This window comes from Paenibacillus sabinae T27 (assembly GCF_000612505.1).
In the GTDB taxonomy this organism is placed as follows: Bacteria; Bacillota; Bacilli; order Paenibacillales; family Paenibacillaceae; genus Paenibacillus_AQ; species Paenibacillus_AQ sabinae.
Genome location: NZ_CP004078.1, coordinates 3,222,241 through 3,452,926, shown reverse-complemented (window position 1 = coordinate 3,452,926; position 230,686 = coordinate 3,222,241). Strand labels below are relative to the sequence as shown.

At 52.4% G+C, this 230,686-nt stretch carries 224 protein-coding genes, 1 tRNA gene and 6 pseudogenes (2 of these 231 running past the window's edge); 177 read left to right on the top strand and 54 right to left on the bottom strand.

The window, feature by feature from the left end; translation table 11 throughout:
• The 20 genes and pseudogenes from trpE to PSAB_RS15805 form a co-directional block, all read left to right on the top strand.
• Positions 1–760 carry the final stretch of an anthranilate synthase component I gene (trpE, locus tag PSAB_RS15895; protein WP_025335575.1) on the top strand. 794 nt of this gene lie to the left of the window's left edge, so the window shows 760 of its 1,554 coding nt (coding positions 795–1,554); its start codon lies off the left edge, out of view; it ends in the stop codon at positions 758–760.
• Positions 761–828: 68 nt separating this feature from the next.
• Complete coding sequence (trpD, locus tag PSAB_RS15890) at positions 829–1,875, top strand: anthranilate phosphoribosyltransferase (protein ID WP_025335574.1); 1,047 nt, start codon at positions 829–831, stop codon at positions 1,873–1,875.
• Entirely contained in the window at positions 1,862–2,692 is an 831-nt protein-coding gene (trpC, locus tag PSAB_RS15885; RefSeq protein ID WP_025335573.1) for an indole-3-glycerol phosphate synthase TrpC, read from the top strand. The genes trpD and trpC overlap by 14 nt, the downstream gene beginning before the upstream one ends.
• A complete protein-coding gene (locus tag PSAB_RS15880) occupies positions 2,685–3,365 on the top strand; it encodes a phosphoribosylanthranilate isomerase (RefSeq protein ID WP_025335572.1) in 681 nt (226 codons plus the stop codon). Before trpC ends, PSAB_RS15880 begins: the two co-directional genes overlap by 8 nt.
• Positions 3,362–4,561: a tryptophan synthase subunit beta gene (gene trpB, locus PSAB_RS15875; RefSeq protein WP_025335571.1), complete on the top strand. Its 1,200-nt coding sequence runs from the start codon at positions 3,362–3,364 to the stop codon at positions 4,559–4,561. The genes PSAB_RS15880 and trpB overlap by 4 nt, the downstream gene beginning before the upstream one ends.
• Positions 4,558–5,379, top strand: coding sequence for a tryptophan synthase subunit alpha (gene trpA, locus PSAB_RS15870; RefSeq protein WP_025335570.1), 822 nt, complete (start codon positions 4,558–4,560; stop codon positions 5,377–5,379). The genes trpB and trpA overlap by 4 nt, the downstream gene beginning before the upstream one ends.
• Positions 5,380–5,420: 41 nt before the next feature.
• On the top strand, positions 5,421–6,518 hold the full coding sequence (hisC, locus tag PSAB_RS15865; RefSeq protein ID WP_025335569.1) for a histidinol-phosphate transaminase: 1,098 nt from the start codon (positions 5,421–5,423) through the stop codon (positions 6,516–6,518).
• 45 nt (positions 6,519–6,563) lie between these two features.
• Complete coding sequence (locus PSAB_RS15860) at positions 6,564–7,658, top strand: prephenate dehydrogenase (RefSeq protein ID WP_025335568.1); 1,095 nt, start codon at positions 6,564–6,566, stop codon at positions 7,656–7,658.
• Between the two features lie 553 nt (positions 7,659–8,211).
• Positions 8,212–8,808 carry an RNA polymerase sigma factor gene (locus tag PSAB_RS15855; RefSeq protein WP_025335567.1) on the top strand — a complete coding sequence of 199 codons (597 nt, stop codon included), beginning with the start codon at positions 8,212–8,214 and terminating at the stop codon, positions 8,806–8,808.
• Entirely contained in the window at positions 8,805–9,398 is a 594-nt protein-coding gene (locus PSAB_RS15850) for an anti-sigma factor (protein ID WP_025335566.1), read from the top strand. The genes PSAB_RS15855 and PSAB_RS15850 overlap by 4 nt, the downstream gene beginning before the upstream one ends.
• 125 nt (positions 9,399–9,523) lie before the next feature.
• Positions 9,524–10,111, top strand: a complete 588-nt coding sequence (locus tag PSAB_RS15845) for a histidine phosphatase family protein (protein WP_025335565.1) — start codon at positions 9,524–9,526, stop codon at positions 10,109–10,111.
• 90 nt (positions 10,112–10,201) lie between these two features.
• The gene (locus PSAB_RS15840) at positions 10,202–11,290 is read left to right on the top strand and encodes a hypothetical protein (RefSeq protein WP_025335564.1); all 1,089 of its coding nucleotides are present in this window, start codon (positions 10,202–10,204) and stop codon (positions 11,288–11,290) included.
• Positions 11,291–11,465: 175 nt separating this feature from the next.
• Positions 11,466–11,673: pseudogene (locus PSAB_RS26475) on the top strand (hypothetical protein); the annotation flags it as partial.
• Positions 11,661–11,840 (top strand): IDEAL domain-containing protein, encoded by a 180-nt coding sequence (locus PSAB_RS15835; RefSeq protein WP_025335563.1) that lies wholly within the window; start codon positions 11,661–11,663, stop codon positions 11,838–11,840. The pseudogene PSAB_RS26475 and the gene PSAB_RS15835, both read left to right, overlap by 13 nt.
• A 68-nt stretch (positions 11,841–11,908) precedes the next feature.
• The gene (locus PSAB_RS15830) at positions 11,909–12,337 is read left to right on the top strand and encodes a DUF2487 family protein (protein ID WP_025335562.1); all 429 of its coding nucleotides are present in this window, start codon (positions 11,909–11,911) and stop codon (positions 12,335–12,337) included.
• 193 nt (positions 12,338–12,530) lie between these two features.
• Positions 12,531–13,085, top strand: coding sequence for a QcrA and Rieske domain-containing protein (locus PSAB_RS15825; protein ID WP_025335561.1), 555 nt, complete (start codon positions 12,531–12,533; stop codon positions 13,083–13,085).
• 6 nt (positions 13,086–13,091) lie between these two features.
• Positions 13,092–13,763 carry a menaquinol-cytochrome c reductase cytochrome b subunit gene (gene qcrB / locus PSAB_RS15820; RefSeq protein WP_025335560.1) on the top strand — a complete coding sequence of 224 codons (672 nt, stop codon included), beginning with the start codon at positions 13,092–13,094 and terminating at the stop codon, positions 13,761–13,763.
• Between the two features lie 28 nt (positions 13,764–13,791).
• Positions 13,792–14,667 (top strand): menaquinol-cytochrome c reductase cytochrome b/c subunit, encoded by an 876-nt coding sequence (locus PSAB_RS15815; protein WP_025335559.1) that lies wholly within the window; start codon positions 13,792–13,794, stop codon positions 14,665–14,667.
• A 51-nt stretch (positions 14,668–14,718) separates the two neighbouring features.
• Positions 14,719–15,381: a DUF1405 domain-containing protein gene (locus PSAB_RS15810; protein WP_084266537.1), complete on the top strand. Its 663-nt coding sequence runs from the start codon at positions 14,719–14,721 to the stop codon at positions 15,379–15,381.
• A gap of 55 nt (positions 15,382–15,436) precedes the next feature.
• Positions 15,437–16,339, top strand: coding sequence for a sporulation protein YpjB (locus PSAB_RS15805; protein ID WP_025335557.1), 903 nt, complete (start codon positions 15,437–15,439; stop codon positions 16,337–16,339).
• Between the two features lie 143 nt (positions 16,340–16,482).
• Here PSAB_RS15805 and PSAB_RS15800 read toward each other — a convergent pair whose 3' ends face one another.
• A complete protein-coding gene (locus PSAB_RS15800; protein WP_025335556.1) occupies positions 16,483–17,352 on the bottom strand; it encodes a YitT family protein in 870 nt (289 codons plus the stop codon).
• Positions 17,353–17,525: 173 nt separating this feature from the next.
• Between PSAB_RS15800 and PSAB_RS15795 the strand changes: the two genes are divergently transcribed.
• The 16 genes from PSAB_RS15795 to PSAB_RS15720 all read left to right on the top strand — a co-directional run bounded on the left by PSAB_RS15795 (position 17,526) and on the right by PSAB_RS15720 (position 32,724).
• Positions 17,526–17,855 (top strand): nucleotide pyrophosphohydrolase, encoded by a 330-nt coding sequence (locus tag PSAB_RS15795; protein WP_025335555.1) that lies wholly within the window; start codon positions 17,526–17,528, stop codon positions 17,853–17,855.
• Positions 17,856–17,898: 43 nt separating this feature from the next.
• Positions 17,899–18,420, top strand: coding sequence for a tetratricopeptide repeat protein (locus PSAB_RS15790; RefSeq protein WP_025335554.1), 522 nt, complete (start codon positions 17,899–17,901; stop codon positions 18,418–18,420).
• A gap of 34 nt (positions 18,421–18,454) precedes the next feature.
• Positions 18,455–19,258, top strand: coding sequence for a 4-hydroxy-tetrahydrodipicolinate reductase (dapB, locus tag PSAB_RS15785; protein ID WP_025335553.1), 804 nt, complete (start codon positions 18,455–18,457; stop codon positions 19,256–19,258).
• A gap of 15 nt (positions 19,259–19,273) precedes the next feature.
• Entirely contained in the window at positions 19,274–19,693 is a 420-nt protein-coding gene (mgsA, locus tag PSAB_RS15780; protein ID WP_025335552.1) for a methylglyoxal synthase, read from the top strand.
• Positions 19,690–20,394, top strand: coding sequence for a bacillithiol biosynthesis deacetylase BshB1 (gene bshB1, locus PSAB_RS15775; protein ID WP_025335551.1), 705 nt, complete (start codon positions 19,690–19,692; stop codon positions 20,392–20,394). The genes mgsA and bshB1 overlap by 4 nt, the downstream gene beginning before the upstream one ends.
• A 65-nt stretch (positions 20,395–20,459) precedes the next feature.
• Positions 20,460–21,614 carry an N-acetyl-alpha-D-glucosaminyl L-malate synthase BshA gene (gene bshA / locus PSAB_RS15770; RefSeq protein ID WP_025335550.1) on the top strand — a complete coding sequence of 385 codons (1,155 nt, stop codon included), beginning with the start codon at positions 20,460–20,462 and terminating at the stop codon, positions 21,612–21,614.
• Between the two features lie 17 nt (positions 21,615–21,631).
• Positions 21,632–22,873 carry a CCA tRNA nucleotidyltransferase gene (locus PSAB_RS15765; RefSeq protein ID WP_226991716.1) on the top strand — a complete coding sequence of 414 codons (1,242 nt, stop codon included), beginning with the start codon at positions 21,632–21,634 and terminating at the stop codon, positions 22,871–22,873.
• 27 nt (positions 22,874–22,900) lie between these two features.
• A complete protein-coding gene (locus tag PSAB_RS15760; protein WP_025335548.1) occupies positions 22,901–23,692 on the top strand; it encodes a biotin--[acetyl-CoA-carboxylase] ligase in 792 nt (263 codons plus the stop codon).
• A gap of 332 nt (positions 23,693–24,024) precedes the next feature.
• Positions 24,025–24,894, top strand: coding sequence for a 3-methyl-2-oxobutanoate hydroxymethyltransferase (gene panB / locus PSAB_RS15755; RefSeq protein ID WP_025335547.1), 870 nt, complete (start codon positions 24,025–24,027; stop codon positions 24,892–24,894).
• Entirely contained in the window at positions 24,894–25,784 is an 891-nt protein-coding gene (gene panC, locus PSAB_RS15750; RefSeq protein ID WP_025335546.1) for a pantoate--beta-alanine ligase, read from the top strand. The genes panB and panC overlap by 1 nt, the downstream gene beginning before the upstream one ends.
• Positions 25,777–26,160 carry an aspartate 1-decarboxylase gene (panD, locus tag PSAB_RS15745; RefSeq protein WP_025335545.1) on the top strand — a complete coding sequence of 128 codons (384 nt, stop codon included), beginning with the start codon at positions 25,777–25,779 and terminating at the stop codon, positions 26,158–26,160. The genes panC and panD overlap by 8 nt, the downstream gene beginning before the upstream one ends.
• 118 nt (positions 26,161–26,278) lie before the next feature.
• Positions 26,279–26,920, top strand: a complete 642-nt coding sequence (locus PSAB_RS15740; protein ID WP_025335544.1) for a tetratricopeptide repeat protein — start codon at positions 26,279–26,281, stop codon at positions 26,918–26,920.
• Between the two features lie 116 nt (positions 26,921–27,036).
• The gene (dinG, locus tag PSAB_RS15735) at positions 27,037–29,895 is read left to right on the top strand and encodes an ATP-dependent DNA helicase DinG (protein ID WP_025335543.1); all 2,859 of its coding nucleotides are present in this window, start codon (positions 27,037–27,039) and stop codon (positions 29,893–29,895) included.
• Between the two features lie 375 nt (positions 29,896–30,270).
• A complete protein-coding gene (locus PSAB_RS15730; RefSeq protein ID WP_025335542.1) occupies positions 30,271–30,921 on the top strand; it encodes a redox-sensing transcriptional repressor Rex in 651 nt (216 codons plus the stop codon).
• A complete protein-coding gene (locus PSAB_RS15725) occupies positions 30,911–32,209 on the top strand; it encodes an amidohydrolase (protein WP_025335541.1) in 1,299 nt (432 codons plus the stop codon). The genes PSAB_RS15730 and PSAB_RS15725 overlap by 11 nt, the downstream gene beginning before the upstream one ends.
• Positions 32,206–32,724 carry a cell wall elongation regulator TseB-like domain-containing protein gene (locus tag PSAB_RS15720; RefSeq protein WP_025335540.1) on the top strand — a complete coding sequence of 173 codons (519 nt, stop codon included), beginning with the start codon at positions 32,206–32,208 and terminating at the stop codon, positions 32,722–32,724. The genes PSAB_RS15725 and PSAB_RS15720 overlap by 4 nt, the downstream gene beginning before the upstream one ends.
• 64 nt (positions 32,725–32,788) lie before the next feature.
• Here the strand turns inward: PSAB_RS15720 and PSAB_RS15715 are convergent, their stop codons facing one another.
• Complete coding sequence (locus PSAB_RS15715; RefSeq protein ID WP_025335539.1) at positions 32,789–33,568, bottom strand: alpha/beta fold hydrolase; 780 nt, start codon at positions 33,566–33,568, stop codon at positions 32,789–32,791.
• Positions 33,569–33,777: 209 nt separating this feature from the next.
• Here PSAB_RS15715 and PSAB_RS15710 point away from each other — a divergent pair, with 209 nt between their 5' ends.
• The 6 genes from PSAB_RS15710 (at position 33,778) to PSAB_RS15685 (ending at position 40,271) form a co-directional block, all read left to right on the top strand.
• Positions 33,778–34,311 carry a hypothetical protein gene (locus PSAB_RS15710; protein WP_025335538.1) on the top strand — a complete coding sequence of 178 codons (534 nt, stop codon included), beginning with the start codon at positions 33,778–33,780 and terminating at the stop codon, positions 34,309–34,311.
• Positions 34,304–35,806: an AAA family ATPase gene (locus PSAB_RS15705; RefSeq protein WP_025335537.1), complete on the top strand. Its 1,503-nt coding sequence runs from the start codon at positions 34,304–34,306 to the stop codon at positions 35,804–35,806. The genes PSAB_RS15710 and PSAB_RS15705 overlap by 8 nt, the downstream gene beginning before the upstream one ends.
• Before the next feature lie 135 nt (positions 35,807–35,941).
• On the top strand, positions 35,942–36,814 hold the full coding sequence (locus tag PSAB_RS15700) for a 3-hydroxyacyl-CoA dehydrogenase family protein (RefSeq protein WP_025335536.1): 873 nt from the start codon (positions 35,942–35,944) through the stop codon (positions 36,812–36,814).
• Positions 36,811–38,016 carry an acetate/propionate family kinase gene (locus PSAB_RS15695; protein WP_025335535.1) on the top strand — a complete coding sequence of 402 codons (1,206 nt, stop codon included), beginning with the start codon at positions 36,811–36,813 and terminating at the stop codon, positions 38,014–38,016. The genes PSAB_RS15700 and PSAB_RS15695 overlap by 4 nt, the downstream gene beginning before the upstream one ends.
• 203 nt (positions 38,017–38,219) lie before the next feature.
• Positions 38,220–39,515 (top strand): asparagine--tRNA ligase, encoded by a 1,296-nt coding sequence (asnS, locus tag PSAB_RS15690; protein WP_025335534.1) that lies wholly within the window; start codon positions 38,220–38,222, stop codon positions 39,513–39,515.
• An 18-nt stretch (positions 39,516–39,533) separates the two neighbouring features.
• The gene (locus PSAB_RS15685) at positions 39,534–40,271 is read left to right on the top strand and encodes a DnaD domain protein (RefSeq protein ID WP_025335533.1); all 738 of its coding nucleotides are present in this window, start codon (positions 39,534–39,536) and stop codon (positions 40,269–40,271) included.
• A gap of 143 nt (positions 40,272–40,414) precedes the next feature.
• Here the strand turns inward: PSAB_RS15685 and proC are convergent, their stop codons facing one another.
• The 3 genes from proC to proB are packed head-to-tail and all read right to left on the bottom strand — an operon-like array spanning position 40,415 to position 43,723.
• Positions 40,415–41,302, bottom strand: coding sequence for a pyrroline-5-carboxylate reductase (gene proC, locus PSAB_RS15680; protein WP_025335532.1), 888 nt, complete (start codon positions 41,300–41,302; stop codon positions 40,415–40,417).
• Positions 41,303–41,331: 29 nt separating this feature from the next.
• A complete protein-coding gene (locus PSAB_RS15675) occupies positions 41,332–42,579 on the bottom strand; it encodes a glutamate-5-semialdehyde dehydrogenase (RefSeq protein WP_025335531.1) in 1,248 nt (415 codons plus the stop codon).
• 37 nt (positions 42,580–42,616) lie between these two features.
• Positions 42,617–43,723 (bottom strand): glutamate 5-kinase, encoded by a 1,107-nt coding sequence (gene proB / locus PSAB_RS15670; protein ID WP_025335530.1) that lies wholly within the window; start codon positions 43,721–43,723, stop codon positions 42,617–42,619.
• Between the two features lie 425 nt (positions 43,724–44,148).
• On the opposite strand from proB, the gene PSAB_RS15665 reads away from it, so the two are divergent.
• Entirely contained in the window at positions 44,149–44,346 is a 198-nt protein-coding gene (locus PSAB_RS15665; protein WP_025335529.1) for a hypothetical protein, read from the top strand.
• Positions 44,347–44,435: 89 nt separating this feature from the next.
• Here the strand turns inward: PSAB_RS15665 and PSAB_RS15660 are convergent, their stop codons facing one another.
• A complete protein-coding gene (locus PSAB_RS15660; protein ID WP_025335528.1) occupies positions 44,436–45,347 on the bottom strand; it encodes a LysR family transcriptional regulator in 912 nt (303 codons plus the stop codon).
• A gap of 193 nt (positions 45,348–45,540) precedes the next feature.
• Here PSAB_RS15660 and PSAB_RS15655 point away from each other — a divergent pair, with 193 nt between their 5' ends.
• From PSAB_RS15655 to PSAB_RS15495, 32 genes are all read left to right on the top strand, one after another.
• The gene (locus PSAB_RS15655) at positions 45,541–46,179 is read left to right on the top strand and encodes a hypothetical protein (RefSeq protein WP_025335527.1); all 639 of its coding nucleotides are present in this window, start codon (positions 45,541–45,543) and stop codon (positions 46,177–46,179) included.
• On the top strand, positions 46,172–46,693 hold the full coding sequence (locus tag PSAB_RS15650; protein WP_025335526.1) for an accessory gene regulator B family protein: 522 nt from the start codon (positions 46,172–46,174) through the stop codon (positions 46,691–46,693). Before PSAB_RS15655 ends, PSAB_RS15650 begins: the two co-directional genes overlap by 8 nt.
• Before the next feature lie 8 nt (positions 46,694–46,701).
• A complete protein-coding gene (locus tag PSAB_RS25135; protein WP_084266536.1) occupies positions 46,702–46,845 on the top strand; it encodes a cyclic lactone autoinducer peptide in 144 nt (47 codons plus the stop codon).
• 15 nt (positions 46,846–46,860) lie between these two features.
• Positions 46,861–47,250: a LytTR family transcriptional regulator DNA-binding domain-containing protein gene (locus PSAB_RS15645; protein ID WP_025335525.1), complete on the top strand. Its 390-nt coding sequence runs from the start codon at positions 46,861–46,863 to the stop codon at positions 47,248–47,250.
• A 602-nt stretch (positions 47,251–47,852) separates the two neighbouring features.
• The gene (gene leuC, locus PSAB_RS15635) at positions 47,853–49,277 is read left to right on the top strand and encodes a 3-isopropylmalate dehydratase large subunit (RefSeq protein WP_025335523.1); all 1,425 of its coding nucleotides are present in this window, start codon (positions 47,853–47,855) and stop codon (positions 49,275–49,277) included.
• 31 nt (positions 49,278–49,308) lie between these two features.
• Complete coding sequence (gene leuD / locus PSAB_RS15630) at positions 49,309–49,911, top strand: 3-isopropylmalate dehydratase small subunit (RefSeq protein ID WP_025335522.1); 603 nt, start codon at positions 49,309–49,311, stop codon at positions 49,909–49,911.
• Positions 49,912–50,233: 322 nt separating this feature from the next.
• Positions 50,234–51,826: an N-acetylmuramoyl-L-alanine amidase gene (locus PSAB_RS15625; RefSeq protein ID WP_025335521.1), complete on the top strand. Its 1,593-nt coding sequence runs from the start codon at positions 50,234–50,236 to the stop codon at positions 51,824–51,826.
• Positions 51,827–51,987: 161 nt separating this feature from the next.
• Positions 51,988–53,466: an N-acetylmuramoyl-L-alanine amidase family protein gene (locus tag PSAB_RS15620; protein ID WP_025335520.1), complete on the top strand. Its 1,479-nt coding sequence runs from the start codon at positions 51,988–51,990 to the stop codon at positions 53,464–53,466.
• Between the two features lie 136 nt (positions 53,467–53,602).
• On the top strand, positions 53,603–54,265 hold the full coding sequence (locus PSAB_RS15615) for a GerMN domain-containing protein (protein WP_025335519.1): 663 nt from the start codon (positions 53,603–53,605) through the stop codon (positions 54,263–54,265).
• An 81-nt stretch (positions 54,266–54,346) separates the two neighbouring features.
• Positions 54,347–57,106 carry an S-layer homology domain-containing protein gene (locus PSAB_RS15610; protein WP_025335518.1) on the top strand — a complete coding sequence of 920 codons (2,760 nt, stop codon included), beginning with the start codon at positions 54,347–54,349 and terminating at the stop codon, positions 57,104–57,106.
• Between the two features lie 200 nt (positions 57,107–57,306).
• Positions 57,307–57,972, top strand: a complete 666-nt coding sequence (nth, locus tag PSAB_RS15605) for an endonuclease III (RefSeq protein ID WP_025335517.1) — start codon at positions 57,307–57,309, stop codon at positions 57,970–57,972.
• A gap of 46 nt (positions 57,973–58,018) precedes the next feature.
• Entirely contained in the window at positions 58,019–58,285 is a 267-nt protein-coding gene (locus PSAB_RS15600) for a hypothetical protein (protein ID WP_025335516.1), read from the top strand.
• 153 nt (positions 58,286–58,438) lie between these two features.
• A complete protein-coding gene (locus tag PSAB_RS15595) occupies positions 58,439–62,107 on the top strand; it encodes a dynamin family protein (protein WP_051529782.1) in 3,669 nt (1,222 codons plus the stop codon).
• 148 nt (positions 62,108–62,255) lie between these two features.
• On the top strand, positions 62,256–63,452 hold the full coding sequence (purT, locus tag PSAB_RS15590) for a formate-dependent phosphoribosylglycinamide formyltransferase (protein WP_025335514.1): 1,197 nt from the start codon (positions 62,256–62,258) through the stop codon (positions 63,450–63,452).
• A complete protein-coding gene (locus PSAB_RS15585) occupies positions 63,442–63,903 on the top strand; it encodes a GNAT family N-acetyltransferase (protein ID WP_025335513.1) in 462 nt (153 codons plus the stop codon). The genes purT and PSAB_RS15585 overlap by 11 nt, the downstream gene beginning before the upstream one ends.
• Before the next feature lie 237 nt (positions 63,904–64,140).
• Complete coding sequence (locus PSAB_RS15580; RefSeq protein ID WP_025335512.1) at positions 64,141–65,784, top strand: response regulator transcription factor; 1,644 nt, start codon at positions 64,141–64,143, stop codon at positions 65,782–65,784.
• Between the two features lie 3 nt (positions 65,785–65,787).
• Positions 65,788–67,617, top strand: coding sequence for a sensor histidine kinase (locus PSAB_RS15575; protein WP_025335511.1), 1,830 nt, complete (start codon positions 65,788–65,790; stop codon positions 67,615–67,617).
• On the top strand, positions 67,614–68,636 hold the full coding sequence (locus PSAB_RS15570) for a substrate-binding domain-containing protein (protein ID WP_025335510.1): 1,023 nt from the start codon (positions 67,614–67,616) through the stop codon (positions 68,634–68,636). Before PSAB_RS15575 ends, PSAB_RS15570 begins: the two co-directional genes overlap by 4 nt.
• A gap of 198 nt (positions 68,637–68,834) precedes the next feature.
• Positions 68,835–70,175 carry a nitrogenase cofactor biosynthesis protein NifB gene (nifB, locus tag PSAB_RS15565; RefSeq protein ID WP_038595971.1) on the top strand — a complete coding sequence of 447 codons (1,341 nt, stop codon included), beginning with the start codon at positions 68,835–68,837 and terminating at the stop codon, positions 70,173–70,175.
• Positions 70,176–70,264: 89 nt separating this feature from the next.
• Positions 70,265–71,374 carry an iron-containing alcohol dehydrogenase family protein gene (locus PSAB_RS15560; RefSeq protein ID WP_025335508.1) on the top strand — a complete coding sequence of 370 codons (1,110 nt, stop codon included), beginning with the start codon at positions 70,265–70,267 and terminating at the stop codon, positions 71,372–71,374.
• Positions 71,375–71,576: 202 nt separating this feature from the next.
• On the top strand, positions 71,577–71,951 hold the full coding sequence (locus PSAB_RS15555; protein WP_025335507.1) for a NifB/NifX family molybdenum-iron cluster-binding protein: 375 nt from the start codon (positions 71,577–71,579) through the stop codon (positions 71,949–71,951).
• Positions 71,952–72,254: 303 nt separating this feature from the next.
• Entirely contained in the window at positions 72,255–73,331 is a 1,077-nt protein-coding gene (locus tag PSAB_RS15550) for a galactose ABC transporter substrate-binding protein (RefSeq protein ID WP_025335506.1), read from the top strand.
• 142 nt (positions 73,332–73,473) lie between these two features.
• On the top strand, positions 73,474–74,985 hold the full coding sequence (locus tag PSAB_RS15545) for a sugar ABC transporter ATP-binding protein (RefSeq protein WP_025335505.1): 1,512 nt from the start codon (positions 73,474–73,476) through the stop codon (positions 74,983–74,985).
• Between the two features lie 31 nt (positions 74,986–75,016).
• Positions 75,017–76,024, top strand: coding sequence for a galactose/methyl galactoside ABC transporter permease MglC (gene mglC, locus PSAB_RS15540; protein WP_025335504.1), 1,008 nt, complete (start codon positions 75,017–75,019; stop codon positions 76,022–76,024).
• Positions 76,025–76,192: 168 nt separating this feature from the next.
• Complete coding sequence (locus tag PSAB_RS15535) at positions 76,193–78,145, top strand: WG repeat-containing protein (RefSeq protein WP_025335503.1); 1,953 nt, start codon at positions 76,193–76,195, stop codon at positions 78,143–78,145.
• A 202-nt stretch (positions 78,146–78,347) separates the two neighbouring features.
• Complete coding sequence (locus tag PSAB_RS15530) at positions 78,348–79,064, top strand: CAP domain-containing protein (protein ID WP_025335502.1); 717 nt, start codon at positions 78,348–78,350, stop codon at positions 79,062–79,064.
• 329 nt (positions 79,065–79,393) lie between these two features.
• Positions 79,394–80,335, top strand: a complete 942-nt coding sequence (locus tag PSAB_RS24640) for a GDSL-type esterase/lipase family protein (protein ID WP_025335501.1) — start codon at positions 79,394–79,396, stop codon at positions 80,333–80,335.
• Between the two features lie 18 nt (positions 80,336–80,353).
• Positions 80,354–81,337 carry an ABC transporter ATP-binding protein gene (locus PSAB_RS15515; protein WP_025335500.1) on the top strand — a complete coding sequence of 328 codons (984 nt, stop codon included), beginning with the start codon at positions 80,354–80,356 and terminating at the stop codon, positions 81,335–81,337.
• The gene (locus tag PSAB_RS15510) at positions 81,330–82,319 is read left to right on the top strand and encodes an ABC transporter permease (RefSeq protein ID WP_025335499.1); all 990 of its coding nucleotides are present in this window, start codon (positions 81,330–81,332) and stop codon (positions 82,317–82,319) included. The genes PSAB_RS15515 and PSAB_RS15510 overlap by 8 nt, the downstream gene beginning before the upstream one ends.
• Positions 82,320–82,384: 65 nt before the next feature.
• Positions 82,385–84,367, top strand: a complete 1,983-nt coding sequence (gene parE, locus PSAB_RS15505; RefSeq protein WP_025335498.1) for a DNA topoisomerase IV subunit B — start codon at positions 82,385–82,387, stop codon at positions 84,365–84,367.
• A 260-nt stretch (positions 84,368–84,627) separates the two neighbouring features.
• Positions 84,628–87,069 carry a DNA gyrase subunit A gene (gene gyrA, locus PSAB_RS15500; RefSeq protein WP_025335497.1) on the top strand — a complete coding sequence of 814 codons (2,442 nt, stop codon included), beginning with the start codon at positions 84,628–84,630 and terminating at the stop codon, positions 87,067–87,069.
• A gap of 361 nt (positions 87,070–87,430) precedes the next feature.
• Positions 87,431–87,871, top strand: coding sequence for a MarR family winged helix-turn-helix transcriptional regulator (locus PSAB_RS15495; RefSeq protein ID WP_025335496.1), 441 nt, complete (start codon positions 87,431–87,433; stop codon positions 87,869–87,871).
• A 265-nt stretch (positions 87,872–88,136) separates the two neighbouring features.
• Here the strand turns inward: PSAB_RS15495 and PSAB_RS15490 are convergent, their stop codons facing one another.
• From PSAB_RS15490 to PSAB_RS15480, 3 genes are all read right to left on the bottom strand, one after another.
• Entirely contained in the window at positions 88,137–88,880 is a 744-nt protein-coding gene (locus PSAB_RS15490) for an RluA family pseudouridine synthase (RefSeq protein WP_025335495.1), read from the bottom strand.
• A gap of 5 nt (positions 88,881–88,885) precedes the next feature.
• Positions 88,886–89,749, bottom strand: a complete 864-nt coding sequence (locus PSAB_RS15485) for a class I SAM-dependent methyltransferase (protein WP_025335494.1) — start codon at positions 89,747–89,749, stop codon at positions 88,886–88,888.
• A gap of 97 nt (positions 89,750–89,846) precedes the next feature.
• Entirely contained in the window at positions 89,847–90,410 is a 564-nt protein-coding gene (locus tag PSAB_RS15480) for a GNAT family N-acetyltransferase (protein WP_025335493.1), read from the bottom strand.
• Positions 90,411–90,606: 196 nt separating this feature from the next.
• On the opposite strand from PSAB_RS15480, the gene PSAB_RS15475 reads away from it, so the two are divergent.
• A complete protein-coding gene (locus PSAB_RS15475) occupies positions 90,607–91,059 on the top strand; it encodes a flavodoxin (RefSeq protein ID WP_025335492.1) in 453 nt (150 codons plus the stop codon).
• Between the two features lie 2 nt (positions 91,060–91,061).
• Positions 91,062–91,823: a hypothetical protein gene (locus PSAB_RS15470; RefSeq protein WP_025335491.1), complete on the top strand. Its 762-nt coding sequence runs from the start codon at positions 91,062–91,064 to the stop codon at positions 91,821–91,823.
• Between the two features lie 184 nt (positions 91,824–92,007).
• Here PSAB_RS15470 and PSAB_RS15465 read toward each other — a convergent pair whose 3' ends face one another.
• Both PSAB_RS15465 and PSAB_RS15460 read right to left on the bottom strand, forming a co-directional pair.
• Positions 92,008–92,865: a GNAT family N-acetyltransferase gene (locus tag PSAB_RS15465; protein ID WP_025335490.1), complete on the bottom strand. Its 858-nt coding sequence runs from the start codon at positions 92,863–92,865 to the stop codon at positions 92,008–92,010.
• A 37-nt stretch (positions 92,866–92,902) separates the two neighbouring features.
• Entirely contained in the window at positions 92,903–93,196 is a 294-nt protein-coding gene (locus tag PSAB_RS15460) for a GNAT family N-acetyltransferase (RefSeq protein WP_038595966.1), read from the bottom strand.
• Positions 93,197–93,301: 105 nt separating this feature from the next.
• On the opposite strand from PSAB_RS15460, the pseudogene PSAB_RS25130 reads away from it, so the two are divergent.
• Positions 93,302–93,439 (top strand): annotated as a pseudogene (locus tag PSAB_RS25130) (oligopeptide/dipeptide ABC transporter ATP-binding protein); the annotation flags it as partial.
• 157 nt (positions 93,440–93,596) lie between these two features.
• The gene (locus PSAB_RS15455) at positions 93,597–94,223 is read left to right on the top strand and encodes a 50S ribosomal protein L25 (RefSeq protein WP_025335488.1); all 627 of its coding nucleotides are present in this window, start codon (positions 93,597–93,599) and stop codon (positions 94,221–94,223) included.
• A 346-nt stretch (positions 94,224–94,569) separates the two neighbouring features.
• Here the strand turns inward: PSAB_RS15455 and PSAB_RS15450 are convergent, their stop codons facing one another.
• From PSAB_RS15450 to PSAB_RS15425, 6 genes are all read right to left on the bottom strand, one after another.
• Positions 94,570–95,346, bottom strand: coding sequence for an ABC transporter permease (locus tag PSAB_RS15450; protein WP_025335487.1), 777 nt, complete (start codon positions 95,344–95,346; stop codon positions 94,570–94,572).
• A 40-nt stretch (positions 95,347–95,386) separates the two neighbouring features.
• A complete protein-coding gene (locus PSAB_RS15445) occupies positions 95,387–96,178 on the bottom strand; it encodes an ABC transporter permease (protein ID WP_025335486.1) in 792 nt (263 codons plus the stop codon).
• A gap of 16 nt (positions 96,179–96,194) precedes the next feature.
• Complete coding sequence (gene nifH, locus PSAB_RS15440; RefSeq protein WP_038595963.1) at positions 96,195–97,067, bottom strand: nitrogenase iron protein; 873 nt, start codon at positions 97,065–97,067, stop codon at positions 96,195–96,197.
• 74 nt (positions 97,068–97,141) lie between these two features.
• Positions 97,142–98,227, bottom strand: coding sequence for an ABC transporter substrate-binding protein (locus PSAB_RS15435; RefSeq protein WP_025335484.1), 1,086 nt, complete (start codon positions 98,225–98,227; stop codon positions 97,142–97,144).
• Between the two features lie 282 nt (positions 98,228–98,509).
• Complete coding sequence (locus PSAB_RS15430) at positions 98,510–99,268, bottom strand: ABC transporter permease (protein ID WP_025335483.1); 759 nt, start codon at positions 99,266–99,268, stop codon at positions 98,510–98,512.
• 39 nt (positions 99,269–99,307) lie between these two features.
• Complete coding sequence (locus PSAB_RS15425) at positions 99,308–100,387, bottom strand: ABC transporter permease (RefSeq protein WP_025335482.1); 1,080 nt, start codon at positions 100,385–100,387, stop codon at positions 99,308–99,310.
• A gap of 551 nt (positions 100,388–100,938) precedes the next feature.
• Here PSAB_RS15425 and nifB (PSAB_RS15420) point away from each other — a divergent pair.
• Positions 100,939–102,294 carry a nitrogenase cofactor biosynthesis protein NifB gene (nifB, locus tag PSAB_RS15420; protein ID WP_025335481.1) on the top strand — a complete coding sequence of 452 codons (1,356 nt, stop codon included), beginning with the start codon at positions 100,939–100,941 and terminating at the stop codon, positions 102,292–102,294.
• A gap of 244 nt (positions 102,295–102,538) precedes the next feature.
• Here the strand turns inward: nifB (PSAB_RS15420) and PSAB_RS15415 are convergent, their stop codons facing one another.
• The gene (locus tag PSAB_RS15415) at positions 102,539–103,300 is read right to left on the bottom strand and encodes a DeoR/GlpR family DNA-binding transcription regulator (RefSeq protein ID WP_025335480.1); all 762 of its coding nucleotides are present in this window, start codon (positions 103,298–103,300) and stop codon (positions 102,539–102,541) included.
• A 197-nt stretch (positions 103,301–103,497) separates the two neighbouring features.
• Between PSAB_RS15415 and PSAB_RS15410 the strand changes: the two genes are divergently transcribed.
• From PSAB_RS15410 to tnpB, 5 genes are all read left to right on the top strand, one after another.
• Complete coding sequence (locus PSAB_RS15410; RefSeq protein ID WP_338045048.1) at positions 103,498–104,118, top strand: YhbD family protein; 621 nt, start codon at positions 103,498–103,500, stop codon at positions 104,116–104,118.
• Positions 104,119–104,820: a hypothetical protein gene (locus PSAB_RS15405; protein WP_025335478.1), complete on the top strand. Its 702-nt coding sequence runs from the start codon at positions 104,119–104,121 to the stop codon at positions 104,818–104,820.
• Complete coding sequence (locus PSAB_RS24635) at positions 104,813–105,484, top strand: hypothetical protein (protein ID WP_025335477.1); 672 nt, start codon at positions 104,813–104,815, stop codon at positions 105,482–105,484. The genes PSAB_RS15405 and PSAB_RS24635 overlap by 8 nt, the downstream gene beginning before the upstream one ends.
• A 36-nt stretch (positions 105,485–105,520) precedes the next feature.
• Positions 105,521–107,050 (top strand): MDR family MFS transporter, encoded by a 1,530-nt coding sequence (locus PSAB_RS15395; protein ID WP_025335476.1) that lies wholly within the window; start codon positions 105,521–105,523, stop codon positions 107,048–107,050.
• Positions 107,051–107,185: 135 nt separating this feature from the next.
• On the top strand, positions 107,186–108,274 hold the full coding sequence (gene tnpB, locus PSAB_RS15390; protein ID WP_025335475.1) for an IS200/IS605 family element RNA-guided endonuclease TnpB: 1,089 nt from the start codon (positions 107,186–107,188) through the stop codon (positions 108,272–108,274).
• 213 nt (positions 108,275–108,487) lie between these two features.
• Here tnpB and PSAB_RS15385 read toward each other — a convergent pair whose 3' ends face one another.
• Entirely contained in the window at positions 108,488–108,961 is a 474-nt protein-coding gene (locus PSAB_RS15385) for a YbaK/EbsC family protein (RefSeq protein WP_025335474.1), read from the bottom strand.
• Between the two features lie 139 nt (positions 108,962–109,100).
• Positions 109,101–109,535, bottom strand: a complete 435-nt coding sequence (locus PSAB_RS15380) for a MarR family winged helix-turn-helix transcriptional regulator (protein ID WP_025335473.1) — start codon at positions 109,533–109,535, stop codon at positions 109,101–109,103.
• A gap of 165 nt (positions 109,536–109,700) precedes the next feature.
• Here PSAB_RS15380 and PSAB_RS15375 point away from each other — a divergent pair, with 165 nt between their 5' ends.
• Positions 109,701–111,185 carry an MFS transporter gene (locus PSAB_RS15375; RefSeq protein WP_025335472.1) on the top strand — a complete coding sequence of 495 codons (1,485 nt, stop codon included), beginning with the start codon at positions 109,701–109,703 and terminating at the stop codon, positions 111,183–111,185.
• Positions 111,186–111,460: 275 nt separating this feature from the next.
• On the opposite strand, the gene PSAB_RS15370 is transcribed toward PSAB_RS15375, so the two are convergent.
• Complete coding sequence (locus PSAB_RS15370) at positions 111,461–112,819, bottom strand: PFL family protein (protein WP_025335471.1); 1,359 nt, start codon at positions 112,817–112,819, stop codon at positions 111,461–111,463.
• A 57-nt stretch (positions 112,820–112,876) separates the two neighbouring features.
• Positions 112,877–113,146 carry an ACT domain-containing protein gene (locus tag PSAB_RS15365; RefSeq protein ID WP_025335470.1) on the bottom strand — a complete coding sequence of 90 codons (270 nt, stop codon included), beginning with the start codon at positions 113,144–113,146 and terminating at the stop codon, positions 112,877–112,879.
• Positions 113,147–113,429: 283 nt separating this feature from the next.
• Between PSAB_RS15365 and PSAB_RS15360 the strand changes: the two genes are divergently transcribed.
• A complete protein-coding gene (locus tag PSAB_RS15360; RefSeq protein WP_025335469.1) occupies positions 113,430–113,756 on the top strand; it encodes a YnfA family protein in 327 nt (108 codons plus the stop codon).
• Here PSAB_RS15360 and PSAB_RS15355 read toward each other — a convergent pair.
• Both PSAB_RS15355 and PSAB_RS15350 read right to left on the bottom strand, forming a co-directional pair.
• Positions 113,731–114,363, bottom strand: coding sequence for a LysE family translocator (locus tag PSAB_RS15355; RefSeq protein ID WP_025335468.1), 633 nt, complete (start codon positions 114,361–114,363; stop codon positions 113,731–113,733). The two genes, PSAB_RS15360 and PSAB_RS15355, sit on opposite strands and share 26 nt — an antisense overlap.
• 13 nt (positions 114,364–114,376) lie before the next feature.
• Positions 114,377–114,817, bottom strand: a complete 441-nt coding sequence (locus tag PSAB_RS15350; protein WP_025335467.1) for an Lrp/AsnC family transcriptional regulator — start codon at positions 114,815–114,817, stop codon at positions 114,377–114,379.
• A 340-nt stretch (positions 114,818–115,157) separates the two neighbouring features.
• Between PSAB_RS15350 and PSAB_RS15345 the strand changes: the two genes are divergently transcribed.
• From PSAB_RS15345 to PSAB_RS15325, 5 genes are all read left to right on the top strand, one after another.
• Complete coding sequence (locus PSAB_RS15345) at positions 115,158–116,324, top strand: hypothetical protein (protein ID WP_025335466.1); 1,167 nt, start codon at positions 115,158–115,160, stop codon at positions 116,322–116,324.
• Positions 116,325–116,345: 21 nt separating this feature from the next.
• A complete protein-coding gene (locus tag PSAB_RS15340; protein WP_025335465.1) occupies positions 116,346–121,763 on the top strand; it encodes a diguanylate cyclase in 5,418 nt (1,805 codons plus the stop codon).
• A 156-nt stretch (positions 121,764–121,919) separates the two neighbouring features.
• On the top strand, positions 121,920–122,549 hold the full coding sequence (locus tag PSAB_RS15335) for a TetR/AcrR family transcriptional regulator (protein ID WP_025335464.1): 630 nt from the start codon (positions 121,920–121,922) through the stop codon (positions 122,547–122,549).
• 32 nt (positions 122,550–122,581) lie between these two features.
• On the top strand, positions 122,582–124,075 hold the full coding sequence (locus PSAB_RS15330) for a DHA2 family efflux MFS transporter permease subunit (protein ID WP_025335463.1): 1,494 nt from the start codon (positions 122,582–122,584) through the stop codon (positions 124,073–124,075).
• A gap of 177 nt (positions 124,076–124,252) precedes the next feature.
• The gene (locus PSAB_RS15325; protein ID WP_025335462.1) at positions 124,253–125,725 is read left to right on the top strand and encodes an amino acid permease; all 1,473 of its coding nucleotides are present in this window, start codon (positions 124,253–124,255) and stop codon (positions 125,723–125,725) included.
• Positions 125,726–125,981: 256 nt separating this feature from the next.
• Here PSAB_RS15325 and PSAB_RS15320 read toward each other — a convergent pair whose 3' ends face one another.
• From PSAB_RS15320 to PSAB_RS25125, 6 genes are all read right to left on the bottom strand, one after another.
• Complete coding sequence (locus tag PSAB_RS15320; protein WP_025335461.1) at positions 125,982–126,935, bottom strand: alpha-hydroxy acid oxidase; 954 nt, start codon at positions 126,933–126,935, stop codon at positions 125,982–125,984.
• Positions 126,936–127,118: 183 nt separating this feature from the next.
• Positions 127,119–127,715 (bottom strand): TetR/AcrR family transcriptional regulator, encoded by a 597-nt coding sequence (locus tag PSAB_RS15315; protein WP_025335460.1) that lies wholly within the window; start codon positions 127,713–127,715, stop codon positions 127,119–127,121.
• Between the two features lie 104 nt (positions 127,716–127,819).
• Positions 127,820–128,860, bottom strand: coding sequence for a sensor histidine kinase (locus PSAB_RS15310; RefSeq protein ID WP_025335459.1), 1,041 nt, complete (start codon positions 128,858–128,860; stop codon positions 127,820–127,822).
• Between the two features lie 5 nt (positions 128,861–128,865).
• Positions 128,866–129,543, bottom strand: coding sequence for a response regulator transcription factor (locus PSAB_RS15305; protein WP_025335458.1), 678 nt, complete (start codon positions 129,541–129,543; stop codon positions 128,866–128,868).
• A 54-nt stretch (positions 129,544–129,597) separates the two neighbouring features.
• The gene (locus PSAB_RS15300) at positions 129,598–130,065 is read right to left on the bottom strand and encodes a hypothetical protein (protein WP_025335457.1); all 468 of its coding nucleotides are present in this window, start codon (positions 130,063–130,065) and stop codon (positions 129,598–129,600) included.
• Positions 130,066–130,151: 86 nt separating this feature from the next.
• A complete protein-coding gene (locus PSAB_RS25125) occupies positions 130,152–130,673 on the bottom strand; it encodes a DM13 domain-containing protein (protein ID WP_084266533.1) in 522 nt (173 codons plus the stop codon).
• A 202-nt stretch (positions 130,674–130,875) separates the two neighbouring features.
• Here PSAB_RS25125 and PSAB_RS26180 point away from each other — a divergent pair, with 202 nt between their 5' ends.
• Both PSAB_RS26180 and PSAB_RS26175 read left to right on the top strand, forming a co-directional pair.
• Positions 130,876–131,073: a hypothetical protein gene (locus PSAB_RS26180; protein WP_226991715.1), complete on the top strand. Its 198-nt coding sequence runs from the start codon at positions 130,876–130,878 to the stop codon at positions 131,071–131,073.
• Positions 131,036–132,100, top strand: a complete 1,065-nt coding sequence (locus PSAB_RS26175; RefSeq protein ID WP_226991829.1) for a redoxin domain-containing protein — start codon at positions 131,036–131,038, stop codon at positions 132,098–132,100. The genes PSAB_RS26180 and PSAB_RS26175 overlap by 38 nt, the downstream gene beginning before the upstream one ends.
• Before the next feature lie 118 nt (positions 132,101–132,218).
• Here the strand turns inward: PSAB_RS26175 and PSAB_RS15275 are convergent, their stop codons facing one another.
• Entirely contained in the window at positions 132,219–133,040 is an 822-nt protein-coding gene (locus PSAB_RS15275; RefSeq protein ID WP_025335454.1) for a nitroreductase family protein, read from the bottom strand.
• 217 nt (positions 133,041–133,257) lie between these two features.
• On the opposite strand from PSAB_RS15275, the gene PSAB_RS15270 reads away from it, so the two are divergent.
• Together PSAB_RS15270 and rpiA are read left to right on the top strand one after the other, a co-directional pair.
• Positions 133,258–134,220 (top strand): sugar-binding transcriptional regulator, encoded by a 963-nt coding sequence (locus tag PSAB_RS15270; RefSeq protein WP_338045047.1) that lies wholly within the window; start codon positions 133,258–133,260, stop codon positions 134,218–134,220.
• Between the two features lie 11 nt (positions 134,221–134,231).
• Positions 134,232–134,927: a ribose 5-phosphate isomerase A gene (gene rpiA, locus PSAB_RS15265; RefSeq protein ID WP_025335452.1), complete on the top strand. Its 696-nt coding sequence runs from the start codon at positions 134,232–134,234 to the stop codon at positions 134,925–134,927.
• 106 nt (positions 134,928–135,033) lie between these two features.
• On the opposite strand, the pseudogene PSAB_RS26580 reads toward rpiA, so the two are convergent.
• Positions 135,034–135,240, bottom strand: a pseudogene (locus PSAB_RS26580) (transposase); the annotation flags it as partial.
• 447 nt (positions 135,241–135,687) lie between these two features.
• Here PSAB_RS26580 and PSAB_RS15255 point away from each other — a divergent pair.
• Positions 135,688–137,118, top strand: coding sequence for a PTS fructose transporter subunit IIC (locus tag PSAB_RS15255; RefSeq protein WP_025335450.1), 1,431 nt, complete (start codon positions 135,688–135,690; stop codon positions 137,116–137,118).
• Positions 137,115–138,083, top strand: coding sequence for a Gfo/Idh/MocA family protein (locus PSAB_RS15250; RefSeq protein WP_025335449.1), 969 nt, complete (start codon positions 137,115–137,117; stop codon positions 138,081–138,083). The genes PSAB_RS15255 and PSAB_RS15250 overlap by 4 nt, the downstream gene beginning before the upstream one ends.
• An 89-nt stretch (positions 138,084–138,172) precedes the next feature.
• Here the strand turns inward: PSAB_RS15250 and PSAB_RS15245 are convergent, their stop codons facing one another.
• Complete coding sequence (locus PSAB_RS15245) at positions 138,173–138,373, bottom strand: cysteine-rich CWC family protein (RefSeq protein WP_025335448.1); 201 nt, start codon at positions 138,371–138,373, stop codon at positions 138,173–138,175.
• Positions 138,374–138,524: 151 nt separating this feature from the next.
• On the opposite strand from PSAB_RS15245, the gene PSAB_RS15240 reads away from it, so the two are divergent.
• From PSAB_RS15240 to PSAB_RS15230, 3 genes are all read left to right on the top strand, one after another.
• Positions 138,525–139,619 (top strand): GIY-YIG nuclease family protein, encoded by a 1,095-nt coding sequence (locus tag PSAB_RS15240; protein WP_051529779.1) that lies wholly within the window; start codon positions 138,525–138,527, stop codon positions 139,617–139,619.
• Positions 139,620–139,947: 328 nt separating this feature from the next.
• Positions 139,948–141,537: a PTS transporter subunit EIIC gene (locus PSAB_RS15235; protein WP_025335446.1), complete on the top strand. Its 1,590-nt coding sequence runs from the start codon at positions 139,948–139,950 to the stop codon at positions 141,535–141,537.
• Positions 141,538–141,572: 35 nt separating this feature from the next.
• Positions 141,573–142,421 (top strand): PRD domain-containing protein, encoded by an 849-nt coding sequence (locus PSAB_RS15230; protein ID WP_025335445.1) that lies wholly within the window; start codon positions 141,573–141,575, stop codon positions 142,419–142,421.
• 81 nt (positions 142,422–142,502) lie between these two features.
• Here PSAB_RS15230 and PSAB_RS26645 read toward each other — a convergent pair whose 3' ends face one another.
• Entirely contained in the window at positions 142,503–142,784 is a 282-nt protein-coding gene (locus PSAB_RS26645) for a YczF family membrane protein (protein WP_476739333.1), read from the bottom strand.
• Here PSAB_RS26645 and PSAB_RS25495 point away from each other — a divergent pair.
• The 4 genes and pseudogenes from PSAB_RS25495 to PSAB_RS15210 all read left to right on the top strand — a co-directional run.
• Positions 142,785–142,880: pseudogene (locus tag PSAB_RS25495) on the top strand (hypothetical protein); the annotation flags it as partial.
• Positions 142,881–143,217: 337 nt separating this feature from the next.
• Positions 143,218–144,684 (top strand): glycoside hydrolase family 68 protein, encoded by a 1,467-nt coding sequence (locus tag PSAB_RS15220; protein WP_025335443.1) that lies wholly within the window; start codon positions 143,218–143,220, stop codon positions 144,682–144,684.
• Positions 144,685–145,114: 430 nt separating this feature from the next.
• Positions 145,115–146,572, top strand: coding sequence for a glycoside hydrolase family 68 protein (locus PSAB_RS15215; RefSeq protein WP_025335442.1), 1,458 nt, complete (start codon positions 145,115–145,117; stop codon positions 146,570–146,572).
• 34 nt (positions 146,573–146,606) lie between these two features.
• Positions 146,607–148,232: a glycoside hydrolase family 32 protein gene (locus PSAB_RS15210; protein WP_084266531.1), complete on the top strand. Its 1,626-nt coding sequence runs from the start codon at positions 146,607–146,609 to the stop codon at positions 148,230–148,232.
• A gap of 79 nt (positions 148,233–148,311) precedes the next feature.
• Here the strand turns inward: PSAB_RS15210 and PSAB_RS25810 are convergent, their stop codons facing one another.
• Complete coding sequence (locus PSAB_RS25810; protein ID WP_158442596.1) at positions 148,312–148,485, bottom strand: hypothetical protein; 174 nt, start codon at positions 148,483–148,485, stop codon at positions 148,312–148,314.
• Between the two features lie 434 nt (positions 148,486–148,919).
• Here PSAB_RS25810 and PSAB_RS15205 point away from each other — a divergent pair, with 434 nt between their 5' ends.
• From PSAB_RS15205 to PSAB_RS15195, 3 genes are all read left to right on the top strand, one after another.
• Positions 148,920–150,428 (top strand): nitrogenase component 1, encoded by a 1,509-nt coding sequence (locus PSAB_RS15205; RefSeq protein WP_025335440.1) that lies wholly within the window; start codon positions 148,920–148,922, stop codon positions 150,426–150,428.
• A complete protein-coding gene (locus tag PSAB_RS15200) occupies positions 150,412–151,725 on the top strand; it encodes a nitrogenase component 1 (protein ID WP_025335439.1) in 1,314 nt (437 codons plus the stop codon). Before PSAB_RS15205 ends, PSAB_RS15200 begins: the two co-directional genes overlap by 17 nt.
• A 122-nt stretch (positions 151,726–151,847) precedes the next feature.
• The gene (locus PSAB_RS15195) at positions 151,848–152,492 is read left to right on the top strand and encodes a flavodoxin family protein (RefSeq protein WP_025335438.1); all 645 of its coding nucleotides are present in this window, start codon (positions 151,848–151,850) and stop codon (positions 152,490–152,492) included.
• Between the two features lie 26 nt (positions 152,493–152,518).
• Here the strand turns inward: PSAB_RS15195 and PSAB_RS15190 are convergent, their stop codons facing one another.
• The 4 genes from PSAB_RS15190 to PSAB_RS15175 all read right to left on the bottom strand — a co-directional run bounded on the left by PSAB_RS15190 (position 152,519) and on the right by PSAB_RS15175 (position 156,310).
• On the bottom strand, positions 152,519–153,466 hold the full coding sequence (locus PSAB_RS15190) for a DMT family transporter (RefSeq protein WP_025335437.1): 948 nt from the start codon (positions 153,464–153,466) through the stop codon (positions 152,519–152,521).
• A complete protein-coding gene (locus PSAB_RS15185) occupies positions 153,466–154,317 on the bottom strand; it encodes an AraC family transcriptional regulator (protein WP_025335436.1) in 852 nt (283 codons plus the stop codon). Before PSAB_RS15185 ends, PSAB_RS15190 begins: the two co-directional genes overlap by 1 nt.
• A gap of 117 nt (positions 154,318–154,434) precedes the next feature.
• The gene (locus PSAB_RS15180; protein ID WP_025335435.1) at positions 154,435–155,031 is read right to left on the bottom strand and encodes a TetR/AcrR family transcriptional regulator; all 597 of its coding nucleotides are present in this window, start codon (positions 155,029–155,031) and stop codon (positions 154,435–154,437) included.
• A gap of 103 nt (positions 155,032–155,134) precedes the next feature.
• Entirely contained in the window at positions 155,135–156,310 is a 1,176-nt protein-coding gene (locus PSAB_RS15175; RefSeq protein WP_051529778.1) for a YhgE/Pip domain-containing protein, read from the bottom strand.
• Positions 156,311–156,659: 349 nt separating this feature from the next.
• Here PSAB_RS15175 and PSAB_RS15170 point away from each other — a divergent pair, with 349 nt between their 5' ends.
• Positions 156,660–157,100, top strand: coding sequence for a MarR family winged helix-turn-helix transcriptional regulator (locus tag PSAB_RS15170; RefSeq protein WP_025335433.1), 441 nt, complete (start codon positions 156,660–156,662; stop codon positions 157,098–157,100).
• A gap of 141 nt (positions 157,101–157,241) precedes the next feature.
• Positions 157,242–158,135, top strand: a complete 894-nt coding sequence (locus PSAB_RS15165) for a (Fe-S)-binding protein (RefSeq protein ID WP_226991713.1) — start codon at positions 157,242–157,244, stop codon at positions 158,133–158,135.
• 368 nt (positions 158,136–158,503) lie between these two features.
• Here PSAB_RS15165 and PSAB_RS26575 read toward each other — a convergent pair whose 3' ends face one another.
• From PSAB_RS26575 to PSAB_RS15145, 3 genes are all read right to left on the bottom strand, one after another.
• Positions 158,504–159,031 (bottom strand): GNAT family N-acetyltransferase, encoded by a 528-nt coding sequence (locus PSAB_RS26575; protein ID WP_420835610.1) that lies wholly within the window; start codon positions 159,029–159,031, stop codon positions 158,504–158,506.
• A 28-nt stretch (positions 159,032–159,059) separates the two neighbouring features.
• A complete protein-coding gene (locus PSAB_RS15150) occupies positions 159,060–159,623 on the bottom strand; it encodes an NADPH-dependent FMN reductase (RefSeq protein WP_038595952.1) in 564 nt (187 codons plus the stop codon).
• A 153-nt stretch (positions 159,624–159,776) separates the two neighbouring features.
• The gene (locus PSAB_RS15145; protein ID WP_025335430.1) at positions 159,777–160,169 is read right to left on the bottom strand and encodes a winged helix-turn-helix transcriptional regulator; all 393 of its coding nucleotides are present in this window, start codon (positions 160,167–160,169) and stop codon (positions 159,777–159,779) included.
• Positions 160,170–160,284: 115 nt separating this feature from the next.
• On the opposite strand from PSAB_RS15145, the gene PSAB_RS15140 reads away from it, so the two are divergent.
• The 3 genes from PSAB_RS15140 (at position 160,285) to PSAB_RS15130 (ending at position 163,114) form a co-directional block, all read left to right on the top strand.
• Positions 160,285–161,298, top strand: a complete 1,014-nt coding sequence (locus PSAB_RS15140) for a zinc-dependent alcohol dehydrogenase family protein (protein WP_025335429.1) — start codon at positions 160,285–160,287, stop codon at positions 161,296–161,298.
• A gap of 236 nt (positions 161,299–161,534) precedes the next feature.
• Positions 161,535–162,440 carry a nucleoside hydrolase gene (locus PSAB_RS15135; RefSeq protein WP_025335428.1) on the top strand — a complete coding sequence of 302 codons (906 nt, stop codon included), beginning with the start codon at positions 161,535–161,537 and terminating at the stop codon, positions 162,438–162,440.
• A gap of 113 nt (positions 162,441–162,553) precedes the next feature.
• Positions 162,554–163,114, top strand: a complete 561-nt coding sequence (locus PSAB_RS15130; protein WP_025335427.1) for a polymer-forming cytoskeletal protein — start codon at positions 162,554–162,556, stop codon at positions 163,112–163,114.
• A 71-nt stretch (positions 163,115–163,185) separates the two neighbouring features.
• Here PSAB_RS15130 and PSAB_RS15125 read toward each other — a convergent pair whose 3' ends face one another.
• On the bottom strand, positions 163,186–163,833 hold the full coding sequence (locus PSAB_RS15125) for an HD domain-containing protein (protein ID WP_025335426.1): 648 nt from the start codon (positions 163,831–163,833) through the stop codon (positions 163,186–163,188).
• Positions 163,834–163,908: 75 nt separating this feature from the next.
• Positions 163,909–164,754, bottom strand: a complete 846-nt coding sequence (locus PSAB_RS15120; protein ID WP_051529777.1) for a lipase family protein — start codon at positions 164,752–164,754, stop codon at positions 163,909–163,911.
• Positions 164,755–164,809: 55 nt separating this feature from the next.
• Between PSAB_RS15120 and PSAB_RS24630 the strand changes: the two genes are divergently transcribed.
• Both PSAB_RS24630 and PSAB_RS15110 read left to right on the top strand, forming a co-directional pair.
• Positions 164,810–165,334 carry a cupin domain-containing protein gene (locus PSAB_RS24630; RefSeq protein WP_025335424.1) on the top strand — a complete coding sequence of 175 codons (525 nt, stop codon included), beginning with the start codon at positions 164,810–164,812 and terminating at the stop codon, positions 165,332–165,334.
• 9 nt (positions 165,335–165,343) lie between these two features.
• Positions 165,344–166,035, top strand: a pseudogene (locus PSAB_RS15110) (ISL3 family transposase); the annotation flags it as partial.
• A 240-nt stretch (positions 166,036–166,275) separates the two neighbouring features.
• On the opposite strand, the gene PSAB_RS15105 reads toward PSAB_RS15110, so the two are convergent.
• Positions 166,276–167,148, bottom strand: a complete 873-nt coding sequence (locus PSAB_RS15105; RefSeq protein WP_025335422.1) for an AraC family transcriptional regulator — start codon at positions 167,146–167,148, stop codon at positions 166,276–166,278.
• A 163-nt stretch (positions 167,149–167,311) separates the two neighbouring features.
• Here PSAB_RS15105 and PSAB_RS15100 point away from each other — a divergent pair, with 163 nt between their 5' ends.
• The 4 genes from PSAB_RS15100 to PSAB_RS15085 are packed head-to-tail and all read left to right on the top strand — an operon-like array spanning position 167,312 to position 172,701.
• The gene (locus tag PSAB_RS15100) at positions 167,312–168,199 is read left to right on the top strand and encodes a carbohydrate ABC transporter permease (protein WP_025335421.1); all 888 of its coding nucleotides are present in this window, start codon (positions 167,312–167,314) and stop codon (positions 168,197–168,199) included.
• On the top strand, positions 168,196–169,023 hold the full coding sequence (locus PSAB_RS15095; RefSeq protein WP_025335420.1) for a carbohydrate ABC transporter permease: 828 nt from the start codon (positions 168,196–168,198) through the stop codon (positions 169,021–169,023). Before PSAB_RS15100 ends, PSAB_RS15095 begins: the two co-directional genes overlap by 4 nt.
• Before the next feature lie 27 nt (positions 169,024–169,050).
• Positions 169,051–170,343 carry an ABC transporter substrate-binding protein gene (locus PSAB_RS15090; RefSeq protein WP_025335419.1) on the top strand — a complete coding sequence of 431 codons (1,293 nt, stop codon included), beginning with the start codon at positions 169,051–169,053 and terminating at the stop codon, positions 170,341–170,343.
• Between the two features lie 30 nt (positions 170,344–170,373).
• Positions 170,374–172,701, top strand: coding sequence for a glycoside hydrolase family 3 C-terminal domain-containing protein (locus PSAB_RS15085; protein ID WP_025335418.1), 2,328 nt, complete (start codon positions 170,374–170,376; stop codon positions 172,699–172,701).
• Positions 172,702–173,020: 319 nt separating this feature from the next.
• Here the strand turns inward: PSAB_RS15085 and PSAB_RS25970 are convergent, their stop codons facing one another.
• Together PSAB_RS25970 and PSAB_RS26570 are read right to left on the bottom strand one after the other, a co-directional pair.
• Positions 173,021–173,182, bottom strand: coding sequence for a hypothetical protein (locus PSAB_RS25970; protein ID WP_193373899.1), 162 nt, complete (start codon positions 173,180–173,182; stop codon positions 173,021–173,023).
• A gap of 153 nt (positions 173,183–173,335) precedes the next feature.
• On the bottom strand, positions 173,336–173,506 hold the full coding sequence (locus PSAB_RS26570) for a TetR-like C-terminal domain-containing protein (protein ID WP_158442595.1): 171 nt from the start codon (positions 173,504–173,506) through the stop codon (positions 173,336–173,338).
• A gap of 166 nt (positions 173,507–173,672) precedes the next feature.
• Here PSAB_RS26570 and PSAB_RS15075 point away from each other — a divergent pair.
• The 3 genes and pseudogenes from PSAB_RS15075 to PSAB_RS15065 form a co-directional block, all read left to right on the top strand.
• A pseudogene (locus PSAB_RS15075) lies at positions 173,673–174,014 on the top strand (thiamine pyrophosphate-dependent enzyme); the annotation flags it as partial.
• A gap of 138 nt (positions 174,015–174,152) precedes the next feature.
• A complete protein-coding gene (locus tag PSAB_RS15070) occupies positions 174,153–176,261 on the top strand; it encodes a thioredoxin domain-containing protein (protein WP_025335416.1) in 2,109 nt (702 codons plus the stop codon).
• Positions 176,262–176,304: 43 nt separating this feature from the next.
• A complete protein-coding gene (locus PSAB_RS15065) occupies positions 176,305–176,769 on the top strand; it encodes an LSm family protein (RefSeq protein ID WP_025335415.1) in 465 nt (154 codons plus the stop codon).
• Between the two features lie 166 nt (positions 176,770–176,935).
• On the opposite strand, the gene PSAB_RS15060 is transcribed toward PSAB_RS15065, so the two are convergent.
• Positions 176,936–177,223 carry a YxcD family protein gene (locus PSAB_RS15060; RefSeq protein WP_025335414.1) on the bottom strand — a complete coding sequence of 96 codons (288 nt, stop codon included), beginning with the start codon at positions 177,221–177,223 and terminating at the stop codon, positions 176,936–176,938.
• Entirely contained in the window at positions 177,223–177,660 is a 438-nt protein-coding gene (locus PSAB_RS15055) for a hypothetical protein (RefSeq protein ID WP_025335413.1), read from the bottom strand. The genes PSAB_RS15060 and PSAB_RS15055 overlap by 1 nt, the downstream gene beginning before the upstream one ends.
• Before the next feature lie 205 nt (positions 177,661–177,865).
• Here PSAB_RS15055 and PSAB_RS15050 point away from each other — a divergent pair, with 205 nt between their 5' ends.
• Positions 177,866–178,486 (top strand): NUDIX hydrolase, encoded by a 621-nt coding sequence (locus tag PSAB_RS15050; protein ID WP_038595946.1) that lies wholly within the window; start codon positions 177,866–177,868, stop codon positions 178,484–178,486.
• A 60-nt stretch (positions 178,487–178,546) separates the two neighbouring features.
• On the opposite strand, the gene PSAB_RS15045 is transcribed toward PSAB_RS15050, so the two are convergent.
• Together PSAB_RS15045 and PSAB_RS15040 are read right to left on the bottom strand one after the other, a co-directional pair.
• Positions 178,547–179,113, bottom strand: a complete 567-nt coding sequence (locus tag PSAB_RS15045) for a beta-class carbonic anhydrase (protein ID WP_025335412.1) — start codon at positions 179,111–179,113, stop codon at positions 178,547–178,549.
• A 23-nt stretch (positions 179,114–179,136) separates the two neighbouring features.
• Positions 179,137–179,511, bottom strand: coding sequence for an iron-sulfur cluster biosynthesis family protein (locus PSAB_RS15040; RefSeq protein WP_025335411.1), 375 nt, complete (start codon positions 179,509–179,511; stop codon positions 179,137–179,139).
• 148 nt (positions 179,512–179,659) lie between these two features.
• On the opposite strand from PSAB_RS15040, the gene PSAB_RS15035 reads away from it, so the two are divergent.
• From PSAB_RS15035 to PSAB_RS14990, 10 genes are all read left to right on the top strand, one after another.
• Positions 179,660–181,189, top strand: a complete 1,530-nt coding sequence (locus tag PSAB_RS15035) for a carboxypeptidase M32 (protein WP_025335410.1) — start codon at positions 179,660–179,662, stop codon at positions 181,187–181,189.
• 73 nt (positions 181,190–181,262) lie between these two features.
• Positions 181,263–181,910, top strand: a complete 648-nt coding sequence (gene trhA / locus PSAB_RS15030; protein ID WP_025335409.1) for a PAQR family membrane homeostasis protein TrhA — start codon at positions 181,263–181,265, stop codon at positions 181,908–181,910.
• 146 nt (positions 181,911–182,056) lie between these two features.
• The gene (locus tag PSAB_RS15025; protein WP_025335408.1) at positions 182,057–182,413 is read left to right on the top strand and encodes a putative DNA-binding protein; all 357 of its coding nucleotides are present in this window, start codon (positions 182,057–182,059) and stop codon (positions 182,411–182,413) included.
• Positions 182,414–182,434: 21 nt separating this feature from the next.
• The gene (gene ffh, locus PSAB_RS15020) at positions 182,435–183,826 is read left to right on the top strand and encodes a signal recognition particle protein (RefSeq protein WP_025335407.1); all 1,392 of its coding nucleotides are present in this window, start codon (positions 182,435–182,437) and stop codon (positions 183,824–183,826) included.
• Positions 183,827–184,119: 293 nt separating this feature from the next.
• Complete coding sequence (gene rpsP, locus PSAB_RS15015) at positions 184,120–184,392, top strand: 30S ribosomal protein S16 (RefSeq protein ID WP_025335406.1); 273 nt, start codon at positions 184,120–184,122, stop codon at positions 184,390–184,392.
• 22 nt (positions 184,393–184,414) lie between these two features.
• A complete protein-coding gene (locus PSAB_RS15010) occupies positions 184,415–184,645 on the top strand; it encodes a KH domain-containing protein (RefSeq protein ID WP_025335405.1) in 231 nt (76 codons plus the stop codon).
• Positions 184,646–184,794: 149 nt separating this feature from the next.
• Complete coding sequence (gene rimM / locus PSAB_RS15005) at positions 184,795–185,322, top strand: ribosome maturation factor RimM (protein WP_025335404.1); 528 nt, start codon at positions 184,795–184,797, stop codon at positions 185,320–185,322.
• Entirely contained in the window at positions 185,322–186,113 is a 792-nt protein-coding gene (gene trmD, locus PSAB_RS15000; protein ID WP_025335403.1) for a tRNA (guanosine(37)-N1)-methyltransferase TrmD, read from the top strand. The genes rimM and trmD overlap by 1 nt, the downstream gene beginning before the upstream one ends.
• 733 nt (positions 186,114–186,846) lie before the next feature.
• The gene (locus PSAB_RS14995; RefSeq protein ID WP_025335402.1) at positions 186,847–187,848 is read left to right on the top strand and encodes an acyltransferase family protein; all 1,002 of its coding nucleotides are present in this window, start codon (positions 186,847–186,849) and stop codon (positions 187,846–187,848) included.
• 152 nt (positions 187,849–188,000) lie between these two features.
• Positions 188,001–188,074 (top strand) — tRNA-Pro (locus PSAB_RS14990).
• A gap of 74 nt (positions 188,075–188,148) precedes the next feature.
• Here PSAB_RS14990 and PSAB_RS14985 read toward each other — a convergent pair.
• Positions 188,149–189,081: a DUF4097 family beta strand repeat-containing protein gene (locus PSAB_RS14985; protein WP_025335401.1), complete on the bottom strand. Its 933-nt coding sequence runs from the start codon at positions 189,079–189,081 to the stop codon at positions 188,149–188,151.
• A 291-nt stretch (positions 189,082–189,372) separates the two neighbouring features.
• Here PSAB_RS14985 and PSAB_RS14980 point away from each other — a divergent pair, with 291 nt between their 5' ends.
• The 11 genes from PSAB_RS14980 (at position 189,373) to PSAB_RS14930 (ending at position 197,280) form a co-directional block, all read left to right on the top strand.
• Positions 189,373–189,639, top strand: coding sequence for a hypothetical protein (locus tag PSAB_RS14980; RefSeq protein ID WP_144240524.1), 267 nt, complete (start codon positions 189,373–189,375; stop codon positions 189,637–189,639).
• A gap of 145 nt (positions 189,640–189,784) precedes the next feature.
• Positions 189,785–190,129: a 50S ribosomal protein L19 gene (gene rplS / locus PSAB_RS14975; RefSeq protein ID WP_025335399.1), complete on the top strand. Its 345-nt coding sequence runs from the start codon at positions 189,785–189,787 to the stop codon at positions 190,127–190,129.
• A 219-nt stretch (positions 190,130–190,348) separates the two neighbouring features.
• Positions 190,349–190,969, top strand: a complete 621-nt coding sequence (lepB, locus tag PSAB_RS14970; protein ID WP_025335398.1) for a signal peptidase I — start codon at positions 190,349–190,351, stop codon at positions 190,967–190,969.
• A gap of 29 nt (positions 190,970–190,998) precedes the next feature.
• Entirely contained in the window at positions 190,999–191,871 is an 873-nt protein-coding gene (gene ylqF / locus PSAB_RS14965; RefSeq protein WP_025335397.1) for a ribosome biogenesis GTPase YlqF, read from the top strand.
• Between the two features lie 221 nt (positions 191,872–192,092).
• Positions 192,093–192,728: a ribonuclease HII gene (locus PSAB_RS14960; RefSeq protein ID WP_025335396.1), complete on the top strand. Its 636-nt coding sequence runs from the start codon at positions 192,093–192,095 to the stop codon at positions 192,726–192,728.
• Between the two features lie 899 nt (positions 192,729–193,627).
• Complete coding sequence (locus tag PSAB_RS24620) at positions 193,628–193,960, top strand: hypothetical protein (protein ID WP_025335394.1); 333 nt, start codon at positions 193,628–193,630, stop codon at positions 193,958–193,960.
• A 198-nt stretch (positions 193,961–194,158) separates the two neighbouring features.
• Positions 194,159–195,241 carry a hypothetical protein gene (locus PSAB_RS24615; protein WP_158442594.1) on the top strand — a complete coding sequence of 361 codons (1,083 nt, stop codon included), beginning with the start codon at positions 194,159–194,161 and terminating at the stop codon, positions 195,239–195,241.
• Between the two features lie 29 nt (positions 195,242–195,270).
• Positions 195,271–195,540 (top strand): EscU/YscU/HrcU family type III secretion system export apparatus switch protein, encoded by a 270-nt coding sequence (locus tag PSAB_RS14945; protein WP_420835609.1) that lies wholly within the window; start codon positions 195,271–195,273, stop codon positions 195,538–195,540.
• On the top strand, positions 195,537–195,959 hold the full coding sequence (locus tag PSAB_RS14940; RefSeq protein WP_025335391.1) for a YraN family protein: 423 nt from the start codon (positions 195,537–195,539) through the stop codon (positions 195,957–195,959). Before PSAB_RS14945 ends, PSAB_RS14940 begins: the two co-directional genes overlap by 4 nt.
• A 184-nt stretch (positions 195,960–196,143) precedes the next feature.
• Positions 196,144–196,548 carry a hypothetical protein gene (locus PSAB_RS14935; RefSeq protein WP_025335390.1) on the top strand — a complete coding sequence of 135 codons (405 nt, stop codon included), beginning with the start codon at positions 196,144–196,146 and terminating at the stop codon, positions 196,546–196,548.
• Between the two features lie 192 nt (positions 196,549–196,740).
• On the top strand, positions 196,741–197,280 hold the full coding sequence (locus tag PSAB_RS14930) for a phosphoesterase (RefSeq protein ID WP_025335389.1): 540 nt from the start codon (positions 196,741–196,743) through the stop codon (positions 197,278–197,280).
• A 254-nt stretch (positions 197,281–197,534) separates the two neighbouring features.
• Here the strand turns inward: PSAB_RS14930 and PSAB_RS14925 are convergent, their stop codons facing one another.
• On the bottom strand, positions 197,535–199,286 hold the full coding sequence (locus tag PSAB_RS14925; protein ID WP_025335388.1) for a YifB family Mg chelatase-like AAA ATPase: 1,752 nt from the start codon (positions 199,284–199,286) through the stop codon (positions 197,535–197,537).
• A gap of 121 nt (positions 199,287–199,407) precedes the next feature.
• A complete protein-coding gene (locus PSAB_RS14920) occupies positions 199,408–199,863 on the bottom strand; it encodes an organic hydroperoxide resistance protein (RefSeq protein ID WP_025335387.1) in 456 nt (151 codons plus the stop codon).
• Between the two features lie 146 nt (positions 199,864–200,009).
• On the opposite strand from PSAB_RS14920, the gene PSAB_RS14915 reads away from it, so the two are divergent.
• The 33 genes from PSAB_RS14915 to flhF all read left to right on the top strand — a co-directional run.
• Complete coding sequence (locus PSAB_RS14915) at positions 200,010–200,471, top strand: MarR family winged helix-turn-helix transcriptional regulator (protein ID WP_025335386.1); 462 nt, start codon at positions 200,010–200,012, stop codon at positions 200,469–200,471.
• A gap of 255 nt (positions 200,472–200,726) precedes the next feature.
• The gene (gene sucC / locus PSAB_RS14910) at positions 200,727–201,887 is read left to right on the top strand and encodes an ADP-forming succinate--CoA ligase subunit beta (protein WP_025335385.1); all 1,161 of its coding nucleotides are present in this window, start codon (positions 200,727–200,729) and stop codon (positions 201,885–201,887) included.
• A gap of 59 nt (positions 201,888–201,946) precedes the next feature.
• Positions 201,947–202,876, top strand: a complete 930-nt coding sequence (gene sucD / locus PSAB_RS14905) for a succinate--CoA ligase subunit alpha (protein WP_025335384.1) — start codon at positions 201,947–201,949, stop codon at positions 202,874–202,876.
• Positions 202,877–203,147: 271 nt separating this feature from the next.
• Positions 203,148–204,266, top strand: a complete 1,119-nt coding sequence (dprA, locus tag PSAB_RS14900) for a DNA-processing protein DprA (protein ID WP_025335383.1) — start codon at positions 203,148–203,150, stop codon at positions 204,264–204,266.
• A 97-nt stretch (positions 204,267–204,363) separates the two neighbouring features.
• Positions 204,364–206,463, top strand: coding sequence for a type I DNA topoisomerase (topA, locus tag PSAB_RS14895; protein ID WP_025335382.1), 2,100 nt, complete (start codon positions 204,364–204,366; stop codon positions 206,461–206,463).
• Between the two features lie 52 nt (positions 206,464–206,515).
• Entirely contained in the window at positions 206,516–207,886 is a 1,371-nt protein-coding gene (trmFO, locus tag PSAB_RS14890) for an FADH(2)-oxidizing methylenetetrahydrofolate--tRNA-(uracil(54)-C(5))-methyltransferase TrmFO (protein WP_025335381.1), read from the top strand.
• Positions 207,887–207,929: 43 nt separating this feature from the next.
• A complete protein-coding gene (hslV, locus tag PSAB_RS14885) occupies positions 207,930–208,478 on the top strand; it encodes an ATP-dependent protease subunit HslV (protein WP_025335380.1) in 549 nt (182 codons plus the stop codon).
• Positions 208,479–208,505: 27 nt separating this feature from the next.
• Positions 208,506–209,909: an ATP-dependent protease ATPase subunit HslU gene (gene hslU, locus PSAB_RS14880; RefSeq protein WP_025335379.1), complete on the top strand. Its 1,404-nt coding sequence runs from the start codon at positions 208,506–208,508 to the stop codon at positions 209,907–209,909.
• 381 nt (positions 209,910–210,290) lie between these two features.
• Positions 210,291–210,698: a flagellar basal body rod protein FlgB gene (gene flgB / locus PSAB_RS14875; RefSeq protein WP_025335378.1), complete on the top strand. Its 408-nt coding sequence runs from the start codon at positions 210,291–210,293 to the stop codon at positions 210,696–210,698.
• Between the two features lie 7 nt (positions 210,699–210,705).
• The gene (gene flgC / locus PSAB_RS14870) at positions 210,706–211,152 is read left to right on the top strand and encodes a flagellar basal body rod protein FlgC (RefSeq protein ID WP_025335377.1); all 447 of its coding nucleotides are present in this window, start codon (positions 210,706–210,708) and stop codon (positions 211,150–211,152) included.
• A gap of 88 nt (positions 211,153–211,240) precedes the next feature.
• Positions 211,241–211,552 carry a flagellar hook-basal body complex protein FliE gene (fliE, locus tag PSAB_RS14865; protein WP_025335376.1) on the top strand — a complete coding sequence of 104 codons (312 nt, stop codon included), beginning with the start codon at positions 211,241–211,243 and terminating at the stop codon, positions 211,550–211,552.
• Between the two features lie 33 nt (positions 211,553–211,585).
• A complete protein-coding gene (gene fliF, locus PSAB_RS14860) occupies positions 211,586–213,172 on the top strand; it encodes a flagellar basal-body MS-ring/collar protein FliF (protein WP_025335375.1) in 1,587 nt (528 codons plus the stop codon).
• Between the two features lie 4 nt (positions 213,173–213,176).
• The gene (gene fliG, locus PSAB_RS14855; RefSeq protein WP_025335374.1) at positions 213,177–214,193 is read left to right on the top strand and encodes a flagellar motor switch protein FliG; all 1,017 of its coding nucleotides are present in this window, start codon (positions 213,177–213,179) and stop codon (positions 214,191–214,193) included.
• Positions 214,186–215,034, top strand: coding sequence for a FliH/SctL family protein (locus tag PSAB_RS14850; protein WP_025335373.1), 849 nt, complete (start codon positions 214,186–214,188; stop codon positions 215,032–215,034). Before fliG ends, PSAB_RS14850 begins: the two co-directional genes overlap by 8 nt.
• On the top strand, positions 215,015–216,340 hold the full coding sequence (fliI, locus tag PSAB_RS14845; RefSeq protein WP_038595938.1) for a flagellar protein export ATPase FliI: 1,326 nt from the start codon (positions 215,015–215,017) through the stop codon (positions 216,338–216,340). Before PSAB_RS14850 ends, fliI begins: the two co-directional genes overlap by 20 nt.
• Positions 216,341–216,349: 9 nt before the next feature.
• On the top strand, positions 216,350–216,793 hold the full coding sequence (gene fliJ, locus PSAB_RS14840) for a flagellar export protein FliJ (RefSeq protein ID WP_025335371.1): 444 nt from the start codon (positions 216,350–216,352) through the stop codon (positions 216,791–216,793).
• Positions 216,794–216,813: 20 nt separating this feature from the next.
• The gene (locus tag PSAB_RS14835) at positions 216,814–217,746 is read left to right on the top strand and encodes a MotE family protein (RefSeq protein WP_025335370.1); all 933 of its coding nucleotides are present in this window, start codon (positions 216,814–216,816) and stop codon (positions 217,744–217,746) included.
• Positions 217,747–217,776: 30 nt separating this feature from the next.
• Positions 217,777–219,246, top strand: coding sequence for a flagellar hook-length control protein FliK (locus tag PSAB_RS14830; RefSeq protein WP_025335369.1), 1,470 nt, complete (start codon positions 217,777–217,779; stop codon positions 219,244–219,246).
• A 27-nt stretch (positions 219,247–219,273) separates the two neighbouring features.
• On the top strand, positions 219,274–219,756 hold the full coding sequence (gene flgD / locus PSAB_RS14825) for a flagellar hook assembly protein FlgD (RefSeq protein ID WP_025335368.1): 483 nt from the start codon (positions 219,274–219,276) through the stop codon (positions 219,754–219,756).
• Positions 219,753–220,142 (top strand): TIGR02530 family flagellar biosynthesis protein, encoded by a 390-nt coding sequence (locus tag PSAB_RS14820; RefSeq protein WP_025335367.1) that lies wholly within the window; start codon positions 219,753–219,755, stop codon positions 220,140–220,142. The genes flgD and PSAB_RS14820 overlap by 4 nt, the downstream gene beginning before the upstream one ends.
• 116 nt (positions 220,143–220,258) lie before the next feature.
• Positions 220,259–221,077, top strand: a complete 819-nt coding sequence (gene flgG / locus PSAB_RS14815; RefSeq protein ID WP_025335366.1) for a flagellar basal body rod protein FlgG — start codon at positions 220,259–220,261, stop codon at positions 221,075–221,077.
• 179 nt (positions 221,078–221,256) lie between these two features.
• A complete protein-coding gene (locus tag PSAB_RS14810; RefSeq protein ID WP_025335365.1) occupies positions 221,257–221,481 on the top strand; it encodes a flagellar FlbD family protein in 225 nt (74 codons plus the stop codon).
• Positions 221,478–221,948, top strand: a complete 471-nt coding sequence (locus PSAB_RS14805) for a flagellar basal body-associated FliL family protein (protein WP_025335364.1) — start codon at positions 221,478–221,480, stop codon at positions 221,946–221,948. Before PSAB_RS14810 ends, PSAB_RS14805 begins: the two co-directional genes overlap by 4 nt.
• 37 nt (positions 221,949–221,985) lie before the next feature.
• On the top strand, positions 221,986–222,984 hold the full coding sequence (fliM, locus tag PSAB_RS14800; protein WP_025335363.1) for a flagellar motor switch protein FliM: 999 nt from the start codon (positions 221,986–221,988) through the stop codon (positions 222,982–222,984).
• Complete coding sequence (gene fliY / locus PSAB_RS14795; protein WP_025335362.1) at positions 222,974–224,311, top strand: flagellar motor switch phosphatase FliY; 1,338 nt, start codon at positions 222,974–222,976, stop codon at positions 224,309–224,311. The genes fliM and fliY overlap by 11 nt, the downstream gene beginning before the upstream one ends.
• Positions 224,312–224,340: 29 nt before the next feature.
• Positions 224,341–224,706, top strand: a complete 366-nt coding sequence (locus tag PSAB_RS14790; RefSeq protein WP_019910416.1) for a response regulator — start codon at positions 224,341–224,343, stop codon at positions 224,704–224,706.
• Positions 224,707–224,715: 9 nt separating this feature from the next.
• On the top strand, positions 224,716–225,225 hold the full coding sequence (locus PSAB_RS14785) for a flagellar biosynthetic protein FliO (protein ID WP_025335361.1): 510 nt from the start codon (positions 224,716–224,718) through the stop codon (positions 225,223–225,225).
• Positions 225,222–225,986 carry a flagellar type III secretion system pore protein FliP gene (gene fliP / locus PSAB_RS14780; protein WP_025335360.1) on the top strand — a complete coding sequence of 255 codons (765 nt, stop codon included), beginning with the start codon at positions 225,222–225,224 and terminating at the stop codon, positions 225,984–225,986. The genes PSAB_RS14785 and fliP overlap by 4 nt, the downstream gene beginning before the upstream one ends.
• A gap of 22 nt (positions 225,987–226,008) precedes the next feature.
• Positions 226,009–226,278 carry a flagellar biosynthesis protein FliQ gene (gene fliQ / locus PSAB_RS14775; protein WP_025335359.1) on the top strand — a complete coding sequence of 90 codons (270 nt, stop codon included), beginning with the start codon at positions 226,009–226,011 and terminating at the stop codon, positions 226,276–226,278.
• Positions 226,279–226,283: 5 nt separating this feature from the next.
• Positions 226,284–227,072 (top strand): flagellar biosynthetic protein FliR, encoded by a 789-nt coding sequence (gene fliR, locus PSAB_RS14770; protein WP_038595934.1) that lies wholly within the window; start codon positions 226,284–226,286, stop codon positions 227,070–227,072.
• A 21-nt stretch (positions 227,073–227,093) separates the two neighbouring features.
• On the top strand, positions 227,094–228,182 hold the full coding sequence (gene flhB, locus PSAB_RS14765) for a flagellar biosynthesis protein FlhB (RefSeq protein ID WP_025335357.1): 1,089 nt from the start codon (positions 227,094–227,096) through the stop codon (positions 228,180–228,182).
• Positions 228,183–228,200: 18 nt separating this feature from the next.
• Positions 228,201–230,234, top strand: a complete 2,034-nt coding sequence (gene flhA, locus PSAB_RS14760; RefSeq protein WP_025335356.1) for a flagellar biosynthesis protein FlhA — start codon at positions 228,201–228,203, stop codon at positions 230,232–230,234.
• Positions 230,231–230,686, top strand: partial view of a flagellar biosynthesis GTPase FlhF gene (gene flhF / locus PSAB_RS14755; RefSeq protein WP_025335355.1) — the beginning only. Its footprint extends 912 nt past the window's final position; 456 of the gene's 1,368 nt are visible here — the first part of the coding sequence; it begins with the start codon at positions 230,231–230,233; its stop codon lies beyond the right edge, outside the window. The genes flhA and flhF overlap by 4 nt, the downstream gene beginning before the upstream one ends.

Here is a 230,686-nt window from a genome sequence, read left to right as displayed (position 1 = left end):
GCTTCATGTGTACCGTCTGCTGCGGACACTGAATCCGTCACCTTATATGTACTATCTCAAAATGGACGATGAAATCATCGTCGGCACTTCGCCGGAGGCTCTGGTGAAAGTGGACGGAGACCGGGTGGAGACCCGGCCGATTGCCGGAACAAGGCCGAGAGGCGAGAATGAGGCGCGGGACCGGGCGCTGGCGGCTGAACTGCTGGCGGATGAAAAAGAGAGAGCCGAGCATCTGATGCTCGTCGATCTGGGACGCAATGATCTCGGCCGCGTCTCCAAGTTTGGAACCGTCAAATGCGATTCTTTCATGGAGATCGAGAAATACTCCCATGTCATGCATATGGTATCGAATGTTTCGGGCAAACTCCGCGAGGACAAAGATTTCTTCGACGCTTTTCTTTCCTGCCTTCCGGCGGGCACCGTCTCCGGAGCTCCAAAGCTGCGGGCGATGGAGATTATCGCCGAGCTTGAGCGTGAAGCGCGCGGAGCCTATGCGGGAGCGATAGGGTACCTTGGCTTCTCCGGAAATATGGATTCCTGCATCACGATCCGGACCATTATTTTCCGCAAAGGCCGGGCCTATGTTCAGGCGGGGGCGGGTATCGTATGGGATTCCGTGCCGGAGAAGGAGTACGAGGAGACCGTCAACAAAGCCAAGGGCATGCTGAAGGCGATTCGGATGGCCGAGGCGATGTTCCCGGCGAAGGCGAAGGACAGGGGCAGCATCAATCAGGATTACATGTACGAATATACCCCTTGACCGGGCTTTTGCAAAAAGCGGCTGAAGCGATAATCAATCTCTGAGGAGCGAGAGGAGAACATACGGCAATGAGCAGCATTACTCAATTGGTGCAGTCCGGAATCGCCGGGCTGATTGAAGGCAAGGATTTATCCCGGGAGCAGGCGCGTGACATTATGGGCGCGATCATGGAAGGAGCGGCTACGCAGGCCCAAATCGGCTCGCTGCTTACCGCTCTGCGGATCAAAGGCGAGACCGTCGATGAGATTACGGGCTTCGCGCAGGCGATGCGCGGGTTCGGAACTCAGGTCGCCACGGAGAATGAGCGGCTCCTGGACACCTGCGGAACCGGCGGCTCCGGCATCCACAAGTTCAACATTTCCACGGCTTCGGCGATTATTTCCGCAGCCGCGTCGGTCCGCGTCGCCAAGCACGGCAACCGTTCCGCATCCGGAAGAGCGGGCAGCGCTGACGTGCTGGAGGCGCTTGGCGTCAACATTCATCTGGACGCGGAGCAGGCGAAGCGGTGCCTGAACGAAATCGGCATCTGCTTCCTGTTCGCGCAGATTTATCATCCGTCCATGAAGCACGCCGCTGGCCCGCGGAAGGAACTCGGCGTTCGGACGGTGTTCAACATGCTCGGACCGCTGACGAATCCGGCCGGAGCGGACCGGCAGCTCCTCGGCATTTACGACCGGGATAAGACCGAGACGGTGGCCCGGGTGCTCAAGGAGCTTGGCTCGAAACGCGCGCTCGTGGTCAGCAGCCTCGACGGTCTTGACGAGATCAGCATTTCCTCTCCGACCGTCGTGTCGGAGCTTCGGGACGGCGCGGTAACGACTTATGAAATTACCCCGCATGATCTGGGGCTTCCCAGCCATCCGCTGGAAGCCGTTCTCGGCGGCGGACCCGAAGAGAATGCGGCGATTATCCGTACGGTGCTAGAAGGCGCGAAGACGCCTTACCGGGACATTGTGCTTGCCAATGCTGGAGCCTGCATCTATGTCGCAGGCCTTGCGGATACGCTGGCTGAAGGTGTCCGGAAGGCGGCGGAAATGATCGATTCGGGCGAAGCGGCACGCAAGCTGGAGCAGCTGATCGCCATTACGGAGGAACTCAAACATGTATCTCGATAAAATTGTAACTACCAAGATCAAAGAGGTGGAGACGCTCAGCGCATCGTTCTCCCTTGCCGAAGTGGAGCGCCAAATCGCCGGACTGCCGGCAACCCGCGGATTCCGCCGGGCGCTTACGCTGGGACGACAGCGGGAAATGGGGCTGATCGCCGAAGTGAAGAAGGCGTCTCCCTCCAAAGGGCTGATCCGCCCGGATTTCGATCCTGTCCAGATCGCAAGATCCTATGAAGCTGGCGGAGCGGACTGTCTCTCCGTCCTGACCGACCAGCAGTATTTTCAGGGCAGCGGAGAATATCTGACCCAGGTCCGGGAGGCGGTAAGCCTGCCGCTGCTGCGCAAGGATTTCATTATCGACGAGAAGCAAATTTATGAAGCCCGCTTGATCGGAGCGGATGCCATACTGCTGATTGCGGCAATACTTACTCCCGCCGTACTCTCTTCCTTCGCAGACACCGCGGGAAGCCTTGGACTCGACGTATTGATCGAGGTTCATGACCGCAGTGAGCTGGAAGCGGTGCTGAACACGGGCAAGGCGGAGCTTCCCCATGTGCTGCTCGGCATCAACAACCGCAATTTGCGAACGTTCGAGACCGCGCTTGCCACAACGGCCGAGCTTGCGGCGCTTGCTCCGAAAGGTGTTCCCCTGATCAGCGAGAGCGGAATCGCGGGGCCGGAGGATATCGCCTATTTGAAGTCGAACGGCGCGGACGGCGTGCTGGTCGGGGAATATTTCATGCGGCAGGAGGATGTGGAACAGGCGGTCGGAAGTCTGCTCGGCCCGGTTACCCGTGGCGAGGGCCGGGTGCGGAATGGCTGAGACGAAGGTAAAAATTTGTGGACTTCAGGACGTTGAAGTGCTAAAATCTATGGTACACTTGCCGGTTGATTATATCGGCCTTGTCTTTGCTCCGAGCCGCCGGAAGGTATCACCTGAGCAGGCGGCGGGACTGGCTTCCGTCCTAGGAGAATGGAAGACAGGGCAGGCTCCGCTTGCCGCCGGGGTCTTTGTCAATCCGGAGATGGACGAACTGAACGGGATTCTGGCCGCTGTACCGCTAGGCGTTATTCAGCTGCATGGGAACGAGAGCCCGGCATTTTGCCGTGAGGTGAAGGAAGCTTTCCCGAGTGTTCAGATATGGAAGGCGCTTCCGGTAGCTGCGGCTGAAATAGAGGATACTGATAACAATGGATCGCTGCTGGAAAGCTATACCGGCGCGATTGACGCCCTTCTGCTTGATACGCTTGATGAGGCGCAGAGAGGCGGCTCCGGGCGGACGTTCGCCTGGGACAAGATTCCCGCTTACCGTAAGAGGGCGCGGGCTATGGGAGTGCCCCTTTTTGTAGCCGGCGGTCTTTCGCCAGATAATGTAGGCGGGCTGCTGGAAGACTACGCGCCGGATGGAGTGGACGTGTCCAGCGGAGTGGAAAGTGACGGAGTGAAAGATATCGCCAAAATGACAGCTTTTGTGGAAAGGGTGAAGCAATCATGATACAGGTGCCGGACCGGCATGGACGTTTCGGAGCTTTCGGGGGACGCTTCGTGCCCGAAACCTTGATGAATGCATTGATCGAGCTGGAAGAGGCTTATAACAAATTCTCGGCAGACCCGAAGTTTCAGGAGCAGGTTGAGTATTTACTTAAGCAGTATTCCGGACGGGAGACGCCGCTGTACTACGCCGAACGGCTCAGCACTCAGCTGGGCGGGGCGAAAATATATTTGAAGCGTGAGGATTTGAATCATACCGGTGCCCATAAGATCAACAACGCCATCGGGCAGGCGATTCTCGCCAAAATGATGGGCAAGAAGAAGGTCATTGCCGAGACAGGCGCAGGCCAGCACGGCGTGGCGACCGCCACGGTTGCGGCGCTGCTCGGGATGGAATGCAAGGTGTTTATGGGCGAGGAGGATACCCGCCGCCAACAGCTGAACGTATTCCGTATGAAGCTGCTGGGAGCCGAAGTGGTATCCGTTACATCGGGATCCCGGACCCTCAAGGATGCCGGCAACGAGGCGCTTCGCTACTGGGTCAGCAACGTGGAAGACACCTTCTATGTGCTCGGCTCCGCGGTAGGTCCGCATCCGTATCCGATGATGGTCCGCAATTTCCAGCGGATTATCGGGGATGAGACACGGAAGCAAATTCTGGAGGCGGAAGGAAGGCTGCCGGATCTGCTCGTAGCCGCCGTCGGTGGCGGCAGCAACGCCATCGGCATGTTCTATCCGTTTCTGGAAGACGAGAGCGTGGGCATGATCGGCGTCGAAGCCGCAGGCAAAGGCGTCGATACGCCGTATCATGCCGCCACGATGAGCAAGGGAAGCCACGGGGTGTTCCAAGGCTCAATGAGCTATTTGCTTCAGGACGAACACGGTCAAGTAATCGAGGCGCACTCGATCTCCGCCGGGCTTGATTACCCCGGTGTCGGACCGGAGCACTCCTATCTGAAAGATATCGAACGCGTCAAATATGTGCCGATTACCGACCGGGAAGCGCTCGATGCCCTTAAGCTGCTCTGCGTGACGGAAGGGATCATTCCCGCACTGGAATCGGCCCATGCCGTGGCGCAGGTTGCGAAGATCGCGCCAACGCTCTCCAAGGATGACATCATCGTTATCTGTCTGTCGGGCCGAGGCGATAAAGACGTGGAATCGATTATGGCGTATACGGAAGGGGAAGGGCTGAAATGACGACCGAAACGACAAACCGCATGGATCTCGCGTTCCGCCGCCTGAAGGAGCAGGGCCGGACGGCACTGATTCCGTTTCTTACTGTGGGCGATCCTGATCTTGAGACCAGCCTTGCGATTATTGCCGAGCTGGAAGCAGCCGGAGCGGATATGGTCGAACTGGGAGTTCCCTATTCCGATCCGCTGGCGGACGGGCCGGTGATCCAGCGCGCTTCCGCGCGGGCGCTGAAGGGGAACGTTCACCTGCGGACCTGTATGGAAGCGGCGCTCAAGGCCCGCAAGGCAGGAAGCCAGCTTCCGTTCATTCTTTTTACTTACTACAATCCCGTGCTGCAAATGGGACTCGATACATTCTTCGCGGAACTGGGTAATCATGAAATCAGCGGATTGATTATCCCGGACCTGCCAATTGAGGAGTCGGAGGAGATGCGCCGTCGCAGCCGCGAGGCCGGCATCAACCTGATTCCGCTGGTCGCACCGACCTCAAGCGAACGTATCGCCAAGATCGTAAATGACGCCAGCGGCTTTGTTTACTGCGTGTCCTCGCTCGGCGTGACAGGCGAACGTTCGTCTTTCCATGAAAGCGTGGACCGGTTCATTGAAACCGTCCGTCAATCGACCGACCTTCCGGTAGCCGTCGGATTCGGCATATCCACACCCGATCAGGTTGCCAGATTTGCCAAAATCTCCGATGGCGTCGTAGTCGGAAGCGCAATCGTCCGCAAAATCGAGGAAGTGATTGTCCTGCTTCAAGACCCGGCGAAGCGTGCCGAGGGACTGTTGCAAATTCGCAATTTTGTGGCACAATTAAGACCGTAGCTGTACACATCGATTGATTTTACTGAGAGAGAGGACCGCTCATGAAGCCGAAACCCCATATCGTTAACCTTCCGGTATACAAGCCGGGCAAGCCCATAGAAGAAGTGAAGAAGGAGTACGGCCTGGACGAGGTCATTAAGCTGGCCTCCAATGAGAATCCGTACGGTTCCTCGCCGAGTGCCAAAGCCGCAATACAGGCCGAGCTTGATCAGCTCAGTCTGTATCCCGACGGTTCAGCCGCCGAATTGACCGCCGCACTGGCCGCCCATTTGGGGGTGAACGCGGAGAACATCATTTTCGGCTGCGGCTCGGACGAAATTATTGCGCTGATCGCCCGCGCCTTCTTCCTCCCCGGCGATGAGACGATCATGGCCGACCAGACCTTCTCCGTATACAAGAGCAATGCGGATATTGAAAGAGCGGTCAGCATCGAAGTGCCGCTTGTACAGGGCACCCACGACCTGGATGGGATGCTGGCCCGCGTGACCGATAAGACGAAGGTCATCTGGGTCTGCAATCCGAACAACCCGACAGGGACGTTTGTGCCTGAATCGGCGCTGACGGCTTTCCTTGATGCGGTCCCGGACCGCGTTATGGTTGTGCTTGACGAAGCGTATTACGAGTATGCTACCGATTCGTCCTACTCCAACGGCATCAAGCTGCTGGAGCGTTACCCGAACCTTGTCGTGCTACGGACATTCTCCAAAATTTACGGGCTGGCCGCCCTGCGGATTGGATACGGTGTCGCCAGTCCTGAAATTATTACGCTGATCAACCAGGTGCGCGAACCGTTCAACACGTCGCGTCTTGCTCAGGCTGCGGCTCTCGCGGCGCTGGGAGACCGGGAATATGTTGAAGAATGCCGGCGCCTTAACAGCGCGGGGCTCGTTCAGCTGCAGGATGAATTCAAGCGGCTTGGGCTGGAATACTTCCCGTCGCAGGGGAACTTCATTATGGTTGACGTCCGCGTGCCGGCGTTCGATATTTTCGAACTGCTGCTTCGCAAAGGTGTCATCGTAAGAGCCGGGCACCGCCTTTATCCTACCTGGATCCGGGTTACCGTCGGATCGCAGGAGCAGAACAAGGTCTTTATCCAGGCTTTGGAGGCCGCCCTCCAAGAGCAGGGCGTTCAGGCATAGCACCGGCCTGGCAAGGAATATACAGAAGGCGAGTTGTTCAAAGACATGACGACTAAGATTGCAATTTTCGGCGTCGGGCTGATTGGCGGTTCCCTTGCCCTTTGCTTCAAGGGCAGGGAAGGCCTCAGCGTTGTGGGACACGCCCACCGCCCGGAATCTGCTGAGAAATATGTGAGCAGAGGCGTAGTCGACAGTGCGACGCTGTCATTTGAAGAGGCGGCGCTGGACGCCGATTTTATTTTTTTATGCGTTCCGGTTGGAATGCTGGAAGATTATCTCCTCAGGCTGAGCAAGCTGCCGCTGAAGAAGGGCTGCATTATTACCGATGTCGGCAGCACCAAGGCGAGCATCGCGGAATGCGCTTCTTCGCTTGATCTGCAGGACGTTCATTTTATCGGCGGCCATCCGATGGCAGGATCGGAACGTTCCGGGGTCGAAGCGGCCTCGTCGCTGCTGTTCGAGAACGCCTATTATGTGCTGACTCCGCCGCCGGGCGTACCCGAAGAGGCGTATGAGTCGCTCAAGGCCCTTCTGGTACATACGAGAGCGCAAATCGTGCGGCTGGACCCGCAGCGGCATGATGAGATTGTCGGAGCGATCAGCCATTTGCCTCATATTATTGCCGTGGCGCTAGTTAACCAGGTTCACGGGTACGATTCCGGCGACTCGCTTTACAGCACGCTGGCTGCGGGCGGTTTCCGCGACATAACGCGGATCGCATCGAGCGAGCCTGTAATCTGGCGGGATATTCTGCTGAACAACCGCGAGGTAATGCTTAAACTGCTCAAGGACTGGAATGAAGAGGTGTCTTCCTTCGTACAGCTGCTGGAGAACGCCGACGGCGAAGGGATTGAGGAGGCATTCAAGGAAGCAAACGGGTTCCGCGGCAAGCTGCCCGAGCGGCGCAAGGGAATGATTACCCCGCTGTTCGACCTGCATATCGACGTTCCCGACCACCCCGGCATTATCGGACGGATTGCCACGGAGCTGGGCGATCAAGGCATCAACCTGAGCAACGTGCAAATTATCGAGAGCCGGGAGGACGTTCCGGGCATTATGCGCCTGTCCTTCCGTCAAGAATGCGATATGGAGCGGGCCAAAGCGCTGCTGCAGCGGCGTGATTACACGGTGTATGTATAGCAAGAGCAAGGCCGGGCGAATGCCCGGCTTTTTTATATATCCCTCAATTCGTCCAATCCATCCAAAAAACAAAAAAATAGACCGCTTTCAAAAGCGGCCCTTGCTCATTTAGAGCTTAGTATTTGGATAGGAGTGGAGAGAAACCATACTGTACTTTTATTATATGTATCCGTTTACATTTTGTCAACGCTTTCACGAAAAAAATTAGTTCATTATTTATGAGCCTCGTTTGGCAAGTCATAATCCTGTTTTCCAGCGGGTGCAGGTAAGCCCAATTTTTTGTCGAATAGGGTTAGCAGAAAGAAGTTTCCATCCCGCGTCCGTCTATTCATGTCACCGTTAACCGAAATGTGGTACAATAGGTAAGTATTTTTGTAGATTTGCCGATAGAATAATATATTAAGTTTAAAAATAGCCGTCTTGAATATACATATAAACCGGTATGAAAATCGGTTCTTTTTTTTCAGAACAACCGCAACTTTTCTGGACCCGCTCGGTAATAATGATTACGGACGGGATATGACGTGCTATGGCGAGGAGGAAACGCCCAACCATGACGGATTCCCAGTTAATCCAGCTGATCAAGCAGGGAAATACCGAACTTTATTCAGAACTCATGCGACGTTACCAACGCAAAATCCTGGCATTTGTCTATCATATGCTAAAAAATTCCCAGATGGAGCTCATCGCCGAAGATCTCTGTTCCGAGACGTTCTACAAGGCTTTTCGCAGCCTTCATTCCTTTCGTGAAGTTGACGCTTCTTTTTCCACATGGCTGTACACGATCGCCCGTAATACCGTGCTCAGCGAGCTTCGGAAGAACCGCGTAGGCAATGTGTCGCTTGAGGAAAGCGGCTATACGCCTGTCGCGCCGCTGGAAGTTGCGCCGGAGCAAGCCGTGCTGCGCAATGAACGGATGAGTCTCGTACGCAAAGCCATCAATAATCTTCCGGAGAAGCAGCGGTCCGCGCTGATTTTGCGGGAGTACGACCAAATGGATTATCAGGAAATCGCGACCATTCTAGACCAGAGCGTAAGCTCGGTCAAATCGTTGTTGTTCCGCGCCAGAAGCAGCGTGAAGCTGCAGCTTGAGTCCTATTTTTACGAACCTGCATATGCTGAACAGCCTGAGAGGATGAAAAGCCAATGAACTGTAGAGAAGCGCAGAATTTGATTCCGCTTCTTTGGGATGCTCCCCCGGGCAAATTGGAGCGCATCGCTTTATTGCAGCACGTCTCGCAATGCTCCTATTGCACGGCCGAATGGGAGATGTGGGAAGAGAGTACCCGTATGATCCAGGACATAAAGTCCGAGGTCAGCGAGGAACGCGCCGAGGCAGTCAATGCGCGCGTGATGGAACGAATTTACCTGGAAAGCCCCTGGCTGATGCCGGGGGACGGCAAGTCCCCAGGCAAGCCTGGAATCTTCCGGCGGCGGATCAGCCTGTGGATCGCCTGCTTTCTCGCGATATTCCTGTCCAGTTTTCTGTATTTTACATTGGTGCAGACGCCGGACAACACCACAATGGCGAAGAGCGGGATCGTACCGACCGGAGTCGCAGGATCGACTGGCGATTGGCAGTCCGTATATCCGGTTGAATCCAGCGGCAGCCAGATTATCGAGCCGCTCGTTGTAAGCATGGGTCCGACCCATCCTCAGTACTGGATGGTGCTGTCGATGCTGGGAATCGCCCTATCCATTTTTTCGTTAACCCGGCTTAACCGGTACCGCAGGCATTGAAGAAGCTCTCTTGAACAGCCAAGAGGGCTTTTTTGATGTGTCCGCAGCCTGTCAAAAAAGAAGACATTTAAGCTCATCCATGGTACAGTAAGAAAAAAATATACGGAAAAGGATGGGAGTTACTTATGTTGATGGGCTTGATACGCCATGGACAGACCGATTGGAACGCTGCCGGCAGGATTCAAGGACAAAGTGATATCCCGCTCAACAGTGAAGGGCGCAGACAGGCGGAAATGCTGGCGGAGCGCCTGCTGCACGAACCTTACCGCTGGGATTACTGCATTACTAGCAATCTTTCCCGGGCGGAAGAAACGGGAAAAATTATTGCCGGCCGGCTCGGGCTTCCGCTGCTTGAGGCAGACGAGCGTATCAGAGAACGCGCATACGGGCAGGTAGAAGGGCTTACAGCCGCCGAGCGCGAAGCGAGATGGGGAAAGGACTGGGCTTGTCAGGAATTCGGCCAGGAGAAGGATGAACAGCTTCAGGCGCGGGCGCTTGCCTTTATGGGAGATTTATCCGCGAAGCATCCGGACAAGAATGTGCTTGTCGTGTCGCATGGAGGGCTGCTGGCCCAGCTCTATGCCGCGCTGTACAAGAACAGATATTCCGAGCGGATCGGAAATCTGTCCCTCACCATTTTGGAGAAGAAAGAGAAGGAATGGAACCCTCTGCTGTACAACTGTACCCGCCATATCCTGCAAAATCAGCGTTAACCCGATGGCCTCGGGTTATTTTTTTTGCGAAAAATGGAATAAAAAAAGCCAGTAATCCCATAATGGTATTAAAACAGCGAGGCGATGAATATGAATCTGGCGGATATGCTCAGCTTTGCGGACATGAACCAGCTGACGGCTATAGCAGGCCGTTACCGCTGCGAATGCAAGCAAAATTCCAAGCAGGACCTCATTCAGACGCTGCTCTACACGCTTGGAAGCAAAGATTTTATGGAGGCCCAGGTAAGGGAATATTCACAGCAAGATTTGCGCTTCCTGAATGCGCTGCTGTTTGACGAAAGAAGCTATCTTACACTAGAGGATTTGCTTGCCGCAGCAAGGTCGGCGTCATTCGATACTCCGGCCGGACAGAACGGAGGCTACCGCGATACCGTGGCCCGGTTCAAGAACGGAGGCTGGCTCTTTAACGGAACTTCCCAGCAATCCAGGTACTTGTTTCAAGTTCCGAAGGACTTGAAAGAACGTTTCCGGGAACGGATGGCGGCACGGCTTAAGGAGGGAGTGGAGCCTGGCGGAGAGCCCGATTTGTACAGGGAGGAGGGCGACCTCGCCGCAGCAGATTTGCAAGCGGTCCTGCGCTTTGTAGGGCAAGACGAGCCGGAGCTGAATCTGGAAGGAGCCATGTATAGAAGGTGCCAGCAGATGCTGATGAACAGCCTGCATATCCCCGAACCGCTTCTAACGAAAGGCGGCTGGCGCTTCGGGTACGGCAGAGCCTGCGAGCATTATCCGCCAAGGCTGGCCCTCCTGTACGACTTTGCCCGCCATCGGCGGTGGATTGCAGAGGATGGGCAGCGGCTTAGATTGACGAGTACGGGCGTGGCGGTTTTGGAAGAAGCAAAATACGAATCACTGATGCAGATTTTCTCCTTTTGGTTAAGACTTTATAAAGGCGCTATTCCAAACCTTCCATCACTCGTATACTGGATTGGCGTGTGCGCGGACGAATGGGTGACGGTTAAATCTTTGGAACATGCGCTGGGCTGGCTGATCAAGCCGTTCTATTACGATGATGCCGGTTCAATTCTGGAAAAACGCATTCTGCGTATGATGCTGCATCTGGGAATGCTGCGCGCGGGCGAAGCGGCTTCAGGCCCCGTCGTTAAAATGACGAATTGGGGAATGGAAATGGCGCAATCCAAACAGCTGCTCCTGTAGAGAGCAGAGGAGCTTTGCAAGGCCGCATCACCGAGGGAGCAAGACTTCCCATTGATGCTAAACTAAAGGGGGAAAGTGCTTGCGGATTGCGTATGGGACCTACATACCGCAGCTTCATCCGTCCATCTATATGGCTATAGGAGCAAAACTCATAGGTGATGTAAAATTGCGCAGCATAGGCAGAGGAACATTAATCGGAATGGGCGCCATTTTCGTTGAACAGAGCAGAGATTGGTGAATATGCTTTAGTAGGAGCCGGTTAAATTGTAACCGAAAACAAAAAATTCCCCTACACTCTTTCCCTCGGATCTCCGGCCAGGGCCGTACGGGAAAGAACATGGAACAACATAAACAGCGGAGGTGTATTCGAATGGACAAAATGAAGGCAACCTATGAAGTGATGTTAGGGCTCGCGGCAGAAATGGTGTGGGACGAAGCGCTGCGCAAGCGCCGGTGCGCCATCTTGTACCGTGAGATTGACACGGCGCTGGCGACCGGTGACGAGGTTGCATTTCGAAACCTGACAGAAGAACTGAAAAGTTTGGCATAGAAGAGATGCGCTTCGCGGCGCACCTCTTTTTTTGCGGAAATCAAATAACGGCGAGAGGCGGCGGCAGGATGAAATTCAGCGACTTCGACAGAAGCAGTTGGGAAGAGAACGGAAAATATTATGATACCTGTCTCATTCCATATACAGGATTAACCGGTAAAGAATCGCCTCCCCAAACGGCCGACCGGCTTGGGCAGCTCCGGGATGCTATTTATCTCGTGGAACGTCCTTTCAAGGGACGGATCGTTGTATACCCCGCAGTACAATATAATGAAAATGAGAAATTTGGTATTATAAATGAAATATGTCACAATATCAAATCCAATAATTTCCGGTATGTCGTCGTGCTGGACGGGGTGGGAAATCTTTTGCAGGAAACTATTTTTGAAAGCGATTTAATCATTGCCGTTAAGGACTTTTTCGGGGATAATAAAGATAAGGCTATAGCGCTTTCCATACAAAAAATCCAGCAGATGTGGCAAGAAAATATGAGCTGAAAATGTGACGGAAAGTCGACAATAGGTTTGAAGTTGAACGGTTGTCGATTCGTCAGACGATTTTATTGACGGTTATGGACCGCTGAGCTATGATTAGGTTGAATGGATATAAATGTGATTTTTATCATTGTAAACGTATTAATTGTTCTTTCAAGCGCTTTCCCAAATCCGATCAAGGGGGGTAAACGCAGATATGAGCAGCCATGACGAGCACCAGAATCATCCGAACAATAAGCCGCCCGGGCGTAAAGAAATGTCCCGCAGACAGTTTTTAACCTACACCCTCGGAGGAGCCTCCGCTTTTATGGGTGTGGGAGCCGTTCTTCCGATGATCCGTTTCGCCGTGGACCCTATACTACATAAGAAGGGCGAGGGAGAGTTTATCAAAGTCGCGGAAGAATCCAAAATCACGGGCGAGCCGCAGGAATTCCATTTTGAGCTCAAACAGCAGGACGGATGGTATGCCAGTACGGCGACGCTGACGGCATGGATCCGCAAAAACGAGCGAGGAGAAATTTATGCGCTTTCACCGATCTGTAAGCACTTGGGCTGCACGGTCGGATGGAACAATAACAAGGCTACGCCCAATGAATTTCACTGCCCATGTCATGGCGCACGTTACACCAAGGCGGGTAAGAATCTGGCCGTAGCGCCGAAGCCGCTCGATCAGTACAAGACGAAAATTGAGAATGGCTGGGTATACCTGGGCGATATTGTGCCCAATACCGAGGCCGCCAAGGAGGCGTAACCGCCGATGTTTAAAAATGTCTATAACTGGATTGACGAACGTTTGGACATTACACCCATCTGGAGGGATGTCGCCGATCACGAGGTGCCTGAGCATGTCAACCCGGCCCATCATTTTTCCGCATTCGTCTACTGCTTCGGCGGACTGACCTTTTTCATTACCGTCATTCAAATTCTGTCCGGCATGTTTCTGACCATGTATTACGTTCCCGATATTATCAACGCTTACGCCAGCGTCGAATATTTGCAGACCAAGGTCGCCTTTGGACAAATCGTCCGGGGCATGCACCACTGGGGTGCCAGTCTCGTTATCGTCATGATGTTCCTGCACACAATGCGGGTCTTTTTTACAGGCTCTTATAAGGCGCCCAGGGAGATGAACTGGGTAGTCGGGATGCTTATATTTTTCGTGATGCTTGGACTGGGACTTACCGGGTATTTGCTGCCTTGGGACAATAAATCGTATTTCGCCACAAAAGTCACGCTGGAAATCGCCAACTCCGTGCCCGTGCTGGGTCCGGTGCTCAAGGAGCTGATGCAGGGCGGCAATATTGTCGGAGCCGAGACGCTGACGAGATTTTTCGCCCTTCATGTATTCTTCCTCCCGGCGGTGCTGCTTATTCTGCTCGTGGGACATTTCGTCATGATCCGCAGACAAGGCATTTCGGGCCCGCTGTAACGGCATTCGAAGGAGAGGAGGACATAAGGTGGCACATAAAGACAGCTCCAAGGAAAAAATTGTCTTTGTCGGCGATTCCAGGGTCAGGCGGGGAAACGGCTTTATCGCTCCTCCGGACTATTCCGCCTATCCCGGGAAATCGGAGGCGTTCATCCCGAACTTCCTGCTCAAAGAATGGATGGTCGGCGTTGTCGTGCTGGTCGGGATTCTCGTGCTGACGATTTCGGAGCCTGCGCCCCTTGGCTTTCCCGCCAATCCCGGCGCGACGGTGATCCCGGTCCCGGACTGGTATTTTCTGTTTCTGTACCAATACCTGAAGCTTCCTTATGCCTCGGGTGATTATATCGTTCTAGGCACGATGGGCGTTACGGGCGTTGCTTTCGGCTCCCTGCTGCTGGCTCCATTTCTGGATACAGGCAGGGAACGCAGGTTCTACCGCAGACCGATTGCTTCGTCGCTGATGTTTCTGTCCCTGGCCTCCATCATCTATCTGACGAACTCGGCGTGGACGGAGTATAAGCATGAAATGGCGGCCACGGGCCAGGTGCCCGAAGATGTGCAGCGTGAGGAGAAGGCGGCCGAGAATCGGGCCAAGGGACTGCCGACAAGCAGCGCCGTACAGGCAAAAGAGGTAGCGATCGTAGACAAGGAAGATCCCGCCATGGCTGTCTATCAGAAGGCCGGCTGCGTGGCCTGCCATGCCGCCGACATGAAGGGAGCAGCTGGACCGTCGCTGCGCGGCGTCGGTGACAAGCATGACAAGGCGGGCATTTTAAAGATTATCAAGGAAGGGTACAATAACAAGATGCCCCCCATGTACGACACCGCCATCAATGCCGGGTTGACCGACAAGGATATTGATCAGCTGGCGGAATGGCTTGCGAAACAAAAAACCGAACAGTAAAATAGAGGAAAAAAAGCATAACCTGATCGAATCATACGGTCAGGTTTTTGCATGCTTTGGGGGAGGCCTGTCGTGTCGAGAGTCGGTAGGGTAGTGGACAAACTGTTTAACAACCGGGGAATGATCTGGCTGCTGCTTGCGGTCAATATTCCGGGAACCATTTATGGATACATATGGTATGGGAATCAATTGGCTTATACGGCCTCCCATTACCCGGGGTGGCTGCTGCCGTTTGTGCCCGACAGCCCGACGGCAAGCCTATTCTTTACACTGGCGCTGATCTTCATGCTATATCCGCCCAAGACGGTGGCAGGAGTTACGACAAGAGCGTTGATCGAAGCGTTGGCGGTAGTTACATCCGTCAAATACGGCATTTGGGCGGTCTCCATTATTGTAGCCGGCGGCTACCAGGGCGGGCCGGTTGATTGGCAGGACTGGATGCTGATGATTTCACACACCGGAATGGCGGTAGAGGCGCTGCTGTACGCCCGGTACTTTATTTGCCGGAAAATGATTCCGGTTGCGCTCCTGTGGACTTTGCTAAATGATACCGTCGATTATTCCTACGGTGTATATCCTTGGCTTCCCGCCACGCTCGAGGACGATGTGCTGCAGATTCAGCTATTCACCATTGGCCTGACCTTAATCAGCTCCTTGGCCGCCTGGCTCGCTTCGAGGGATGTCCGGCTGCGGCGTCAGCGCACGGAGCGATAAGACGATGTTCTAACCCTTGTCCCTGCGCATACACATAAGGCAGGAGGGATGTCTCATGCTGCGCGGGAGGTATTGGGTGATGATGACGCTGCTCGCCTTGGTCTGCACGGCGGCAGCCGGATGGGATAGTGCAGGCGCCGCAGGCTATAACGAGGTTCTTCTGCCTGTGAGCAGATCGGTATCCGGTATGGCGGGTACGCCGGCGGAACCGACGCAGCCGCCTATTGCGGCCAAAGCAAGCGCGCTGCAGCTGGAGAAGCAGGCGGAGGCGCTGTACGGTTACGTTACGGAAGGCAATATCAACAAAACAAGGGAAACAATCGATGCGATTTCCCGGCTGTTCGTCGCGTCTTCTTTTGAAGGACTTACATCCGTTGAAGGAGTAAATGCGCTCTCCGGAGCGATTCTGGACATGAAAGCCGCCGCTTCGGCGGTCAAGCTCCAGCCGGAGCGGTGGGAGACGGCCGCGGCAAGGCTCCGTCTGGCCGCCAACAGTCTGACCCATCCCGGTCAGCCGATGTGGCTTCAATATTACAAGCTCATCCGAGAGGATCTGAACGATATGGAACGCAGCGCGGCCGGCAGCGATCAGGCGGGCTGGAGAACGGCGGTTTCCCGTCTGCAGGAGCGTTACGATACGATTCGGCCAGCGGTCATTATTGCCCGTAAGCCGGAAGAGGTCAACCGGTTTGATGCATGGCTCTCCTATGCTTCCGGGCTGGCGTCGGCTGCTCGTCCCCCGGGCAGGGAGGAGCTTATGGACGCTGTCTCGAACGGCCGGGAGGCCGCAAGGGTGATGTTCGGGAAAGAGAAGGATGAGCCGACCCTGTCTCTCCCTCTGGGTCCGAGGGAGTACGGCCCGGCCGGGTGGCTCGGAGCGGGATTTATTCTCGCGGCGCTGGCCTATACCGGATACAGAAAATATAGGGGAGAGAAAAGCCGCTGGAATCCGTACTGAATGAGCGGCGTTGAAGAGACGGCTTCGTTATTTCAATAGGCGCCAGAAGTGAGCGCACCATTCGAAAAAAAGCGGGACAGGGCGAGGATTCTTCCACGACCTGTCCCGCTGATTTTGTTAAAGGGTATAACCGCTCGAGAGCTTCATATTTCCCGAAAGCCTTCCCCCTGAACGTCGTGCACATCGCTGATAATGACGAACGCCCGGGGGTCGACCGATTTGACCAACTGGCTGAGCCGCCGGATTTCCTGTCGGGAAACAACGCAGTAGACAGTATGCTTGGCCTGCTTCGAATAGGCGCCGATCGAGGGGATCAAAGTGACGCCCCGCTCCAGGTCCCTGGTGATCAGCTCTGCGATTTCCTGCCCGAAGTCGCTAATAATTGTAAAAGCCTTGGCGGCATACGCGCCTTCCTGGATAAAATCGATCACGCGGGAAGAAATAAAAACGGCAACCAGCGTATACAAAATTTTCTCTCTTGGGATATAGAGCAGGGAAGAGCCGATAATAACAACATCGATCACCAGAATGACCTGTCCCATGCTCCAGCCGAAACGCCGGCCGCATATGCGGGCCACGATATCGACGCCGCCGGTCGTGCCGCCGAACCGGAATACGAGGCCCAGACCAAGGCCCAGCGTAACGCCTGCGTAGAGGGAGGCAAGAATAAAATCATGCTCCGTCTGGAAGGGCTCCACCCACCCAAGCGCGATCATCCGCTCGAATACCCACAGGAAGAAGGACAGTGATCCGATGCCGACACCGGTGTAGATGATTTGACGGCCGCCAAGCTCTTTCCAGCCAAGCAGGAACAGCGGAAGGTTAAGCAGGAGCGTGGTCAGAAACACCGGAATGCCGAAGCCGTAATTCAGGAGAATGGTGATCCCGGTTACGCCGCCTTCCATAAGCTGATTGGGAATAATGAAGTAGAGCAGTCCAAAAGCGTACACCGCGGTCCCGAGCATAATCGGAGCGACCGTCTTGATGATTGAACTCAATTTTGCAGTATTCATGGAATCCTCCGTGAAGCCGTGATAACGGCAGTTTTTCTCCGCCAGCATGAAAGTATACCTATATAACAATCGCAAGGCGAGCAAAAAAGATTTGTCTTCAAAACGTCTTTACGATAACATAGGGGCAAACGAAAAGGCAATATGCGGCAGATCGAAAGGAGAGACGCCGGAATATGGAGAAAAGTCTCGCCGAAATACAGCGGGAAGTGGACGCTTACATTTCCCAGTTCAAGGAAGGCTACTTCAGTCCGTTATCGATGCTTGCGCGCATGTCCGAGGAAGTGGGGGAACTGGCCCGCGAAGTCAATCATTCTTATGGAGAGAAGCCGAAAAAGGCCGACGAGCCCGAAAATTCGATTGAGCTCGAGCTGGGCGATATCCTCTTCATCACCGTATGCTTCGCGAACTCTCTCGGAATCGACTTGACCGAAGCCATGGACAAGGTCATGCGCAAATTCAACACCCGCGACGCGGACCGCTGGACGAAAAAAAACACCGATTAGGCGCCGCCGCATATGATGAATCATATGACGGAGGGTGGTACGTATGAGTCCCGGTGATTATGTGAAGGAAGCGTACCGCTGTATATTGCGAAGCGATTTCGAAGAAGCGATACAATGCTTCGAAGCGGCGATTGCGGCCGACCCGAATGATCCGGAAGTCCGGTATCGCTGTTCAATCACTTACGCGCGCAGCGGTAAGCTCGAAAAAGCGGTCGAACATGCCAAGGCCGCGGTGAAGCTTGACGGCACCAAGACGGATTACAGACTGCATTTGCAGCATTTGCAGGCCATGCTGCACGTACAGGAAGCCAAACGGCTGCTGGAGGACGATATAAACGCCAGGAATAACCCATACCGGCCGATTACCTTGCTCAAAGAAGCGGTAAAGCTCGATCCGCTCTACGGGGACGCTTACGTATGGCTGGCCATTGCTTACAGCAGAATGAACGAGCATTTATCGGCAATTGCAGCGATGAAGGAAGTGATCGCGCTGCACCCGGACGATAACGGGTTAAAAGAATTAATGAAGGATCTGCAGAAATCGCTGCTAAAGTACATGCAGTAATCAACAGATGAAGAAAGCGGGGGTCAGAACGTACATGAATAATAAAATCAGAGTCGTTGTTTCGGGAGCGGGCGGCCGGATGGGCAGAGAAGTCGTCAAGCTGGTTCTTCAGGATGAAGATCTGACACTTGCGGCCGCTGTGGACCGTTCGCTGCATGACATTGACGCGGGGCGGCTGGTAGGCCTGCCTGAAGCGGGAGTGACGGTTACCGGGGACCTCGAAGCCGCTTTGGCGGCGGGCGACGCGGACGTGCTCGTCGATTTCACGACGCCTCAATCGGCTTATGCCAATACGGCGTTGTCCATCAAATACGGGGTAAGACCGGTTATCGGAACGACCGGATTTACTCCGGAGCAGATAGAAGAACTGGACAAGCAGTGCCAGGATCAGGGAATCGGCGGCCTGATCGCCCCGAATTTCTCAATCGGGGCCATTCTGATGATGAAGTTTGCCGCCCAGGCGGCAAAATACTTTCCTCATCTTGAGATTATTGAGTATCATGGAGATCAGAAGCTGGATGCTCCTTCCGGCACGTCGATCAAGACGGCCGAGATGATTGCCGAGGCGCGGGAAGAACTGCGTCAGGGCAACCCGCAGGAAGAGGAAGTGATTGAAGGCGCCCGCGGAGGCTATTATAACGGGTTCCGGATTCACAGCGTCCGGCTTCCGGGCGTTTTTGCACAGCAGGAGGTCGTGTTCGGCAGCTTCGGCCAGACGCTGAAGATCCGCCACGATTCCTACGAGCGTGCGGGATATATGCCCGGGGTGAAGCTGGGCATCGAGAAGGTTATGGGTTACACGGGTTTGATTTACGGATTTGACCACTTTATCGAATAGACAGGGGAGAAACCGATGAAGATTGCATTTATTGCGCATGACCGCAAGAAAGATGAAATGGTTAATTTTGTAACAGCATATGAGCATGTGTTCCAGGGACATGAAATGTACTCGACCGGCACGACCGGGCAGAGAATTATGGAAGCGACCCAGCTTAAAATTAATCGCTTTATGTCGGGTCCGCTCGGCGGCGACCAGCAGATCGGCGCGCTTGTTGCGCAGGACGAGCTGGACCTTATTATCTTCCTTCGGGACCCACTGATGGCCCAGCCGCATGAACCGGATATCTCCGCTCTGCTGCGGCTGTGCGATGTGTACGGTATTCCGGTGGCAACCAACATCGCAACCGCGGAAATCCTGGTCAAAGCGATCGACCGCGGCGATTTCGCCTGGCGGGATCTGGTACACAAGTACAAGCCGGGAGTCGACGAATGAAGCTCGACATCCTTGTGTTCGGCGCCCATGCCGACGACGCGGAGATCGGCATGGCCGGTACGATTGCGAAGCATACGGCAGCCGGACTTAAGGTCGGGCTTTGCGACCTGACCGCCGCAGAAATGTCCTCCAATGGCACGCCCAAGATCCGCAAAGAGGAAGCCGCTCGGGCCGCCTCTGCGCTCGGCGTATCATCGCGCACCAACTTGGGCCTTCCCGACAGGGGACTGCGCCTGACCGAAGACCAGATTTGGGCTGTGACGGCGGAAATCCGCCGCTCCTCGCCCGATATCGTGTTCGCTCCCTACTGGGAAGACCGCCATCCCGACCATGTCGCCTGCGGCACGCTTGTGGAAGAGGCGGTTTTTAATGCGAAGCTTCGGCGGTATATGCCGGCGCTGAAGGCGGTTCCGGCTCCGCAGCTCTATTTTTACTTCATTAATGATTTGGGGCGTACGGATCTTGTTGTCGATGTGTCCGAAACTTACCAAGCGAAGGAATCAGCTCTATCCGCTTACCGCTCCCAGTTTCAAAAGACACCGGGCGAGGATGTCGTAGCGACGCCGCTCAACGACGGTTATATCGAACGGGTCCGCTCCAGAGATATGCTGCTCGGTCAGCGGAGAGGATTTTCTTTGGCCGAGGGCTTCGCTACCAAAGTTCCTTATGCGGTAGATTGGTTCAAAAGAAAGAAACAGTGACGGAGGCGCCCGCAAACAGCGGATAAGCGCTGACCAATCAGTCAATAAATAAAGGAGACGGACATATGGACCGGTTGTTGAAAATAGGCATTACCTGTTATCCGTCTCTAGGCGGCTCCGGTGTAGTGGCTACGGAGCTGGGAAAGCTGCTGGCCGAAAAAGGTCATGAGGTTCATTTCATTACGCACAGCATTCCGTTCCGTTTGGGGACGTTTCAGAAAAATATTTTTTATCACGAGGTTGAGGTCAACGACTATTATGTATTCCGTTACCCGCCTTATGATCTTGCTCTGGCGACCAAAATGGCCCAGGTAGCCAAGATGGAGAAACTGGATCTTCTTCATGTGCATTATGCGGTTCCCCATGCCGTCTGTGCTTTTCTTGCGAAGCAGATGGTTGGCGGCGACGGGGTCAAGGTGGTCACAACGCTCCACGGCACGGATATTACGGTGCTGGGCCAGGACGAATCGCTCAGGGATCTGATCCGGCTCGGTATCAATGAGAGCGACGCGGTGACAGCGGTATCGCAGGACCTGATCAATGAGACGCGGCGGGTGCTGGATATTTCAAGGGAGATCGACCTGACCTACAATTTTGTGGATAAAAGAGTCTATTATCCCCGGGACGTTTCCGACCTGCGTGGGGATTTTGCGTCCCCGGATGAAAAAATATTGATGCACATCTCCAATTTTCGTCCGGTCAAGCGAGTCGGGGATGTGGTGGATATCTTCGACAAGGTGGCAAAGAAGATTCCTTCCCGTCTCCTGCTTGTGGGCGAGGGCCCGGAGCTCCCGAAGATTCAGGCCAAGATCGCGGAAATGGGTCTGGAGGACAAGGTGCGGTTTCTCGGGAAGCAGGATGAGATCGCCCAGGTCATATCGCTTGCGGATGTGCTCTTGCTTCCTTCGGAAAAAGAGAGCTTCGGACTGGTCGCTTTGGAAGCGATGGCCTGTGGCGTGCCGACGATCGGCTCGCAGGCCGGGGGCATACCAGAACTGGTGCTGCATGGCGAAACCGGATTTCTGGCGCCGATCGGCGATACGGCCGCCATGGCGGAATATGCCGTCCGTCTGCTGACCGACGAGGCTCTGGCCCGTAATATCCGCAAAGCCTGTCTGGAGCGCGCGCGAGAGGATTTCTGCAACGACGCTATTACGGATCAATACGAAAGCATTTATTACCGTGTGCTGGACCGCAAGACCGCGAACACGGTCTGCTAAAGATTGGAGCTTGAGTGATGATGAACTGGAAGATGGCCGATCCCCTGATGGCCGAGGCTGCGGGCCGGATCATGGTCCGCCTAACCGAAGCGGGACATGAAGCGTACTGGGTCGGGGGCTGTATACGCGACGAGCTGCTCGGGCGTCCAGTTAACGACATGGACATTACGACCTCGGCCCGGCCGGAATCGGTCATGTCGCTCTTTCCAAAATGTGTGCCTACCGGCCTCCAGCATGGGACCGTTACCGTACTGGAGGCTGGTTTCCCGTTTGAAGTGACGACCTATCGGACCGAGAGCGGCTACGCCGATCACCGCCGTCCGGAGACCGTTGTCTTCGTGAAGGATGTCAAAGAGGATCTTCGCCGCCGAGATTTTACGATCAATGCGATCTGCATGGGTCTTGACGGAGCGCTGATCGACCCGTTCGGCGGAGCGGAGGACCTTCGCGGCCGGCTGATCCGCTGCGTCGGCACCGCGGAGGAGCGCTTTGACGAAGACGCCCTCCGTATGCTCCGCTGCGTGCGGTTCGCGTCCACGCTGGACTTCCGCGTCGCGAAGAATACGTGGCGCGGTCTCCTGCGCCGCCGGGACGGGCTGGCGCATATTGCCGTGGAGCGCGTCTTTGCTGAGCTGACGCGCATCGTGGAAGGCCCCAGGCCCTTCAGCGGCCTGGGGATGCTTGCGCGCAGCGGACTGCTGGCGCGCGGAAAAGCCCCGTTCCCCTGGACGGGCGAACAACTGGCGGCCGCTGCCGCCAGTCTCGCCCCCATAGGGGAACTGGAGAGCGCCCTCCTGCGGTGGGCGCTGCTCCTCCATGCCCTGGGCACCCCGGCCGGTGAGGCCGAGGGGGTGCTGCGGGCATGGACGTTCCCGGGGGCGACGCGGCGCGGCGTCGCCCAGGTGCTGCGGTTCCGCGAGGCGTGGACCGCAGCGGCGGAGGCGGGGCCGGAGGATGGCCCCGCGGACTTCCGGCGGCGGTTCCTCGCCGCCGTGCTGGCCTTCGGCGCGGACGCCGCCGAAGGGTGGCTGACGCTGCTGGCCGCCCTGCCCGGCGGCGGCCCGGGCGCCGGGCTCGTCCCGATGGCCCGGCGGTGGCTGCGCAAGATGCCCGTACGTGGGCTGGCCGATCTGGCCGTGACGGGCGGGGATTTGGCAGCCGCTCTGAACAAGCGTCCGGGCCCGTGGCTGGGGCAGCTGCTTCAGCAGCTGCTGCTGGCCGCGGCAGCGGGTGACGGTCCAACGACAGGGCGGCCCTGATTACGATAGCGAAAAGGATGAATCAACATGAGCACGAAGAAGATGCGGGCCGCTGAAGCAGACGGCCTGCGGGACCCGGATTGGGCCGGTAGGCTGCACCGTATGGATACGGTGGTCTCGACCCAGGAGGAGGCGAAGCGGCTGGCGGAGAGCGGCGCGCCGGAAGGAACGGCCGTCATGGCCGAGGAGCAGACCGGCGGACGGGGACGTATGGGCCGGAAATGGCATTCCCCCAAAGGCAAGGGCATCTGGATGAGCGTCGTCTTGCGACCGTCCATTCCGCTGCAATCCACGCCTCAACTGACGCTGCTGGCAGGCGTTGCGGTCTGCACGGCTATCCGGAAGATAACCGGAGTTGAAGCCGGCATTAAATGGCCCAACGATCTTCTGGCCGGCGGGCGGAAGGTGTGCGGCATTTTGATTGAATCGAATGTCGGGCCGGGAGGCCTTCAATATGCAATTGCCGGGATCGGTATCAGCGCGAATCTGTCGGAGGAAGACTATCCGGCGGAGCTTAAGGAAATAGCGACCTCGCTGCTGATCGAAGGCGGAGTGCCGGTTGACAGAGTGAAGCTGGCCGAAGAAGTGCTGCGGGAGCTGAAAACCCACTACGAATTGTACCTGGAGCAGGGATTTGGACCGATTGCCCGTTTATGGGAGGAACAGTCAGTTACTCTGGGCCGGAGGATTGGCCGGAGGACCCAACAGGGCTGGCTTGAAGGCACGGCAATCGGACTAGGCGAAGATGGCGAATTGCTGCTTCGGGATGATAACGGGATGGTGACGAGTGTCTGTTCCGGCGAAATTGTCCTTATTTAGACAAAGGATTCCATTCCTTGTCATATTTTTATCGTGTATTTATGCGGTGAATTTGTTATACTGTTCGCAAGAGGCGGTATCGGTTAGACGAACTGCACTCCCCGAAATGATGAGACGGAATGCCTCTTTCTTATGAGGAAGGCGCAGGAAGTTTCTTCTTGTAACTGTAGTGACGGTTACGTTGGATTCTGCTCTGAGCCGCAAGGACCGAGACAGAAGGGACGATCGCGAGTGACTCTTTTTTGCCCTTCGGACCTTTTTAGCGGATACGCTAAAAGGTTTTTTTGTTTGCGCTGATAGAGGCGCGGGGACTCGCAAAAGGGGAAAAGGGAATGGCTGAGAAACAGGCACTGAATATTGTGAAAATGAAAAAAATGAAGGCGGAAGGCGTGCCGCTGAGCATGCTGACGGCGTATGACTATCCTTCGGCCCGTCTGGCTGAAGAAGCCGGCGTCGACATGATCCTCGTCGGCGATTCGCTCGGCAACGTTGTTCTCGGATATGATTCGACGCTGCCTGTAACGATCGACGATATGGTCTATCATACGCGGGCGGTTGCAAGGGGAGCGGAGCATACCTTCATTGTGGCGGATCTGCCGTTTATGACATATCACGGCAGCATTGACGAAAGTCTGCGCAACGTGCGCCGGCTGATGCAGGAAGGACATGCTCATGCGGTTAAGATGGAAGGCGGGCTCGAAATTTGCGGAACCGTGTCAACCATCGTCTCTGCGGGCGTGCCGGTGCTGGGCCATATCGGCTTGACGCCGCAATCGGTGAATACGATCGGCGGGTACCGGGTGCAGGGCAAGGACGCCAGGGACGCCCAGCGGCTGATGGACGAGGCGAAGGCGCTGGAGAAGGCGGGCGCGTTCGGTATTGTACTGGAGCTGGTGACTGAGGAAGTGGCGGAGGCCATCACACGGGAGCTTTCCATACCGACGATCGGAATCGGTGCGGGCCGTTATTGCGACGGGCAGGTGCTCGTGTACCATGATGTGCTTAAATATGCTTCGCCATACAGGGAGAAGCGTTTTGTGAAGACATACGCTGATGTGGGCGGCATCATCCGCGAAGCGCTCGGCGAGTATGTCAAGGACGTCAAACAGCGTGCCTTCCCAGCCGCAAATCACGCGTTCGGCGCGGATGAAGGTGTGCTGGAATCACTGTACGGCGCTGCCGGAAAAGGAGCGAGATCATAATGAGAGTCGTTAGAACGGTAGAACAGCTTCGGGAGGCCGTCGGATTTATGCGGGGTGCGGGCCAAGGCCCCGTCGGACTTGTGCCTACGATGGGCTATCTGCACGATGGTCACGCCAGTCTGCTGCGCCGTGCGGGCGAAATGTGCGGTACGGTAGTCATGAGCATCTTTGTCAATCCGATTCAATTCGGACCGAATGAGGATTTCGAGGCCTATCCGCGCGACGAGCGGCGGGATCTGGAGCTCGCGGAACGCGAAGGCGCGGATATTGTATTTATTCCGGCGGTGGAGGAAATGTATCCTCGGGAAATCCGCAGCAAAATCGTAGTCTCGTCACTTACGACGAGATTATGCGGCGCCTCGCGTCCGGGCCATTTTGACGGAGTGACGACGGTGGTTGCCAAGCTGTTCAATATGGTTCAGCCCGACTATGCCTATTTTGGACTGAAGGACGCTCAGCAGGTGGCGGTGCTTCGGCAGATGGTCGACGATTTGAACATGAATGTGAAGATTGTTCCCTGTCCCATCGTACGCGAAGCAGACGGACTTGCGCTCAGCTCCCGTAACGTCTATTTATCGGCTGAAGAGCGCCTACAAGCGCTGGTGCTGTCCCGTTCGCTTCGGGAAGCTCACAGTGCGGTGGAAGAAGGCCGCGCCGCTACGACCGATGAAGTGCGGGAGCTGTTGAAATCCACTATTTCAAGCTCACCGCTTGCCGATATTGATTACGCGGAGATCCTGACCTTTCCGCAGCTTGAACCGCTGGAAGGGAATTTTCCGCTCGTAGAGACCGATGGAGAGATTATCATGGCGCTGGCGGTCCGGTTCGGCCGCACCCGTCTGATCGACAATATGATCTTTACGCCGAAGGAGGTCGCAGCCCTTGTTTAGACATATGATGAAATCCAAAATTCACCGGGCGACGGTAACCGAAGCCAATTTGAACTACGTCGGCAGCATTACGATCGATGAGGATCTGATGGAAGCCGCCGATCTGCTGGAGAACGAAAAGGTGCAGATTGTGGACAACAACAACGGTTCGCGTCTGGAGACTTATGTTATACCGGGCCCGCGCGGCAGCGGCGTCATTTGTCTGAACGGTGCAGCGGCAAGACTTGTGCAGCCCGGCGATACGGTCATTATTATTTCCTATGCGATGCTTTCCCATGAAGAGCTTGGGCATCACAAGCCGACGGTCGTTTTTGTGGATGAGAACAATCGTCCGGTCAAGCTTGATAATAAGGAGCTTCACGCGACGATTGCCTGATCCCGGCATAACGGGAGGGCATGCAATCACTGCCACGCATGAAAGAGCGTCCTCAGGCGAACAATGAATTCAGGCAAGCTGCACTGATCTCATTGTTCCTAAAGGAGGGATGGCTCCCGTGTTTCAACAGATGTTTGCCGAAATGAACGTGATGCTTTCCGATATCGCCAAACAATGGCCAGGAGCCCAGGGCATCCGGCGGCAAGAGCTGCTAAGCAAATACCGGATGCTCCGCAAGCTCAGCGATGAAGCGCTGGACGAATGGCTTGCTTTTGCGGAGGCGCTCAGTATGTTCCGTCAACATACGGATCTTTCCGAGGAGACGGAGACAGAGCCAGCCGGAAGTGAAGCACCTGGGATTGAGATGGAGAATTTTGCGCGCGGCCAGGGATATTACAAGCTGCTGATGTATCCGAAATGCATCGAACAGTTCAGTACCGTTATCCTTCATTATCCCGACAACCTTGCGGCCCGGCTGTATCTTGCGATGTCCCATCTCCATCTGGGCAAAGCAGGCGAGGCTTGGGAACATTTGGAACACATGCTGCCCCTCGTTCAGAGCCGTAAGCTTAAAGCGCATCTCTATAACGCCATGGGCTGCATTGCCGCCGCTGGCCGGCGGTTTGGGGAAGCCAAGGAGCTGTTCAATCTAGCGCTGAAATATGATCCGTCGTTTCAGGAACCGGGCCTCAATCTGGAGATTTGCCGGCGTGGCAGAGGTGAGCTGCAGATCGGAAGTGAGCTGGCTTCTCTGCTTTAAATCTTGCGGTTATTTTTTGGAGCGATGCAACTGCTGCTTGCGGCAGGGTGCATCGCCTTTTTTCGCAACTTCTGTTATGCTGATAGGTAGTATCAAAATGAAAGGGTTTAAACATCATGAAATTTGCCGTGCTTGATTTTGAAACAACAGGAACCCAGTCCGTAGGTGAAATTATTCAGGTCGGACTTGCCATTATAGAAGAAGACCGGTCCATTTCGCGTGTATACGGTTCCTACGTCAAGCCCGGAGGACCGATACCCCCTTTTATTACCGGTCTGACCGGCATTACCGACAACGACGTGCAGGACGCGCCCGAGCTTGAAGAAATGATGATGGAACTGGTGCCCCTGCTGAATGATGTTGTGCTCGTCGGACATAATGTCGCTTTCGATTTTCATTTTCTGCAGAATGCACTGGACCGCTGCGGATATTTGCCGTTTCAGGGCCGAATTCTCGATACGATCGATTTTCTGAAAATCTGTTTTCCGTCGCTCACTTCTTACCAGCTTGGAGCCGTCAGCTCCCATTTCGGCATTGTCCACGAGCGTCCGCATCAGGCGGATAGCGACGCGCTTGCTACCGCGCATGTGCTGCTGAAATGTCTGGATGAGCTGTACAGCCTGCCTTTGCTTACAGCGCAGCGACTGACGGAGCTGTTTGCGGGAGAAGACAGCGATATGAGCTGGTTCTTTGACGGTCTGCTGGGCGAACGTGAAATGGAATCGTTTCAGCCGGAGAGCGAGCTTCAATTCTACCGTCAGCTAGCACTCGCCGCAGGCGATTGGACGGATCTTCCCCCACCACGAGAGGACGGCGACAATCCGGCGGAGCAGCTGTCTTTTGAAGACTATATGGAAGAGGTTCTCAAGCGGCTGCGGAGCATCCTGCCCCAATACGAAAGCCGGCAGGCACAGGAGATCATGTTCGCCGAAGTGATTCAGGCGTTGGAACAAGAGAAGCATTTGCTGATCGAGGCGGGCACGGGAACCGGCAAGTCGCTTGGTTATTTGCTGCCGGCGATTTACCAGAGCGTCCGCACCGGTCAAAAAGTAATGGTCAGCACTCATACGATTAATCTTCAGGATCAGCTTCGCGAACGGGATATTCCATTATTAACCGAGACCGTACCTTTTCCGTTCAAGGCGGCGGTGTTTAAAGGCAGAGGACACTATTTGTGTCTGCGTAAATTTGAACATAAAATTAATAAGAAAGATTTCGTCTCGCCAAGGGAGGATACGCTGACCGCCGCGCAGATGATCGTGTGGCTCACCCAGACCGAATCGGGCGACGACGAAGAGCTGAACATGAGCAGCCGGGGAGGCGACTTCTGGGAAACAGTGGCGAGCGATACCGACTCCTGTCTTGGGCGTGCATGTCCCTGGTTCCGAAAATGCTACTATCATCGCGCGAAGCATGAAGCGGGAAACGCGGATGTGGTCATTACTAATCACTCCAAGCTGTTTGCCGACGTCAAAGCGGGTCATCAGCTGCTTCCTGCCTATGAATATCTGGTGATCGACGAGGCGCATCAGCTGGAGGAAGTGGCAGGGAAGCATCTGGGCATGAATATGAAGCATTTCACGGTGTCCCATACGCTGAATCGTCTGTACAAAGACAGCCGGAACGGCCAGCTGCCCGCGCTGCGCCAGATTCTTCAAAGCTCAGGGAGCGAGCAGGCCTCCGAGTGGAGCGGCGTTATCGACCGGGTGTACCCCGATCTTCTTACCGTCAAGGAGTCGTGGGATCTGCTCAGTGAGAAGCTGTTCACTCTCATACCCGAACGTGCCGACACAGCGGCGGGAGAAGCGGGACAGCTTGTGCACCGTCTTCTGCCCGCCAAGAAGCCGAAAGGCTGGGAGGAGCTTGCATCGCTTGAGAATACGCTGAATCTCTCATTAAGCGATGCGATCCGCAAAGGCGAGAAAATGCTGTCCGAGATGCGCGATCAGGACGGTCAGTCTTCGGCAGACAGCCTCGTAACCGATATCGGCGGACTGTTCAAGGATTTGGCTGAAATCCGCGAGCAGGTGCATTTTTTTATGGGTATGAACAATGAAAATGTTGTATATTGGCTGGAGGCGAATGGAAATTACCGCAGCAAATCGCTCCAGCTTTATGCAGTACCTGTGGATGTCAGCGCCCAGCTGAAGGAGCTTTTTTTCGATAAGAAAAAAAGCATTGTCCTGACCTCCGCAACACTGTCGGTCGATAAATCGTTCCAGTATATGATCGACAATCTCGGTTTGAACGAGGCTCAGGAGGAGGGACGGCTGTCCACAATCCAGCTCCCATCTCCGTTCCGGTATCGGGATCAGGCGCTGCTGGTTATACCGCGGGATTTTCCCAGCGTGAAAGGGACCGTTGGCGATGCTCGGTTCGTCGATATGCTCGTTCAATCCTTGGCCGAGGCTGCGGTTACGACGAAGGGACGCATGCTGGTGCTATTCACATCCTACAAGATGCTGCGCCAAGTGTTCGACCCGCTCAAGGAAGCATTGGCTTCCGAGGAAATCACCGTGCTGGGCCAGGGGGTCGAAGGAGGGAGCCGGAGCAAGCTGCTTCGCCGCTTCCAGGATAATTCCGCTTCTGTTCTGCTTGGAACGAGCAGCTTCTGGGAAGGGGTGGACATTCCCGGCGACGCGTTAACCTGCCTTGCAATCGTAAGGCTGCCGTTTCAGCCGCCGAATCACCCTCTTGCAGAGGCCAAAGCCGAGCTGCTGCAGGCGCAGAAGAAGAATCCGTTCATGAAGCTGTCGGTCCCGCAGGCCGTCATCCGTTTCAAACAAGGATTCGGCCGCCTCGTCCGGACCGCGCAGGATCGCGGAATAGTTATCGTATATGATACCAGAGTAATCGAATCTTATTACGGAAAATACTTCCTGTACTCGCTGCCCGGACCGAAAATGGAGCATATGACGACAGAGCAGATGGTTCCGCGAATCGCCGAATGGCTCCAGCATGACGGAGCATCCTAAATTCGGGTGGCCGTGTGCAACATAGGTCAATCATCGGGTTTAATCAGTACCGCTTTTGAAACGGATTGGCCATTGTGCAACATAGGTCAATCACTCGGTTTAGCTTTACCGCTTTTGAAACGGATCGGCCATTGTACAACATAGGCCGGTCTAACGACTTTTATCCTTTGGGGTCTTTTGTAAGTAGATCCCGCCAATCGTCAAGCGTGTCCCGTTAGGGACGAAAAGCGATCCTTCACCGTTTGATCAAGGTCCCGCCTAACTTCCGCCAAACGCTAATTGCCTTTAGCGGGTGTCCAGAGGGCGGCAGCCCTTGGGGCCCTCCCTATTAGGGAGGGTTTGGGAGGGTCCTATTACAATGTAGGAGGAGAACTCATGAAATCGGACAAAATATCGGAGGCCGTCGTCCGCAGATTGCCTGTGTATCTGCGGTTTTTGAACGAGCTTCACAGACGAGAAATCGCTACTGTTTCTTCTCAAGAGCTGGGACAGCGGCTCGACCTCAACCCGGCGCAAATTCGTAAGGATTTGGCCTATTTCGGAGACTTTGGAAGAAAAGGCATCGGCTACGACGTTCCGTACCTGATCGAGAAAATCCGTCATATCCTGAAGCTGGATCAGCCGATCAACGTTGCTTTGGTCGGAGCCGGTAACCTGGGCCATGCGTTATCCAATTACAACATCTATTTAAAAGATACAATGAAAATAACGGCCGTCTTTGATTCCTATCCGCCGAAGGTCGGCACCAAAATCAATACGCTGACTGTTCAGCCGATGGAAGAGCTTGCCCAAACCGTCCGGGATCAGGGCATCCGTATCGGAATCATTACCGTACCCGATCAGGAGGCGCAGAATGTCGCGGATATACTAATCGAATCCGGGATTGAAGCGATTCTAAACTTCGCGCCGGTCATTCTTAAGACGCCGTCAGAGGTTCGGGTGCACGCGGCAGACTTTACTACCGATCTGCAAAGCTTGGCGTATTATCTTCATGAAGGAAAGGAAGAAGAAGCAGATGGGCAATAAATGGATCATCCGCGGCGGCAAATTTGCCGTGCCCGGCTCAGATAAGCCTGTGATCGATGGCTATATGGTTATCGATAACGATCTTATCACTTACATAGGGGAAGAACCGCCTGTGCTGGAGGAAGACATTCCGTCTTTTGACGGCAGCCGTCTACTGTTCCTGCCCGGGCTTGTCAACACGCATGGACATGCGGCGATGTCCCTCTTGCGCGGCTACGGAGATGATCTGGCGCTTCAGGTCTGGCTTCAGGAGAAGATGTGGCCGATGGAGGGAAAATTCACCGGTGACGACGTGTACTGGGGAACCGCCCTGTCGGTATTGGAAATGCTGAAGGGAGGAACAACGACCTTCCTAGATATGTACGATCATATGGGCCGTGTGGCCGAGGTGACGGAAGCTTCCGGAATTCGCGCAGTCCTGATGCGGGGCGTTATCGGGCTGTGTCCGCCCGAAGTGCAGGATCAGAAGCTTGCCGAAGCGGTTGCTTTTGCAAAAGAATGGCATGGCAAAGCAAACGGCAGAATTACGGCCATGATGTCGCCGCATTCGCCATATACGTGCCCTCCCGATTATATCGAGAAATTCGTTCAGGCGGCCCATGATCTGGATCTGCCTATTCATACGCATATGTCCGAAACACGGCGGGAAGTGGAGCAGAACGTAACGGATTACGGACTGAGACCGGTCGCCCATCTGGAGAAGCTCGGCGTATTCACCCGCCCGTCGCTCGTGGCGCATGGCGTGCATCTGACGGACGAGGAGATTGAGATTTTGGCCCGTCATCAGGTTGGAGTTGCCCATAATCCGGGCAGCAATCTGAAGCTGGCCAGCGGCGTGGCGCGGGTGCCCGAGCTGCTGAAGGCCGGTGTAACCGTATCGCTTGGAACGGACGGCCCGGCAAGCAACAACAACCTGGACATGTTCGAAGAAATGCGCCTGGCCGCGCTGATCCACAAAGGGGTCTCCGGCGATCCGACCGCGGTTCCGGCCGCTGAAGCGCTGCTCATGGGAACGGAGTATGGCGCGAAGTCGGTGTTCCTGAATCAAGTGGGCCGTCTGGCTCCGGGGATGAAGGCCGATTTTATTGCGATCGATATCGACCAGCCGCATCTGCTGCCGCATACGGATCTTATATCACACTCCGTATACTCGGCCAGCGCCAAGGATGTGGAGCATGTATGGGTCGACGGCAAGCAGGTTGTGCAGCACGGAAAGTGCCTGACCCTTGACGAAGAGGAGATCCGCCGAAAGGCGCAGGAAGCGTTCGAGGACCTGCTGAAGCGATGAGAAAACGAAGAAAATGGGGGTTATACGGGGCATTCCTGGCCCTGCTCCTTCTGTTTGGATTCTATCAATTTTTTGCCTATGTCTTAAAGGATACGTGGAGTGAGCGGAAAGAGGCCGAAGCCATCGCCACAAGCAGAGCGGCCCTTACCGAAATCGATCGGACGCAGAAATCGATCTGGGACGAGAATGCGATCTATTGGGTTCTAACCGGCAAGAACAAAGCCGGGACCGACATGATGGTGTGGGTGCGATTCACTACAGACGGAAAGCCGGTCCAAGGAGATAGCGCCGTACATGCGGAGGAGCTGTCTCAAGGCACTTCCGAGAAAAGAATGCGGAAGATCATCGCTTCCTCGCTTCCCGGCATCCAGATCAAGCGGCTGCTTCCCGGTGCGTACAACGGCGAATACGCCTGGCAGCTCTTTTATAAAGAAGGGGACCGGTATTATTACCGGTTCTACCGCTTTTCGGACGGTGAGCAGATCGGCGACGGATACAGCCTTCCGAACCGTTAACGGGACGCAAACGAAGAACCAGCCAAACCCTTGGGGGGATGGCTGGTTCTTTTTTTCATGGATCTTATTTTTCGGACAATTCGGCAAACAGTAAATCATAAAAATGATCTTTAGCTATTCGCTCTTTCCAAGGCGTATGTCCGCAATGCTCCAGCAAGTGGTAACGGAAGTCTTTTAGAACTGCGGACAGAGGTTGAATTACGCCTGCGTAGGGATGAGGATCATGGATACCGTGAATCGCGGTAACAGGACAGACAATTTGATACCCCAGTTTGAGCAGTTCGCCGGACGACCTTAGTTCACTGGCTTCCTTCCATATGTGCTGAAAAATATTCAAATCGATTTCCACATCGTCATCATCACTCGGTAGAGGGTTGAAGACATCCGCTTTTTCTATTAGTTTTCCATATTGGCGAAGGAGTTCGTTCTGATTGGATTTCGGCTTTTGCAGGACGGCCTCCAGTTCATGGATTCTTTGTCTATCCTGTTCGTTTAACCTGGCTAACCGGGTGGCCCGCAGATCTTTGGCGTATTGCTGCTCGAACGGAGCACTGCCTACCAGAATTAACTTTCTAACGAGATCCGGGAAGGAGGCTGCAAAAATAAAAGATAACCAGGCTCCCCAGGAGTAGCCTACTAAGCTGACGGGTCCGCTGCCGAAATCCTCAATATCTTTTTTGAGTTCCAGGATCAATTCGTGTATGGACAGCCGGGTCTGAAAGGATTCGACGACCCCGAATCTTTGTGATAAACGGGCGGCAATCACAGCCATCTCTCCGGCCGCTCCTGGTCCGCCATGAATTAAAAACGTTTGGTAGAGAGGCTTGCCATAGGTTTTTGCCACTTGGGAAGAGCTCCTTTGCGATAGTCATAGGGAAAAAATAGAACGTAAAATTTTAAATATTAGTCACAAATTATTCGTTCTAGTATATACACCTATGATATACTACTAGTTGTATTAGGGCATGACAAAAATATGCCGGATTCGGAGTAACACAGGCACGCTGCATGGAAAGGTATAAAGTTTGTCATTATTGGAAAGGAGGACGTTGCTTGAAAATACGTCTAATACCAACCTTGTTGACTGCGCTGCTGTCGGCCGCGCTGCTGTTCGGCGGCTGGTTTCTGTATCGCCAATTTGCCGTCCAGGAGCCGCTTGAGAAGATTGTAAGCAGTTATAAGGGAGTCAACGCTTCCCATATCTCTATTAACCGTAATGCAGTTACTCTGAAACTTGATTTGCAGCCGGGCACGAAATTACGTGAACTGGTTCAATATATAAATAACGAGGGCGAGTCTCTGATCGGGAGCCGGACCGTGAATCTGGATGTGGTACAGCATTCCAACCAAACGCTTGACGAATACTGGGATAAAGCGATGTTTTCCGTAGCCGAAGCGATGGAAAGCCGCAAATATACGATTATTCCGGAGAAGCTGAAAGAGCTATCCACCCAATACAAGAACGTTACCGCTACGACGGAAATCGACGGCAATAATGTATATGTAAGCCTGACGGACGGTAAAGAGAGCAAATTTATTATTTTACCGCGCGAGCCGGAAAAGATGGGGGTATGGAACAATGCCTAAATGGACCAAAGAAGTATTGATCGGTTTTGTCCCTGTACTGCTGATATTTCTGGCCTTTCTCGGTTTGAATGTCGTGCCGATTATCGTTGCGGCCGCCATGGTCGGCGCTTTGCTGACGATTACCCATCTTCGCGGCGGCATCGCGGTAGGCGCCAGTACGGAAAAGAAACGCAAGAAGAACGGTCCGGCCAAGCTGACGTTTGAAGAAATCGGCGGACAGGACAATGCCAAGCAGGAGCTGCGCGAGGCGCTCGATTTTCTGATCCGGCATGAAGAAATCAGCAAGTTCGGCATCCGTCCGCTCAAGGGGATTCTCCTCACAGGGCCTCCCGGAACGGGTAAGACGCTGATGGCGAAGGCCGCGGCCCATTACACGAACTCGGTATTCGTGGCGGCTTCCGGCAGTGAATTCGTGGAAATGTACGTCGGCGTTGGCGCCGGACGCATCCGCGATCTGTTCAAGGACGCGCGGACCCGCGCAGCCAAGGAGAACAAGGAGAGCGCGATTATTTTCATCGACGAAATCGATGTGATCGGAGGCAAGCGCGAAGGAGGACAGCAGCGCGAATACGACCAGACGCTGAACCAGCTGCTGACCGAGATGGATGGCATCTATAACTCGGACACTCCGCGCATTCTGCTGATCGCCGCCACCAACCGCAAGGAAATGCTGGACCCCGCATTGCTGCGTCCGGGTCGTTTCGACCGTCACATCCAGGTGGACATGCCCGATAAAAAGGGCCGTAAGTCGATTCTGGAGCTGCATGCCAAGAACAAACCGCTTCATCCTGATACCGATTTGGACAAAATCGCGGAGGAAGCTTACGGCTTCTCCGGAGCCCAGCTCGAAAGCGTCATGAACGAAGCCGCCATCTATATGATGCGCGATAATCTGACCCAGGTGGAGCATCGTCATCTGGCGATGGCGATTGACAAGGTGATGATGGGCGAGAAGACGGACCGCGAAACCAATCAGGAAGAGAAGAAGCGGGTGGCCATTCACGAGCTTGGACACGCCATTATGGCCGAGGGGCTTCGACCGGGAAGCGTCAGCCAGGTCACGCTGACTCCGCGCGGACAGGCGCTCGGTTATGTCAGACATAATCCGCAGCAGGAACAGTACTTATATACCAAAGAGTATCTGGAAGAGCAGATCATGATCGCTCTTGGCGGTGCGGCTGCCGAGGAGATCTATTACGGCGGACGCAGCACGGGCTCAAGAGGCGATTTCGATCAGGCGCTCGGCATCGTGGAAATGATGATGAAATCGGGTCTGACCTCGCTTGGCATCGCCAAGCTGGAGATGGTGACGACGGAAGAACTGATGAAAGAGAATAGTAAAATTCTGGACGAATTGATGGAGCGTACTCGTACGCTTTTGGAAAATAAACGAAATGTTTTCGATTTTTCCCTGGACATCCTAATGAAGGAAGAAGTGCTTTCTGGAGAACAATTTCGTTGTCAATTTCGTGACAGTGTCCTTTTACCGGCATAATTCTTGATGCCGGTTATTTTTTTTTACTTTTCAGACATGCTAAGATATGATTATATGTCGGAGTATGCTGTTTTTTTCGACAGATAAAAAGGTGCTACAATAATGTAGAGATACCTGAAAGGATGGAGGCTTTTTATGAATTTCAAAAAAATAGGTGTCATCGGCGGCGGCACGATGGGACAAGGGATTGCCGAAATGCTGGCAGCCAAAGGTCTGGACGTACTGCTTGTAGAAAAGACACCGGAGAAATTGGACTACTCCTACAACATGATTGAGACTAGCCTTGATAAGCAGCTGGAGAAATGGGCGATTACCCAGGCGGAGAAGAAGCTAATCCTCGGCCGCATCCAAAAAGTGACGCATTTCGCGGAACTTAGCGCCTGCGACATGGTGATCGAAACGATCATCGAAGATCTGGAAGAGAAGAAGAAAGTATTTAACCAGCTGGACCAGGTGTGTCCGAACAATATCATCCTTGCCAGCAACACTTCCACACTCAGCTTGACCGAACTGGCAAGCTCCACGATGTATCCTGAACGCGTAATCGGCATGCATTTTATTTATCCTGTTGCCAAAGTGGATATTGTCGAAATCGTACGCGGACTGAAGACTTCCGATTCGACATTTGAACATACGAAAGCTTTTGTTGACGACGTTGTCGAGAAGAAAGGCGTAATGATTTACGAATCCCCGGGATTTGTAACTTCACGCCTTATTTGCCTGTTCATTAACGAGGCTATGCACGTGCTGCAGGAAGGTGTCGCTTCTCCTGAAGATATCGACGATGCTATGCGTATCGGCTATCAGTTCCAGTACGGCCCGCTTGAAATGGCTGACCGTTTCGGCCTGGATTCGGTTCTCGCTGCTCTGGAGCGCATGTTCCGCGAGTTCGGCGAACTGAAATACCGCCCGTCGACCATTCTGAAAAAGATGGTACGCGCGGGACAGCTGGGCATGAAATCCGGCGAAGGCTTCTTCAAGTATGACAAGGATGGTGACCGTATATGAAAGTACTCGTAATTAATGCAGGATCTTCTTCTTTAAAATATCAGCTGTATGATATGACCGACGAATCCGTTCTGGCCAAAGGTCTGGTAGAGCGTATCGGCATGGATTCCTCGATCCTTACCCATAAACCGACTGGCAAACAGGAAGTTACCGAAGTCAGCGAAATTCTGGAACACACAACGGCCATCCGTAAAGTATTGGCCAATCTGACTGATAAAGAGCATGGCGTTATCGACTCGATCTCGGAGATCAATGCGGTCGGTCACCGCGTCGTTCACGGCGGCGAGACCTTTAAGGCTTCGGCACTTGTTGACGGGGCGGCCAAATCGGAAATCCGCCGCTTGTTCGACCTTGCGCCGCTACATAACCCGGCGGCCGTTATGGGCATTACTGCATCGGAAGTCAATATGCCGGGTGTTCCTCAGGTTGTCGTATTCGATACCGCATTCCATCAGACGATGCCTGAGAAAGCTTATATGTACGCTATTCCGAGAGTGCTGTATAACAAGTACAAAGTCCGCCGCTACGGCGCGCACGGAACATCCCATGATTTTGTCAGCAAAGCTGCCGCCGAGTACCTCGGACGTCCGCTCGAAGACCTCAAGATCATCACCTGCCATATCGGCAACGGTGCCAGCGTTACGGCCGTTAAAGGCGGAGTTTCGGTGGATACCTCGATGGGTATGACTCCACTGGAAGGCCTGATGATGGGTACGCGCAGCGGCGACATCGATCCGGCGGTTGTTCCTTACGTGATGAACAAGGAAGAACTGACCCCGGGCGAAGCCAGCTCCATGCTGAACAAGCACAGCGGATTGCTCGCGATCTCCGGAACGAGCAGCGACATGCGCGACATTATTGACGGCTATGAGAAAGGCGAGCCGAATTCCACTCTGGCCTTTGAAATGTATGAATACCGTCTGCGCAAATATATCGGTTCCTATGCGGCGGCAATGGATGGTGTTGATGTTATCGTCTTCACTGCCGGTGTAGGCGAGAATGCGTCGCTGCTTCGCGAAAAGGTTCTGAGCAACCTGACATTCCTTGGCATCGAACTGGACAAAGAAGCGAACAAGGTCCGCTCCGGCGACCCTCGCCGTATTTCCGCCAGCGGCTCCAAAGTGGAAGTGCTCGTCGTTCCAACCAACGAAGAGCTCGTAATTGCCCGTGATACGCTTCGCATCGTGCAAGAACAAGCGTAAAGAGATACAATAGATTATAAGAGAAGCCGGAACGTCCTATTCAGGACGTTCCCTGTTTCTCCAGGGAATGTAGAAAAGGATAAGCGATACGCTTATTCTTTCTTACGTTTTGCAGAAAGAATAATCCAACAGCCAAAGGCCGAGGCAGCAGCCTTTGGCTGTCGGACCTTTAACCGTACTTCTAAAGAGGAGAGATTGTGGGCATGGCCAACAAAACTGTTATCAAGGGCGTAAAAGATCATGTCGGAGAAAGCGTCGTCATTGGCTGCTGGGTGAACAACAAACGTTCCAGCGGCAAGATTCAGTTCCTGCAGCTGCGGGACGGCACCGGTTATATTCAGGGAGTAGTCGTTAAATCGGAAGTGGAGGAGGAAGTCTGGGATGCCGCCAAAAGTCTGACCCAGGAAAGCTCCCTGTACGTCACTGGAGTAATTCGCGAGGAGCCGCGCAGCCAATCGGGATATGAGATGACGGTGACCGGAATTGAAGTTCTGCATCTGACTGAGAATTATCCGATAACACCGAAGGAACACGGGGTAGACTTTTTGATGGATCACCGGCATCTGTGGCTCCGCTCTTCGAAGCAGCGGGCGATTCTCGTTATCCGGGCGGAGATTATCCGGGCCATCCAGGAATATTTCGACATTAACGACTTTACGCTCGTTGACCCTCCGATTCTGACTCCAACTTCGGCGGAAGGCACGACCAATCTGTTCCACACCAAGTACTTTGACGAGGACGCTTATTTGACACAAAGCGGACAGCTCTATATGGAAGCCGCGGCGATGGCGCTGGGCCGTGTATACTCGTTCGGGCCGACTTTCCGGGCGGAGAAATCCAAAACCCGCCGGCATCTGATCGAGTTCTGGATGATCGAACCGGAAATGGCGTTCACGGAGCATGAGGAAAGTCTGCGTGTGCAGGAGGAATTTATCACCCATGTCGTACAGTCCGTGCTGAAGAATTGCCGGACTGAACTGGAGGCGATAGGCCGCGATATTTCCAAGCTGGAAAATATCAAAGCGCCTTTCCCGCGCATCACGTATGATGATGCCATTAAGTTCCTTAACGATCATGGCTTCGACATTCCTTGGGGCGAGGATTTCGGCGCGCCGCATGAAACGGCGATTGCCGAAGAATACGACAAGCCAGTATTCATTACCAATTATCCGGCTGGCATCAAGGCATTCTATATGAAGCCCGATCCGAATCGTCCGGAGGTCGTGCTGTGCGCGGATATGATCGCACCGGAGGGCTATGGAGAAATTATCGGCGGATCACAGCGGATTGACGACCCAGCGCTGCTCGAAGAACGCTTCAAGGAGCATGAGCTTTCGCTGGATACGTACAAGTGGTATATGGATTTGCGCACATACGGCTCCGTTCCGCATTCCGGCTTCGGCCTCGGTCTGGAACGGACAGTAGCCTGGATTTGCGGACTGGATCATGTCCGTGAGACGATTCCGTTTCCACGCATGCTGTACCGGCTTTATCCTTAAAAATAAGAGGAGGCGCTTATGGACGGCAAAGAAAAAACGAGCTGGAGCGAAGGCCTATCCTTCGGGCTGCAGAGCGGGATGGCCGTCATTCCTTATGCCCTTCTCACCGCTTACCGCAAGCTTGATTTGACCGGCAGCGAGACCATGCTGCTCATTCATCTGCTCTCTTTCCGCCAGGTTGAAGGCAAGGATTTTCCTTCACTGGAGGAGCTTCAGGCTGTAACCGGGCGCAGCGCGTCCGTTATTGCAGGAGAACTTCAAAAGCTGATCAAGGAAGGATTCTTGAATATTGAAGCGGGCAGCGACGATGGCAAGGGGCTTCATTACGAACGATATGACTTTTCGGGGCTGTACGATAAGCTTGGGAGTTATCTGTTTTCCCAGCGAAGTTCTGCGGCACCAAAGGCAGGCAGCCCCTCGTTCCAGTCTGACACCCGGTCATCGGGAGCAGAGAAGGGCGGGAAAATGCCATCCGGCATCGTTCCTGCTGAAGAAGATCGCCCCAGTCTCTTTGTTGTATTTGAGAAGGAGTTCGGCCGTCCGCTTTCTCCAATGGAATGCGAGACGATCTCCGGCTGGCTGGATCAAGACCGTTACCCCGAAGAGCTGATTCTGCTCGCTCTGAAGGAGTCCGTGTTCGCCGGAAAAGTATATTTTCGTTATATCGACCGGATTCTGCTGGAGTGGAGCCGCAACCGAGTAAAGAACGCTCAAGACGTCAAGGCTTACTCCCAGCGGTTCCGCGGGGGAAGCTAGACGGCAAGGCAGAATAACGTTTTCCATGAAAAAAACCGCAGCATCAAGACATTCGGTCTTGGGGCTGCGGTTTTTGCAGTTATTTATGGGTAAAATTAAATGATGTGCAGTTTCCGCTTCCTATCACGAAACTGAGCCTGCGTTTACCGTTCTTTTTCGGTCTCTGCGGACAATTCGGCTTCCAGCGCCGCTCCCATCTCACGTGAACGCTCGGCGCAGCGGGATACCGCCGCAATGACGGTTTCGAAGAAATCGCCTTTGTCGAGCACTTCCAGCGCTGCTTGGGTAGAGCCTCCCGGAGAGGTGACCTTCTTGCGAAGGGCTGCCGGTTCTTCCCCGGTCTGCTGAACCATACGGGCCGCGCCGAGCACCGTCTGAACTGTCAGTTCAGCGCTTTGTTCCTTAGACAGTCCGCCGCGGATACCGCTGGCGATCATCGCTTCCATCATGTAATAGATATAGGCAGGACCGCTGCCGGATATGCCGGTCAGTATCTCCATACGTTCTTCTTCAATAACGGAAGTAAGACCGATCGCTTCGAAGATATTGAGGGACAGCCGCCGCTGCTCATCGGATACCTCTTTCGAGAAGGAAATGCCCGTAGCGCCGAGGCCGATCGAGCTTGAGGTGTTCGGCATGGTCCGGACAACCGGCTGTTTTTTACCGATAAGACCCTGGATTGTTCTGATGGAGAGGCCGGCAATAACGGAAATAATCAGCTGCCCGTCCTGAAGGTTCGGTCCTAGACTACGCAGTGCCGCTGCCGCATCCTTGGGCTTCATCGCCAGCACGATAACCGGGGATGTGCGCAAATATTCCTCTTTTTGTCCGGGATCATTACTTCCGATAACCCCGTACCGGGAACGCAGCTCAGCCAGCCGCTCATTGCTGCTGCGGTTAAGCATAATGATGTTGTCGGCATAGATAACGGAACGTGCGATCAGTCCGCGCACGATAGCTTCCGCCATGGAGCCGGCGCCGTGAAAGACGATCTTGTCGTTAATCAAAGGCTTAGCGGTTTGTTGACACATTGTCTTGATCCTCCTTGCCGGATATGGGTTTAGCTCCGGATTTGTCCGTTGCCATAAATTTTAAATTTGGTGGAAGTCAGCGCCGGCAGGCCCATCGGTCCGCGGGCATGCAGCTTCTGGGTGCTGATGCCAATCTCCGCGCCAAATCCGAATTCGAATCCGTCGGTAAAACGGGTAGATGCATTATGGTAGACGGCCGCGGCGTCGACTTCTTCCTGGAAGCGCTCGGCGTTCTCTTCGTCCTCCGTGATGATGGATTCGGAATGCTTCGTTCCGTACCGGGCGATATGCTCCAGCGCATGGTCGATTCCATCAACCACTTTGATATTGAGAATATAATCGTTGTATTCGGTAGCGTAATTTTCTTCGGTGACCGGTAGGGCCCAAGTAATGAGCTCCCGTGTTCGCTCGCATCCGCGAAGCTCCACGTTGGCGCTGCGGAAAGCTTCTCCAAGCTTGGTCAAGTGCTCCACAGCGAAGCTGCTGTGAACCAGCAGGGTCTCCATCGAATTGCAGACGGAAGGCCGCTGCGCCTTGGCGTTCAGGCTGATCGATTCAGCCATTTCCGGAATCGCGCTGGCATCCAGATAAGTATGGCAGATGCCTGCTCCCGTCTCAATGACAGGAACGGTAGCATTCTTTACCACGTTCTGAATAAGCGAGCTGCCTCCGCGCGGTATGATCACATCCAGCAGACCGTTCAGCTTCAGCATTTCATCGACGGACGAACGGTTCGGGTCTTCGATGAGCTGGAGCGCCTCAGGTGGGAGGCTCGTTTCAGCCAAAGCGGTGTGCAGCACTTCGACGATTTTGCGGTTTGATGAGAGTGCGGCCGAACCGCCTCGAAGCACGACGGCGTTGCCTGTCTTCAGGCACAAGCCTGCTGCATCGACTGTAACATTGGGGCGGGCTTCGTAAATAATGCCGATGACGCCGAGCGGCACGCGAATTTTTTCAATAATAAGTCCGTTCGGACGCTCCAGTGTCTCCAGGATATTTCCGACAGGGTCGGGAAGGGCGGCAATCTGCCGGAGCCCTTCGGCTATGGCGTCTATCCGATCGGTATTCAGCGCCAGCCTGTCGAGCATGGATTGCGGCGTTCCGCTTTGTCTGCCGCGTTCCAGATCCTCGGCGTTCGCTGATATAATCGACGCGGCTTCACGCTGCAGCGCATCCGCCATCACCAGCAGCGCTTCGTTCTTCTGCCCCGTGGTCAGCCGGCCGAGCGCACCTGACGCGCCTTTGGCCAAAGTCGCTTTGCTAGCAACCTCACTCATGATCGTTCCTCCTTATCGAGCTTCATTGTAGGTTCGTTTATTTGAGCGTAATCCATTCATCTCTGTGAATGACTTCAAGCCGGTGCACTTCTTCTCCAAGCCGGCGCATGACTTCTCCGCTGGGCAGGCCGCGAATGCTGAGCAGCTGCTCGTCGTCGTAATTCACAATGCCTCTCCCGAGCAGATTTCCATCGAGACCGAGCACCTCAACTACATCTCCGGCATGAAAGCTGCCCTGCACCTCTCTGACGCCGACGGGCAGCAGACTGTGGCCGCCGTGGACCAGCGCCTCTTCCGCTCCGGCATCGACAATAATGGAGCCGAGCGGGGTGGACATGAAGCCCAGCCACTGCTTCTTGACAGGCAGGGAGGACAGCGTTGTGGCAAAATATGTTCCTTTGCCTTCATCCTGCGCCGCCAGCCGCAAATCGCCGGGCTCGGTAACCCGTCCCACAAAGACGGGCACGCCTCCGCGGGTGGCGATCTTGGCGGCGTCGATCTTGGAACGCATGCCGCCCGTGCCGACGGCTGAGCCGGCTCCACCGGCAATCGCGTAGATTTCCGGCGTGATATCCTCAACCAGCCTGTAGCGGACGGCGTCCGGGTTGGTGCGCGGATTGCCGCTGTACAGGCCGTCGATATCAGTAAGCACAAGCAGCCGCGAGGCTTTGAGGAGATTTGCGACCAGCGCGGACAGCATATCGTTGTCGCCGAATTTCAGCTCATCGACGGATACGGTGTCATTTTCATTGAATATCGGAACAACGCCCTGCCTCAGCAGTTCTTCCACAGTCATGACGGCGTTGTTCATTGCGCGGCGGCTGCGGAAATCCGTGCGGGTCAGCAGAATCTGGGCAGCGGTCAGTCCGTGCGCGGCGAAGGCTTCCTGATAGGCCTGCATCAAGAGCGCCTGGCCTACAGCTGCGGCGGCCTGCTTCTCATGCAGCAGCTTGGGACGCGTCTCATATCCGATGCTGCGGAAACCAGCGGCCACAGCCCCGGAGGTTACAAGCAGCACTTCACAGCCGCTCCGCCTCAAATCGGCGATTTCAGAGGCGAAAAAAGCTACCGCATCGCGGTTCAGGCCGCCTTCGGCCGCGGTCAGAGAGCTGCTGCCGATTTTGACGACTAATCGTGTTGACATTGCCTTTCACTTCCTATTTATCCATATTGAACAATAAAAAAAGCCCCATCCTAAGACTGAGCAAAGGACGAAAGCTTGGGTTCACTTCCGCGGTACCACCTTCATTGATGAGGGATCATCCGACTTTAGCCTCGTAACGAGAGGGAATCGTCCTGCGTGGCAGGCCGTTCGGGGGTAGGATTCGGAACGCTAACCGCGGTAAATTCTTTCAGCCGGTTGGAATTTACTCTCTGGCGCGGTAGACTTGTTCGTACTGGTCCCGTCTGCACGTTTCTCTTATTTGTCATTTAGAATACCATGTAGAGCCAAGTTTGCCAAGAGAGTTCCACCTATGGCCTATGGAATAAGTCCGGTTTATGAAAAAATGTTTATCATTCGGGCAAGCGGGCAAAATAAATCTAATCCGTGACCAGGAGGTGGAACCATTGAAAAAAGATGATCTGCGGAAGCTTGAAGAAAGAAAAGAGGAGCTGGAGGAGCAGCGGCAGACTATGCGCGAATTTATCGAGGAAGAGACCGGAAGCCCCCATTCAAGAGGACAGGTTGATGAAGATACCTCGCATGTGCCGGATACTCAGAATCATTTCATTTCTGAACGGAATTTCCGTAAATACCAGAACTAAGGCTAACTGTAAAATAATCAAAGCCGCTCATCATTTAGCAGTGATGAACGGCTTTTTGCCGCAGCAAACTGTTTGAAGCCTCTCTGATGTCATTCCTGCGCCAGTTCAGCTACCGTCGTCTGGAACGTATCGATAAAAGCTTCGGCCGCCTTTGATAAATAACGTCCCTTGCGGTAGGCGACTACCAGCGTCCGGCTTGGGACCGGATCGGCCAGAGGCAGATAGACGGGTACGAACTCGCTGCGGGGAGCACGGGAAATAAAGCGTGGAACCAGGGTCACGCCCATGCCGGCGGCAACGAGGGATTGCACAGTCTCCATGTTATTGCTCTCAAAGACAACCGACGGCTCGAAGCCTGCCTGACGGCATAGGTCGACCGTCATTTTCCGGAAGCCCTGTCCTTCTTTCAGGACGATAAACGACTCCTGTTTGAGCTCCTCAAGAGATGTTCTCCTTCCGGTGGACGCTCGCTCGGCCAGAGGATGCTCCGGCGGAACCGCAAGATCGATACGTTCCTCGCCAAGAATTTCGTAGGCCAGCGCGGGAATTTCCAGCGGGAGCGACAGGAGGCTGAGATCCGTCTGGCCGCTTGCGGTCAGTTTTTCCAGGTTCATGGAGGAATCCTCCAGCAGGGTAATTTCGATCTCCGGGTATTTCCGCTTGAAGACGGGCAGCACGTGGGGCAATAGGTGAGCTCCCGTAATCGGCATGCTGCCGACTACGACACGGCCGGTTCGAAGCTCTGAGATATCGGTCATTTCCTGGCGAAGCAGCTCCACGGCATCGATAATAATCTGCGCCTGCTCCACAAATTTCGTTCCCGCATGAGTGAGTTCGACGGCGCTGGTGTTCCGCTGGAACAGCATCACCCCGAGCTCTTTCTCCAGCTTGGACAGCTGTTGGCTCAGCGAAGGTTGGGCGATATGCAGCTTCTCGGCGGCCCGTGAAAAATTCCGTTCACTTGCGATTTGCAGTACATAAAGAAGTTGTCTGAGTTCCATGCTTGCGGTCTCCTTTAAGAATCATCATCTTATAAGAATAACCTATAAAAGGAGACGAAGCTATATCATTTTTTGCGAGAGACGGTCTACTCTAGAATGGTCTGATATAGTACAATCGTAGTATATGTCAATACGAACTAAGATATATAATTAGAACTAGTCCAATGAAAAATCAACTCAGGCGGTGTTGGTATTGTCTTGGTCACTTGAGCCTTTAGCTTTTGTGTTTTTTTCAACTTTGGAATTTGTGGCGATTTACTTTATTATGATGTATCTATTTAGAATGCACCCCTCTGAATTCTTTTTTCAGGCGTTGTTTCTGATTCTTCTGATGGACTTACAAAGCTTCTATTTAAGAGAGGACTTACAAACGCCTGCATTTGTGCCGTTGATCAACATATTGCTGTATACTTTGCTGCTGGCGACAGTCATAAAGATCCCGCTGTTGTGGTCCGGGATTATCTCGGTAACCGGATATTTTTTGTATGTGCTGCTGCAGGTGCTCATTGTCCAATTTTCTTTTGGTGTTCTGTCAGTCTCAGAGATGCAGCTTCATCCGGAAAAAGGTTACTTTCTGCAGACGCTAAGCAGCATCCTCGGCATTGCCGGCTCCAGGATTTTCTACGTATTCGGTGGCGGCTTTACTTTCGAATTTGAAAAACTTCGCTTGAAGCGGGAGACGCTCGCTTTATATGGGGTTATCGGCTGCGCTTTAGCCCTTACTATTTTCTTGCTGGAAAGAAGAAATAATATCTTTGATGCATTATTCATTTCAGTCGCCGTTATCTTCTTTTTATATTATGCGGTAAGAAAGGAAAAGAAGCGTGATTGAGTTTATTTCTCTAAAACTCGCTCAAGGGATTAAACGGTCCATTCCTGATCATCCGATCTCCGTCAACGTCATGAAGTTTTCACTCAGCATCATTATTAATGCCTTATTGATCATTCTATTAACTTTAGCGGTTTCGTTGTTAACTGGAAATACGCGCGGAGCCGTGATCGCTTTAATTGCTTTCCCCTTATTGAGACAGGTTTCAGGAGGTTATCATCTGAAGACGGGGATGACCTGTGTGCTGGTATCAAGCGCGATGCTCACAGCCGTATCTTTCTTTAATGCGGGACGGACCTATGTATTCTTTTTAAATTTGGCAAGCCTGCTGCTTGTCGCTGTCTTTGCTCCCTCCGGAATCGAAAAGCAGTCCCGAATCCCAAAGTCCTTTTATCCGCAGCTAAAAATCATTTCATGCTTGATTGTACTCGTCAATTTTATTGTAGCTTCCCCTGTAATTGCGGCAGCCTTTTTTATTCAAGGATTATCGCTTTTTAACCAGCCTGAAAGGAGGTGAGCAATGGAATGAGAAGAAGAGTCAAAGGTATGAAGCATAGTGCTATGCTGCATGTGGCTGCGCTATTGAGCTTTGTTGCTGTTACCACCGTCGACTCGGCAAGTGCTTGGTATATATATTCCGGAGATGTCCCAGAAGAGCTTCTTAAATAAACGGAGATGAAGACTATGGCGTTATTATCGGTAACTAAAGATGTTGGCGGAAAGAGCGGCATAACCAATATTGAGATCGGCGACATACTAATGCTCAGTTACTCCAAAAGCATCGACAGAGTGTTGGTGCATACCGCGGAGACCATTTATTATACAATTGGCACGCTAACATTCTGGAACGAAGTGCTGAATAATAGCGGGCATAATTTTTCTCTGGTTGACAGGAGTAACTCTTTGAATTTGGACAAGGTGGTCATATTGGATCCCACTTTCAAAGTCGCGTATTTTGAGAGCAATATTACGCCAAAATCCAAAAGATGCATAATCGCCGGATACCGGTTCAATGAGGTCAAGAAATCGCTCAACTTAATAAATCCTGGAATCAGTATTCAGGAAGGTTATTGAGGAGCCTGGCGGGCTCCTTTTTGTTGTCGGTTCAAGCTTTAAAACAAACATCCCCGATGTTTCAACACCGAGATATAACTCACTTACATTTTGTTCCAATCAAATTAAAATGAACCCACATCAAACTATTCGCTGATTACTTTTTTTGGTAAGGCGATTAATTGATAGGGGGAGAGCTTTTGAAGAAGGTTATCAGAATTATTGGCATCATGTTTAGTGTATTGACTGTTGTTTCATGCCTATTTTTTATTCGGAATGATAGTGATACGATGAGGTTTTGGTTAATGGCCGCTTCAAGCGGGACGCTGATATTCAATGGCTGGGCTAATTATCTCGATAACATGGTAAAAAGGAATAGACTCTCTATTGGTACTGGAGTGTTTATTCTCATACTGGCACTTGTTCAATATTATAGATAGTATTCGCAGTTATTCATTTCCTCTCTGCAAAATAGACAAACCTTTCCTGCTTATAATTGGAACCTATAGGTACTATAGATATTATATCTTGGCGTAATAAACAGTCTCATGTTATATTTATATCATTCTAAGGGAGAATCGTATTTTCCTTACTGATGAACGAATCTATGACGAGGTGAAATCATGGGCAAGAAGACAATGTTCGAGAAAATCTGGGACAATCACGTTATCCATCAGGAAGAGGGCAAACCTGGCATTCTATATATCGATTTGCAACTGGTGCACGAGGTAACTTCGCCGCAAGCGTTTGAAGGACTTCGACTTAGCGGACGCAAGATTCGCCGCCCGGAGCTGACTTTTGCAACAATGGACCACAACGTTCCGACAACGGACCGTTTCAACATTACCGACCCGATCTCCAAACAACAGATTGATACGCTCACAAAGAACTGCGCCGATTTCGGAGTAAAGCTGTTCGGTCTTGAGGATATTGATAACGGGGTCGTTCACGTTATGGGACCGGAAATTGGGCTGACGCATCCCGGCAAAACGATTGTCTGTGGCGACAGCCACACCTCCACTCATGGAGCTTTCGGAGCGCTTGCTTTCGGTATCGGAACTAGTGAAGTCGAGCATGTTATGGCTACTCAATGTTTGCAGCAAGCCAAAGCGAAGACGATGGAAGTCCGCTTCACCGGCAAACGCAATCCGGGCGTAACGGCCAAAGACATGATTCTCGGACTGATCGCCAAATACGGCACGGATTTTGCAACAGGTTATGTTATTGAATATACGGGTGAATCCATTAAAGAGCTGTCGATGGAAGAGCGGATGACCGTCTGCAACATGTCCATCGAGGGCGGAGCCAGAGCGGGAATGATCGCTCCCGACGAGAAGACATTCGAATACCTGCGTGGCCGTCAATACGTTCCGCAAGGCGCTGCATTCGACGAGGCCGTTGAGACTTGGAAGCAGCTTGTGACCGACGAAGGCGCCGAATTCGACACCGTTGTCGAGTTTAATGTGGACTCGTTGATTCCGCAGGTAACCTGGGGAACAAGCCCGGGTATGGGTACCGATATTACGTCTACGGTTCCTAATCCGGCTGATTTTGCCACTGAGAACGAACGCAAAGCGGCTGAAAAAGCGCTGGAATACATGGATCTGAAGCCGGGAACCCCGATTTCCGAAATCGCTATCGACTACGTCTTCATCGGCTCCTGTACCAACGGCCGGATCGAGGATTTGCGCGCGGCAGCCGAGGTTGCCAAGGGCCATAAGGTATCGGAGAACGTCACGGCGATTGTCGTACCGGGTTCGGGAAGAGTGAAGGCTTTGGCCGAGAAGGAAGGTCTGGACAAGATTTTCACGGAAGCCGGTTTTGAATGGCGTGAAGCGGGATGCAGCATGTGTCTGGCGATGAACCCTGACATTCTGCAGCCTGGAGAGCGCTGCGCGTCGACTTCCAACCGGAACTTCGAAGGCCGTCAGGGCCGCGGAGGACGCACACACCTCGTATCCCCTGCCATGGCAGCAGCGGCTGCAATCAAAGGCCGGTTTACGGACGTGCGGGATTGGAACTTCAAGACGGAAGCCGTCAGCTCTTAAGAATTCGAGAACAATCGGGAGGGTAACATAGATGGAAGCTTTTAAGAAATTAACCGGAATTGTCGGACCCGTGGACCGGGTCAATGTGGATACGGACGCTATTATTCCGAAGCAGTTCCTCAAACGGATCGAACGGACGGGATTCGGACAGTTTCTGTTCTTTGAGTGGCGTTTTGATGAAGCGGGCAAGGATAATCCGGCGTTCGCGTTGAACCAGGACCGTTTTAAGGGAGCGTCCATTCTGCTCTCCAGAGCCAACTTCGGCTGCGGTTCTTCCAGAGAGCATGCGCCTTGGGCGATTCTGGACTACGGCTTCAAAGTGATTTTGGCTTCTTCGTACGCCGATATTTTCTACAACAACTGCTTCAAGAACGGCATTCTGCCGATCAAGCTTTCGGAAGAGCAGATTGAAGACCTGTTCCAGCGGACGGCCGCCAACGACGGCTATGAACTGACTGTTGATCTTGAGAACAAGACGATCAGCGACTCCAACGGTTTGAATCTCGCATTCGATCTCGACGAGCATCGCCGCCAGTTCCTCCTTCAAGGTCTGGACGACATTGGCCTGACGCTTAAGCATGAAGACGAAATCACGGCTTATGAGCAAAAGAACGCTGCCCGTCTTTTTGCCTAAACGAGCTTTACGCGTGAATCAGTTACAAATCTCGAAAAATTTTACACAAAACTTCCATTTCCGACACCGGGAATGGAAGTTTTTTTGCTATAATAGCAGAATATTATGATTGCCAGGATTATATTACCTGAACTTTCAAGAGAAGCAGCGCAAATAGAGAAGAGCTTGCCTGAAATTGCGTGGGATACTTCGTTTAGAAGTTTTATATAGATTTCTTGTTAATCGGCTTTGGCTGTCCGTTCACATGCAACTTTTGGCGGGCGCCTGCGTCAAGGAGATTGCCGCAGTTGTTCCACAAGTTAGGGAGTAAGGGGAGAAGAGAATGAAGAAGGCTTATCTGAAATGGTTCGCGCTGCTGCTGCCCCTGATGCTATTTATCGCTTGGTCGGGGCAGGAAGCCGCAGCCGCGGGCAGCGGAAAGATTGTGCTGGACAACCGGGAGCTGGCGCTCCCTAAAGGGATTGTGCTTCAAAATGTCAACGGGAGCGTGATGATCCCGATTCGCGTGGTTTCAGAAAATCTGGGATATGAGGTGCTCTGGGAGCAAAAGACGCGAAAAGTAACCATCCGTCAGGATTTTAAAGCGATTGCGCTGCTCGTTGGGAGCAAGCAGGCTGACGCGGACGGCGTTCCATTCAGCCTGAATGCGGCGCCAAAGCAAAGCGGAGGGACCGTGCTGGTTCCGATCCGTTTTGTCGGAGAACAATTCGGGCTTGGAGTCGGCTGGGACAATATTGATAAAGTTGTGTACTTGTCGGGAAATTCTTCCGGCCCTGCTTCCGTACCCTCCGCGACTATGCCGTTAGTTACACCGTCTCCAGCACCTTCTTCAATACCGTCTGGAGCGCCATCTCCGTCGGCCACACCGGCTGCGGTCAGTTCGCCGACACCGACACCTGCGCCGTCACAGGCAGCCGGCATCGTGACGGGTACCGCCTCATCGGCACCGCAATCTACAGCGGCTCAGGCGGGTACCGGAACAGCCGCCGCAGTACAGGTAAAAGGAGCGGCATTCAGCGCGAATCAGCTGATTATTGCCGTCTCTGGCAGCGTTACGCCGAATATTTCAGCTTTGGACCCGCGCCGTATTGTCGTTGAGCTGCCGGGATCGGCGCTGGCGGCTGATTTTGCGGGAGGGGGAGGAGAGTCCACCGGCGGACAGGCTTCCCAAGGTACGCTTGATGTTACGGGATATCCGCAAATAGCCGGCGTAAGTTATACGTTGTCCGGCAGCAATCCTTCAGCCGTCCGGTTTGAGATTCAAACGACGGAACCTTTACCGTACCGGATGAACATAGATAACAGCGCGGGACTGATCACCGTGGATTTGAACGGGGGGAATGCTGGCGGCATCAGCGGTGAAGGCAAACCTGTTGTCGTACTGGATGCCGGGCACGGTGGTTCACAGCCCGGAGCGATCAGCGCAGCGGGACGTGTTGAGAAGGATTTCAATTTGGCGGTGATCCTGAAAGCCGGGGCTTTGCTTCAAAGCGACGGAAGGATGACAGTTATCTTTACACGGAGCGATGATGTGACGCTTGGACTGCAGGACCGCGTTAAAGTGGCGGAAGAAGCGGGAGCGAATGTGTTCGTATCGCTGCACGCCAATGCGATGCCGACGACTGCGTCCAACTGGAATAAGGTTAACGGCAGCGAAACTTATTATACCCGCAGCGAGAGTCTGCCGTTCGCCCGGATCATGCACAAGCATTTGGTAGTGGGGACCGGCTTCAAAGATAACGGAGTCAGGGCCAAGAGTCTGCATGTGACAAGGGAAACCTCCATGCCCGCAGTGCTGCTGGAAGCCGGTTATTTGACCAATCCGGCAGAAGAAGCGGCGCTGTACACGGAAGAGCTTCAGAATTCGCTGGCCCGGGAAATTGCAGCGGGCATCATTGAATATTTGGGTCTATAATCCGCCGGCTAACGGGGGAATGGCGCTTTTAAGTACCAAATGGATGGAAATCTTTCGCAACTTTTTGAGTCGACAGGCGTCTAAATAATGTCAAAGGTCGTCGAAGGATACCACCAAGAACGCCGTTCCGGGGCGGAATACTAGACTCTTAGAGGTGAAGGATGAAGAAGTTAAGTTTTATGCTGCTGGTGCTATTATTCGTACTCATCAATCCGGAATATGGACATGCCGCTTCTGGAAGCAACAAGATTTTCCTCGATGGCAAGGAACTGACCGCAGGACAAAGCGTCCCGGTTGAGAACGTGAACGGCACGATTATGGTGCCTCTTCGGATGATCGCCGAGAACTTGGGCTACAAGGTGGACTGGAACCAGAGTGCCAAGACGGTGACAATCGGGCAGCAGGGAAAGATAATCAAGCTCTCGGTTGGGCAAAAAACAGCGTCGGTGGACGGCAATTCCGTCACTCTTAGCGAGGCGCCTATTTTGAGGAATGATACCTCGCTGGTTCCGATTCGCTTTATCTCCGAGCAGTTCGGCTTAAAGGTGGATTGGGACAACAAGGAGAAGACAGTAACGATTACGACACCGCCCGCTTCAGTCAGCGACGGCTCATCCGCAGGAAGCGATTCATCCGGAAAAGGGACAGGCAGCGTAACAACTCCTCCTGATTCCGCAAGCAATCTAACGATGGTTAACGGCGTCAGCTTCAGCGGCAATCAGCTGATTATTGCGATGACAGGCTCGTCGAAGCCGAAGATTTCCGTACTGAACAATCCGAACCGGATTGTCATGGACATTCCGAATGCAACATTCTCCGATACCTTCGGCTCGGGCCAGGCTCTGGACCCCAACCTGCAGGGGAAGCTGGATGCGACGGGATACCCGGACGTTAAGGAAATCCGCTATGCGTTGTTCAGCAGCAATCCCTATACGGTGCGTTTTGTCATCGAGCTGAATTATTCCAAGGATTTCGGTTACAGCACGTCAGAGGATTCGGCGTCAAAGCTGGCCATTGTTGATTTGAACGCAACCGGAGGGGTGGCGGCGGCCGGAAGCACAGGCACCACGAACAATACGACCGTTCCACCCGGCAGAGACGGCAAAAAATTGATCGTGCTGGACGCCGGACACGGTGCCAAGGATTCAGGAGCGGTCGGAATTACCGGAAAGTATGAGAAAAATTTTAATCTGGCGGTAGTCCTGAAAGCGCAGGAGCTGCTGAAAAAAGAATCGGACATCGACGTAGTGCTGACACGCAGCGACGATACTTTCCTCGAGCTAAAGGACCGGGTGGCCATTGCCAACAACCTGAACGCGGATTTGTTCGTTTCGGTCCATGCCAACAGCAGCAGCACCTCGGTCGCCAGTGGAACGGAGACGTATTACAAACGGGACGAGAGCAAGGCTTTTGCCAAAGTCATGCATAAATATTTGGTCCAAGCGACCGGTCTGAGCGACCGAGGCGTGCAGTACGGAAACTTCCATGTGATCCGTGAAACGAAAATGCCGGCGATTCTGCTAGAGGTCGGCTATCTCAGCAACAAGAAAGACGAAGCCGCCCTGTTTACAGAAGATTTGCAATACAGGGTAGCCGAGGCAATCGTCAGCGGAATCAAAGAATATCTGGGAATCAGTTAACAACCTGCGGCAGACCGGCGCCGCAAAGACAGGTTTCTGCCCTTAAAGGGATAGAGAATGCTTTGCGTGAAGGTCTGCTCTTCTTATATATTACCCGCATTAGACAAACTGAAGACTTTTACTGGGAGGCGTTGAAATGTTCAATAAAAAATTGGGGCTTATCTGCATGGCGTCGGCCCTTCTGATGGTGATAGCAGGATGCGGCAGCAAGCCGGCGGCAGCGCCGGCAAATGAGGGCGGCATCGTTACTCCGGCGGTAGTAAGCGGAGCAGAGGGGAACACAGAAGCCTCGGCGCAGCCTTCGGCCAGCGCAATACCCGATCCTTCGTCCCAACCGACGACGGGGAATACGGATACCACAGCCGAGCCGTCTCCCGGCAGTACACCACCGGAGGAGAAACAGAGCAAGAGCATCGATGTATATTACACCGATCCTCAAATGATGGATTTGAAGCCGGCACAGGCGACGATCGCATACAAGGATGATATCGAAAAATATACCGAAGCCTTCAAAGCGCTGCAAAACAGCAATAACGCCGATCTCATTTCTCTTTGGGGAAAAATCGAGCTGAAGTCTCTGAAGTTCGAGAACGGGCAAATCGTAATGGACATTCATAAACCGGCGGAAGCCCAGCTTGGGGCCGGTGGGGAAGCATTTGCGCTCAGCGCGCTGACCAAGACGCTGTTCCAGTTCCCGGAGGTTCAGAGCATTGAACTGCTGGTGGATGGAGAGCAGGTCGAAAGCTTGATGGGACACGCGGATCTGCTGCATCCCATGACCAGAGACAACAGCCAGTAAGCCTGACGCAGGAATGGGACGGCGTGATGTCGAATTTTGCTAATCATAGCAATCTTTAACCACATGCAGAGAGGGGAACACTTGAAATTGTCGGGAAATAACAAGCACAATACAACCAGCAGGGAATACACGAAAAAGACGCTATCTGTTCTGCTTGCCGCAGGCTTGGTTTTCGGCGGTGCGGGGGCGGTATTTGCGGATGGCGCTTCGGCCGTTGCCGCATCGACGGCTGCGCCGGTGTCCCTTACCGCCACGGGAGCTTTCTCCGATGTGAAGACCGGCTTTTGGGCCGAGAAGCATATCTACAAACTTGCCGCTCAGGGAATCATTGTGGGCAATAACGGAAAGTTCCGTCCGGGCGACCCCGTTACCCAGCAGGAAGCTGTCCTAATGGCACTTCGTTTTATGAAACTGGAGAACAAAGCAGCGGGTAGCAGTGTGGCCACAGCGCTGCCGACTGGCTTTGATGTGTCCAATTACTACAAGCCTTATGTGGTGCTGGCATTTCAGCAGAACGTACTGGACAAGGCGACCGAAATGGCAGCGGACAATCTGAAGACGTCCTGGGGTACGCACAAGGCTACCCGCGAGTGGATTGCCAAATTGCTCATTCGCGCCATCGGCAAGACGTCTGATGCGCAGTCTGTCGCAAGCGAGCCTTCGGGCTTTGCGGACGATGCCAAAATTTCCGCAGACAAACGCGGATATATCAACGCCGCCATTGATCTTGGATTAACCAACGGACTGAGCGGCAATATTTTTAATCCGCAGGGCGAGGTTACGCGGGCGCAGCTTGCGACCTTTTTCAGCCGGGCGGAGGCCCAGTCGCCTGTCGTGTATGACAATACGGCAAGCGGCATCGTGACCGAAGTGAAGGATGGCAAAATCACTCTTTACAGCGGCGCGGCTTCCACAGTATATTCGCTCAGCTCCGGCACCGCCTATTTCACCAGTACAGCGGACACGGCGATTTCGCTGAATGAAATCAAGCCCTATACGAAGGTAACGGTCATCGGAAAGAACGGAGCCGCTTCCTATGTCGAATTGACCGATCCGAAGCCGCAGGTCGAGACGATCCAAGGCACGTTCGCGAGACTGTCTCCAAGCGCCAATAAATTATGGCTGAAAAATGCCGACGGCTATCCGGAATACGCCTTTGACAGCGGGACTGCCTTTGTGGATGCGGGAGGGAGCGCCATTGCGGCTTCTTCGATTTCGGAGGACAGCCTTGTGACGATCACGCGCGAGACCTTTACCGGACAGAACAAAGTTCTTAAAGTTCAGGTCACTTCCGGAATCGTCAATAAAACGGCATCCGGCACACTGGGAAGCCTCGATCTTACTGCGAAGACGATAACTTTCAAGAACGCTTCCGGGGCGGAGGAAACGTTCAAATGGTCCGACAGCGCCCTGTTCAGCTATCAAAAGGCTATCTTGTCGCCTTCCGAACTGAAGGCGGGCTCCGCGGTGAATTACACGATCAAGAACAATTTGATCGCCTCTGTCGAAGTGACGCAGGCGATTGAGCGGACAGTGCAGGGCATGCTGACCGAGCTGACCGACGCCTCCGTCGTCTACAAGAAGGCGGACGGCACACGCGGTGTCCAGCTGCTGGCGCCAAGCGCTTCCATTGTCATTCCGGGCTATGAAAAACCTGCCGCAGCGGACCTCATTGCCGATTCGGTTTACGGCGATACCGTGGAACTCACGTTAAACGGCAGCGACCAGGTAACCAAAATCACCGTAGTCAACCGCCGGATGGAGCAGCAGTTCGGAGCGTCTGTCGCCAGCTTTAACGCCAAGACGAATCTGCTGACGGTCATGGGCAGCGACAATCAGGCGCATGTTTATCAGCTTGACGCGAATACGAAGCTGACTAACGCGAGCGGAAGTGTGCCGACGCTGAGCAGCATGGCCGGGATGCTGACAGAGAACCGGAAGGTGAATATAAGCTCCCTCGGACAGCGTGCGCTCTCTCTGGAAATTGTAAGCAAATACGAGGGTACACTGGCCTCGGTCAATACCTCGACTCAAATGTTTGCGCTGAAAACGGCAGACGGCCGGTCCTTAAGCCTGCCCTATCCGCCGGTGATCGAGATATTCGGACGGACCGGCCTTACCATTAACGACGTACCGGCGGGAAGTGTCGTCACAGCCTTCCTGTCGGCAAGTCAGGACGTACTGACTTCGCTCAAGGTAAAGACATCCCAGCAGTTCCAACTCGCGTATGTTGACGCAGCGAACAATAAACTGGGCGTCAAGGCGGCCGCCGGTAATCTGGATATTTATACGCTCGGGCTTCCGCTGACCGACGAGGCGGGACAGACGATCAAGCTTGGCGATCTCAAAGCCGGTGATTATGTGAATGTCTCCGCGCTCGGCAGCTCTCCGCTGTCGATTCAGTCCGTCAAGCTGACGACAGGCCAGGTTACGGCGATTAATGCGGCAGCCGGGTCACTGAGCGTCAAAGATTATTCCGGCGCGGTTCAGACGTTCGGCGCTGGAGGAGGTTTTAAAATTATTCGCGACAACGCGGTTTCCAGCGCTCTTGGTTCCCTTTCGGTATCCGAAAGAGCGGAGGTTCGCAAGGATGCAGACGGCACCGTCATTGTCCGCATTCTCCCGGTCCAAAGCCGCAGCTTCTCAAGCTATGATGCCGCCTCAGGCCGTATTGTTGTTAAAAGGGATACGATAGACGACGAGAATTACCGGTTTATCTTGGCGCCAAATGTATACATTCACCAAGGCGACACGAGTTTGTCCGTGCAATCTCTCAAAGAAAATGATAAAATTACGGTATATTTTAATAACAATTTCGTAATTGAAATTGCGAAGCAGTAGGGAATGGCGGCTTTCCGCAAGAAATACCGTCTTGACGCGTGGCTTCCTGCGTCAGGACGTTTTTTTTGAAAATAAGGAGACACAATCTTGTAATGTATATGACCATCAGATATAATACTTACTTTGTTGGACTTTCCTTAGATAGCCGGCGCAGCCATTTTAAGCTTGCTGACCGATATACCGATTTGTGAGGTAGAAGCATGAAGATATCTGACGTACGTCACATTTTGGATACGATTGGCGAAATGTTTCCGGATGCAGACTGCGAGTTGAACCACAGTAACGCATTTGAGCTGACGATTGCGGTGCTGTTGTCGGCCCAATGCACGGATGCAACGGTGAACAAGGTCACTGCCGACTTGTTCCGGAAGTATAAAACTCCGCTGGATTACGTATCCGTTCCGCTGGAAGAACTGGAGCAGGACATACGCCGTATCGGGCTATACCGCAACAAGGCGAAGCATATTCAGAATTTGTGCGCGATCCTGATCGAGCAGTACGGAGGAGAGGTGCCCCAGGCCCACGATCAGCTCGTGACGCTGCCCGGAGTTGGCCGCAAGACCGCAAATGTGGTGGTATCCAACGCCTTTGGCGTGCCGGCGATTGCCGTGGACACTCATGTGGAGCGCGTATCGAAGCGATTGGGGCTTGCAGGCTGGAAGGATTCCGTGCTGGAAGTCGAGAAGAAGCTGATGAAGGTCGTGCCGAAGGAAGAATGGACGCTGACCCATCACCGACTGATTTTTTTCGGGAGGTATCACTGCAAAGCGCAGAATCCGCAATGTCAGGTATGCCCGCTTCTGGATGTGTGCCGGGAAGGCAAGAAACGTATGAAAACGCCGCGAGTCAGGCAAGATAAATCTTAGTAAGCGCGGCGGTTAAAGTCAGAGAGAAGAAGAGGATGGGATAGGAATGAAATGCATTTCCGTATACACTGACAATTTTGAGCTGTTCTCGGATATTTTCGACCGTGTAGTGGACAGTTCGATGGAAGAGAATGAAGAACAGGAAGTAGAGGGTATTACGATCAGCCACTCCGGCGACGTGCCCGAGCATTACCTGGAGCGCATGGCGCAAAAGCCCGAGGTTGTTGTGATGAAGGATAAATCCCGCGGATTGACAATCCTTCAGCATGGCAAAGTATTTGAAATTCTGCTGCCGGTGCTCGAAAGCGCCTAAGCTGCGAAGAGACGGAGTTCCCCAAGCGGGGAGCTCCTTTTTTTGTGCTCATAACCACGTCACGCGCGATAACCATTGATTTGTGCCAATCCGGTGATAAAATGGAATTATTCTAAGTTGTGGACTATACCAAGGCTGCAGAGGTGGGTATTCGTGGGTGTGGACCAGGAGATCGTACGTAGCGGCGGAATGACAGATGCGGCCCGATATCTCCAAAAGCTTTCCGGCTGGATGGAGCAGCAGGGAGACAAGGAGCGGGCGCATATTTTTCTGGATTTGCTGGCTAAAGAGCGGAATGGGGAATTGACCATTGCTTTTTGCGGCCATTTTTCGGCAGGAAAATCTAGTATGATCAACGCTTTATGCGGCAAAGATATTCTCCCTTCAGGACCGGTGCCTACAAGCGCAAACATTGTGAAGATACGTAACGGCCGGCCCCGGGCCCTGATCTACCAAGATAACCCGCGAAGCGGTTCAGGCGGACCGGTGGAAGTTGCTGCGGAGCAGCTATGGGATTACTGCCGTCTCGGCGGCGACTATACCGCAATCGAGGTCTGGGACAAGGTGCCGCTGCTTGAACCGCATGGCGTACTGATGGATACGCCCGGGGTAGATTCGACGGATGAGGGACACCAAAGCGCGACCCGGTCTGCTCTGCACTTGGCCGACATTGTATTCTATATCATGGATTATAACCATGTGCAATCCGAGAATAATCTGGCTTTCGCCAAACAGCTGAGCGACTGGGGCAAGCCGCTGTATCTGATTATCAATCAGATCGACAAGCACCGGGAAAAGGAACTGCCGATGGAGAGCTACCGGAAGCAGGCGGAACAGGCTTTCCGGAATTGGGGCGTGAATTTTGCCGGTCTGCTGTTTACTTCGCTGAAACATAAAGAGCATCCGCTCAGTCATTGGGACAGCCTTCCCCGGCTAATTGCGGAGCTTCTGGAACGGCGGGAAGCGCTTCTCGACTACAGCCTGTCCCGCTCGGTTGAGCATACGGCGGAGGCGTATCTGGCCTCGTGCCGTGAGGGTCAGCGGGAGGAGCGGGAAGCCCTGCTGGAAGAGCTTGGCGGCCAAGATCCAGCCGTGCTGGAACGGGAGCTGGCCGAAATGGAAGCGGCGGAAAAAGAGCTTGAGACGCTGCCTGAACGGGCGCGGCTTCAGCTCCGAAGCAGCCTGGATGCTCTTCTTGGCAACGCTAACCTGATGCCCGCCGATATCAGGGAGGCCGTAGGCCGCTATGCCGACAGCTTGAGGCCCGGCTTCCGGACAGGGCTGCTCACCACGGCGGCCAAGCTGGAAAAAGAGCGGGCGAGCCGGCTTGCGCTGCTCTCAGGTGCGCTTGCGCGCCAGGTATCGGCGCAGCTTGAAGGGCATGTGCTGTCGCTTACACGCACATGGGGGGAAGAGCTGGAGCTGTGGACCGAGGCGGATGAGCTGGCGCTGAAGAGCGGCTTTCCGCAGGCCCACGCGCAGTGGCTGGCGGAGGCGGTGAAGCCGGGCGCGCCCGTAGAGGGCGAGGCGCTGCTTCAGCTCTGCCGCGGCCTGGCGGCGGACATCCGCAGCGGCTTCCGCCGCGCCGCCCTCGGCGCCGCCGACGGCCTGCTGGCGAAGCTGCCGCCGCTCCTCGAGGCGCGCCGCGCGGAGCTTGCGCGCCGCCGCGCCGCCCGCGCCCGGCAGGCGCAGGCCGCCGCTGCGCTGGCGGCGCTCTCCCGCGCGTACGACGCCCGCGCGGCCGAACTCGCGGCGCTGCTGCCGCCGCGCCGCGCGCTCACCCCCGGCCTGCTGCCGGAGGTGAGCGCCCTCCCCCGGGCGGCCCGTGCCGGGGCCGCCCCGCAGGAGCGTCCGTCGCTTCGCCTGGCGGACGCACCGGCCGCGCCGAGCGCCGCGGCCGGACCCGCGCCGGCGGAGGGACGCCGCCGGCTGGGCGAGGCCGCGCGGCTGCTGGACCGCGCGGCTTCGCTGCTGCGCAGCGAGCCGGCAATGGCTTCGGCGTCGCGCAGCCTGGCGGCGCGGGCGGCGGACCTCGCCGGCGGCCGGTTCACGCTGGCGCTGCTGGGCGCGTTCAGCGCCGGCAAATCCTCTTTCGCCAACGCCCTGCTCGGCGAAGAGGTGCTGCCCGTGTCTCCCCACCCCGCCACGGCCGCGGTGAATCGCATCCTGGCGCCAGAGGGTCCGTTCCGGCATGGAACGGCGGTGGTCGCCATGAAGAGCCGGGAGGAAATATGGGACGATATCCGCCATTCCTTTGGCGTGCTTCAGCTCGGAGAGCCGAAGCCCGAGGCTTGGACGGATACGGTATCGGCGCTGCCTACAGGGGGGCTGCACCCTTCGGTTCTACCGCACGCCGGTTTGTTGAAGGCAGCGGCGAGGGGCTGGAAGGAGGCCGAGCCGCTTCTTGGAACGACCCGTACGGTGGAGCTTAACGAGTACCGGGGTCTCGTCGCTGAAGAGAGCCGGGCCTGCTTCGTGCGAAGCATCGACCTGTACTTTGCCTGCCCGCTGACGGCGAGCGGAGTCGTGCTGGTCGATACGCCGGGGGCGGATTCACTGCATGCCCGGCATACGGGCGTCACCTTCAGCTACATGAAGGAAGCCGACGCGATCTGTTTTATCACCTATTACAATCACGCGTTCTCCAAGGCCGACCGGCGGCTGCTGTCGCAGCTGGGCCGGATCAGGGAGAGCTTTCCGCTGGATAAAATGTTCTTTATCGTCAACGCGTCCGATCTCGCGGCGGATGAGGAGGAGCTGGCGGAGGTCAAGAAGCATGTCGCCTTGAACCTGCGGTCCGCGGGGCTTGCGAATCCGCGCATTTACGCGCTCTCCAGCTTGCAGGCGCTGGAGGGGAAGGTTGGCGGCGCGTCTTATGAAGCCTCGCGGTTCGGCGCCTTTGAAATGGCGCTATGGCGGTTCGCCGGCGAGGAGCTGCCCGACCTGGCACTGAAGGCGGCCTTGGACAGTCTGTCATCGGTCCGCAGCCGCGCGGAGGAATGGCGGGACCTGGCGCTGAAGGCGGAGTCGGAGCGGGAAGCCGAGAGCCGCCGGATGGAAGCGCGGCGCCGCGCGGCGGCCGAACGGCTTGCGCAGCTTGCCGCCGAGGAGCGTCCTCTGCGCGACCTTCGCCGCGAAGGCTCGGAGCTGCTGTTTCATGTCCGGCAGCGGATCGGATTTGCGCTCGGCCGGATGTTTCAGGAATCGTTCCATCCCTCGCTCCTGCGGGAAGGAGCGGGGCTGCTGAAGGAGATATTCGCCGCCTGCGGCCGGGAATGGTGGCGGACCGCGGGCCGTGAACTGGAGGCGGAGCTGTGGGCGACAACGCTGCGACTCGCCGCTGCAGGCCGGAGACTGGTCCGCGAGGCTTCGGAGAACGCGGCCGCGGAGCTCGGCCTGCCGGCGGAACCTCTGTTCTCCGTTCAGGAAGAGGAGGAGGGCTGGCCGGCCCCGGCAAGTCTTGAAGGCGAACTGGCGCCAGCCGATTGGGGGAGATGGTGGGGACTATTCAAGTCGCCCAAGCATTTCTTTGAAGGCGGCGGCCGGGACGCTTTGCGAAGTGCGGCCGAACCGCTGCTGAAGGAAGTGTTGGCCGAAGCCGCTTCTGGGCGGGAGACGCTGCTGCTGGATCACTATGAAACCCTTGCGGTGCAGGCGCTGGCAAGGGCGGCCGGAGCACTGAGAGAAAGACTGGAAGAGCAGGAGCTGGGCATGTCCGCGCTGCTGAAAGGGGGTGATTCGGCGGAACGCTGGAACACTCTCGCCCGCGGGCTGCGCGAGCTGGAAGCCGCTTTTGACAGCAGGATGAAGTTGGAAGTGTGAAATTTGAAGGAAATTGTCGTAGAACACTTGCAATCTGCCGCGTCTTGGAAGAAAATAAAGAAGCCTGAAAATTTGCAGTGAAACTGCTGCTTTTTGCATGGAAATTGCAGGAAGGAGCGAATTTTGCCGAAAGAGGTTGAATACCGACATGTGGGGATCTCCCTATTCTGCTTACAGCCGCAAGCTGCTGCTGCTCGGCAGCGGAGAATTGGGTAAGGAAGTGATCATTGAAGCCCAGCGATTGGGCGTGGAGACGGTAGCCGTTGACCGTTACGAAGGCGCTCCTGCGATGGCGGTTGCTCACCGCTCCTATGTGCTGGATATGCTGGATGGAGAAGCGCTCAAGGAGCTGATCCGTACCGAGAAGCCCGATGTCATTGTTCCGGAGATTGAAGCCATTGCGACCGATGCTCTTTTGGAATTGGAAGAAGAAGGATTTTGCGTCGTTCCAACGGCGCGCGCAACGAGGCTGACCATGGACCGGGAAGGCATTCGCCGTCTCGCCGCCGAGAAGCTTGGCTTTCCTACGGCCGATTACCGGTTCGCGGATAGTCTGGAAGAGCTGAAGCAGGCGGTATTAGAGCTGGAAACGCCGTGCGTGATCAAGCCGATTATGAGCTCCTCGGGCAAAGGCCAGAGCGTCTGCCGGAAGCCCGAGGATGCAGAGAGCTGCTGGAACACGGCCCTTGAGGGCGCCAGAGCCAAAGGAACGCGGGTCATCGTGGAGTCTTTCGTTGTGTTCGAGAGCGAGATTACGCTGCTGACCGTCCGCTCTTCCTCAGGTACGGTGTTCTGCCCGCCGATCGGGCATATCCAGAAGGACGGGGACTACGTGGAATCGTGGCAGCCGCATGAAATGACGGAAGAACAGCTGATCCAGGCGCAGGAAATTGCGCGCAGGGTGACGGACGAGCTTGGCGGATACGGTATTTTTGGCGTGGAGCTGTTCCTGACGCGCGAGGGCGTCCTGTTCAGTGAAGTAAGTCCAAGACCGCATGACACCGGAATGGTGACGATGGTTACTCAGGATTTGTCGGAGTTTGCTCTGCATGTCAGAGCGATTCTCGGTTTCCCGCTAGGGCCGGTGGAATTGCTGTCACCGGGAGCGTCGGCGACACTCAAGGCCGGGAAAAATGCTGCCGGATTTGCTTATGCCATTACCGGACTGAATGAAGCGCTGCGGCTTCCCCGTACGCAGGTCCGTGTATTCGGCAAACCGGAAGTCCGCCCGGGACGGCGGATGGCCGTTGCGCTGAGCGCGGCCGATAATGTGGAGAAAGCACGGGCGGCTGCGAAAGAAGCGGCATCCCTGCTAAAAGTGGAGGTATACGAGGATGAACAGTAGTACTCAGGCACCGGTACTGCAGATTCGCAACATCGGTATGGACGATCTGGAGACAATTACGGCACTGCTGAGAGGATTCGGCTATCCGACAACCCTCAACGTAATGAAAGAGAGACTGGAAGTTGTGCAGAACGATCCGGACTGCTGCACGCTTGTCGCAGAAGTGGACGGGCAGACTGCCGGAATGATTGAACTCCGTCAGGTTATCTCTTACTGCAAGGACCAGGACTCTGTCGCCGAGATTACCGCAATTATCGTCGAGGAATCACTCAGAGGAACCGGCCTCGGAAGACGGCTGATGGCAGCCGGGGAAGAATGGGCCCGCAGCAAGAAATGCAAGCAAATCTACCTGTGCAGCGGCAACCGGGTGGAACGCGCCCCGGCGCACGCTTTCTACCGCCATCTCGGATTCGATCAGAACGGTTACCGTTTTTGCAAATCGCTGTTATAAATCGTTTAGTGTTAACATAACGTTATCCTGGCATCTATCTCCATCCCGCATCGTGCAGGGGTGGCTTTTTTTTGCAGGCAGACACAATATTTTTATTAAACATCTGAGGGCGGATTGAAACACCATCATGGTATTTTGACCTGTTTCTTCACGGTTTGCGATTTGAATTATGGGCGCGTCAGCCTTACAATTATTATGAAAGCGCATACTTTACGTATTGTGGGGAGGATCAGTGCTTTGTATAAACTGATTTTGGCGGAAGATGAGGAGGATGTCCGGGAGGGGATTATCGGGCAGATCGACTGGGAACGCTACGGCTTTGAAGTCGTGGAGCAGGCGGAGAACGGCAAAGAAGCGGCGGAGCTTGTCGACCGGCTGCTGCCCGACGTCGTCGTCACGGATATTCAAATGCCGTTTATGAACGGACTGCAGCTGGCGGAATATATTCGCAGCCGCCATCCGGGCACCAAAATTATTATTTTGACGGGCTATGATGAATTTGAATACGCGCAGCGCGCCATCAAGCTGCAAATTGACGAATATATTTTAAAACCGTTCTCTTCCCGGGAATTGATCGAGGTGCTGCTGAAGGTTAAGGCTGTGATAGAATCGGAGATTGCCGAAAAGGAAAACATCCATGTGCTCAGCGAGCATTACCGCAAAAGCCTGCCCATTCTCCGTGAGCAGTTTCTCTCCTCGCTCGTGTCCCGCAGGCTTCGGCCGGAAGAGATTGCGGCGAAGAGCAGGGAATACGGCATCCCGCTCTCCGGAGACTGGTTTCAGTCCTCTGTGATTAGTCTGGACTATATTCGCGGCCCGGGTGCAGCGGAAGCCGATCATCGGGTCTCCCTGCGCGATACTGGCGACCGCAACCTGCAGCTGTTCGCCGTGCTTAACATCGCCGAAGAAATTTGCTTGAAGCATGGTTTCGGCAGAGTGTTCATCCACCGCGACGATCTCGTGATGCTGTCTTCCCTCGCGGGAAAGGATGAGAGCGAAATGACTGGCAGGACGCTAGAAGTGCTGGAGGAAATCCGTCAGAACGTGCAGCGCTTCCTGAAGCTGACCGCCACCATCGGCGCGGGAACAGTATGCCGGACGCCGGAGCTGCTGTTCCGCTCGTTCGCGGACGCGCTTCAGGCGCTGGACTACCGGCTCATCCTTGGCAACAACCGGGTGATCTGGATTGAAGACGTCGAGTCGCGCACAAGCCGCCTGCCTGTCTATGACGAATTGACCGAGCAGTCGCTGATCCGTACGGTTAAGTTGGGTACCGTGCAGGAGCTTACGGAAATCATCAATGAATTGTTCGGAACGCTTGACGGCAGTCAGGTGACCGCGAGCGAATACCGTATCTTTCTGCTGGAGATTCTCACTTCCATATTGCGGGTAGCCAAAGAGTCCGGAAGCGAGACGAACGAGCTGTTCGGGCCGGGTATTGCGTCTTTACCGGACATGAACAAATTCAACAATATGGAGGATGCGAAGCAGTGGATTATTGATATTTGCACCCGGCTGATGAACCATATCGCCCAGGAGCGGCAGTCCAGCTACAAACAGTTGGTCGAGCAGGCGAAGCATTTTATCAAGAGCCATTATGATGATTCCGATATTTCAATTGGAAGGGTATGCCAGCATTTGCATATCAGCACAGGGTATTTCAGCAGTATTTTCAAAAAAGAAACCAAATTGACGTTCGTGAGCTATCTGCTGCAAATCCGGCTGGAGGCGGCCAAGGAGCTGCTGCGCACGACGGAGCTTAAGGCTTTTGAAATCGCGGACAAAATCGGCTTTACCGACCCGAACTATTTCAGCTTCTGCTTCCGGAAGAAATACGGCCAGTCGCCTAAAGAGTACAAGAACGGCGCTAGAGGAGGGTAATCCATGCCCAAAGAGCGGACCCGTCTCTTTCCGCATCATCCGCAGCGGCGTGGCCGTCCAGGGGGAACATTTACCTCCAAGCTGCTCAGCATTCAGGTAATCCTGACGGTAACTCTGACCTCGATCGCCGTACTCGTGACGGTTATCGTCAGCTTTGCGCTGTACAACAAGTTCGCGAAGACGGCGGAGGAGAATGCGAGCCTGAATATGCAGCAGATTATCGAGCAGGTCAATTACAATCTCGGGCTGTATGTGAACGGCATGCGCAATATTTATGAGAAAGCGGAGCAGCAGATCGGGCAGAATGCGTCCATTGATTCACCGATGCTGCAAGAAAGCCTGTCTACACTGCTCGAATCCCGGGAGGATCTGGTGTCCTTCGCCGTCTTCACGCCTGAAGGCCGTCTGGTGCTGGACGTTCCGTCCGCCCCGATGAGGCGCAACACCCGGATGGGGGAACAAAGCTGGTTTACCGCACCCGGGAAGACGGGAGAGATATCTTTTTCCCAGCCGCATGTCCAGAACTTATTCAAGCAGCGTTACACCTGGGTGGTATCCATGAGCAAAATGATCGCTTACACAGACCACGGTACAAGAAAAAAAGGAATATTGCTTGTCGACTTCAATTTCCGCACCATCGACGAGTTAAGCAAACAGGTCAAGCTGGGAAAAAGAGGCTATGCCTATATTCTGGATTCCCTCGGAAATATTGTGTACCATCCGCAGCAGCAACTGATTTATGCCGGACTGAAATATGAGAATGTGGAGCCGGTGCTAGAGTACGCCTATTGCAGCTATCTGGACGAATCCACGGGAGAGAAGCGGTTCATCACTGTCCGCACGGTGGATCAGACAGGCTGGAAAATCGTCGGCGTCGCCTATTACGACGAGATTGTGACGACCAAACGGGATCTCAATCAATTCATGATGCTGTTCCTCCCGCTGTCCATCCTGTGCGTCATCGTCGTGTCCGTGCTGCTGTCCGCCAGAATTGCCCGCCCGATCTCCAAGCTGGAGCGTACCGTTCAGCAGGTGGTGGAGGGGGATTTGAATACCTCGATCTATGTCCGCGGCCCTTACGAGGTAGAGCAGTTGTCCAAACGGTTCAATCTGATGCTCCAGCGCATCCGCAAGCTGATGGACCAGATTATTTACGAGCAGGAAACGAAACGCAAGGGCGAGCTGGAAGTGCTGCAATCCCAGATCAATCCGCATTTTTTGTACAATACGCTCAATTCCGTCATCCGGCTGGCCGAACGCGGCAAGAATGAGGAGGTGGTGACGATGATCCAGTCGCTCTCCCGGTTTTTCCGCATCAGTCTGAGCAAGGGCAAGAATATTATTACGCTCCGGGAGGAGCTTGATCATATCCGTCATTATCTCGTCATCCAAAGCTTCCGGTTCAAAAATAAATTCCGCTACGAGATCAAGGCGCAGCCGGAGGTATTGAATTGTTCCACGGTCAAGCTGATTCTTCAGCCGATAGTCGAGAATGCGCTGTATCACGGGATTGAAATGATGCCCGACGAGGGGCTGATTGAAATCTCTGCGGAGCTGCGAAGCGGTCTGGTCGTGATTACGGTCAGGGACAACGGGCTTGGAATGAGCGGGGACATGCTGAAAAATATGTTAAAGGGCGGCGCAAAAAGCAGGGGCGGGTCCGGCGTCGGCGTGCGCAACGTGCATGAGCGAATCCGCTTGTACTATGGCCGGGAATACGGCCTGTCCTTTGAGAGCGAGATTGAGGAAGGCACCACGGTTACGGTTACTTTTCCGGCTAGGGATGCGGGTGAAGACGGCGAAACAGCGATGGAGGAGGCGAAATCCCAATGAAACGTATACGGATTGGGCTCACTCTGCTTCTCGTCATCTTTATGGGAGCTGTGCTGTCTTCCTGCCTCGGCTCGTCCCCGCCGCATCTTGATGTCGGGAAGACCCGCAGCATCCATATGATCGTGAAAATGAACAGGGGCGATTACTGGAACACGGTAAAAATGGGGGCAGAGGCCGCCGCCAGGGAATTCAACGTGAAGCTGACGTTCAAGGCTCCGGATACGGAGAGCGATGTGAAGCGGCAGATCGCCATGGTCGAAGATTCCATCAAGGAGCGGGCGGACGTGATTATTCTGGCGGCGAGCAGCTATATGGGGCTGGCCCAGGTTGTCGACAAGGCAGCCTTTAACCGGATTCCGGTCATTTCCGTCGATGCCGAGGTCGGATCGGCCAGGGTGACGACCTACATCGGCTCGAACGGCTACAAAGCGGGTCAGAAATCCGCCGAGCGGCTTGTTCAGCTCCTGAACGGCTCCGGCGAAATCGGCATTCTGAACTTTACAAATACTTCGGATCAGCGGGAGAGCGGCCCGGAGAGCGATTTCGATTACGGAGCCAGAGACGCTGACGAAAGGGAAAGAGGCTTTCTGAATTACGTCGCCCGCTATCCGTCCGTGCATGTGGTGGACATTTCCTATACGCCTTCAGTTATGGGGGAAGCCAAAGAGCTTACAAGGCAGATGCTCAATAAGCATCCGAATCTAAGCGGCATCGCGGCACTGAACGAGACAGCGTCGCAGGGAGCGGCGGCTGTGCTTCAGGAGCGCGGACTCCGCCGCATTAAGATGGTCGCTTTTGACAGCTCCCCTGCCATGATGGAGCAGATTCAGGAAGGCATTGTGCAGGCTGCCGTGATCCAGAACCCTTTCAGCAACGGTTATCTGGCAGTCAAGAACGCCGTAGAAATACTCCAGGGCATCCAGGTACCGGAGCGGGTCGATACGGGGACAAAGCTGATCGATCTGGATAATATGCTGTGGCCGGAGAACCAAAAGCTGCTGTTTCCCTTCGTGCGGTAATTGTATCCCCGAGACCACAATTGGCAAATTTTGTTGACAAACAGGATTAACAAGGTTTATGATCTATATATAAACAATTCCGATGTAATTACTTGATATTATGGTTGAGCTCACTGGTAAACTGGAGGCTAAGCCCTGTCACTTTGGTGATGGAGCTTGGCCTTTTTTGGTTGCCGTGGACAAACGAGATGAAAGAGGGTGAATGTTTTGCAGCAGAGCACCAGGCATCCTTGTTACGATGAATTGGCTCATGAATATTTTGCCAGAATGCATGTGGCCGTGGCTCCCAAATGCAATATCAGCTGCAAATACTGCAATATTAAGTACGACTGTGTCAGCGAGAGCAGACCCGGCGTCGTCAGCCGCGTGCTTACACCGGAGGAGGCTTACCGCAAGGTTCAGCGGACTGTCGCGGTGCTTCCCAGATTGACGGTAGTGGGCATCGCCGGACCGGGCGATCCGCTGGCCAATCCGCAGGAGACGTTTGATACATTCGCCCTGCTGGCGGAAGGAATGCCCGATCTGCAGCTGTGCCTAAGCACCAATGGCCTGATGCTGGCGGATTATGCGGACGAGATCGAGCGTTACCGGATCAACCATGTTACGGTTACGATGAACACGATCGATCCCGCGATCGGAAGCCAGGTTTACCAGGCCATCTTTCACAAAGGAAAAGCTTACCGGGAGCAGGAAGCCGCAGCCATCCTGATTGAAAGACAGCTTGCCGGAATCCGCGAGATTGCCGCCAGAGGCATCCGGGTCAAGGTGAATTCTGTGTTAATTCCAGGGGTGAACGACGGCCATCTTGCCGAAGTGTCGCGCGCGGTCCGGGATTTGGGGGCATTCTCGCATAACATTATGCCGCTTATCATTTCTCCGGGGAGCCGCTATGAGCGGGAAGGCAGACAGGCGCCCGATCCGGAGTTAACCGTCAAAGTGCAGGAGGAATCGGCTGCGATTATACCGGTGATGAGGCATTGCCGGCAGTGCCGGGCCGATGCGGTTGGGCTGCTGGGTGAAGACAGGGGACAGGACCTGTACGATACCGGAAATAGCGAGAAGCTGCCAGTCTACTCCTTGGGTGAGAGGGAGCAGCTGCTCAAGGAGCTGGATGATGAATTGGAAAACAGGCACCGGAGACGCTTTGCAAATCACGGAGATGCGGAGACGGGCATACGAATCGCTGTGGCCACTCGTGGAGGCGGCAAGGTAAACATGCATTTCGGCCATGCCAAAGAATTTCTGATCTATGAAGTTCATGGCCGGGAGAGCAAGCTGCTGGGCATCCGCAAAATCCAGGCGTACTGCAACGGCACGGCCGACTGCGGCGAAGGGGCGGACAAAGGCGCTATTCTTGAAGACACTATACATCTTCTTCGCGACTGCCGCATTCTTCTGTGCTCGGGAATCGGCGAGTATCCGCAGGAGAAACTCCGGCAGGCCGATATTATGGCGATCACGCGTAAAGGCGGAATCCAGGAGCTGCTGGCCGAATGCGGCCGTTATTACCGTTATTTCAGAGATAGCCAAATTAGTTGACGGATCAACCGGAAGCCAAGCCGATATTCATTCAAGGGGAAACCCGGGCGGCTGGCTTTTTTGTTGGCAAAATCAGGAGGAGCGGGTTTATGATAACGTTGAAAGCCCCGAAGACCTATATTCGCGAGAAGAACATTCTCGATTCGGCAGGTCCGCTAATTGCCGAAATTGGCCAAAACGCTCTCATTATCGGCGGAAATACGGCGCTTGCGCTGACAGGCAAGCACTTGCTGCCAAGCCTTGACGACGTGGGCGTACATTATCACGTGCATACGTTTGAGGGTGAATGTACCGCCGCAGCAATCACCCGCTATGCCCGTCTCGTACGCGAGACTGGTGCCGATTGCGTTATCGGCATCGGCGGCGGCCGGGTGCTCGATTTGGCGAAGGCGGCCGCCGAGGACGGCGGTGTTCCCGTCATTAGCGTTCCGACGATTGCCGCCACCTGCGCAGCCTGGTCCGCACTGACGATTATTTACGATGAAGAAGGAAGATATGCGTTTCCGCGTCCGCTTCAGGAATCCCCGCTGCTTGTTCTGGCGGATACGGCCGTTCTCGCTTCTGCCCCCGCCCGTTACCTGAAGGCAGGCATCGCCGATACGATCGTTAAATGGCATGAAGCGGAGCCTAATGCCGCTGGCCGGCCCGATCTGTCACTCAGCATCGGCTTAAGCGTATCGCGGCTTGCGCTCGATCTTCTTGATGAACAGGCGGTGGAGGCCTCTCAGGCAGCGGGCAGCGGCGCTATTACACCAGCATTTGCCGAGACCGTGGATGCCGTAATTGCACTGGCCGGTCTTGCGGGCAGCATTACGCAAGGAAATCCACGGGTGGCGTTGGCCCATTCGATTCATAACAGTCTGACCTTTCTTCCTGCAACCCACGGCAGCCTTCATGGAGAAAAGGTTATCTTCGGCTTAATCGTCCAGTTTGTACTTGCGGGCAAGACTTTACAGGAAATCAACGAGCTGATTTCATTTCTGTGTGAGCTTACGCTTCCCGTCACTCTGGAGCAGCTAGGTATTGGCGGCGACATTTCCGTTCAGGCGGCCAAAATCGCTGAGAGTGTGGATATTGATCCCGAAGCCCGGGAGCGGCTGGCGTTTGAAGTGAGCGTTCCGCTTCTGAAGGAAGCCATTCTTGCAGCCGACCGTTACGGCCGTGAGATTCTGGCCAGCAGAGCGGTCAGTATTAGTTAAGAACAGGATTACTTTTGCTGAATTGATGAAATCTTCCTTGCTTTCACCGCCGGATTTTCTTCCCTTGCATCTATTTTCATTGATAGATTTGCAGCTTTCATGCTAGAATTTCGCTACGCAGCGCCGTGTCAAGGCGGCCGTATGCCGTGCGGAGTTTCATATGGAAGGCTTGCAGGCGGCGAATGAGAAGGGAGATTGCAGAATGTCTTACAAACTGGCGGTAGGAAGCAGCGACGGAGAGCTTGTCGATCAGCATTTTGGAAGAAGCGAGCGGTTCTATATTTATGAAGTCAGCGATGAAGGTCAATGGGAGTTGCTGGAAGTCCGTGACAACGTTACGACAAGGGAGGAAGGAGAGCATCATACCGATGAGCTCAGCCGGACAGTCGATATGTTGAAGGACTGTAGCAAGGTGCTTGTGCTTCAGATTGGGCCGGGAGCGCAGCAGAGGCTGAAGCAGATCGGAATTTCGGTGTATTCCAGCAGGGGAACGGTCGAGGATGCGCTCGGCAAGCTGATTGCGTTCGAGAACAAGCGGAAGAACCGGGCGTTTCTTGACCGCGAGCAGGCGGAATGACGGTGGAAAGGGCCGCAGGATAACTTAATCAGCGGTCACCTGAGTTAAGGTTTGGGCAGACGCCAAAGTCGGCCCAAACCTTTTTTTTGCTTGAAAGTCTCCTCCACCCGCACAGTTCCCGCTGAAAATGCTGGATTTTGTCTGCCCAAGGAGGACAAGCTTAAAAATATGATATGAGAATTTTGCTAAAACTGAGGAGTATTTTATATTCGCAAACGCTTACATTTCCTGCATAATAAACATGTGCCCGGGAGCGAGGGGGCAAAGAGCAAAAAGACAAAATACCAGGAGGTCAAATTTCTTATGAAAAAAATCACTTCCGTCTTACTTGCAAGCGCATTACTCGGTGCTGCTCTGGCTGGCTGCGGCGGCAATAACAATTCGGCCAACTCCGGCGGCGCGGCGGCAACCGGTTCCGGCAATTCCGCAGGCAGCGGCGGCTCAGGCAAAACGCCAAAAGTCGGCGTAGCGATTTATAAATTTGACGATACCTTCATGACAGGGGTCCGCAACGCGATTGAGGAATCCGCCAAAGGCATCGCCGAGGTGGACATCGTGGACAGCCAGAACTCCCAGCCTACACAGAATGATAAGGTGGATTTGTTCCTTACCAAGAAATACAACGGCATGCTGATCAACCCGGTTGACCGGACGGCGGCGGGCGTTATTATCGATAAAGCGAAAGCGGCCAACACTCCGGTGGTGTTCCTGAACCGCGAGCCGCTCCCGGAAGATATGAAGAAGTGGGACAAGGTCTACTATGTAGGCGCCAAAGCGGAGGAGTCCGGCACACTGGAAGGCCAGCTTATCGTTGACTACTGGAAGGCTCATCCCGAAGCCGACAAGAACAAGGACGGCGTGCTGCAGTATGTGATGCTCAAAGGTGAGCCGGGACACCAGGACGCCGAGCTGCGCACGAAGTATTCGATTCAGGCGATTGAAGACGCCGGCATCAAGGTGGAGAAGCTGGCGGAAGACACTGCGATGTGGGACCGCGTAAAAGGCCAGGAGAAGATGGCCGCGTTCCTCGGCTCGCATGGCGATAAGATTGAAGCCGTTCTGGCGAACAACGACGATATGGCGCTCGGCGCGATCGAGGCATTGAAAGCCGCGGGTTACTTCTCGGGCGACAAATACATGCCGGTTGTAGGCGTTGACGCTACCGCTCCGGCAGTACAGGCGCTGGAAGAGGGAACGATGCTCGGAACCGTGCTTAACGATGCGAAGAGCCAGGGCAAGGCAGCGATCACGCTGGCCGCTCTGCTTGCTAATGGCGAAGCGCCGACGAAGGACAACGTGGGCTTTGACATTTCCGACAACCAGTACGTATGGATCTCCTACAAAAAGATTACAAAAGACAACGCATCCGAAGTTAAGTAAGCTTTTTGCGGCTTGGGGCTAGGCAGATTGCACGAACGGGGAGCGGTCCGCCGCTCTCCGGTGTTCCTTTTAAGGCAGGAGACAAGGATGGAACCGCTGTGCCTCTCTTGGACAAGAAAAATAGCGTAGGGGGCGTAAGACGATGGCTCAAAGCGAATATGTGCTGGAGATGAACAATATCACCAAGGAATTTCCTGGCGTCAAGGCGCTGGACGGCGTGACCCTGAAGGTCAGACCGGGCAGTGTTCATGCCCTTATGGGCGAGAACGGGGCCGGCAAATCCACACTCATGAAATGCCTGTTCGGCATTTACTCGCCGGATGGCGGAGAGATTTTTCTGGACGGCAGGAAGACGGTTATCCAGAATTCTAATGATGCGCTTAACAACGGTATTTCGATGATTCACCAGGAACTGCACCCGGTGCCGCACCGCAGCGTTATGGAAAATATATGGCTGGGGCGTTTTCCGACCAAAGGAATTGGACCGCTTCAATTTATCGATCACAAAAAAATGTATGCGGATACAGAAAAGCTGTTTAAGGATTTGGACATTGATCTGCACCCGGAAACCCTTGTGGGCAAGCTGTCCGTATCGAAAATCCAATCGATCGAAATCGCGAAAGCCGTCTCTTTCAACTCCCGCGTCATTGTCATGGACGAACCGACCTCATCCCTGACCAGCGTGGAAGTGCAGCATTTGTTCCGGATTATCCGGGATCTTAGACAAAGAGGCGTTGCCATTATTTATATATCGCACAAAATGGAAGAGATTCTGGAAATCTCAGACGAGGTCACGATCATGCGGGACGGCAAAAAAATCGGCACCTGGCCGGCGGCGGAAATGACGACCGATCTGATTATCTCCCGGATGGTCGGGCGCGATTTGACCAACCGTTTTCCCGAGCGCTTCAATGTGCCGGGGGAGGTGTTTCTGAAGGTCGAAGGGCTGACTTCCGCCGACCCGAGGTCGTTCAAAGATGTCTCCTTCGAGCTGAGGAGAGGCGAAATTCTTGGCGTCGGCGGTCTGGTGGGAGCCCAGCGGACGGAGGTGATCGAAGCGCTGTTTGGCCTGCGGGCGCTGAAGTCGGGAACGATCTCCATCGAAGGCCGGCCGGTCAAGATCGGTTCTCCGCAGGATGCGAAGAAATACGGTCTCGCCCTGCTGACGGAGGAGCGGCGCGTTACCGGGATTTTCCCGGTGCTGTCCGTCCATGAGAACGGGGCCATCGCTAACCTGGAGCGCTATCAGAAACTGTACTTCCTGCTGAACGGAAAGAAGAAAAAAACGGAAGTGGACAAGATGATCGAAAAGCTCCGCACCAAGACGCCGACCACGAAGACGCAGATTATGAATCTGTCGGGGGGCAATCAGCAGAAGGTGCTGCTGGCGAGATGGCTGCTCACGGAGCCGGAAATTTTGCTGCTGGACGAACCGACGCGCGGGATCGACGTCGGGGCCAAATTCGAAATTTATACCATCATTGCCGATCTGGCGAAGCAGGGAAAGAGCATCATTATGATTTCCTCCGAAATGCCCGAGCTGCTTGGAATGTCGGACCGTGTCATGGTGATGTCGGAGGGCAGGCTGACCGGCATCCTGGACGGCGCCTCCGCGACGGAAACCGAAGTGATGCGTCTGGCTGCCCAGCACTGATTCAGGACCATTTTTAGAGGAGGAACATCCAATGAACGCCAAAAAAGCGCAAAGCTTTATTACTCAAAATGCCATCTATCTCGTACTCGTTGTCCTGATTCTCGGCATCGCCGTGTACGAGCCGAGCTTCATGTCGGTCAATACGCTCCGCGACATTCTGATTCAATCGTCCACGCGGGTTATTATCGCTCTGGGCGTCGCCTTTATTCTGATCACGGCGGGAACGGACTTGTCGGCCGGGCGGGTCGTGGGCCTGACGGCGGTGATCTCCGCCTCGATGCTGCAAATCCCGGATTATTCACGCCGTTTCTTTCCGGATCTGCCGCAATTGTGGATCATCATTCCGATTGTCATCGCCATTCTGGCCGGTCTGCTGTGCGGTCTGATCAACGGCTTGATCGTTTCCAAGCTCAATGTCCCGCCATTTATCGCGACGCTCGGCACGATGGTTATGGTGTACGGCATCAACTCGCTGTACTTTGATATGAAACCGAACCAATCCCAACCAATCGGCGGCCTGCGCCCTGATTTCACCAATATAGGCTCCGGTTTTATTGGCAAAGGGCAGTATTCGATCCCGTATATCGTCATCATCGCCATCGTTGTCTCTCTCATTGTCTGGGTCGTCTTCAACAAAACGAAGCTCGGCAAGAACATGTACGCCATCGGCGGCAATATGCAGGCGGCCAAAGTATCCGGCATCAACGTTTCCAAGAATCTGATTTATCTCTATGCCATCGCCGGAGCCCTGTACGGTCTTGCCGGCGTGCTGGAAGCCGCCAGAACGGGCGGCGCGACGAACAACTACGGCAACATGTACGAACTTGACGCTATTGCGGCTTGCGTCGTCGGCGGCGTATCCACCACAGGCGGCATCGGCACGGTGCCGGGCGTATTGGTCGGCGTCGTTATTTTCACCCTGATCAACTACGGTCTGACCTTTATCGGCGTCAGTCCTTATTGGCAGCTCATTATTAAAGGCCTTATCATCGTGGCCGCGGTTGCCTTCGATATGCGGAAATACTCCTCGAAGAAGTAAGCAGGCGGCTCATCATACGATAGCCCAATTTTAAGAATTAAGGCCGCTTCCCGGACCGTCGGAAATTTTTCGCCGCCTGGGGGGCGGCTTTTCTGCGCCATCCCTCACACAATGGGCGTTTATCCCATATTCTATAGGCAAACGCCTTATGATTAGGGGGAGCGGTGCATGTTGAAAATTGATTTGAGCGGATCGCTGAAGGCCGGGAAGAACGCGGGGATAACGGCGGAAGTCTGGAAATGGGACGGGACGGGTTGGAATAGCCGCATTCCCCAGCCGGAAACGCGGTATGCCGAGAGCGCCTATGCGGTCGTTCCGTCCGAGCCCGGCTGGTACCGGATCGATGTCCGCGCAGCGGAGACGACCCTAATTGAAGGAAGCGACGCTAATGATGATGTTGGTCTGCGAGTTGTTTCGCTCCATCCTGCGCCTTTCAATTTGAAGGAGGGGAAGCTGTGGGGCTATATCGGCGACAATGGCCGGACCGTTATTGAACCACGCTACGACTACGCCGAGGAATTTCAGGATAACGGCCTTGCCGTCATCCAGCGAAAGGATGGCAGCGGATTAATCAACACAGCGGGCAAAGAAGTCGTGAAACCTATATACAACTATATCGGTCCCTTTGTAGAAGGGCGCGCCGTCGCGAGCGACAGCCGGGGCTATTTCCTGATGGACGAGAAGGGGAAGCCGCTCACGGGCCGCAGGTACGATTATCTGAATTCTCTGCATGATGGGCGCGCGCTGTTCAACACACAGGCGGAAGATCAGGGTCTCAAATACGGGTATCTGGACCGGAACGGCAGGGAAGCGATCCCGGCAAAATTCGAAGACGCAAATGACTTCAAGGATGGCAAAGCGCTGGTCAAGCTGCACGCGGGCGAGTTTGCGCTCATTGGGAAGAACGGAGAGGTTCTGCACACGTACTCCTTTCCTTTTGTCGGCAACCCCGGGGAAGGCTTGTTGGCTTACCAGGCGGAGGAAAACGGCCGTTACGGGTACATTGATGAAGAAGGAAATACAGTTATCAGTCCCCAGTTTACTTCGGCGATGCCTTTTTCCGAGGGACGGGCGGTCGTCAATATGGCAAAGAACTATGAGAACGCCTACGGCTTGATCGACAAGAGCGGGAAGTTTGTCATTCAGCCTCAATACGAATATATCCAGCAGCTTGGGGAGAACCGTGTCGCGCTCGGTACCCCCATTAACCCGGCAGAGGCGTATAAGGGGGTCGTGTACACTATCGCCGATGCAGTAACCGGCCGGATACTGAACACTCATCCGCTGCGCGGAGTGAATAACTACAGCGAGGGACTCGCTTCCGTCTACGACGAGAACGAGACGTATTTTATCGACCGAAGCGGCAGCCGTGCCGCTCAGCCGCCGGTTGTCCCGGGAGCGGGTACCCTTTCCTTCAGCGGAAGACTGATCAGAGCCGACGTGGATCAGCGCACCGCGTATTATGACCGGAACGGCAAGCAGGTGTGGAGACAAAATACACTCATTCCCCTTCGCCCTCCCTACGCCGTGGAGGAACGCAAGTTCAAGCCGGATTTCAATTATCTGGTCTACTACCCGTACGTCATGGGGATTTCCGATTCGCGAATATCCGCCCAGGTCAATGACAGATTGAGAAGGCTTTCGCTTGCCGATGCCGCCAGTGCCGGGGGCAGTGACAGAGACTACAGCTATACGGGCGATTTTTCCGTGTCCTTCTTCCGGAAGAATCTGCTGCAGCTTGAGCTTAGCGGTTACCGCTACCCGTTCGGGGCTGCGCATGGAATGCCGACCCGTATTTTTACCCCAATTGATCTGCGGACCGGAAGATTTTACGAACTAAAAGATCTGTTCAAACTTTCGATTCCATATACGGAAAGACTGAGCGAAATTGTCGGCAGGCAAATCAAGACTGACCCTCAATATTCCTATGTATTCCCCGATGCGTATAAAGGCATAGCACCTGATCAGCCGTTCTATGTCGACGGGGAGGCGCTCTACCTGTACTTCGCTCCTTACGAGATCGCCCCTTACTCGGCGGGCTTCCCGACCTTCCGGATTCCTTATGCCGAGATCATGGGCCTGATCAACACGGAAGGCGCATTCTGGCGGTCCTATCACTAGGCTAGCTGTATCCTGCCGGCTCATCTGCTTCGTTCTTCTCTCCGAAAAAGAATCATGGAACTCCCGAATGGCGGAAATTGGCACTCCATTCGGGAGTTTAGTATGTTACAATGACCAAGGAACATATTACAACTTTGTAATATTTGCCGCTGTTTTCTTTACATGGCGGACAACAATACAACCAGAATAAGGAGATGGCGGAATGAAGAGCAGAACGGTAAAAGCATTACTTAGCGGAAGCGTAGCGGCAGTGTTGGCTCTAGGCATATCTTTGCCGTCCCAGGCTGAAGCGGCCTCGCCGCAGGCAACACTCAATAACGGAATGAGCTTTGAACAGCTCATGCAATATTTGCAGCAAAATTATGGCCAGTCCATCACCGTTGATCTGACGGGCGATGTTGATTCCAAGCCGGCGGAATCCAAGCCGGAAGCTGCGCCGGCGGCAGAACCGGCCCCGGCAGAACCGGCCCCGGCCAAACCGGTGGAAGCTCCTGCGGCCAAACCCGCGGCTCCGGCGGTCAAAGCCCCTGAGGCGGCCCAGGCCAACAGCTCCGCTTTTGTCAAAGAGGTCGTATCTCTTGTCAATGAGGAACGCGGCAAAGCGGGACTCGCGCCGCTGGCTGCGCTTGACAGCCTGAACAAGGTCGCGGCGGCCAAAGCGACGGATATGCGTGCCAACAATTATTTCTCGCATACGTCCCCGACGTACGGATCGCCTTTTGATATGATGTCCGCTTTCGGCGTAACTTACAGCTATGCCGGCGAGAATATCGCCATGGGACAGCGCACACCGGAGGAAGTCATGAAAGCCTGGATGAACAGCCCGGGCCACAAAGCCAACATTCTGAGCAAAAATTTCAACTACATCGGTGTGGGCTTTGACAATAACTACTGGGCACAGGAATTTATCGGAAAATAAAAGCTTTATCCATCTCCGCCCTCCTGCTGGATTGCAGGACGGGCGGTTTTTTTAGCTTCTAAAGTCCATACCGGCAGATGAAAGCTGTAAGCCGCTATCAAGCTGAACACCAGCCCCGCCAGCATGTATACGGAGTAAACCAGCAGTGCTTTCAGGTTATCCGAAAAAGGATCTTCCAGGCAGAAGTTTCTGCCGACGGTTGGTCCTTTTTTTCATGGATTGGTTACGCTGGGCAAATCTTTGAAAAATGCGGTACATTTGCAAATTGCCGATAGAAGAATTATGTTTAAATACAAAACACATTGCGGAGCGGACGGGGGAGAATGATGTTGAACGATTTTAAATGGACCTGGCGGGCCGCAAGCCTTCTATCCATTGCGGCCACCCTTATGCTGTTAACCGGCTTTGTATATGCCGTGGGAGATATTATGTATCCGAAGGGTGCCGCTACGGCCGCCCAGACCCCGCAGAGCACGGCGGCTCCCGCTGCCGAAACGGGGGTACTGAAGATTGCGGCGGTCGGGGACTCGCTGGCCAAGGGAACGGGGGATAACACGGGCGAAGGCTTTGTCCGCCGGACCGTTACGGGCTTGTCCGATTCCGGGATGAAAGCCGAACTGGTCGGAAATCTCGGCATTAACGGGCTGACGACCGCCGGACTTGAGGACAAGCTGAAAGAGGAGGGCGTACAGTACGTCCTTCGCCAAGCGAATATTATTCTAGTTTCGATCGGCGGGAACGATCTGTTTCAGGGAGCGCAATCCATGCTGAATGAGGCATCGGGAGGAACGGCCCCTGAGGGCGGCGCACCCAATTCGGCGGGGACTACCGGCGGTGCCGGTTCTTCAGGCGCGGGCGCGGGAGCTGCCGGGGGCAATGCTGCCGTTAACGGCGGCGTCTCCGAGGGAAACGACGCTTTAAAGAATTTGACCCCCCAGAGGCTCCTCGCTGGTCTTCCCTCCGCTTCGAAGCGGCTGGAATCCATATTAACCGCCATTTCAAGAATTAATCCGTCGGCCAAGGTTTACTATATCGGGCTCTATAACCCTTTTGGGGATCTCCGGGAAATGCTTATCCCAGGCAATCAGGCCGTAACGGCCTGGAGCGGCGCTGCCATGGATATTATCAACCGCAATACGGATATGACGCTTGTTCCGGTGATGGATTTGTTTAACGGCCATCTTGACCAATATTTGTCCAGCGACCATTTTCACCCGAACGGGGACGGCTACCAGCGAATGGCGGACCGGATCGTTCAAGCGGTGCGCTAGAGGAAAGGAGCGGTGAACATGCAGGCGAACGAGAAAGAAATCGGACCGGGCAATGTGGTGTTATCCGTGAACGGAGTCCGCAAAAAAATCGGCCGCAAATGGATAATTGACAACGTCACCTTTGACGTAAGAGAAGGCGAAATTTTCGGGTTTCTCGGTCCCAACGGGGCTGGCAAGACGACCACCATTCGTATGCTTGTCGATCTGATCCGTCCGAGCGAGGGCTCCATTACGGTGTGCGGCTATAATGTCAACAAGTCGCCTGAAAAAGCGCTGCAATATGTCGGCTCCATCGTTGAAAATCCCGAAGTGTATTCGTATTTGACCGGCTGGGAGAATTTACAGCATTTCGCCCGCATGCAGCCGGGAGTGGACGAAGCCCGAATCGCCGAGGTTGTGGAAACGGTCCGGCTGGATCAGCGTATTCACGACAAGGTAAGAACCTACTCGCTCGGCATGCGCCAGCGCCTCGGCATCGCCCAGGCGCTGCTTGGACGCCCCAAGCTGCTCATCCTCGACGAGCCGACGAACGGCCTCGACCCCAAAGGCATCAAGGAACTGCGTGAATTTATCCGCAGGCTGGCGGATGAGGGAATGGCGGTGTTCGTTTCCAGCCATCTGCTGAGCGAGATTCAGCTGCTCTGCGACCGGGTCGCCATCATCAGCAGGGGCCGCGTGCTGGCCGTCGGCGGCGTGAGCGAGCTTGTCGCCCGCAATTCGCCTTATGTGCTGTGGGAGCTTGATCCGTATGAACGGGGAGCCGCCCTGCTGGAATCGAGAACGGGAATCCGGCTGGTCAATCCCGAAGAGCTGGACCTGGACGACACGGTGATGGCGAATATGCGACCCGGCTCCGCCGTAACAGTTATGGACGACGAAGACGTTCCCGAAACCGTTGCCGCCCTGGTAACCGCCGGGGTCGAGGTCAGGGCCGTGCATAAAATCCATCCGACACTGGAACAGCTATTCTTGAAACTGACGGAGGGTGAGACCATTGATTAGCCTGCTGCCGCTCATCCGCAATGAGAGCATGAAGATCATTAAGAAGAAGCGCTTTTATGTTATCCTGCTCATCCTCCTCGTCCTTGTTCCGATGTTCACTTATGCCCAGATGCGCTCCGCCGAGAGGAACCGGGAGAAGTTCAGCTCCGACTGGCGTCTGGAATTGCAGCAGCAGATCACCGATAATGAAAATTCGCTAAGCAGCAGCCGCATTCCGGAGGAATGGAAGACTTACCGCCGAATTTTTATACAGCAGATGCAGTATTATCTCGATCATGACGTAAATCCGAACGAACCGAGCGGCGTAACCTTTACCCGCGAGTTTCTGGATAATTCGATCTCCCTGTTCATCCCGCTGCTGATTATGGCGGTCGCTTCGGATATCGTATCCGGTGAACGCACGACGGGAACGATCAAAATGCTCCTGACCCGGCCCGTCAAGCGCTGGAAGGTGTTGATGAGCAAATTGATCGCGCTGCTCATGTTCGTGTCGCTGATAATTTTGTCCGTCTTTCTGGTCAGCTATCTGATTTCCGGGATCGCCTTTGGCTACGGCGGGTTCAACGTCCCGGTGTTCACCGGCTTTCAGCTCAGCGGAGACACGGTTGATATGTCCGCGGTCCATTCGGTTCCGCAATGGGAGTATCTGCTGATGCAGTGCGGACTTATCTGGTTCGTCAGCGTCGTCGTCGCCCTGCTGGCCTTCATGGTATCGGTGCTGTTCCGCAGCACGGCCGCCAGCATCGTCGTGATGATGGCGGCGCTCATCGCCGGCACGATCCTGACCAATATGGCCTCGGCCTGGACCTCGGCGAAATATCTGTTCATGGTCAATCTGGGCCTGACGAATTACCTCTCGGGCTCTCCCGCGCCGATTGCGGGGATGACCCTGCCGTTTTCCCTTGCGGTATTGGGCGGTTGGGCGGCCGTTTCCGTGATCATTTCATTCGTCATCTTTACGAAAAGGGATATTTTGAATTAGAATGTACAAAGTAACCAAAACATTTGTTTGCATTTTGGGATTAGAGAAGAGAAGGGGGAACATGAATGTTCGAACAGGTCGATATGTTCGCTGAAGTCACAAAAAACGGCGCAGCAGACCGGACTGGATACGATGCTGACGACATTCAGGTGCTTGAAGGACTGGTTGCGGTCCGCAAACGGCCCGGCATGTATATTGGCAGTACGAGTTCCTCGGGACTGCATCATCTGGTATGGGAAATCGTAGACAACGCTGTAGACGAGCATTTGGCGAAATTTTGCTCGAAAATTGACATCACGCTGCGCAAGGACGGATCGGTGACCGTAACTGACAACGGACGCGGCATTCCGACCGGAATGCACAAGACGGGCATTCCTACGCCGCAGGTAGTATTCACCATGCTGCACGCGGGCGGCAAGTTCGGAGGCTCGGGCTATAAGAAATCCGGCGGCCTGCACGGCGTTGGCGCCTCCGTGACGAACGCCTTGTCGGAATGGCTTGAGGTGGAAATATACCGGGAAGGCAAGATCCATCGCCAGCGTTTTGAATATTGGGTTGATAATAACGGGAAAGAACATGTCGGCGAACCGGTCACGGGGCTTGAAGTATTGGGCAATACGAACAAGACCGGTTCGAAGATTATGTTCAAGCCGGATATTCGCGTGTTTCAAGGCGGTATTTCGCTGAACTACGACACGCTTTCCGAACGGCTTCAGGAAATTGCTTTTCTGAACTCGGGTCTGCGTATCACGCTGACAGACGAGCGGAGCGGCCGCCAGGACGAGTATTATTACGAGGGCGGAGCGAGCGAGTTCGTCCGCTATTTAAACGAAGGCAAGGACGTGCTGCACGACGTCATCCATTTCAGTGCCGAGAAGGATGAAATTGAAGTGGAGGTTGCGATCCAGTACAACGGAGGGTATACCGAGACGATCGCTTCGTTCGTGAACTCGATTCCGACCCGCAGCGGCGGTACGCATGAGACGGGCTTCAAGACGGCGTACACCCGGGTTATGAACGACTATGCCCGGCGCACGGGGCTGCTGAAAGAGAAGGACAAAAATCTCGATGGCGGGGACCTGCGCGAGGGGATGATGGCTGTCATCAGCATCAAGATGTCCGAGGTCGAATTCGTGGGCCAGACGAAGGACCAGCTTGGCAGCGCTTCGGCGCGCAGCGCGGTCGACTTTATCGTCTCTGAGAATATGCAGCGCTTTCTTGAAGAGAATCCGCAGGTGGCGCAGAGCCTGCTGAAGAAATCCATTCAGGCGGCCAGGGCGCGGGAAGCGGCGCGCAAGGCGCGCGACGAAATCCGCAGCGGCAAGAAGCGCAGCGAGGGCACGAACCTTGGCGGCAAGCTTACCCCCGCGCAGTCCAAGGATTTCTCCCGCACGGAGCTGTTCATCGTCGAAGGCGATTCCGCAGGAGGCTCGGCCAAGCAGGGACGCGACTCGAAGATTCAGGCGATCCTGCCGCTTAAGGGCAAGCCGATGAATCCAGAGAAGGCCAAGCTGGCGGAAATTTTGAAGAACGACGAATACCGGGCGATCATTTCCGCAATCGGCGCGGGGATCGGGTCCGATTTTGCGGTAGAGGACAGCAACTATTCCAAGATCATCATTATGACGGATGCGGATACCGACGGCGCGCATATTCAGGTGCTGCTGCTGACGTTCTTCTACCGGTATATGAAGCCGCTGATCGACGCGGGAAAGGTGTATATCGCCCAGCCGCCGCTTTACAAGCTGACCCGCAAATCGGGCAAGCTCGAAACGGTTCGTTACGCCTGGACCGACGAGCAGCTGCAGAATTATCTGAAGGAATTCGGCAAGAACTTCGAGCTTCAGCGCTATAAAGGTCTCGGCGAGATGAATCCCGATCAGCTGTGGGAAACGACGATGAATCCGGAGACGCGCACCATGCTTCAAGTGCAGATCGAGGATGCCGCCAAGGCGGAGCGCCGCGTGTCCACGCTGATGGGCGACAAGGTCGACCCGCGCAAGCGCTGGATCGTCGAGAATGTTGATTTTACCGAGATTGTGGAGTAGTGACGAGACATAATTCTAAGTGTTCTCGTTACAAAGTGACGAGAATTTCGGTATTTAAAAACTTGGAGAATGAAGAGCGCAGCGGCGGAATTGTCTTGGAGGAGCGTCAGCGTTCGCCTTTGTCCCCGAATATCAACCTTTGAATAATATTAAAGATATTTGGGGACAACAGCGACCGGAAGGACAATCCGCAGCGGAGCGTCTCCCATTCGCCATACTTTTTACAAAAGGCGACAGTTTGAGGAACAGAAGGTGAATGCATGAGCAGTTTATCCGAACAATTTTTGCCGGCATTTCTGGAGGAGGTCGTGGGCGACCGCTTCGGCCGGTATTCCAAATATATTATTCAGGACCGGGCCATTCCCGATGTCCGCGACGGGCTGAAGCCCGTTCAGCGCCGGATTCTGTATGCCATGTATGATTCGGGCAACACACCGGACAAGCCATACCGCAAGTCGGCCAAAACGGTCGGTGACGTCATGGGCAACTATCATCCTCATGGCGACTCGTCCATCTATGAAGGCATGGTAAGAATGGCGCAGCCTTGGAAAATGGGGCATGTGCTCGTCGACGGACACGGCAACTGGGGTTCGATGGACGACGACCCGGCAGCAGCCATGCGCTATACAGAGGCCCGGCTTTCGCCGATCGCCATGGAAATGATGCGCGATATCGAGAAGCGAACCGTGCTGTTCAAGGACAACTTCGACAATACGGCAAAGGAGCCGGTCGTCGTCCCTTCACGATATCCAAATTTGCTCGTAAACGGTACAAGCGGCATTTCGGCCGGTTTTGCTACTGAAATTCCGCCGCATAATTTGCGCGAGACGATTGACGCCTGCATTGCGGTTATGCAGAAGCCTGAGATCGAGCTCGAAGAAATCATGACCTTTATGAAAGGCCCGGATTTCCCGACTGGCGGGCTCATTATGGGCGGCGACGGGATTATGGACGCTTACCGTTCAGGCAAAGGACGCATTTATCTGCGCTCCAAGACGGAGTTTGAGAATTTACGCGGCGGCAAGCAGCAGATCGTCATCACCGAAATTCCATTTCAGGTGGTTAAATCCCGTCTCGTTACGGCGATGGAGAATATCCGTCTGGAGAAAAAGGTTGAGGGCATCGCCGAAGTGCGCGACGAGAGCGGCCGGGAGGGTCTGCGGATCGTCGTCGAGCTGAAGAAGGAGGCCGACGCGCAGGGGATTTTGGCATACCTGCTCAAGAAGACCGACCTGCAAATTACGTATAACTTCAACATGGTGGCCATCGTCAACAAAGCGCCGCAGCAGCTTGGCCTGAAATCCATTCTGGAAGCGTATATCGCTCATCAGCGGGAAGTGGTTACGCACCGGACCCAGTTCGATCTGGAGCGGGCGGAAGACCGGGCGCATGTTCTGGAAGGTCTGGTCAAAGCGCTCAATATTCTGGATGAAGTGATCGCTGCGATCAAAGCGTCCAAGAACCGCCAGGATGCCCAGAATAATCTCGTATGGATGTTTGGTTTCAGCGAAAGACAGGCGGATTCCATCCTGACACTCCAACTGTACCGACTGACCAATCTGGAAATTAGGACGCTGGAAAAAGAACTGGAGGAGACGCAGCGCAAGATCTTGACGCTGCGCGGAATTCTGGAGAGCGACAAGAAGCTGGTCGGCGTCATCCGCAAGGAGCTGCTGGAAATCCGCGACAAATACGGCATCGACCGCCGCTCCGCCATTCAGGGCGAGGTGGAAGAGCTTAAGGTCAGCCTCGAGGCGCTGGTAAATGCGGAGGATGTGCTTGTTGCGCTGTCGGCGGACGGCTATATCAAGCGGACGAGCATGCTGTCCTTCACCCGCTCCGGCGGCGAACGGAACGCGTCCGGAGTCAAGGAAGGCGACTATATCACCCGGATTCTCGACGTCAATACGCGGGACAGTCTGCTGGTGTTCACAGGCAAAGGACAGTATTTCCTGCTTCCTGTGCATCAGATTCCGGAATTCAAATGGAAGGACCCCGGCACCGCAATTGTCAATGTAATCGGTCTTTCCAAGGGAGACGGCATTGCCGGAATCATACCTGTCAGCAATTTCGAAGAGCCTGGCCGCAGCCTGATTTTTGTGACGCGCAAGGGGCAGGTGAAACGCACCGAGCTGAAGGAGTACGTCACCTCCCGCAGCGGAGCCATTGCCGCCTGCAAGGTAGGAGCCGAAGATGAGGTGCTTACGGTTATGCTAAGCGAAGGGGATCAGGATTTGGTCTTAGTCACCCGGGAAGGCATGAGCATCCGTTTCCGCGAGAACGAGGTGAACCCGATGGGCCGCGTGGCGGCTGGCGTCAAAGGCATTCAGCTGAAGGAAGGCGATGAGGTGGTTGCCTGCTTCCGGGTGACGGACGATGAAGGAGAGATTCTCGTTTTATCCGACATTGGTTATGGCAAACGCAGTCTGCTTCTGGATTATGTCCCGCAGAGCCGGGGCGGCAAGGGCGTGCCGACCTTTGAATTCAAGGAAGGCAAACGCGTCCGTCCGAACGGCAGCCGGATTGCCGGGGCATTCTACTGCAGGGAGACATTGGAATTGACGGCCATCACACGCGAAGGAGAGATCCTTAGCTTCTCCTCGGAGGCTGCGCCGATTGATGAACGACGTTCGACCGGCAAGCTTCTCGTCCCGGTTGTGAAGAAAGACGAAATCGTCAGCGTGCAAATTAGCGTGAAGTAGAACGGATTTTCTCGAATACAGGCTTTGTCCCCATTGACATCCACGCTCCTTTTTCGACAAGAGCGCGGATGTCTTTTCTTGTATGGCATGTCATGTCGAATAACCAAACGACAAATTTAGCCGCATCGGAACGAAGTGTCGAAAGCGTTTTATTCCGGGCACACCGGATTGACAATCTGGTTCATTTTGGTATTTAATAGATTTTAAAATTTGGTTCATTCGTGATCCAAGCTTTGAGATATTGCTGTTAGGCCGTTAAAAGTTTATGGGGTTATTTATTTTTTCCTGATGCAGGAAAAGCAAACTCTTCACCGAACATATTTTTATAACGGATCATTTGCCGAGAAAGGAAGGAACAAATGTGAACTCCTTTGAATTTAGTAAAATATGGCACAAAATTCTCAAAGACTATAAGGTTCATATGGATACAAAGCTTGCTCCTACGCTTACTGACGCCCAACTGACCGTACTTGAGCTTGTTCAGGAACGGGGAGCAGCGAAGCCTTCTGACCTCGCCCCGCATCTGGCCACCAGCCCTGCGGCGGTTACCATGCTGCTCGACCGGATGGAGCGGGGCGGGCTGATTATCAGGGACAGGGATGCCGCCGACCGCCGGATCGTCTGGGTCAGCATCACCGATCTTGGAAGAAGGGAAGCAGCGCGGGGCCTTAAGGTCCGCAGCGATTTTTTTGCGGAAGTGCTGGACCATATCTCGGCCCACAACCAGCAGCTGCTGCTGTACTTGATGGGCAAGCTCGTAACCCCGGGGAATGAAATCGCTCCGCTGGAGATGAGCAGGTAACTCGAAGCAGCAGAGCAGACCGTCCGCTGCCGGAGGCAGTAGCGTGTGCTGTAGTCCTTACTTCGCAGCACCAATACTGAGCGTGTATATCACTTCACAAAATACGCCGGATCATGCCTTATCAGGAATTCGCCATCCTGCTGAACAGGCAGCACAAAAAAGCGGGCCTATTCTCTTTTGAGCTTAGACCCGCTTCTTCCTTTTCGCGAACACACTTTGCCGGCACCTTTCCTGGCACGCAGCGTGCCAGCCCTTGAATCTTCCCTTACCGGAGCGCTCCCTCCTGCAGCTTCTCAGGCCACAAGTCCCATGGGTATTGCCGAGGAGGCAGGGAAATCAGCTCGACTTCCTGCTTGGTCACGGGATGCGGAAAGCCGACAAGCGAGGACCACAGCGCGATTTGCTGACCGGGCTTGTTGACGGCCGCTCCATACTTCTGATCACCGTACAATGGGCAGCCGGCATGGGCAAGCTGTACGCGGATCTGATGCGACCGGCCGGTCAGCAGGTCCACCTTCACTAGGCTGAGACCCTCGGCAAATCCCAGTACCGTGTAGTCCAGCACGGCTTCCTTGCCGCCCGGTGTGCCTTCCCGGACTACGGTGACCGTGTTCGTCTTGGCGTTCTTGAGCAGGATATCTCTCAGCCGACCGCTTGCTGCGGGAAGCTTGCCGTGGACAACGGTCAAATACCCTTTCCGAAAGCTCCGGCTGCGGACGCTCTCCGAGAGCCGCGAGGCGGCCTTGGAGGTCTTGGCGAAAATCATGGCCCCGCCGACAGGCCGGTCCAGCCGGTGCACCAGCCCCATAAAGACGTTGCCGGGCTTATTATACCGCCGTTTAACATCCTCCTTCAGCAGGGTCAGCAGGTCGGTGTCGCCGGTTGCATCCTCCTGTACGGGAATATTAACCGGTTTTACGATTCCGAGGAGATGATTGTCCTCAAATAAAATGTCAAAAGAAGCCGGGGGCTGTCCTTCCTCCCGGCCGCCATTCACGCTCTGCGCCATCGCTCTTAAGACTCCCAGCGGGCGAGAATACCGCAAGGCAGATTCAGCCCGGAAGAGGTGATCGGCAGTCCGATTTCCCCGGCGCTAAGCTTGCCCCCGAAACGGGATTTCATGGTCATGGACAGCATGTTTTCCAGAACAGTTGGGGAAATGCCGGTTGTATAGGAATTGATGAGCAAGAAGAGCGGGTTATCGCTCAGAATGCTCAAGCAGCTTTCCAGGAACGGGTACAAGCTCTGCTCAAGCTTCCACATTTCGCCGCCAGGTCCTCTTCCGTAGGAGGGAGGGTCCATAATAATCGCGTCATACTTGTTGCCCCGGCGCTGCTCGCGCTGCACGAATTTGAAGACATCGTCGGTGATGAAGCGGACCGGACGTTCTCCAAGGCCGGACAGCTGCAGGTTTTCTTTTGCCCATTGGACCATGCCCTTGGCGGCATCTACGTGCACGACAGATGCGCCCGCGCTGGCTGCCGCTACGGTGGCCCCACCGGTGTATGCGAACAGGTTAAGCACCTGTATTTTGCGTCCCGCACCCGAAATCTTGTCCATCATCCAGCTCCAGTTGGCCGCCTGCTCCGGGAATAACCCGGTGTGCTTGAAGTTTGTTGGACGCAGATGGAACTTAAGCTTGCCATAGCTAATGCTCCAACTGTCCGGTATGCTCTTCTTCATTTCCCACTGGCCTCCGCCCGATGAGCTGCGGTGATAATGCCCGTGGACATTCCGCCACTGCGCGGTCTCGCTTACAAGCGGCCATATAATTTGCGGGTCCGGGCGCCGAAGAATGATATCTCCCCAGCGTTCCAGCTTTTCTCCGCCTCCTGTATCGATAATCTCATAATCTTTCCAGTCCCGAGCCATGTACATGTTAATCCATCCTTCAAGAAGTCATTTAGCCTATATTGTACATCATTTTGCCGGTTCTTAACAAACCGTGGAAGTGCTTGAGCACGCGTAGAGCTGCTTATTTTTCAAACGGCTGCATTTGATACATCAGAATCAAGTCGGCATAATGGTCCATGCCAAGCTTGATCTGTTTATGTCTTCTCCCTTCCTCCTTAAAGCCTAGTTTACGGTATAGCTGAATGGCATTTTCATTGGAAGAGAACACCTCGAGACAAATTTTTTCAATAGCGGAGCACGTGCCAGCCCAATCCAGAATTGCTGCAATCAACTTTTTCCCGATACTTTGTCCCCTCCAGGCGGGTGTCAACATCATGCCGACCTCACGCAGGTGAGAACGTCTTTCGAGCGAAGGAGTGTAGAGAATCAGCCAACCGACAACGGTATCATTTACTGAAGCCGCTAAAAAAAGCTCACTGGGATGATCGGCCACCTTACAGATTAAATCATGATAGCTTTCAGACGTCTTGTTAAATTCATTTTGTGCAGTTATAACATAGTCATTCTCTTCAACAACCTTGCGATGAATAGAAAGGACAGCGGGAGCATCATCTGGAACAGCAGATCTGATTATCACGGACATTCCCGAGTCCAATTCATATTTTTGCGCGTGCAGTATGGCCATTTCAGTCCCCCCTAAAGAATAAAAATATTATAATTCAAGCTCTTAATCCGGGCTGTGAGAAACGCAGGAGGCAATCCGCATAAAAGATAATTGACACTGATAATCATTATCAATAAAATAGATTTATGTCCTGCACGGTTGCTGGGGATGAGATGCACATATGAATGGTTTGAACGAATGGGGGAAGAAGCGGACGATGGCAAAAATTTTGGTGGTCTATGCGAGCATGACCGGCAATACCGAGGAAATCGCGGAGTTAATCGCGGAGGGAATCCGTCAATCGGGCCAAGAGGCGGTTCTGAAATCGGTCACCAGCTGCAGCGCCTTCGAAATCGCATCCTATGAAGGAGCGGTTGTGGGAGCTTACACCTGGGGAGACGGAGAACTGCCGGATGAATTCCTCGATTTCTATGAAGAGCTGGAGGAGACCGAGTTGTCCGGCCACAAAACTGCCGTGTTCGGAAGCGGTGACACCGGATTTGAGATATACTGCGGCGCGGTTGATTTGATAGAGGAAAAACTGAAGGAAAGAGGGGCCGCCATTGTGCAGTCAAGCTTGAAGATCGAGTACGGGCCGACTTCCGCGGAGAAAGACGAATGCCGTAAGTTCGGGCAGCGTTTTGCCGAGCTCTGCTTGGCGGTATCTTGAAGATGAATACGGCATATTGTACACCAGTCAATCAGGCGCCCCGGCTGCCGAAACTTTATGATTACGTCGTGGAGCGTGCACTGCTGGATATGGCGGAACAATGCGCCTGCGGCGGAAAAGGCCTACCTCTGTGGCGGCAGCAGGTTCAGTATGCGGTCGGCCACACGCTCAATGATTATTACAGCTTGACCCCCGAAGTGCGTAGGCAGACGCCAATTCAATTTCTTCTGGAGCGAAGATGGCCGCCTTCGGCCCGCTGCTTTCTATCGCTGAGCCACTATTGGGAAGTCAAGGATACGATATGCGATGAGCTGATCCGGATGACCAGCGGCAGCGAAAGGGATGAAATGCCGTTCATGCTGTATGAGCAGTGGTATGTGCCCGTACCCGAGCTTCAAATGAATCTCTCTATGATTTTTCATCTGGTCTGGCACGCCCGGAGAGAAGGAAGCGGACTGAAGGTGCAGAAATATATGGTTCGCAGAAATGAGGAGGTCGTCTCGGCATTTTTGCATATGACCAACGTATTTTGCCGCAAGGCTTACGGCAGGCCTCCCGAGTGCGTGGAGATTCATTTTCTCATGGACAAGGAGATGCGCAGATACGAGGGAGATTCCTTAACGCTTGAGGCCTCGCTCGATTATTTGAGGCTGCTGTCAAATTTAAACGGCGAGCTGGACACACTGGTGCAAGACTGTAAGGCAGAGGAGGACGAGGGATGCAAAAGCGGCGAGGATGCTTTATTAAAACCGCTGCTCATGTAGCCGCAAATCCGCTTACTTACAGCCAATCAATCCGCAAACCCGCCAATCCGATTGCAAAAAGGCCCTGCGCACCGATACCGGTGTTTCGCAGGGCCTGATTTTGTTTTGAGCGCATTCTGCTGTTTAAACAGCAAATGAAACTGAGGTAAGCACGCACCAGTTCCTATGAGGCTTCCGTCATCAACTAGCCGACATAACGTAAATAGTCCTGCTTGTTCGTGACAACAAATCCGCAGCTCTCATACAGCCTCAGCGCATTCGGATTATCCAGCGCGACTTCGAGATTGACTCCGTTGCCGCTGCGCTTTTCCCGCTGGATGGTCTGGAGGAGAGCGCTGCGTCCGATGCCTCTGCCTCTCAGCTTCTCATCAACGGTAAACCCGTAAATCCACGTTTCGTGATGCTCCGTCCACAGCCGCAGCTTTCCTGCCGGCTGTCCTTCCAGCTCGATGATGATGTGCTCGTTGCTGTCTTCCTCCACGAATTCATCGTACATGTTCGCAGCGTCTTGGGGCGTCATGCCGAACCCTGCGCTGTCGAGAGCGACGAGCAGAGGGACTTCATCGGCGCGTGCGGGCCGGAGAATGACATGGTCATCCGGCAGAATCTTGTTCTCAAAGGCTGAGCGTTCATCGGCCTTCTCTTCGTGCCACTTCATCTGGTATTCCGCATGATCGAAAGCGAGGGGCAGCGTCTTCAGAAAGCCGACAGCGGATTTGGAAGCCGCCGGCGCATTCAGCAGCACGTTATGTGCTCCCTGGCGGGCGATATAGCTCTGTGCCCGTTTCCATAGCGAGCTGAAAATGCCGCGCCGCCGGTAACCCGGACGTACCATGCCGCATACTTCGATTTCGCTGCCGAAGCTGTACAGCCCGATAAATCCGACCAGCAGCTCATCCTCGTAGGTAACGAACCATTCGGCGCCGCCGCCCCCGGGTTCCCTGCGCAGGGATTCCCAGTTGAGCTTCAGCGAAAGGTCTTCATATTCCTCGCAGCGCTGCTGCAATTCTTCAATTTGTTTCAGTGTTTCATGTGTCGTCAAACCCGTCATCCTCCTAGGGACACACGCGAATACGGGCTTATCCCCTGGGCGCGTTTTCGCTCAGGACATCCGAATATTCGGCGTGTTTTTTGAATTGATGTGCCGCATATGAGCACTCAGGTACAATCTTCAACTGCTCCTCACGGGCCTTGTCCACTACCGCCCGTACCAACTGTTCTCCGGCTCCCTGACCGCGCAGATCTTCCGAAACAAAGGTATGGTCAATGACCAAATCCCCGCTGTTCTCTTCCAATCTGTATGTAATTTCGGCCAGGTCCTTACCTTCGCCGGCAATATAAAATCGGCTTTCTCCGGTTTGAATTTGCGTCATATTCTTCACTCCTGTTCTGTGTAATGTCTTTATTTTACTACCCGATATTGGAAAAAGCGAGGCTGTCTGCTTAACTGCAAAGCGTGCTTGAACAGCTCCCTCCGCATTCCGAGCCCGGCGAATCCGCCCTCCGGTTGCAAATTTCATACCCGCTGCCCGTTTGCCGTAGAGCGCTGCAAGGTAGAAATTCCGCGTTTCCGCGACACTGGCGGGGGACACTATGTTGCGTGCCATTTGGTTTGAGTACTATTTAGGGACGCAAATATTCCCTTTTTTTGACTTCTTTCGGCTATAGTGCTATATTGATTCCGATAAAGGCAATATGGTTAATAAGAGACTGATTAGAATACGATCTAATCGGTCTTCTATTTTTTGAATCCATCCTTAGGAGGAATTGGCAATGAGTGAAACAGTACGTTTGATCGAAAGAGCCGGGAAGCCTGCCGCGCAGCGGAGACAAGGCCTCGTGCCTGTCGTTATCTACGGTGCGGGTTCGGAGTCTCTTTCCTTAAGCGCGGATGCAAAAACAGTAGACGGTATTCTGAGCAAAAATCCGCGGGCGGTTTTAAAAGCGGAACTGCCGGCATCCGGCACTAAAGATGTAATTATCAATGAAGTGCAGCGCGAGCCCTTGAGCAAGAAGCTGCTGCACATTGATTTTCATGTGATCGATTTGAAAGCTGAGCTGGATACCAAGGTAGCTCTGCATTTTACAGGTACACCGGCTGGCGTGAAGAGCGGAGGCGTGCAGACCGTCGAGCTGCATGAGCTTGAAATCCGTACACTACCCGATAAATTGGAATCCGTATTCGAAGTTGACACCAGCGCCTTAGAGATTGGCGATCATCTGCTGGTTTCCGATCTTCCAAAGCATGAGGGCTGGGAAGTATTGACGGACCCCGAAACCCTGGTCGTCAAGATTCTGCCGCCGACCGTAACGGAAGAGCCTGCCGCCGAGGAGACGGAAGCGGAAGGTCCCGCAGCCGTGGAAGAAGCGGCCGAGGGTTCGGAAGGCAAGGAAGCCTGATTTCGTACGGCTGTGGCTAACAATAAAGGAGCAGATCGTCCCTTGCTGCAAGGAGCGGTCTGCTCCTTTTGTGTTCATTAATGGAGGGAATTGACGGATGAGGAGCGGTGGAGCCGAGGATTCCGGATAGCAGGAGGACTGACGGAAACTTGATGCCGGATTACCGCTGCTCGAAAGGGACGGTGAGCGGCCGAAAGAACAGTCAATTGTACCAACAACAGGCAGAGCCGTCCCTGGGCGGCTCTGCCTGTTGTGCCAAGCATTGCTTGCGATTTTCTCTTGCGATTTTTTCTTGCGAGCTTCTCCCGCAAACTGCTAGGCGGCAAATGGTTCCAAGCTCCAATGTTTAGTGAAGCTGTGACGCTTCTTTCCATACCAAGAATCGCTTTTTCAGTCTGGCGAACAACAGGTTGATGATAATGCCCAGCACGGTGATGAACAGGACGATGCCGTACATGAGCGGCAGATCATAGCGGGCGGTAGAGTTGATGTAATACCATCCGAGTCCCGTGCTGGCGCCGATTACTTCAGATGCGATAATCATGAAGAACGATAACTGGGCGGCAAATTCAATACCGATAAAAATATTGGGTGCGGTGAACGGCAGGACGACCTTGGTAAACAGCTCTCTGCGCGTAGCTCCCATGGACCGTGCCGCCCGCAGCAGGTTGTAATCGATATCCTTGGCTCCGGACATCGTATTAAACAGTACGGGCCAGAGCGCAGACCAGAAGATGACGACCACCTTCTCCGAAGTTCCGATTCCGAAGAAGATCATGAAAATCGGAATGATCGCGAAAGGGTTCAGCTTCTCGCAGGTGCGCAAGAAAGGCAGCAACGCTTTTTCCGCCGAACTAAAAAAGGTGCCGAGCAAAAATCCGAGCGGAATACCGATAATGAGCGAGAGCAAGAACCCGAGCAGCACCCGGTACAGGCTGATTAGTGTCTGCTCCAGCAGCAAGCCGGAGAATACCGAGCGGAAGATGGCTAGAATCGCGTCGCTGGGAGGCGAGATGACGCCCTTCGGAATGGTTCGGGCGCCGATCTCCCAGAAGATGAAGAACAACAGGATCGGAATACTGCCGATGCCGATTTTTTTAAGCTTGACTGCGGTAGAATTCATGAGACTCGTCTCGTCCTCCTTTGCTTAAGTTTAGATCCGGCTAGGCCGCGGCTTTATTGCTTGATTCGGGGGCCTGCCTCCAATGCAGCACTGCACTCTCTAGGTATTCAAGCACATAATTGAGCACCAGACCGACGCCTGCAACCATAATGGCACCAAGGTAAATGCGCTCGACAAACCCCATGCTTTGGGCATTGTGGATCATCCAACCCATACCCGAATCGGCGCCCATGCTCTCCGAACCGATCAGCATGAAGAAGCTCATGGTCAGTCCGGTACGGAGTCCGGTGATCAATGTCGGCGAGGCGCCGGGCAGGATGACCTGTGTGAAGATCACCAGCTTGCTCGCATTCATGGATTTGGCCGACCGGATCAGCAGCGGATCGACATTCTGAATTCCGGCTATGGTCGTGAACAATATCGGCCAGAACGACGACCAGAAGATGACCGTATAAATGCCTCCCTCGCCGATTCCTACAATGATAACGAAGACCGGAAATAGAATAAACGGCGGGATGCTGGAGAGAAATTTGGTCAGAGGTTGGAGAAATGCGGCCAGCTTCGGCATGGCTCCGGCCAGAATAAAGCCAAGCGGCAGGGCCAAAACGGTAGCCAGGACAAAGCCGACAAACACTCTTTTCAGGCTAATGGATATGTAGAGAAAAATGTTCGTCAGTCCCAGTTCGATTCCGGTCTCCACAATCCGGGAGAAGGGCGGGACAAATACGTTGCTAACGAGTCCCAGCCTCGGCGCAAGCTCCCAAACGATCAGCACCAGGAAAAAAAGATAAAAGCTTAACAATCTCTGATGAACCGAAATGATCCATTTCATTGCGTTTCCATCCTCCTTACTTGGGGGCTTGCGTCTGCAGAGCCGCCTCCTCATCCTCGACCACACCGAAATCAATCAGCAGACGTTCCAGTTCGTCCATATCGATCGGAGTGGGAACCGTCAGCTTCTCATTGTGCAAAATTTTCTCGGCCAACTGCTTGTATTCTTCAGCCTGCGAATGGTTCGGATTGTATTGGGTAACCGTCATTTTTCTCAGCTCGGCATGCTGTACCACGTTGTTGCGCGGCACAAAGTGGATCATCTGGGTATTCAGGCGACGCGCCAGTTCGCTGATCAGCTCTTGCTCGCGGTCCGTATTGCGGCTGTTGCAAATCAGTCCGCCCAGCCGAACGCCGCCGCTTTGAGCATATTTCAGAATGCCGCGGGCGATATTGTTGGCTGCGTACATGGCCATCATCTCCCCGGAGCAGACGATATAGATTTCCTGCGCTTTGTTCTCGCGGATCGGCATCGCGAACCCGCCGCAGACAACGTCGCCCAGCACGTCATAGGAGACGATATCCACATCCTCATAGGCGCCCTGCTCCTCCAGAAAATTGATCGACGTAATGATCCCCCGGCCTGCGCAGCCCACCCCCGGCTCCGGACCTCCGGATTCCACGCAGAGAATACCTCCGAAGCCGGAGGACACTACGTCCTCCAGCTCCAGATCTTCTACACTTCCGAGTTTGGCGGCAAGATCAAGCACGGTCTGCTGCGCTTTGGTGTTCAGAATCAGGCGAGTGGAGTCGGCTTTCGGATCGCAGCCCACGATCATAATTCTTTGGCCGAAATTGACGGCCAGCTGAGCCAGGGTGTTTTGCGAAGTGGTGGATTTGCCGATTCCTCCTTTGCCGTAAAATGCGATTTGTCTCAGTTTTTTAGTCATAATCGGGTTCTCCTATCTATTGGTTGTAATTAAGCAGTTGAAAAAACGCCGATTTCTTGTTGCATGATGGCATTTTAGTTCGGGTCAAACTGGGTGGTGATCAGGTCGTCGACCTTCAGCTGATCCTTCTTCAAGGCACCGGATACGACAAGATCATCAATCCAAGGCTGGATCAGCTTGTCCTGAAATCCTTTGCCGGTGTAATAGTAGTGCACGGCGTTTACCGGTTGGCCGATATAGTCGCCGGTCAGCTTGATCGCTTCTTCCTCATGCGCCGGGTTGACGATCCAGTCCTGAGCTTTCTTTATCGCGTTGACGAAGCCCTGGACTGCTTCGGGATTATCCTTGATAAATTGATCCGTGAAGTAGTAGAAGGTTGTGCCTGCCGCTTCGCCGAGTCCGGTATCCGCCGTGTCGAAAACTTCGATCAGACCAGAGTCCTTTGCCAGTTTGTAAAAAGGTGGATGGACGCCGACGATGTCAATATTACCCTGCTGGTTCGCCTGCAAGGCCGCCGTATCGCTTTCGAAAGCAACAAACTTGATTTGATCACGACTAAAGCCCAGATGGTCGAATGCGTTGGTGGCGATGAAGGTTGTGCAGCTCGGTACGGTGCCGTTGATCGTAATTTTCTCACCTTTCTTCTTCTTGATCAGCTCTTCCAGTGAAGAAACACCCGCCTTGGGGCTGACATAGAATTTCATGTGATGATATTTTTCATCCACATCCGGCTTCGGTTCAACTCCGCCGATCGTAACGCCCTTGATTTTGGCCCCGCCGGCGATATAGGTGGCGATGTTGTTAACATGGGTGCTGGAGACATTGTTCGTTCCGTTCAAGATGGAAGGAAGCACTTGAGCTTGAGTCAATTCGCCGGTATATTCCACATTGATCCCTTCCTCGGCGAAAAAGCCTTTTTTCTCGGCAATCACCCATGGTGTGGAGGAGCAGTTCACCTTGGTGTCGGTTTTGATGGTGTACACCTTCTTGCCGGATTTGGCCGGGTCAAACCCTGCATCCTTTAAATGCGATAACCCTGCGGCGCCTTGGATGCCGAGTCCTTTCTTCGTCTGGCCCAAGTAGCTGCCCACGCCGATTCCTCCTATCACCAAAGCGGCGATTACGGAAACAATAACCCATTTCTTTTTACCAGCTGCCATTTCCCTCACTCCTAATAATTTTAATTTAAGTAAAAATTTAACATTAAAAGATGCAACTATTCAGCCCTTCATCACCTGCCTTGGTTTAGTATAAAAAAAGAGACTAAGCGAACTTCCCGGGGGGAAGAACGTTAGTCTCCAGCTAACTGGTCAACTTTCTTTAATCCGATAAATCATATGAGATTTATGGATTAAAGCTTATTCTAATACTTTCATGATTGTCAACGCATGAAATTACAGAAAACGTCCAGTTCAAAAATTTGTAACATTTTATCTGATTTGTTATTTTATAGCGGGGTGGACTAGCCGTTTGCCTGCCGCTGACATGATTCCGTCCAGCACGATGGCCAGGACCGCAATAATCAAAACTCCAGAGAACATCTGCACAATCTGATAATTGGCTTGAGCCGTATAAATCATGAAGCCCAGGCCGGAGGTGGACCCCATCATTTCAGCCGCGATCAGAAACAGCAGCGCATAGCCCGCAGCCAGACGCGTCCCGGTCAAAATGGAGGGGAAGGCTAAAGGAAGCAGGACCTTCGTCGTCAGCCGAAGGCGGCTTAACCCAAATGAACGCGCCGCTTTGACAGTGTCTGCGTCGGCATGGATCATCCCGGACAATGTGCTGAACATAATCGGCCAAATACAAGCCCAGGCGATAATCGAGACTTTCGTGGGCTCGCCGGCTCCGATGAATACGATGATGATGTGAAACACAACAAACGGATTGATGTGAGAGAGCCACTCCAGCACCGGCCCGAGGGCTATACGGATCATGTAGGGCCAGCCGGCCAGAGCTATTCCGAGCGGCACACCTGCAATCAGGGCGATGGCCAGTCCTCCGGCGGCGCGCCCCAGACTAATCAGCAGATGGTGCGCCAGGGCTCCTGTTGCCGCCTGTTCGCCGATGTACTGAAGCACCTTCGTAAGAGGAGGAATGAATTGGGGGTCTACCCATTCGAATCTTGCACTGACTTCCCACAGGACGAGGAAGGCGATTACGGCAGCATAACGATTGCTAAGCTTGGTTAACACATTCACTTACGTTCCTCCCGACACAATTTATTGCCGCCAGGTCTGTCACGGATGTCCGGACTGTACCGGTGAAGCGGTTGGCGCAGTATGGCCTGAATGACCGGATTGCCCGGCGGCAGGCAGCGAATGCTCATGAGACATGTGGCCGCTGTGCCCGCTGGCAGAGGGCGAAGGCACATCGCCCTCTCCCGAGAAGCTGCCGTTAGTTTTGCTCAGCCAGCTTGTTGACGCGCCGCCAGCCACGAGAAGCAGCAGCATAGCGGACAGTACGGTCACTGCAAAAATACGGTTTGGCCTTCTTCGAGGCGTCTGTGGGGCGGGCGATGCGCTCCATGCGGATTCGAGAGGCTTCCAGAAAAACAGATCGCGTTCCAGCTTGCGCAATACGGCGCTCAGAGCGACGCCAATCAGGGAAATACATAGCCCAACGGCAAAGATTGGCGTTGTAGCATACGGAGACGAGTAATAATTGCTGGACCAATGAAGCAGCCAGCCGAGACCGGCCAAACCTCCCAGCATTTCTCCGGCCACCAGAATAGCCAACAGCAATATAATCGACGTACGGACCCCCAGCAAAATAGAGGGGGCCGCCCCCGGCAGTATGATCTGCAAGAACAGCCGCGAGGGAGAGGTTCCCATACTGCGCGCCGTTTTCAGCAAGTCCGCATCTATATTCTGCACACCGACAATGACATGGTGAAGCAGAGGCCAGAACGCCACCCAGGCGACGATGATCAGCTTCGCCTTTTCCCCGATCCCGAAGAACAGCAGAAATACCGTCATGAGCGAAAAGGGATTGACCTGGGCCAGAATGCGGAACAGCGGGTTCAGTCCTGCAGCAAGACCGGGCAGCCAGTACCCTAGAATCGCACCTGCCGGCACGGCTACCAGTGCTGCCAGCCCAATGCCTGCAACCACACGCCACAGTGTGGCTATCGTATGGCCAAGGAGATGCTGGTCCCGCAGAAGAGCCGCGATCTCCTGCAGCACCGCGGACAACGGCGGGAAGAAAGTCGGATTCACGAGCCCGCTTCTCGGCAAAACCTCCCACAGAATACAGAGAAGGGCGATGCCGGATAAACGCAAGCAGACGAGCAGCAAAACCGGGATATTCCTGGTTGCCATGAAAGTAAAACCCCCTGTTCGTTCTATAAATCCTATTTATCTCATAAGTTTTGTACAGTTTAGTTTTGTCAACGAATTGTTGTCAATAGATTTACTGGCTGGATTCGGATCGGAATTTGACGGAATCAAGAACATTCATCAGTCATTGATTGCCGCTCGCCGCTGCTTATCCATGGCTTGTTACATTCGCCGTTGACAGAAACTGGGGCTCGTTCTATAATACGTTAAGTATATAGGGATTGTGGGATAATAAACACGGCCGACCGAATGTCAGGAAGCCGGATGACTGCAGCTGCAGTTGTCCGGCTTTTGTCGCTTTAAACGGGTTATCGGATTCCAGATGATGTTGCTCTATCGGGATATGCTTCGGCGGATTTGCATAGAAACAGCGTGCCGATCCGGAATGGAATGTGAATGGATTCACGATTATAGGCGCCGCATCGACATCGGGGGAAACCGGATGTCTGAAATGGAAAGGAGGGTAGTTCGGGGCATCGTCTTCGCGGTGAAGGGAGACGCTGGATAAAATTGACGAAAAGGTGGTGTTCGCGTTGGCGAACGAATCACGCCATCCTTGTTACGACGAGATGGCGCATCATTATTTTGCCCGCATGCATGTGGCGGTAGCGCCAAAATGCAATATCAACTGCAATTATTGCAATATTAAATATGACTGCGTCAGTGAGAGCCGCCCCGGCGTCGTCAGTAAGGTGCTTACGCCGCAGGAGGCTTACGCCAAGGTGCGCAGTACGCTGGCTTCGCTGCCGCAGCTGACCGTGGTCGGCATCGCGGGACCCGGAGATCCGCTGGCCAATCCGCGGGAGACGTTCGAAACCTTCGGCCTGCTGTCCGAAGGCCTGCCCGATCTGCAGCTGTGCCTCAGTACCAACGGGCTGAAGCTGCCCGATTATTCGGAGGATATCGTCAGGCATCGTATCGCCCATGTGACCGTGACGATCAATGCTGTCGATCCGCAAATCGGGGCAGAGATATACCGCGCTGTGTTCTACCGAGGCAAGGCCTACAGAGGGAAGGACGCTGCAGAACTGTTACTGCACAACCAGCTGGAGGGCATCCGGCGGATCGCGGAGCGCGGCGTAAAGGTCAAAGTCAATTCCGTGTTGATTCCCGGCGTTAATGACAGCCATCTGATCAAGGTGACTGAGGCGGTCAAGGCAGCAGGCGCTTTCTCGCATAACATTATGCCGCTGATTCTCTCACCGGGAAGCGTATATGAAAAAGAGGGACGCAAGGAGCCCGCTCATTCGCTGACGCTTCAGGTGCAGGCGCGCAGCGAGGAGGTTATGCCGGTAATGCGGCATTGCCGCCAATGCCGCGCCGATGCGGTCGGGCTGATTGGCGATGATCTTGGCGTCAAGACCGAGAACTCGCCGGCCCGGGAATACGACCCGGCAGCACGCGAGGAGCTGCTTATCCGGCTGGACCGGACGGCCGCGGAGCGCAAGCGGCGCGAAGCCAATGCGGGAGAGCAAGGAGAGCGCGGAAGTCTGCGCATCGCCGTGGCGACGCGCGGCGGGGGCCAGGTGAATGTGCATTTCGGCCATGCACGCGAGTTTCTTGTCTACGAGGTGTCCGGGCAAGAGCAGAAGCTGCTGGGCGTTCGGCGGATTCAGGCTTACTGCAACGGCAAGGCCGAATGCGGGGAAGCAGACAAGGAGGCGATTCTGGATGAGACGGTGGAGCTGCTGCAGGATTGCTCCATCGTTCTCTGCGCCGCGATCGGTCCCGGTCCGTCCGAGCGGCTGGCCCGCGCCGGTCTGACAGTGCTGGCGCGAAAGGGAGAGATCAGCAAGCTGCTGGAGCAGTGCGCCAAATATCACCGCTTCTTCACTTCCATATCCTGCTCCCCATCGGAAGCCTGCCCGTCCGCTGCGCAGCCGCGGTGACGGTCCAGGAAGATTAAGCGGGCTTCGTAGCTTAACCGGCCCCGCGGCCCGCTTCGAATATGAGATCAACCCTCCCGAATCTCATCAGATGGATTCTCGTGTATGCGCTCGCCTTCTAGCTGTTATCCGTCGATAACGGCGTGGCGACCCGCTTACACGGACAAGCAGAGCGCGTTCCCGCCGGACGAGGTGGGAACGCGCTCTTTTGACTATTACCCGCATTGAAATGGTATGATCGGGGTCCCTACTCGTCAGCGACGACCAGCTTGATCTCATGCTCCAAAGCGTACTGCAGGTAATCGTCCCCAGGCATGCTGCCGGTAATCAAGTAGTCGATATCTTCCAGATTGCAGTACGTCATTAGCGCGTGCTTGCCGAATTTGCTGTGGTCCGCGAGCAAGAAAACTTCCCGGGATTTATGAGTCACAATTTGCTTGATTTCACTTTCGAGCGGTGAAGAGTTGGTGACGCCGCCCGAGAGCGAAATTCCGGATGAAGCCATAAAGGCTTTATTAATGTTGTATGCTTTCAGCAAATCTGTGTTTTTGATGCTGGCAAAAGATTTCGTCTTGCGTTCCAGAACGCCGCCGGTTGAGATTACGTTCAAATTGCCATAGGGAAGGGCGCCTAGGATGAAATCGAGATTGCTCGTAATAAGCGTCAATTCAAGGTGCTTGATAAACTCAAGCATTCCCAGAGTCGTCGTGCCGGAATCGATATAAATGATATCTCCGTCGTTTATAAAGCTGGCTGCCGCCTTGGCAATTCTTTGTTTTTCGGAACGGTTGCGCGTCTTTCTTTCGTTGAACGAGAGGAGGGGCGTGAGCTGTACAGCCGTTACACCGCCATAGACCTTCTTGATCTCTCCTCCTTCGACCAGCTCCTGAATATCTCTTCGAATCGTATTTTTGGATACATTGAATACATTGACCAGTTCATCGAGCGTCGCGGTGCTGTGTTCCATAATATACTGCTGAATCTGCTTGATCCGTTTGGGCTTCAGCATGTCCATCCATCCTTAATGTACCGAATTAGGGTTATTATGCTGCGAATAGGTAAGTACATTATACCAACAAAACCCCAAGAGTTATCCACCCATCCGAAGAAACCGCAAGGATTGCCTTATGAATCCGGATTACTGTTTTACAACGTAACAGTGTTATGTTACAATGCTTCTGTGAGGTGAAACTGATGGAGGATGGGTTGATATCCAAAAAGGAGCTGCTGGATCTGACAGGCATATCATACGGCCAGCTGTACCGCTGGAAACGCAAGCAGCTGATCCCGGAAGAATGGTTTATCCGCAAATCTACGTATACCGGACAGGAAACCTTTTTTCCGAAGATGCTTGTGCTCGCCCGGGTTCAAAATATATTAAACATGAAAGATGATCTTTCGCTGGATGAACTCGCGAGCAGGCTCTCTGATACAGCAGGATTCAGTGATCTTCGTCTGACGGCAAAGACTATTTCAGAACGAAACATTGTTACGGATCTGACGTTGTCAACTTACGGCGCGGATGTTCGGGATAAGGATGGCATGTACGCTTTTGACAAGGTGCTTCATCTGGTTGCGGTAGATACTTTGCTGGCCAGCGGGGACATGAATCTGGACGAAGGCAGACTGCTGCTGCGTACTCTGGACAGACATGCCGACGAACTGAAGGGCAGACCGAGTGACTTGTATTTTGTCCGAAAAATGGGCGTTGCCCTGTTCATGCTCGCTCCGTCTCCAGCGGAACTGTTCTTCGATGAAGGCGTGAGGCTCGTTTCAAAGGTGGCGCTTGGCGATTTAATCGAGCAGTTGAAAGGAAGGTTGTCCTAAATGACGGAAACATTCAAGGAAGAAGGACAGCTCCCGGATCTGATTCTGAATGGGGTCGGAAGCGCCGGGGGAGGAAGCTATGATCAGGTTCTGATTGACGGTGTGGGAAAGGTTGTGGATTCGCTTACTGCGCGGTTATTCAAGGCGAACGGCCAGATTCGGGTACAAGGCGAACTTGAAGCCGGAGAAATGGAAGTAAGCGGCATCATGAACCTTGAAGGCTCTTTGAAGACAGGCCGAATGAAATTGGAGGGTATGCTCCATATTGACGGCAGTTTCAAAGGCGAGAGCTGTGCGCTGAACGGACTGGTGACCGTGCGGGGAGACTGTGAGCTGGAGGAGCTGAGAGGGGAAGGCGGGTTTACGGTTGAAGGTTTGCTGAGCGTTGGGCTTGCCGACATCCGCTTGAACGGAGCGTGGCAGGTCCGCGAAATCGGAGCCGAGAGTCTGAAGGTGCGCAGGGGTAACCACAGCAGGTGGAACCGGCTGATCGGAGGAATCATCCCGAAGCTCAAATCGGAGCTTAAGGCGAAGTCCATCGAGGGCGACCACCTGGATCTCGAATACACGACCGCGGATGTCGTCAGGGGTAATGACGTAATCATCGGAGAAGGCTGCAGCATCGGACTAGTGGAGTACCGCAGTGGATTATCGGTGCATCCCGGCGCACGTGTCGGAAAGGAAGTGAAGACCGGTGACTGATCTCGCCAAGCGCAATCTTAAAATTCTGGGGAACTCTTCGTCGGCGGGCGGCTCGTTTCAAAATATAGGCATAACGGGTGAATGCCGGTTCACAGGGGATGTGGACTGCGTAAAATTCACTCTGACCGGGAATACGGATATTGAGGGCAATCTTCGCGCGGAGGAAATCAAGCTAACGGGCGAATGTAATATCCGGGGCCGGATCGATGCCTTGTCGGTAAAGGGCCGGGGAGAACTAAGGGTTGATTCCCGGATGAAGGCGGAACGTTTCGGATATGAGGGACATCTTGAAGTAAAAGAAGACTGCGAGGCCGGAGAATTCAGACTTAGCGGCGTGTTCGAGATCGGCGGACTGCTGAGCGGAGACCGGCTGGATATCGGCCTGTTCGGGTACAGCCGGGCGGCAGATGTGGGCGGAGGCGCGATCCGGATCAAGCGGAGCAAAGGATTCAAGCTGATCACAATGGTTCATCCGAGCCGGGAAGCCCGCTTCGAGTGCGGAACAATTGAAGGGGATCTCGTCGAGCTTGAATATGCGTCGGCAGCCATCGTGAGGGGCGGAAGCGTCATTATCGGCCCCGGCTGCGAAATCGAAACGGTCGAATACAGGGAGTCACTGGAGATTCACAGGAGCGCGAAGGTGGGCCGCAAGGTAAAAGTGTAAGCCGATAAACAATAAAGAGATATTGGAGTGGAGATAATGAGTGGCAGCAAAAACAACCGTCTCGGTCTGGTCATCACAGGGCTTCTGCTTGGAATTCTGATGGCCTCCATGGACAGCACCATAGTGGCGACAGCTATGGGGAACATCGTCGGGGAATTGGGCGGTATGGACAAATTCGTCTGGGTCACATCGGCTTACCTCGTCGCCGAGATGGCGGGCATGCCGATCTTCGGCAAACTGTCCGATATGTACGGCCGCAAGAGATTTTTCGTATTCGGCCTCATCGTGTTTATGGGAGGGTCCGCGCTGTGCGGCACGGCGGACAGCATTACCCAACTCGCAATTTACCGGGCGGTGCAGGGAATAGGCGGCGGAGCGCTGGTGCCGATCGCCTTCACGATTATGTTCGATGCGGTCCCGCTTGAGTCGCGCGGGAAGCTGGGGGGCGCTTTTGGCGCGGTGTTCGGGCTGTCCAGTATCTTCGGTCCGCTGCTTGGCGCCTATATTACGGACCATATTGCCTGGCAGTGGGTATTCTACATCAATCTGCCGCTCGGCGTCGTTGCCTTTGTCCTGGTCGCTTTCTTCTACCAGGAATCGCATGAGCATTCGAAGCAGCCGATTGACTGGCTGGGCGCGGGCACATTGCTGGGAGCGGTAGTCTCCCTGATGTTTGCCCTGGAGCTGGGCGGCAAAGAATACGCATGGAACTCCCCGTTCATTCTCGGACTGTTCGGCGCGGCTGCCGTGCTCGCCGCTGTCTTTCTGTACGCCGAGACGAAAGCGGAGGAGCCGATTATCTCCTACGGATTGTTCCGCAAGAAGCTGTATGCCTTCAGCATTCTGATCGCTTTGTTCAGCGGCGCGGCGTTTATTGTCGCTTCGGTCTACATCCCGATCTTTATTCAGGGCGTGCTTGGAGGTTCGGCCACGAACTCCGGTCTGGTGCTGCTGCCGATGATGGTGGGCTCCGTCATCACGGCAACCGCCGGAGGCTTCCTGATGACCAAATACAGCTACCGCAGCCTGATGATTCCTACCCTTGTGCTGCTGGCGGCCGGAACCTGGCTTGCGTCCACGCTTCAGCCGGACTCCACGCGGCTCATTGTCACGCTCTATATGATCCTGATCGGTCTTGGCATCGGCGCGTCGTTCTCCGTTCTGAGCAACGCCGCCATTGACGGCCTGTCTGCCCGGCAGCGCGGATCGGCAAGCGCAACGCTCAACTTCCTGCGGTCTTTGGGCATGACGGTAGGCATTACCACGTTCGGCATTATTCAGAGCCATTATTTATCGAACCGGCTTAGCCATTTGTTCGCGGGAGCCGCTCAGGGCGGAGCCGGGGCGTTTGATCTGTCGGACCCCCATACGCTGTTGTCCCCGGATACGAGGTCGAAAATTCCGCCGGAAATATTGGATAAGATTTCACAGGGGCTGTCTTCCTCAATCACGGATACTTTCGCCTGGGCTATCATTCCGGCGGTTCTGGCTCTGCTATCCTCATTGTTCATGGGAAGCAGCAAGATGACAGGCACGGCAGAAGATCAAAAGGCCGCCGGGCATTAACCCGGCAGGCCTTTATCTTATAAAGCCGAGAAGACTCCTTCCTCTATAGGGAGGAGTCTTCTCGGCGTTTTTTTGCTCGAATGCGAACATATGTGCTATAATGGAAATATCCTACACGAAAGGAGGCTCTGTGGCATGTTGGTGCATAAAGCTTACAAATATCGCATCTATCCCAATCCCAAGCAACGGCAACTCATCCATCAAATGTTTGGCTGTTGCCGCTTTGTCTTCAATCATTTCTTAGTCCAATGGAACGAAACCTATGCAGCAACAGGCAAAGGGTTGTCCTATAACACCTGTGCCACACAGCTTCCTGCACTCAAACAGCAATTTGAATGGTTGAAATCGGTAGATAGCATTGCTTTGCAATCGGCGGTGCGGAACGTGGCAGACAGCTTTGAACGTTTCTTCAAGAAACAAAATCAGGCTCCGCGTTTCAAAAGCCGAAAGCATCCTGTGCAAAGCTACACCACCAAATACACCAATGACAACATTGCTATCGATGGAAACCGACTTAAGCTTCCGAAGCTTGGATGGCTTCGCTTTGCCAACTCCAGAGCGTGTGAAGGTCGCATTCTTTCTGCTACCCTGCGGCGCAATGCGGCAGGCAAGTATTTTGTATCCATTCTCTGCGAAGTGGAAATGAAACCTCTGCCGCAGATCGATAAGGAGATTGGCATTGACCTTGGACTCAAGGAATTTGCGGTCTTATCGGATGGGGTTCGGATTGCCAATCCCAAGGTGTTTCGCAAATATGAACAAAAACTTGCATTTTGGCAACGCCGCATGGCTCGCCGTAACAAAGGGGGCTCCAATTGGGAGAAAGCCAAACAGAAGGTTGCCCAAATCCATGACAAGATCGTCAGCAGCCGCCATGATTTTTTGCATCAACTCACCACGAAGCTGATTCGTGAAAACCAAACGATCAGCATCGAAAATCTGAGAGTGGCGAACATGCTCAAAAATCACCGGCTGGCCAAATCCATCGCCGATGCGTCCTGGAGTGAATTTGCCCGTCAGCTTTCGTATAAAACGGAATGGTATGGACGTACGGTGAAGGTGGCTGACACGTTCGCCCCAACGAGCCAAAGGTGTCATGTATGCGGCTATATCCATTCCGAAGTAAAGAAATTGTCTGTTCGGCAATGGGAATGTCCATCGTGCCATACCCTTCATGATCGAGATGAAAATGCCGCACAGAACATCAAAAGCCTTGCTGTTTAAACGTCAACCCTATCTTTCCTTTAGATATTTTGCTAAGGCAAAAATCTTAAACTGTGGGAAGATCGGTACAGATATTCCTTAGGAAAACTGTGGGAACCGCAGGGATCGCTTGGTATACGATTTTTCGTGAGAAAATATCGATATGAATTCCCTTCAGTAGAAGGGATTACCCAAGAATCCCCCACTTCAAGTGTTAGCTAAGTGGGGGAGTGTTCAATCCCAGTCTTTGCAGACGTCAATCCATGCCTTGCCGCCCGAATACTGCTCCAGTTCGCCGCAGGTCAATTCAATGGCGGAATTCGAGCTGCCGCAGGCGGGGAATAGGGTGTCGAAGCGTTTCAGGGAGACATCGAGATAGACATCCAGCTCATGGGTCAGCCCAAAAGGGCACACGCCGCCGACGGCATGTCCGGTTTGTTCGAGCACTTCCTCCGGACTCAGCATTTTCGGTTTAAATCCGAACTCGGTGCGAAACTTCTTGTTGTCGACCTTGGTATCGCCGGCAGAGACGACCAGAATGGCCGAACCGCCTTCGCCATGAAAAGACAGCGTCTTGGCAATGCGGGCGGGGATCACGCCTATAGTCTCCGCGGCTTTCTCCACGGTGGCGCTGGATGAGTCAAATTCCATTACGTCCTGCTCCCTGTTCAGGGCGCGGAAGTGTGCTTTTACATTTTCAATAGACATGTGAACAGGTTCCTTTCCTGAAAAAAATAAAGCTTATGCAATATTTACTCATTTTAGCGGTTAATTCGGCTGGTGACAAAGGACTTTTGTTTCAACACACCGGCACAACGGCGCTCTTCATACGAAGAAGCGCCGTTTGTTATTCTTCCAGATTAAGTTTTTGCAGCAGGGCGATCAGCTGATCCTCTTCTTCATCCGTCAAATCGCGTGTCAGCTTCGCATTGCCCTCATCCAGAATGGCCTGCAGCACCGGCTGGAACTTGAGCGCTTTCGGTGTAGGGTACAGCCGATGCGACCGGCGGTCCTCCGGGTCCGTTGTGCGCTCAATATAGCCTGCCGCTTCCAGCTGCTTGACCGAGCGGGCGGTGGTCGCTTTGTCGAACTTCAAATTACAGGTCAACTGGTCCTGAGTCGTACCCGGAGTCATGAGAATTCCCTTCAGGAAGCTGTATTGTCCGCCGCCGCCGATGCCGTATTCGCTAAGCGAGCGGGACAAGCGTTTCTGCTGGGTTCTATGAATATAGGAGATCAGGCGTCCGATCGGTTCTTTTTTGAGTGAGGGGGGTTCTGTCATGGGGACTCCTTTCCAAGGGGCCGGGACTTAATGTCCTTAAGCTTTCAAGGGATTAAAAAAATAGTACAGCAAAAAAGTTGCATGCGCAACTAAATTGATGTACACTGTGGATTGTAAAATCGTTGCGCACGCAACTATATTGTGCGGATGTGAAAAGAGGTGCATATGAGCACGATCAATCGAGGAACCTATCAGGAGGATGCCGGGGTGCAGCGCCGCCGCTGGCTGATTCTGATTGTGCTTAATTTATTTACTTTTATGTCCACGCTGGACGGAAGCATTGTGAATATCGCTTTGCCGGTGCTCTCGGGGAAGCTGGGTCTGCCGATCGCGCAGGTCGAATGGGTAACGACGGGATATCTGATGGCGATCTGTTCGGTCATTTTGTTCTTCGGGAGACTGGGTGACATCGTAGGCAAAATCAAACTGTTCAAGATCGGCACGGTCGTCTTTATCGCCGGTTCCCTGCTATGCGGGTTGAGCGGATCGCTGCCGCTGCTTGTCGCTTCCCGGATTGTTCAAGCGCTGGGGGCGGCCATGACGATGGCGAACAGCCAGGGCATTGTGACGGATATATTTCCGGCGACGGAACGGGGAAAGGCGCTTGGACTGATCGGAACCTTCGTGTCCCTCGGAAGCATCGCCGGTCCGAGCCTTGGCGGCATTATCGTCTCAAACCTTGGCTGGGAGTACATTTTTTGGGTGAATGTCCCGATCGGCCTGATCGCTATCGGTCTCGGCTGGAAGGTGCTGCCGAAAGATCTGATCCGGGTCCAAGCTAGAATCGACATTCCGGGCAGCCTGCTGTTCGCCTGCTTCATCGTTCCATTGTTCGCCGGGCTTCTGCTCGGGCAGCAGCATGGGTACGGCAATCCCTTAATCCTGCTTGCGCTGGGTGCTGCAACTCTCGCCCTGATCGCGTTTCTCTGGGTGGAGCTGCGCAAGCCCGAGCCGCTGCTGCAGCTGAATCTGTTCAAGAATCCGCTGTTCTCGCTCAGCATTCTCTGCGGGTTTCTCGTCTTTGCCGCTAACTTCTGCTTTAATATTATTGCTCCGTTCTATACGCAGAGCATGCTCGGCTTGTCACCCTCGTCAGCGGGATTCCTGCTCATGCTGTTCCCGATCTGTATGGTCGTGGTCGCGCCGCTCAGCGGCGCCTTATCCGACAAAATCGGATCGGAGCTGCTGACCTTCGCCGGCCTGATTATTATGGTCATCGCCCAGTTCGGGCTGGCCCGGCTTCATGACGGAAGCCCTGTCGCGCTTGTTGGCGTGTGGATCGCGATGCTCGGTATCGGCAGCGGGATGTTCCAGTCACCGAACAATTCGCTGGTCATGTCGACGGTGCCTCGCACCCAACTGGGTTCGGCGGGCAGCGTGAATTCGCTGGTGCGCAATATCGGCATGGTTGTCGGCATTACGATAGCGACCACCACGCTGTTTCATGTGATGAGCGGCTTGGCCGGCCACCGCGTGACGGGGCTGGTCAAGGGACGTCCTGACATTTTCCTGGCGGGGATGCATGTCGTGTTCATCACCTCGGCTTCGATCTGTCTGGCAGCGGCTGTGCTGACAGGCTGGCGGTTCGTCCGGACGAAACGGGTCCGCGTCGAAGTGAGACGGCGAAGACCGGAAGAGGGCAGAGGATGAGCCCGAAAGAGCCGTGCTAGAGGGAGAGTCCGCCGGACGAGTGGGCTCTTGAAGCAATTCTTATTGTCCAAATACAAGAATCTATAAGCTGGGCGCTTATCCGCCGGAACTCGGCAATTGACATCAAGGAGTGGGTCATCTACGGCAGCCCGCTCAATCGAAAAAGCCTCCGTTCTCTCGCAGCAATTTGCGAGAGAACGGAGGCTTTGTGGCTTTCCGGCTCGGCGTTCAAGCCGGAAGGCCGTGCATCGCCGGACCGCAAGCCCGGTCCGGCTTTAGTTCTTGAAGCTGTGGATCGGTGCCGGAATCCGGCCGCCCCGGTCGATAAAGCCGGCGCAGTTGAATGAGTTGACGGGCATAACCGGAGCATAGCCGAGCAGTCCGCCGAACTCGACCATCTCGCCGACTCCCTTGCCGATCACGGGAATGAGGCGTACGGCCGTCGTCTTGTTATTGACCATGCCGATAGCGGCTTCGTCGGCGATGATGCCGGAGATCGTCTCCTTGGACGTGTCGCCCGGAATAGCGATCATATCAAGTCCAACCGAGCAGACGCAGGTCATTGCTTCGAGCTTCTCCAGCGTCAGCGCACCGCGCTGCACGGCCTGGATCATGCCGTGGTCTTCACTGACGGGAATGAACGCGCCGCTAAGTCCGCCCACATAGGAAGAAGCCATGACGCCGCCTTTCTTGACGTTGTCGTTAAGGATGGCGAGCGCCGCCGTCGTTCCGGGCGCTCCCGCTTCTTCCAGGCCCATTACCTGGAAGATTTCCGCGATGGAATCCCCGATCAGCGGCGTCGGCGCCAGCGACAGGTCGATAATGCCGAACGGAACGCCAAGACGCTTCGATGCTTCCTGCGCAACAAGCTGTCCGACACGGGTTACCTTGAAGGCAGTCCGCTTGATCGTCTCGCACAGCGTTTCGAAGTCCCGGCCCTTTACTTCTTCCAGGGCCCGTTTGACGACGCCCGGGCCGCTGACGCCCACGTTAATGACGCACTCGCGTTCGCCTACACCGTGGAAAGCGCCCGCCATGAAAGGGTTGTCCTCCACGGCGTTGCAGAAGACAACCAGCTTCGCGCATCCGATGGAGTCGCGGTCGGCCGTACGCTCAGCAGTCTGGCGGATAATGTCACCCATCAGCTTGACGGCGTCCATGTTGATACCGCTGCGGGACGAGCCAACGTTGACGGAGGAGCAGACTCTTTCCGTCACGGCAAGCGCCTCGGGAATGCTCTCGATCAGCTTGCGGTCGCCCGTCGTGCAACCCTTCTGCACAAGCGCGGAGAATCCGCCGATGAAGTTGACTCCAACTTCCTTAGCCGCTCTGTCCAAAGCTTCAGCAACCGGAACATAGCTGTCCGTATTCAGGGAACCTGCCGCAATGGAGATGGGCGTAACCGAAATCCGTTTGTTGACGATCGGCACGCCGAACTGTTTCTCCAGATCTTCACCGGTCTTCACCAGCTTCTCTGCGGATTTGGTGATCTTGTCATAGATATTCTGGTTAAACACTTTCAAATCCGTATGCGCGCAATCCATCAGGCTGATGCCCATGGTAATGGTCCGCACGTCCAGGTTCATCTCGCGGATCATTTTATTCGTTTCTTGTACTTCCACCAATGAAATCATGGTAACCCTCCCGCTTGCGTTTATCTTCGATAAGTCTGAATGTATCGGCTCTAAGCTCTAGATCCGGTGCATGATATTGAAAATATCCTCATGCTGCAGCTTGATTTCCACGCCGATTTCCTCACCGATATGCTGAAGTTCCTCTACCAGAATTTCAATGGATTTCTCCGCTTTGGAAATATCGACAATCATCATCATATTGAAGTAATCCTGGACGATGGTTTGCGAAATGTCCAGAATGTTCACATTGCGTTCCGCCAGATATGAGCATACCTTAGCGATAATGCCGACCTTGTCTTTACCGAGTACAGTAATGATTCCTTTCAACGATGTTTCCCCCTTGTCTTCTTCACTGACCGCCCTTGCCGGGCGTCATAAACTGTCTATTTCACTCATTATGTCAAAAGCCGGTTCAAGCTTCAACCAAATGTTTTATGTCGAATGACACTTTCTGCGATAGTTTAACGCTAAAAACCGCTGAAATGTGACATTATAGAGGATTTTCAGAAAAAAACGCGAAATAAGCAAATAAATATCTTAATGAAACTACATAACCCGGATAGAAAATGTACACTGCTTGATCGGCTATCCGGCAGCAGGAGGCAAGGCAATGGCCATATCCATTCTATTGTTTATTTTGGCGGGACTGGCGGAAATCGGGGGAGGTTACCTGGTGTGGCTGTGGCTGCGGGAATCGAAGCCGCTTTGGACCGGGATCGCCGGAGCGCTGATCCTTGTCGTTTACGGAATTATCCCGACCTTTCAGCGTTTCCCGGGCTTTGGACGCGTATATGCGGCATACGGCGGAGTCTTTATCGTGCTGGCTGTGCTGTGGGGATGGCTTGTCGACAAAAAAACGCCGGACCTTTACGATTGGATCGGGGCCGCGGTCTGCCTGGCCGGAGTGTCCATCATGCTGTGGGCTCCGCGGGCTTGACGATCCATTTCACGATCAGGCGGAAGGCGTAGTACAGGAACAGGATACCGGTCATGAAGTTCAGCCATTTCGCGGCGAGGGGCGTGACGAAAGCATGGGCCAAATGCCCGAGAAGCGCAACCCCTGTCAGGAACAGAACGGTCGCCAGCAGACAGCCCGTGCCGAACTGAAGAAGCTCGCCCCCGCCAAGCCTCAGCTCGATCATTTTGGCTGAGAAGACTCCGGTCCAGAAGAGCAGCGTCAGCGGATTGGACGCGGTCAGCAGAAAGGCGCGAATGAACAGGCTGTCTCCGCCGGTGCCTTGCGAAAGCGGGATGGAAGGGAGCAGGCTAAGGTCGAACATTCCGGCGATCATGTTCAGGCCGAACAGAAGGAGCGTGCCTGCGCCGATAAGATATAAAGCGCCGCCGGGCCTCCGGCCGGCGCCAAGCATGCGGGCGCCCCGCAGCGCGGCGAGAATATAGAGCCCGTCGGCCAGCGATACGGCGATGACTCCAGCAAAGGCGGCGCCGAAGCCCTGCAGCGAAGCGGCGCGGAAAATAAACAGACAGACCGGGCCCACGGCCAGCTGAAGCAAGAGCCCCCATTTTAATCCACGTAATATCATGCGCGCCTCCCGTTCAACGGTTCCACTTCTCTTTGAGCGAAGACAGGGAAATCATGGTATTGCTTCGGATCACGCCCGGCACGCTTTTCAGTGTGTGGGACAGGAATTTCTCCAGCTCCCCGGTGTCTTCCACGAGCACCTTGAGCAAGTAATCATATTCACCGGCAAGATGGTGGCACTCCAGAACCTCGCCGCACCCGGCAATGAAAGCGCGAAAGGCGGGAATTTGCTCCGTCCGGTCGATGACGACCAGCACGAACGCCAGCAGCTTGTAGCCGGCCTTGGCCCGGTTAATTTTGACGGTATATCCCTCAATTGTTCCGGATTCGTCCATTTTGCGGATTCTCTCCGTCACCGCTGGAATGGACAGCTTCACTTTTTTACTGATGTCCGAGATGGTCATCCGGCTGTTCTCATTCAGTGCTTTCAGAATGCTGCGGTCGATTTCATCCATCGTTATCCTCATCTCCTCATGTTCTCCGGCATTGCTGCACAAATGCTCTTTGAAAGAAATTCTAGAATAAAGATTAACTATCGTAAATATTTTTGAAAAAAACAATAAAATCTAAGGGAATTTACATAACAACTTTAAAATATTAGGCGATACTCTTTGGATTCACATGCTGCAGGAAATAGGGCGATAGGGGGCAATTCAAGAAACAGCCGATAAATGTCAACAGGGCTTGCAGGAATCGTAAATTTGGGGCTTTAGCTATTCACAGCATTCCCGCTTATACCGTTATAGAGAATAAAAGCTCTAATGTATCCGTTAAAAATTAGGAAGGTTGAGATGGATGAAAAATTGGCAAAAAAAGCTTATACTTATTGTTACTTTCAGCTTGATTTTTATTTTGCCCTACATAGGAAGCGTGGTCAGGTGGAAGGGCCTTCCTCCCGGTTACGGCGACTTTCCTGCTCAGCTAGCGGAGGCGGACCCAGGATTTAATGCGTTGTATTTTACACTGGCCTCGATGGTGGCTCTGTTTATTGCCCTGTTTTTGATTTTTCCGCGGCTTTTCGGCTTTAAGAAGAATCCCAGCGGTCAAGACCCATCGTTACCGGACAAGAAGACGCCGTTCCCCGTTTGGTTCTGGTGGAGCCTGCCGGTGCTGGGGATCAGCTGGTATTTCATGTGGGCGCGCGTCCATTTTTTCATCGCTTTCGAATACTATACGTTCGTTCCGCTGTGGTGGGCGTTTATCCTGATTCTGGACGGAATCGTGTACAAGCGGAATAACGGAAATTCCATCGTCTCCAGCAAACCGAAGGTCATGCAGCTTCTTGCCGTCGTTTCCTGCTTCAGCTGGTTTGCCTTTGAGTTTCTGAACTTTTTTGTCGTTGAGAACTGGTATTATCCGAACAATGAAGTCTTTACGAATTTCGGAAATGTGTTCTGGTTCTCCTTGTCTTATACCACCGTGCTTCCCGCCATTTTTGAATGGTACCTGCTGCTGAAGACGTTCAAGGGGTTCAGAGACCGGTACCGGTTCGGCCCCAAATTTACGGTAAGCACTAAATTTCTTCTACTATATTTCATCCTGGGACTGGGGCTTGCTTTCGGCATGGGGTACTATCCTTACGTGCTGTTCTGGGTACTCTGGGTCGCTCTTGTTCCTCTCCTGTCGGCGGCGATGGCCTTAACGGGGTATTGGACCCCTTTTACACCGATCAAGAATGGTGATTGGTCATCCGTCATTCTTATTGCACTGGCCACCTTGTTCAACGGATTCTTCTGGGAATTCTGGAATTTCGGCAGCGAATGGTTCCATGACTCCTTGCCTACCAATCCGAATTATTGGAAATATTCCGTTCCTTATCTTGACAAAATACATATTTTTTCGGAGATGCCCATTTTGGGGTACTTCGGTTATTTATTCTTTGGAGTAAACTGCTGGATCATATGGCTGATTGCCGCTTATATTTTCAATTTTGACGCCGATTTCGAAGTTAAGGGAGATTAACGCTTAGAAGGTGGACTGGGTATGACTGCGATTGAGAATTATCTAATACTGGAAACGATCTCCGACAACGACAGAAAATCAGTGTACAGATGCAGAGACGCCGTCTCCCGGGATACGGTTATACTGAAGGTGCTGAAATCGGAATTTTCCGGACCTGAAGAGGTTATGAGGTTCAAGCAGGAATACAAGATGCTCAAGGAGCTGAGCGCAAGCATCGAAGGGGTGATCAAGCCCCTGAAGCTTGAAGAGCAGAACGGTTTCTTCATCATGGTTCTGGAGGATATACAGGGCAGGTCGCTCAAGCGGATCATGGAGGACGGCAAGCCGGACCAGGATACGCTCCTCAGGCTCGTGATCAAGGTCGTTGATATTATTGGCGCTATCCATGATCGCATGGTCATACACAAGGACATCAAGCCTTCGAATCTGATATGGGACGAAGTAAGCGATGTTGTACAGGTGATCGATTTCGATCTGGCGGTCAAGCTGCCGAAAGAAAAGCGGGAATTCCAGAACAGCGGCGTGCTGGAAGGAAGCCTCCTGTATATTTCTCCGGAGCAAACGGGCCGGATGAACCGGAATGTCGATTACCGGACCGATTTCTACTCGCTGGGCGTCGTCTTATATGAGATGGTGACCGGCGTGAAGCCCTTCGAATCCGCCGATCTGCTGGAGCAGATTTATTCCATCATCGCCAAGGAAGCCGTCTCTCCCTATCAGCTGACCGGGGGCAGTGTATCGCAGTCACTCTCCGCGGTCATCATGAAGCTTATGGAGAAGTCGCCCGAAGACAGATACAGAAGCACCTACGGCATTAAAGCGGACCTGAAGAAATGTCTGGCCGGCGTCCGTGATTTTGAAATCGCCAAAGAAGACAAACTGAATATCTTCCGGATCTCGCAAAAAATGTACGGGCGGGAAGAGGAGCTTGGCAGCCTGGTCAATGCTTTTCGGATGAGCGTCAGAGGCAATCCGCAGCTCATGCTGATTTCCGGGGACGCCGGCGTGGGCAAGACCGCGCTGGTTAGCGAGCTTCACCCTTATATCAGCCAGGAAAAAGGGCTGTTCGTGGAAGGGAAGTTCGATCAATTCAACAAGAACATTCCTTACAGCGCGATCGTTCAGGCTTTCAAGAAGCTGATCAATCAGCTGGTTGACAGTCCGGATGACGATTACAAAAAGAAAGTAACAAAATCCCTGGCAACCGCCCTGGACGGCAACGGGAAGCTGGTCACGAATCTGATACCGGAACTGGAGAAGCTGATCGGTATTCAGCCGGAAATCGAGCACCTGAATCCTGTAGAGGAAACGAACCGGTTCTTTATGACTTTCGTTAACTTTGTAGCCGGCCTGACTCACTATGAAAGACCATTAGTCCTGTTTCTCGATGACGTTCAATGGGCTGATCTGTCGAACCTTCAGCTTGTGGAGAAGCTGGCGCTAAGCAATTCGCTGCAAAAATTATTTATCATCTGCTCGTGCCGGCAAAGCGAGATGCCTCAAAGCCATCCCTTGTTCGTCACCATCGGCGAAATTGAAAAAAGCAGAACGGTAGAAAATATCGTCCTCGGCCCTCTGTCCTCCCGGGATGTGCAGCATCTGATTGCCGATACGCTCTATACCGGCGCGGATCGAGTGCAGGAGCTTTCGGATATTCTTTATGCGAGAACGAAAGGCAACTCCTTTTTTATCAATGAAATTCTGAAGGAATTATATAAGAACGGCTTCATTTATTTCGATGACCTGGAAGGCGTATGGCAGTGGAAGGCTGCGCGGATTGCGGATTTGCATATCAACGACAACGTCGTCGAGTTTCTGATGTCCAAGCTGCAGACCTTGCCCGAAGAAGATCTTAAAGTCCTGAGATTGGGCGCTTCCATCGGAAATCTGTTCGATTTCAACATGCTGTCCCTGATCGGCGAAGCGGAGCTCAAGGTTATTGCCAAGTCGCTCATTAAAGCGGTGGATGAAGATCTTATTCTTCCGGCGGATACCAACTATGCCGCATTGATGAATATCTATGATGAGAGTGAGGAGGGGGTTCCTCCCCTTAACATCCGTTTTCGATTCCAGCACGATCGGATTCAGCAGGCTTTATACCAAATGATCGATACGGAAATGAGCAAGAAGCTGCATTTGAAAATAGGAAGGCTGCTGCTCGCGCAGCTGGCTCCCGCCGACACCCGGGACAAAATTGTGGATATCGCCACGCATATTAATAAAGGGCTGGATTTTGTCAGCGAAGAGGATGAGAAACGGCAGGTGATCGGGCTCAATCTGGAAGCCGCGAAAAAGGCGAAGGCCGCCTTTGGCTTTGATACCGCGTTTACGTTTTTGCATGCCGCCGTTTATCTGCTGTCGAAAAACTCCTGGGAATACGAGGAGCGGCAAACCGCGGAAATTTACAAATTATACGCAGAATGCGGCTATCTGACCCATCATATCAAGGAAGCGGACCAGGCGTGCCGGACGCTTCTGGAACATACCGAAGACAGTGTTGCGGCGGCTCAGGTTTATGAGATGCAGGCCAACCATTATACCTATCTCGGAATGATGAAGGAATCGATCCGGTCCGGGAAGCTCGGGCTTAAGGAGATGGGAATCAAAATACCGGATCATCCAGGGCTGCCATCGGTGCTAAATGAATTTATTAAGGTTAAATCCGGTCTCAGGGGGCTGACGATTGAGGAGATTTTTGACAAGCCCGAAATGAAAGACGAACAAATCAAGCTTATTATGCGGTTACTGATTAATATCTTCCCTCCGGCGTTTATCTCGGGAGAGACCAATCTGTTCGCCCTGATCGTGCTGAAGAAAGCCGAGCTGACGCTCAAATATGGAAATTGTCCGGAATCGGCCATCGCTTTTATCGGTTATTCCATCCTGCTGTCCGGCTTCGGCGATATTAAAGGGGCGTTCGATTTCGGCAGACTGGGAATCCGGCTTAACGATAAATTCAATGATCTGCAGTGGAGAGGGGCGGCGCATGTCTTATATACCCTGTTCTGTCACGCATGGAAGGAGCCATGGGACACCCTGCACGACTGGTTCGGCAAATCGATTGATTCCAGTCTGAGAACGGGAGATATGCTGTATCTGGCCCACGCCTGCTTCTATATCAACCTCTGGAATCCGACGATGGACATCTCCACCTATCTTCATGACAGCGAACGCTATATCGCCATGATCGAGAATACGAAATACAAGGAAGCGCTGGCAACGGCCAAACTGGCCAGACAGCAGTACCTCAACCTGGCGGGAGAACTGAAGGACCCTCTGACCTTCAACAGCGAGACTTTCAGCGAGGAAGACTACCTGCATCAGCTGGAAGAGGCCAAGTATTATTCGGGAATCGCGATTTACTATATTTACAAAATGAAGCTTCTGTTCTCCTACGAGCGCTACGGCGACTCTTTGGATTATATCGATAAGGCGTATGCCATCATTGGAACCCTTGCAGGCTCGGCCTTTATGGAAGAGTTCTCCCTGTACACTTTTCTGAATCTGGCCTACAGCTATAAAGACTTACCCGCTTATGACAAAGTGAAGGCGAAGGCGAGAATGCGCAAGGAATACGGCCGAGTCAAAAAATGGGCCCTTCACTGCCCGGAAAATTTCCGGCAGCACGAATGGCTGATGAAGGCCGAGTGGGCGAGAATATCGGGAAAGGCGGAACTGGCCGGCAAATACTATGATCTCGCCATTGAAGCAAGTGAGAAGAGCAATTTCGTCCGCTATAAAGCGCTGACTTATGAACTTGCTGCCAAGTTTTACAACAACAGGAATTTCAAAGAGTTTGCCTCCCATCTGTTCAGACAGTCCTTATATTACTACTCCGTGTGGGGGGCCAAGGGCAAAGTCCGGCAGCTTGAAGAGCAGTACGCCGATATTGTGAAGCATAAAAAGGAATTCTCCATCGGAAAATCGGTCACGGATTCGACGGAAAGCATTGATCTGAACTCGATTCTTCTGGCTTCCCAGGCCATATCAAGGGAAATCGATTTGAATAATTTGCTGGAAACGCTGATGGAAATCGTCATTATGAATGCGGGCGCCCAAAGAGGCTGTATACTGATGAGATCGGGCGAGGAGCTTCTTGTAGAGGGAGAGTACAAGCCGGAAGAGGATAAAATCTCCGTTGCGCTGTATGAAGTCTCAAGCGGGCTTAACCTACCGGAATCCATTATCCGTTATGTGGAGGATAGCAAAGAGACTCTGATATATAATGACGCTTTTTCCGAAACCCGGTTCGTCAACGACGCCTATATTTTACGGAATAGACCCAAATCGCTCGTATGCATGCCGCTGATCAATCACAACAAGACGATTGCCATCATCTATCTGGAGAACAATCTGATAACGGGTGTTTTCACAAAAGAAAGAATGAAAATTATCAATCTGCTGTCGAGAGAAATGGTATTCTCGCTTGAGAATGCCAGCCTGTATTCGGATCTGGAGCGTTCGGAGGAGAAGTACCGCGAGCTGATCAATAACATGTTGGACGGCATATTCATTGTTCAGGACAAGATCTGTAAATATGTCAACGAGGCGCTGGCGCAGATGCTTGGCTATGAAATCGGAGAGATGATCGACCAGCCTTTTGAGAAATTTATCGTGCCCGCCGACATGGATAAGGTGCAAAGCTATTACAAGAGAAGATTGGAGGGGAAGACTGCTCCCGGCGAATATGAAACGAGATTGCTGCATAAGGATGGCAAAAAAGAGATTTATGTCATTCATAAAGTCAGTCTGATCAATTATATGAACAAGCCGGCGGTCCAAGGAACGGTCAAGGACATTACCGAGAGAACGAAGGCCGAAGAAGAGGTAAGACGGCACAAGGAGCATCTGGAAGAGCTCGTCATTGAACGGACCCGGGAGCTGGAACTCAATAATGAAGAACTGAACAAAAATATCCGGCTGATCGAAAAGCTGTCCATTACCGATGAGTTGACGGGTCTCTATAACCGGCGGCATTTCAATACGATATTTTACCGGGAAGTGAGCAGGGCCGAGAGGGATAAAGGATACCTGACCTATATCATGCTGGATATTGACTTCTACAAAAAATACAACGATACGTACGGGCATTATGAAGGCGACAACGTATTGCGCAAGCTGGGGGCGGCGATCAAGGAGCAGGCTCAAAAGGCGAGCGACTATGTCTTCCGGCTCGGCGGGGAGGAGTTTGGCATTATCGTTTCAGGCCTGACTCCCGAGCAGTCTTTCGAGTATGCCGAAACGCTTCGCAGAAGCGTCGAAGAACTGGGAATACGGCATGAAATGAGTCCGGTCTTCGGCTGTTTGACCGTCTCTGTCGGCGTCGCGGCCGTCAAGGTGGACGGTCTGAAAGAGAAGGATATTTACAAGCTGGCGGATGACGCCCTGTATCATTCAAAGGCCAACGGAAAAAACCGGGTGACACTATTGGAGCAATAGGCACGAAATGTGACGAAAAGAGCGACTTCGATCAGAAGGCCGCTTTTTTTCTCATAAAAGTTGACAATCGCCCTCATAGCGGGTATATTAAACGACGTATTAAACGTTGTTTAAATCACGGTTTGAATTGAGCGGCAGAAAAGGGGAGCAACAATAATGAACAAAGTTCCGGAACCTGCATCTTCGGCGGACAAAGATACGAAGCAGCAAATTCTTGACGCCACTGTCGACTTGATACGCGAGGAGGGGGTTGAATGTGTGACCTTGCGGCGTATTTGCGCAAATGCCAAGGTCAATCTGGCGCTTGTCAATTACTACTTTCAGTCCAAAGACAATCTGCTTCGCGAAGCCATTCGCACGCTGATTTCCCGCTTCGACACCGCGTATAGTGCGCTTGAAGACGAGAGTCTGCCGCCCAGGGAGCGTTTATGCCGCTTTCTAAAGCAGTATATCGGCCATCTTCTGCAGTATCCGGGACTGGTGAGATACATGATGGACCAAAGTCCGACCATTATGGGTTCTCTCCATCAATACTCCCAGTACAGTAAAACGATGAAGAGACAAAAAACGCTGAGCGTACTGCGTGAGATGACCGGCGAGCAGAATGAAGAGAAGCTTTCGATGATGATGTATCAGCTATATGGAGCGATATTCATGCCGGCGATCATGTGCTCGTGCGGACCATCGAATGATGAGGAAGAGAGCAAGCCTTTCGGGCATCTGCCCCCGTTCGATGAACAGGTCGATCATTTATTTGATCATTATTTTCACAAATACGGGATTTAAACGGCAAACCTTTAAAGAAAGAGTGGAGATGTATGGAGCATACTAAACAGGTGAATTCCTCCGCCGCGGCGGAGCCTTTTTCACTAAAGGCAATTATCCCGCCGCTGCTGGCGATTATTGTCGGGATGATTATGGTTATTCTCGACAGCACGGTGGTCAATGTGGCCGTTCCCGTGCTGGTCGATTATTTTGACACAAGTCTCAAAACGGTACAGTGGGCGATTACGGGGTATACACTTGCTTTGTCCGCCGTTATCCCGCTGGCCGGCTGGATGACAGACCGCTTCGGCGCGAAGCGTATATTTCTGGGGACAGTTATCATGTTTGTCATTGGATCGGTGCTGTGCTCCATATCCCAGACCTCGACACAGCTCATTATCTTCCGCGTCATTCAAGGGCTTGGCGGCGGGATGGTCGCTCCGATCGGGATGGCGATGGTATTCCGACTTGCTCCGCCGGAGCGCAGAGGCTCCATCATGGGTATGCTGGGCATTCCGATGCTGCTCGCCCCAGCGCTGGGCCCGGTTCTCTCCGGCTGGCTGATCGAGTATGTAAGCTGGCACTGGATCTTCCTGATCAACCTGCCGATCGGCATTCTCGCCGTCGTGCTGGGTATCAAGTATTTGCCGGTAACTGATCGGCATGAGACGCCGCATCTCGATATCCTGGGCATCATTTTGGCCCCAATCGCATTCTCCATGCTGGCGTACGGCGTCAATGAAGGCGGAAGCACCGGATGGTCCACAACCCCGGCGATTACCGGTCTGTCCATTGGCGGGGCCGCGCTGCTCCTGTTCATTATCGTGGAGCTGCGGCAGAAGAATCCGCTGCTTGAACTGCGCGTCTTTGGGTCTTCCGATTTCACGCGGGGCATCTTCCTGGCTTGGGTAACCCAGGCGGCCCTGTTCGGCTCGATGCTGTTCGTTCCGCTGTATTTGCAGCAGATTCGCCATTATACGTCGCTTGAGACGGGACTTATTCTTCTGCCGCAGGCGCTGGCCTCCGGCATAGGGATGCCGCTTGGCGGAAGGCTGTTTGATAAGATCGGAGCCCGGCCGCTGGCCTTTGTCGGACTGACTATCATTTCGACCGGACTGTATATTCTGTCCGGCATCACTGTCGAAACGAGCCTGCCGCACATCATGCTCTGCCTCGGACTTATGGGTCTGGGCATGGGCCTTACGATGATGCCGGTGAATACGCATGTGCTTAACGCCGCGCCGCGCCATCTGGTCGGTCGCGTAACACCGCTTACGACGGCGGCACAGCAGGTAATCGTATCTTTCGCTGTTGCCGGTATGACCGGATACCTGACCACACGGATTACGGCTCATATGACGGAGGCGGGTAAGGACGCCAATCCGCTGGTCGCCGCCGTCATGGGCTATGACGACGTCTTCTTCTTTACGTCCTGCATCGCCGCAGCCGGAGTTCTGATCAGCCTGATTCTGCGCAAGCCGAAGACGGCGCCTTCCGGGGACGGGGATGTCCGTCAGAAAGATCCGGCGCTGATGGCTGGCCATTGATCCAATTAATCTCATCCGAGTATCCGAAAGTTCCGAAAGCCATAGGCTTCGGAACTTTTTTTGGCCGGATTTGGATTTTTTCAGCAGCGAGTTTGGCCCACCGTTTCAGGTTGAAATGGCTAATTTTCGCGATATCCGCAGATACTGTTGTAAAACAGATCGCTTGGAGGCGGCTTTATGGAGCGTAAAAGCAAAGGGTTATCGGTGTGGCAGCTTGCCATGCTTGCTCTGGGAACTGTGGTCGGGGGCTCGTTCTTCCTGGGCTCCTCGGTGGCGATTCGCGCGGCGGGACCGTCAGTGCTCATTGCTTATGTCATTGGCGGCTTTTTGGTCTATTTTATCTTAACCGCACTGTCGGAAATGACGGTGGCGAATCCGGCTTCGGGTTCATTCCGCACTTATACCGAGCAGGCCTTCGGCAGGGGAGCCGGGTTTACGGTCGGATGGGTGTATTGGACTGGTCTTGTGCTGGCCATGTCAAGCGAAGCGACGGCAGCTTCGATCCTGATCCGGGGCTGGTATCCCCGGCTATCGCTGCCGCTTCTCGGCATAGCCATTATTGTTCTCGTAACGCTGCTGAACCTGCTCGGGGCCGAGCGGCTCGGCAAGCTGGAGAGCGGGCTTGCGGCGATTAAGCTGTCGGCCATTGCCGCCTTTGTCGTTCTGGCCGTCTGGCTCGTCGCCCGAATGTGGACGGGCGGGCTGCCTGCGGCCGGCGGGCAGGGCGCAGGCGCCGCCGCGGGATATGGCGCCCTGCGCGGAGAGCCCTGGATGCCGGGAGGGATCGGCGGAATCGCCGGCAGCATGCTGATGGTGATGTTTACCTATGCGGGCTTCGAAGTGCTCGGGCTGGCCGCATCCGAAACGCGTAATCCGGCGGTAACGATCCCGAAGGCGATCCGGCTCACGATGGTCCTGCTCATCGGCCTGTATTTAGCCGCCATAACCGCGCTATTCCTTCTGATTCCCCGTTCTCTCGTGTCCGAGGAGATCAGCCCGTTCGTGTCAGCCCTTACCCTGCACGGCTTGGGATGGACAGGCACTGTCATGAATATCGTGCTGGTGACGGCCATTTTGTCCACGATGCTGGCATCGGTGTTCGGACTGGGGCGGATGCTCCGCTCCTTGGCCGAGGAAGGGCACACGCCCGCATGGATGAAAGACCGTACGGATATTCCGTACCGGGGCATTCTGGTATCGGGAGGGGCGATGCTGGCCGCTCTTGGTCTTGGATTGCTGCTGCCGCAAGGGGTCTATTTGTTTCTGGTCAGCTCGGGCGGCTTCTCGCTGCTGTTCGTGTATGTCGTTATTATGGCCAGCCATTATCGGCTCCGCAAACGGCATGGCGGTCCGTTTGGACAGGGGCGGGGGATGAGGGGATTCCCTTATACGTCCTGGCTGTCCATCGGCGGCTTGATTGCGATTATCGTCAGCATGCCGCTTATTCCGGGACAGGGCGGCGGCCTTGTTGCCGGATTGATGTTCCTGCTGGTATTTGCGGCGCTTTACGCGGTGGGCCGCATTCGCCGAACATCTCCGGTTCAATCCCGGAAGCCGACCCGCCAGCTGTCACCCGTCAGACCAATATCTCCCGGATTCGCTAACGCGGAGTTGTCTGAAGAGCTGACCGAACAGAAGACGAAGAAATGAGAAGGACAGGCATGAAACGGTCTCAGAGTTCATCAAATGAGGGAGAGCAGGAGTAGCTTCTCTACTGCCGGAAGCGCCGAGTGATCGACTTGCGCTTCATTCACTTATTTGTCCGTTCGCGTATGCTCTGATGTGAATGCTATGTATAACTGCTCATGCCGCTCTTGTGGCCCAAACCTGACATGGCGGTTTCGTCCTATTCGGGCTCTTGCTAGTTTTCTCGGGTGGCATGATCAGTTTATGTTGTTACGCTAATTTATCTCTCTTGCCATATCAATTCCGGATCGATTGTTCTGATATTGGAGGAGCCCGTGAGACTCATGACCCGGCGCAATTCTTCGTTGGTGCCGGTGATGATTTTTCGTACTCCTTCAGTTCCTTCGGCTGCTAATCCTGCCATTACTGATCTCCCGATCAACACTCCGCTGGCTCCCAATGCCAGAGCTTTAAAGGCATCTGTTCCTCTTGTGATTCCGCTGTCGACGAAGATGGGTATTCTCTTATTTATAACCTTTGCTATTCGCGGGAGGACCTTTAAAGGGGGAATCGCGTAATCCAAAACGGAGCCGCCGTGATTGGAGACGACAATTGCCGCTGCTCCGGCGTCGAGAGCTTTTTCAGCATCACGCTCGCTTAATATGCCTTTCAAAATAAAGGGCAGCTTCGTGGCCTGCACAAAGCTTTTTATTTCAGCGAGCGTTTTAGGCCCCATCAGCTCCGACCGAATCAAATTATCTTCGATTTTACCGCCTAAGGAGAAGATGATGTCCATGCCGACGGCAAACGCTCCAGTCTTTTCGGCCTGCGCCAATTTTTCAATAATCAAGTCATTGTCCTTGTATGGCTTTACGATTTTTACCGTCTTGGCACCCGTTTCAATAATGGACTTAAGCTCAGTTTCATTTCCAATACCGACCCACATGACTGCCCCTGCGGCTGCGGCTCCTTTTGCGACCTCGACCATAGGGTTGGAACAGATGCCGCCGAGTCCCGACAGCGGAGCCACCATCACCGGGGTGGAGAAACTTTCCCCGAACAAATTCATTTCAGTTACAGCTTCTGCGGAATCTATGACACGGGTCTCAATCATCAGTGAATCGATGTAGTCACGAGTCATCTTTAGAACGCTGCCGGTTTCCGCACCTTTTCTGAGGCCTATTCCTTTCTTTGTAAGGTTATTATTTCCTGCTGCCAATAGTTTGCCGATCATAAGAATACCTCCTTTATGATAATATTTCGGGATCATACCCCAATTACAGTCAGAACGTTTACTTATCTAAACTGCACATCACCTCCAAGCGAAATCATCCAATCGTTCGTAGAAAGGCAGAAAGCAAGTACCGACCAGTTGGTACAATCACGCCATAATCAACTGAACCCAATACTCTCCTTACTAAGGGAGATGAGAACTCGCAAAATTCTTCACCAAACTTCTAACCAATTCAGTCATATTTTTGAAAACATCAATATCCTGCTTATTTTTCATCATCAAAAGACCCCCTTCGAGCATGGCTACGACTCCTTGTGCCAATTTCTCAACTTCAAGGGGAGCGATTGGTTCGGAGGACTTGAACATTTCCATCAGAACGAGCTTTACTTTTTCGGTCCATGCTTCAAAAACTCCGCCCACTTTCTTGCGGAACTCTTCATCATGCTCGCTCATCTCCACCGCCAAATTGCCAAACACGCATCCACATTTTGACTCCTTGGCATTGTGAGATTCAACCATCCATTCCAGCATCTCATTTAGTCTGACCTCTGGACTCTTACGGGAGCTCAGAATATTCTCCAGCAATTCTCTATTGAAGGAGGAAAAGAAATAATCAATAACAGCAAGACCCAGCTCGTGTTTGGATGAGAAATAATAGTAAAATTGCCCTTTGCCGGTCTTGCTGGCCTCTAAAATATCACTCAGCTTGGTGCTTTCATATCCCTTGGAATGAATCAACAATGCAGCCGATTCTATGATTTCCTGACGCTTTTGAGACAAAACACAACACTCCTCAAACTGACTGGTTGGTACAACTTTATATAATTTAAAAAAGTTTTGTCAATACGACTTGTTACAGATAGGAAGCAATATCAGATTTCCCTTCACCCGTGCTGCCGATCGGGAACGGATAGCGTAAACGTGCTGCCATCTCCCGGCTTGCTGACTACTGTCAGGGTGCCGCCGAGCAGCTCCGCCAGGCTCCTGGCGATGTGCAGGCCAAGTCCGGAGCCTCCGTGCTTAATATTCCGCGACTTTTCGATCCGGTAGAGCCGGGCGAAAATCTTGTCCTGCTCCTCTTGAGGAATTCCCATGCCGTAATCCTTGACGTGGAAGCGGATGGTATCCAGGTCGGACTGGACCTCAATTTCCACATCCGTGCCGGGATCGGAGAATTTCAGTGCATTTTCAATCAGATTGTACAAAATCCGGCAGATGATATTGAAATCCCCATAGAACGAAGCGATATCCGCCCGCACTCTGACACGTACGTCTCGGTGCTCCCGTTTAAGCTGCGCGTCAAAGGTTTGCAGAACATGAACGATCAGTGAATCCAGCCAGATGCGGGTAATTTTCAGGGGATGTTCCTGCCTATCAATTTCCGTAACCTGCATCAATTCGTCCACAAGATGGTTCAGCCGGATCGTCTCCCGGTGAATTGTACGGATATACTGCCGCTTATCCGCCTCATCCGTTACCAGATCGTCGAGCAGCGCTTCCGAAAAAGAGCGAATGGAGGCCATTGGCGTCTTGATATCGTGAGAAAGGTTGGCGATCAGGTCCTTCCGGTCCTGCTCCCCTTCACGGATTTGCTTGAACATCGAATCCAGCCTTCGGGCCATTTCGTTAAAGTCTTCCGCCATAGCCTTGGTTTCAAAGGGACCGTTAATCTCGAGCGTTTCATCGAACTCTCCTTGGGCGATTTTTCGGCTGGCTGCGCTTAGTTTGCGAAAGGACCGGAAGGCAGGGCGCAGCAGCGCAAAATTTATGGAAAAAGCAATCGTGCTAGCAACCAGCGCAACAATCATGGCATAGACAGCCGTTCTCGTCTCAAGGATCATCATTCGGACGCTGACTCCCAATATAATGGAAACTGTCATTACGCCGACGGCGTAGGATAACAGAATGAGCGATCGTAATTTCACCGTCTTCACCCCTCGAATTTATAGCCAAGACCCCAGACCGTCTTGATAAATAGCCGGGATTCATCCGCCGCATGCAGCTTCTCGCGCAGATGATGAATATGAACGTTGATGGTATTCGCATCCCCTTCAAATTCGTAGCCCCAGACTCTTTCGAGCAGCTCGGACTTTGAAAATACCCGCTGATAATCGCTGGCGAGCAGCCAGAGCAGGTCAAATTCTTTTAACGTAAGCTCAAGCGGCTGACCGTTGACTGTTGCCAGCCGCTTCAGCCTGTCCATAAACAAGCTTCCTCTTTCCACTTTTTCTTGGATTTCCTGCTTTGAGGAGCGCCGAATAATGTTCTTGATGCGCAACACCAGCTCGCGGGGACTGAACGGCTTGCAAATATAATCATCCGCTCCAAGCGTCAGGGAATACAAGCGGTCCTTCTCCTGGGTCAATGCGCTCAGGCAGAGGAAGGGGGTATCCTTGCCGCGGTCAATTAGTGCCATGATCAGTGCCGTTCCGTCCATGACAGGCATCATCAGATCAACCACAACCAGATCAATTCGTTCGGCATCATAGATGCGCAGGGCTTCCTCGCCGTTTGCCGCCTGAAAGACGTGATAGCCCTCTTTTTCAAGGTATCGCCGGCAAACTGTCAGTATGTTCTCTTCGTCATCCACCAGAAGAATCTTGTGCATCGTCGCCACTCCTTTCTTCAAGAGCGAAATGCTCTCCCGCAATATTAGCACAGATTAGCCGGCCTTTGCCGATTTCCCGAGCTTTCGGCGATGAAGCCGGTAGTGGCGGATCAGACGATCCAGGCTTACAGCCTCAGCTTCCTTCCTGAGCAGAATCAGCAGTATGCCGCATGCGATTTGTACCGGATAAATATAGACCATATCCGCAAGGATGTAATTGAGATCCATGAACAGTCCGCCTATCAGCGCAGGAAGCGTTAACAAACCAAGGGTCAGTCCAAGGCCGACGAGCAGTTCTCCCCACGGAATCACAATATTAAATAGCCCCGGGTAAGGGGCGGCTGCATGGGCGATGAAGATTTTATACCAATGCGGGGAGTCCGTGTTGCTTGCGATTGCAGGGAACAGCCCTCCAATCTGGAAGCCTGCCATGAGCTTGAAGTTGCCCTCTCGAATCCATTGAATGCCTGCCCCGATCCGCGCGAGACTTACGCATATAGAAAATATCGTTCTTGCCTGCATCAGCATTCTCCTTGCTATTCGTATTCCGGGCCGATTTCCGTAATAATCCGGCTAAGACGCATGCGCCTTAGCCGGTTTTCCGCCAATTATTGAAGCATCGCTGCTCCGAAGATCACGTGAGCCTTCTGACAGTAGATCAGTATGGTGTCATAGTCGGCAATGTCCGCCTTGGAGACGTCGAAGGTCTGTTCCATCTTCTTCAAGTCGATCTTGCTAATCTCGATTCCCTTGCTCACCTCCATGCCTTTAGCCAGATATACATGCAAATCGGGACCCTCCGAGGTTGAAAATCCGGTCAGCATGAGTTGTCCGTCTTCAATGATAGCTGAGCCTGTCACCTTCATTCCATTCTGGCCTTCAAAATTGCCCATCATTTTGGCGGCTTTCATCGGCATCATCGACTGCATGGGGCTGGCTGACGGTTCAGCGGATGCCATAGGAGCCGTCGAGGGACTGGGAGCCATTGACGGTTCTGTGCTCATGGTGGGGGCCATCGACACGGAAGGAGAATTGCCCTTGCCTTCGGACATTTCTTTCGAGCCGCATGCCGTTGTCACAATTGACAAGCTCAGGGCGATACAAGCCAACAATAAGGGGGTGCGTTTCATATTAACCTCTCCAATCTCAGTGATTTTTGAACTGGCCTTAGTATATCGGACAAAACTTTTGCAACTATTGGGCAAAGATTAAGGAATTCTTAAATTTCCGTTTCGGCAAATATCCTCTGTTTGTAAGGCAGATTACTGAAGCTATCGGATCATAATTGCTACTTTATTCGTGGACAATAACAAGCCAGGGGGGAGCCTGAGGATGATGTCATTAAACCGAATGTTGGATGAAGCCAAAAATCAATTTATTGCGAACACTCCGATTGAGGTTCACATGGAAATGTTTCGGATGATTCGGGAATTGCAGCTGTCCGGACAGGCGAACGGGTTGCCGGTAGGGCAGCAAGGCCAAGGATTTCAAGCTGAAGAATGCGCATGGAGAGGAAATATCATTATATGAGGAGCTTACACAGGGACCGGTAGTCTTGACGTTTTATCGCGGCGGCTGGTGCCCTTTCTGCAGCATGCAGCTTAGAGCTTATCAGGGAATCATGCCGGATATTCAAGCGATTGGCGCTCAGTTGATCGCGGTCAGTCCGCAAAGCCCGGACAATACGTTATCCCAGCAAGAGAAAGAATCGCTGACTTATCAGGTATTGAGCGATACGGAAGGTCTTGCCGCAGCTCAGTACAATATTTTGTATGATGTACCTTCCTACATTCAGGAGGTCATGCAGAACCGGTTCGGTCTCAATCTGGCCGAATACAATGCGTCTGACCGCTGGGTTCTGCCTGTCCCGGCAACCTTTATGATCGACGAGCGCGCGGTTATCCGTTCCTCCTACGTAAATCCCGATTACATGAAGCGATTGGAGCCGCAGGGAATCCCTAAGCATACAATCGTGCAAACTCCTGATACGGTTCGCGAAGGACTATTTTTCTTGAAAGAAGGCAAGCTTAGGCTTTATAAGCTGAACAAAGAAGGCAAGCAGTTTACGGTTGCGATTCTCAAGAAGGGAAATATGTTCGGTGAGCTGGAGTCATTCTCTTTGGGGACCAGCCGGGTATTCATCGAGACCATGGAGGATTCTTTCCTGTGTACGATGTCGGAGCGCCAGTTCGAATGGCTGATGACGAGGCATCCTAAGCTTGCCTTGAAATTCTTGAAATCGCTCAGCGACCGGTTGAATGAGCAGGATGAGATATTGGAGCAGCTTGCCTTCAATGATCTGCGGGGGCGCATTCTTCATCTGCTGTCCATGCTGAGCGCCAAATTCGGTGTTGATGAGGGGGAGTATGTGCGGATTGATCTGCCGCTTTCGCATCAGGAAATCGCCAAGATGCTTGGGGTTACAAGAGAGGCGGTTAGCGTGATTATGCGAAAGCTTGTGCAGGAGAAGGTCATTAAAACCGGCCGGATATCGGTGCGGCTTGCGGCAGAGAGGTATCCGAACGTGCAGAGTAAGAATGGAACGGACTGGGCGTGAGGCAGAGCAACCCTTTCGGAGCGCCAAGCCTGAAAAGCCGTATCCGTTAGACCCCAGGATAAGCTGCTGACTAGAGTTTTCGACAAGGGTCAAATGTGGATACGGCTCTTCGATTTCCTTATACCGTTACTTTCCCAGGACTGAAAAAAGCAACATCCAGCGGATTCCGGTCCACTAATCTTTTGTACTGATACATAGGATATCCGACCATAACTGCTCCGGTGATGACCTTATCCTCAGGGATATGGAACAACTCCAGCATGGGGGAATCTTCCATAAGCGCGTAAAATTCGAGTCCCCCCGCCCAACAAGAACCTAAGCCGAGAGAAGGGGCAAATAATTCGAGGTAAGTTAGCGAGAAGATGGAATTTTCCCGGCCGTTCTTGAATTCTTTAGCAGCGGTTGTGAGGATAAGGCTTGGAGCATCGCGCAGAATCACATCCGTTCCTTCTTCACGGTATGCGTCAACGATAGCATGATATCGCGTGCCTAACACAGGGTCATTTTCCAGGCACTTGATCGTCATTTCCGTTGCTTTGCGCAAAGTCTCTTTATCCTCAACAATGACATAGGAGATCCCCTGCGTGTTGCCGCCGGTAGGCGCGAAGCGGGCAATCTCTACAAGCTGCAGCAGCTTTTCCCGTGGAACGGCTGTCTTCTTGTAGCTGCGTATAGAACGGCGGGATCGTAGGAAGCGCTCGGCTTCTTCTGCGCTAAACTTATTGAACTCTGAGATTGGAAGCTGTCCGGCAAGCGGTGTTAATGAATGATCGATCGCTTCGTTTGGGCATACAGCGACACAATGTCCGCAGGCAATACAGTCTTTCGGCGCAATGGCTTCGGGACCATACTCTCCCATAGTTAAAGCACGGGTTGGACATTCTTTCACACATATCTCACATTGTATGCACTCTTCTTGATCTACTGTAATTAATCCCACACGATTCACTCCTTCATATTTGGATAATTGCTATATAATAAACAGAACGGTCTAAAATATCGTATCACACCATCTTGATCTGTCAATATCTGGGTCCTCCCCGGTAAATCCAAGAATCTTCTGAATAACGCATTGACTCCCATTTGAAAAAAACATATACTCAAATTGCACATTCGCACATTTTATATTACTCTGCACAAATGTGTATACGTAAGAGGTGTTGGAATTGGACAATAATGAAGAGCTCAGGTTAATGCTAAAGGTTGCCCAAATGTATTATGACAATGACATGACGCAGAGCGAAATCTCGAAGGAGCTCGGTATCTACCGGACAACGATCAGCCGCATGCTGAAAAAGATCCGCGAGAAAGGCATCGTGAAAATTACGATTAATTACGATCTCAGTGAAACGTTCAGCATCGAGCAGCAGCTGATGGAGCGCTTTGGGCTGAAGGAAGCGATCATTGTGCCCGTCACGAGCGACGAGAAGAAGGCCAAGCTGAAGGTCATGGGCCGAGCTTGCGCGCAATTGGTGGGGCGGATCGTCCAGGATGACGATGTTGTCGGGTTCTCCTGGGGAAGCTCGCTGGCCGAGGTCATCAATGAACTGGAAGATCCCCGCGAGAGCAGCGCCGTATTTGTCCCGATGGTCGGGGGGCCTTCCGGCAAGCTGGAAAGTCAATTTCATGTGAATACGCTTGTGTATGCCGCCGCCCAGAAGTTTAAGGGGACCTCCGTCCTGATTGATGTGCCGGCCATTTTGGAACGCAGGGAGACGCGGGATCAGATCGTGGAGTCGCAATATTTTCAGGACATTTCCGAGCTTTGGGACAAGATTACGATCGCGATTTTTGGCATCGGTTCCATTGGGATGAAGGGTACGGCGACATGGAATTCCTTTTACGGCAACGAACTTTTTGACGAGCTGGAAAGAGGCGGGATTGTCGGGGATATTTGCTCGCAATTTTTCGATATCAGGGGTAATCTTGTGGAGACAAGCATCTCGGACCGAACGATTGCGGTTAATCTCGAGCGCCTGAAGCACACGAAATACGCCATTGGAGTCGCGGAGTCGCCGGAGAAAGCGGACGCCATTATCGGCGCTCTGCGGGGACGTTATTTGAACGTTCTGGTGACAACCGAAGAGACGGCCAGGGCTATTCTGGAACGGACCGAATAAGGAGGAGACAAATGTCTGACGATGTAAAAAAAGTGTGTGCGCGGGAAGCCCTCAAATGGATCAAGAGCGGCACCGTGATTGGACTTGGCGGCGGAAGCACGATTTCCTACCTGATTCAATACATCAAAGAGGATGCGGATCTCCGCGTCAAGGTGGTCACGCCATCGGTCAAGACGAGGCTGCTCTGCATCGAACAAGGGCTGGAGGTGCTGTATACTTCCGCGGTGGACCAAATATCAGTCGCCTTTGACGGCTGCGACGAGGTGGATGAAAGCCTGAACGCGCTGAAAAGCGGCGGCGGCATCCATACGAAGGAGAAATTGATCGCCTCGATGGCGGAGGATTATATCCTGCTTGTGGATGAGACGAAGGTCGTGAACCGTCTGACGTTCAAGCACCCCGTTGTTCTGGAGATTTTGGAGGATTCCCTGGCCTATGTGCAGAAAAAAGTTGCCGCGCTGGGAGGCAAGCCTGTCATTCGCGTAAGCGGCGCCAAAGACGGTTTCACTGTGACCGAGAACGGAAACCTGCTGCTTGACGTCTATTTTGAACAGGTAGAGGATATCGCAAGCCTTGAAAGCGAACTGCAGCAGATTCGCGGGGTGGTCGATACGTCTTTATTTGTCCAGGTCGCGACGAAAGCGCTGGTTGCCGGAGAAGGCGGCGTCCGTTTAATTGCTTCCAAACAAAATGAAGCGGTGGTATAGCTTGATGGAGCCCAAGGAGCTGTCCCATAAGTAGATTTTCAAAGTGAGAGACAGTTCTTCTTCATTCTAGAAAACGCAAAAAGTCAGCAAAATAGCGATTCTCCGGTTATTGGAGAATCGCTATTTTGCGTTTTTGGTCCACTGTGGCTTGTTTTAGTGAATTATGGGCAAGGGAAAGCCAACCGACCTCAAGCGTCACTTTCTCCACGCCGCGAAGCAGAAATCGCTGGAAGCCCCGGTTGTTTTTCAGTTGTCCAAATACACTTTCAGGCTCCGTCATTCGACGTACGGCCAAGGCGTAACCTTCCTCACTTGCGTTTTTAAGAAACGGTTCCCGCTTAAAGCAGCGGAGAGGACGGAACGATTGTGGAAAAGCGGCAGCGGTCGCCTTTGTGTCCGGATTTTCACCGCCCAGGAGAATGAAAAAAATCTGGACACAACAGCGATTGGAACAACGGTCCGTTCGCGGAGCGTCCACACCAAGCACTCACGTCGATCCTGCTCTAAACATGAGAGGTGCCCCAAGCAGCCATTTCATGGCTTTTTTTTGGACACCCCCTTGCAAAATTGCTGGTTGACAATCCCAAAGCCGGTGTTATACTGAAGGTGTTCAATATTGCACATAATTTTATAGTATGCACATATGTGCAGATAGAGCAGGGGGATGGTCATACAGCCGAGTAAGGGATGAAAGGAAACAGAGCTTCCAATAATTTCAGTGTTGTAAGCGCTTAATACAAAGTGAATGGGGACGATTAGAATGAAGCTAGTAGCCATTACGTCATGTCCAACCGGCATAGCTCATACCTATATGGCAGCAGAGGCGCTGCAAGTGGCGGCCAAAGCCATGGGACATGAGATCAAGGTGGAGACTCAAGGCTCAGTCGGAGCCGAGAATGTGATTACGGAGAAGGACCTGCGCGAAGCGAACGGCATCATCATTGCGGCCGATACGAAGGTGGATAAGAGCCGTTTTACCGGAAGAACGATCATTGAAGTCCCGGTTAAGGAAGCCATCAGGGACCCTAAGGAGCTGATTAACCGGGCGTTAAGCGCCAAGCCGGAGGCTCCAGCCAAAGTGGACCTGACCGAGCAAGTCAGTCAAATCAAAGCGGAAGAAAAAGAATCGAGAAGCGGAATTTACAAGCATCTGATGACCGGCGTTTCCTTCATGATTCCCTTTGTCGTGGCGGGCGGCCTGCTAATTGCTCTCGGCTTCGCCATCGGCGGCATCTACGTTTTCGACCATCCGGGCTCATTTGGCGAAACGCTGTTCACAACAGGCAAATCGGCATTCGCCTTGATGATTCCGATCCTTGGCGCATATATCGCCTACTCGATTGCCGACAGGCCCGCTCTGGTGCCCGGGATGATCGGCGGCTATTTTGCCAGCACGAACGGGTCGGGCTTCCTTGGCGCTCTGCTCGCCGGCTTTGCCGCGGGGTATCTGGTCATCGCGATCAAGAAATACCTCAAGCTGCCCAAGACGATGCAGGGTCTCATGCCGATTCTGATTATTCCTCTGTTATCCGCTGGCGTGATGGGACTGCTTATGGTCTACGTCGTCGGAGAGCCGGTCGCCTTCGTCAACAAGGCATTGGCTGATTGGTTGAATTCGCTTAATGGTACAAATGCGGCAATACTTGGAATTATTCTTGGATTGATGCAGGCTTTTGACATGGGCGGTCCGGTTAACAAAGCAGCTTACGCGTTCGCCACCTCCACTCTCGTACCGGGTCACGCTTCGCCGATTATGGCGGCTGTTATGGCAGCCGGCATGGTTCCGCCGCTTGGAATCGCGCTGTCGACGGTGCTGGCGAAGAGAAAGTACACGGCTGCGGAAAAAGAAGCGGGGAAAGCCTGCTGGGCCTTGGGCGCATCCTTCATTACCGAAGGCGCCATCCCGTTCGCGGCAACTGATCCACTCCGGGTAATCCCGTCCATCATGGCCGGTTCCGCGGTGGCCGGTGGTCTGTCGATGGCGTTTGGAGCTGGACTTGCCGTTCCGCACGGCGGCGTATGGGTGCTGTTGATTCCGAATGTCGTCACCCAACTGGTACCGTATATCATTGCCATTTTGGCAGGCACAGCGGTTACGGCGGGCATCCTTTCTTTTATCAAGAAACCTGTCAGTGAATACAGCAATACAAAAGTAAATTACGAAAATGTTCAGGGGGAATTGAAATTATGAGTAAGGTGAAATGGGCCATCATCGGCCCGGGCTGGGCAGCATCGGATTTTGTCAAAGCGATCAAAGAGGTAAATGGAAGCGTCTACGCCGTAGCAGGAGTAACACTGGAAGAGGCGCAGGCCTTTGCCGATAAGAATCAAGTGGAAAATGCCTTCGGCAATACCACAGAGATGTTAAAGGACGAAGCGATCGACGTTGTCTACATCTCCACCCCTCACAATCTTCACTACAAGCTGATAATAGAGAGCCTTAAAGCTGGCAAGCATGTGATCAGCGAAAAGGCGATTACCGTGAACAGCGAGCAATTGACCGAAATTATCGCATTGGCTGAAGAGAAGAACCTGGTCGTTGCCGAAGCGATGACGCTGTACTACATGCCTTTGTATAAGAAACTGCGGGAGATTCTGGACTCGGGTCAGCTCGGCAAGCTGAAAATGATTCAGGTATCCTTCGGAAGCTGCAAGGAATACGATGTGAAGAACCGCTTTTTCAGCAAAGATCTTGCCGGGGGCGCGCTTCTCGATATCGGAACCTATGCACTCTCCTTCACGCGGTTCTTCCTGTCTCAGCAGCCGAATGAAGTTCTGACGACAGTGAAAACATTTGAAACCGGTGTGGACGAGCAATCCGGAATCGTTCTGAAGAATGAAGCCGACGAGCTGGCGGTCATCTCGCTGACCATGCGGGCCAAAATGCCGAAGCGCGGTATCGTCGCGGGAGAGCTTGGATTCATTACCGTAGACAACTTCCCAAGAGCGGATAAAGCCACCATTACCTATACGGACGGCAGAGTGGAACAGATTGAAGCCGGAGAGACAGCTAAAGCATTGGAATACGAAGTGGAGGACATGCAGAATTTCATTCAGAGCGGGAAGAATACGGCTACGCTGCATCTGTCCAATGATGTTATGGCCCTTATGACCAATATCCGCAATCAATGGGGAATAAAATATCCTTTCGAGTAATAGGCACAAAAGACCGGGTTTCGGCATACTGCCGGGGCCCGGTTTTTTTGCTGGATGAAGCTTCCAATATCCATGTGTGCAGATGCACACTATCCTCCGTTTCGTTTAAACGCGTCCAGACACTCCTTGCAAATACAGGCTTTACCGATGAATTCCTCCGGCACCCTCTCAAATATCTCCTGCGGAAAAACCTCGCCTGCGCACCAGCAGCCTTCATGGGAGCGCCCGGCCGCGCCCGCGCAGCCATTGCCACGCCCGCAAAGAGGGCAGATTCCCGCTGATTCTATCATAGGCTTGGATGGATCGGTCATGCCCAAACTCCCCTTTGCCAAAAATTTTGCCAAAAATGATTTCCGTCACCGGCCATTTCGGCTACAGTAGACATAGTACCATTCAAATCGGGAGCGCGAAAGACGGGAGCTGCAAGGAGGGATTATTGATATGAAAGAGAAGATTCAGAGCCTTCCCTCATCGCCGGGAGTCTATTTAATGAAGGATTCTCTGGGCGGCATTATTTATGTTGGCAAGTCTAAGAATTTAAAGAAACGCGTGCAGTCGTATTTCTATCAATCCAAATCCCAGCCGAAAAAGATAAAAGCGCTGGTAAGCCACATCAGGGATCTCGAGCATCGGGTCACGGACACCGAGTTTGAAGCTTTTATGCTGGAGTGCAGGTTAATTCAGGAATTGAAGCCGATGTACAATAAAAAAATGAAAAATCCGCTCGCCTACACCTACATTGTCATTAAGGTGAGGGACGGGCTGCGCCGGATCGAAATCGCCGGTGAGCCTGCCGGTAACGACGGCGCGGTTTATTTTGGCCCGTATACCGCCAGCAGGCATTCGGTGGAACGGGTGATTCAGAGCTTTCTGGTATGCTGCCAAATCGCCTGCAGTTCCGCCGGCTTTAACGGCTCTGCCTGCTTGAACCATTCGCTCGGCCTATGCCGGGGGGTGTGCCTCGGAGGGGAGGCCGTAGACGAATACAATGAAATCATCGACCGTTTTATCGCGATGCTGGACGGGAGCGACCGGAGTCTGTACGAAGAGATGCGGGATCGCATGCAGCGGGCTGCCGAGCGGTACGATTTTGAGACAGCGGCCAAATTCAGGGACTGCATCGAAGCATTTGACTACATATTAATGAAGGAAAAAGTGATCGGATTCACCGGGGAAGACCGGAATATCGTCGTCATTGAAGAACTGGATGAGGATCGGATCAAGCTTTTTCTCATCAAGCGCAGCCGCATTTTGTACAGCGAAAGGATTTCTGTTAGGGGCTGTGATACGGCATCGCTGTGCGTGAAAATAAAAACCGCCATTTATAGCTATTTTGGACCGGATACCCGGCTACCCTCCAGCGAAGTGAGCCGCGAAGAGGTCGACGAAGCCCAAATTATTTACAGTTATCTTCAGCGGAGCGATGGCCGATATCTGGTCATTCCTGAGGAATGGCTCGGTTCAGAGAGCTCTGCCGAACTCGACGATGCGCTTGACACCCTTTTGGATAATGCGGGAACCCCCGTTATTCATTAGGTCGATAGTTCTAAACTCTTAACTGGGCGGATATCGATTCTGACTAAGGAATAGTTCCTGTTTTGAGTTGATAAAGGTGGTAATTACTGACCATTGATTTTATATTCCATTATTGTCACAATAGATATACTATAATATATTACGAAATTGTCACTTTTTTTTGGGCGGACCAAGGGCCGAGAAGAGTCAAGTGCGGCCGCATTATAGGGTGCAGGTGCTTGACCTGAAAATAGGTCTTTTTTTTCATGTACAGAAGAAAGTCCTCCGCCGATATAGAATTAGAATGACTTCTTAGATGCTGCACATAAGGAACGGGGAGGAGCTGAAAATGCCAGAAGGCGATATTCAACCGATTCAAGATGGGCGAAAAGTGAAGGATAATCTGAGCCCGGCAAGGGAACTGGCTATGCGCTTGATTGAGCTGTCCGGCGGGCCGGACAATGTGTCGGAAGTAGCTCACTGCACAACCCGGATCCGAATCAGGTTTCGAGACAGCGCCTGCGTGGACGAAGCCGGTCTTGCGGAATTGGAAGAGGTTCAGAACGTGTTCGTTCAGTCCGGACAGCTGCAAATTATTGTCGGACCAGCAGTAGTCTTTAAGGTCCACCGTCAAATAGTCAGTCTTCTTAAGGACTCCGGACCGGAACGGCAGCGGGAAGTGGAGCGCCTGTACGTACCCAGTGAACCGGAGAGCCCTGTTCGCGTCGCGGGTTCTGGCGATACCTTGCTTCTTTCATTACGGGGAGCATGGAAACGGAAAGTCTTGGCGCATCAGGCAAGAGCGGAGTCATCTCCAGAGCTGAAAGACTCGGCAAAAAGGAATTTATTCAGCCGAGTTATGGGAGAGGCCACTTTTTTTTCCGATATTGTTGTGCCGATCATCCCGCTCTTTGTCGCGGTTGGCCTGATGCTGGGCTTGATCAGCATGATACAAGCCTTCGGCTGGGAGTCCCAAGGCAGCACGTGGTTTCGAACGCTATTATTGCTGACCGGCTCGGCCTTTCAAATCATGGCCGTGATGTTCGGCTATCATGCGGCTAAACGGTTTGGGGGAACCCCTGCGCTCGGCGCCGCAGTCGGAATTGTTATGACCCGGCTCGACTTATTACAGCTATCAGGAACCGGCGGAGCAGCGATACAACCTGTGGATTTGACGAGTACCCCGCAGTTCGGTTATCAAGGCACCGTGATTCCGATTATTCTAGCGGTATTGCTGATGACGTTTGTCGAGAAGGGGCTGCGGCGGATCGTTCCGTCATCAGCCACCATGCTGCTGGTCCCCTTTCTCAGCTTTGTCATTGGAGGCGGCCTCGCCGTTCTGGTCATCGGACCCCTTGCGGCGCATATTGGCAACTTTCTTAGCGTCTTGCTGGAAGAGGTGTACCGATGTGGAAGCACGGTGTTTGGGCTGCTTCTTGGCGGGGTCTACGGGGTTATCGTCTTGACCGGACTGCACCACGGCATTCAAGCGATTGAAATCGGGCTGATTTCCAATCCGAACATCGGTGTCAACTTTCTGCTCCCTATCTGGTCGATGGCGAATATCGCTCAGGGAGGAGCCGGACTTGCGGTATATGCCCAAACCCGGGACAAGGATTTGAAAAATATTGCGCTTCCCGCTTCGATCACCGCATTTCTCGGTATTACCGAGCCGATCGCATTCGGCGTCAACTTGAAGCTAGGCCGTCCTTTTCTGGGCGCAGCGGCGGGAGGGGCGGCGGGAGGGGCTTATGTTGCCTTTCATGAGGTGGTTGCCAATTCGTTCGGATTGACCGGGATTCCAATGATTGCCTTTATCATCCCGCCTGGACACATCAATTTCATTCATTATATGGTTGGTTTTCTGCTGGCCACGGGAACGGCTTTTGCGGTCACTTGGTTTCTCGGAGTCGATAAACCTAATCATCAGGAAGAATGATCTAAATACTAATCGTAAAAGCACAGGAGAATATCATGAAAATCAAAAAAATTCTTAACAATAACGCGGTTGTGGTACACGACCAGGGAGAAGAAAAGATTGTCATGGGTTCCGGTATTGCTTTTCAAAAAGGAAAAAATGATATTGTCGATCCGACCCGCATCGAGAAGGTGTTCATTATGGACGATTCGGATCAATACGGTCATCTTCAGGAAATGCTGCGGACACTGCCCGAAGAGGAGATTGCGGTGTCCGAGAGCATCATTTCCTATGCGGAACAGGAGCTTGAAGTAACGTTCAACAAGCATATTCATATCGCGCTGACGGATCATCTCTCGTTTGCTCTGGAAAGGCTCACCAAGGGAATGATCATCCAGAACACGCTTTTGGAGGAAATTCGCATTTTATTTCCGAGAGAGTTCCAAATCGGGCTGCATGCGAAAAAGCTCATCTGGGAGAAGCTGCAGATCGAAATTCCGGAGGACGAGGTAGGGTATATCGCGATGCATATCCATACCGCCTGGGTGAACGCCGGGGCCGGCGGAGCGGACGCCAACATGGCCGCCATGATCCGGGACATTGCCGAAGGAATCGAAAATGCCGCCGGTGTATCGATGAACCGCAGCTCCGCCAACTACGAGCGTCTGGTGAACCAACTGGAGAACATTCTCCAGGCCGATGAGACGGGCAAGCTCCGCAACGAGCTGGACCCGGAAATCGTGCGGATCGCCAAGGAACGCTATGTGCTGGCCTACGAGCAAGCCGGCCGGGTTGCCCGCCAGGTGGACGAGGATTACGGGTATGCCTTTACCGACAGCCAGATGGTGCTTATCGCCATGGAGATCAATCGGGTGGATACCCGGTTGAAAGATATGGTGAATTAAGTTTTAAAAAAACTAACCCAACGCAGCGCTTTGTTAAGCGACTCTGCGTTGGGTTAGTTTTTGTCTTTTTCAGTAAATCTATCAAGTTCGATTTCTGTTCCTTAAAAATTGAATCAACTTAGAGACAAATGGAGAGGTAAAATACGGCACCAAAATCACAAATAGGATGAAGTATTCGATTAAAGACATGGCTTTAAATATTCCGAGCATCTTATGAAGCGAAGTTTTTATTGTTTCGCCCATCCACACATCCATCCAGACATTGAATGTAAACAATGAAAGAGACAATACAGCAAATACACTATATTTTCTCAACGAATGATCCTCCCTTAAGCCTTTGAATACTATAACGTTACCTTCCATCAAGAGATGATTCCGACTCCTCTCCTTATAAGTCTCGCTGGAGGGCGTGAAGATGTACCCTTTCCTTCAATTTATTCCCTTTTCATTCATAACTAACTTTAAATACCATTAAATTATAAATTACTCAAATAAATTATAAATTACTCAAACTAATCAGGAATAATTAGGAATATTTGAGGATAGACTGGGTCGAATTCCCTCCTTTTCTCCTTATCCAAAAAGAGGAAATTTGGTCTATAGTTATTGTGTGTTATAAAATATAAGATTAGTCCAGACAACAAAATATTGTCGGGATTGTTACTGTTAATCAGGCAAGACCTAAAAATCCGTTTGGGGAACGTGCGGCGAATCGCCGGATCATCTCCACTTGGAATTTTTAGGTCTTTTTCTGTTGATCAGGAACAAAAATTTGAAACGGAAAAGGAGAGAAAGAATGAACATCCAAAAGTTTGTGAAGACAGCGGCAACAGTAACTTTGACAACAGCATTGCTGGCAGGTGGCGGAACTTCGGTTTTGGCCAAGGCTAAGGACAGTGCGGATTACAAAGAAACATATGATTTTTCCCACATCACACGCTTTGACATGCTGAAAATTCCTGAACAGCAGACGAGCGAACAGTTCAAAGTGCCAGCGTTCGATGCATCCACCATCAAGAACATCGCTTCGGCAAAAGGTTATGATAAATACGGCAACCTGATCGACCTGGACGTGTGGGACAGCTGGCCGCTGCAAAATGCCGACGGCACCGTAGCGAATTATCATGGCTACCAGATTGTGTTTGCATTGGCAGGGAGCCCGAAGGACGGAAACGACACCTCGATCTACATATTCTATAAAAAAGCCGGCGAGCAATCGATCGATAGCTGGAAGAACGCAGGCCGTGTATTTAAAGACAGCGATAAATTCGCCGCCAATGATCCGATCCTCAAGTATCAGACTCAAGAGTGGTCCGGTTCCGCGACATTGACCCCTGAGGGTGAAGTACGCTTGTTCTATACGGATTTCTCGGGCGCGCCGGAAGATGGCGGAACGGGTTATAGCAAACAAACGATTACAACGGCACAAGTCAACCTGTCGCAGCCGGATGGGGCTACGCTGAAAGTGGAAGGCGTTGAAGATCATAAATCCATCTTTGACGGCGACGGAACAACATATCAAAATGTTCAGCAGTTTATTGAGGAAGGAGCCTATGCTTCGGGTGACAACCATACGCTTAGAGATCCTCACTATGTAGAAGACAACGGTCATAAATACCTCGTATTCGAGTCCAATACCGGCACAGAAACGGGTTACCAGGGTGAAGAAGCATTCAACAATCAGGTTTTCTTTGGCGGTAATAAAAAATTCTTTGAGGCGGAAAGAGAAAGACTGCTTCAAAGCCCTAAAAAGCATGACGCTACGCTGGCGAACGGCGCACTTGGCATCATCGAATTGAATGACGATTACACGCTGAAAACAGTCATGAAGCCGCTGATCGCGTCCAATACCGTAACGGATGAAATCGAACGGGCCAACGTATTCAAGCTGAATAACAAATGGTATCTGTTCACGGATTCCAGAGGCTCCAAAATGACCATTGACGGAATCGGCGCCGAGGATATTTATATGCTGGGCTTTGTGTCCGACTCTCTGACGGGACCTTACAAGCCATTGAACGACACCGGACTTGTCCTGCACCTGGATCTCGATCCCGCTGATGTTACCTTTACGTACTCTCACTTTGCGGTTCCGCAGGCCGACGGAAACAACGTGGTGATTACCAGCTATATTACCAATCGCGGCTTCTATCCGGAGCATCGTTCCTCCTTCGCGCCAAGCTTCCTGATGAACATCAAGGGATCCAAAACCTCGGTTGTCAAAGACAGCATCCTGGAACAAGGACAATTGACGATCAACTAACGTCAGCGAAAAAGTTCAATGCCCACATCCATATAGGCCTATTGACCTATATGGATTGGGTTTGGCGATGAAGGGTAGATTTGGGATTGTATTGAAGTGATGGAAGCCGATGAAAGGCCATATTTAAACGAACTTCATCGTTTTGAAACTGTGAAATAGTTACAAATTTTTTAGGTATTGTTGTGGATGGACTGGGCCTAACCTCCGTCTTCCCCCTTTTTCAAAACGGGAGTTTTGGTCTATAGTCAGACCGCAGAACAAAAATATACAATAACCGTGTCAACAAAATATTACAGGTTTGTTACTGTTTAAGCAGGCAAGACCTAAAAGTCCGTTGGGGACGTGCGGCCAAGCGCCGGATCTTCTCCATTAGGAATTTTTAGGTCTTTTTCTGTTTGTTCAGGAACAAAACAAAAAAAGGAGATCGAGCATGAACATCAAAAAGTTTGTGAAGCAAGCGACAGCAGTAACCTTTACGACAGCTTTACTGGCAGGTGGAGGAACTTCGGTTTTTGCGCAAGGGAAAGATAGCGTGGTTTACAAAGAAGATTACGGCATTTCCCACATCACACGTTTTGATATGCTGAAAATTCCTGGGCAGCAAAATAGCGAGCAATTCAAAGTACCGCAATTCGACGCATCCAAGATTAAAAACATCGCTTCCGCAAAAGGCTATGATCAATTCGGAAACCTGATCGATCTGGACGTATGGGACAGCTGGCCGCTGCAAAACGCAGATGGCACAGTAGCGGATTACAAAGGCTACGATGTGGTATTTGCCCTGGCGGGTGACCCGAAAAGAGGCTGGGATACATTTATCTACCTGTTCTACAAAAAGAAAGGTGACAACTCCATTGATGCCTGGAAGAGCGCCGGCCGCGTATTCAAGGACAGCGACAAATACGTTCCTAACGATCCGATCCTGAACAATCAAGCTGAAGAGTGGTCTGGTTCCGCAACCTTGACTAAAGATGGCAAAGTACGCTTGTTCTACACCAACCGTCAAGGCTGGGATCCGGAGCATGGATTCTTTGGCAAGCAAACTCTGACAACGGCTCAAATCAATGTGTCGCAGCCGGATGCCGATACGCTGAAGGTGAACGGCGTGGAAGATCTCAAATCGATCTTTGACGGCGACGGAAAAATTTATCAAAATGTTAACCAGTCTTTTGGCGGCGGAGACTATTCCGATAACCATACACTGAGAGATCCTCACTATGTTGAGGATAATGGCCACAAATACCTTGTATTCGAATCCAATACCGGCACAGACGTGGGCTACCAAGGTGAAGATTCTTTCTTTAACAAAGCCTACTATGGCGGAAGCAATAAATTCTTTGAAAATGAGAAGGATAAGCTGCTGGTAAGCCCTAAGAAACAGCTGGCCGAATTGGCGAACGGTTCGCTGGGTATCATCGAATTGAACGATGACTACACCTTGAAAACAGTCATGAAGCCGCTGATCGCATCCAATCTTGTTACCGATGAAATTGAACGTGCGAATGTATTTGAAAAGAATGGCAAATGGTATTTGTTCACGGATTCCCGCGGCGCTAAAATGACCATTGACGGAATCGGCGCTGAAGATGTTTTCATGCTGGGTTATGTAGCGGATTCTTTGACTGGTCCTTACAAACCGCTTAACGGCAGCGGCCTTGTCCTGAGCATGGATCTTGATCCGAAAGACGTTACTTGGTCTTACTCCCACTTTGCCGTTCCGCAAGCTGACAGTGATAATGTGGTCATCACAAGCTACATGACGAACAGAGGTCTCTATGAGGATCACAAGTCCACCTTTGCTCCAAGCTTCGTGGTAAACATTAAAGGCTCCAAAACTTCGGTTGTCAAAGACAGCATCCTTGAACAAGGACAATTGACAATCAAGTAACAACAGGTTAGACGTTATAATTAAAGAAAAGAAAATGTCGATGTTACATTGGCATTTTCTTTTTTTTCATAAGCGGGGTGTATCTTTGAACAACAAGAAAACATGGATACGGCGATTTGTAATATGGGTTGTTTTTTTAGCCGCTTTGGCCGGGGGACCTTTAATTGCTAATTATCCCAAGGACAGCAAGGAGAAGACTAGTGTGAATGAAGAAACTCCTCTTGCTCCTCAACAGCCAACCTACCGGGCGAGCTATCATTTCACAACTCCCGACAAATGGATGAACGACCCGCAGCGGCCGATTTATTTCGATGGCAAATATCATTACTATTATCTCTACAATAAGGACTACCCGAAAGGCAACGGCACGGAGTGGCGGCACGCGACCTCCACGGACTTGGTACATTGGCAGGATGAAGGTGTGGCCATTCCAAAATATACGAATCAAAACGGCGATCCGTGGTCAGGCTCGGTCGTCGTCGATACAGACAATACGGCAGGCTTCGGCAATGGGGCGCTTGTGGCACTTGTAACCCAGCCTTCCGCGGATGGAGGGAAGCAGGAACAATATTTATGGTACAGCACCAATAGTGGAAAAACATTCAGCTCCTACAGCAGCAAGCCTGTGCTGCCCAATCCGGGGACTCATGATTTCCGCGATCCCAAGATCATCTGGGAGGATCAGTCCAGGAAATGGATCATGACGATGGCGGAAGGAAGCAAAGTGGGCTTTTACGAGTCCTCCAATTTGAAAGATTGGCGTTACATCAGCGGTTTTAATACAGAAAATATCGGGCTTGTGGAATGCCCTGACCTATATTTGATGCGGGCGGATGACGGGAGCTATAGGTGGATACTCGGGGTTAGCGCCAACGGGAAGCCGGCGGGGAAACCGAATACCTATGCTTATTGGACCGGAGACTTTAACGGTAAGGAATTTGTCCCGGACCGCAAGGAACCGCAGTGGCTCGATTACGGCTTTGACTGGTATGCGGCGGTTACGTTTGAAGAGGGGCCTGGCGAAGACAAGCTCAGCCACCGTTACGCGCTGGGCTGGATGAATAATTGGGACTACCCTAACAACACGCCGACGCTTAAGGAAGGATTTAACGGAACGGATTCGATCGTCCGTCAAATCAAGCTGAAGCAGGCCGGTGATACGTATACCCTCGTCTCGCAGCCGGTTCAAGCTTTGGAGCAATTGCCCCATGCAGCAAGATCCTATCCTAAGCTCGAGGTTGACGGCACAAGAACGCTTGATGTAGCCGGGGATTCGTATCAGCTGGACGCGGACATCTCATGGTCGGAGCTGAAGAATGTCGGTTTAAGACTCCGTGAATCCGCCGATAAGCAGCGCCATGTCGATGTGGGCGTTTTTGCGGAAGGCGGCTACACCTATGTCAACCGGGCCTTTACCGGTCAGCCCGACAAGAGCGGAGCCTATTTGGAGAGCAGGGCGCCCTTTAATTCCGGCAGCAAAAAGGTTCACTTAAAGATCCTCGTCGATAAAACAAGCATCGAAGTCTTTGTGGATGACGGAGCGGTTGTCTATTCAAGCGTCATCTTTCCTGATTTGAATGATAAGGGGATCACCCTGTTCACCGATGGCGGCAAGGCGGTCTTTGACAATTTGGTGATCCGGCAATATGGTCAAAATTAATGATCCTTATGCATGACACAATGAAGCACCGACCAGCGCTCTTCCCGAGACGCGCCGGCCGGTGCTTCGCTTTTTTTCATTAATATTCAAAGCTATCCGGCTGATCCATGGACTCCACCAGTTTCTTTTCTTGCTCCAGTTCGCTGCCGGATTTCATATGCAAGCCCCGGTCGCCGGCATTTTGTTCTTCAGGGTCCAGCGCTGTCCGGTTAAATTCCTTTTGCTCATTCAGTTCCTGTTCTTCTTCGCTCATGGTATACCTCCTTCTTCTGAAGCGGTCTGAAATACCGGGCCTTGGAAGATGCGTTTGGCTTCGGACCCCTCTACATTGTTAACCAATACGAACCCGCTTAAGCTTGAAAACTTCGTGAAACCCTGAACTTCTTTCCGTTTTTTTCTTGACGGATACCCAAATAATGTTATACTAGTAAAAACATAAATACTATTATATTAGTAGGAATAATAAGATTTACTTTTTGTACATAGCAAATTCCCCGGTTCCCCACGATTCCCTGGATAATACAGCGGGTACGATTGCCCTCCCATGATCCGGACGACTCTCCATGACTTTCTCATAACCGTATTCCTTGTCCGATTTTGCTTTTTATTCTACCTGGCAACAGCCAAATAATGGTGTGCGCCTAAGGAGTGAATGATATCCATTTAAGTTAGAAGGAGGTTTTTATTTTGGCCATTCATTTAAATCTCTCACAGGCAACCATCAGGGAAAAAAGACTGAAATCCATTGTAGGGTATCAAGGAACGATTAAGGATTTGGCGGAACAGTCCCAATCCGGCTGCCTCAAGAACGCAACCAGAGGATTCAGCCAGGCGACCAATTGCAACTCCGGCTGCGCGCAGGGGTATCTGTCCACGATCACGGATGCGGCAATCGTCAATCATGGGCCGATCGGCTGTGCGGGTGACGTAGCGGGCGCAAACGCGGGATTTCAATGGGGGCAGAGTATCAGAGACTGGAACCAGAGAAACGTTCGAATCATCAATACCAATATGTCGGAAAAGGCTGTCGTATTCGGCGGAGACCAGATTCTGAAAGAAGGCATCCTGAAAGCCTATGAACGATTTAAACCGAAAGCGATCTTTGTCACGACATCCTGCGCTTCGGGCATTATCGGAGACGATATCGAAAGCACGATAAAAAAAGCGGAAGCGGAGATCGGCATTCCCGTGGTTCCCGTATTTTGCGAAGGCTTCCGGTCACAGATCTGGGCGTCCGGATTCGATGCGGCATTTCATGCTCTGCTTACGCGAATTGTCAAACCGGCCGAGAAGAAGCGCCCCGAGCTTGTTAACGTCATCAATTTTGCGGGCAGTGGACGGGCTGTCATTACCGAGATTTTCGGGCGTTTGGGGCTGGTGCCTCAGTTCGGAATACCCTACAGCAACATAGAGGAAATCTCCAGATGGTCGGAAGCCGCGGCTACAATCAGTATTTGCGGCACGCTCGGCAGTTATATGGGGAATGGCCTGGAGCAGAATTTTGGCGTCCCTTATGTAACGGCGCTGCAGCCGCACGGGATTTCCGGATTTGACGACTGGCTCACCAAGCTTGGAGAGACAGTGGGCAAGGAGAAAGAAGTTGAAGAGTATCTTGCGGAACAAAAGGTGCTTGCGGCGCCTGAATTGGAAGAGATCAAGTTTAAGCTGAAAGGCAAAAAAGTGGTCGTCGGCATGGGGCCGAGCTTCGCGCATAACTATATCCGGTTTCTCGAGGATCTAGGCATGGAAGTAGTATGGGGATTCTCCTGGCATTACGATGCCAAGCATGATCATGGCGGATGCCCTTCCTGCACAGTGGAACTGACCAAGACAGACAAAGATATCCCGGTCAGCGTCAGCGATCAGCAGAATCACGAGGTCATTAATTTGTTGTCAAAGGTCAAGCCGGATATTTTTATCGGAAGACATCCCGGAATGTCCGTCTGGGCTACAAAGATGGGGATTCCCGCCATCATGGTCAGCGATGAATACAGCGCCTTCGGCTATCAGGGAACGATCGAGTTCGGACATCGCATTATCGATGCGCTGACCAACAACAGCCTTGCCGTGAATCTGTCCAAACGGATCAATCTACCCTATACCGAGTGGTGGCTGGAGCAGGACCCGTTCAGTTTCCAGGAGCAAAAAAATAAAAAAAGAGAAAGTGAGAACAAGAAAAATGTCGCTGTGCGTTGAGCAAATTAGACATGTGTGCACACTCGGTGCATTTGAATCGGTACTGGCCATCAAAAGAGCGGTGCCCATCGTTCATGCCGGACCGGGCTGCGTAGCGAAGCTGTGGACGACACTCGGAAGCCAGAACGGCCATCAGGGCTCGGGCTATGTCGGGGGACATGCGATTCCCTGCACCAATGCTTCGGAAAAAGAAGTGGTGTTCGGCGGTACAGATAAGCTGCGCAAAGTGATCACCAATACCTTTGACGTCATCGATGGCGATTTATTCGTTGTACTCACGGGCTGTACTTCCGATATCATCGGGGATGATGTGGGCGAGATTACAAGAAAATTTCAGGCTCAGGGCAAACCGATCGTATATGTGGAAACCGGCGGGTTCAAGGGAAGCAATCTGATCGGCCATGAACTGGTTCTTGGCGCCATTATCGATCAGCATTTGCAGCCGCAGGAGGTTGAACCGGGACTGGTCAATATCTGGTCATCTGTCCCTTATCAGAATACCTTTTGGTCAGGCGATATCGAGCAGCTGAACATACTCATCTCTTCGCTCGGGCTGAAACCGAATGTGGTCTTCGGACCGGACAGCAGCGTGGACGCCATCAATGACATACCCAAGGCGCAGTATAATCTGGTGATCTCCCCATGGGTGGGACTCCGGACGGCCGAGCAGCTGAAAAATAAATTCGGCACACCGTTTCTGCACTATCCGGCGCTTCCGATCGGTCCGACCGAAACCTCCAAGTTCCTGAGAACGGTAGGCGAATTCGCCGGGATTGATCCTGCGGTCGTAGAGAATGTGATCCGCAAGCATGAGGACCGGTATTTCTACTATTTGGAAAGAGCGGCCGACACGCTGCTGGAGACGAGACTGCTTCCTAGACGCTTCATTACGGTGGCGGACAGTCTGTATGCGCTGGGAATCGCAAGATTTTTGACCAATGACATGGGACTCATTCCGGAGAAGCAGTTCATCACCGATGATACGCCGAATGATTATCAAAGCGGCGTAGCCGCTGAATTTGAACAATTCACCAGCGGCATCGTTGCGGAAACGGTATTTTCCAATGACGGAGGCTATGTTGAGGAAGAAATCCGTAAATTAAAAATCAGAAGCCGCCCGCTCATTCTGGGCAGCTCCTGGGAACGGGTGGTTGCAAGAGACCTGAACGCCTATCAGTTATCGGTTTCCGCGCCGATCGGCAATGAGCTGGTGCTGAGCAAATCGTACGTAGGCTACAATGGAGCCTTACAGCTGGTTGAAGATATCTATTCCGTCGTCTTGAATGATTTCATGTGAAAATAAGCTCAAAGGTTCGTATAATTGTTCTTAGGAGCGATTTGCGAACCTTTTTTCGTTCGGGATCGCAGGCACTGCGGAAAGGGTTCTGAACTTACATGAACTTTAGGAGTGAAAAAAAGATGAAAGTTATTGCTGTCAACGGCAGTCCGAGAACAAACCGCAATACGGCGACGCTGCTTCAGGAAGCGCTGCAAGGGGCACAGTCCCAGGGAGCGGACACGAAGCTGGTGCATTTATACAATCTGGATTACAAGGGATGCGCAAGCTGCTTGTCCTGTAAAAGAAAGGGAAGCCGGCTGGAAGGACTATGTGCCATGAAGGATGATTTGAAAGAAGTACTCCAGGAAATTCTGGAATCGGACGTCCTCCTGCTGGGCTCCCCCATCTTTTTCGGCAATGTTACCGGAGAAATGAGAAGCTTCCTGGAGCGGCTGCTCTTCCCAAATCTGTCTTACAACGAAGGAGAGAGATCCACTTTTAAGGGCAGGATGAACTCAGGCTTTATCTACACCATGAATGTTACGGAAGAACGGGCCAAGGAGATGAAATACGAGGCGGTATTCCAGGGCAACCGGAATTTACTACACATCCTCGGCGGGGATTCGGAGATTCTGCTCTCCTGCGACACGTATCAATTTGCCGATTATTCCAAGTATGAAGCTTCCAGATTCGACGCCGAGCAGAAGGCCAGGGTCAGAGAAGAACAGTTTCCCGTTGACCGCAAAAAGGCGTTTGAACTCGGCGCCCGTCTGGCTGCCGTATGAAGTGACCGTTGATTTGCCGCACATCTTTACTTTGTTTCCATTGAACTTTGCGTGCTTCGTATCGTCTTTCGCAGTTCTCTCCTTCTAATCAAGCCATGCTTCCGCTCGGAAATATAAGAGCCGATCAGCGTCAGGAAGGCTCCCGCCAAAGTTGCTGAGGTGATCGGTTCATGCAGAAAGAGGGCGGAGGCAGCTACGGAAATGACAGGCACCATATAAATGTAGACGCTTGTTGTTACCACTCCCAGGATGCTTACGGCACGGTTCCAGGTTACAAAGCATACGGCGGAGGCGCCAACAGCCAAGTATAACAGGTTCGCGAGATTCAAAAGGTTGTAGAACCGGTCCAGGTTTGGATGGAAGCCGTCCACCCCTATTACAGGCAGCATGAACAGGAGTCCATAAAAAAATACTTTGCGGGTGGCGCCGATATTGTGATGGTTCAGCCCGCTTATTTTTCTCATCAGTACGGAATACACCGCCCAGACAGCCGGAGCCAAAAAGGCCAACAGATCCCCTACAGGGTTCAAGTCCAGATTAAGGCTTCCGTTGAAGCCGATAAGAACGATTCCAGTCAGCGCAAGCGCAAAGCCGATCATAAATGGGGCAGTTAATTTTTCGCCCTCCAGGAAGAAATGAGCCATCACCGCCGTGAAAAAGGGAGCAATCGACACAATCACCCCAACGTGGGAGGCAAGCGTAAGGTTAAGGGCAATATTTTCAATTAAAAAATATAAGGCGACGCCGCAAAGTCCCGCCGAGATAAACAGCCATTCTTCTTTAAAAGTCTTCGTCCGGACCGGACGGGGATAAAGCAGGAACAATACAACATAGCCGATAAGAAACCGGAACAACAAAATTTCGAAGGGAGTAAAATCAGTCAGCAGTATTTTTGTCGAGATAAAGGTCGTTCCCCAGATTAAAATCGTTACGATCGAGAGCAGATGTCCGGCAGTTCCTTTGTGCTGATCCATCATACCCGGATTTCCTTAGACGGTTTCGGTTCCGCCTCCTGAACGAAGATTCGCATATATTGCTTGGGGGTTAGGCCGATGAGCTTTTTGAAGAAATTAGTAAAATGGCTCTGGTCGCTAAATCCGGTTCGATAGGCGACTTCGATCGGAGGAAGTCCTTGTTCCAGCAGCTTTTTCGCATGGTTAATCCGTATGGTCCCCAGGTAGCTGTAAGGCGTGATGCCTTTTGCCCGTGTGAAGGAGCGCAGCAAATGGTACTTGCTAATTCCTGTCAACTCGCTTAAATGATCCAGGGTAATGCTTTGCGTATAGTTGGATTCTATGTATTCGCATACCGTTTGTATTTCCGAAGTCCATTCGGGAGAGGGGGGCTGCTCGCTTGCATTCGAATATTCTCTCAGCAGCTGCTCCAGCAGAAGCAGGAACGATTCTTCCTTCGGGAATCCGGATTGCCGCTCCAGTATCATCAGATGAAGCTCGCGAAGGAGGGGGGCCAGCTCGCTGCGGTACAGCACGTGCTTCGCGAAGCGGGGCAAAGCATCCGTTCCCGTCACTTCCAGCGCAAATGCGCGCATAACCTCCGGTTGAATATTGATGCTGCGATAGTCGAGTGTCCGTCCATCTATTTGTTCGCAGGCATGGGGATCATGCGGGTTAAAGATTACCACATCGCCGCTGTTAACGATATACTCCGTATTGTTGCATATCAGCCGCCGCTGGCCTTGTTCAATAAAGCCAATGACATAATAGTCATGAAAATGATTGGGAAACTTCTGCATAATCCCTTCAAAACGGTACGCTTCCAGCTTTAAGTCTGCATCGTAGCGGACTGCCCGAATCTCGCGAGTCATGTGAGCACCTTCTTTTCCAATTCGATCTGCAGCCATTATATATTGGGCCGAACGGGAATTCTTGAATAATATTGCGGTATGCGTACCTGTTGAAGCGACGGCGGCGGACTGTAATGCTTAGCTTTGTTCCTTGTAACCGATGGCTTGAAAAATAAACGTTGTCAAATCCTCCAAAATCGAATCCGGATCTTCCTCCTGATTGTCCAGCAGCTGCTTGAAATAATACGTCTTGTTATGGAATAGAATACTGCCAAGCACGCTGATAAACGTATGATCGAGAGACCGGAAATGAAACACGCCCTGCTCGCGGCCCAGCTTCAGCCAATCCCGGAGCAGTATCCAGATCGGCATCGTCAATTCTTGAATTTTGTTCATCCGGGGGGACTGCAAGACGATCTCCTGCTGCAGCAGACTGATAATTTCCGGCTCGCGCCGCCGGTACGCGGTGATTTCCCGTATCAGTAGTTTGAGGCCCGAGACGGGGTCCAATCGCGTTATTTGATCTCCTTCCAAGACATCGCGCGGAAAATACTCCTTGAACAAGGCTTCGAACACTTTATCTTTTCCGCCAAAATAATACGAGACGAGCGATACATTCGCGCCCGCCTCTTCGCATATTTGCCTTACGGTCGTAGCGTTGAAGCCCTGCTGCGCGAACAGCTTCTTCGCAGCCTGCAAAATGCGCAGCTTCACGTCATTTTCTTCTGAGCCCATGCTTTTCCATTACCCCTTTGTTCCTTCGTCTGCATCTTTATTATAAGTGGGGCGAGCAGGAGTTTTCCAGTAAGGTCAGAGGCATGTGCCGGATTAATCAGCTTTAGGATTCGGGTAGTGTATTGGAACGAGTCTGACCTGCGGACGCAGCGGCCGTATTAGACGCCGGTTCCCTGCGCAAAGCGGTCATCCCGATCATCACGAGCGCCATCACACCCGCAATGATGAATAGCGCTGCCGCATCGCCTCCGATCCCGGGCCCGCCGAACAGCAGATTCATTAAGCCTTCCACCGCGTAAGTGGCCGGGAGCACGCTGCCGAGATTCAAGTAGAAGCTGGACAGCATCTCACGCGGCATCATTGCGCCGGAGGACACGAGCTGTACAGACAGCAGCGCAATGTTGATCAGCATGCCTGCTGTGCCGAGCAGCACTAAAAGTGACTGAGCGACGATCATGAATGTGAGCACGAACAATGTCTGGTAGCCCCACAAGGCCCAAAATCCCTGTTCAACCTGTCCGCCAAGCAGCATGACGAGGGATGTTCCGACCAGCGAAACGATAATCGCCGCTGGAATCGTAATGGCGATGCGGGCGCCGAGCCGTTGCCAGCGTCCTGTACGGGCAGAGATTGCCGTCATCGACAATTCAAGGTTCTGGGCCATAATCATCGCTCCAACAAACGAGGCGAGAACCATCATCATTGGCACCATCTGATTGTTGGTTCCGTCAACGATGTTCACCGACTGAATATCGGATATGACCCGCTCGGACAACGGTACCGACATGGCTGCAGCTTTCTCCGCCGGCATCCCCTGAGACAGCACGGTCTGGGCGCTGGCCGCGATTGCCTGTTTATTCGCTGCTGCCGTCACCTGGGAAGCGATGGAGGTCATGATGCTCTTGATCATCGCAGGATTGGATTCGTTCACGACATATTGAATAGATGCTTTACTGTCCCGTTCTGCCACAAGTGAAGTGAATTCGGCGGGTATATGCACTATCATCTGAATGTCGCGGTCTTCCAGCCGCTCCCGCGCGGACGCCATATCCGCCGCCGTCTCCACATGGACGGGCAGCCCCGCCGACAGCTGCTTCGCAATAACGGCCCCGCTTTGCGCATCCTCATTTACGACCGCGATGCTCAGTTTGTTAACCCGGTCCGACATACCCTCATAACCTGTCATCCAGATGATGGAGAAGAGCAGCTGAAAGAGCAGCGCAACAGCTATGCCAATAATCGTCGTCTTCATTTTCAGTAATTCCCTGACTGTGTTCATCAAGCAGTCACTCCTTTAAAACAAATGATTTAAACAATTGTTTTAATTGTTTGTTTGAATTATAAAACGTGAAATCCTTGCTGTCAACCAAATAAGAAAAGGGTATTCTTATCCGCAGTTTGTCTGCGAATGAAGCTGCGGGAGCTTCAATTTTTTATGCTTCGATTATTACGATTGATGATGATTCTCCGCGTACTCATAGGTCATCCGCTGATCACTGGTTGGCCTTTTTGCTGTCCGCTTTATGGCGGGTGCCTATGCGGTGTGTGAGAAAGCGCACGGACAAACATCATGAAATTTGAAATAGTGTAGATACACGATAAGTCAAAAGGAGAGCTATTCGACAATCATGAACAACACGTCATCAGAGAACAAAGCATCATCAGTCTGCAACTGCATCAATTTACGCCGGGCTTCGCTGGTTATTACGGAACTGTATGATCGGTATCTTGCACCCAGTGGGCTGAATAACAGCCAATTTACACTCTTGCGGCACATTGATCGGATGGGCCCGGTAAGTGTCAGTGATGTGGCACTGAAGATGCGGCTCGACCGGACAACACTTGTACGCAATTTGAAAGCTTTGGAGGAACGAGGTTATGTTCAGGATACGTCAGCCAAGGGAAGCCGGAGCCGCCAATTGACTTTGACGGAGAGCGGGAAAGCGGTGCATGCGGCTGCGGGACAATTGTGGGATGAAGTGCAAAGCTTTGTGGAGCAATCGCTGGGTAAAGAGGATTTGGCAGCACTAACGGTTCTGTTATCTAAAGTGGAGCATCTTGCGCCTTGATGTACTGCGGTGATCTGTAAGGTGCTGCCGATTCATAGTGATTTGTATTTTACTAATAGATTGTTATGCGTTCCTTTCGTGTATATACACGAATGGGGGCGTGACTGTTGCGATAACTAGATATTCCGGGAGGGAGAGAATATGGAAATGGAAAAGGACATGGATACAAAAGAGGCGGGGGGACGTATCAAGCAATTAATCGTAGAGGATGTAAAGTCTTATGTACGTGAGAACCAAGGGAACTTTTCCGAAGAATTGCAAGCCCCTTATTACGAGGAGCCGATTATTCAATTCGCATCAGCGGACGATCCCTTGTTTGAGGAATATAAGACGCTTATCGGTCCTGACCATGCTACGCCGCGAGAAGTCTTGGAGCGGTCATTTGGCCCTGGCAGTTATGAGGGAGGCTCGGTGATCAGCGTGGTGCTGCCCATCAGCGAGGTCATTCGCCGGGCCAATCGGGCGCAGAAGGATGGGCCTTCTCGGGAGTGGGCGCTGCTTCGTACATTCGGGGATGAGAATTTTGTGACTGCGATTCGCAGGCATTTAACGGGTTACCTGAGCAGCCTTGGTTACCGGGCGGTCGCCCCGTTGGATACCGACTGGTACAGCATTCAGGGTACGGCTTCGGGGCCGGTATCCAATTGGTCTGAACGCCATGTCGCTTACGCCGCGGGCCTTGGCAGCTTCAGTATCAATGACGGCTTCATCTCAGAAAAGGGGATTGCGATCCGCTTGTTCTCCGTTGTGACCAACCTGCAGGCGGCTCCGGATGTCAGAACAGCATCAAACCATGCGGGGAATTGCTTGCTTTACAGCAAAGGGATTTGCGGCGTCTGCATCACCCGCTGCCCGGTGCAGGCCATCAGCAAAGAGGGGCATGACAAAATCGCCTGCATGAAATTTGTTTATGGGCAAGCCTCCCGGGACTTTGCAATGGCAAACGGCGGAGATGCCAAATCGGGAGCCGGCTGCGGTCTGTGCCAAACCAAGGTGCCTTGTGAGAGCAGAAATCCGATGCGGACTGCGCGGTGAGAATAGTATATACACTAGAGAATCCGGTTGGAGAGTTCATTAGGGCGATGTAAAGCGGGTCGAACATGGCAGCCGGCGATCCTCGAAAGATAGCGCGGGAATTCATCCACTTCGGCTTGCTGCGAATGAGGCCTAGACAGCGATTCTTACAGTGCCATCAGAGAATCGCTGCTGTCCAGGCTGGCTGAATTAGATTCCCAGAAAGAATTGGCCTACTAGACCGATGACGATAATGTTATACGGGTAGTTGAGTCCTTGACTGAAGTGGAAGAAATGTTGCTGGTGTCGAAATCCGAGGCGAACGAGAAAAAAGCTCCAGCAGCTTGCGCTGCGGGAGCTGGGTATGACGGTGAATTTTACGATTGCGATTATTTGTGGAGCACATCCCAGTATTCTGAATAATGCTCGAATCTTCCTTTGGCAAAAGGGCATAAAGGGAGAATCTTGATTCCGTTTTCCCTCGCATACACTACCATGGCGTCGACCAGCTTGTCGCCAAGTCCCTGCCCCCGGTAGGCATGGTCGACCAGCGTGTGATCGATGATGTAAAGCTCCGGGCTCGAAGTTACATACGTCATTTCTGCTGCGATTGCGTCCTGATCCCGGATAAGGAATCTTTTGTGGGCTAGATCATGTTCAACAACAGGTATATTCAATTCCTCGTTCTTTATTGGACTCTCCCCTTCCAGAAGTTGATAGGTTAGCGCTTTGCTTGGACATTTGTCAATATGCCGGGCAATTTCCTCCGCCGTGGCGGCATCGGGATCAACCCAGGGGCGCTTGCTTAAATTAAAAACCGAAGGAAACCCCTTAACGCAAACCCCCGAATGAATGCAAATCTCCGAATTAAACATGACATTGATATTTTTTCCGTAGTATACTTTGGGTTCGCTCATCGATGCTTCATACCCTTCATTTTAGTATTCACTTGAAATAAAGAATCCATTGTTCAAAAGCGGTCAGGAATTTTTCGATATGCCGGAGAGTGGCTTCGTCTTCCAGTTCTCCGGTCGTTTGATTCAGTTTCTCGTGAACGCTGCCGATGAGAATTTTCGGACCCGGCATGGTATAAGCGTTCATGGCAAGCAGGGTCTGTCTGACCTGTGCCTGGGATTGCGCCGTTCCCCCGCCGCCCGGAGTGGCTCCGGCAATCGCAAAGGGCTTCTCAATCAGCACGGAGCTTTTGACCGGACGCGAAGCCCAGTCCAAAGCGTTCTTTAACACGCCCGGGATTCCCGAGTTGTATTCGGGGGTGACAATCAGCACGCCGTCCGCCTGCCGGATTCTTTCTTTAAATTCAGTCACCGAGGGGGGATCACCCTGACTCTCCGTGTCCGCGTTGTACAACGGAATACCCGACAGATCGGTATGATGAATCTCCCAATGCTCGGGCGCAAGCTTTTCCATAGCCTTTAACACTCTTCGATTAAAAGAACCTTCCCGAAGACTTCCGCAAATGACGGTGATCGTGAGTTTATGTTCGCTCATCCTTGCGCTCCTCTGCTTGGTTTGGTTGAAGCGGTTGATCGTGTCGAATTTTAGAACATACATGATATGAATATACCCTGGCTACGGGGCGGTTAAAACAGGGTTAATGACATATTTGAAACCGAATACTTAGTCGTAAAAGCGTCCCGAATTTTATTCCCCGCTGTTTATTCGATCGTAGTTCTCCCTGGCAAGCTCCACCTGCGAATAATTCTCCTTCGTCCACTGATTCAGCGCTTTCATAGGTACGAGCAAAGATTCTCCCAGCCCGGAGAGTGAATACTCGACAATTGGGGGCACCGCCGGTGTTATTTTGCGATTGACCAGCCCGTCCCGTTCCAGTTGGCGGAGGGTCTGGGTCAGCATTTTTTTGGAGATGCCTTCGATTCGTCTTCTCATATCCCCGTAACGAATAATTCCATCTTCCATGGCATAGATGACCAGCCCCGTCCATTTATTGGAGACGATTTCGAGCACTTTGCTGTATCCGCAAATGGTTAACGAGATGTCGGGCTGTACGATTTTTTGTGAATATGGAGAATTCATCTGACCTCCTCCTGTGCACCTTCAGGTTCCCTGGACACAATAAAGTGCCTCCTTACTGAAGTGTAGTACATGTATTAATGTGTGTCTATACCATCTGAAAAAGGAGAGAGCTTTCATGAAAGTATACGAAATTCAAGGCGCATTTGGAATAGATCAGTTGAAGGAAGCCGAACGTCCGATTCCGGTTCCGGGTCCTGGCGAAGTCTGCATTAAATTGCGGGCGGTTTCCCTTAACTCCAGAGATCTGGGGGTCATCGACGGATTCTATAATCCTGATTTAAAAGCCCCTTTAATTCCGGTATCTGACGGTGTGGGCGAAGTGACAGCATTGGGCGAGGGGACAACTAGGTTTAAGATCGGCGACCGGGTGAGCGGTATTTTCACTCAGAGCTGGATCTCCGGAGAAGCTACCCGAGAAAATTGGGTGAGTGCGCTAGGAAGTCCGCTTGATGGAATGCTTGCCGAGTATGCCGTGCTTCCGGAAAAAGGACTCGTTCGAGTCCCCGAACATTTGACGGATGAAGAGGCGGCGGCGCTTCCTTGCGCAGGAGTAACGGCATGGCATGCTGTCGTGGAAGAAGGCCGGGTCAAAGCCGGTGATACCGTTGTCGTACAAGGTACGGGGGGCGTTTCTCTGTTCGCGCTTCAATTTGCCAAGCTTCATGGCGCAACGGTGATCATTACATCCAGCAGCGACGAGAAGCTTAAGCGTGCGAAGGAACTCGGAGCGGATTTCGGGATCAATTACAAACAGACGCCCGAATGGGATCAAGTCGTTCTGGAATGGACGGGCGGACGCGGTGCAGATCATATCGTCGATCTCGGCGGATCGGCAACGCTGAACAAGTCAATTGCGGCGCTGCGGGTGGGCGGTCAGATCAGCTTGGTAGGCGGTCTTTCGGGCTACCAGGTGGATGGTTTTGCCATCATCCCCGCCATTTTAAGAAGAGCGCGCCTGCAGGCCATTAACGTCGGCAGCCGTGATATGTTTGAAGCGATGAATCAAGCTATCCGGCAAAACGGGCTTCGCCCGGTTATTGATCGTGTATTCCCGTTTGATCGCACGCTTGAAGCGCTGCGTTATTTTGCCGAGGGTTCGTATTTCGGGAAGATCTGCATCACATTCTAAGGCTGGACCAGATCGTATACACACAATACGAAACAGCATGAAACAAGTAGACGTACGCTTCTGGTTAGATGAAATGCACCCCTTGAACATACGTTGGCTTAAGCCCTCGGGTTAGCTGATGAACGTTCTAAAGGGTGCATTTTTCGTCAAAATGTATAATAATTTTAGCTAAAATTTGATAAAATCAGTACATGACTTGAGCCTTTGCAAAAAAAGCCGTAAGAGAGGAACAGGATATGAACCGTTTAATTATCGACACGGATATCGGCAGCGATATCGATGACGCCATGGCGCTTGCGCTGGCGATGAAATCCCCGGAGCTTACGCTCGAAGGCGTTACGACGGTGTACGGCAATGCCGATTTGCGCGCCCGGATGGTAGCCAAAATGCTTAAGTTCGGGGGCCGGGAGGATGTCCGCGTGTACGCCGGTCTGGATCGGCCGCTGCTTGGCAACCGCGAAATCTGGATGGCCGGCCATGAGGGGAAAGGGCTGATTGAGGAAGGGGAAGCTCTTCCTTACGAAGACCGGCACGCTGTTGATTTCATCATCGATACGATCATGGCGAATCCGGGCGAAATTACGCTGGTGCCGATCGGACCCTTGACGAATATCGCGGCATGCCTGATCCGTGAACCGAGAATCGCTCAAAATGTCAAAGAAATTATCCTGATGGGCGGCGTTACCCGCCTCGGACGCAATGCGGCCGAACTGCCTGTGACCGAGCATAATATCGTCAGCGATCCGGAAGCAGCCTCGGTCGTATTTGGCAGCGGTGCGCCCATCGTAATGGTCGGACTCGACGTTACGCTTCAGGTTGTCATCACCGATGAACACCGACAGCGGCTGCTGGCGGCGAATGATCCTCTGAATGCCGCGCTGGCCCGGCAGATGGAGTTCTGGTTCGATTTTATCAAGGAGAAGAAGACATTCATGCATGACCCGCTCACCGTCTCGCTTCTTATCGACAGGTCGCTTGTTCGCACCGAGACAATGAAAGTAACCGTCGAATACGATCACCGGGCAAAGACGGGGCAGACTGTCGCGGTCCGGGATGAAGATGGAAATGTGGAGGTATGCCTGGAAGTGGACAGCGAACGGTTTCTCGCGATGCTAATGGAGCGTTTGACTGGACAAGCCTGATTCGATAATAGAACACGAAATAGAAAAATTCGACAATTTGTAACTTACATCACTTGTTATTCTCAGTGTTTAATATATAATTTTTTTATAAATACAATTAGGGGGAAATGGTTATGAAACTAGTAAAAGGTCTGTTGGTAGCAGGTGTTGCAGCTGTAGTATTGTCCGGCTGTGGCGCGAATAATAATGAAGCGGCTAATTCCGCGGCAAGCCCGGCGGCAAGTGCAGCGGCAAGCCCGGCAGCGGATGCTACGACTACGGCGTCTATCGTAAACCAAGCGGACGCTTTCAAAGCGGCAGTAAGCGAAAACGGAAACTGGATCATTGCTATTCTTAATGACCTGACGGTCGATGGAGAAGTTGTAGTAGCCGGCGAGTTCCATGACAAAGGCGACGCGGCTAAAGACATTTACCGCAAAATTGCTCTCTACTCGCAAGATGCCGATCATAACATCACTGCATCTTACACGCTGACTGTTCCTAAATTCACGGTAAAAAGTGAAAACCTGAAAGTTCAGGGCGGAACCATCAAAGGCGATGTTTATGTGCAAGCTAACGGATTCACTCTGGATAAGACAGCAACTGTAGACGGCAACATCTACTATGCAAGCGCGGATTTCCAATCCTCCGCCAAAGTAGAAGGTAAAGTTACCGGAGAAGCCAAGGTTCAATAATTGCTTTAGATATTATCAGCCTGTAAACGGGGACCTGCTTGAGGCAGCCTCGTTTACAGGCTTTTCATTTTTCAATTTTCTCCGTTCCATTCCGCATAGAAATGATCTAGAAATTCAACCATGGTATCATGTCTTTTTTGTGCTTTTTGTGCCCCTATCTCCGTATTCATCAAATCTTTCAACAAGAGCAGTTTGTCATAGAAGTGGCTGATCGTATCGTTTTCGCTGCTGCCATCTGTAACCTTGCCTGCCTCCTCGTCTGATGCCGGATGATAGATTGGTCTGTTAACATGCCCGCCGTAAGCAAACGTTCTCGCAATCCCCAGCGCACCGATGGCATCTAGCCGATCGGCGTCCTGAACGATTTTGGCTTCAATAGTAGACAGTGTATGCTTGTTCGTTCCTCCCTTATAAGAAATATGATTCGCTATGTAGATTACCTCTTCAATAACCTCATTGGAAACTTCCAAGTCGATCAACAGCTCCGAAATGATTCTTCTTCTGTCCTCGTCGGTATATCCGAACTTATGGTCGGCGATGTCATGCAGCAGAGCACCCAATTCAACGATAAAACAATCGGCTCCATCGGTCTGCCTGGCTATATCCAGCGCGTTGTTACGGACTCTGACAATATGCCACCAGTCATGTCCGGACCCTTCACCCTCTAGCTTGTCTTTGACGAATTGATTTGTTTTTTCGAGAACCCGTTCCTTGTCCATCTTGTGATCTCCTTCGATTCGGTTGGCTTTTATGTGGAAAATATCTTTCTCTGTTTTATAACATTTTTCGAAACTCTACAAGTTTCCGTCTTTTATCTCCTGCGGTTCTGGCAATTCCGTTGGGGACACTGCAGTGACCGGGCAAAAGCCAGGATTCGTTGCGCATAATGCTTCGGTGTATTTCGGGTGCAGGCGGGAGAGCGCAGCGAAATAGCTTCCGATTACGTGATTGGGGCCTATGCCTCCATTCTGGAAGGACAGCGATGAGAAGGTCTGGACATGACTGTAATAGTATTTTTTTTCCCGTTTGGGCAGCTTGTAAATGGTTGGCGGCGTATAGGTTACCAGATCATAGAGGTTGGCAATGCGGCAGCTGTTCCTGACATATTCGGTAAAAGCTTTGGAAAATGCCGGATCGCCTACACGGGGAGACCCATAGGTATACAGGTTAGGTGAACGATATGCAGTATTGACCGCAATATCCGTCGCACATAATGTCGCGAGCGCCGCGCCAAGACTGTGGCCTGTAATGTACAATGTCTTGTCTGTCGACAATCGGGTCAGTGCGGCAATGAGCTCATCACGCGCCGAGGAATAGATGTCAGTGAAGCCCCGATGGGTGAGACAGTCCTGCTTAATATATTTAAATCTCTTCTGCGAGGCGATGATGTCAGAGATCCAGTCGGATGTGGAACTGGTTCCCCGAAAGGCAATGATAATCTCTTGCGGAGATTCGATAATAAACCCGAAACGCTCCCATTCATTGTTAATGGATTTTGCCTGAATAATATGACTGACCGAGTAATTCAATGGAACAACGAACGAACCATCCGCATTTGAAAATTGGGTATAAGTCTGACCGCAGACTGCAGCCAGAAAGATGGCCCGCTGCTCATAACCGGTATTCTTATCCAACTGCATCCCGCCCTTCTTTTCTCCTTGTTTATGATGAGGACGGAAGGTTGGTGAATGAAAAATGGAGGAAATTTATTACTGCAACGGCAGGAAGCTCAAGGAACCCGGAGAGTATCCCCGTAAAATCACAAGAACCCTTCCCTATCATCAGCTCGCAATTCTTACCGGGGGAACGGGAAGGATGATCGTCGGGGGAAAAAGATTTCTAGGCAAAGAAGGGATGCTATTCTACATTCGGCCCGGCGTATCCCATTCTATAGAGCTGGATAAGGAGCGGTCTTGCAGCTTTCTATCTGTTCATTTTAGTTATGCGCGTGTCAGTTTGAATGATGGCAAATGGAACCTGTCTCCAGCCATTATTGATTGCCATTTACCACAATATCAAAAAGTAAAATCAGAATTACTCTATTTCTTTAAAGGCTCAAAACCGAAATTAGCGGTTGAAAATAAAACAAGGTTAAAAATGGAAAAACATCTGCAAATCCTGTATTGTTGTAAGTCCTACCCAACAACAAAGAAGGAAATGACAGATGCCACTCCAGTATATCAACGAAATTCTCGGATTACCAGAGCTACAACTTCATAAAATTGTTTTCTTCGGGGCGAAACCATGCTGGATTTGCTGGCTGGACGCAAGCTGGAAGACCTGCGTGCCTATGCTCGCCAGCACCCCGACTTTCTTACGTTGAAGCCTAAAGCTGTTGTCATGGATCTGGCCCAGGTATACCACACGTGGATCAGCGAATGCTTTCCCGGTGCCATCCGCATTGCAGATCGTTTCCACGTTCACGGCTATGTTATTGAAAGTGTCCAGGACGTCCGCAAGTCGGTACAGCAGACTCTTGCCCCAAGAGCCAAGGCGATCTTAAAAAGCCATCATCGACTACTGAATCCCCCAGCGGACACCTTGCCGGAAAAGAGTAAAGCCCAGCTAATTAGGTTACTCGGCTTCTCGCCGCTGCTGCGCAGTGTCTGGGAATGGAAAGAAGCTTTTTCCCTTTGGTATAACTGTTCACCGGACGCCCGGATCGCTAGCCTTAGCTTAACCGTTGGTGTCAGCAGGGCGAGAGCATTGATCATGATGCCGTTCGAAGCACCTTGAAGACGATGCGCAATTGGGAAACGGAGATTGTGAACTACCATCGCTGCCGCTGGACCAACGCAACCGTCGAAGGACGGCACAATCGCATCAAAGCGTATCAGCGCCGGCACTACTTCACACGCAATCGCGAACGTTACAAAGCTGGCATTTTAGTCGAATGCAATCGGCATCGTTCATCTGGCTGAAAATATCAAACACTAATTTTTTAGATTGAGCCTCTATAAAAGTAGAAAAAATCATTGAATACATACATCAAAAGTTAAGCGGCAAAGTAACTCTGGCCGAATTCGGACAAGTGAAGAGATGGTCTTGGCATTGAGATAAAAAATTGTCATGTGATTCAATAACTTGAAGCTCCTGCTTGTGGCGAGGGCTTCTATTTGTTTTTCAAAACGCGAGAGAACGAGTTTGCAGTCACGGATAACTTACGTCAAATCGTATTTTTTATGACGGATGATATGATGATTTGCCAGTGTTTTTCTGTATTTTTGCGGCGTGATCCCATATATTTCTTTGAAACTATTGATAAAGGAGCGGCTGTCGGTAAAACCTTCTTTCATGGCGATTTCCAGGAGGGAGTAATCGGTATAGATAAGTAACTGATAAGCATAAAACAGACGGATACGGGTGAGATGTTTTTTAAAAGTTGTTCCCATATATTCTTTAAATGTCCTTGCCAGATGCTCTTTGGATATCCCAAACTCCCTGGACAGTGAGGTTAAGGTAAGCTGCTCTTTATAATGTTCGTCTACATATTCGATAATCATTTGACATCTATTCCAGTACTTTTGGGATTTTACAGACAAGGACAGTTTTTTTTCAGTAATGAAGCTGGTCATGAGAAGATACAAAATATCATAAAACACACTATTTAATTTTAGTTGGTAATGCGGATTGGAGGCTCGTTTTTTGAAAAGGTGGTAGGTTTCTCTAAATATTGAGACCAATTGTGTATAGCTGGGCGAATCATTGTCCAAGGTGAAGAAAAATTTTTCAACGCTTGGATTGGATTGTTTCAGTAGATCAAAGGGAAAAATAATCGTCAAAGCCTCATAGGGTTTGGACCGATCAATTTGACAACTGTGAATTTCTCCGCTGTTGATCAAAACCAATTCATTCTCGCGAACAAGGATTTCATTTCCATTTATGTTATATAAGCTCTCACCTTCGAGCATCAAAGTTAACTCTAGGCTGCGATGCCAATGATCTTCCACCAAGGTGACTTGGTTTTCCGAATGCAAGTAGATCCATGCCAATAATCCTTCGGGAACCATAATACTTTCGTGGCTATAATTCATAAATTGATCATCCCCCTGACACAATATCAATTTTTCGCTATAAATCAGCTAAAAAAAGCGAAGAAATTTGTTTTTAATTTTATATAATTTAAAGTAACAAGTAAAGAATGTGTTATAAATGCTGACATTATAAAAAGGAATTTGAAAAATGGGGGACAAGAGTTTGAAGAAAAAAAAGAAATATAACATGTTATGGGGTAATCTTCTGTTTCTGGGACCTTCCACGTTAGTTTTTCTTGCCGTCGTTGTTATTCCATTTGCTATAAGTATTATTTACTCGTTCTCCAATTGGAATGGAATTTCCAATGAAATTAAGTTTGTGGGACTCAACAATTTCAACAATATATTCTCGGGGAAAGCGAAGTTTTTGGATGCTTTCTGGTTCACTCTCCGTATTACTGCGGTCAGTGTACTGCTCATCAATTTGCTCGGCATACTTTTGGCTGTAGCATTGACAGCCAGGCTGCCTCTTCGGAACCCATTCCGGGCCGCCTTTTATTTGCCGCAAACGATGGGAGGATTAATCCTTGGTTTTATTTGGCAGTTTATTTTTATTGCCGGTTTTCCGGCGATCGGTGACAAGCTGAATTTGGGCTTCTTTACCCAGCAATGGCTCGGAACAGAGAAGACGGCATTCGCCGCGTTAGTCATCGTCAATGTTTGGCAAAATGCGGGTTATGTGATGGTCATCATGATCGCCGCTTTGAGCGGAATTTCTTCGGAGCTGATTGAATCCGCGAAGGTTGACGGTTCCAGACCCCTAAATACGTTTCTCCGGATCAAACTGCCCTTGTGTGTTCCGTACATTACAGTCTCCCTGTTCTGGACGATTTCAAGCGCGCTCAAGATGTTTGAGACTAATGTTTCTCTGACAAAAGGAGGGCCCTACGGCTCAACTACATCTATGGCCTTAAATATCTATAACGATGCCTTTGCCAACAATAAGTACGGATTAGCCACTGCGGAGGCGCTTGTGTTCTTTGTCATTATTTTAGCGATCACCTCGGTTCAATTGTACATGAGCAAAAGGAAGGAGAGTCAAATCTTATGAAAAAGAACCCCGTTTCCATGTTGATCACGTTTATGGTTGTGCTCGCGGGGGTGCTAATCTTTGTGGCCCCTTTATGGATCATGGTCATGAACTCCTTTAAGCCGCTTAACGAAATTATAGCCTTTCCGCTCCGGTTTCCAGACGAGTGGAGCTTCGATAATTATGTAAAGGCTTGGGAAGAAGTGAATATCCCTAACATTATGAAGAACACAGCCATAGTGTCCTTTTCCGCTGTATGTGGTGTCATTATTCTGGCAACGATGACGGCTTACTGGGCGGAGCGGCATCCGACGGTCTATTCCCGAATCTTTAGCAGTGCCATCCTGCTATCCATGTTGATTCCCTTCGCGACAATTATGATTCCTCTTGTTCAGGTCATGAAGTTCATGCATTTAAACAATACAATTCCGGGAGCAGTGCTGGCCTATTGGGGGATTGGACTCGCTTTCGCTTTTTTTATGATCCGCAGTGGAGTCAAGACTCTTCCTTATGAATTGGAGGAGGCCGCCCGGATTGATGGTTGCGGTGTGATTCAGGTATTTGTAAGAATTGTGTTTCCTCTACTTTCACCGGTCGTATTCAGTGTATTTGTGATGGATATGTTCTGGGTTTGGAATGATTTTATGATTCCACTGGTTCTGCTGAACAATCAGAAACTCAGTACCGTTCAACTGGCGATTAACCGCTTGTTCGGCATGTATAACAGCCGTTGGGACATAGCTTTGCCTGCTCTAACCATGAGCATGCTTCCTATAATTGTTATCTTTATCCTTCTGCAAAAGAAAATTGTCGGAGGCGTAATGGCGGGCGCTGTAAAAGGTTGAGCTAATTAAATTTTAGGAGGAAAAAGAATGAAGAGAACAAAAGGGAGACTTACTATGCTGTGCGTGTCGTTGGCAGGGGTGCTGGCATTGACGGCATGCGGTGGACAAGCGAACGAAGGACAAAATTCGCAAACGGGTTCTTCGGAAAGCGCTAAAACCAAGACAATATATATTTATCAGAACAAAATTGAGATTGACAAGGCATTGAAAAAGACAGCAGAAGCGTACACTGCCCTTCACCCGGACATTCAATTTTCGATTGAGTCTGTCAGCGACAATTTCAGCACGGGTCTCAAGACCAAGTTGGCTTCCGGAGAACTGCCCGATGTCTTTACAGTACTTGGGAATCAGGATTTGAAACTCTGGCAGTCTCAACTGGAGGACTTGACGGATCAGCCCTGGACTAAAGATATGATTCCCCTGGCGAAGGAAGGCATTACCGGAGATGATGGAAAAGTATACGGACTGCCGGTATCTGTGGAAGGATATGGATATGTCTATAACAAAAAGCTCTTTCAGCAAGCGGGGATATCCAAGGTTCCCGTAACATTAACCGAATTGAAACAGGATGTCGAATCGCTGAAATCAGCCGGAATACAACCCTTAGTAGGGGCATATATGGATTGGTATCAGGCTGGTAATTTCCTGGTTAATATGGGGATTGCCCGTCAGAAGGATCCGCTGGCTTTTATTAAAGGGTTATATGACGGAACCGCTACATTTGTTGGAAATGAAATTTTTAAGGAAGTGGCGGATTTTATTCAATATGATTTTGCCAACGGAAAGAACGGGCTGAGCACCAACTTTAATAATCAGACTACCCAATTGGTGAATGGCGAGATAGCTATGACGCTCGGAGGAAACTGGCTCCAGCCGACTATTGATAATGGAAATGCGAGCCTCGAAACAGGGTTAATGCCTCTCCCGGTGAACGACAATCCGGAAGAGAATGACAAACTGTATGCGGGCGTTAGTGGTTATTGGGCCATCAATAAGGATTCTAATGTAAAAAAAGAAGTAAAGGACTTCTTCAACTGGCTTGTCACTACGCCGGAAGGACAAACCCATATGACCAAGGACATGCAGCTTATACCGGGATTCTCTTCCTTTTCGGCAGATAATGAAACGATTGGTGATTTGGGAGCAGACCTTTCCCGCTACTTAAAGGAAGGAAAGGTATATGGATCGTACAATTCCTACTACCCGGATGGTGTTGCACAGGCTTTTGGGGAAGCTGTACAGAGATTTGTAGCCGGTCAAGTGGATAAGGACGGTTTCCTCCAAGAATTACAAAACGAATGGGATCGTCTGGCTGAATAAAGACCGAAAATACTGGAAATGGGGTTAACTATGCATAAAGATTTGGACAGGCTTATAAGTGATATGACCTTACATGAAAAAGTGGCGTTATGTACCGGTGAAAATTCATGGAAAACCAAAGCCTTTAAACACCTGGGCATTCCTTCTATTCTTATGAGTGACGGTTCAAGCGGCGTCCGATTTCAGAAGGATTCCGAAATCACCCGATCGCAATCCTTTTATGAGTCCATTAGCAGCCGATTTGACAGTGAAGAGGCGATCAGTAATACCCATAAGGCTACCTGCTTTCCCTCGGCATCAACGGTTGCTTGCTCATGGAATAAAGAGCTGATCTATGAGATCGGCCAAGCGATTGCCAAGGAGTGCCGTCGCCTGGGGATCCATCTACTGTTGGGCCCCGGAATGAACATTCGCCGGCATCCTTTAACAGCACGCAACTTTGAATACTATTCGGAAGACCCCTATTTAACAGGGGACATGGCCGCAGCCATGGTTATGGGTGTGCAGAGTCAAGGGGTCGGCACTTCTCTCAAGCATTTTGCCTGCCATAATTCGGATACCAAACGAACACTGGTGGATGCCATTGTGGAGGAAAGAGCTCTGCGGGAGATCTATTTAGCAGCCTTTGAACGGGTCGTTAATCAGGCCAAGCCCACTACCGTCATGAGTGCGTACAACAAAATTAACGGGGTTCAAGCCAGCGAAGATCCCTTGCTGCTCAATCAGATTTTGCGTGAGGAATGGGGATTCGCCGGAGCGGTGATCAGTGACTGGGGGGCGGTCAAAAATGTGGTGGAAGCCACCTTGGCGGGGCTTGATTTGCAAATGCCGCTTTCTTTAAGCTCGTCAAGATTTTTGGAAGAGGCCGTTCAAAAAGGCGACATCGCCGAAGAGTGGCTTAACCGCCGGGTGAAGCATATTCTACAGCTTGTATTTAGTCTGACGGAAAAAGCGGAACCAAAGGCCGAGTTCGATTTTGTTCAGCATCACCGGATCGCACAGCGGGCCGCAGAGGAATCCATTGTTTTATTGAAAAACGGGCGGCAATTACTGCCACTATCCACTGAGAAAATCAAGAAAATTGCGGTTGTCGGCAAATTGGCGGTTGAACCGTTATATCAAGGAACAGGCTGCGCCGTCGTGAATGCGCAGCTGGTAGATATACCGCTGGATAGCATACGCAGCCTGTGCCAAGGTACTATCGAGGTTGCTTATGCTCCCGGATATAACAGCGACGGCTCTACAAATCAGGCTTTGTTGCAGGAGGCCGGGCTTCTGGCCCGCGATGCGGATGTTGTTTTGATTTTCGCCGGAGCCTTTATGCCCGAAGAAAGTGATGATTACAACCGGAAGGATATGAATATCGAATCGGGTCATGAACAACTGATTGAAACGGTCTGTGCCGTAAATCGAAACTCGATTCTGATTCTGGCTAACGGAGAGTCGGTTTCGATGCCCTGGACCGATATGGCTAGCGTTGTGCTGGAGACCTGGTTTGGCGGGGAAGGCATGGGAGCGGCTCTTGCCAATATCCTCTTCGGCTTGGTGAATCCTTCCGGCAAACTGTCTGCCACCATTCCGGAGAAATTAAACAATACCCCTGCGTATCTTAGCTTCCCCGGCAATGAAAAGGATCTGTACTACAGTGAAGGAATCTATGTAGGTTACCGCTATTACGACAAAAAAGAAATCGCTCCGCGGTTTCCGTTTGGGCACGGCCTTTCATATACGCAATTCACGTATAGCAATCTTACCGTATCGTCATCATCGGTTAAGCTGCCCGAAACTTTAAAAGTAACTGTAGATATTACAAATACTGGTGATGTCTACGGGAAAGAAATTATACAATTGTATCTTTCGCAGCCGAAATCAAAGCTCCCTCGACCGGTTCAAGAGTTAAAGGGCTTCGCGAAAGTGGCGCTCCATTCCGGAGAAACGAAAACAGTTGAATTTGTGTTAGAAGAACGTGACTTCTCTTACTATAACCCGGAGTTCGGCAAATGGGTTGCAGACACTGCGGAATTCATCGTCCGGATCGGCGCCTCAAGCCGAGACATCCGCCTTACGAAGGCGGTTCAGGTGGAAAATTCCCGGAAATATGTCTCAAAGATCAGGACGGACAGCGGATTTACAGAACTGCTAGAGAATGCGACGGCCAAACCAATCTTTTATCAGTTTTTGATAGAAAACGGCTTGATTAATCAAGAGCAGGCAAATGAAAATCTGGATGAATTGCTAAAATGGTCGTTCTGGGGCATTCAGACTTTTATGGATATGAATTCGGGGGGAACGATTACTTATGAGAAATTGGAGGAAGTAGTTACCAGAATAAATGATGCGTTGGAGAAGGCACAGTAGCAATCCTAATTCGCTTGAAGCAATACCAGAAAGCAGGGCTCTTTCGTGAGTCCTGCTGTTCGCGTTGTCCGCAGCGGCGGAGAATCACAGTGAAATCTTTATTGTTCATTTGGTAGGACAAGGCAGCTTGCTTTCAAAACCTCTCAAAAAGATACCGATGATGTGATTGAGGCCAACGCCTCCATTCCGGAAAGATAGCGGTGTATTTAAACCTCTTTTGAGAAGCGATGATGTCAGAGATCCAATCGGACGTTGAACTCGTTCCCCGAAAGGCAATAATAATCTCTTGCGGAGATTCGATAATAAATATGAAGCGTTCCTATACATTGCTTATAGATTTTGCTTGAATGGTATGACTGACCGAGTAATTCAATGGAACGACGAACGAACCGTCCGTATTTGTAAATTGCGCATAAGTCTGTCCGCAGACGGCTGCCAGAAAGATTGCCCGCTGTTCATAATCTTTGTTATCTAACTGCATCCCGCCCTTCTTTCCTCCCTTGTTAATGATGAGGACAGAAGGTTGGTGCTTGTCGATGAAACGTGAACTGTGCAAAGCTCGGGCCTATTGCTGTATGGCCTCAGCCCATCCTTGCGGCAATTCTTATTTCATCTCATCTGAATTTTCCTGAAATTACTTTTCTCGGAGACCGGAAGAAATAATGGGTCCATAATTGATGATTTGGGCCATAATCCTTCCCATTTGTTGAGGCGTTTGTTTCATGCCGGATTCCAGCCAATGCATGAGTATGCCGAAATTAGCCGAGGACATATAAGCAATCAGGTAATCTCGCGGAATGTGCATTTTCTCATCCTATGGTTGTAAGTAACTGAATTTATCAATCATTTGTTCAGCGAGAAAGTTTTTGTACCGATTCGCGTAAGAGAGGTCTCCGTTTGTTCCGAACATGATTTTTAGAAACTCTGCATGTCGGCTGAATTCCTCGAAAATTCGTACAGATAAAGGATAAGAACTGACTATTTGCGCTATTAATAATATACCTGTCAAAATTGTTGTGATTAACAATCAATTATTGGGGATGATCAAACAATGGCAGGAAATCATTTACGATAATCGTTACAGCCACATCGATCTTGGGGGGAGTCCCGACTTCGTAAAATTGGCTGAAGCATACGGTATCAAGGGATTGAGAGCAAGCAATAAAGAAGAGGCTTTCCGTATTTGGCAAGAAGCTCTGGAAACGCCTGGACCTGTACTTGTGGAGTTTGTTGTACCGAAGGAAGAGAATGTATTTCCTATGGTTCTCAGTGGAACGACATTGGATCAGATGATTATGGGAGATTTCAAATGATTTACAAAAAAAGAAAATCTAATAGTGTTAGACTTGTTTTAATGAAGTATTGAGCGGAAATGTCCACATTTTTTTAGGTAGCGGCTCAACCGGGTATATTATAATTATCGAAAAATACCCAAAAAAGGGGCTGTTCCCATGAACGAAAAAACCGTTCCGCCGAAACACACCAACCGGTTAGTCAACGAGAAGAGTCCTTATTTGCTCCAGCACGCACACAATCCGGTGGATTGGCTCCCTTGGGGAGATGAAGCGTTCGAAAAGGCGAAAGCGGAGAACAAGCCTGTATTTGTATCAATCGGCTATTCAAGCTGTCACTGGTGTCATGTCATGGAAGAAGAGTCTTTCGCGGATGAAGAGGTTGCCGGGCTGTTAAACGGAAATTTTGTATCGATCAAGGTAGACCGCGAGGAGAGGCCGGATATCGACGCTCTGTATATGTCGGTCTGTCAGGCGATGACTGGGGCGGGGGGCTGGCCCTTGACGGTGGTCTTGACGCCCGAGAAGAAGCCGTTCTATGCAGGGACGTATTTTCCGAAGCGGCGGATGATGGGACAGGTCGGCTTGATGGAAGTGCTGGAACAGATCCGTTTAAAATGGGAGACGGACAGCGACAAGCTAACCCGGCTTGGCGACGAGCTGCTCTCTGAAATTCAGGCTGCGGCACTCAAGAACAACGAGGGTGAAGAGGTCGGTTTAACGGATGAATTGCTGCATCATGCGTTCCGCTTGTACACAACGCTGTTCGATGAGACGTATGGCGGTTTCGGGCAGGCTCCGAAGTTTCCGACCCCGCATAATCTGTCTTTTCTGCTCGCATACAGTCAGGCGTTCGACAAGCCGGAGGCGCTGCGAATGGTGGAGAAGACGCTGGAATCCATGTACCGGGGCGGGATCTACGACCATATCGGATTCGGCTTTGCCCGTTATTCCACCGACGATCAGTGGCTCGTGCCCCATTTTGAAAAAATGCTCTTCGACAACGCGCTCCTTGCCTCAGCTTATGTGGAAGCCTATCAAATCACTGGGAAGCCGCTGTATTCGGAGATTGCGGAGAGCGTGTTCACTTATGTATTGCGCGGCATGACTTCACCCGAAGGGGCGTTCTATTCGGCGGAGGATGCCGATTCGGACGGCGAGGAAGGCGCATTTTATATTTTCAGCAGGGAAGAGATTGAAGAAGCGCTGGGCGCCCAGGATATGCATTCGTACTGTCATGTGTACGGGATCACGGAGGAGGGCATTTCGCAAGGATACAGCATCCCGAATCTGCTTGAAGGCCTGCCGGAAGAGCTAGCGGACAAGCTGGACATGAACCCGTTGGCCCTGCGGACCCGGATCGAGGAGTGGCGGGAGAAGCTGTTCGCGTACAGAGAGAAGCGGGTGCATCCGTCCAAGGATGACAAAGTGCTGACCTCGTGGAACGGTTTGATGATCGCGTCGCTGGCCAAAGGAGCCAAAGCGTTCCAAAAGCCGGAATACGCCAAGGCCGCCGGGGCTGCGGCGGATTTCATCTGGAACCGGCTGCGGCGCGAGGATGGCCGGCTGCTGGCGAGATACCGGGACGGCGAGGCCGCTTACCTTGGATATGTCGACGATTATGCTTTTATGATCTGGGGGCTGACCGAGCTGTACGAAGCCACAGGAGACGCCGTTTATCTGGAGCGCGCGCTGGTGCTTAAAGACGGGCTGCTCGAGCTGTTCACGGACGAGGAGGAGGGCGGATTTTTCTTCACAGGCAAGGATGCGGAGAAGCTTCCCATCCGCTCGAAGGAGCTGTATGACGGTGCGATGCCGTCGGGCAACTCTGTCGCCGTGAAGACGCTGTATAAGCTTGCGGCCATTACTCAGGATGTCAAGCTGAAGGGCGTGGCCGAGCGGACGGCTGCTGTGCTGGCGAAAGCCGCGATGAAATATCCCGCAAGCTACGGGATGTTCCTGCAAGCCCTGCTGGCTTTGACAAGCGGCGGCAAGGAATGGGTCCTCTCCGGCAAAAAAGACGACCCGTCGCTGCACAGCATGATCTCACTGGTCCAGAAGGCTTATCTGCCTGAGGCTTCGCTGATCATCCATTGGGAAGATCAGGCGGCTGAGCTTACGGCTTTGCTTCCTCATTTGAAGGACAAGCCGGCCATCGGCGGAGCGGCTACCGCGTATGTCTGTCAGGACTTTGCCTGCCGCGAGCCGATTACAAGCCTGGATGCGGTGCGCGAGCTTTTGGCGAAAAAAGAGCAGGAGACGAAATAACGGACGTGATCGTCCTCTAAGGACATGACGGAATCTTGATCTAATGCTGAATGGAGGGAGCTGCGGCTCCCTTTTTTATTTCACCACCGTCTGGGCGAATGCATACCTTATTGTAAAATCCATCGACGAAAGGTATGAGTTTATGTCCACATATTCCGGCCCGCAAACCTTGATTTATCAAGCCGACCCCGCCTCGCTCCATCATGTAAAAAAAGTGCGCGAATCGATGCACGGTGCGCTGAAGCCCTACATTAACCAGAAAGTCAAGGTAACGACTATCGACGGTGTTACCCACAAAGGCTGTATCTCGGGTTTTGATGATGGTCATCTTTATTTGACGGTATCGGTGACAACAACGTCTACACAATACCAATCTATGCGCGGCTACTATAATCCTTATCAGCCCTACTATCCTTACCAGCCGTATTACCCGCCCTATCCGTACTATCCGGGGAATGTTGTTTTGCCGCTGGTGCTGTTTAATTTGCTGGCACTTTCACTCATTTAAGGAGCGGGAAACAGCCATCTCCTCGCAGCAGGCAGATCCAATGCGGGTCAAATGCGGGAAAAAGATACTTAAAAAAAGCGTTCATCCGCCTCACGGGCAGATGAACGCTTTTTGCGTGTAGCATATTTTACCTGAGCTGATGCCAAAGGATACTCCAGCTTAAATATCAGCCATGGACGACCGCGGTGATCTCCTCGTCCAGCTCCAGTCTGACATCCTCGCGGTATGCACGGATGTTGTATTCGGTATGAAGATAGCGCAGGATCGCCTCGATGATGTTGCTCTCGACGATATACTGGCTTCGGCCCTGCGTCCACACCTCAGCGGTGTAGCCAGTATCTTCTTCCCAGCTGAGCTCCACCTGGACATCGGTTGCCTGAACTCCCTTGCGCTCAGCCATATGAAGGCAAATGGCGTTGATAATCTCGTCCATGCTTAGAACGGTTAGGGACATTAGTAACGGCCATCCCGTTCTTTATAGTTGTGACGGCGTCTGCGGCGGAAAAAGGAAAGGACAAGCGTTACTACCAGATAGATGGCCAGCAGATTGACGGCGAAGCCGAGCAGGTTGCCGAAGAAGCCCATGTTGCCGAACAGGCCTCCGAAGAGCAGACCGGCCAGACCGCCGATCATCATGCCTTTCATAAAGCTGCCGCCGCTGAAAAATCCGCGTTTCGCTGTACCTGCCGTGGTGCCGGCCGTCGTTCCTTTGGTGCCGTCGCTTTTGCTTACATTGCTCTGCGGCGCTTTATTCGGCGTTGTCGTAAAGCCCTGTCTTCCCGATTTGAAGCCGCCCCCGCCGCGCCGCGCATCGGCGTAATCCGGAGCCGCCGCCGCAAAGAAGAGGGTAAAGGCCATTACGATCATCATTGCGCTCTTAAAGAATTTCATTGAGTAACTTGACCTCCTAAAAGTTTTGATAAGCATTTATACCCAGTAATACGCGGACCTGTCCAAATGGTTTCATTTTTAAATATCTGATTTTTACGCTGTACAAAAGCATCTGCTGTCAAACAGTAGACAACCGATAGCCTGTACTGCGATACTTAAAAATATTCAACGAAGCAGAGAATGCGATCTTAGGGAGGGAAAGGGAATGCCGCTGCCGGAAATGTTCGACATTTTCGATGAACAAATGGTCCGGATCGGGACCGACAGCCGGAACAATGCGCACGCCAAAGGCTTGTGGCACCAAACGTTTCACTGCTGGGTCGTTAACCCTTCGGTTGGCAAGGGCGGGAGCCTGCTGTTTCAATTGCGCCATATGAGCAAGGATACTTTCCCGGGTCGGCTCGACACCTCCTGTGCGGGACATCTTCAGGCAGGGGAGACGGTAGAGGATGGCGTTCGGGAGCTTCAGGAGGAGCTTGGGCTTGCCGTTCCGTTTGAAGATCTGATCTACTGCGGGATGACCGCGGAGGAGAGCAGACCTGCGCCCGGTCTAATCGACAGGGAATTCAGCCATGTGTTTCTGTATACGTGTGATCAGGAACTAGAGAAATTCCGGTTTCAGCGGGAAGAGATTTCGGGTTTGTTTTTTGTGAACATCCCTGAGTTCCGGCAGCTTGTGAGCGGGGAGACGGATGCACTTACAATTGAAGGGATCGTCGCCGATGAAGAATCGCAGCATGTGAGCCGGGAGCAAAGGCTGGTGCGGCTGGAGGATTTTACGCCGAACTCCGAGGAATATTACCGTCTGCTGTTCAAGCATTTATAGCCGAAAGCACAAAAAAAGGCGCGGGTACAGTACCCGCGCAAACAGCAGTTTAGAGAGATGTCAATTACTGGTGTACCCATCCGAGACAAGCTCCAGTGCACCGGTGGTCGGATCCATAATCATGCCATGAACAGGAACACCAGGGGGAAGTAATGGATGGCGCTTAATAAGCTCCACAGTTTGAATTACCCCTTCCTGAATGCTGTCAAACCCGCGCAGCCATTTGGTCAGCTTGATTCCCGAATTTTCCAGCGTGGAGAGAACTTCTTCCGAAATGCCTCGTTCTTTGATCGAGTTGATCATGTGGTCGGCGTTCAGCGCCGCCATGCCGCAGCCGTGATGGCCGACGACGATAACTTCTTCCGCGTTCAGCTCGTACAGGGCAACCATTACGCTTCGCATAACACTGCCAAAGGGCTGGGAAATGACGGCGCCGGCATTTTTAATGACCTTGACGTCACCGTTCTTGAAATTCATCGCCTTTGGCAGCAGTTCCACGAGACGGGTGTCCATACAGGTGATAATAATCATTTTTTTATCCGGAAAACGGCTGGTCAAATAGGCTTCGTACTCTTTTTTTTCCACAAACTTTTGGTTGAAATCCAGAATCTCCGAAATATGGCTCATGACGTCAGAACCTCCTCTGTAATTTAAGAACGGGTCCGAACTTCGCAGGCCGAAGCCGGCGCGGATTCGAATTCTTGCAGCCCCCGCGTATCGCGTACCAAAATATTTTGTCCATACAGCTGTGAATCACTGCTTAATTTAAAGGTAGAAGTGTTCGCATCGGCGTCAAGCTTCAATTGCTCCTCATAAAAAATCTCATGCTGGTTCCCGACAACTACAGGCAGATCGCCGGCATCGACATGCAGGTCTCCGGTATCCGGCTTGTCCAGAATCAGCAGCACATTAATGCCGTCGCATCCGCAGTCAACCGTATCGTAAAAGAGCTTGAATGTCCCCGGCTGGCTGCCCAGCCGTTCCTTCAGTCTTTTTTCCGCGAGCGGTGTCACCTGAATTTTCATTGCTATTCACGCTCCTTTTTCCTGTGTCTGAACTTAGGGTTGAAGCCAAATTCTTAAAATCTAAGAAATCTGCTCCGAAGTTGATTATACGCACTTAAAAAAGTATCATCAAGAGTAGCATGCAAATTGCAGAAAGCGGGTGTGTAGGATGGAACAACCAATACAGGACCAATGGACCGCCTTCAGTGTCTTGTTGGCCAAAATCAGCGGCTATCACGAGGCGATCGGCCTGCTGCATTGGGATCTGCGGACAGGAGCGCCGCGCAAGGGAACGGAAATCCGCTCGAAGACGATCGGAATGCTGAGCGGTGAGCTGTTCAAGCTGGAAACGTCGCCCGAGATGGGGCGGTTCACAGAGCTGTTCGGCCAGCCGGAGATCAACAGCCAACTGACTGACGTACAGCGCAAAATTGTCAAGGACTGCCGGAAGGAGTACGAGCGCAGCAAGAGCATTCCGCCGGAAAAATATGAAGAATACGCCATTCTGGCCGCTCAAACGGAAACGATGTGGGAAACGGCCAAGGAAAATAATGATTTTGCTTCCTTTGAGCCTTGGCTCAGCCGGATTGTTGCCTTTAAGCAGGAGTTCATCGATTATTGGGGCGTGAAAGGCACACGTTACGACACACTGCTGGACATGTACGAGCCCGACCTGACGGTAGAGAAGCTCGATGAAATTTTCAGCCGCCTGCGCAGCCGTCTGGTGCCGCTAGCCGAGCAAATCGCCGCTTCGCCTAACAAACCGAATGGAGACATTTTAAACGGTACGTTCGACAAGGAGTCGCAGGAGAAGTTCGGGCTCTTTATTCTGAAGCAAATGGGCTATGATTTCGAAGCTGGCCGGCTGGACGAGAGCGTGCATCCTTTTGCCACGGGGCTGAATCCGGGGGATGTCCGCATTACGACGAATTACCTGCCGGATAACGTGACCAGCTCCATTTTCAGCTCCCTGCACGAAGGCGGACACGCGCTGTATGAGCAGAACATCGACAAGAACCTTGTCGGCACGTCGCTTGCGCAGGGCGCTTCAATGGGTATTCACGAATCTCAATCCAGATTATGGGAAAATATGATCGGCCGCAGCCGCGAGTTCTGGCACCGGTATTACGGAGATCTGCAGCAGAATTTTCCGGAGACGTTCAAGGATGTGGAGGCAGAGGATTTCTACCGGGCGATCAACCGGGTGGAGAACTCCCTGATTCGCATTGAAGCGGATGAACTGACCTATAACCTTCATATCATTATCCGTTATGAGATCGAGAAGCTTATTTTTAATGAAGGTCTTACCGTCAAGGAGCTGCCGGAGATGTGGAACTCGAAGTACAATGAGTATCTTGGCATCACGCCGCCGAGCGACAGTCTGGGAGTGCTGCAGGACGTGCACTGGTCGGGCGGGGATTTCGGCTATTTCGCCTCTTACTCGCTGGGCAACATGTACGCGGCGCAAATTCTACATACCCTGCGTAAAGAGCTGCCGGAATTCGACTCTTTGGTGTCTTCAGGTAATCTGCTGCCGATCAAGGAATGGCTCACGGACAAAATATACCGCTACGGCATGAGCGAGACACCGTCGCAAATTATTGAACGGGTAACCGGCGAGCCGCTGAATCCCGATTATCTGGCCGACTATCTGGAAGCGAAGTACCGCGATATCTATCACCTGAAGCAGGCGGAATAGCCTGGGCGACATTGGAATGTCTTACACTGAACGGATATAATAGAAGAAAAATGTGAACGGAAGGAGACGAGATATGGCGAATACGTACACTTACAGCCGGAGGGAAGAGGTTGCGAACGCTATAACGCACGGTATCGGAGCTATTCTTAGTGTGGCCGCGCTTGTCCTGCTCATTGTTTTTTCCAGCTTGAGGGGCACAGCCTGGCATGTTGTCAGCTTCTCCATCTATGGAACGACAATGCTGCTGCTTTATCTGAACTCGACGATTGTACATAGTCTGAAGGAGGGGAAGGTAAAGGATCTGTTCGAGTTCTTCGACCATTCCTCCATTTATCTGTTCATCGCAGGCACCTACACGCCATTTCTGCTGGTCGCACTTCGCGGTACGCTCGGCTGGAGCTTGTTCGGCGTCATTTGGGGCATCGCCTTCTTCGGGGTGTTGTTCAAAGCCTTCTTCACGAAAAAGTTTTTGTTCATGTCGACGATTTTTTATATCGCTATGGGCTGGCTGATCGTGATCGCCTGGGCCCCGCTAACGGCGGCCGTGGCAGACGGCGGAATGGCGCTGCTGATGGCGGGCGGCATTTTGTACACGCTGGGAACCATCTTTTATGTCTGGCGCGGCTTCCCTTTCCACCATGCCGTCTGGCATGTGTTCGTGCTGCTGGGCAGTGTGACGCACTTTTTTGCAGTGCTGCTGTACCTGCTGCCCATTCGCTGAACGCCCGGTACAACGATGAATTTTTAAGTCTCAGAACAGAAAAAAGATGACAAGCAAAAATGCTTGACATCTTTCTTTGTTTTAGGTATTATAGGGAGCGTTGAAATGGTGTAAAGTGTTTTTCCTTGACGAAGGGAGTGCCCTTGATGAGTGAGGGTAACCGGCTAGAGAAAACCAACCGAATTAACATACTATTCGCATTCTACGAATCTCTGCTTACCGACAAGCAGCAGATGTTTCTGAAATATTACTTTCACGACGATTTCTCGCTGGGAGAAATCGCCGCCGAATTCGATATCAGCCGTCAGGCCGTGTATGAGCATATCAAGCGCGCCGAGCAGGTGCTGGAGAACTATGAGAATAAGCTGGGACTGGTGGCGAAGCATGAAAGCCGCACCCGGTATTTGGAAGAATTGCGCAGCCTGCCGAAGGACGTAGGGCTGCCTGAGCCGTACAAGCGGCGCTTTACGGATATTGTGGATTCTTTGGAGAAGCTGGAGTAGCTTGAAGGGAGAAGGCAGCCTATGGCATTTGAAGGATTAACCGGAAGACTGCAGAGTGTGTTCAGCAAGCTGCGCGGCAAAGGCAAAGTGTCCGAAGATGACGTAAACGAGGCAATGCGCGAGGTTCGGCTTGCGCTGCTGGAAGCGGACGTTAACTTCAAGGTCGTCAAAGACTTTGTTGCGAAGGTCAAGGAGAAATCCATCGGTAAGGAAGTTATGGACAGTTTCACGCCGGGCATGGTCATCATCGACATCGTCAATAAGGAATTGACGGAATTGATGGGCGGCACCCAGGCGAAGCTGGCCAAGGCGAACAAGCCGCCGACCGTCATTATGATGGCGGGCCTTCAGGGCGCCGGTAAGACGACGACCTCCGGCAAGCTGGCGAAGTTGCTGCAGAAGGGGAATCACCGCCCATTGCTTGTGGCCGGTGACATTTACCGCCCTGCAGCCATCAAGCAGCTTGAGGTGCTTGGCGAGCAGATCAAGGTGCCGGTGTTCTCACTGGGCGACAAGGTGAGCCCGGTGGAAATCGCCAAGCAGGGCCTGCAGCACGCCAAGGACAACAATCTCGATTACGTTATTATCGATACCGCCGGCCGCCTGCATGTCGATGAAGAGCTCATGGAAGAGCTGAAGCAGATTCACGCTACTGTGAAGCCGGACGAAGTGCTGCTGGTTGTCGACGCTATGACCGGCCAGGATGCCGTAAACGTGGCTGACAGCTTCAACAAGCAGCTTGAGCTGTCCGGCGTCGTGCTGACGAAGCTCGACGGCGATACGCGCGGCGGTGCCGCCCTGTCCGTCAAGGCTGTAACCGGCTGCCCGATCAAGTTCGCCGCTCTCGGTGAGAAGATCGACGCGCTGGAGCCGTTCCATCCGGAGCGGATGGCGTCGCGGATTCTCGGTATGGGCGATATGCTGTCGTTGATCGAGAAAGCTCAGGCTAACATCGACGCCGACAAAGCGAAGGAAATGGAACGTAAGATGCGTAACGCAGAGTTTACGTTCGACGATTTCCTGGAGCAAATGGAGCAGGTCAAGAAGCTTGGCCCGATCGATCAGATCCTCGATATGCTCCCGGGCATGAACAAGGCCAAGGGCATGAAGGATTTGAAGGTCGACGACAAGCAGATGGGCCGCGTCGAAGCGATCGTCAAATCAATGACCAAGCAGGAGAAGAGCCAGCCCGAGATCATCAACCACAACCGCCGCAAGCGGATCGCCGCCGGCAGCGGCACCTCGCTCGCCGAGGTGAACCGGCTCATCAAGCAGTTCGATGATATGCGCCGGATGATGAAGCAGTTCTCAGGTATGATGGGCGGAATGGGCGGAGGCAAAAATGCCAAAAAGAACGCCATGAAGCAGCTCAAAGCGCTGGGCGGTAAAGGAATGAAGTTCCCATTCCGTTAATGCTTTGTTTTTAATCTTTTGTTCGAGATTAACCATTGTACAACATAGGTTAATCAACTCTTTTAGTCTTTTGCAGTTAGTTTCTAGGGGTTCAACCCGTGACTAGATAGATCAACAGTTAAGCGTGTCCCGTCAGGGACGGAAAGCGATCATTACCCTAACCATCCAAGGTCCCGCCAGTCCTCCCGCCAACGCCAATTGCCATTAGCGGGTGTCCAGAGGGCGGCAGCCCTTGGGGCCCTCCCCATTGGGGAGGGTTTGGGAGGGGAAACTCTTTGAAGGAGGTGAATTTCGTGGCAGTACGTATTCGTCTGAAACGTATGGGTGCTCATAAAGCGCCTTTCTATCGTGTAGTGGTTTCCGATTCCCGGTCTCCTCGTGACGGTCGTTTTATCGAGGAAATTGGTTACTATAACCCGGTTGCACAACCGGCAGTAGTGAACATCGATGAGGAAAAAGCGCTCAAGTGGCTTCAAACCGGTGCGCAAGCATCCGACACCGTTCGCAACTTGCTGAGCAAAGCGGGTGTGTTGAAGAAGTTCCATGAGTCTAAGCTGCAGAAATAATGACTGATTGCGAGGGTCCTCTATGGAAGAATTAGTTGCAGTTATTGCTAAGGCTTTAGTGGATCATCCGGAAGATGTAACAGTGCGGACCGTGGAGAAGGATCATCTGATTGTCTATGAATTGTCCGTTCATCCTAATGATGTGGGCAAGGTGATCGGCAAGCAGGGACGGATCGCCAAAGCGCTTCGGACAGTCGTTACATCGGCAGCAGTCAAGAGCGATAAGCGCGTCACCGTGGATATTTTATCCTGATCGGTGTCATGTGAAAAGGGGCTGGGGATCACTGGATTCCGGCTCCTTTTGTGCTAATTTTGACAATAACAGACCTTCCCGCGGGCATAGGTTGCTTATACCGGGGAACGTTATGAATATAAAGCTGAAGTGGTAAGGGAGTGGATGGCATGACGGAATCATTGTTAACGGTAGGCAAGCTGGTCAATACCCACGGCATTCGCGGGGAGATCAAAGTGTTGTCCCGTACCGATTTTCCCGAGGTGAGATTTGCGCCGGGCAGCAAGCTGCTCATTATACCGGAAGATGGAAAAGGGCGGATCGAGGTCATCGTGGAGGCGGCCCGCGAGCATAAGGGAATGTATATCGTGAAGCTGAAGGGCTATAGCGACATTAACGAGGTCGAAAAATACAAAGGCAGTCTGATCAAAGTGACAGAGGGCGCTCGGGTAGAACTGCCGGAGAACGAATACTATTTTCACGATATTATTGGCTGTGAGGTCTTTACGGAGGAAGAAGGGAACGCGCCGCTTGGTGTCATTACCGAAATTTTGACGCCCGGGGCCAATGATGTCTGGGTGGTTAAGCGCCCGAAAGGCCAGGATATTCTGATTCCGGTAATTGACGAGGTGGTGCTTGACGTCGATGTGCCGAACAAACGGGTCAAGATTCAGCTGATGGAAGGACTGCTGTCATGATCCGAGTTGATGTGCTGACGCTTTTTCCGGAAATGTGTGAAGGCGTGTTCGGGACGAGCATTCTGGGGAAGGCGCGGGAAAAAGGCATCGCCAAGCTGAGCGCGGTGAACTTCCGCGATTTTGCGAACAACAAGCATAACAGCGTTGACGATACCCCTTATGGCGGAGGAGGGGGGATGGTGCTCAAGCCCGAGCCGATTTTTGCTGCGGTGGAGCATCTTCTGGATAATCTGAAGGAGGAGAACGCCAAACCGCGGATTATTCTCATGTGCCCGCAAGGCCAAACCTTCGATCAGCGAATTGCCGAGGAGCTGGCCAGGGAGAAGCATCTCATTTTTATTTGCGGACACTACGAGGGGTATGACGAGCGCATCCGGGAGCATCTCGTTACCGATGAACTGTCGATCGGCGATTACGTGCTGACCGGCGGGGAGCTGCCCGCCCTCACGGTTATTGATGCGGTTGTCCGTCTGCAGCCGGGGGCGCTGGGAAATGAATCCTCTGCTGTGACCGATTCGTTCAGCACGGGGCTGCTGGAATATCCGCATTATACACGGCCTGCCGAGTTCCGGGGCTGGAAGGTGCCGGATATGCTGTTGAGCGGCCATCATGCCAATATCGAGGAGTGGCGGAAGGAGCAAGCGCTGAAGCGGACGCTGGAGCGTAGGCCCGACCTGCTGGAAAAGCTGGAGCTTACACCGAAAGACCTTAAGCTGCTGGAGCGGTTGAAGGCGGAGAACAAAGAAGCTTGCGGCGGCAGCTGCAGCAGTGAAGAAAAGGCGTCTTTTTAACGGACAAGTTAAAAAGGCGTTTTTTTGTTGGCACAGACCTTGGCTTGCCACGCAGAGTTTCCGGAATATTCGAAATAAAAAAAGGGGAAAATAGCCGTCATAAAAAGTTCAACAAAGCCATATATTGTATAGGTGTCGTTACCTGCTGTTTTGGGGTAATAACATAAGGCGCCGTAAATACTAGAGAAGGCTAACCAGCGAAAGGATGAACTTTGAAATGACAACAAAGACTCATGACGAATTCAAGCCAAATACGAACCCGACCTCCAAGGAAGCGGAGCCGCTCCGCACGGTCAGCGATATTATCGACTTCTATAAGAACCGGAAATCTTAAAGCTTCATACCCGCTGCCAAGAGGCAGTGATGCCTATTCATCTGTCCTGTTAAGGTCAGTTAGAGATCCGTTTCCAGAAGACCGCTTATCCGTGGACCCTGGTTCAGGCTAAGCGGTCTTGTACATATTATCGATATGATCCGGCCATGAAAAAAGACCGTCCGAAGACGGTCTCTCTACCCGAGGCGCTTAACTTTCGTGATCCGTATCCCGCGCCACCAAGGCCGATTCATTAGCCAATGGTCCGGGTAAGGGATACGTTCAACATGTCATTATTAATGTGAACGCACCTCCTTTCCTTGTAGGGACAGTATAGCACAGCGCCTGGAAAATATCTATAAAATTCTAAATATATTTTTGGTTATAATTATTTCATATCCATTCAACAGGGGGGACTTTATGAACAACCTTAATTACAAGGCAATTAGCAAGTACCGAACGGAGCTTATGGGGATCGCGATATTATGGATTGTATTTTTTCATTCTACGATTAACGTCTCGTCTGTTCCAATTCTCAATACAATTAAAGCAACCGGTTATGGGGGAGTGGATATTTTTTTAATGCTATCGGGTTTGGGGTTGTATTTTGCATGGCAGAAAGATAGTAACGTAACTACATTTTATAAGCGAAGACTACTGAGGATTCTTCCCACCTATCTTACCGTTGTGTTTATCATTTGTTTTTTTGAATGGTATAAAGGTGAAATGTCGTTAAAAGATGCAGTTTTAAATTTGACGACGCTAAGCTTTTGGTTAAATTCAGAAAAGAAATTTGATTGGTATGTTCCTGCGATTTTGGTTTTATATTTCCTGACACCCTTTTTTATGAGCTTCTTTAAGTCGAAAAACAAGTATATTATACTTTCTGCGGTAGTTATTGGTGCATTACTGTTATCCGTTGCCATTACTCCAACCCCATTATCGTATTTGCTTATTTTCACGATCAGAATTCCTGTTTTCTTCACTGGGTTTCTTGTCGGGTATTGGATTGAAATCCACAAAAAAACAACTGTGGCACATGTAATCATTAACTTAGCGGCAGCCATTTTCGGATTGACCTCTTTACTTATCAGTCTGAAATACTTACCTGACGAATACTTATGGAATTATGGAATATGGTGGTACCCTTTTATTTTAATGACGCTGCCTTTGTGTTTGTTTCTTGCTGCTTTTTTACAATTTATTTCAAAGCGTGGCGTTAAAAAGTTTATCTTCTTGACCTTCTGCGGCACACACAGTCTTGAAATCTATTTGATTCATGAACGGATTTTGCATCTCACAGCTAAAATAAGCAAAAGTCTGGATTTCCTTACGTATAATCTAATCTGCATTGTCATTACTCTATTATTAGCGGTTCTTCTAAAAAAGGTAATAGCCGGTGCTACCTCAAGATTCACCTAAATTTCACCTTGAATTGTGGGACAACCTAGCACTCTTTCAGGGTGAAATTTAGTGTGCCTTAACCTCAGATTTTGCTTGCAAGAGTGGATCGGTAAGTCGTATAATAATATTTGTCGCTAATGCGATTCGATCTGCAGAAGATATACATACATCGGGGTATGGCGCAGTCTGGTAGCGCGCACCCTTGGGGTGGGTGAGGCCGTGGGTTCGAATCCCGCTACTCCGATTCCATTAAACGGGCCAATCCGGATATTTATCCTGGATTGGCCCGTTTGCTTATTTTTTTAATAAACCCCGCGTTTACTTCGTTACATTGATTGAGCCGACGGAGGAGGACAGTGAGAGGAGAGGTCCGCCGCCGTTGACGTCGCTTTTTCCGGATGGCGCGCCGGAGATTCGGCCGAGTTCACTGTTCGCCTCAAGGGTGCATTTCACCGACTGATCCAGGGCCGCGCTAATGCTGCCAACATCGGTTGTAACAGTAAGATCGCCGTCCAGGGCGCTAAGATCCAGCGAGATACTGCCGGTATCTGTACTCACAGTGGATTTCCCTGTAATATGCGCATCCTCAATTTCGATCCCTCCAACATCGCCGGATATCTTGTAAGTGCCGGTTAAACCGCGCAGTTTGATTTTTCCGACATCGTCCGTAATATCATACCGGCTTAAGCTCTTGGGAGCTTCAATAACGTAGGAGATGCTGAAGTCGGCGAAGCCGAAGGTTTTCTCGGCCCAGGTCCATAAATCGGTAGAGGGTGCTTCTTTGGAAACGGTGGATAGCCGCAGCTCGCCGCCTTTTTCCTGAATGGAGAGTTCAGCATTGTCCAGGATCTGCTGCCGGTCCGCCTTGCGGAACAGTTTGCCGTAGGAGCGTATCGTTGCGGTTACTTTCACGTCATTCCCTGATCCGGATTTCACTTCAATTTCGCCCACCGAATGATCAAGACGGAGCGTATCGGCGTTTCCGGCTGCCCGGATAAACGTTAATTCCTTGACGATGCTTCCGGATTTGATCCGATCCGCCGCATCGCTGGCTGCTGTCTCTACGGCTTGCCGGGCGGTATCCGCCGCCTTGCCCGCTTCCTGTTGGACGGTTTCGCCGATCGTATCTATGGAAGTCTCCAAACTGTTGTCCGTTCCGCCAGACGTTTTGCCGGGCAGATCGGTACATCCCGCCAGCAGTATGGCCGTTAGAGCCCCAGCTGCCGCCATTTTTCCGAATTTTCTTGCCATGAAATCATCCCCTTTTTAAAGTAAAAGACATCAATTCTGCTGCAGTCCGGTTAGGTATGTACTTCCGACATTATAGCGGATGGAAATTAATTGAAACAGAGGCTGGAGACTGGCATTTAACTGGACTAAAGTTGGGGAAGACAAGTAATGATGAAGCTAACTAAAACTAGATAAAATGCAACAATTAGGAGGCGGGCTCAAAAACTTGTTTCAGAAAATTAACTTCCCGTATAATAATAACTAAAGCCCCCAAAAGAAAGGATCCTTGCGATGCGATATGTGGTGTTCCTCATGATTTTGTTGGCGGTTGGTGTCATTTATGCGGTTACCCGGCTTAGGAACGCAAAGAAACAGAGCAGCGGAAAATCCTCCAAAAACAACGTAATCCCGCTGGACGCGCACCGCAGAGCCCGAAAACATACAACCGAACAGCCCTGCTCCAGCTGCAAGAAGAAAAACGGCAAGCTGATGTTCTATGCTCAGGATGACGGTTCAGTCGTCGGATTATGCAAGGATTGTCAAGTGAAAGCAAAAAAACGGGATATGCTCCCGCTGTAACCCAATAAATAGTTGTATTCATTCGCCTAATATGCTATCATTAATTCTGTTGTGTGGAATACGGTGGTCCGCTGCGGATGATGATGGGGAACAGAGGCTTCTCCTGAAGAGGCATGAACACCTGTACGGAAGGAGGAAGTCCTTAATGAATATTTTACAAGAAATTACACAAGAACAGCTCCGCAAGGATATCCCGAGCTTTCGCCCTGGCGACACTTTGAAAGTGCACGTTAAGGTTATCGAGGGAACCCGCGAACGTATCCAGCTGTTCGAAGGCGTTGTAATCAAACGCCGCGGTGGCGGAATCAGTGCGACTTTTACGGTTCGTAAAATTTCTTACGGCGTTGGCGTGGAAAGAACATTCCCGATCAACTCGCCTAAGATTGACAAAATCGAAGTAATTCGCTATGGTAAAGTTCGTCGCGCCAAGCTGTACTACCTGCGTGAACTGCGCGGTAAAGCTGCAAGAATTAAAGAGATCCGTCGCTAATCCTAGCGGCAAAGGAAGGGGGCTTGATTTCAAGCCCCTTTCGTTTTATTAACCATTGCGCATCACTTACCGATATATAGAGCTGGGGTGGCTTCTTTCGAAAAAGCCTTCTGATCATTTCAGCAGAGGTTTTTTTGGTTGAAGTTTTTTTGATTTGTGAGAAGAGAGTGTTCATAAAAGATCCTTGTTCAGTCAAGGTTAAGAAGAGGACGGTGAACTATGCAGCAGGATGTGCATCAGGGGCAAGACGAAGCTGAGAATCAGGCCGGGCAGGCTCCGCCCAAGCAAAAGAATGAAGTATTGGAATGGGTAAAAGCGATTGCAATCGCTTTGATCCTCGTTATTCTGATTCGCTGGCTGTTGTTCAAGCCGTTTATTGTGGACGGACCTTCTATGCAGCCGAACTTCCATACTGGAGAACGAGTCATCGTTAATGAAATTTTGTATGATATCCGGTCTCCGCAGCGCGGTGAAGTGATCGTCTTTCATGTGCCCTCCGAAGGCAGGGATTTTATCAAACGGGTGATCGCCGTTGCGGGAGATACCGTGAAGGTTGAAGGCGACGTGGTAACGGTGAACGGCCAAAAGGTGAACGAAACCTACATTCAAAAAGCGATTGATCAGAAGCATGCCAACAATCAGCTGTACAATGACAAGAATTTTCCCAACGAGGACTTTAAGGACGGCAAAGTACCTGAAGGACATGTATTCGTCATGGGCGATAACCGTTCGGACAGTACGGACAGCCGGATGATCGGCTATGTGCCGCTGGGTGATATTGTGGGCCGGGCGGATGTCATTTTCTGGCCGGTGTCCGATATGGAATGGATCAAGCATTAGAATAACCAGCACAAAGGAGGCGATGGGCAGTGACCATACAATGGTTTCCGGGTCATATGACGAAGGCCAGGCGGCAAATCGAGGATAAGCTGAAGCTAATAGACGTTGCCATAGAATTGCTCGACGCCCGTCTTCCGCTGTCCAGCCGCAATCCGATGATTGACGATATTTTGCGGGGGAAACCGCGGCTTATTATTTTGAACAAAAGCGATCTGGCCGATCCTGAAACGACCCGGCAGTGGCTGGCTTACTTCAGGCAGGAAGGCCATGTCGCGCATCCCGTGGATGCTTCCACCGGCAGCGGGATTAAAGAAATTCCAGAGCAGGTCAAGCTTCTGCTGAAAGAAAAGATCGATAAGCAAATCGCCAAGGGCATGAATCCCCGCGCGATGCGGGCGCTGATCGTCGGCATTCCCAATGTCGGCAAATCGACGCTGATCAACCGGATGGCCGGCCGCAATATTGCGGCAACGGGCGACCGTCCGGGCGTTACGAAGGGCCAGCAGTGGATCAAAACCGGGGGCGATCTGGAGCTGCTGGATACCCCGGGTATTTTGTGGCCGAAGTTCGAGGATCAGCAGGTCGGATACCGGCTGGCGATTACCGGAGCGATCAAGGAAGAGATTCTCAATGTGGAGGACATCGCATTCTATGCGATAAAGTATCTGCTGCAGGGTTACGGCGACAGATTCCGGGAGAGGTACGGGATTGAGAAGCTTCCGGAGGATACGGAGAACCCGGATGAAATCGTGGCCGTCATGGAAGCAGTAGGACGCAAGCGCGGATGTCTGGTCAGCGGCGGAAGAGTGGATCTTGAAAAAGCTTCACGAACTCTGCTGCATGAGCTGCGTGCCGGGAAGTTAGGCCGGTTCACGCTGGAGTCCCCCAAAGCATTAGAGTAAAGTAACAGAGAAGAATGCTTCATCGAAGCAGGAAGAGTCGGCCGATTTCTTGGCGGCTCTTTTTTTGTTTGGCGGGAATTTAGGGACTTTCTATGGATACTGCACCTACTATTTGGCAGGGAATAGGGACATTTTGAGGATGACCTTGCCGGAAGCCCTGTGTTAAGCTTAGAAGAGATGCGGGCGGGAGCGGAAATATTAGTTTAGCAGGTGGGGAAGAAATGGTTATGGAAATGGATAAGGATATGCTGCTTTATGAAAAAGAGGCCTGGGAGCAATCTTACCTCCGTATTGCCGGAGTGGACGAGGTGGGCAGAGGCTGCCTGTTCGGGGATGTGGTGGCGGCCGCGGTTATTTTGCCGGAGGGTCTGATTATCGAGGGAGTAGACGACTCCAAGAAGCTGACGGCCAAGAAGCGGGAAACTCTGTTCGAGCTGATTATGGAGCAGGCGCTGGCTGTTGGGGTGGGGCATGTGGATGCTTGCCAGATCGATGAAATCAACATTAAGCAAGCCTCAAGGCTGGCCATGAAAAAAGCGGTTGAAGGGCTGGGGGTTCGGCCAAATTATATGCTGATCGACGCGGAAAAGATCGATCTTCCTCTGCCGCAGCGGGCGATCATTAAAGGGGACGCCAATAGTCAATCGATTGCGGCAGCGTCCATCGTCGCCAAAGTGACACGCGACAGGCTGTGCGAGGGATTATGGGAGGACCTGTACCCGGATTACGGAATTGCCATACATAAGGGATATGCGACGAAGCTTCACCGGGAGCGGATTGTCACGTTCGGGCCGACGCCGATGCACCGGCGCAGTTTCCTGGGAAGAATCTTGGTGGAGCAGACCACGTTATTCTAGAAATTGCTTGAACGGAAAAACAATAGATTTGGAGCAGTCCGGCTCATTGTTGAGCCGGACTGTTTTTGTAACGGGCATAATCACAGAAATAGGATTAACGCTTGGGTTGCAAAAACGGCGGCGGATGCCGATATATAACAACAAGAAGAAAGACGAGCAGAGAGGAGCAACCAGCGTGAACATCGGGTCTTTGATTCGCGGCCTGCTGGGAGACAGCAAGCCCGGAGAAGCTAAAACATTGGAACTCAAAGAAGGACAGGTCGTCCGCGGCGTTGTCCTCAGCGTATCGGAATCGGGAAAAGAAGCGGTGGTGCAAATCCAGGGCACACCGGTACGAGCGGAGCTGGAAACGCCGCTGCAGCAGGGACAAACACTGAATCTTCAAGTGGGTCCTTCCGGTGATCAGGGTCTTCCGGTGCTGAAACCGGCTCCTACGGGGACAGCGGTCTCGCCTCAAACGATGGGTGAGGCACTGGAAGCGCTCGGTCTGAGCGATGTCAAAGCGGGACGTGAGATCATCCAGGCCATGCAATCAGGAGGGCTCCCGCTGAACAAGGAGACCGCTGCCAAGCTGAATGCGGTAATGGAGGCCAAGCCGGCGAATGTACCTGTCATGGAGTGGCTGGAAGCCGCGGTGATCTCGGAAAAACGCGGCTTACCGATCACCCCGGAAAGCATCAGAGGCATCCGGCAGGCGGTATTCGGCCCTCAGCTTCATCAGCTGTTATCCGCGCTGGAAGAGCAGTTGGGTCTCTGGATTGGACAGCTGGAAGCTGCCAGTGGAGAATCCGCTCATCAGTCAGGTTCAAATAACGGAGCAACGCCTTTAGACAATAGAAACTATCAAGGGCAGGCCGGCAATCAGGCGGGGACAGTCCTTTCAGCCGGAGATGCGGCGGATGGCCCGACTGGCGCTGCACAAGCTGGAAAAGCGGCTGGTGCTAAGGGTGAGACGGCTGCGGCCGGTGGGAGGGGAGAGATGCCTGTGGCCGGTTACGGTACGTTCTCCCCGCAGCCAGAAGGAGAAGGCTCAAGCAGCGTTCCAAGCCGTCAGGGTAACGGCGGGGTCACTTCGATTGCTCCGGAAGGCGGCGGACTCGGGAGCGGGGCGGGGAAGACGGATGCAGATGCAGGGGGCAGAAGCGGCGTGCTTTCCGCAGGCGGCGGAGTCCAAGCAACGTCGGCGGACGGCGATGGCCCGGCAGGGCCTGAACGCGCTGGAGTATCGATGAGTGGTGCGCAGGCGGCCGGTGACGGATTGGCCGCAGGCGCAGAAACAGCGCAACCAGGGGAGACAAAGTCTGGGGGAACTTTGCAGCGGGGTGGTTTGGCTGCCGGTGAGGTGCGAGGTGGAGGAACGCAGACAGGTGTGACGGAGCCTGGAGGAGCAGCACAGGCAAAGGGATTGGATGCCGGCAAGGTGCAAGCCGGTGGGGCGCAGGCAGCTGGTCAAGCTGCAGGAGAGATGCAGGCTGGAGGAGTGCCACAGGCTGGTGGTCCAGCGGCAGGCGCAGCGCAGGCTGGAGGAGCAGTACAGGCAGAAGGCTTGGCTGCCGGCAATGTGCAAGCCGGAGGGAAGCAGGCAGGCGGGCTGGCGGCTGGTGAGGCTCAGCCAGCACAACTGCCGCCGGGCGAGAGTGCCCGTGCGGTCGGGGCGGCGGCTGCTGGTGCGCAGCCGCGGGCTGGAGCCCTGCTCGCGAAGCTGCAGGGCGTGCTCGGCGAGCTGCGTGACGCGCTGCCGCAGCTCGCCGCTCTCCCGCCGTCGGACCCGGCGGGAGAGCCTGCCCGCGCGGATGCCTCGCGCGGGAACCCCGCGGCTGCGGCCCCGCCGCAGCCGGAAGCCACCCCAGGGCGGTGCCTGGGTGGCGCGGGTGCTCAAGCTGCTCGGTGCGGAGCACGAGCAGCTGGCGCTCCGCGGTGGCGCGGAGCAAGCCGCCGCGGAGCCGGGAGCCGTCGCCGGCGGGCATGTCGGCGACACGGTCAAGGGCGTGCTGCTGCAGGCGATGGGCAGCAGCGATGTTCCCGCGGCGGTGAAAGAAGCCGCGGGGCAGTTGGTGCAGCATCTGACCGGCCAGCAGCTGCTACTCAATACCGACCGCACGGCTCCGTTCGCGCAGGTGACGCTGTTCCTGCCGCTCAAGGGTCCGGACGGGACGGAGACGGCCTCCGTTCATATCCAGTCGAGACGGGGTCACAAAGGCGAGCTCGATGCTTCCAACTGCCGTTTGTGGTTTGATCTCGATATGAAGTCCTTGGGTCAGACGCTTGTCGATGTGCAGGTGGTGGACCGGATTGTCAGCTTGAAGCTGCACAATAATGAGGCGTGGGTTCAAGAGCTGCTGGAAACGTCGAAAGACGATATCAAGTCCGCAATAGAAACGATCGGCTACCAGCTGTCATCATTCAAAGCGGAGGCTTTTCCCGCCCAGAGTCAAGAGAAGGCAGGGAAAGGACCGGTCAGCCCCGCCGATTACGTTCCCGATGCTTACAGAGGGGTGGATTACCGCATATGAATGATTCCTCCGGGGAATTTCTAACTAACATGAAAAAAGCCGTTGCCCTAAAATACGTGCCAGGGAAGACCGAAGCGCCGGTTGTGGTCGCGAAGGGAAGGGGCAAGGTTGCGGAGACAATTTTGCAAAAGGCTAAGGAGAGCGGAGTTGCCATTCAGGAAGATGCCGCATTGGTTGAGGTGCTTTCGAAGCTTGATCTTGACCAGCAGATTCCGCCGGAGCTGTATCAACTGGTGGCCGAAATTTTGAGCTATGTATACCGCAGCGAAGCATCCGCAGCCAAGAGGAGCAGGGAATGAGCGATCCGAACAACAAGAGTGGGAATTCGGCACGTCCCTTCCACGGCGAAGAGATCCGGTATAACCGCAAGCAAAAGGGAAGAGCGGCCGAAGATGCGGCCGTTCTGTACCTCAGCGCCAAAGGCTGCACTATTTTGGAGCGCAACTGGAGCTGCCGTGCCGGGGAGGTCGACATTATCGCCGAGCAAGGCGGGCGTCTGATCTTTGTTGAAGTGAGGAGCCGCAGCGGCAGTCCGCTGCAAGGAACGCCCGAGGAATCGGTGACTGCCCGCAAAATGGAGCGCGTAAGGCGAACGGCCAGGTTCTATCTCCACAACTGCCGGCAAAGCGACAGCCCGATATCTTTTGACGTGATTACGGTACGATTGAATCCGGATTTAAGCGTTGTGTCGCTCAATCACATCCGCGAAGCATTTTAAAATAGAACGGGATATACTACAAATAGTACAAATGATTTCCAAAGGATAAAGTCTGAATAATGAACTCTTTAGCATGGTATCCATGGGATTTGACCTTAATCGAGAACGGTTTTGGGTCAGTCTCGACCGGAAATGGGTATACATTAGTGTAACCGTTTAATTATTTCAAGAGGAGGCTGTCCGAGTGAAACAACAACCATTAGATATACATGTGAAATTTGCCTGTCAACATTGCGGAATGGAAATTGAAGTGGCATTCACTACGGAGCCGGTAACTTCTGTAAGCTGCAGCTCGTGCCATCAGACATTCACTGTCATGCGGCCAGCCATCGCCGAAGAGATCTTATTCGACTGGGAAAACGAAGCGCTGTTCCAAAAAATACGCGCAGACAAGACGCAGAACAGCAACGCAAGCTTGATGACCCTGATTATCAATGTGATTGAACTGCTGACGTGGCGGGATAATGGCGACGGACAGGTTGAAGCGATAAAGGCGATGCGGCAGTGGCTGATTGAAAATGAAGGTCCGCCGACGCTTGCCGAGCTGATCCAGGCATGTGATAGCCACCGGTCGCATAAACGGACTTGATGAACTAGCGAGCATTGGAGCGTTCAGTGTTCGCTAGTTCAGTATTAATAGAATCGGCAACCGGGCTTCAGGCAGAATCGGCAAAAGCCACTGTGGGAGCCTTTTTGCTTGATACGGCTGTTCCGGACCGATTTGCGCTTTATTGGTATACGTAGGTATACATACTTTTAACAGCGGCAGAGGAGAGTTGAAATGACCAAAAATTTCTTTACTTCAGATCATCATTTTGGCCACCGGGCGATTATGGAATATGAATCCCGGCCGTTTGCCGATACGGAGCAGATGAACGAGTCGATGATTGCCGCCTGGAATGAAGCGGTTGGGCAGGAGGACCGGGTGTTCCATCTGGGCGACTTCTCTTTCCTGAACAAGGAGGAGACCAGTCGGATTTTGAGCAGGCTAAACGGCTACAAAACGCTGATTTTGGGCAACCATGACCGGGGCCGTTCCCGCAGCTGGTGGCTGGAGGCCGGATTTCAGGAAGTGAGCGAGAACGGCATCATATTCAAGGAGTTTTTTCTGCTCACCCATGAGCCGCTGTACATGAATCGGCATATGCCTTACGTTAATGTGCACGGTCATATCCACGGCCAAAAATATGAAGGGAATAACCATTTCAATGTCTGCGTCGAGCACTGGAACTATAAGCCGGTGTCGTTCGAAACGATTATGGATGTTTTGACCTCTCGAGAAGCGCAGATGGGCAACCGGAGTTCGCTCTCGGAAAGCTAGTGGGTCAGTCCTGCTTTGCACTCGGACATCCCATCTTGTAACTTCGTTTCACAGTCATTAGTGACGATGTTCTCCTAACCCAGCCCCTGCCTGATTCTTGACAGACTCATGCAAAATCCGGGTTTTCGGGCCGGTTCGCGAAATTCCGACTTTTTTTCTTCTATATAATATAAGGGGAAAAAAGATACGCCGCAGCGAACCAGCCCGCTCCTTTATGAGTCTCTCTTGTCCTTTCCGGTCGATCAGTGAATCGGTCAACCCTCGTATTCCTCTCCAGCTGGCGCTTTATCCAGATTGCGGTACTGCAGCGCCTCCGCGATATGCGCGGATGAAATTCGATCCGCTCCCTCCAGGTCGGCGATAGTGCGGGACAGCTTCAGAATGCGGTCATAGGAGCGCATGCTTAGTCCCAGGTTCTCCAGCAGCGAGTGCAGCATGCGGGCACCTTCGGGACCGGGATTCGCGTAACGGCGGAGGGAGGCGCCGTATAGCTCGCTGTTCCAGGAAATAGGCAGCCGCCGGTAGCGCTCGGACTGAATCGCTAGCGCTTCGGCTACCCGGGCACGCATATCTGCTGTCGACAGGCCAGCGCTGCCGCCGTTCAAATCCCATTCTCTTGGGCGCGGTACGTCAACCTGAAGATCGATCCGGTCCAGCAGGGGCCCGGATATCCGACCGCGGTACTGGGCAATGCGCGCCGGACTGCAGGTGCAGCGCTGCTGCGGGTGGCCGCTCCCTAGAAATCCGCAATGGCACGGATTCATAGAAGCAGCGAGCATTACCCTGGCTGGAAACGTAAACGCGGCCCTTGCTCGGCTGATCGTAACGACATGATCTTCCATTGGCTGGCGGAGCACTTCCAGCACGCTGCGCGAGAATTCGGGCATCTCGTCAAGGAACAAAATACCTCGGTGAGCCAGACTGACCTCGCCGGGCTTCGGAACGCCACCCCCGCCGATCAGTCCCGCTCCGGAAATGGTGTGGTGCGGAGACCGGAAGGGCCTTTCGCGAATCAGCCCGCGCTGGGCGTCTTTCAGCTTGCCTGCGGCGCTGAAGATTTGCGTAACCTCAAGCGCTTCGCTGTCGGTTAAAGCGGGCAGTATACCGGGCAGGCGTTTGATCATCATCGTCTTGCCCGTGCCGGGAGGTCCGATGAGAAGGAGGTTATGCATTCCGGCAGCGGCGATGGTCAGTGCCCGTTTGACATGATGCTGGCCCAGAACGTCGCTGTAATCCTCCTCCATTGTGTCTGCGGCTTCAACTGAAGCGGAGAAGATTACAGGGGGAGCATACCGGAGATGTTCCAGCGACAGCGCCATTACGGGCTGTGATAATGTCCCGGCTCCACTGTCCGTTGTAACCGGAAACGGCAGACTGTCCACGCCGCCCGGCCCTCCTGCCGCATGCTGTTCACCTGCATGCGCAGTTACGTCCGTTTCACCCGGAGTTCCCGGAGCCCCCGAACATTTGGCTGCATCGGCGGATAAAGCGGATGAGGCCGGCTGCTCCGGCCCCCGCAGCTCGCGCAAATGATCGACGGCGTAGACGCGCACGCCGCCGATCAGCGCCGCCTCCGCCGCGTTGCCGCGCGGCAGCAGCACGGCTCCGAAGCCTGCCTTGCGCCCGGCTTCCACCATGGGCAGCACGCCGGTAACCGGGCGGAGGCTGCCGTCAAGCGCCAACTCGCCGATCATCAGCGTCTTGCCGGCGGATGGCATGACAAGCTGACCGCTTGTCGTCAGAATGCCGACGGCGATCGCGAGATCGAAGGCGGAGCCTTCCTTGCGCAGATCGGCCGGCGCCAGGTTGATCGTAACCCGCTGCTGCGGATAGCGGTAGCCGCAATTTCTTACGGCGGAGCGTACCCTAAGGGCAGCTTCGCGGATGGCGGAGTCGGGAAGCCCGATGATATTTGTCTGCGGCAGACCGTTCGCAAGGTCCACCTCCACACCGATCATGACGCCCTCAATGCCGTAAAGGCAGGCGCTGTGCATTTTTCCATACATAACAAAACACCTCTCTTCCAAAGTCGGCGCAGCTTTGTGCGCAGGGCTTCAGTAAAGAGGTGCTTCCTCATTTTCCGAAATTTGCTCTTCCGTTTATTATATAGACCCGGCAGGTTGCAAATCAATACCCTCCGCCAAATGAATGTTCTTTGATCACGTTTATCTCAACGGAGATATTGCCGCGTGTCGCACGGGAATACGGACATACCGCATGGGCGCTTTCGGCAAGGGCAACCGCTGTTTCATCATCCACACCTTTTACCAGAACATTGAGGACGATCGCAATGCCGAAGCCTTCATCTTCGGTTTTGCCGAAGCTTACGGTCGCAGAAACTTCGCTGCCTTCAATTTTGATCCGCTTCTGCCGGGCCACCAGATTCAGCGCGCTGTCGAAACAAGCGGAATAACCCGCCGCGAACAGCTGCTCAGGGTTGGTTCCTTCTCCGCCGGCGCCGCCCATTTCCCGGGGAGTGGAAATTTTATGATGGAACTCGGGAGAGGAGGATTCGACGAACCCGTCTCTGCCGCCAACTGCTTTTACCGTTGTTTCATACCATTTTTGCTGTATTGTCATCATTGCGTCTTCTCTCCTAACCAAGAATAAATTGTACACAATTTAATTTAACACAAATATAATAATTGTCAAAATGTTTTTCGCGATTAACAGGAATGGAAAGATAAATTATGATAAAATCGAGGGGAGAAAGCAGGTGAACTTACGCGATGACGCAAAAACCAATCCCTACCCCCGAACTGCTGCTGGAGAACCAGCTTTGTTTCACGATCTACGCTTGTTCGCGCGAAATCACGAAACTGTATCAGCCTTTTCTAGACGAGCTGGGCGTTACCTATTCCCAATACATTGTCATGCTCGTGCTTTGGGAGAAAGGGCAGTGCACCGTCAAAGAACTGGGGGCCGATTTGTACCTCGATTCGGGCACGCTGACTCCGCTGCTGAAGCGTCTTCAGGCCGCCGGACTGATTAATCGGGAACGGTCGCAGGAGGATGAGCGCAAGGTGCTGATCTCACCGACAGACGAAGGCTGGGCGCTCCAGGAGAAAGCGAAGGCGATACCCGGCGTGATGTTAAAAGGAATGAAGATGTCGGAAACGGAATTCGGAGATCTTCTGCAGCAGTTCCGTAACCTGTTGGCGAGGGTGCATCAAGCTAACAAGCGCAATTGAATAACTCAAGTAGGACATGCTTGTCAACGCAATCGTTCGCATTTTGGCATGGAATCATGCGAAAATGTATGTATAATACGTGAAAGATTTTAAGGAAAGCGCTATAAAAACGTGGTACAATATTCTGGGTTTCCTCATTCGGGAATGCAGAATATCATACCGATCTGAACCCGGGCCCAGAGCTTCAATCAAAACGGAAGCGGAAATTCTACAGGCTGCCTGTGTTGTTTCCGCTCACTTTAGGAGGCTTCCGGAATGAATATCCACGAATATCAGGGAAAAGAAGTGCTCAAAAGTTACGGTGTGGCCGTGCCGAACGGAAAAGTGGCTTTTACCGTGGAGGAAGCGGTAGCGGCGGCCGAGGAGCTGAAAAGCTCTGTTGCTGTTGTGAAAGCGCAGATTCACGCGGGCGGCAGAGGGAAAGCCGGAGGCGTCAAGGTTGCGAAGAATTTGGACGAAGTCCGCCTTTTTGCCGGTGAAATTCTTGGCAAGACCCTGGTGACGCACCAGACGGGTCCGGAAGGCAAGCTGGTTAAACGGCTGCTTATTGAAGAAGGCTGCGAGATTGTCAAAGAGTATTATATCGGGCTTGTGGTCGACCGGGGGACCGGGCGGGTCGTGCTGATGGGCTCCGAAGAGGGCGGGACGGAAATCGAAGAGGTGGCGGCCCTGCATCCCGAGAAGATTTTTAAGGAGATCATTGATCCTGCTGTGGGGCTTCAGATGTTTCAGGCACGCAGGCTGGCTTATCATATCTCCATACCGAATGAGCTGATCGGAAAATCGGTCAAGTTTATGCAAGCGCTATATTCGGCTTTTATGGATAAAGATTGTTCGATTGCGGAAATCAATCCGCTCGTCATTACGGCGGACGGAAACGTGCTGGCGCTGGACGCCAAGCTGAATTTTGACTCCAATGCGCTGTTCCGCCACAAGGATATTCAGGCGCTGCGCGATCTGGACGAAGAGAATGAGAAGGAAATCGAAGCCTCCAAATATGATCTCAGCTACATTGCGCTTGACGGCAATATCGGCTGTATGGTTAACGGCGCGGGGCTGGCGATGGCTACAATGGATATTATCAAATATTACGGAGGCGAGCCGGCGAATTTTCTTGATGTCGGAGGCGGCGCAACTGCGGAAAAAGTGACCGAAGCGTTCAAAATCATTTTGTCCGACGCCAAAGTAAAGGGGATTCTCGTCAATATCTTCGGCGGGATTATGCGCTGCGATGTAATCGCCAGCGGAATTGTCGAGGCAGCGAGTCAACTGGGGTTGACCAAACCGCTTGTGGTCCGTCTTGAAGGCACCAATGTGGAGCTTGGCAAGCAAATTTTGTCCGGCTCCGGGCTTAATATCGTTTCGGCGGATTCGATGGCGGACGGGGCCCGTAAAATCGTTTCTCTTGTGCAATAACGGCGAATTTGCCGCGCTTACCCGTATTTTATAATTAGGAATAGGATGTGAACTCAAAGATGAGCATTCTTGTCGATAAAAATACGAAGGTCATCACACAGGGAATCACGGGCTCGACGGGCTTGTTCCATACCAAAGGAGCGCTGGAATACGGAACGCAAATGGTAGGCGGTGTTACGCCGGGCAAGGGCGGCACGTCGGTTAACATCACTATGGAAGACGGTAAAACCGTAAGCCTCCCGATCTTTAACACCGTTTCCGAGGCTAAAAAAGCGACAGGCGCCACCGCCAGCGTTATTTATGTGCCGCCCGCTTTTGCCGCCGATTCGATCATGGAAGCGGTGGATGCCGGGCTGGACCTAGTCATCTGTATCACAGAAGGTATCCCGGTCCTCGACATGGTGAAGGTGAAGCGTTATATGGAAGGGCGCTCCACCATTCTGATTGGCCCGAACTGTCCGGGTGTGATCACGCCGGGAGAATGCAAAATCGGCATCATGCCGGGCTACATTCATATGCCGGGGTATGTCGGGGTCGTTTCACGCAGCGGAACGCTTACGTATGAAGCCGTTCATCAGCTGACCACCCGGGGCATAGGCCAGTCAACCGCGGTCGGCATCGGCGGCGATCCGGTCAAGGGCTCGGAATTTATCGATATCCTGAAATGGTTCAACGAAGATCCTAAGACCAAGGCCGTTATGATGATTGGCGAAATCGGCGGAACGGCCGAAGAGGAAGCGGCCAGATGGATTCGCGATCATATGACCAAGCCGGTCGTCGGATTTATCGGCGGAACGACCGCTCCTCCGGGCAAGCGCATGGGCCATGCCGGCGCAATCATTTCGGGCGGCAAAGGCACGGCGAGCGAGAAAATCGCGGTACTTGAAGCTTGCGGCATCAAGGTTGCTCCTACGCCTGCTGAGATGGGCTCCACGCTGGTGAGCGTGCTGGAAGAACAGGGCATCTTGAACGCCTGCACGACGCATTAACTTTTTTTAGTAAGAAAGATGCGGTCATGTGAATACTGTGCAAAACAGGGCTTCCGCCAGCGGCCAGGTGGTGTATAATAAATAACAAAGGTAAGCAACCTTTTATTCCCTTTGACGGGCATAAAAGGTTGCTTTTTTGCGTTTGCGCCCTTTGCATCCGTCAGGTTTATCTGACCCAATTATGGGTCTAATCAGGAACGGCTTGCAATAACGCTGCGCATGACACAGAATAGGAAGGCGTGTGCCTTCTATATATAAGGGAGGCCTGTATATGAATAAACGGGACATATTATTCGGTTTGCATGAAGTGGAAGGCATCGGCTGGAGGAGCATCGACAAAGTTTGCAAAGCGGGATTTTTGTCGGAACGGGCATTTGACTGTACGGCGGAGGATTGGGAAAGAATCGGCTTAAAGCAGGGAATGTCGAACAGTCTGGCGAAGGTGCTGACCCGGGATTGGATAAACCGCCGGCAGTCCGTCATGGAGTCGGCCCGGGTATCGATGATTACCGTGTTTGACGACGCTTATCCTGAAATGCTCAAAGAAACTCCACAGCCGCCGTGGATCATCTATTACCGGGGACGGATCGAGCTGCTGCAAGCACCCGGCATTGCAATGGTCGGGACGCGCGTCCCAACGGCATACGGCCGCAAGGTCGGAGCCGTTCTCGCCGAAGAGCTGGCGGCAAGCGGCTTGACCGTTGTCAGCGGATTGGCCCGGGGGATCGACAGCGTGTGCCATGAAGCCGCTGTGGGTCAATCCGGCGGAACGATCGCCGTTATGGCTACCGGCATGGATAAAATCTACCCTCCGGAGAATCGCGGACTTCTCGAACGGATTTCTCGCGAAGGACTGGTGATTACCGAATATCCGATTGGCACCAAAAGCCATCCCGGCCTGTTTCCGCAGCGAAACCGGATTATCGCGGGGCTAACCCTCGGCACCGTGGTCGTTGAAGCCGACAGCCGCAGCGGATCGCTCATTACGGCAGATGCTGCGCTTGAAGCGGGCAGAGATGTTTTTGCCGTTCCCGGGCCGATTACTTCCCCCAAAAGCAGAGGAGCGCTGGAGCTGATTAAACAGGGGGCGGCTCTGGTAACGGGCGCGGCTGATATTCTTGCGGAATACGCCTCTTTTCTACCTGAAAAAGGGAATTCATTGTCAAATCCAGAGGTTGAGAACACCCCTGACGGCGCCTTGTGCGCCGAAAAGAATTTGACAAGTGACGAGTCCCGCCTATACCATATACTGCATCAAGGCCCCTGTTCTCTGGATGAGCTGTTGGAGAAAAGCGGAATGGATTTTGGACATTTGCATTCCGTTCTGTTATCTTTAATCATAAAAAAAGCGGTAACATCCTTACCGGGAGCCGTATATAAGGTTATATAAAATAGAAGTTTGAAGTTTTAGCGTATCTTCGGGAGCAAGTTTTCCAAAGAACTTCATTTAGAAGCATGCGCTACAAAACGTTTAGGAGGACGATTCTGTGGCTGATTCTTTGGTCATTGTCGAGTCGCCAGCAAAGGCGAAGACCATCGGCAAATATTTGGGCAGCAAATTTATTGTGAAAGCATCCATGGGACATGTTCGCGACCTGCCCAAAAGCCAGATTGGTGTGGAGGTCGAGAATGACTTTAATCCCAAATATATTACCATCCGCGGCAAAGGCTCTGTGCTCAAAGAGCTGAAGGACGCGAGCAAAAAAGTAAAAAAAGTCTATCTGGCGGCTGACCCGGACCGCGAAGGAGAGGCGATTGCCTGGCATCTGGCGCATGCGCTGGAACTGGACGATACGCAGGACTGCCGCGTCGTGTTCAACGAGATTACGAAGCAGGCCGTGAAGGATGCATTCAAGTCCCCGCGCAAAATCAATATGGATCTGGTCAACGCCCAGCAGGCGCGGCGGATTCTGGACCGGCTCGTCGGTTACAAAATCAGCCCTTTATTATGGAAGAAAGTCAAAAAAGGGCTGTCAGCCGGACGCGTTCAGTCGGTTGCCGTCAAAATCATTATGGACCGGGAGAATGAAATCTCCGCGTTCGTGCCGGAGGAATACTGGACCATTACAGCTAAGCTCGGCATCCGGGATTCGTTGTTTGAAGCCAAGTTCCACAGATTGAACGGCGAGAAAAAGGAACTTGGACGCGAAAGCGACGTACAAGAGGTATTGAAGGCAATCGCTGGCGCCGATTTCATAGTCAGCGAAGTGAAGGAAAAAGAAAGACAGCGCCATCCGTCGGCGCCGTTCACAACCAGCTCCCTTCAGCAGGAGGCGGCGAGAAAGCTCGGATTCCGGGCGGCCAAGACGATGTCCGTCGCCCAGCAGCTTTATGAGGGTGTGGAGCTTGGAAAAGAAGGCACCGTCGGTCTGATTACGTATATGCGTACCGACTCCACCCGGATTTCCGCAACTGCGCAGGAAGAAGCGAAGGAGCTGATTTCCAGCAAGTATGGAGAGAACTTTTTGCCGGAAACGCCGCGTCAGTATTCCAAGAAGGCGGCCGGGGCACAAGATGCTCACGAAGCGATCCGGCCGACATCGGCGCTGCGCGAGCCGGATGCTGTCAAGGAATTTACCAGCCGTGACCAGTATCGGCTGTATAAGCTGATCTGGGAACGTTTTGTATCAAGCCAAATGGCCTCGGCTCTGCTGGATACGCTCTCCGTCGACATTGCGGTTGGTACGGCCGTGTTCCGCGCCGTCGGTTCCAAGGTGTCTTTCCCCGGCTTTATGAAGGTCTATGTGGAAGGCAACGATGACGGGACGACGGAGGAAGACAAATATCTGCCACTGCTTCAGGCGGGCGATAAACTGGTCCAGCACGAAATCGACCCGAAGCAGCACTTTACACAGCCCCCGCCGCGTTATACGGAGGCCCGTCTTGTCAAAACACTGGAAGAGCTGGGAATCGGACGTCCAAGTACGTATGCGCCGACGCTCGAGACGATCCAGAAGCGCGGCTATGTCGCCATTGAAGAGAAGAAATTCATGCCCACCGAGCTCGGAGAGCTCGTTATCGAGCAAATGGAGCAGTTCTTCCCGGAAATTCTCGATGTGGAATTTACGGCCCATATGGAAGGCGACCTTGACCATGTGGAGGAAGGCTCGGAAGACTGGGTAAAGGTGCTTGGCGAGTTCTACCAATCGTTTGAGAAGCGTCTGGAAGTAGCGGAAGAGGAAATGAAAGAGATTGAGATCGTGGACGAGGTTTCGGACGAATTATGCGAGAAATGCGGTAAGCCGATGGTCTACAAGCTGGGCCGCTTCGGCAAATTTCTGGCCTGCTCCGGGTTCCCCGACTGCCGCAATACCAAGCCGATCATCAAAGACATCGGCGTCGGCTGCCCGAAATGCCATGAAGGAAAAGTCGTGGAACGGCGCAGCAAGAAGGGACGCGTCTTTTACGGCTGCGACCGTTATCCTGAGTGCGACTTTGTCTCCTGGGATAAACCGTCATCCAAGCCTTGTCCGGAGTGCGGCTCCTGGATGATCGAGAAACGTAATAAACAAGGCGTCAGGCTGCAGTGCACATCCTGCGATCATACCGAGAATCTGGAAGAGAATGATGAAGAAGCGGCAGAGTAATCCTGCCCTGTAAATAAATTCAGCAAGAATGACTTATGGAGGTAGTGTGAAGTTGACGGATACAGGAAAGCAGACAGCCGGTTCTCCGGCGGCGGTAACGGTAATCGGAGCGGGGCTTGCCGGGAGCGAAGCAGCCTGGCAGATCGCATCACGGGGAGTGCCGGTAAAATTATATGAAATGCGGCCGGTCGTAAAGACGCCGGCCCATCATACGGATAAATTCGCCGAACTCGTATGCAGCAACTCGCTGCGTGCCAACGGGCTCGGGAACGCTGTCGGCGTTCTGAAAGAGGAAATGCGGCGGCTCGGCTCCCTGGTTCTCGGTTCCGCCGATAAGCACGCCGTGCCGGCTGGAGGCGCGCTTGCCGTTGACCGTGACGGATTCTCCGGCGAAATTACGTCGGCGCTGCACGAGCATCCGCTTGTCGAGGTCATAAATGAAGAATTGACGCATATACCGGAGGAAGGGATTGTCGTAATCGCCAGCGGACCGCTGACGTCGCCGGCACTCTCATCCGAAATCAAAGCACTTCTCGGCGAGGAGTATTTTTACTTCTATGATGCGGCGGCTCCAATTGTCGAGAAGGATTCGATCGATATGAGCAAGGTTTATCTGGCTTCCCGGTATGACAAAGGCGAAGCGGCTTATCTTAACTGCCCGATGACGGAAGAGGAGTTCGACGTCTTCTATGATGCGCTCGTTTCCGCGGAGACGGCGGCGCTCAAAGATTTTGAGAAAGAGATTTACTTCGAGGGCTGCATGCCGATCGAGATCATGATGAAACGCGGCAAGCAGACGGCCCTGTTCGGTCCGATGAAGCCGGTTGGCCTGGTCAATCCCCATACGGGCAAACTGCCCTATGCGGTCGTTCAGCTTCGTCAGGACAACGCAGCCGGAACGCTGTATAACCTGGTTGGGTTTCAGACCCACTTGAAATGGGGCGAGCAGAAGCGGGTCTTCTCCCTGATTCCCGGTCTGGAGAATGCAGAGTATGTCCGCTATGGCGTCATGCACCGCAATACGTTCATCAATTCGCCGAAGATGCTGCATCCGACATATCAGCTGAAAGGGCAAGAGCGGCTGTTGTTCGCGGGCCAGATGACGGGAGTAGAAGGTTACGTCGAGTCGGCGGCCTCGGGACTCATAGCCGGCATTAATGCCGCTAGAATCGCTCTTGGCGAAGAGCCGCTTGTTTTCCCGGAGGATACGGTTCTTGGCAGCATGCCTGCTTACATTACTTCCGCCGATCCCAAGCATTTTCAGCCGATGAACGCGAACTTCGGTCTTCTGCCGAAGCCAGAGCGGAGAATCCGCAATAAGAAGGAAAAAAATGAGCTTCTCGCGTTCCGCGCATTGGACAGTCTGGCTGCATTCGCGGATGGCACGAGTCTGCCCCATAGCATCGGTTCCGGGTCTCTGTAGAGACCCGTATCATTTTGAGAGCATGATATAAGGAGGCTAGAACATGATTCCAAGCTTTCACGCAACAACCATCTGCGCTGTACGGCATAACGGTGAATCGGCAATCGCCGGCGACGGACAGGTTACCTTTGGAGAAAATGTGATTATGAAGACAACCGCCAAAAAAGTGCGGAGATTATACAGAGGGCAGGTCATCGCCGGATTCGCCGGCTCGGTTGCCGACGCGATCACCCTGTTTGAGAAGTTCGAGGGCAAGCTGGAGGAGCATCACGGCAATTTGCAGCGCGCTGCGGTCGAACTGGCCAAGGATTGGCGCCAGGACCGAGTTCTGCGCAAGCTGGAGGCGCTGATGATCGTTATGGATAAGAACGGCATGCTGCTCATCTCGGGCGGTGGAGAGATTATCGAGCCGGACGACGATGTGCTGGCGATCGGCTCCGGCGGCAATTTTGCACTGGCATCCGCCCGCGCACTGAAACGTCATGCCAAAGATCTCGGAGCAGCAGATATCGCAAAGGAAGCGCTTACTATAGCATCTGAGATTTGCGTCTATACCAATTCCAATATCATTGTTGAACAATTGCAGGCTTAAAGCCAGCCAGAGAGGTGGAAGATCAAGATGGTGAATCAATCGCTTACGCCCCGGCAAATCGTAGCTGAGCTGGATAAGTATATCGTTGGCCAGAAGCAGGCCAAGAAATCAATGGCGGTCGCTTTGCGCAACCGATACCGGCGCGGCAAGCTGTCTGAAGAACTGCGGGATGAAATCGTGCCGAAGAATATCTTGATGATCGGACCTACCGGTGTGGGCAAGACCGAGATTGCCAGACGCCTGGCGAAGCTGGTAAATGCTCCGTTCGTCAAAGTGGAAGCGACGAAATTTACCGAAGTCGGATATGTGGGACGCGATGTGGAATCCATGGTGCGCGACCTCGTGGAGACGGCGATCCGGATGGTCAAACTTGAGCGCACCGAGAAGGTGAAGGATCGGGCGGAAGAGCTGGCGAATGAGCGGATCGTCCGCATTCTCGCGCCATCCGGCTCGAAGAATAAAGCTCAGCGCAATCCGTTCGAGATGCTGTTTGGCGCAGGCGGGAATCAGGAGGATGCGAAACCGGAAGATACGGACGGAGACGCTTCGTTAAACGAACGCCGGCGGGGAATCCGGTTCAAGCTGCTGGCCGGGCAGATGGAAGACGATGTTATCGAGATCGATGTCGAAGATACTACACCAACCATGCTGGATATGTTCGCAGGCCAGGGGAACGACCAGATGGGGATGAACATGCAGGAGATGTTTGGAAGCCTGCTGCCGAAGCGGACCAAGAAACGGAAGCTTCCGATCCGGGAAGCGCGCAAAGTGCTGATTCAGGATGAGGCGAACAAGCTGATCGATATGGATGACGTTATTCAGGAATCCGTCGCGCGCGCGGAGCAGAACGGCATTATTTTTATCGATGAGATTGACAAGGTGGCAAGCCAGGGCAAAGGAGGAGGCCCGGATGTTTCTCGCGAGGGTGTGCAGAGAGATATTTTGCCGATTGTTGAAGGCTCTACCGTGATGACCAAGTACGGTCCCGTAAAGACCGATTATGTGCTGTTCGTGGCGGCCGGGGCATTTCATGTTGCCAAACCGTCCGATCTGATCCCTGAACTCCAGGGACGATTCCCCATTCGGGTTGAACTTAGCAGCCTGTCCCTTGAAGATTTCGTATCGATATTGACGGAACCGAAAAACGCGCTGACCAAACAATACGCCCATCTGCTCGCAACCGAAGATATTGAAGTGGAGTTTACCAAAGAAGCCATTTACGAAATTGCGAAAATCGCAGCGACAGTCAATCAGAACATGGAGAATATCGGGGCAAGACGCCTGCATACCATTTTGGAGAAGCTGTTGGAAGATTTATCGTTTGAAGCCCCCGAGCTGACGCTTGACAAAATGGTAATCACACCCGAATATGTTCGTGAGAAGCTTGCAAGCATTGCGCAAGATCGCGATCTGAGCCAATATATTCTGTAACTTCCTCCGAATGGCAGGTTCCTAGGTAAGAAGTAACAGGAGGTAGCCCGAATTGACCTAAATTAAGGGAAATTACGGAACTAACTGAGATCATAAGAAATAAATGGGTGATTAATTGTAAATAATTTCATAAAAAATCCGAAAAGTCCTATCTTTTTTGAAAAGATAGGGCTATTTTCTTATTGTAATATTATACAAATTCTACGAGAATCAATATATGTAATAATTACCTCATTTATGTCTCAATCTGTCGATCACAAAGTCCCAGATGTTTTTGCGGGAAAGATCGCTTTTTTTATCAAATTTTGTCGATTTGAGAAGGATTTCAGAAAGAGTTGTGGAATTCTTTTCATTATGATAGCTTTGGAAGGGGGATTAACATTGGGATTGCTTAACAGTATCAGTTTCCTGAGATTGCAGAGGGGAATCGATGCCGCCACCATGCGACAAAACGCACTGGCAAATAATGTGGCAAATGTCGATACGCCGGGTTTCAAGCGCTCCGATGTCTCATTCGAGAGCTTTCTGCGCGAACAGGAGAGCGGGCTTCAGCCCTCGCTCGGCGCCAAAGTGACGGACCTCCGTCATATCCGATTTGGGACTACAGGCCCTATTCCGTCCCCGGTCATTCGTACTGACGAAACCACTACTATGAACAATAACGACAACAATGTCGATATTGACCGCGAGATGGCGCTCAGCGCCGAGAATCAGCTTCGTTACAGCTCGTACGTTCAACTGTTGAGCAGCCAGATTTCGATGATGCGGACGGCAACCGAAGGGAGATAATTAAGGTATGAATTTTGGCAGCAGTTTTGGAATCAGCGCTTCGGCACTGACCGCGCAGCGGCTTAGAATGGATGTGATTTCATCCAACATTGCCAATGCGGAAACGACAAGAGCCTCCGTTGTCAACGGCAAGGCGGTGCCATACCGGCGGAAGCTGGTGGTGCTGGAATCGGCTCAAGACAACAGCTTCTCCAACATTCTGAATTCCAAAATGAACGGAGGATCTGAAGGTGTTCGCGTTCAATCGATCATAGATGATTCCTCGCCGCTCAAGCCAGTTTATAATCCAACCCACCCCGATGCGGATGCCAACGGTTATGTGTATATGCCCAACGTTGATATTACGAAGGAAATGGTAGATATGCTCTCGGCATCCCGCTCCTATGAAGCCAACGTAACGATGCTGAACGCAAGCAAAGCGATGGTAACCAAGGCGCTTGAGATTGGCAAATAGAAAATTTCAACCTATTGAATCTATTGACCTATTGTAAAAGCTTGATCGATCCGGTTAACTCTAGTGTTATTTTCAAGGAGGAGAAACATTGATACAAAATTTCACCATTGGCGCACAAAGCATACAGCCGCTTCAAATGAAGACTTCAGAGGCCCAATCATCCATAGGTCTTTCGGATAGCGCAAATAGCTTTGGCTCCTATCTTGAGGATGCGCTGAATCAAGTGGCTGCTCAGGAACAGCATGCGAAAGATATGAATAACAAGTTTGTCCTGGGGGAAGTCAATGTGGACGAAGCGATGATTTCTTCACAGCAAGCTTTGCTGAGCTTGCAGCTCACTACCCAAGTCCGGAACAAAGTGATTGAAGCCTATCAGGAAATCATGAGAACTCAAATCTAAACAATCTAGCCAAGTTTCGGATGGGGTGACACTGTGAATGAAAGATTCGTCCAGTACAGGGACAAGATTGTCCAGTATTGGAACAGATTCAGCGTTCGGCAGAAGATAATGTTCTTTTCGACGCTGCTGATCATTATCATAATAATCATTGCTGTGACGATGCAGCTTACCAAGACCGAATATGAGGTTGCATTTCAGGATTTGGACAGTACGGATGCCGCAGGAGTCATGAACTATCTGGAATCTTCAGGAATCAGCTATCGGTTAAGTCCTGACGGCAAGAGTATTTCCGTTCCCAGCACAGACGCAGCCCGAGTAAAGGTGGATATCGGTTCGCAGGGAATCGTACAGGATGGCTCGATCGGCTTTAAAGCATTTGACGAGAGCTCATCTATGATCGGATCAACGGAGAACGAATTTAATGTAAAGTACAATAACGCCCTTAACGGGGAGGTTGAACAGCTTCTACGGAGAATGCAGGGGGTTAAGGACGCCAAAGTTCTTGTCAATCTGCCCAAGGAAACGGTGTTCGCCACTCAGGACGATCAGGAGAAGGCTTCCGCATCGGTAGTGCTGAGCTTCAAGCCGGGGTTCAGACCGAATCAGGATAACATTGACGGATATTTCAATTTGGTGAAGACAGCCGTGCCGAATTTGCCCGTTGACAATATTACGATCACGAATAACGAGACCGAGCTTTATCCAACGGCCAAGGGCGGACAAGCCGGAGTGTCCAGCCAAATTGAAGAGAACTTCGTCCTTCAAAAGAAATTTGAGGATGAAGTCAAAAAGAATGTCAAGGCGTTTCTCAGTACGCTCACTGGACCCGACAAAGTCGATGTGCTCGTCTTTTCCAAGCTGAACTTTGATAAAGAGAACCGGAAAGAAGATTTGGTTACACCTGTTGACACCGAAAATATGAAAGGGATCGAAATCAGTTCCCAAATCATTAGCAATACGTACACGGGGCAAGGCAACACGAACGGTGGGGTAGCGGGAACCGGAGAAGGCGACGTGCAGGGGTATCCAAGCAGCACGAACTCCGGGAACACTTCATCAGAGGAGTCATCCGAGACAAGGAATTATGAAGTGAACAGAATCACCAAAGATATTATTGCAAGTCCATACACTGTAAAAGATTTAACCATTAATGTTGCGGTTGAACCACCTGACGGACAAAATACTTTGGATCAGGCGACATCGGACGCCATTCGTAATATTTTGGTCAATATTGTCAGAGCTTCCCTTGCCGATTCGGGGATTACCTATACTGACGCTGATTTAACTAAGAAAGTTTCGGTCTACTCGCAGCCTTTCGGCACACAAACGCCTGCCGCAGCTTCGGGAGGACTGGCGAATTGGATGATCTGGGCGATCGCGGCGGGGGCTGCGCTCGTTGGCGGCGGGGCTGGCTACCTGATCTACCGTCGGCGCCGCAAGAATGCGGAGGAAGAAGAGGAAGATGTACCGCTTCAGGTGCCTACCGAGTATCCGTCCATTGATCTGGAAAGCGTAACGAACGAGAGTCAAGTGCGCAAGCAGCTGGAAAGCCTGGCCAAGAAAAAGCCGGACGAGTTCGTCAATCTGCTGCGCACCTGGCTAGCAGACGAACAGAGGTGAACGCATGGCAAAGGCCGCACAGCAGGGGCTTAGCGGCAGGCAGAAAGCCGCCATCCTGCTCATTACACTTGGTCCGGAAGTTTCGGCCCAGATTTTCAAACATCTTAGAGATGATGAGATTGAACAGCTAACGCTGGAGATTGCCAACGTTCGCAAGATTGACAACAGTGAAAGAGACTTGATTATGTCGGAGTTTCACCAAATCTGTCTTGCTCAGGAATATATTTCACAGGGCGGCATCAATTATGCCAAGGAAATCCTTGAAAAAGCTCTGGGGCAGCAGAAGGCACTGGAAGTCATTAACCGCCTGACGGCGACGCTTCAGGTCAGACCGTTCGACTTTGCTCGCAAGGCCGATCCGAACCAGATTCTAAACTTTATTCAGAACGAAAATGTGCAGACAATCGCACTTGTTCTTTCCTATTTAAAATTCGAACAGGCTGCAGCGATTCTATCCTCTCTGCCTCAGGAGAAACAGGCGGAGGTGGCAAGAAGGATTGCCGTCATGGACAGCACTTCTCCGGAGGTTATTTCCCAGATCGAGAGGGTACTGGAGCAAAAGCTGTCCGCGACGGTTACACAGGACTATACGAATGCCGGCGGCATCGAGTCGATTGTACAAATTTTGAACGGTGTCGACCGGGGAACGGAACGCACCATTCTGGATTCTCTCGAAATACAGGATCCGGAACTGGCGGAAGAGATCAAGAAGCGCATGTTCGTCTTCGAAGATATCGTCAATGTGGACAACCGTTCCATCCAGCGTATTATCCGGGATATCGAGAATGCGGATTTGCAGCTTGCGCTAAAAGTTGCGAGCGAAGAAGTCCGCGACGTCATTTTCCGAAACATGTCCAAACGAATGGCGGAAACCTTCCGGGAAGAAATGGAGTTTATGGGGCCGGTGCGGCTGCGTGATGTGGAGGAAGCTCAGACCCGTATTGTAGCGACTATTCGCAGACTGGAAGAATCGGGTGAAATTATCATTGCCCGCGGCGGAGGAGATGACATCATTGTCTAGGTTGATCAAACACTCCCAATATGTTCCCGTTGATGTGCTCAAAAGATTGGAACTGGCCCGGCAGCATGCCGGTCTTGTCGAAGAGGAAGCCCAGCCGGAGGAAAGTGCCGAGCAGCACTATGAAGATCCTGCGCGCGAGGCGGCAGAGCAGGCGCGCCGGGAGATGCTCCGGGATGCGAAGGAATTCGCCGAAGGGCAGGTGCGCAACGCTTCGCTTGAAGCGGAGCGAATTATTGAACGGGCGCGAAGCGAGGCCGAGGATTGGTGGCGGAGCCGGAGGGAGCAGGATGAACACCTGACAGAAGCAGTGAAAGCCGAAGCTTTCAAGCAGGGCTATGACGAGGGGCTGCTGCAGGCTGAGAAGGTAATGAAGGTCAGGCTGGACGAAATGATGGCAGAAGCCCAAGCCGTACTGTCGGAGGCTTACAAGGCCAGAGATCTGATTATTCAGGAAGCCGAGCCATTTTTGGTAGAGCTAAGCTGCGACATTGCCGAGAAAATCGTGGAGAAGCAGCTGACGGTGGAGCCGGCGTTCACAATTGACCTTATAAGGCGAAACCTGGCACGCAAACGGGAGCAGGGAGTCATTTCCTTATGTGTCGCTCCCAAGCAGTTCGCTTTTGTGAATGCGGCTCGCGAAGAGCTTGTTCTGGCGATTGATTCACAGGCAGAGCTGCAAATATTGCCTGACGCAACGGTAAAGGACCACGGCTGTGTGATCCGTTCTTCGTTTGGAAGCGTCGATGCCAGAATTGACACCCAGCTTCAGGAAATCAAGAAGGAATTGATCAGGGTGGCGCTCGACAACGAGGAGCATAGAAATGGGGAACAAGATGCTTGATACCCAGAAATACAAGGATCAGCTAAGGGGAATCGATCCCATTCGAATTAACGGCAAGGTCACGCAGGTAATTGGCTTGATGGTCGAATCGGAAGGGCCGGACGCCAGTATAGGCGATGTTTGCTACATCTATCCGGCCAAAGGCAGCAAGCCGCTCATGGCCGAGGTCGTTGGCTTCCGGGACAACAAGGTGCTGCTTATGCCGCTCGGAGAATTGCAGGCAGTTGGTCCTGGCTGCGATGTGGTCGGAACAGGCAAGCCGCTTAACGTGCAGGTGGGCTCGGAGCTGCTCGGCAAGGTGCTCGATGGTCTCGGGCAGCCGCTGGACGGCTCGCTTATACCGTCTCGAATGCCTTACAGCTCAACCTTCAATATTCCATCCAATCCACTGAACCGGCCAAGGGTGCAGGAGCCGATCAGTATTGGAGTGCGGGCGATAGATGGCCTTCTGACAATTGGCAAGGGGCAGCGGGTCGGCATTTTTGCCGGATCAGGCGTAGGAAAAAGCACACTGATGGGTATGATTGCCCGAAATACATCAGCCGATGTCAACGTGATTGCGCTCATTGGCGAGCGGGGAAGGGAAGTGCTTGATTTTATTGAGCGCGACCTTGGCCCGGAAGGTCTGCAGCGTTCGGTCGTAATCGTGGCGACGTCGGATCAGCCGGCGCTGATCCGGATCAAAGGAGCCCTGATTGCTACCACCATCGCCGAATATTTTCGTGACCGGGGACTTAACGTAATGCTGATGATGGATTCTGTTACACGTTATGCAATGGCGCAGCGAGAAGTAGGCCTTGCCATAGGAGAGCCGCCGGCGATGAGGGGATACACGCCTTCGGTGTTTGCGAGCCTGCCGAAGCTGCTGGAACGTGCGGGTACGGGGCCGACCGGCTCCATCACGGCTTTTTACACGGTACTGGTCGATGGAGACGATATGAATGAGCCGATTGCCGATGCTGTCCGCGGGATTCTGGATGGCCATATTGTGCTGAACCGGAGCATCGCGAATAAAGGACATTTTCCGGCAATCGACGTGCTGGCGAGCATCAGCCGGGTGATGAAGGATATCGCTCCAAGGGATCAGATTGAAGCTGCCGAGAACGTCAAGCGGCTAATGGCGGTTTATAAGGAATCCGAAGATTTGATCAATATCGGAGCCTACCAAAGAGGGTCCAACGCCCAAATTGACGAGTCGATGCACTACATAGACAGCATCTGGAATTTCACCAGGCAGAAGGTAGACGAGAAAACAACGCTATCCGAAGTTCAACAGGCTTTAATTTCCCAGTTCTCGAGGAGTTGAGTTTATTCAATGAAATTTCATTATACATTCCAAAAGGTTGTCGACTTGAAAGGCAATGAAAAAACACAGGCGGAATGGATGCTCTCAAGTGCGATTGGAGAACTGCAGACACAGGAGAAAGACATGGTTGAACTGATGGAACAGCGGAACGGCACGTTGGTTGCCCTTCAGGATGCGGCCGAAAGGAGAACCCCCATGGCTGCGATCCTGGAAATGCAGGATTACGTTGACTACCTGGATAACTGCATTGCGCGCAAGCAAGCCGAAATCAGCCGGGCGCATGAGGAAGTTACAATGAAGCAGGAAAATTTGAATTCCAAGGCGCTCGACGAGAAGGTTTGGCTGAAAGCAAGAGATAAGGCACTGGGTATTTTTAAACAGAATATGAATTTGCGGGAGCAAAACGAATTGGATGAGATGGCTACCGTCCGCTTCGCGATGAAGTCCCTCTGACGTCTGGAGGTTATTCGGCAGTGGCACAGAACGATATGGAACTTGAAAACGAAGGGTCAGCCGGGAAGTTCGAACGGTTTCTTTTTCTGATGATACCGATTATTTTCACCCTGGTTCTGATCGGGGTTCTGCTGGCGCTCTTTAATATGGACTACCGGAACGACATGCTGCAAATCGCGAATAAAATTCCGGTTGTGAACAAATGGATACCCGATCCGAAAGGCGAGACCTCCGGGGACAGTCAATCGGCGGAGGAACAGGCGGCTAGCTCGGACGCGACTATTAAGGAGCTGAAGACCCAGCTCTCCCAGCAGGCGGAGACGGTTAAACAGCTGAATGAGCAGAAAAGCGCCCAGGACAAGCAGGTTGAGGCACTGAAGTCGCAGATCGGCGATATGCAGCAGGCCGCAAGCAGTCAGCAGCCGGTCGAAACCGAGGATGAGCACCAGAAGCAAATCGTGGCAATGACCAAGCTGTATGCAGGAATGAAGGCGTCCAAAGCGGCGGCAATCATGCAGAACATGACGACTGAGGAGGTTGTTCAGCTGCTCAGCGGGATGAATAACGACAGCAAAACGGCGATCCTGGAAAAAATGGACCCGAAAATCGCTGCGGATGTATCCGTTAAGCTAAAAGAATCAACCAATTCTTCCGATATGGCTATTGCAGCCCTTCAATCCAGATTGAAGCAGGACTCGGCGGCGACAGCGGCTCCGACCGGAAGCAGTGCAAATCTGGACAAGCAAAAGCTTAGCCAGACCTTTACCTCCATGCCTGCCACGGAGGCGGCAAAGCTGCTGACTGAAATGTACACCATCAGTCCGGATAAGGTGATTACCATTTTAAGCACTGTTACTGACAGCGTACGGTCTGGCATTTTATCCGAAATGACCAAGAACGATACGAACGGCGTCGCTGCCAAAGTTGTGAATCGTCTGATGGGCGCCAAGTAACTGTCAAGACTTGAAAGGAGGTGAAATGAAATGAGTCTCGTATTTCAAATGATCTCATTAGGCAAAGGCCCGAGCGCGAAAACGACGGCTTCTCCTGGAACGCCAAGCACTGCAGAAACCGGAATGTTCTCGAATACATTGATCCAGTCGATGGCAGGCTTAACCTCGGACCCGGCAGCGGCTTCTCCCAACAACTCGGCGGTAGTGGCGCTGCAGAACCTTCTTTTTTCGGCGCTATCCGGTTCCGCCGGGCAAGATGGAGATTCGGCAGATCTGTCCGGCAAGAAGCTCCTGGAAGAGCTGGTTCCTGACCTTTCCAAACTGGATGAACAAATCGAAAGTGACCCCGCTCTGCTGGCGGCTCTTCAAGGGTGGCTGGTTCAGGTGTCCGCTTTATTGTCAGGCAATGATGCAGCGGAGCCGCAAAATCAGGCCGCGCTCACGCCGATCGCGCAGAATCCCGCAACAGCAAGGTTTGCCGTTCAGGATCAACTCAATAACCTCGCAGCATGGATGCAGCAGGCTTCTGAGACTGGCGATGATGCCTCGGCTGGCAAAGCAATGGCACTGTTCAACAGCTTTGCGGCTGTGATAGCGCCCTATACCGGAACGGTTGCCCCGACCGATCATACGACTCACGCAGCCACAGCAGCGGCATTGGCATCCGGGTCCAATGATGCGGTTAAGCTTCCTGGGCATACGGCTCCGAAGGCCGGCGATGCAAACGCAGGAGTCACGCTTTCCAAGTCTGCCGACGTATTGATCCAACCGGACGCATCGGGACAGGCCGGCACAACCTCCTCGGATTCGCAAACGGCTTCCGGAAATTCGCTGCCGCTGAAATGGTCTTCAGCATCCGCTGAAATTCCTAAAGAGCATGTTCAAGCAAACGAAGGTACGCTGATTGATTCGGCCGCTGAACAGTCTGCACAAGGGGACAGCAGTGTCATTACCGCAGGGCAGCTCTCGATGAAGGACGGCATTACAACTGCTCCAAAGGCGGAAATACCGCAAGTGCCGGTTCACAAGTTCGCTGAGGAGATGTCCGGCTTCATTACTGGTAAACTTGAAATCGTCAAGAAGGGCGGAGTCGCTGAAGCGACCCTATCGTTATTTCCGGAACATTTGGGTCAGGTGGATGTCAAAATCACAATGCAGAACGGACATGTGGTCGCGCAGTTTATGACCGAGCATTCCGGAGCCAGGGATTTGCTGGAGAATCAAATGTCTCAGCTGCGGGCAGCACTTCAGTCCCAAGGTCTTCAAGTAGAGAAGCTCGAAGTTTCGCAGAACAATACACCGCTCCAATCGCAGCTCTTTCATGATGGGCGCCATTCGGGAACTGGAGGTCAGGCGTCGGACAGACGGTCCAAGGAGCGCAAAGATTCTTCGGACGATGCCGTCTTGGCCGCCGAGCTGGATAGTGACTGGAAAGAATGGCTGGCTAATGAACGGCAGATCACCCGTAATCCGGCAAGCCAATTCTCGGCCGAGGCTTAATGCGAATGAAAAAGGAGGTGAAAGGTAGTGGCAACCTCAAACAGCATCATATCAACAAGCAATGTATGGCCGAATTATTCGGCAGCCAACAGTGCAAGCAGCAGTGCGGGCAACGCATCGCTTGGAAAAGACCAATTTTTAAAAATACTGATTACGCAGCTTCAGAATCAGGACCCGATGCAGCCGATGGAAGACAAGGAATTTATCGCTCAAATGGCTCAATTCTCATCGGTTGAGCAGCTCATGAACATTTCGGGTCAATTGACGGCGCTTAATCAATCGCTAGGTTCGGTTTCCGGCCTGATCGGGAAAAATGTCAGCTGGCTCGACAGTTCCTCCTCAGATGAGAAATCGGGAACGGTAGATTCTATTGTGGTCAGCGGCGGCGTTCAATACGCGATGGTCGGAAAGGAGAAAATCGCCCTTACCGATATTACTAGAATTCAGGACGGCAGCGGCGGCTCCACGGCGGAAACTGCAGGCGGCGGAGGAAGCGGGGCGGCGTCATGAACGATAAGATGACCGTTGGACAGATGTATACGGGCGTCCGGCACCCCGGTTATTTACAGCGACCGAGTGCTGGCAATAATGCCGTACTTCCATCATCGGACGAATCCTTCGAGAAAGTCCTTCAGCGAAAGCTGCTGAAATTCAGCAATCATGCAGCCAAACGCTTGGAACAGCGCGGTATTCAGCTCGGAAACAAGCAGCTTGACCAGATTTCCTCAGCCGTGGACAAAGCGGCGGCCAAAGGCAGCAAGGAATCGCTGATACTGATGAACAATTTGGCATTGATTGTAAGTGTAGCGAACCGTACCGTTGTGACGGCAATGGATGGCGATTCGATGAAAGACAATGTATTTACCCAAATCGATAGCGCAGTTATTATTTCTTGATCCGGCTGGACCTAACGGAGAGCCGGAGCGACCGCCGACCGACTGACGCGGTCCATCTCTGAGAGTCATATCAAATTTACCTGAGCGATCAAGCTCCATTTCTGGGAGGTAATATCATGTTAAGATCCATGTACTCCGGTGTATCCGGGATGCGCGGTTTTCAAACGAAGCTGGACGTTATTGGCAATAACATCGCGAATGTCAATACGGTTGGCTTCAAAGCGGGCCGCGTAATGTTCAAAGATATTATGAGCCAGACGATCTCCGGTGTTTCAGCTCCGGTTGACGGCGCACAGGGCGGCGTCAACTCCAAGCAAATTGGACTAGGCGTAAGCATCGGGTCCGTTGACACGCTGCACTTGGCCGGAAGTGCCCAAACAACGAATAATCCGACTGATCTGCGGATCGACGGAGACGGCTTCTTTTTGGTAAGGCTGACTGATGATCAAGCCACCCCGTTTCTGACTCGGGCCGGGGATTTCCATGTTGACGCGAGCCGCAATCTGGTTACCTCCGACGGTCTTCATGTGCTGGACTCTGGCGGCGAGCCGATCGTGATTGGAGAGGATGTTACCGCGTTCTCCATTTCCAACGACGGGACGATCATCCAGACGATGGCCGACGGAACGACTGAGCCTGGAGTTCAGATCGGTGTAGCCAAAGTAAGCAACCCGCAGGGCCTGGAGAAAATCGGAGGCAATCTCTATCGTATGACCTTGAATGCCAACGCGGGCGGCGCTTTGGAACCTACAACCGCCAACAATACGGCAGCGGGTACCGGAGCGATAGTCGCAGGGCAGTTGGAAATGTCCAATGTCGATCTGACGGGCGAATTTACGGAAATGATCGTCGCTCAGCGCGGCTTCCAGGCCAACTCCCGGATTATTACAACATCGGATGAGGTGCTTCAGGAAGTCGTCAATCTGAAACGCTAATTAATTGAGATTATACCGGCAGTCATTTTTTCAATATACTTGGCTGCCGGTCTTGCAGTATAATAGTTTCGTTTCGCTTTTTTAAGTTTTTCTATATTTAACCGGTTTATATTTTTACGGGAAACGAGTGCCGCCTAGTCAGGACGGTACAGCCGTTTCTCCTTATTAGGAGGCCTCGCATGATCTCGGTAACACGATTAAACGGATCGCCAATGTGGCTGAATGCCCTGCTGGTGGAAATGGTGGAGGAAAGCCCGGATACCTATATCACACTTGTGACGGGCAAAAGGCTGATCGTTCTTGAAAAAGCCGATGAAGTTATTGCGAAAATAAGGGACTACAATAAGGAAATCGGCGCCCATTCAGCCACCATTAAAGTCCATACTCAGGAGGAGCCTTCATGAAAAAGATGCTGCCTTGGCTCATTACGATTTTGCTTGCGATTACGTTGATCGTGGTTGCCGCCTTTTTACTGATGAATAAATGGTTTGCGAGCGACACCGGTAACGCGGTGAACGACGCGGCACAGCAGGTGGAAACTAAAAAACTGACCGCGGACGAAATAGTAGCCATGACTTCGGAAATAACCGATATTAAAACGAATCTTGCTGATCCAAATTATATCGTTTCTATAAATTTTGCGTTCCAACTGGATACCGAAACGGCTAAGGAAGAATTCGAGAAAATCAAGGAAATCAAAATCAAACCGCTGATAATCAAGACGCTGGCCGATGAGAAGCCGCAGGATTTGAACGGAGCGGCCGGAAAAGACCGGCTCTGCAGCAAGCTGGTTAACTTAATCAATAACGTACTGCCAGAAGGTAAGCTGACCCAGGTTGAGATTACTAATTATATTTTGGCAACGATCTAGACTGCGGATTCCGAGTATTTTTACGGGGGGTGATTGAATGGTTGATGTACTGTCGCAAAATGAGATTGATGCCCTGCTTGCAGCTCTCTCATCCGGCGAGATGGACGCCGACGAGCTCAAAAAAGAAGAAACCCAGCGCAAAATTCGTTCCTATGATTTCAAACGGGCTGTTCGCTTTTCAAAGGATCATATCCGAAGCCTGACACGTATTCATGAAAACTTTGCGCGCTACCTTACGACGTACTTTTCGGCGCAGCTGCGAACCTTTGTACAGATCAGTGTCGTTCAGGTAGAGCAGCTGCCATATGATGAATTCATCCGTTCCATCCCCAAGATGACGATATTGAACATTTTTGAGGCCGAACCCTTGGAAGGCAGAATGGTGCTGGAAGTGCATCCGAATATCGCCTTTGCCATGCTGGACCGGCTGCTTGGAGGCGTCGGAACAGCGCCTTCCAAAATAGCAGCCCTAACCGAGATCGAAACGACCATAATGGAGCGCATATTCAGCAGATGCTTCGAAAGCCTTCAGGAGGCCTGGAAGACGGTGCTTGACATTGAACCCCGTATGGAGGCGCTGGAGACCAATCCGCAGTTCATGCAGATTGTATCCCCTAACGAAACCATCGCGCTGATCTCGCTAAGCACGAAGATTGGCGATACGACGGGCATGATTAATCTATGTATTCCGCACGTTGTTCTTGAACCGATTATGTCCAGGCTATCTGTCCATCAATGGTTTGTATCGGAGAAAAAGCTGCGGGACGAGCAGGAAATAGAGGCGATCAAGGCCAGTGTGAGCCGGGCGCAGCTGCCGGTTGTAGCCGAACTGGGGGAATCCACGATTTCTATATCCGAATTCCTCGGCCTGAATATCGGGGACGTCATCTCGCTGAACAGGACCGTTAATACCGGACTGTCGATCAGAGTAGGAGACAAGCTGAAATTCATCGGTAGTCCGGGTATGGTCAAGGACCGGGTAGCTGTGCAAATTGACGAGATTGTCAGCGAAGGAGTTGTAGAACGTGACGAGTAAAGATTATTTATCCCAGGAAGAAATCGACGCTCTTTTAAGACAATCGGCGGGGGGAAGCGAGGAAAGCGTACCTTCCGAAAAGACGGTAGATGATTATCTGACGCCGTTTGAACAGGATGCGTTGGGGGAAATTGGAAACATTACGTTTGGCAGCGCCGCAACAGCGCTTTCGACTCTGCTGGGCAAAAAAGTGGACATTACCACTCCAAAAGTTTCTATTATTAAGCGCAGTGAGTTTGAAGAAGCCTTTCCTAAGCCTCATGTTGCTGTTCATGTCCAGTATGTGGACGGATTTCAGGGCATTAACTCACTCGTAATCAAAATTCGCGACGCCCAGGTTATTGCCGATCTCATGCTTGGCGGAAACGGAGAGCCGAAAGACGAAGAGCTGAATGAGATTCACGTCAGCGCCGTACAAGAGGCCATGAATCAAATGATGGGCTCCTCCGCTACGTCGATGTCGACCATCTTTAACCGGTTTGTCAACATATCGCCGCCTGATATCGATATTCTTAATATGTCAAGCGGCGAGGGAGTTGGAAGCCTGCCGGAGGACGAGACACTGATTCGAATTTCGTTCCGTCTTATCATTGGCGATTTGATCGATTCGACGCTCATGCAGCTGCTCCCGGTACAGTTTGCCAAGGATATGGTTACTATGCTCCTTGGCGACGTTGCGGCTTCGAGCGAGCCGGCAGCAGCTGTGGAAGCGCCGGCGATGCCGGAAGCGCCACAGTCTGCGCCTTCGCCGCAGCAGCCCACACCGGCAGCTCAGCAGCCGCCGCAGTCGGCCCCTGAACAGCAGACTCCTCCTATGCAGCCGCCGTATCCGGGAATGCCGGAAGGAGGGTATTATTATCCGCCTTACGGTATGCCGCCTTATGGTATGCCAGGGATGCCGCCATATGGTATGCCCCCACAGGGAATGCCCGGACAACCGGGAATGCCGCCGCAGGGAACGCCTTATTCGCAGACCCCGCCGCAATCTTCTCCGCCGAACCGAAACGTCAATGTTCAACCGGTACAGTTCGGCAATCTCAGCGGCAACGTTTTTGGAAATATTGACGAAAATAATTTGAACTTACTGATGGACATACCCCTGAAAGTAACCGTAGAATTAGGAAGGACCCAGAAGCAAATTAAGGATATTCTTGAAATGTCGCAGGGATCGATTATCGAGCTGGACAAGCTCGCCGGCGAGCCCGTCGATATTCTGGTGAACAACAAGCTGATTGCCAAGGGGGAAGTTGTGGTAATCGACGAAAACTTCGGCGTTCGCGTAACGGATATTGTAAGCCAATGGGACCGAATTCAAAAACTACAATAAAAGCATAATTTAGGGAGGATTTTGTAAAAATGGCTAACCGAATTCTGATCGTGGACGATGCTGCATTTATGAGAATGATGATTCGCGACATTTTGTCCAAAAATGGATTTGAAGTAGTAGGAGAGGCTCAGGACGGTTCCCAGGCAATTGAGAAGTTCAAAGAACTGCGTCCCGACCTGATCACCATGGACATTACCATGCCTGAAATGGACGGTATCGCCGCTCTGAAAGAAATCAAAAAAGTGGACGCCAACGCCAAGGTTATTATGTGCTCCGCCATGGGTCAGCAGGCTATGGTTATTGACGCAATCCAGGCGGGAGCGAAGGACTTTATTGTCAAGCCTTTCCAAGCGGACCGCGTTATTGAAGCCATCAACAAAACGCTGGGCGTGTAGGAAGAGCCCATGTCCGGCACAGGCAATTACTTGCTGAACCTGCTCAATGTTATTTTTGTGCTGGCGGTCATTATCGTGATCATCATTCTGCTGATTCGGTTTCTGGGACGGCGCAATCAGACTTGGATGAGCGGCCGGTCCATGCGCACCCTGGGTGCGGTGGGGCTCGGTCCGGGCAAGTCGATGCAGATCATTGAAGTTGGAGGGAGCCTTTATTTGATCGGCGTAGGCGATAATGTGTCCATTCTGGATAAAATCACCGATCCCGAAGAAGTGGCGATGATCATATCGGCATTCGAGGAACAGTCCGTTTCCGGCGGAAACTTCCTCGTTCCGCTGATTTCCAAGGTGAAGGGAAGGCTGCGCGGGGAAGTTCCGTCTCAGGAAATGGAGCTGAATGAAACTTCTTCTTTCTATGAGCTGCTGCAGTCCAAGCTGCGATCCGCTCCGGACCGGAACAAGCAGATCGAGGAGCTGCTTGGCGGCGAAGACCAAAAGGACAGGCAGGGGAAATTATGAACAAAAAGCTTTTAATTGCCTTCCTCCTGATTGGCGTAGTCAGTTTTCTGGCTCTGCAACCGATCTATGCCGCCGAGCCGATTCCGAATATAGATATACAGGTTGGAGGAAATGGCAGTCAAGGCGGCACCAGTTCCATTTCCATTTTGCTGCTGGTTACGGTTCTGAGCGTGGCTCCGGCTTTTTTGGTCCTGATGACCAGCTTTACCCGGATCGTCATCGTGCTGGGCTTCATTCGCACTTCGCTCGGAACGCAGCAGATGCCGCCAAACCAGGTGCTTGTAGGACTTGCTCTTTTTCTGACGCTGTTCGTTATGGCACCAACCTTTTCGACGGTGAATCAGACGGCGCTTCAGCCTTATATCAAAGGCCAGATTACGCAGACGGAAGCTTTTAACAAAGCCGCCGATCCGATGAAAAAATTTATGTTCAAATATACGCATGAGAAGGACCTGCTGCTGTTCATGAAATACAACGGCTATACGGGGAACAACAAACCGGCCAGCTATTCCGATATTCCGCTGACGGTGCTCGTGCCTTCTTTTGCAATGAGTGAATTGAAAACGGCTTTTCAAATGGGCTTTATGATTTTCATTCCTTTTTTGATTATTGATATCGTGGTTGCCAGCACATTGATGGCCATGGGGATGATGATGCTTCCGCCAGTGATGATCTCGCTGCCTTTTAAAATCATGCTGTTTGTGCTGGTGGACGGTTGGTATCTGGTGGTTAAATCGCTGCTGCTCAGCTACGGCACCTGACAGGAGATAGGAGGCGAAGGATATCAGTACGGAATTTATTATCGGTCTTGCGGGTCAGGCGGTGTATCTGATGCTTGAAATCAGCGCACCCATGCTTATTTTCGGTCTGGTTGTCGGACTGATTATCAGTATTTTTCAGGCAACAACCCAGATTCAGGAGCAGACGCTGGCTTTTGTCCCCAAAATCGTCGCCGTGCTGCTGGCCCTGCTTCTGTTCGGTCCCTGGATCGTGACGAAGCTTACAGACTTCACATCCCAGATCCTGGGTAATCTTTATTTGTATATCGGATGAACACCATGATCGATTCCATCTTGAAAGGTTTACCTGTCTTTTTGCTTATTTTTTGTCGAATTACTGCTTTTTTTGTTGTCGTGCCTGTCTTTTCTTCCCGAGGCGTACCAGCAGCGTTCAAAATCGGCATTTCCTTTTTCATCTCGCTCATCGTATTCAGCGCTAGGGGAACAGGCGTCACGGTGCCCGAAGATCTTGGTATTATTTTGCTGATCATCAGGGAATCCCTGATCGGGCTGCTGCTCGGATATATGGGTTATCTGATGTTCATGGCGATCCAAACGGCCGGCTCATTTATCGACATCCAGATCGGCTTCGGGATTGCGAATGTCATTGATCCGATGACGGGTGCGTCCTCGCCCTTGCTTGGCAATTTTAAATACATGATCGCGCTGCTGATGTTCCTGGGGATGAACGGTCACCATTATCTGCTGGATGCCATTATTAACAGTTATCATTGGGTGCCTTTGGATAATCAGCTGCTGGTGAAATTGATGAACGGAAATCTGCCGGATTTCCTGATGCGGTCGTTCGCGCAGTCGTTCGTGCTCGCGTTTCAAATGTCCGCTCCACTCGTGGCCGCGCTATTTTTGACGGATATCGGACTTGCTTATCTGGCTAGAACCGCGCCGCAGTATAATGTGTTCGTCATCGGCGTTCCGCTGAAGATCATTGTCGGTCTGGTGCTGCTGCTTGTGTTAATGCCAACGCTGGCTGCGCTTTTTCAAAGCCTGTTCAATATTATGTTCGAATCGATGCGCAATTTGCTCACCTTGATGGGGAACAGTCCTTAAATGAAGTAAGGAGGGCCGGAATTGGCCTATCGATATCAACTCGATCTCCAGCTGTTCGGCGGAGAGAAGACGGAAAGGGCGACACCGAAGAAGCGGCAGGATGCCCGCAGAAAGGGTCAAATTGCCAAAAGCGCCGAGCTTTCGGGCTCGATCGTCCTGCTTGCCGGGGTGCTGAGCCTGATGATGTTCGGAGGATTTTTGAAGGAACGGGTTATGGCGCTGTTTACTGACGTCTTTCTAAACCGGCTTACGATGGAGGTCACCCCGTCCAATGTACGTCAAATGCTGAACGAATACGGGATGCAGATTCTGATTATGCTCGGACCTTTAATGGGGATTACCTTTGTAATGGCACTCGCCTCCAGCGTGGGACAGGTTGGTTTTATGGTAACGGGTGAGGGAATTACCCCCAAGTTCAGCAAAATCAATCCGATCAAGGGCTTCCAAAACATTTTTTCCATGCGTTCTTTTGTCGAAATGCTGAAATCGATCTTAAAGCTGGTAATCATAGCCTATCTCGTATACAGCACGTTGTGGGGGCAGAGAAAAGATTTCGCATCACTGGCTCATACCGGCACGGAGAGCATTTTTCACTTTACCGCTAAATTAACTCTTGTTCTTGGCATCAAAATCGGTGTGGCCTTATTCATTATGGCAGTGCTCGATTATATGTACCAGCGCTACGAACATGAGAAGAGTCTGAGAATGTCCAAACAGGAAATCAAGGACGAATACAAAAAAATGGAAGGCGATCCGCTGATCAAAGGTAAAATTAGGGAGCGCCAGCGCCGGATGGCGATGCAGCGGATGATGCAGGAAGTGCCCAAAGCCGATGTCATTATTACGAACCCGACTCATTTCGCTGTCGCATTGAAATATGACGGTTCGAAGATGGAGGCGCCGCAGATTGTGGCCAAAGGCCAGGATTATGTTGCACTCCGCATCCGTGAGCTTGCCAAGGAACACGGCGTAATGACGATGGAGAACAAGCCGCTTGCACGGGCGCTGTTTCAAAGGTCGGAGATTGGGGATTCGGTTCCCGCGGATCTGTTCCAGGCGGTCGCCGAGGTGCTGGCTTATGTATACAAGCTTAAAGGCAGAAAGAGATAGCAGGGGAGGTAGAATGCATTGAAAGCTAAAGATTTAACTGTGTTGATCGGCATTATCGGCATTGTGCTGATGATGATTCTGCCTATTCCTTCAGGACTCCTCGATTTTCTGCTGATTGTCAATATTTCGATTGCGCTTACGATTATTCTCGTGGCGATGAATACGAAGGAGCCCCTTCAGTTCTCCATCTTTCCGTCGCTGCTGCTGATCACGACCTTGTTCCGCCTGGCACTGAACATCTCTACAACCAAGCTGATATTGGCCGAGGGCAATGCCGGTTCGGTTGTGGCTACGTTCGGAGGCTGGATTGCCCGGGGACAAATCGCCATCGGTTTTATCGTTTTTCTGATACTCGTTGTTGTTCAGTTCATCGTTATCACCAAGGGTTCGGAACGCGTTGCCGAGGTAGGTGCGAGATTTACGCTGGATGCAATGCCAGGCAAGCAGATGAGCATCGATGCCGATTTAAACGCGGGTATGATCAACGAGCAGCAGGCTCGTGAGCGCCGGCAAAATGTGGAGCGTGAAGCTGACTTCTACGGGGCGATGGACGGGGCGAGCAAATTCGTCAAGGGAGATGCAATCGCCAGCATTATCATTCTGCTGATCAATTTGATCGGCGGCTTTATTATCGGGGTTGCCATTCACGGGAAGCCCTTTCAAGAAGCGCTGTCAACCTATTCCGTTCTGACGATCGGGGACGGTCTGGTCAGCCAAATACCTGCTCTGCTCATTTCGACCGCGGCCGGCTTGATCGTAACTCGGGCTTCTTCGGATGGCAATTTAGCGGAAGATTTGACAGGGCAATTATTGTCTTATCCGAAGCTTTTGTATATCGTGGCGATAACTGTTGCGTTTTTGGGACTTTTTACACCGATTCATGCGATCACCACGCTTCCGCTTGCAGGACTTATGGCCTTCGCCGCTTATAGGATGACCCAGAACTTAAGCCGTAAGGCCATCGCGGAAGAGCAGCTGGTTGAAGAGAAGCAAATTGAAGAGGTGCGCAGTCCGGAGAGCGTGATCAGCCTCCTGAGCGTCGACCCGATTGAATTCGAGTTCGGCTACGGGCTGATTCCGCTGGCGGATACTCAGCAAGGGGGCGATTTGCTGGATCGAATCATCATGATTCGACGGCAGTGCGCGCTTGAAATGGGACTTGTCGTACCGGTTATTCGCATTCGCGACAATATTCAACTAAAACCGAATGAATATGTCATAAAAATAAAAGGAAATCAGGTCGGCGGCGGTGAATTACTACTTAATCACTATTTGGCAATGAGTCCCGGGTATGATGACGAGTCGATTACCGGCATTGAAACGGTCGAACCGTCGTTCGGATTGCCTGCTTTGTGGATCGATGAATCGGTTAAGGAACGGGCTGAACTTGCGGGCTATACCGTGGTGGACCCGCCATCCGTCGTGGCTACTCACTTGACCGAGCTGATCAAGCGTCATGGCCATGAACTGATCGGGCGGCAGGAAACGAAAACGCTCGTCGACAATATTCGCGAAAATTATCCTGTTCTGGTCGATGAACTGATTCCTTCCGTTCTCACCATCGGGGATTTGCAGAAAGTGCTGGCCAAGCTGCTGCGTGAAAAGATTTCGATCCGGGACTTGGTTACCATTTTTGAAACCCTTGCCGATTATGGCACTTATACGAAAGATCCTGATGTTCTTACGGAGTATGTAAGGCAGGCTTTGTCAAGACAGATCACCCAACAGTTCTCACAATCGGGAGAAACGCTGAAGGTGATTACAGTAGGACCGTCGCTTGAGAAAAAGATCGCCGAAAGCGTTCAGCAATCGGAGCACGGCAGTTATCTGGCACTTGATCCCGTCTCTACCCAAACGGTGTATCAGCGTCTAATGGAGCAAATCAACCGTCTCTTGCAGTCGGGACAGCAGCCTATTGTGTTGACTTCGCCTACCATCCGCATGTATTTGCGGCAGGTGATCGAGCGGACGATGCAGGATATTCCGGTGCTGTCGTACAGCGAACTGGAGCCTAATATTGAAATTCAAAGCGTTGGAGTGGTGAATCTATGAGAGTGAAGCGTTACGTTGTCGATACGATGCCGGACGCCATGCATTCCATTCGCAGCGAGCTAGGAAGCGACGCCGTAATCCTGAGCACGAAGGAGATCAGAACCGGCGGGTTCATGGGAATGTTCCGAAAAAAGAAAATTGAAGTCGTTGCCGCGGTTGAAAATGAGCAGAAGAAGACGGCGGGCGGGGCACGGGAAGCTTCACCTGCCGCTCCAAGAGCAGGTGTCCCGAACGCCTACCGTCAGGCCTACGCTGCGGCTTCGTCATCGGCCAATGCCGCCCCGGGAGTTTCGGAGCCGCCACGAAGCTTTGCCGAAATTGCCGCTGCACTTCAAGACGCGGCCGGGAAACAGGGCGCAGTAGCCGTGCTGCCGGAGAAGGCGGAACTGTTGCCAGAAACGCCGGTTCAGGCGGCTGAGGAAGAAGCCGGCCCGGAGCAGCCTAAGGTAGCT

Coding starts and splice junctions, on each gene's coding strand:
- trpD (WP_025335574.1), top strand. CDS start 829: ATGAGCAGCATTACTCAATTGGTGCAGTCCGGAATCGCCGGGCTGATT.
- trpC (WP_025335573.1), top strand. CDS start 1,862: ATGTATCTCGATAAAATTGTAACTACCAAGATCAAAGAGGTGGAGACG.
- PSAB_RS15880 (WP_025335572.1), top strand. CDS start 2,685: ATGGCTGAGACGAAGGTAAAAATTTGTGGACTTCAGGACGTTGAAGTG.
- trpB (WP_025335571.1), top strand. CDS start 3,362: ATGATACAGGTGCCGGACCGGCATGGACGTTTCGGAGCTTTCGGGGGA.
- trpA (WP_025335570.1), top strand. CDS start 4,558: ATGACGACCGAAACGACAAACCGCATGGATCTCGCGTTCCGCCGCCTG.
- hisC (WP_025335569.1), top strand. CDS start 5,421: ATGAAGCCGAAACCCCATATCGTTAACCTTCCGGTATACAAGCCGGGC.
- PSAB_RS15860 (WP_025335568.1), top strand. CDS start 6,564: ATGACGACTAAGATTGCAATTTTCGGCGTCGGGCTGATTGGCGGTTCC.
- PSAB_RS15855 (WP_025335567.1), top strand. CDS start 8,212: ATGACGGATTCCCAGTTAATCCAGCTGATCAAGCAGGGAAATACCGAA.
- PSAB_RS15850 (WP_025335566.1), top strand. CDS start 8,805: ATGAACTGTAGAGAAGCGCAGAATTTGATTCCGCTTCTTTGGGATGCT.
- PSAB_RS15845 (WP_025335565.1), top strand. CDS start 9,524: ATGTTGATGGGCTTGATACGCCATGGACAGACCGATTGGAACGCTGCC.
- PSAB_RS15840 (WP_025335564.1), top strand. CDS start 10,202: ATGAATCTGGCGGATATGCTCAGCTTTGCGGACATGAACCAGCTGACG.
- PSAB_RS15835 (WP_025335563.1), top strand. CDS start 11,661: ATGGACAAAATGAAGGCAACCTATGAAGTGATGTTAGGGCTCGCGGCA.
- PSAB_RS15830 (WP_025335562.1), top strand. CDS start 11,909: ATGAAATTCAGCGACTTCGACAGAAGCAGTTGGGAAGAGAACGGAAAA.
- PSAB_RS15825 (WP_025335561.1), top strand. CDS start 12,531: ATGAGCAGCCATGACGAGCACCAGAATCATCCGAACAATAAGCCGCCC.
- qcrB (WP_025335560.1), top strand. CDS start 13,092: ATGTTTAAAAATGTCTATAACTGGATTGACGAACGTTTGGACATTACA.
- PSAB_RS15810 (WP_084266537.1), top strand. CDS start 14,719: ATGCTTTGGGGGAGGCCTGTCGTGTCGAGAGTCGGTAGGGTAGTGGAC.
- PSAB_RS15805 (WP_025335557.1), top strand. CDS start 15,437: ATGCTGCGCGGGAGGTATTGGGTGATGATGACGCTGCTCGCCTTGGTC.
- PSAB_RS15800 (WP_025335556.1), bottom strand. CDS start 17,352: ATGAATACTGCAAAATTGAGTTCAATCATCAAGACGGTCGCTCCGATT.
- PSAB_RS15795 (WP_025335555.1), top strand. CDS start 17,526: ATGGAGAAAAGTCTCGCCGAAATACAGCGGGAAGTGGACGCTTACATT.
- PSAB_RS15790 (WP_025335554.1), top strand. CDS start 17,899: ATGAGTCCCGGTGATTATGTGAAGGAAGCGTACCGCTGTATATTGCGA.
- dapB (WP_025335553.1), top strand. CDS start 18,455: ATGAATAATAAAATCAGAGTCGTTGTTTCGGGAGCGGGCGGCCGGATG.
- mgsA (WP_025335552.1), top strand. CDS start 19,274: ATGAAGATTGCATTTATTGCGCATGACCGCAAGAAAGATGAAATGGTT.
- bshB1 (WP_025335551.1), top strand. CDS start 19,690: ATGAAGCTCGACATCCTTGTGTTCGGCGCCCATGCCGACGACGCGGAG.
- bshA (WP_025335550.1), top strand. CDS start 20,460: ATGGACCGGTTGTTGAAAATAGGCATTACCTGTTATCCGTCTCTAGGC.
- PSAB_RS15765 (WP_226991716.1), top strand. CDS start 21,632: ATGATGAACTGGAAGATGGCCGATCCCCTGATGGCCGAGGCTGCGGGC.
- PSAB_RS15760 (WP_025335548.1), top strand. CDS start 22,901: ATGAGCACGAAGAAGATGCGGGCCGCTGAAGCAGACGGCCTGCGGGAC.
- panB (WP_025335547.1), top strand. CDS start 24,025: ATGGCTGAGAAACAGGCACTGAATATTGTGAAAATGAAAAAAATGAAG.
- panC (WP_025335546.1), top strand. CDS start 24,894: ATGAGAGTCGTTAGAACGGTAGAACAGCTTCGGGAGGCCGTCGGATTT.
- dinG (WP_025335543.1), top strand. CDS start 27,037: ATGAAATTTGCCGTGCTTGATTTTGAAACAACAGGAACCCAGTCCGTA.
- PSAB_RS15730 (WP_025335542.1), top strand. CDS start 30,271: ATGAAATCGGACAAAATATCGGAGGCCGTCGTCCGCAGATTGCCTGTG.
- PSAB_RS15725 (WP_025335541.1), top strand. CDS start 30,911: ATGGGCAATAAATGGATCATCCGCGGCGGCAAATTTGCCGTGCCCGGC.
- PSAB_RS15720 (WP_025335540.1), top strand. CDS start 32,206: ATGAGAAAACGAAGAAAATGGGGGTTATACGGGGCATTCCTGGCCCTG.
- PSAB_RS15705 (WP_025335537.1), top strand. CDS start 34,304: ATGCCTAAATGGACCAAAGAAGTATTGATCGGTTTTGTCCCTGTACTG.
- PSAB_RS15700 (WP_025335536.1), top strand. CDS start 35,942: ATGAATTTCAAAAAAATAGGTGTCATCGGCGGCGGCACGATGGGACAA.
- PSAB_RS15695 (WP_025335535.1), top strand. CDS start 36,811: ATGAAAGTACTCGTAATTAATGCAGGATCTTCTTCTTTAAAATATCAG.
- asnS (WP_025335534.1), top strand. CDS start 38,220: ATGGCCAACAAAACTGTTATCAAGGGCGTAAAAGATCATGTCGGAGAA.
- PSAB_RS15685 (WP_025335533.1), top strand. CDS start 39,534: ATGGACGGCAAAGAAAAAACGAGCTGGAGCGAAGGCCTATCCTTCGGG.
- proC (WP_025335532.1), bottom strand. CDS start 41,302: ATGTGTCAACAAACCGCTAAGCCTTTGATTAACGACAAGATCGTCTTT.
- PSAB_RS15675 (WP_025335531.1), bottom strand. CDS start 42,579: ATGAGTGAGGTTGCTAGCAAAGCGACTTTGGCCAAAGGCGCGTCAGGT.
- proB (WP_025335530.1), bottom strand. CDS start 43,723: ATGTCAACACGATTAGTCGTCAAAATCGGCAGCAGCTCTCTGACCGCG.
- PSAB_RS15660 (WP_025335528.1), bottom strand. CDS start 45,347: ATGGAACTCAGACAACTTCTTTATGTACTGCAAATCGCAAGTGAACGG.
- PSAB_RS25135 (WP_084266536.1), top strand. CDS start 46,702: ATGAGAAGAAGAGTCAAAGGTATGAAGCATAGTGCTATGCTGCATGTG.
- PSAB_RS15645 (WP_025335525.1), top strand. CDS start 46,861: ATGGCGTTATTATCGGTAACTAAAGATGTTGGCGGAAAGAGCGGCATA.
- leuC (WP_025335523.1), top strand. CDS start 47,853: ATGGGCAAGAAGACAATGTTCGAGAAAATCTGGGACAATCACGTTATC.
- leuD (WP_025335522.1), top strand. CDS start 49,309: ATGGAAGCTTTTAAGAAATTAACCGGAATTGTCGGACCCGTGGACCGG.
- PSAB_RS15625 (WP_025335521.1), top strand. CDS start 50,234: ATGAAGAAGGCTTATCTGAAATGGTTCGCGCTGCTGCTGCCCCTGATG.
- PSAB_RS15620 (WP_025335520.1), top strand. CDS start 51,988: ATGAAGAAGTTAAGTTTTATGCTGCTGGTGCTATTATTCGTACTCATC.
- PSAB_RS15615 (WP_025335519.1), top strand. CDS start 53,603: ATGTTCAATAAAAAATTGGGGCTTATCTGCATGGCGTCGGCCCTTCTG.
- nth (WP_025335517.1), top strand. CDS start 57,307: ATGAAGATATCTGACGTACGTCACATTTTGGATACGATTGGCGAAATG.
- PSAB_RS15600 (WP_025335516.1), top strand. CDS start 58,019: ATGAAATGCATTTCCGTATACACTGACAATTTTGAGCTGTTCTCGGAT.
- purT (WP_025335514.1), top strand. CDS start 62,256: ATGTGGGGATCTCCCTATTCTGCTTACAGCCGCAAGCTGCTGCTGCTC.
- PSAB_RS15585 (WP_025335513.1), top strand. CDS start 63,442: ATGAACAGTAGTACTCAGGCACCGGTACTGCAGATTCGCAACATCGGT.
- PSAB_RS15575 (WP_025335511.1), top strand. CDS start 65,788: ATGCCCAAAGAGCGGACCCGTCTCTTTCCGCATCATCCGCAGCGGCGT.
- PSAB_RS15570 (WP_025335510.1), top strand. CDS start 67,614: ATGAAACGTATACGGATTGGGCTCACTCTGCTTCTCGTCATCTTTATG.
- PSAB_RS15560 (WP_025335508.1), top strand. CDS start 70,265: ATGATAACGTTGAAAGCCCCGAAGACCTATATTCGCGAGAAGAACATT.
- PSAB_RS15555 (WP_025335507.1), top strand. CDS start 71,577: ATGTCTTACAAACTGGCGGTAGGAAGCAGCGACGGAGAGCTTGTCGAT.
- PSAB_RS15550 (WP_025335506.1), top strand. CDS start 72,255: ATGAAAAAAATCACTTCCGTCTTACTTGCAAGCGCATTACTCGGTGCT.
- PSAB_RS15545 (WP_025335505.1), top strand. CDS start 73,474: ATGGCTCAAAGCGAATATGTGCTGGAGATGAACAATATCACCAAGGAA.
- mglC (WP_025335504.1), top strand. CDS start 75,017: ATGAACGCCAAAAAAGCGCAAAGCTTTATTACTCAAAATGCCATCTAT.
- PSAB_RS15535 (WP_025335503.1), top strand. CDS start 76,193: ATGTTGAAAATTGATTTGAGCGGATCGCTGAAGGCCGGGAAGAACGCG.
- PSAB_RS15530 (WP_025335502.1), top strand. CDS start 78,348: ATGAAGAGCAGAACGGTAAAAGCATTACTTAGCGGAAGCGTAGCGGCA.
- PSAB_RS15515 (WP_025335500.1), top strand. CDS start 80,354: ATGCAGGCGAACGAGAAAGAAATCGGACCGGGCAATGTGGTGTTATCC.
- parE (WP_025335498.1), top strand. CDS start 82,385: ATGTTCGAACAGGTCGATATGTTCGCTGAAGTCACAAAAAACGGCGCA.
- gyrA (WP_025335497.1), top strand. CDS start 84,628: ATGAGCAGTTTATCCGAACAATTTTTGCCGGCATTTCTGGAGGAGGTC.
- PSAB_RS15490 (WP_025335495.1), bottom strand. CDS start 88,880: ATGGCGCAGAGCGTGAATGGCGGCCGGGAGGAAGGACAGCCCCCGGCT.
- PSAB_RS15485 (WP_025335494.1), bottom strand. CDS start 89,749: ATGTACATGGCTCGGGACTGGAAAGATTATGAGATTATCGATACAGGA.
- PSAB_RS15480 (WP_025335493.1), bottom strand. CDS start 90,410: ATGGCCATACTGCACGCGCAAAAATATGAATTGGACTCGGGAATGTCC.
- PSAB_RS15475 (WP_025335492.1), top strand. CDS start 90,607: ATGGCAAAAATTTTGGTGGTCTATGCGAGCATGACCGGCAATACCGAG.
- PSAB_RS15470 (WP_025335491.1), top strand. CDS start 91,062: ATGAATACGGCATATTGTACACCAGTCAATCAGGCGCCCCGGCTGCCG.
- PSAB_RS15460 (WP_038595966.1), bottom strand. CDS start 93,196: ATGACGCAAATTCAAACCGGAGAAAGCCGATTTTATATTGCCGGCGAA.
- PSAB_RS15455 (WP_025335488.1), top strand. CDS start 93,597: ATGAGTGAAACAGTACGTTTGATCGAAAGAGCCGGGAAGCCTGCCGCG.
- PSAB_RS15450 (WP_025335487.1), bottom strand. CDS start 95,346: ATGAATTCTACCGCAGTCAAGCTTAAAAAAATCGGCATCGGCAGTATT.
- PSAB_RS15445 (WP_025335486.1), bottom strand. CDS start 96,178: ATGAAATGGATCATTTCGGTTCATCAGAGATTGTTAAGCTTTTATCTT.
- nifH (WP_038595963.1), bottom strand. CDS start 97,067: ATGACTAAAAAACTGAGACAAATCGCATTTTACGGCAAAGGAGGAATC.
- PSAB_RS15435 (WP_025335484.1), bottom strand. CDS start 98,227: ATGGCAGCTGGTAAAAAGAAATGGGTTATTGTTTCCGTAATCGCCGCT.
- PSAB_RS15425 (WP_025335482.1), bottom strand. CDS start 100,387: ATGGCAACCAGGAATATCCCGGTTTTGCTGCTCGTCTGCTTGCGTTTA.
- PSAB_RS15415 (WP_025335480.1), bottom strand. CDS start 103,300: ATGCTGAAGCCCAAACGGATCAAGCAGATTCAGCAGTATATTATGGAA.
- PSAB_RS15405 (WP_025335478.1), top strand. CDS start 104,119: ATGACGGAAACATTCAAGGAAGAAGGACAGCTCCCGGATCTGATTCTG.
- PSAB_RS15395 (WP_025335476.1), top strand. CDS start 105,521: ATGAGTGGCAGCAAAAACAACCGTCTCGGTCTGGTCATCACAGGGCTT.
- tnpB (WP_025335475.1), top strand. CDS start 107,186: ATGTTGGTGCATAAAGCTTACAAATATCGCATCTATCCCAATCCCAAG.
- PSAB_RS15385 (WP_025335474.1), bottom strand. CDS start 108,961: ATGTCTATTGAAAATGTAAAAGCACACTTCCGCGCCCTGAACAGGGAG.
- PSAB_RS15380 (WP_025335473.1), bottom strand. CDS start 109,535: ATGACAGAACCCCCCTCACTCAAAAAAGAACCGATCGGACGCCTGATC.
- PSAB_RS15375 (WP_025335472.1), top strand. CDS start 109,701: ATGAGCACGATCAATCGAGGAACCTATCAGGAGGATGCCGGGGTGCAG.
- PSAB_RS15370 (WP_025335471.1), bottom strand. CDS start 112,819: ATGATTTCATTGGTGGAAGTACAAGAAACGAATAAAATGATCCGCGAG.
- PSAB_RS15360 (WP_025335469.1), top strand. CDS start 113,430: ATGGCCATATCCATTCTATTGTTTATTTTGGCGGGACTGGCGGAAATC.
- PSAB_RS15355 (WP_025335468.1), bottom strand. CDS start 114,363: ATGATATTACGTGGATTAAAATGGGGGCTCTTGCTTCAGCTGGCCGTG.
- PSAB_RS15350 (WP_025335467.1), bottom strand. CDS start 114,817: ATGGATGAAATCGACCGCAGCATTCTGAAAGCACTGAATGAGAACAGC.
- PSAB_RS15345 (WP_025335466.1), top strand. CDS start 115,158: ATGAAAAATTGGCAAAAAAAGCTTATACTTATTGTTACTTTCAGCTTG.
- PSAB_RS15340 (WP_025335465.1), top strand. CDS start 116,346: ATGACTGCGATTGAGAATTATCTAATACTGGAAACGATCTCCGACAAC.
- PSAB_RS15335 (WP_025335464.1), top strand. CDS start 121,920: ATGAACAAAGTTCCGGAACCTGCATCTTCGGCGGACAAAGATACGAAG.
- PSAB_RS15330 (WP_025335463.1), top strand. CDS start 122,582: ATGGAGCATACTAAACAGGTGAATTCCTCCGCCGCGGCGGAGCCTTTT.
- PSAB_RS15325 (WP_025335462.1), top strand. CDS start 124,253: ATGGAGCGTAAAAGCAAAGGGTTATCGGTGTGGCAGCTTGCCATGCTT.
- PSAB_RS15320 (WP_025335461.1), bottom strand. CDS start 126,935: ATGATCGGCAAACTATTGGCAGCAGGAAATAATAACCTTACAAAGAAA.
- PSAB_RS15305 (WP_025335458.1), bottom strand. CDS start 129,543: ATGCACAAGATTCTTCTGGTGGATGACGAAGAGAACATACTGACAGTT.
- PSAB_RS15300 (WP_025335457.1), bottom strand. CDS start 130,065: ATGCAGGCAAGAACGATATTTTCTATATGCGTAAGTCTCGCGCGGATC.
- PSAB_RS25125 (WP_084266533.1), bottom strand. CDS start 130,673: ATGAAACGCACCCCCTTATTGTTGGCTTGTATCGCCCTGAGCTTGTCA.
- PSAB_RS26180 (WP_226991715.1), top strand. CDS start 130,876: ATGATGTCATTAAACCGAATGTTGGATGAAGCCAAAAATCAATTTATT.
- rpiA (WP_025335452.1), top strand. CDS start 134,232: ATGTCTGACGATGTAAAAAAAGTGTGTGCGCGGGAAGCCCTCAAATGG.
- PSAB_RS15255 (WP_025335450.1), top strand. CDS start 135,688: ATGAAGCTAGTAGCCATTACGTCATGTCCAACCGGCATAGCTCATACC.
- PSAB_RS15250 (WP_025335449.1), top strand. CDS start 137,115: ATGAGTAAGGTGAAATGGGCCATCATCGGCCCGGGCTGGGCAGCATCG.
- PSAB_RS15245 (WP_025335448.1), bottom strand. CDS start 138,373: ATGATAGAATCAGCGGGAATCTGCCCTCTTTGCGGGCGTGGCAATGGC.
- PSAB_RS15240 (WP_051529779.1), top strand. CDS start 138,525: ATGAAAGAGAAGATTCAGAGCCTTCCCTCATCGCCGGGAGTCTATTTA.
- PSAB_RS15235 (WP_025335446.1), top strand. CDS start 139,948: ATGCCAGAAGGCGATATTCAACCGATTCAAGATGGGCGAAAAGTGAAG.
- PSAB_RS15230 (WP_025335445.1), top strand. CDS start 141,573: ATGAAAATCAAAAAAATTCTTAACAATAACGCGGTTGTGGTACACGAC.
- PSAB_RS26645 (WP_476739333.1), bottom strand. CDS start 142,784: ATGGAAGGTAACGTTATAGTATTCAAAGGCTTAAGGGAGGATCATTCG.
- PSAB_RS15220 (WP_025335443.1), top strand. CDS start 143,218: ATGAACATCCAAAAGTTTGTGAAGACAGCGGCAACAGTAACTTTGACA.
- PSAB_RS15215 (WP_025335442.1), top strand. CDS start 145,115: ATGAACATCAAAAAGTTTGTGAAGCAAGCGACAGCAGTAACCTTTACG.
- PSAB_RS15210 (WP_084266531.1), top strand. CDS start 146,607: ATGTCGATGTTACATTGGCATTTTCTTTTTTTTCATAAGCGGGGTGTA.
- PSAB_RS25810 (WP_158442596.1), bottom strand. CDS start 148,485: ATGAGCGAAGAAGAACAGGAACTGAATGAGCAAAAGGAATTTAACCGG.
- PSAB_RS15200 (WP_025335439.1), top strand. CDS start 150,412: ATGTCGCTGTGCGTTGAGCAAATTAGACATGTGTGCACACTCGGTGCA.
- PSAB_RS15195 (WP_025335438.1), top strand. CDS start 151,848: ATGAAAGTTATTGCTGTCAACGGCAGTCCGAGAACAAACCGCAATACG.
- PSAB_RS15190 (WP_025335437.1), bottom strand. CDS start 153,466: ATGGATCAGCACAAAGGAACTGCCGGACATCTGCTCTCGATCGTAACG.
- PSAB_RS15185 (WP_025335436.1), bottom strand. CDS start 154,317: ATGACTCGCGAGATTCGGGCAGTCCGCTACGATGCAGACTTAAAGCTG.
- PSAB_RS15180 (WP_025335435.1), bottom strand. CDS start 155,031: ATGGGCTCAGAAGAAAATGACGTGAAGCTGCGCATTTTGCAGGCTGCG.
- PSAB_RS15175 (WP_051529778.1), bottom strand. CDS start 156,310: ATGAACACAGTCAGGGAATTACTGAAAATGAAGACGACGATTATTGGC.
- PSAB_RS15170 (WP_025335433.1), top strand. CDS start 156,660: ATGAACAACACGTCATCAGAGAACAAAGCATCATCAGTCTGCAACTGC.
- PSAB_RS15165 (WP_226991713.1), top strand. CDS start 157,242: ATGGAAATGGAAAAGGACATGGATACAAAAGAGGCGGGGGGACGTATC.
- PSAB_RS26575 (WP_420835610.1), bottom strand. CDS start 159,031: ATGAGCGAACCCAAAGTATACTACGGAAAAAATATCAATGTCATGTTT.
- PSAB_RS15150 (WP_038595952.1), bottom strand. CDS start 159,623: ATGAGCGAACATAAACTCACGATCACCGTCATTTGCGGAAGTCTTCGG.
- PSAB_RS15145 (WP_025335430.1), bottom strand. CDS start 160,169: ATGAATTCTCCATATTCACAAAAAATCGTACAGCCCGACATCTCGTTA.
- PSAB_RS15140 (WP_025335429.1), top strand. CDS start 160,285: ATGAAAGTATACGAAATTCAAGGCGCATTTGGAATAGATCAGTTGAAG.
- PSAB_RS15135 (WP_025335428.1), top strand. CDS start 161,535: ATGAACCGTTTAATTATCGACACGGATATCGGCAGCGATATCGATGAC.
- PSAB_RS15130 (WP_025335427.1), top strand. CDS start 162,554: ATGAAACTAGTAAAAGGTCTGTTGGTAGCAGGTGTTGCAGCTGTAGTA.
- PSAB_RS15125 (WP_025335426.1), bottom strand. CDS start 163,833: ATGGACAAGGAACGGGTTCTCGAAAAAACAAATCAATTCGTCAAAGAC.
- PSAB_RS15120 (WP_051529777.1), bottom strand. CDS start 164,754: ATGCAGTTGGATAAGAATACCGGTTATGAGCAGCGGGCCATCTTTCTG.
- PSAB_RS24630 (WP_025335424.1), top strand. CDS start 164,810: ATGGAGGAAATTTATTACTGCAACGGCAGGAAGCTCAAGGAACCCGGA.
- PSAB_RS15105 (WP_025335422.1), bottom strand. CDS start 167,148: ATGAATTATAGCCACGAAAGTATTATGGTTCCCGAAGGATTATTGGCA.
- PSAB_RS15095 (WP_025335420.1), top strand. CDS start 168,196: ATGAAAAAGAACCCCGTTTCCATGTTGATCACGTTTATGGTTGTGCTC.
- PSAB_RS15090 (WP_025335419.1), top strand. CDS start 169,051: ATGAAGAGAACAAAAGGGAGACTTACTATGCTGTGCGTGTCGTTGGCA.
- PSAB_RS15085 (WP_025335418.1), top strand. CDS start 170,374: ATGCATAAAGATTTGGACAGGCTTATAAGTGATATGACCTTACATGAA.
- PSAB_RS25970 (WP_193373899.1), bottom strand. CDS start 173,182: ATGCAGTTAGATAACAAAGATTATGAACAGCGGGCAATCTTTCTGGCA.
- PSAB_RS26570 (WP_158442595.1), bottom strand. CDS start 173,506: ATGCACATTCCGCGAGATTACCTGATTGCTTATATGTCCTCGGCTAAT.
- PSAB_RS15070 (WP_025335416.1), top strand. CDS start 174,153: ATGAACGAAAAAACCGTTCCGCCGAAACACACCAACCGGTTAGTCAAC.
- PSAB_RS15065 (WP_025335415.1), top strand. CDS start 176,305: ATGCTGAATGGAGGGAGCTGCGGCTCCCTTTTTTATTTCACCACCGTC.
- PSAB_RS15060 (WP_025335414.1), bottom strand. CDS start 177,223: ATGTCCCTAACCGTTCTAAGCATGGACGAGATTATCAACGCCATTTGC.
- PSAB_RS15055 (WP_025335413.1), bottom strand. CDS start 177,660: ATGAAATTCTTTAAGAGCGCAATGATGATCGTAATGGCCTTTACCCTC.
- PSAB_RS15050 (WP_038595946.1), top strand. CDS start 177,866: ATGCCGCTGCCGGAAATGTTCGACATTTTCGATGAACAAATGGTCCGG.
- PSAB_RS15045 (WP_025335412.1), bottom strand. CDS start 179,113: ATGAGCCATATTTCGGAGATTCTGGATTTCAACCAAAAGTTTGTGGAA.
- PSAB_RS15040 (WP_025335411.1), bottom strand. CDS start 179,511: ATGAAAATTCAGGTGACACCGCTCGCGGAAAAAAGACTGAAGGAACGG.
- PSAB_RS15035 (WP_025335410.1), top strand. CDS start 179,660: ATGGAACAACCAATACAGGACCAATGGACCGCCTTCAGTGTCTTGTTG.
- trhA (WP_025335409.1), top strand. CDS start 181,263: ATGGCGAATACGTACACTTACAGCCGGAGGGAAGAGGTTGCGAACGCT.
- PSAB_RS15025 (WP_025335408.1), top strand. CDS start 182,057: ATGAGTGAGGGTAACCGGCTAGAGAAAACCAACCGAATTAACATACTA.
- ffh (WP_025335407.1), top strand. CDS start 182,435: ATGGCATTTGAAGGATTAACCGGAAGACTGCAGAGTGTGTTCAGCAAG.
- PSAB_RS15010 (WP_025335405.1), top strand. CDS start 184,415: ATGGAAGAATTAGTTGCAGTTATTGCTAAGGCTTTAGTGGATCATCCG.
- rimM (WP_025335404.1), top strand. CDS start 184,795: ATGACGGAATCATTGTTAACGGTAGGCAAGCTGGTCAATACCCACGGC.
- PSAB_RS14995 (WP_025335402.1), top strand. CDS start 186,847: ATGAACAACCTTAATTACAAGGCAATTAGCAAGTACCGAACGGAGCTT.
- PSAB_RS14985 (WP_025335401.1), bottom strand. CDS start 189,081: ATGGCAAGAAAATTCGGAAAAATGGCGGCAGCTGGGGCTCTAACGGCC.
- PSAB_RS14980 (WP_144240524.1), top strand. CDS start 189,373: ATGATTTTGTTGGCGGTTGGTGTCATTTATGCGGTTACCCGGCTTAGG.
- rplS (WP_025335399.1), top strand. CDS start 189,785: ATGAATATTTTACAAGAAATTACACAAGAACAGCTCCGCAAGGATATC.
- lepB (WP_025335398.1), top strand. CDS start 190,349: ATGCAGCAGGATGTGCATCAGGGGCAAGACGAAGCTGAGAATCAGGCC.
- PSAB_RS14960 (WP_025335396.1), top strand. CDS start 192,093: ATGGTTATGGAAATGGATAAGGATATGCTGCTTTATGAAAAAGAGGCC.
- PSAB_RS24620 (WP_025335394.1), top strand. CDS start 193,628: ATGGCCCGACTGGCGCTGCACAAGCTGGAAAAGCGGCTGGTGCTAAGG.
- PSAB_RS14945 (WP_420835609.1), top strand. CDS start 195,271: ATGAAAAAAGCCGTTGCCCTAAAATACGTGCCAGGGAAGACCGAAGCG.
- PSAB_RS14940 (WP_025335391.1), top strand. CDS start 195,537: ATGAGCGATCCGAACAACAAGAGTGGGAATTCGGCACGTCCCTTCCAC.
- PSAB_RS14930 (WP_025335389.1), top strand. CDS start 196,741: ATGACCAAAAATTTCTTTACTTCAGATCATCATTTTGGCCACCGGGCG.
- PSAB_RS14925 (WP_025335388.1), bottom strand. CDS start 199,286: ATGTATGGAAAAATGCACAGCGCCTGCCTTTACGGCATTGAGGGCGTC.
- PSAB_RS14920 (WP_025335387.1), bottom strand. CDS start 199,863: ATGATGACAATACAGCAAAAATGGTATGAAACAACGGTAAAAGCAGTT.
- PSAB_RS14915 (WP_025335386.1), top strand. CDS start 200,010: ATGACGCAAAAACCAATCCCTACCCCCGAACTGCTGCTGGAGAACCAG.
- sucC (WP_025335385.1), top strand. CDS start 200,727: ATGAATATCCACGAATATCAGGGAAAAGAAGTGCTCAAAAGTTACGGT.
- sucD (WP_025335384.1), top strand. CDS start 201,947: ATGAGCATTCTTGTCGATAAAAATACGAAGGTCATCACACAGGGAATC.
- dprA (WP_025335383.1), top strand. CDS start 203,148: ATGAATAAACGGGACATATTATTCGGTTTGCATGAAGTGGAAGGCATC.
- hslV (WP_025335380.1), top strand. CDS start 207,930: ATGATTCCAAGCTTTCACGCAACAACCATCTGCGCTGTACGGCATAAC.
- hslU (WP_025335379.1), top strand. CDS start 208,506: ATGGTGAATCAATCGCTTACGCCCCGGCAAATCGTAGCTGAGCTGGAT.
- flgC (WP_025335377.1), top strand. CDS start 210,706: ATGAATTTTGGCAGCAGTTTTGGAATCAGCGCTTCGGCACTGACCGCG.
- fliG (WP_025335374.1), top strand. CDS start 213,177: ATGGCAAAGGCCGCACAGCAGGGGCTTAGCGGCAGGCAGAAAGCCGCC.
- fliI (WP_038595938.1), top strand. CDS start 215,015: ATGGGGAACAAGATGCTTGATACCCAGAAATACAAGGATCAGCTAAGG.
- fliJ (WP_025335371.1), top strand. CDS start 216,350: ATGAAATTTCATTATACATTCCAAAAGGTTGTCGACTTGAAAGGCAAT.
- PSAB_RS14830 (WP_025335369.1), top strand. CDS start 217,777: ATGAGTCTCGTATTTCAAATGATCTCATTAGGCAAAGGCCCGAGCGCG.
- PSAB_RS14820 (WP_025335367.1), top strand. CDS start 219,753: ATGAACGATAAGATGACCGTTGGACAGATGTATACGGGCGTCCGGCAC.
- flgG (WP_025335366.1), top strand. CDS start 220,259: ATGTTAAGATCCATGTACTCCGGTGTATCCGGGATGCGCGGTTTTCAA.
- PSAB_RS14810 (WP_025335365.1), top strand. CDS start 221,257: ATGATCTCGGTAACACGATTAAACGGATCGCCAATGTGGCTGAATGCC.
- PSAB_RS14805 (WP_025335364.1), top strand. CDS start 221,478: ATGAAAAAGATGCTGCCTTGGCTCATTACGATTTTGCTTGCGATTACG.
- fliM (WP_025335363.1), top strand. CDS start 221,986: ATGGTTGATGTACTGTCGCAAAATGAGATTGATGCCCTGCTTGCAGCT.
- PSAB_RS14790 (WP_019910416.1), top strand. CDS start 224,341: ATGGCTAACCGAATTCTGATCGTGGACGATGCTGCATTTATGAGAATG.
- PSAB_RS14785 (WP_025335361.1), top strand. CDS start 224,716: ATGTCCGGCACAGGCAATTACTTGCTGAACCTGCTCAATGTTATTTTT.
- fliP (WP_025335360.1), top strand. CDS start 225,222: ATGAACAAAAAGCTTTTAATTGCCTTCCTCCTGATTGGCGTAGTCAGT.
- fliR (WP_038595934.1), top strand. CDS start 226,284: ATGATCGATTCCATCTTGAAAGGTTTACCTGTCTTTTTGCTTATTTTT.